This window comes from Geobacter benzoatilyticus (assembly GCF_017338855.1).
In the GTDB taxonomy this organism is placed as follows: domain Bacteria; phylum Desulfobacterota; class Desulfuromonadia; order Geobacterales; family Geobacteraceae; genus Geobacter; species Geobacter benzoatilyticus.
In genome coordinates this window covers 172319-403004 of record NZ_CP071382.1, presented here as the reverse complement: position 1 = coordinate 403004, position 230686 = coordinate 172319, and the positions used below count along the sequence as shown (strand labels likewise).

Here is a 230686-nt window from a genome sequence, read left to right as displayed (position 1 = left end):
AACGGCAGGAGGATCTCTATGCGAAGCCCTCCTCCGTTACGGTTTTCTCCCCTGATTTTGCCCCCGTGGGCTTCCACAATCCCCTTGCAGATGGAGAGACCCAGGCCGGTGCCGCCTACTCTCTCGGGGACCGGGATGCGGTAGAACTTGTCGAAGAGTCGGCCCAGTTCATCCGGGGGGACGCCGGGACCCCGGTCCGTCACCTCCAGGCAGAGCCACCCCTCTCTGACCGATGCCTGAATTTCAATAGGACTTTGTGCCGGCGCGTACTTGTTGGCATTGTCCAGAAGGTTCACGAGCACCTGGTTCATGAGCACCATGTCGAGGGAAACCAGCGGCAGTCCGGGGGAAAGCTCAACGGTAACCTCCCGGTCGCCGAGGCGCTTTTCCATGGCGGCCAGGGCGCACCCCACCAGTTCCTGTATGTCGCTCGGCTCCATATTCAGCCTGATGGCGCCGGCTTCGATGCGAGTCATGTCGAGCAGGTTGCCGACGAACCGGTTGAGGCGCTCCGCCTCGTCGAAGGCGGTTTCCAGGAGTTCCCTCCGTGCCTGGTCGCTTAGCCGTTCCCCTTCCCCCTTCAGGGCGGACAGGGCTCCGGTGATGGAAACCAAGGGGGTCCGCAGGTCGTGGGAGATGGAGTTGAGCAGCGCCCGTTCCAGGTTCTCCCTGGCCTGGAGGATGCGTGCCTGCTCCGCCTGCCGGGAGAGGCGCGCCTGTTCCTGGGACTGCTCCCGAACTTTGGCCACTAGGGAGCTGATGATGACCCCCACGACGAATAACCCGAAGAAGGTTATCAGATATTCCTTGTCGGCGACGCTGAAGGTAAAGCGTGGCGGGACAAAGAAAAAATCGAAGGCCAGTACCCCCAGGAACGCCGTGGCGATGGCCGGCCGCAGCCCCAGTTTCACTGCTGCTACGACAACTGCCAGCTGGTAGACCATGACCATGTTGGTCGGCACCAGATAGGGGCGGATAACCTCGCAGACCAGCGTGGCAATGACCACTAGCACGAGGCTGAAGATATAACCGGTTGCGGCACCGAAAAGGTTCACTGGTATGTCCCGGGAGCGGCTTGGTAGGTTGCGTCCAGAGTACCAGTTTTTTTGGCGTTCCGCCACTGTCGTGGAAAACATCATGCCATTGGGGGCGATTCTTGCCGGCGCACTTTCAAGAGAGTCCAGTATCCTGCATCTGCATCGTACACCGCGACCTCCCCTTTTCCGTATGGGGGCGGAGCGATGGCCGTTATACCAGGTTCTGTTGTCGTCGCGTTATCTTCCTGAAAACCCTCGCCCTGGTAGATACCTGTTTCCGTGCAGTAATAGTAGATACGCATGATGCAAGGCCTCTGTAATATCCCGCTGGTACCTGATATAGACTAAATGCAAGCATAGAAGATGTGGCGTAAAATGGGTGTCAAGATGGGGAGGAAGTTCATAAAGATTCCATAAAGACGGAGATTCGTTGACGGGGAGATGCGCCGAAGCACTTCGGCGTGTATACTGTTGAACCAAATAATTCGTGTGTTGAGGGGGGATGATCCATGGGTACTGCACTGGAAGCACTTTTGATAGCCAAGGGGGAGAAGGAGGTCTCTCTTCTGCCGAAAATGGCCAATCGCCACGGCCTTGTGGCCGGGGCCACCGGCACCGGAAAGACGGTGTCGCTGCGGGTTCTGGCCGAGCGGTTCAGTTCAATCGGCGTGCCGGTATTCATGGCCGACATGAAGGGAGACCTGTCGGGGCTGGCCCTGCCGGGGGACGAGAACCCCAAGGTGGCCGAACGGGTGGCGAAGATGGGGCTGGAGGGGTTCGCCTACGGCGGTTTCCCCGTGGTTTTCTGGGACGTCTTCGGTGAGCAGGGGCACCCGGTCCGGACCACGGTATCGGAGATGGGGCCGCTCCTCCTGTCGCGTCTCCTGAACCTGAACGATGTCCAGAGCGGGGTCCTCAACGTCATCTTCAAGGTGGCCGACGACAACGGCCTGCTGCTCCTGGACTTCAAGGACCTCCAGGCCATGGTCCGGCACGTGGGGGACAACGCCGCCGAGTTCCAGACCGCCTATGGCAACATCTCCGCCGCCAGCATTGGCGCCATCCAGCGGAATCTTCTTGCCCTGGGAGAGCAGGGGGCCGACCGGTTCTTCGGGGAGCCGGCCCTGAACCTCCAGGACTTCATCCAGACCGACTCCGACGGCCGGGGGGTAATCAACATCCTGGCCGCCGACAAGCTGATGCAGTCGCCCAAGCTCTACGCCACCTTCCTCCTCTGGATGCTCTCGGAGCTTTTCGAGCAGCTCCCCGAGGCCGGCGACCCGGAGAAGCCGAAGCTGGTTTTCTTCTTCGATGAAGCCCACCTCCTCTTCGACGACGCCCCCAAGGCCCTGGTGGACAAGATCGAGCAGGTGGTGCGGCTCATCCGCTCAAAGGGGGTGGGGATCTACTTCGTGACCCAGAACCCCGTGGACCTTCCCGACACGGTGCTGGGGCAGTTGGGGAACCGGGTCCAGCACGCCCTGCGGGCCTTCACCCCCAAGGACCAGAAGGGGGTAAAGGCCGCGGCCGAAACCTTCCGGGCCAATCCGGGGCTCGACGTGGCAACGGTCATCACGGAACTGGGGGTAGGGGAGGCGCTGGTGTCGGTCCTGGACGAGAAGGGGACCCCAACCGTGGTGGAGCGGGCCCTGGTCTGTCCCCCCCAGAGCCGCTTTGCCCCCCTTTCCGGCGCCGAGCGGACGGCGGTCATAGCCCGTTCGCCCCTGGCGGGATTCTACGAAAAGGTTGTGGACCGGGAGTCGGCCCACGAGGCGCTCCAGGCAAAGGCCCAAGCTGCCGCCGCGGCCGCTGCCGCCGAGGCTGCTGCGGCACCGGCGCCGGTGCAGGGGGGCAGGAGCGAAGTGGCCGGCCAGGTGGGGACGGTGCTCGGGGCCTTTGCAAAAAGCGCGGCCCACGCCATCGGCAGCCAGGTGGGGCGCCAGATCATCCGGGGGGTGCTGGGGTCAATCTTTGGGGGAAAGCGGCGATAGCGTCAGGCCGCAGCTTGATGGCACGCAAAAAGGGCGACCCCCCGTGGGGCCGCCCTTTTTGCTGTCTTGCAGGAGGGAATGCTACTTCGTGGTTCTCAGCCCCCGTTCGGGACGGCTGAAGGCGTGGCAGAAGGAGCAGTCGTACTGCTTGCTTGCCACGTGCTTGCTGTGCACCGATGTGAAGCCAGGGTTGGATTTGAAGCTGTGGCACTGGATGCAGACTACAGACTCTGCCCCTTTGAGGGTGTAGCCGAGCTGTTTCAGGTTCATGAGGGCCGTGGAGCCGTGGCAGTCGGTGCAGGCTAGGGCTTTGTCCTTGGTCTTAACTTCGTGGTTCAGCACCTGGTACTCGTCGGTGGTGACCATCTGGTAGGGAGCGCCGGCGGTGAGCCCAAGGTTCACGAGCCCCGAGTTGATGGCGTTGTAGAGGTTGCCGGTGGCGAAGTAGACGCTGGTGTCCACCGGGATCAGCTGATTGGTCAGGGTTGCCAGGGGCTGGCTGGCGGTCTTGTACTTGAACGGATAAAGCTTGGCCTTGGGATCGTTGATCCCGCCCAGGGGACGGCTGACCGGGTAGTTGCCGGTGGCCGGGTCGGGAGTAGCGATATCGAAGAGGTCGTAGGCCCAGGAGGTGCCGTTCCAGAAGGTGTAGACCGGTGTCAGGTCGTTCTGCATCTGCATGAGCGGATGGTAGGTGCCGGTAGTCCCCAGGTGGGGCTGCTGCCAGTCGCGGAATACTTCGGTGGCCTCGGTGGCGGCGGTGTCGAAGGCGTTGCGGGCATAGGTCCCGATATGGCAGGTCTGGCAGGCGACCCGGGCCATGTGTTTGTTGATGTCGGTGGTGGCGTGGCCGCCGGTGCCGGTTTTGGTGGCATGGCAGGCGGTGGTGGCGCAGCTCACCGGCATGGCGCCTTCGGTCGGACGAAGGTCGCTGCCGCGGCCGGGGATCTGGTGTTCGCTGGTTGCGTGGCACCCCTGGCAGGTGAGGTTGGCACCGGTAGTAGCCATGTGGACGTCATAGGCGCGGTCGGTGGTGCTGCCGTGGGCCAGGGCCAGGTCGCCCCGTTTAACGCCGTCGCCGCCGCCGGCCGTGGCGTGGCACTGGAGACAGCTGGCGCGGGTAGGCTTGTGGACGGTCTGCACCGCCTGGTCCATGGTGATGGTCATCTTGGCCGTATCGGGGACCATGACGCCGTTTACTTTCACCCGCTTGTACTTCTCCTGGTGACAGACGAGACAGTCGATGTTCTCCCGTTGGGCCTGGTCGGAGGTGGCGGTGGGCTGTGCGCCGCGTCCCACGTGACAGTTGCTGCAACTGTTCCAGTTGCCGGTGATGTTGATGCAGTAGGCATTCATGGCCCCGGCAATCTTTCCGCCGCCACCGTTGTGGTTGGTGATGGCCGGCGTGGCCCCCTTCCATTGGTAGTGGACCGAGGCGTGGACTTGCGTTGCCTGGGCGCTGTGGCAGGCAACACAGGTGCCGGCGCCATTCCATGTGATGTTCGCGTGGGGGGTGCCGGTGGTGGGGGGAGCGTCCTTGACGACACTGAACGAAACCGAACCCTCGCCACTGCCGCTTGTTGCTTCGAAGGCCGTCAGTGCCCGCCAGGTGCCGGTTGGCGCACTGGAGGCGAGAGTGTGCTTGTAGGAATAGGAGCCGTTGCCCGTGCTGGTCATGGTTCTTTTCGCGACCGTTACTCCCTGGGGATCGATGATTTTCACTTCGCGTTTCTTTGCCGTCGTCACCGGTTTGCCGTCGGCCGATGTTACAAGGGCGGTGACCAGCACCGCATTGCCCTGAAGGTATGATGTCTTGTCGGTCGTCATTTTAATGACCAGGTTTGCCGCGCAGGCCAATGCCGGGACCACCAGGATCGCCAGCATTGCCACACAAAAGTAAAGATACCGATAGGTAAAACGTTTTTTCTGCATACGGTTGGCCTCTTCTCATACGGCTCGGTCGCCGCCACGGTGCTTGAGGTTCGTTGTTGAAGTGAACGTTTCTTTTTGGGTATCTGACGACACGGTTTTAGGTGGATCGTTGTCAATCCCGCGGCTTCATTTCTTTGTCGTACGGTTGTCGGTTGGGTTTCACCTCCCTTCGGTTTCGCTATAACAAGACGCAAAAAAGCCGGGGCCTTGGTATCGTCCGTAGAAACGATAGTTCGGCGACCCGGCTGTCTCGGTGAGACCCAATGGGTTTTCCGTCCCATCCTCGCGGATGGTTTAGTATTGTCGTCTATCTCTGATATGAGGTTGTTACGCTGCTGTAATTGATACCGTATTTATCATATCGGAATATTAGAATGCAACTTTAATTTTTTTTGCATTATGGGACGAAAAGGCCGGAAACCTGCCGAAATCATTTCGTGCTTCGGTTTCCGGCCTTTTGTTATGGGTGGAACGAAAACATTGCTGCCAGAGTCGCCTCTTTGTTATGGCGTTGATCCTTACCGCGCAAAATATCCGTCGGTGAGAGTCTTCATAAAGAGGACGATGCTGTCCACCTGCGGACGCGGGAACATGTTCAGCGGTGCGCGGTTTGCATCCACTTCCGGCGGAGGGAACAGTGTGGTCATGCCGCTGCCTGCGCCGCCACCCATGCCGTTATCCATGGCAGCACGCCAGTGGTAGAAGAAAACGATGTCATCGATGGATTTGAAGAAACCGTTATGGCCGTAAGACTTCACGAAATCCGGTGCGGGACGCTGGTCCACGTTGCGCAGGGTCGGCACCTTATGCTTGCCCATCTCCGGTCCATAGACCGTTGCCTCATATCCGGCGCTCTTCAGATAGCCTCCCAAGCCGTAGTCAACCCAGTTCACGCCATCGGGGTTCCACTTGGGAGGCATGGTGTAGAAGGGGTTTTGGGGGTTTTTCGGGGTGCCGATATTGCTGTAGCTGAAGTTGGTGAAGAGCGGATAGCCGTTGGGGCCGGGCGTAAGGGTGTGGCAGGCGGCGCAGTCCGCACGATTCGGGTCGTTGAATGCTGCCAGTCCCTGGAGTTCGCCGTCATCCAGCCCCAGGCCGCGGAAAGCCGTCCAGCGATTGGGGTCTGTTCCTCCGCCGGGGCATCCCATGGCGCCACCTGCGCCGCCACCACCCATGCCGCCGGTACCGCATTTGATCTTTGAGACATCCTTGCCGGCGGCAACGGCATTATCCCAGAACATGTCGAATTTCGAAGTGAACGGATTGACCTCCGAGCTCCGTTCGTAGGCTGCCACGGAACGGCCGATTTTTTCGTACACACCCTTCACATCGCTGGCACAGTTGAGGGTGCCGGCTCCCCACACTTCCTCGAAGAGGGGGGCGTAGCTGGATCTCTTTACTTTGATGCAGAGGACCTGGGCGTTGGGAATGGCCTGCTCCAGGGGGTTCAGGTACGGGCCCTGGGCCTGTTCGGCCAGCGGGTCGCCGAGGACTGCACCCGTTGCCCGTCCATCCCAGAACATGCCGCCGGACCAGCTTCCCGTAGCTTCATCATAGCTTAGCGGCGGACTGTCGCCGGCATATGTTGCGGTAGGTGGCTTGCGATTTCCGTAATGATTGGGAATGGCGCCTTCGTAAATGGCCAGGCTTGCATTTTCGGTTGAGTCCGGCCCCGTGAAGCCCGCCTCGGGTGCATGGCAGCTGGCGCATGACTGGGTGCCGTTGGCCGACAGGCTCATGTCGAAGAAAAGTTTCTTGCCGAGGGTTTCCTTTTGATTCAGGTCTGCCGCCGATGGAGCCATTGTGACTCCCAGCAGGAATGCACCAGTCAGCGCCGTGGTCCTCATTAATTTCATGTTCATTCTCCTTTCAGTGAAGTTGCATATTCGTTGTGGATGGCTGTTGAAACATTGTATTGGTTTAATGCTTTTTTGCTTATAGGGGTATTGCCGTATTTATTGTGAGTGAATTGAGAAGGCGATAATCAGAGTTAGTCTTAAAATTTGTGCGTAAATAAATTGCGGTTGGTTTTATGCCGTAGCTCGGCTGATTGTGCAGGACAATTGTGGAGCATCGAGGATTGTTGGATTGAGGGCCGGAGATGGCGTGAATGCCGGCAGGGAGGACGCCCCGGTTAACCGATCTTGAAACGGTATGTTGCAGTCTTTGGATAATCGGTGGTGCCGTTGCAATCCCTGAGAATCAACGTGGACGGGCGGGTCTGCAGGCGGGACTGTTGATGAATAGGTGGAGAGGGGCGCTCTCGCTTCAGGCCGACGCAGGTGTCGATCCGGTACCTTAGGCGGAAGGCGAGGATGGCGAAGAGACTGTCCGGGTCCGGTGCGGCAGCGTCAATGGGCAAGGGGGAGGATGAGGTTGATGTTGTATAGACCTATTCCCTCTCCCTCCGCCGGGCACGGCGCTTAAGGGCGGCCTCGCACTGCCGGCGTCCATCGTCGGTGCCGGGAGTCCAATGGGGAACTTCGGCCGGATTCCCTTCTTTATCCAATGCCACCATGGTGAAATATCCCCGGGCCGCCTCGCGGCTCTCTCCCGTGAAGACATCCTCCGCTTCCACCGTCACCGCCATGTCGATGGAGGTCCGGCCGGTGCAGACCACCCGCGCCTCCACCTTCACGACTTCTCCGACCCGCACGGGCCGGATGAAGGCGATTTCCTCGGCTCCGGCAGTAACCACGTCGCAGCGGGTGTAGCGCCAGGCGGTGATGGCCGCCGCCTTGTCCATGAGGCTCATGAGTACCCCGCCGAAGATGCTTCCCGCCTGGTTGGTGTCCTGGGGGAGGAGGGTCTCGATAAGGGTCCAGTCTCGGTTCATTGTTTCTTCATCTCCTTTTCCATCTCCAGTACGCGCAGGGTAATCTTCAGGATCGAGTCGGGGTTCAGGGAGATGGAGTCGATTCCCTCCCTGACCAGGAAGGCCGCGAAATCCGGGTAGTCGCTGGGGGCCTGGCCGCAGATGCCGCTGTGGCGGCGGTTGCGCCGCGCCCCCTCAACCACGTCGGCGATGAGGCGCATGACGCCGGGGTCCCGCTCATCGAAGACGTGGGCCACCAGGGCCGAGTCCCGGTCGATGCCGAGCGTCAGCTGAGTCAGGTCGTTGGAGCCGATGGAGAAGCCGTCGAAGAGCTGCGAGAATTCATCGATCATGATTACGTTATTGGGGATCTCGCACATGACGTAGACTTCCAGGCCGTTTTCTCCGCGGACGAGGCCGTTTTGCGCCATCTCTCCCAGAACTTTTTCCGCCTCCACGATCCGGCGACAGAAGGGGATCATGGGGATGACGTTCACGAGTCCCATCTCGTCCCGAACCTGCTTCAAGGCGCGACACTCAAGGGCGAACCCCGCCCGGTAACGCTCGTCGTAGTAGCGCGACGCCCCCCGGAAGCCGATCATGGGGTTCTCTTCCCGGGGCTCGAAGGCGCGCCCTCCCAGGAGCGAGGCGTATTCGTTGCTCTTGAAGTCGCTCATCCGGACGATGACCGGCTTGGGATGGAAGGCGGCGGCGATGGTGCCGATCCCTTCGGCCAGCTTCTCCACGAAGTAGGCGGGCGGGTCGGGGTAGCCGGCGGTGAGGCGGCCGATCTCGCGACGGGACGCCTCGTCTTCCACCCGCTCCGGGTGTACCAGGGCCATGGGGTGGACCTTTATGTGATTGGTGATGATGAACTCCATCCGGGCGAGTCCCACGCCGTCGTTGGGAATCCGGCAGAGGGAGAATGCCTCCCCCGGGTTCCCCAGGTTCATCATGATCTTTGTCCGGGGCCGCTCCAGCCCTGTGAGGTCCACCCGTTCCACCCGGAAGGGGAGAGCGCCGTCGTAGATGCTCCCCACGTCTCCCTCGGCGCAGGATACGGTTATCTCTTTGCCGGTGGCGATCCGTCCGGTGCCGTTACCGGTTCCCACCACCGACGGGATACCCAGCTCGCGGCTGACGATGGCGGCATGGCAGGTGCGCCCTCCCTTGTTGGTGACGATGGCGGCGGCGGTCTTCATGACCGGCTCCCAGTCGGGTGTGGTGGTATCGGCCACCAGCACCTCGCCGGGGTTGAATCCGCCCAGCTTGTGGACATCGGTTATGACCCGTGCCGGCCCGGCGGCGATCTTTCCGCCGACGCTGGTGCCGGTGGCCAGGATTTCCCCCTTCCGCTCAAGAACGTAGGTTTCCAGGAAATCGAGCCGCTTCCGGGATTCCACCGTTTCGGGGCGGGCCTGGACCATGAAGAGCTCGCCCGAAACCCCGTCCCTGGCCCATTCAATGTCCATGGGAACGTCATGGCCCGCCCGTTTCGAGTAGTACTCTTCGATGAGGAGGGCCTGGCGGGCCAGCTCCAGGACCTCGTTGTCGGTGAGGCAGAAGCGGCTCCGCTCCTCCCCGGGCACCTCCACGTTCCGGGTCAGGTGCTTGGATGTGCCGGTTCCGTAAATCATCTTGATCTTCTTTTCACCGAGCTTGCGTCGGACGATGGGGCGGAACCCCCGGCGGAGCGTCGGCTTGAAAACCGTGAACTCGTCCGGATTCACGGCCCCCTGCACCACGTTTTCCCCCAGCCCCCAGGCCCCGGTGATCAGGACCGTGTCCCGGAAGCCGGTCTCGGTGTCGAGGGTGAAGATGACGCCGCTGGAGGCGAGGTCCGACCGGACCATCTTCATGATGCCGATGGAGAGCCCAACCTTGAAGTGGTCGAACCCCTGGTCGATGCGGTAGGAGATGGCCCGGTCGGTGAAAAGCGATGCGAAGCAGCGGCGGCAGGCGTCCAGAAGCTGGGCTTCGCCCCGGATGTTCAGGTAGGTCTCCTGCTGCCCGGCGAAGGAGGCAGTGGGGAGGTCCTCGGCGGTGGCGGAACTGCGGACCGCCACATCGCAGTTCTCGCCGTACTCGGCGCAGAGCCCCCGGTAGGCCTCCGCAATCTCCGCCGCCAGTTCCGCCGGGAGCGGCGCGCCGTAGACCAGCTCCCGGAGCCGGTGCCCCCGGAAGGCGAGGTCGTCCACGTCCTCCTTGTGGAGTTTCGCCAGGGTCCGCTTCATGTCGTCCAGCACCCCGGCGGAGCGGATCAGGTGCCAGTAGGCCTCCGCCGTAACGGCGAAGCCGTTGGGAATTTTCACCCCCAGGGGACGAAGCTCCCGGTACATTTCCCCCAGGGAGGCGTTCTTTCCACCAACGAGTGGGACGTCGCCGATGGAGATATCAGAGAACCAGCGGATGTAGGTCATGGGAGACCTCCTCCGGGAGTGGTCAGGTGTCCTGTAGGGGCGATCCTTGTGATCGCCCTGAACCTCGTCATCGCCTAGGTCAGGGCGAACACGAGGTTAGCCCCTACGAAGTCATGGAACGTTTACCGACACAGCTTTGCCGCAATCTCCGCCACGTATTTCCCCTGGTACCGGGCGCCGGCCAGGTCGTTCTCGCTGGGGAGCCGTTCTCCCTGGCCGCCGGCGATGGTGGAGGCGCCGTAGGGAGAGCCGCCGGTGAGCTCGTCCATGCGCATCTGGCCGGCGAAGGCGTATGGTAGTCCCACGATCACCATCCCCTGGTGAAGGAGGAACGTGTGGAAGGTGAGGATCGTGGATTCCTGCCCCCCGTGCTGGGTGGCGGAGCTGGAGAATACACCGCCGGCTTTCCCCACGAGACTTCCTTTCATCCAGAGCCCTCCGGTGGCGTCCAGGAACTGGCGCATCTGGCCGCACATGTTGCCGAAGCGGGTGGGGGTGCCGAAGATGATGGCGTCGGCTTCAGCCAGCTCGTTGACGGTGCAGACGGGGATGTGGGCGAAGGCCTTCTGGGGCTCGACGGCTCCCATCTTCTCCAGCACGTCGGCCGGCAAGGTCTCGGGAACCCGGCGGAGCGCCGCCTCGGCGCCGGGGACCTCGCGGACCCCTTCAGCCACGGCTTCGGCCATGCGGTAGATATGGCCGTACATGGAATAGAACGGAATAAGCACTTTCATGGGATATCCTCCTTGATGGTTACTTTCAGCAACATCAAGGGTACCGCATTCCGGGGGGGATGCAATCGGGGGAGGCAGTTCCGGCAGTTGCAGGCAGGGTGTTCAGCGGCGGTGGATGATGATCTGGCCGCCGGCGAGTTTTCTCTGGAGCCAGAGGGCCAGGTATTGCTTGATCATGGAGCGGGTGAGGGGGAAGAGGAAGAAGAGGCCGATGAAGTCAGTGAAGAAACCGGGGGTGAGGAGAAGTAGTCCGCCCATGAGAATCACGGCACCGTCAAGCATGCTTGCGGCCGGAATCCGGCCACAGGCCAGTTCCCGCTGGATGCGGCCCATGATGGCGAACCCCTGGGATCTTACAAGCCATGCCCCGGCGAAGCTGATGAGGAGAAGCAGGGCCACGGTCGGCAAGGCGCCGGCGAGCCTGCCGACTTTGATGAGAAGGTATATCTCGATAACCGGGATGATGCTGAATATGAGGAAAAGTTTGAACAGCATAGGGGATGAAGACGTCTTTTCCCGCCTGCTAGCGACCAGCGGCGCAGCGCCCGATGGAGCGGAGCCCGTGGTGACGCGAGCGGTCCCTTTCCCCGGTCAGCAATCCACAGGCGGTCAGGTAGCCCAGGGTCAGGGAGAGCATGTCCGCCACCCCTCCCATGGTGAGGTTGAGTCGCGAGTACTCGAAGTTCAGGTCTTCGAGGAAGGAAATGTGGTCCCCGTTCTCGGCGATGACCTGTTCAAGGCGCAGGCCGTCGCGGCGGATTCTGGCGAGGCCCATGGCCCCACCGCGGTGCAGGGTCGTGGTGTCCTCAACGGTCTGCATTAGGCGTGAAAGGGTGTGGAAACAGGCAATGGAGAAGCTGCCGGTCCGCCCGATGGCATCCAGGTAGGCCGGTACGCCGCAGGTGAAGAGCGACGGGAGCCCTCTCTGTGCCTCGCGCACTATGCCGCCGGTACCGTAACGGAGGCGTGCCGAACGGCCGTTGGTGGCGTCGGCTTCGCCCTGGGCGGTGAAATACTGTGCGGCGGCGGCAACCACCGCCTTTTCCATGGCTGATTCGTCATGGGAGCCGGCGTGCCAGCGTGCGTTGATGAGAAGGCCGCTCAGGAAGATGTATCCCTTATGGGAATTGGTTCCGAGGACCTTGAACATGACTTCTTCTGCTTTCCGGCCAATGAGTGCCCGGCAGATGAAATGCTCGTTGTCGGCCAGGGAGCGGATCATTTCTTCCAGGTAATCGGCCAGGATGTGAAGGGAGCGTTCCATCTTCGCCATGGTCAGGTCCGGATGGGAGCCGCAGTCGGCAAGATCCACGAGTCCGGGTTTTGGCGTGAGGTACAGGCCCATGGCCGCCCCTTTGATGAGGGCCTGGGCAAAGCGTTCAATCTCGGCAATGCGTGAGAAATTCATGGTTCCTCTTGATTTCAGCGCTGATTTCAGTACATCGGCCAGTTGTACGACGGACCCATACTAGCACGAATTGTGCGTGTTTGGATAAGGTGTATACACATATTTTTTCAGGGGAGCCGGATCAGCCCGAGATGGTGTTTCCCCCCGACGCCTTGGCAGCGTCGAGGGCCGCAATTGCTGCTTCGACCAGGTGGAGGCCGCGGGCTCCGGCAGCGGTGCCGGCAATGCCTCCGGATATGGTCAGAGGCGGGAGCATGCGGCCGTCATGAATGTCGATGACGGTATTGGCTACCCGCTGGCGGAGACGTTCGGCGATCATTCCGGCTGTGGCGCAGGTGGTGTCGGGAAGGAGGATGGCGAAGGAATCTCCTCCGTAGCGGGCCACCACTTCGGCGGGTCTCAGGTAGTTGCGCAGGGCTTCGGCAACGGCGCGGAGCGCCCGGTCGCCTCCGATGCGGCCATGTTTTTCGTTGAAAGCACGAAAGTTGTCGATGTCGGCCATTATGAGCGAGAGCGGCTTTCCGCTGGCTTCGGCGCGGTTTACCTGGCGTTCAAGTATACCCTCCAGCCAGCGGCGGGTATGGAAGCCGGTGAGGGGGTCCACAATGCTCTGGTCGTGGAGCGCATACTCGCGTGCCGTTCCGGAGAAACTCTCGGAGGACCGGTTGCTGCTGCGCCGCAGGAGGATGCCGAGGAGGTTGCAGGCGGCGGAGTGGGATGCCTGGGCCAGGGACCAGATCAGATCTTCCTCCATAATCAGTATGCGGCAGGGTTCCGCTGAAACCAGCAGGCAGGGTACGCCGGGTTCTCCCACGGCAAAGGTTTCCCCCACGATATCGCCCGGTTCCAGGAACAGGGGGTCTTCGGTCTCGCGCACATCGTAATGGAGGGCGAGGCGTCCTGCAAGGAGCACGGCGATATTGCGATCCAGGGGGCCTGCCCCTTCAAACTGCTCGCCCTGCGAAAGCTCCTTTACGGTGCAGTGGGAGAGGATTCCCTCCATGCATTCAAGGGGGACGAAGCGGAAGAGCGGTACGGATTCAAGTTCAGCGGCGCTGAATAGGGGGTTGCCGGTCATGTGGTCTATTTGGCCGTGTAACCGTTCGCAACCAGGTCCAGGTGGCCGTCGGTGGGGCAGAAGATGAGGCCATGGATCGGTACGTCCTTGGGAATGAGGGGATTCTGGCGGAGAACGGAGACGACCCTGTCCACGTTTTCCTCGGGGCAGGTGAAGGCTCCCATCCACTGGGCAAGGTCCGGCACCTGGGCCTCGATGACCGCCGGGTCCACGCCCCGCGCCACCATCCGCTCCTTCAGCACCTCGGCGTCGACGCTGGCCATGCCGCAGTCCTGGTGCCCGATTACGAAGATTTCTTCCACGCCGAGCATGAAAATTGCCGCCACAAGGCTCCTGATAACGCCGCCGCTCATGGGGTCCACAATGGTGTTGCCCGCATTCTTGATGACCTTGGCGTCACCACGCTTGATTCCCATGGCAGGTTCAAGGAAGTCCACAAGCCGGGTATCCATGCAGGTGAAGATGGCGAATTGCTTCTTCGGGTTCTTGGGAAGAGGGGAAAGTGCGCCCGGACGGACGAATTTCCTGTTGGCTTCGAGGATAGTGTCAAGAAGAGTCAAGCTTCACCTCGCGAGTAAATTTGCGTCACCATTCAATATACCGGCATCGGCATTGCTGTCAATCGGTTCATGGTTCCGGGCGCCGCGGCGATTACGGCGGCTATCCCGAAAAAATTCTTTTGAAGCACAGAGCAACCGTCATTTCTTCGCATCGATCCCGTAGCTCTTCATCTTGCGGTAGAGATTGCTCCTTTCCAGCTCGATGGCGTCGGCGGTCCGGGAGATGTTCCAGTCATTTTCCTCCAGTTTCTGGATGATGAATTCCCGTTCGAATTCTTCCCGCGCTTCGCGAAGCGAGTTGGGTTCCTGAAGGCTTCCATGCCCCTCGCGGCCATGGGGCGCTCCTGCGATGGAATCGGGAATTTGCTCCGGGGTGATGACTTTCCCCGGGGTCATAATGACGAGCCTTTCGATGATGTTGCGCAGTTCCCGCGCGTTCCCGGGCCAGTCGTATCCCTTGAGGATCTCCACCGTTTCGGGAAGCATCTTCTTGCGCTCCTGCCCTTCGCGCTGGGCAAATATGATAAGGAAGTGCTCCGCCAGGAGCGGGATGTCGTCCCGGCGCTGGCGCAGCGGCGGCACCGCGAAGGGTACCACGTTGAGACGGTAGAAGAGATCTTCGCGGAAGGTCCCGCTCCGGATTTCTTCGGGAAGATCTCTGTTGGTGGCAGCGACAATCCGCACATCCGCCTCCATGGTTTTAGTCCCGCCAACCCGCTCGAATTTCCCCTCCTGGAGGATGCGTATCACCTTTGCCTGGGTTTTGAGGGACATGTCGCCGATTTCGTCCAGGAAGATGGTGCCGCCGTCGGCCAGGTCGAATTTACCCTTTTTCTGGGCTACCGCGCCGGCAAAGGCTCCTTTCTCGTGGCCGAAGAGTTCGCTTTCGATGAGCTCCTCGGGAATGGAGGCGCAGTTGATTTCGACAAAAGGCTTCTCCCGCCGGGGACTCCAGTGGTGGATCGCCCTGGCCGCAAGTTCCTTGCCGGTGCCGTTTTCTCCGGTGATGAGGACCGACGCGTCAGTGGCGGCCACGCGTTTGATCTGCTCCCGGAGATGGACTATGGCCGGGGTTTTCCCCACTATCTCGTGCCCCTTGAAGGCTGCCGTGCGGAGCGAGTCGTTCTCGGCCTTGAGGCGCCTTACGTCGAGCCCGTTCTTGACGGTAACCAGGACTTTCTCCAGGGAGAGGGGCTTCTCGATGAAGTCGTAGGCCCCCAGCTTGGTGGATTTAACCGCCGTTTCAATGGTGCCGTGGCCGGACATCATGATCACGGTGAGCAGGGGGTGAAACTCCTTGAGGGCCTGCAACGTCTCGAGGCCGTCGAGTTTCGGCATCCAGATGTCGAGGAGAACCAGGTCGGGATTCTCCTTCTTGGCCATGTCGAGGGCTTCGAGCCCGTCCCGGGCGAAGATGGGGCGGTATCCCTCATCTTCCAGGATGCCCGCCAGGGCCGTGCGGATATTCTGTTCGTCGTCGACGACGAGGATGGTTTCGTTCATGGGATATATCCTTCTTAGTAGTATTCATTCACCTGAGTACCCCCTCTCCCTGACCCTCTCCCACACAGGGGAGAGGGAATTAAAGGCTCCCCTCCCTTTGATGGGAGGGGGTGGGGGAGGGTGCAAGGAAGAGAATCATGCCGTTACCGGCAGCTCGATGATGAATTTCGTCCCGCAGGGGGAGTTGTCCCGCACGCGGATGAAGCCGTTATGGTCGGCGATGATCGTACTGACGATGGAGAGCCCCAGGCCGGTCCCCGATGCTTTCGTGGAGTAGTAGGGCTCGAAGAGGCGCGGCTTGTCTTCCGGCGAAATGCCGTGTCCAGTGTCGGCAACGGTGATTACGGCCATCTTCAACTCGGAGTCGTAGCGGCTTTCGATGTCGATCTCCCCTTCGTCCCCCACGGCCGCCACGGCATTGTCGAGAAGGTTGATGAAAACCCTTTTGATCTGGTCCCGGTCAAGCTGAAGGACCGGCAGCTTTTCATCGGCATGGAAGCCGAACGCAATGTGCCGGTGTCCCTGGCTGAACAGGGTGAGCGCCTCGCGGATAATTCCGTTCAGGTCGTTGGGGGCGGGGTTTGAGGCCGGCATCCGGGCGAAGCTGGAGAATTCGTCCACGAGGGTTTTCAGTTCATCCACCGATTTTACGATCATGGCGGTGCATTCGTCGAAGACGGCGTCTTCGGCGCCGAAGCGGGGGAGGTAGCGCTTGCGCAGCCGCTGGGCCGAAAGCTGGATCGGGGTCAGTGGGTTTTTGATCTCGTGGGCGATGCGCCGGGCCACTTCGCGCCAGGCCGCCATGCGCTGGGCTTTTATGAGCTTGGTCATGTCGTCGAATACTACGACCGTTCCCAGGAATTCGCCGTTTTCGTCCCGCAGCATGGTCAGGTTGAAGAGCAGCGTTGCCCTGGTGTCGCGGAGCGGGAGCGTTACCTGGCGGCTGAAGGTGTCCTGCTTCGCCAGGACCATGTCGCGCAGAATACCCTTGATGGTGTCGATCTGGTCCTGCTGGAGAACGTCCCGGAAGTTCTTTCCCACCACGTCGCGGTGGGCGATCTGGAGGTGCTCCTCCGCCGACTTGTTGATGGTGGTGATGACGCCGTGGCGGTCCACCGAGATGACCCCGGCGGCCACGTTCCGCAGCACGATCTCCATGTACCGGCGCCGCTCGTCCAGTTCATGGTTGCTGCGGACAAGTTCCACGTTGGTCTGGCGCAGGGCCTGCTGGTGGTTGCGGAGATCTCCGGTCATCTTGTTGAAAGCGGCCACCAGTACCCCGAATTCGTCGCTCCCTGCCTGCTCCAGCTGCACGTCAAGGTTTCCTTCGGCCACCTGGCGGGTCGCCTCGGCCAGTTCCTTGATGGGGGTCGTGAGGGTGTTGGCCAGGTAGATGCCGAACCAGACCGCCAGGAAGACGATGACCATGGTGATGAGGAAGAGGGTGAGTATGTATCCCGCCCGGATCGGGCTTTTGAGAATCTTCAGCTGCCGGAACTCCTCATAGGAGCTGGTTATCTCGCGCATCTTCTCCACAAGGGAGTAGGGTACGAAGTAGTTAACCACCACCACCCCGACCACCTCGTCGGCCCGGTAGGTGGAGTAGATGGGCATGATGCCGCGGATCAGGTCGGCCTTCCCCACGGTGTTGACCCGGCTGAGTTCCTTGCCGTTGAGACCTGCCTTGATGTCTTCGGAAGAGGGGTTCGTGAACTCGCCGATGGGAACCCCTGGGTTCGATGCGCGGACTAGTTCTTCGTTCTGGGAGGAGTACACCTCCACGATGCCCAGGTTGTATTCCTGCTGCTTCTGGTGGACCAGTTCCCGGAGCTGGGGAAGGTTGTCCTCGTTCAGGAGCCGTCCGTCCCTGATGGTGTTGCTTATCTGGCGGCCGTAGTAGAGGGCGTTGGCGGCCGAATTCTTATAGTAGGTCTGGGCAACTTCCAGGGACTCGGCAAGGGAGTTCTCGATCCGGGTGTTGAACCAGTTGCGGATGCTCTGGTTCACGTAGGTGGCTGAAACCACGAAGAGAAGCATCGTCGGAATGAGGGAGAGCCCCATGAAGGCGATGACGAGCTTGGTGCGGAGGTTGGCCCCCAGGGCCTTGTTTCGTCGCTCCATGAGGAGTTTGGCCACGTTGCGGAAGACCATGTAGATGAGAAGGATGATAAGGAGGAGGATGACGTTGATGATGCCGAAGATGAGGATATTGCTTCCCATCGGCACGTCGGAGCTGATGTTGGAGAGGTGGATCTCCGCCCGCATCAGCACAATAATCATCAGCACCGACACGGCGATGATTATCGCCTCCCGCCGCCGCTTCTTCCGTTCCTGCTCCGGCGGGGAAATCATGTCTGGTATGTGGTGCTTGTTTATATCCATGGATGCGGCATCCTGAGTGTGGCGAAAATGCAACAGTGCCACTCTATACAACTGGGCCCATTAATGCAAGAGCTGAAAATGTTTGAAACAAAGATGCCGGGGCGGGGTGTTGGTGAGCGGGGGACCTGTAAAGGTTTAAACGAGCGCAGTTTTTTTGTTTGCATTAACTAATTAGTGTGCAATAATGTGTCGTTTTTGTCTCCGTGTTGTGGCTGCAGTGGTAGCCGTGCAATTCCGTCACCCTGCAAACCGGTACCAGCACCGGAGACAAACCATCTAGAACTGTGTAAAGACGGAGGAGAGAAGGTTTCATGAGGTATTCGATGTTATGCGCCTTACCTGTTATTGTTCTGGTGATGCTGCTGGGCCAGTTCCGCACGGCCGCGGCCTGGGCCGAAAGCATACGGGTGAATGGTTCGGGCAGTGCGCTGTATGTGATGAAACCCCTGATTAAGGCATATGCCCAAGCCCATCCCGGCGTTCGCGTTGAAATGGAGAAGCCCTTGGGGAGTTCCGGGGCCATAAAGGCCCTCCTTGCCGGCATGTTGGATATTGCCGTCAGCAGCAAGGTTCTGCAGCCGGACGAGATGTCGCAGGGCTGCATATCGATTGAGTACGGCAAAATGCCTTTGGCTGTGGTTGCGGGGAAAAATGTGCTCCGAAAGAATGTCACCACGAAAGAGCTGGAGGATATCTATTCCGGAAAGGTCCTGAAATGGGCTAACAGTGAGCCTGTGCGACTGATCCTGCGACCCGATGCCGACATCGACACCAAAATCCTCGAGGGGCTGTCGCCGGGGATGGGGAAGGCGGTGAGGGACGCTCACGTGCGTCGCGGGATGATCGTGGCGGTCACGGACCCGGAATCCGATGAAATGGTCGCAAAGATTCCAGGGGCCCTGGGCGCTGCGGCACTGTCGGCGATCCTGGTGGAGAAGGCATCCTTCAGGGTTCTTGCCCTCAATGGAATAATGCCGTCAGTCGGGAATTTGGCCAACGGAACGTATCCCCTGGCAAAGGATATCCGCTTCGTCACCACAAGAAACAGTTCTCCCGCTCTCCGGAGATTCATCAATTTCATCTATTCGCCCCAGGGAAGGGCCATTGCCGGAAAGGCAGGCGTGCTCGTCACGGCAAAGGGCGGAAATACACTGTGAAAACCCGTTACAAGAGCCTGTTCCGCATTACCACCCTGCTTGCGGGTGCCGCCACTATTGTTGTGTCGGTTCTGATACCGGCAGGCTATTTTCTGGTCTCATATAAATTGTTGGCGGGGAAACTTGAAATCCAGGCCGAGGTCAATTCACGGGTCATCAACAGGATGGTAACGGCAAATCCCACGATGTGGCGATTCGAGGAGAGCCGGCTCATGGAGATGATGGAGCGCCGATGTCAGCCGGGAATTCCCGAGGCGCGGCGGATTATGGACCCCCGGGGGAAGATTATCGCGGAGAGTGCGGACCATCTGCGGCCGCCGCTGGTTTCCCGGAGCCAGCTGGTCTACGATGCCGGCCACGTGGTGGCACGGATTGAGATTTTCCGCTCCCTTGCCCCGCTGGTTCAGGAAACCGCGCTTGTGGCTGTGGGTGCCATGCTGGTCGGAGGGCTCTGTTTCATGGTGCTCCGCACGCTCCCCCTGCGGGCCGTCCAGCAGTCGGACCACTCCCTGGCGGAAAGCGAGGCGAAATATCGTTCCCTCTACGAGTCCATGAGGGAAGGGATGGCGCTGCACAGGATCATCTGCGGCAAGGATGGGAATCCCGTGTCGTTCGAGGTGGTCGACATCAACCCCTCGTGCGAATCGATACTGGGGATGGGGAAGTCGACAATTGTCGGCAGGGACGGGAGAGAATTTTTCAATGGCGCTTTGATGGGCCACTTTGACGAGATAGTGCGTGGCGCCGATACCGGAAAATCCTTGATGTTCGAAGTGCCGATGCCGGGGGGAAGCCTCATCTTTGACGTATCGGTCTTTTACCCCGACATGGGATACTTTGCGACCCTGTTCGAAGATGTCACGGAGAGGAAAAAGTCGGAGGAGCAGATTCAGAGGCTTGCCTACTTCGACACCCTGACCGGGCTGCCGAACCGGGCCCTGTTCTCCGACCGGCTGAGCCAGGCCCTGGCCGGTGCCGTGCGCGACAACAGCAAGGTCGCGGTTCTCTTTATCGACCTCGACGGGTTCAAAGTCATCAACGACAATCTGGGGCACGCCCAGGGAGACGTGCTCCTGACGAAGATTGCGCGGCGGCTGAGAGAAAGCGTCCGGCGCAGCGACACCCTTGCCCGCCTCGGGGGGGACGAGTTCACGGTCCTCATATCCTACACCGGCGAAGAGCGCAATGCCGCACACCTGGCCGAGCATCTTCTCGAAACTATTTCACCCCCCTGCGAAATAGGGGGGCACATTGTCTATACGACTTCGAGCATCGGCATCGCCATCTTCCCCGATGACGGCAGGGATGCGGAAACGCTCCTGCGGTGCGCCGACATGGCCATGTACGCGGCCAAGGATGCCGGGCGCAACGGTTACCATTTCCACTCCCAGGAAATGAACTGCAAAGCCCATGAGCGGATGGAGCTGGAAACGAGCCTGAGGCGGGCCTTGGAGCGGGAAGAGTTCTTCCTGGAGTTCCAGCCCATCATCAGGGCCAGCGGCGACTGCCTGGTCGGCGCCGAAGTCCTGGTGCGGTGGCAGCATCCCGTCAAGGGGCGGGTCATGCCGGGGACTTTTATCCCCGCCGCTGAAAACTCGGGGCTAATACTTCCCCTCGGCGAGTGGGTGATGCGCAAAACGTGCGAGAAGATATCCGAATGGCGAAAGAACGGACTCCCACCAGTGAAACTGTCGGTCAATGTTTCGGGGCGGCAGTTCGAACAACGCAACTTTGCCGCGATGGTTCGCGACATCCTGGAGGAAACGGGCGCCGACGGTGCAAGCCTCCAACTGGAGCTGACCGAAACCAGCCTCATGAAAGATGCCGAAGCCACCGCCCGCGCACTGCACAGTCTCCGGGAACTGAACTTGAGAATTGTTGTCGATGACTTCGGGACGGGCTATTCTTCCCTGGGTTATCTAAAAAACTATCCCATCGATCACATCAAGATCGACGGCTCGTTTGTCCGGGACATATGCGACAACCCGGACGACCGGTCGATTGTGGAAGCAATCATCGCCATGGCGGACAAGCTCAACCTCAACGTGGTGGCAGAAGGGGTCGAAACCCGCGAACAACGGGACCTGCTGCGGAAGCTCGGCTACCAGGAGATGCAGGGAGCATTCTTCTACCGGTCATTGCCCGAAGAGGCGTTTGTGTCGCTGCTGCGCAATCCCCGGTTCAGCACGCCGCTACGGGGCTTTGATTTCCTCGCTTTTGGACCGGAGCTTTTTCAGGAGGGCGGGGTACCCTTCGTTCACGATAAGCCTGTTGAACTGCCCCCGGTAGTTTGAGACGAGGCTTACCCCCTCGATCACCACGTCGTAGGCCAGCCACTTGCCTCCCTTTTTCATGAGGCGATAGTCGAGGGAATACTCGTCACGCTTGACGGTGACCACCTTGGACTTCACCTCGGCGTACTCTCCGTCGATCCGCTCGTTGAGGTAGATGATCTTCTCCTGGTTGTACGATTCGATCTTGCCTGCGTAGGAGTTTTCCAGAAGCGTCTCGAAGAGGGAGACGAACTCCTTCTTCTCGGCGGCGCTGCGGTCGCGCCAGTGGCGGGCCATGGAGCGCTGGGCCATCTCGGCATAGTCGAAGATGGCACCGATGGCCTTTTTCAGCTCCTGGCGGCGTTTCTGCTCGTTCTGGGGCTTCTTCATCTCCTTGTCGGAGACGATCCGCACCACCTCGTCCACGGTTTTTTTCACCGTTTCGGTGGGGCTTGCCAGAGCAAAGGCCGGTCCCCCCAGGGCGAGGGCGATGAAGAGGATGGGAAAGGCAAACCATTTCATGACGGAAGTCCCTCCATACAATTAATTATTTTTCCAGGGGCATGGCTCCTACGGCGTAATCCAGGTTGGCCCGGGACATTTTCTGGTTGTAAATGGACTGGAAGTAGCCGGCCCGCATCCGGGCGTAGTTCTGGAGCCCGTCGAAGAGCTCCTTGGCCGGACCGACGCCGAAGTCGAAGTTGGCCATGGCGGATACGATCCACTTTTTGGCGTTGGAGTATGCGTCACGGGTGGCGTCGATGCTCTTTTCCGACTCCTTAAGCTCCAGCCACGCCTTTTTCACCTGAAGGGGGATGTTGTTTTCGGCGTAGACCCTGGTGGAGAGGAGCCGGTTGTACTGGGCCCGCTCCCCGGCCACCTTCGAGCCGGTGATGCCGAAATCGAGCTTCCACTTGACCCCCAGGGCGATCCCCGACCAGAAGTGGTTGAACTCATCGGTGATGAAGGGGTTGTCGATGCGGCTCCGCTCCGGCGAGTAGGCCCCGGACAAAAGCCCTGCCAGGAAGATGTCGGGGTAGTAGGCTGCCTTTGCCGCTTCCACCAGGGCTTCGCGGGCCTTGAGCCCCTCCTTCAGCTGCTTGAATTCGGGGCGCTTCGCCCGGGCTTCGTCCATGTAGACGGCGAGGTCCGCCACGGTCTCCTCGTCGGGGACGAGGCGCTCGGTGGCCACGTCTACCGGCGCCTCCGGCGGCAGGCCGACACGGGTGCGCAGGGCCGAGAGGGCCAGGGTTTCGCCCTTGTCGGCCTCGGCCAGGTACTTCCCCACCTCGCCGTTGAAGGCGTCCAGCTTGTAGATGTCCAGTTCCTCCACGTTGGGGGATGACTTCTCCAGAAGCTCCTGGGCCTTCTTGCGGGCCTTGTCCAGGTTCTCCCGCACTTCCAGAACCACTTCGCGCATTTCCCTGGCCAGGAGCACCCCGTAATAGTACTCCTTGGTCTGGAGGGCCACTTCGTTGCGCCGCTGGTCCTTTTTCGCCCGGTCCACCTCGATGCCGTGGGTGGCCGCCTTCATGCTCTCGCTGATCTTGCCGAAGGTATAGAGGGGCTGGACCAGGGTGGCATCGGCCCTGGCGAACCAGGTTAAGGAGTCGGTGTCGTTCACCTCGTCAGGCGAGTACACCTGATCCCCCCTTGCCTCGGGGACGGGCCCGAAGAGCCCCTGCATTTCGATCTGGGGAAACCGGTAACCCTTTGCCTCTTCCAGCCTGGAGAGCGCCAGTTCGATGTCGGCCTGGGACTCGCCCAGCTCCGGGGCCGTTGCTATGGCGCCCCGGATGCATTCGTCGAGGGTGAGGACCTTTGCCGACGTTGCCGGTTCGGCTGCCGGGGCCGCCGAGAGGGGAAGGGCTGCCAGGCACCATGCCAGTGCAATTGTGTGGAGCGTTCTCATGGAAGTTCCTCCTCCATTATTCGACTTTGCCGTGGATGTACTTGCTCAGCAGTTCCTCCAGGTCCACGGCCGCCTCGGTCTCCCTGATCCTGCCGCCGTTGGCCAGTATTTTTTCCGAGCCCCCCGGCTTCAGCTTGATGAACTTGTCGCCGATGATGCCGCTGGTGCGGACCGAGGCGATGACGTCGTCCTGGAGCTTAACCCCATTGGAGATCCGCAGGTAGACCCGGGCCCGGTCGCTGTATTTCGGGTCCAGCTCAATCCGGTCCACCCGGCCGATCTCCACCCCGGCAATCTCCACGGCGGCCCCCTTCTTGAGCCCCGAAACCGAATCGAATTCGGCATAGACCTCGTAGTGATTCCCTCCCACCAACTCCATCTTCCCCAGCTTCACCGACAGCCAGGCGAGGCAGAGAATGCCGATGGCTACGAAGATTCCTACGATCAGTTCGAGCGTGATCTTTTTCATGGCGTCACCCGTTTCAGATGAACTGGATTGGGCCTTCAAGGCTGCCGCTGATGAACTGCCGCACCACCGGATGCTCCGAGCGCCGGATTCCCTCCGGCGTATCGGTGGCGATGATCTTTCCCCGGTAAAGCATGGCCACTGAGTCGGAGATGTCGAAGATCTCCGGAATCTCGTGGGAGACTATCACCGCCGTGTAGCCGTAGCTCTCGTGGGTTTCCCGGATGAGCTGGTGGATGGCCCGGCAGATGACCGGGTCAAGCCCCGTGGTCGGCTCGTCGAAAAGTACGATCCGCGGGTTCAGGAGCAGCGCCCTGGCAAGCCCCACCCGTTTTTTCATCCCCCCCGACAGCTCGTCGGGATATTTTCGATCGATCCCCCGGAGCCCCACGTTCTCCAGGGCGTCGTGGACCCGGTCGCTGATCTCGGCCCGGGAGAGCCGTGTCTTCTCCTCCAGGGGGAACGCCACATTCTCGAAAACTGTCATGGAGTCGAAGAGGGCCGCGTTCTGGAACAGCATGCCGAACTTCTCCCAGACCCGGTTCATCTCGAAGCGGCGCATGGAGGTGATGTTGTCCCCCTCCACGTGGACCTCGCCCCGGTCGGGCCGCATGAGACCGATCATGTGCTTCAGGAGCACGCTTTTCCCCTCGCCGCTGGGGCCGATCACCGCCGTGATCTTTCCCTGCGGGATCTCCAGGGAGAGGCCGTCCAGCACCACCTGGGAATCAAATGATTTGTGCACGTCAACCAGTTTAATCATAAGTCACAACATTACCGACGTGAGGAAGTAGTCCCATACCAGCACCAGCACCGACGACATGACCACCGCCTCGGTGGTGGCCCGCGAGACCCCCTCGGCGCCATGGCCGGCGTGGTATCCCTTGTAGCAGCAGACCCAGGCGATGATGCCGCCGAAGGAGATGGACTTCACGATCCCCGACCAGACATCCTTCCACTCCACGCTCCGCTCCATCTCGTGGAAATAGGCGCCGGGGTTCACCCCCAGGAGCTTCACCCCCACCACATAGCCGCCGTAGATTCCCACCACGTCGAAGATGGCGCACAGGAGCGGTACGGCTATCAGCGCCCCGAGAATCTTGGGAGACACGAGATATTTGAAGGGCTCCAGCGCCATGGTCTTGAGGGCGTCGATTTGCTCGGTAATCTTCTTGATGCCGATTTCGGCGGTGATGGCGCTGCCGGCCCGCCCCACCACCATGAGGGCCGTGAGGACCGGTCCCAGTTCCCGGATGAGGGAGAGGGCAACCGCCGAGCCGAGCAGTCCCTCGGAGCCGAACTTGGCCAGCGTGTAGTATCCCTGGAGCCCCAGGACCATCCCCGTGAAGGCGGCGGTGAGGACGATTACGAAGAGGGACTTTGTCCCGATGAAGTGAATCTGCTTGAATATATGAATCGGCTTGCCGGGGCGAATGACGATGTTTACGAGGGCCAGGACGACAAAGATCAGCATCCGGCCCATTTCCCGGACGATGAAGATGGTGGCGGCGCCAAGTTTTTCGAAAAATTTGCGGAGCACGGCAATCTCCCGCCGAATCTGAATGATGAGGGAAAGTATAGGCCAAGAACGTCCGATGTAAAGATTAGGGGGGTACGAGATCGTGGTGCAGGAGGGGACTGGCTCACCATCGTCGGGAAGAAGCCGGGAGAGGGGTGCATGGCGGCCCAGTCGGTGACGCCGCCCTGTCATCCCGTGGCGATCCGCAAGAGCGGCAAGCGGCAGTTCCGACGTGACCTGCCCTCCCCTCAGTTTTTCAGGCGGTCAAGGAACAGGCGAAAGAGTTCTTCGATGAACCGAAGCTGGCCGGTAAGCGAATGGTCGTCTCCCACCAGAAAGAGCCGCGCCTGGGTTCGGCGGGCGAAGCGAACGGCGTTTGCCATCGGGATGACCTCGTCATCCCAGCCGTGGACGACGAAGGTTTGCCCTGCCCGGGGCATCGGGTCCGTTTCGGCATAGCCGGGGAGATAGACGGCCGGTGCCATGAGGAAGAGCCCCGCCGGTTTCACCTGCCGGGAGGCAACCGTTGCCGCATATCCGCCCATGCTGGAACCGACGAGGATAATGGGGCGCGCTTCCCCGGAGCATCGTGCCACGAGTCTGCGGACCCGCGCCTCCGGGTCGGTGAGATCGGTGTAGTCTATGCTCTCGACGTCAAACTCCCGATTCTGTGCTACGGTGGCCAGTGCCGATATTTTGATGCCCCAGGGGCCGCTTTCTTTGCCGTGGGAGAAGATGACAAGGCTGCGGCTCACGGGGTGGCCCCGTTGAAGGAGTTTGCCGGGTTGACAGGATGGATGATGCATGTTGCAAGTGTCATTACAAGTGCTCCGGGAATTTGGGGGATTGCTTCGTGTGTGAGCATAGGGAATTCTAAAGGGCTGCGGCGAAAATGCAATTAATCTTAAGTAACATTTTGGCAACTTCAATGATTCAATGTGGTTATGCGGTGCTGATGGTCGCCTGTTGCGTTTCCTGGCACATTGCGTACAATGCCTTCGAGCAACCGGGCCGGAATGGCCCTATGCCGGTTTTCCGGTGGAGGGAACGGGATTTTAATGGATGAACTGAAAGCTTTAGGGTGGAGTGACTGGTTTTTCGAAGGCTTTGCCGGTGGGACGGGTGACGCCGGGACCGTGGCGAGGGTGACGGCCGAATTGCGGGGAGAGTACCGGCTGCGGGGCGCCGGGGGGGAATTCACGGCGCAGCTTGCCCCACGTCTCCGCAAGGGGGCTGCGGACCGTCTCGACCGGCCGATGGTCGGCGATTGGGTCCTGGTCGAACCGGGGACCAGCAGTGCCGAGGTGACGATTCATGATATTCTGCCACGCCGGACGCTCCTTGCCCGCCGCGGCGCCGGAGGGGGGGGCGAGGTCCAGCCCATCGCCGCCAATGTCGATCTGGTCTTCATCGTCATGGGGCTCGACGGCAATTACAACGCCAGGCGTCTCGAACGTTTTCTCGTGGCGGCGCGGGAGAGCGGCGCCGAGCCCATGGTCATCCTCAGCAAGTCCGACCTCTGTGCCGACACGGCTGCGCGGGTGGTGGAAGCGGAGGCCCTTTCCCACGGCGTGCGCGTGGTCCCGGTGAACTCCCTGGACGGTGATGGCGTGGCGGTGGTGCGCGAAGCCCTTGCACCGGGGGTGACGGCCTGTTTCGTCGGTTCCTCCGGCGTAGGGAAGTCCACCCTGGTAAACCTGCTGGCGGGGGCTGATGTCATGGCTACCGGCGCCGTGCGTGAGCGGGATGCCAAGGGGCGCCACACCACCACCCACCGGCAGATGCTCTTTCTCCCCTGCGGGGCCATTGTCATAGACACCCCCGGCATGCGCGAATTCGGCCTTTGGCAGGCGGGTGAGGGGCTCGATGCTTCGTTTCCCGAGATTGCCCAATTGGCGCAGCAGTGCCGGTTCCATGATTGCAGCCATGCCCACGAGCCGGGATGTGCCGTGCGCGATGCCCTGGCGGCGGGGGAAGTGGATCCGGGGCGCTATGCGAGCTACCTGAAGCTGAGGAAAGAGGATGAGGAGGGAGCCGTGCGGGACGAAGTCGCTATACGGCAGGAGCGCAAAGGGAAAAAACGGCGGATTGCCATGGACTTGCGGGTGGTTCTGCGGACGAAAGGTAAAAAGTAAGGTTATGCCACCCGCCCCGCCCGCAGCACCAGGGGCCATGCCACCTGCCGGATGTGGGCCGGCTCCCCCCATGCATTAGCCAGTTTTCCCCCCACCAGTTCCAGGGGATCTTTCCCCTCGACCCGCCGGTATTCCTTCACCGCCGACCATGTTTCGAAATAGCCCATGAGGTGCCCCAAATCCCATTCCGCCGTCATGGCGAAGGGGGGAGCCTCGATCTCCGCAAAGGGGAAGGGGAGGGTGCGGTAGCCGGCGTCCACGTGGGCCCGCTCGGGGGGCCAGTAGGGGCCGATTACGTCGCGGTAGAACCGGCCGACGATCCGGTCAATCTCTTCTTCGATGGCAAGAAGCCCATAGGTGAAGGCGGCGAAGACGGCGCCCTCCCGGGCCACCCGGCGCACCTCGGGATAGAACCGGCCGAAATCGAACCAGTGGAGGGCCTGGGCGGCGATGATCAGATCGACGCCGGCATCGGGGAGGCCGGTCTCTTCCGCCGGGGCCACCCGGTATTCCACCCGTTCGTGGGGCATCGCGTTTTCGATCTGCCCGGCGCTGGGGTCGATGGCGTAGACCCGGCTGAAGTGCTCCGCCAGGGCAATCGACGCCTGGCCGGTGCCGCAGCCGCAGTCCAGGGCCGCTTCGCGACGGGACGGCAACCCGGCCAGCCAGGCAAAGAGCTCGTCGGGGTAGCCGGGGCGATAGGAGCGGTAAGCGTCGGAGCGTTCCGAGAAATAATCCTTGAATTGCTGGGTCATGGGGAGGTTACCTCGCCGCGAATCCGCCGGCAAAATCGATTACGCAACTTGTTTCAAATACCGGGTGGGGACCGCAGGCGATCCCCGCCACCTTGAAATCGGGGGCGAATACGTTCTTCCGGTGCCCCCGGTCCGGAACCCCGTCATCTATGATTAGCTGCATCGCCACGCGACGGGCATCGTCGGGGCCGTAGCTGATGTTCTCGCCGATGGTGCTCTGCCAGCGGCCGATGCGTTCGGCGCGGGCACGCATCTCCATTTTGCCCGAGCCGTGCCCCAGGGCTCCCGTTCGGGCCTGTTCCCGGGCCAGTTCGGCGGCGACGCGGGCGAGCCCTTCCGACCAGGCCAGGGGGGGGATGGGGCGCTGCCGTTCCAGAAACCGCACCGCTTCATCCACAGCAGCAATCCCCTCTTTCGTGACATACCTGATCCGGCTTCCCGGCGGTATGTGATACTTCCCCGAGAACTGGGACCGGTAGACGCGCAGATGTTGCGCATAGGCGCGAGGATTGGTCCTGGCAGCGTTCAGTTCGGCAAGTACGGCCGTGGGGAGATCGTCTCCGGCTGCCGCATGAAACGGCAGCGCGAATAAAATAGCGGCCATGGACAGCATTCGGCCTATGGTGGTTATGGGCATGGCGTTTCCTTCCCGCAAAATGGCAGTATCCGGAGAAAAGATTACCGGTTCCCGTGCAACAAATCAAATGAAGTAAAGGACACCGCTTGCGGGAATGCGCTGCGACTCATGTTGCGGTTATATGAATACAAAATAATGTTTTGAAAGAAGTCCTTCAGTCTGCCCGGTTAGTTCCGATATAATCCGGTAGGGAGGGAGTTATGGATACCTATATTATTGATGCGGAACTTGAACACTATTTCGGCGAGCGCCTCTCATCATCCAACAGGGAAGCCCTTCGCCGACTCTACATACGGGCAACTTCCCGCTTCAGCGGCGAGGAGCTGGAGGAATACAAGCGGCGCCTCAGAGCCCATGCCCGGGCTTATGCAAAGCTGGGGCGGATGCTTCAGTCACCTTTCCGCCATATGGAAACGGCGCTCTTCATGTCGAGCCTGACACTGTTCGTGGCCGGAGTAGTGATGTTCGTCAGCGGTTCGTTCCCGGCCATGGTTGCCTGTTCCACTGCGGCCGGCTTTGTGGGGATGATCGAGTGCTACCGCAAGCTTGCCGAGCACTGGTGGCGCTACGGGGTCATGGAGGCCGTCTACCGCGAGCTTGCCGAGAGTCTGACGGAAGGCTGAATGCAAAAGGCGCCCCGCGGGACGCCTTTTTTGTCGGGCAGAAACGTCAGCGGCGTTTCCTCAGCCGGGTCAGGCCTATTATAACCCCCGCGGCACCGAAGAGGGCGAAGGTGGATGGTTCCGGGGCCGGGTAGATTTGGGCCGTGCCCGTCCCCGCAAGGGTCCAGGGCGAAGCCTCCGGTTGGAATATGCCGAGCGGATTGATGGAAAGATCGCTGGTGATGGCCAGTTGAGTCGCGACTCCCTTCTCCGGGTCGTCGGCGTTGAGGATGGATGCCAGGCAGTGACCCGTGGCGTTCGTCATTACCTCCAGGCCGGCAAACGCCTGGCCGATGAGCGCCCCCTGCATGAGGTCGGCCAGGGTCACGGTGGGATCGGTGTGACAGTAGAAATAGCCTGAACTGCCGATCCCCGCCGAGAGGAAGGGGAGCCCGTCGGTTGCCGCTGCCATGCCGTTGGCGAGAGATCCCGCCGTTGTGTAGGCGGTGGCGCCGCTTCCCTGGTCCAGCCACAGGGCCAGCATCTCCCCCGGCGCCAGGATTTCCGCGAGATTTATCGAACTTGAACCGTCGGAGAACGCCACCAGATCCGGACTCCCGAATTCCACATGGGCCAGTGGCGACGTCGGGACGAGCGGATCGTAGGCAAATCCACCGTCAACCGGGTATGGCGGAACGCTCAGGACTTTGTGGGCGTAAACCCCCGTCAGTTGCGCTTCGGGGCCCGCAGTAAAGATCGTTTCCCCTCCGGCCGTGATCCGGTTCACGGATATAATGCCCACCAGATGGTCTCCCGGTGCCAGGTCAAACCCCGCCTTCCTGGTTCCGTCCGCCCCGAAGACACTCTCCACATAGCTGAATTCAAGCGTGTTCAAAGCATGGGACTGGAGGACGGTTGCCGATGCTTCCAGTGCCGTGCCTGCCACCAGCCCCGCAATAACCGCAAACAACACCCCGATTCTTTTCACCCGTCTGCCCTCCCTGGCAATGGATTTCCGCCCGCCGCGCTGCATGCGCGGAGCCAGAATCCATAAGTTTCAGTAATCCCGACCGGTTATGGCCGGCTGACGAGTTGTATCATGAAAAATTATTAAAGGGAAGGGGGTCACTTCATCAGCAGCAGGCTCAGGGCCATGACGATCATCCCCGACACGAGCCCGAGCAGGCTGTCGTGCCCTTTGCCGTAGGCCTTGCTGGTGGGGAGCAGTTCATCGAGGCTGATGTAGACCATGATTCCGGCTACCCCTCCGAACGTGAGCCCCATGACCTGGGGGGGGATCGCGCCGCCCGTCAGCAGGGTGAGCGCCAGGAACGCCGCTCCGGCCCCCACCGGCTCGGCCATGCCGCTGAGGAGCGAGTAGGCGAAAGCCTTGCGCCGGTCGCCGGTGGCGTAGTAGATGGGGACGGAAACGCTGATCCCCTCGGGGATGTTGTGGAGGGCAATGGCAAGGGCGATGGCGGCGCCGAGGCTTGGGTTCTCCAAGGCCGCCAGGAACGTGGCGAGCCCTTCGGGGAAATTGTGGATGGCTATGGCCAGCGCCGTGAACAGCCCCATTCTTGCCAGCCTGCTCCGGTCGACCCGGTGGTCATGGCTGCCGGCGCGGGCCTCTCCGGCCAGCGGGTCAGCCGTGTCGAATACCGGCCAGGCGGCTGCCGCATCGTGGAGGGGCGCCGTCTCCTCCTCCGAATGGGTCTCGTGGGGGTTCTTCGCCGCCGGCACCAGGGTGTCGATTAGGCCGATCAGGGCCATGCCGCCGAAAAACGAGCCGGTGTTTATCCAGTGCCCCAGCCTTTCCCCATAGGGTATGGTCAGGGCAGCAAGCCCCTTCGGCATAATCTCCACGAATGACACATAGAGCATCACCCCCGCCGAAAAGCCCGTCGCAACCGACAGGAAGCGGTAGTCGGTCCGCTTGGCGAAGAAGGCGATGGCGCTGCCGACCCCCGTCGCCAGGCCGGCCAAAAGGGTCAATCCCAGTGCATACCAGATGTTGGACATGAATTAACCTTGATTGATGGGCGTGAACCGGTCAGGTGAAAGTTTTATAGCATCCCGTCAAGATGTTGCAATCCCCATGGAGTTCCATTGCAGAGAATATTCTTCAGCATGTTGGGGAATACTGTTCAGTTTCATGGATATTTCCAGTGGTCTGTTTTTGGAAACCTCCTGTTTTCAGTATGTTGCGTTTTGGTACGCCCTGTGAAATGGAGAAGGGCAAGAACAACGGGATTGCCCCGCTAATCCCATGACAAGGAGAAAACGATGAAAAAGCTCATGGCAACCGCACTGACCCTTACCCTCTTTTCCGCCATGCCCGCGCTGGCCCTCCAGCATGGTGATACCCACAAGCAGATGGATGAAAAGTGCGTCAAGGAATGCGAAATGATGCTGAAGAACTGCGCCCGGGAGACCGACAGCCTCCAGCAGAAGATTGCGCGGCTCAACAAGGAAATCGCCAAGGGGACAGCCGTCTACTCAGTGGATGAGTTGAAATCCCTTGAAACCAAGCTCAAAGAAGCGAACCTCATCCTGAAAAACCTGATCGAGAAGCAGTAACCCTTTCCCATCAACGGCCCTGGCGCGGCGGTACGTTTACCGCTCCGCCAGGGCCAGTCTCACGCCCAGCGAAGCAAAAACCCCCGCAGTCAACCAATCGAAATACCGCGCCACCCGCGGACGCGCCAGAATGAAGCTGCCGATGCTCCCGGCGAAGTAGCCGATCAGGCAAAAGATCACCACTGCCTGCACCATGAAGATGAGCCCCAGAAGCAGCATCTGGAGCGGGATGCGGCCCGCTGAAGGAGTCACGAACTGGGGGAGGAACGCCAGGAAGAACATGGCCACCTTCGGGTTCAGCACATTCATCACGAAACCGCGCCGGAAAAGGGCTGCAGCGGGAAGCTCATCCACCGCGGCAAGCCTGATGGCCGAGCGCTCCTTAAGGGTCTTGAAGGCCAGGTAGAGGAGGTACGCCGCCCCGGCGGACTTCACAACCGTAAAAGCAATTGCCGACGAATAGAACACCGCCGAGATGCCGAAGGCCGCCGCAGTCGTGTGCACGCTCACGCCGCTGCACATGCCGAGGGCCGTCACGATGGCCGGCTTGCGCCCCCGGGCGATTCCCTGGGTTATGACGAAAATGTTGTCGGGGCCGGGGGCCAAGGTCAGGGCAATGGATGCGCCGAGGAAGGCGAGGAGGGTGGAGAGGGGCATGGGAGTCCTTTCCGCAGATGAAGTGAGGCCTCATGGCGGGCGGCAGCGGCTGCTGCCCCCTGTTGCCGGCCATTATGACGGACTGGTCCCGCCGGCGCAAGAACTCACTTCTCAGCGGTGCGGTCCTCAGCCCCCTCCGATGGAACAGGCCGGCCCGGCAGCATACGCGCCGCCGTCGTTGCTGCCGCTGATGGCGCATGCCGAAATCTTCCTTCGCACCTCGGACGACCCGCAGTGTCCGCAAGTCGTTTCAGCCTCTCCGGCCCCCATCTTCTGGAGGCGGGAAAAGTCCTCCCCGCAACTCATGCACTGGTATTCATAGATCGGCATCGCATCATCTCCTTGCTTGATTCAATTATATAAAATATGCCATATATTCGCCTTCGAGTACAAGCCGGTTTTTCCGGTTGGGGGCGGTGCAACTGCGGCTGACCGAGGGCGTACAAAAGGGTGCATGAATCTGTCCACCGGAAAAACGGCCCGATTATTGGCCGTCGCCATGCCTGCCAACTCTCCGTGAGATAAGCGGAAAGCAGTTCCATCGATCATTTTTTACTTAGGAATTTTAATTGCAGATTATTAAAATTTGCGTATAGTTTCGGCCATATCCATTCTTCTTCATCGCATCGAGCCAGCCATGAAAACCCGTCTCATCCTCAAGCCCGGCCAGCGCGGCACAAAACGCCTGACAGACAAATACGGTGACGATCTAGTCTGCGTTCGCTACCGATACGACGCGGAAACACGGCAACGCCTGAAAACAATAGAACTGGTGCTGGAGCGAACCCCATGGGAACCGCCGCCGGAAAAGTTTTCAGCAGACACGGTTCTGGCGCTGCGCATTGAAGGATATGAAACGGAACAGCGCAAGAAGGTGAAAGCCGCCGGGGGAAATGGAATCCGGAAAAGCGTCTCTGGTACGTCAGATATGGCGCAATTGCGGGAACAGAATTGGAAAAGCATATATATGTATATACATAAGGATAAGTGGACAGTGCGCACCCACGCCGTTAGACTGACAAAAGCATGAAAAATCTACGTATTCCGTGTTGACATAGAGAGGATGATAAATGGAATTATACATTCCGAAGATTGTACTCGTTATGCAATTAGTGACAATCTTGCCATGGGTGGCGGAAAGCCGGGCTGAAACATACCAGTGGGTTGATCGTGAAGGAACTATTCATTTTAGTGACAACCCTCAATCTCTTCCAAAGCGAAGTCGCGCTTCTGTGCGTCATGATGTTGAAATGTCGAAAAATCACAATATACCGGAACCGAAAGAAGTAACTAAGGGGCAATTTAATGATAATAAGCAAGTTGATTTTATTCCAAAACAATCATCCTCCGCAGTTGATGGCAATTTAAGGCTCTTGTGGGAATCACACCGTAATGCCTTGGCTAGACATGACATAAAAACAGCGCTAGATATGATCCACCCAAGTGAACGGACGAGATACCAGCAAATGTTTGCCGCCTTGTCAGGAAAGCTACCCGAAATTGTTAGCACCTACCGTGAGCTCAATCTTGTAAGGTTGACAGGCAGAGGTGCACAATATGAGCTTGTGACAAGAGAAAACAAAAATAGGTATTCTTACCAAGTCGACTTTGTTAAAGATGATAATAACCAATGGTTCATATACAGTTACTAGCGCATTTTTTAAACACTAAGGCATTGATGCTTCAATAGATTTATGTCCAATCACGGGGTACTGCGGTGAAACCCGCAGCCCCCGTTACCCCTGGAAGCCTGAAAAGGGGACAGGAAGCCTGAAAAGGGGACAGAAGCCTGAAAAGGGGACAGGCAACTTTTTGAGGTAGTGAGATGCCAAGAATTGCACGAGGACATGCTGGCGGAGAAATTTACCACCTTATCAACCGTGGTAACGGGCGCCAGCAGGTGTTCCACAAGGATCAAGACTATCAGGCGTTTGTGAAGTTGCTCGGCGAGGCAGGCGAACGAATTCCAGTAACACTATTGGCGTACTGCTTGATGCCGAATCACTTCCATCTATTGGTCAAGCCAAACTCAGGAGCCGAGCTTAGTAGGTGGATGCAATGGCTGATGACAAGCCATGTCCGCCGGTATCACCGACATTATGGAACCAGCGGTCATGTTTGGCAGGGGAGATACAAGAGCTTTATCGTTCAGGAAGATGGTCATCTTCTGACGGTAATTCGCTACATAGAAGGGAATCCGGTTAAGGCCAACATTGTTGCTAGCGCAACGGACTGGAAGTGGAGTTCACACGCTTTCCGATCCATCGAGTGTAGTTTGTTGGGCGGACTGCCGATAGAGTTGCCGAGCCCGTGGACAGAGTACGTGAATACGCCTTTGACCGAGTCGGAATTGGACAAACTTCAGAACAGCATAGATCGCCAAACGCCATACGGAGAAGAAGCGTGGCAAGTAATGGTATGTAGAGAGCGTGGACTAGAATCGACAATGCGCAAACAGGGGCGCCCCCGAAAAGGAATTGGGGAAAAGTAGCCTGTCCCCTTTTCCTTATGCGAAAAGGAATTGGGGAAAAGTAGCCTGTCCCCTTTTCCTTATGCTGTCCCCTTTTCCTTATGCCGGGGAAATGTTTCTGAAGCGATATGAAAACGACAAATACGAGACGAATGTGTATAGCTGGGGCTTGGCCTTAAAGAGAGATAAAGGCAGTGTGGTAGTGAAGGGGGTGATGAAGGGTTCTCCCGCAGATAAGAGCGGGATCAAGGTGGGTGATGAGGTTTTTGCAGTCAACTCTTTGGACGTGAAACAATTATCCATGATCGATCTCATGGCTCTCTCTTTGGATGACATAATTGACCGGGTCGAGCTTGTCTATTCAGGCCATAGCGGCAGGAAGATGGTTGTGCTCAAGAAGGAAATGCTGCTGCCTGTCGTGAAATGATGGAAAATGGAGACGAATTTTATTGAGTGTAATGGAATGTTCCAATTCTCGAGTGGACGCGGGCGCGGCGGAAACCGAGCGCCGCGCCGGTTACGCTTATGCATGTTAAATCATGGGAGAAATAAGATGACAATCAAAGAACTTTTACTTCGGTTTTTCCCTTGGCTATTTAGTTCTGCTTATCGGCTTCGGACTGGCTCAAAGCTGGGAATGCCTTGCAGGCCATTAGAGTTCATAATGACGAGACATGTCCGCAATATTTTGTTTCTTATTTTGATGACTATCTTCCTGACAGCCAGTTACGGTTGTGGAGGAAGTGGGAGATCCGGCAACGACAATAGTTCCGGTAGCCTGACCGGAAGTGGAAAATAGAGAGAATGGGGGCCGTGTAATGCGCAGAGTCGTTACATTGATTGTTGTCGCATTTCTATTTTGTTTTTCCGCAGTCAGTTACGCATGGTCAGGGCATCTGCCGTTAAGCAAGGACCTTACGGTTCGGCTTTCATCCCTCAGCTCCCAGGGGCAGTTGCAGACTGTGTCCGAGACAGTTGCCAGGACCGATGCTCTTGGCAAGATAGCCTTTGGTTTTCCGACAGTTCCGTCTTCGGCAACAACACCGTTTTTGCATATCCAGATCATGGACGGCGAGAATGTTTTGCGGCAGGCTATCGTGCCGAGCCCGCAACCTGGTGGTGCTGTCGATGTAGGCGTCAGCGAAGTGACCGATCTTCAGGCACGTGCACTGCTGAAGGCTGCGGCACTATCCGGCAGGCTGACGCCAGTGTATATGCTTATTGCCCAGGCACTTCTGCGAACTCCTGTGGTCAGCACGACAGATGCTGAGGCCATTGGCCCTGCCATTGTGGCTGGAGTCGATGCAATGTCCGCTATCCTTGCAACGGATGGTTTAACCACTGACCAGCACGCCGCATTTATGGTTTCACTGAGAGAAGGTTTGGTAGTTGCTGCTGGACGCTATAGAAAATCAGTTGATGATTCGACTCCATTCGATCAGAACGTCGAGGCGTATCTGAGGGGCGAGGCGTATGCCGTACTCTTGCAGTCGTTGATCGACGCTGGCATTGATGCGAAAATGAACCTGGAAACAGTCTCAACTGCTTTTGCGGCAGCTGGTGCAGCAATTGAGACCGCACTGGAAAGCAATCCAGATGTCACTACTGTTTCAAGGGCAGTCATGCGGCTAGGGTACGTCACCGGCATTTTGAGTCTGAGCAACTACAGGGTAATACGGGAACTGGTTGACAGCCTCAAGTATGCCGGTTTTTCGCCACCTAAGTTTTCCAGGTTTTATTCTTTATTTGATTTGGTGTTGCTGAACACTACCAACAGCCTTAAGTCAAGCTCATTGGAAAATGACCTCCAAGGAGTACAGATCCAGGAATTAAATGCGGTAGCAAGGCAAGATTTGATGATGGTTAAGATTGCGCTTGAAAGTTATACGCTTTACACAAGCTCCGAGTATTCCGGGCTCATGCTTGAGATCACCATGCGCATGGCGGCCATGGGTGGGGGCATGGCCGGAATGACTCCTGAGCAACTGTTAGAAATTTTAGGGCGAGGGACTTCGATATTTGAGTTGCTAGCTCCCGAGCAACAGGCCCTATCCATGCCCGTTAACGTGCCGACCTTGATGCCATACGAACTGGCGGCTTGGGCATATATTCACATGGAGCCCGGTTTTGCTTACACACCGGTTGCGGGTCTCATCGATCAGCTCGTGAGCAAACCGACGGTCATTCCTCAGTTCGACAAACTGGGAGAACCTTACAAATCCTTGGCGTTACTTATGTATGATCTCAATTTGATTAGTAACTTGAGGTGGCAGGATCAGCAGGATGCCGATACCGCCCTTGAGGCGAACTCTTTGAATCCGCAACGTTGGTATCCTCTTGCCACCGTTAGGCAGATATTGGAGAACAATTACCAGCGATGGGACCTGGTCCGACAGCACATGTCCGGTTTATCACCGGAAGCAAAGAATGCATTGATTTATCTGGGAAGCTATAATCGTTTCGTTGCTTTTTAGACCCGGGACGGGCGGAAAAACCGCAACGGCTTAAGGGGTCAGACCTACACATTTGAGGGACTGAAAAGGGGACATGCTACTTTTTGAGGTCTATCCACCACCACTCTTATTTCCGGGCGAAAAAGCTGGTCATCAGGTTACGGTAGTTCGGGATGTGATTAGAGAACAGAGCACCCAACCCCTCAATGTCATTCCGCCAGTCACGGTGCAGTTCGCAGGCAACCCCAAACCAGCTCATCAACTGCACGCCGGCAGCTGCCATTCGAGCCCAGGCCGCATGACGCGTAACTTCATTGAAAGTCCCCGACGCGTCAGTGACTACGAATACTTCGTAGCCGGCCTCTACGGCGGAAAGCGCAGGGAACGCAACACATACCTCTGTCACGACACCTGCAATAATCAGCTGCTTGCGTTCCGTCTTTTCCACGGCATTCCGGAAATCTTCGTTGTCCCACGCATTGATCTGGCCCGGGCGCCTGATGCAGGCGGCATCGGGGAATGTCTCCTTGAGTTCCGGCACCAGTGGCCCGTTCGGCCCTTCCTCAAAGCTCGTGGTGAGAACAGTAGGCAGGTTAAAATATTTCGCAGCGTCCGCCAGAGCCAGGACATTGTTCTTAAATTCTCCGGGAGAAAAATCCTGCACCAGCGAGATCAGACCTGCCTGATGGTCTACAAGAATACATGCTGCTTTGTCCCTGGAGAGTCGAATGTACTTCGACGATTCGCTCATGATTTACCTCCTGTCGAAATCCCCCCCCCGAATTGCCGACACCTTGCTATGTGAGTGTAGCGCAAGAGAAAATGATGTCAAAGAAACGGGGAGTATCGGAAGTTTGTTCCTAGGGGGGGGCGGCGTTAGGAGGCGTTCGGGGCCGGACCAAACTAAATAATTAATGCACCGCTGCGGACTGAACAGGAAAAACCGGAAAAACCCGAAAAACCGGGACAGATTTATTTATGGGGAAAACCGGTGGGGAAAACCGGGACAGATTTATTTATTGCTAATGAAAGAGAAAGATAAAGCGGTTTTTCGCAGTTGTCCCTGATTTCCGGATTTTCGAGATCTGCCCCTGACCATGTTTGACAGAAATGCGCCGATTCCCCAAAAGCTGATATAATCTCTTCCTGTGCGGCACATCACTCCATGGGGGGAGAGGATATCGGTGCAGAATATTCGCAAGTTCGTGATTCCGGAGATCGTCTACGGCAATGGTTCCCTCGGTCTGGCCGGCCAATACGCCAATCGCTTCGATCTGCAAACCGTGATGGTGGTCAGCGACCCCGGCGTGGAGGCGGCCGGGTGGACTGCTAAGGTTGTAGACAGCCTGGCGGTTTCCGGCATTGCTGCGGTTCTCTTTACCCGGATCACTTCCAATCCCAAAGATCATGAGGTGATGGCCGGCGTCGCCCTGTACCGGGAGGCGGGCTGCGACGGTATTGTGGCCGTCGGCGGCGGCAGCCCCATGGATTGCGCGAAGGGAATCGGCATCGTCAGCTCGAACGACGGCACCATTCTCGACTACGCGGGGGTGGATCAGGTGCCGTTTCCCATGCCTCCCCTCATCTGCATTCCGACCACGGCCGGCTCTGCGGCCGACGTATCCCAGTTCGCCATTATCACCGATACGGCCGGGCAGCGCAAAACCGCCATTGTGAGCAAATCGCTCGTGCCGGATGTTTCCCTCATCGACCCGTTGCTGACCATGACCATGGCTCCGGATCTCACGGCCTGCACGGGGATGGATGCCCTGGTCCACGCCATCGAATCCTACGTTTCCAATGCCAGTTCGAGCTTCACGGACCTCCATGCCCTTGAGGCCATCCGGGCCATCCGGCAGAACCTTGCGGCAGCGTTCAGGGAGCCGGCTTCGCTGCCGGCGCGGGAGGCCATGATGTATGCCAGCACCCAGGCCGGCATGTCCTTCTCCAACGCCAGCCTCGGCGCCGTTCACGCCATGGCCCACAGCCTGGGGGGATTGCTCGATTCTCCCCATGGCGAATGCAATGCCCTCTTGCTGGAACACGTTATCCGTTACAATTTCCCTGCTGCCGCCGGGCGCTATCGCGCCATCGCCCAAGCGTTCGGCGTTGCGACTGCCGGCATGGACGACGAGTCGGCATGTGCCGCCCTGGTAAAAGGCATTGCCGAATTCAGGAAGAGCCTCGGCATTGCTGCGACCCTTGGTGATCAGGGGGTAACGAGAGCCCATCTGCCGCATCTGTCGGCCAAGGCCATGGAGGATGCGTGCATGGTGACCAATCCACGCCGCCCCACCCGGCAGGACATCGAGAGGATTTATGCGGCGGCGCTCTGATAATCCTGAAAACTGGGAGGAACTCCGCAACCGGATTATCGGGATGGGAGAACAGTCGTCCCGTAAAAGCTACTATCCGGAGCTCAAGGCTCGGCTGCACGAACTGGAGGAAACCAAGAAGTCCCTTGCGGATGTCAATGCCTTTCTCCAGACAGTAATGGATGCGGCCACCGAAGCGGCGATAATCGCCACAACGCCCGATGGCACCATCACCCTCTTCAACAGGGGGGCTGAAAGGCTGTTCGGGTACCGCGCCGAAGAAGTAATCGGCAGGCTGACCCCCCTCAGTTTTCATCTCGATGCCGAACTGGCCCGCCATGGTGAGGAGTTGAATGCTGCCTACGGTGTCTCTCCCGACGGTTTCAGGGGGCTTGTGGAACGCGCCGACCGTGAGGGCTCTGAAAAGCTGGAGTGGACCTGCCTCCATAAAGACGGCCGCCATATTTCCATCGAAGTGGTTGTGACGCCGATCCTCGAAAAAGGTGAAACCACCGGCTATCTCGGCATAGCCACGGACATCAGCCAGCGCAAGCAGGCCGAAGAGCGGCTGCGGCTATCGGAGCAGAAGTATGCCAGCATCTTTCACCTGATGCCGGATATGGTCGGCATCACCCGGATGGAGGACGGTGTCTTCATCGAGGTGAATAAAGGTTTCGAGCAGTGGACCGGATGGAAAAAGGAGGAGCTGGTCGGCCGTTCTTCACTCGACATCGGCCTGTGGTCCCCCGAGGCCAGGGCTCGGGCAGTGGCAATTACCCGGGAGCAGGGGCGGCTGGTGAATTACGAGTTTGTCCTCGGCACCAAGTCGGGGGAAAAACGCTCTGCCGTCATGTATCTGACCCCGATCACCATTCAGGGGGAAGAGTGCCTCTACTTCATGGTCCGTGACATAACGGAGAGCAAGCTGGCAGAGGCGGAGATCCTGCAACTCAACGAAACGCTGGAACAACGGGTCCACGAGCGCACCGCCCAGTTGGAGGCGGCCAACAAAGCCCTTGCCGAGGAAGTGGCGCATCGGCAGCAGATGCAGGACAAAGTCGAGCGGCTCAACAGGGACCTGCAGGAACGATCCGAGTCGCTGGAGCTTGTGAACAGGGAGCTCGAATCTTTCAGCTACTCGGTCTCCCACGACCTGAGGGCTCCATTGCGGCACATGGCCGGTTTCAGCAGGATACTCCTGGAGGATTACGGGGAGAAGCTGGATGCCGATGCCGTCGGTTACCTGCTCAGGATTGAACAGGCCGGAGACAAGATGGGGTTGCTGATCGATTCCCTGCTGCAACTCTCTCGCATCAGCCGGACGGAACTGGCGCTGCAGCAGGTTGACCTGTCCTCCCTGGCCAGGGAGGTTGTGGCCGAATTGCGGGAGCAATCCCCGGACCGGTTGGTGGAGGTGGAAATCGACGATGGCCTCTCTGTCATGGCCGATCCGGTTCTGGCAAGGGTAGCGCTCCAGAACCTCCTGGGGAACGCCTGGAAGTACACCCGTGGGGTCACGCCGGCGGTCATCGGATTTTTTGCCGAGGTAAAGGACGGCAAGAGATATTTCTGCGTACGGGACAATGGGGCGGGCTTCGACATGAGTTATGCGGGAAAGCTTTTCGGTGCCTTCCAGCGGCTCCACTCCGATCAGGAATTTGAAGGAACGGGCATTGGCCTGGCTACGGTTCAGCGAATCATTCACCGCCACGGCGGCGAGATCCGGGCCGAAGCGGAATCGGGCAATGGGGCAACCTTCAAGTTTACCCTTGGCTGATCGATCCCGTGAACCGGTCCGTCTTCGTGTCGATTCCGGCAAAATCACATCGAATGCGTTATACTGGGTAGCATCCTTCGAACAAGGAGCCCGGTATGACTATAATCCCTGCTTGCTGTCGATCCGTTCCGCAGTACGTTGTTTCCCTTTTTTTCATCATGCCTTTCATGCTGACCGGCGCGGCTCTGGCTGCCGACACATGCACCGGCTGCCACGGGGACGGAGCGGAAATGCTCCGTCTCGGTTTCCCCCACCTGACCGTGACCGCGGAGGAGGTGTCCCGGCAAGCGGGTATGGCTGCCGGCTGTGCCGACTGCCACTTGGGTGATCCGGCAAAGCAGGACCGCGAGGCGGCACACCGGGGCATGGGGCGGCTGCAACTGGTGCGCAAGAAGGGGCTGCTGGCCGAATCCGCGCAGCGCGGGGCTCCCCTGGAACTGACCGGCAATCCCATGACCCGCATCCAGCATCAAGTCATCAGGGACGGTGAGGTGGTCATCGACCCGAATGTCACCCTGGTCCTCTACCAGGATAAGCGTAAAGATAATCTTTCCCAGGATTTCGCCATAATGGAGAAGACCTGCGGCGCCTGTCATGCCAGGGAGTTCTCCGAGTTCACCCATAGCAATATGGGCCGCAATGCCAAACAAAGCAGTTACAAAAGCTGGATCGACCCGCAGCGCGGCCCCCATAACTGCGGCGCATGGTTCGACGGCAATTACGAACGGATTGCGGCGAACACGTCCGTCCCCTTCTCGCGGGAGCAAAACGCGCTGAACCAGCGCAGTTGCAATACCTGCCACGTGGGGTGCCTCGATTGCCACTACGATCCGCAGCCGAAGGACCCGGCCAACCCGAAGATGGGGATGCATACCTTTAACCGGGTGCCGAAGCCGGAAAGCTGCTACGGGGGCGGCCGCGGCCAGATCTGCCATGCCGGCCCGGAGGAGCGGCGCCGGGGGGCGGGCTATTTCGGCGGCAGCTATGCCAACCCCGAAGGGATGGAGCCGGACATCCATCAGGTGAAGAAGGTCGGCTGCCTCGATTGTCACGAGAACAGCGGGTCCAGGAGCGGACTGGGCCATGGAATGGTCAAGCGGCAGGGGCGTTGCGACAAATGCCACGAGCGGCAGGTCGCCGGCCATAAACTATCGCTGCACAAGTCGCTTTCCTGCGAGGCATGCCACATCCGGAACATTTCCGGCTACCAGGGAACCTTCTGGGGGCCGGGGAAGCTGGCCGGTTCGGACACCCCGTATTTCAAGTACAAGGAATATTATGGAATCATGAAGGAGCCCATTCTGATACGCGATCAGAAAGGGCGCTGGATACCGGTGAAGCCGTTTCCGATGGCGGTCCTGAATCAGAAGAAGTCGGCGTTGAAACCGGGCCTGCACTGGCGCTGGCCCAAGAATTTGCCCGACTTCCAGCGCACCGACGATGCTTACGGGTATGTGGGGTTGTTCGGCGGGTTGCCCGGGAACAATCGGGCGCTGTTATGGATCCAGATGGACAAGGTTTCCCACAAATACGGGAAAAGCCGCCCCTGCGCCTCCTGTCACGAGTTGCCCGGCGGCGAGCAGCGCCAGCATGTGGAATGGGACTTCACCGACGCCGGAGCGTTGCCGTTCAGCGGCAGTCACACGGTGTTTGCGGGGAAAAAAGGTCTCTCCATCAGGGAGATGAAGTCGGAACAGATTGAAGTTCTAGATGGCTACCGGCTGTCAAGCCTTGCCCCCTGGGTCTATCTGAAGGACCGCTGGCGGATCGGGGGCGATTTCTCCCTGCCGGCGCTCAGGGACCGGAAGCTCTACAACCTGACCAGTGAGGATGCCGCCAGGGCGCGCCAGGAGAAGGTGGTGCATTGACGGGGCGGTGGGGTGAATGGGGCTGCTGCGGCATCCTTACAGCTTGAACTGTCTGACCAGTCGCTGAAGTTCATCCGACTGGCTTGAAAGCGTGCCGGCCGCCTGGGCTGTTTCCGCAGCGCCCTGTGCGGTCTGCTGGACAACCACGGTAACCTGCTGGATGTTGGAGGATATTTCGCCGGTAGTGGCGGTCTGCTGTTCGGCGGCGGTGGCTATCTGGTTGAGCTGCATGGTTACGTCGTTAATCTGTTGGAGTATCTGCTCCAGGGAATTGCCGGATTTGTCGGAATATTCAGTTCCCTTCTCCACTTCGGCCACACCTTCATCCATTGCTGCGACTGCCCCCAGGGTTTCATGCTGGATGGTCTTGATCATTTCGGCAATCTCGCGGGTGGCGCGGGTTGTGCGCTCTGCGAGGGCCCGCACTTCGTCCGCCACGACGGCGAAGCCGCGCCCCTGTTCTCCCGCCCTGGCGGCTTCGATGGCGGCATTCAGCGCCAGAAGGTTGGTCTGGTCGGCGATATCCTGAATTGTCCCGATGATCTGCCCGATCTGGTCGGACCGGGCGCCCAATCCCTCAACGGTTTTTGCCGCATCCTTCACCCTGGTCGTGATGCGCCCCATGCACTCGGTGGCCTGGCGGACAACTTCCGCGCCTGTCTGTGCGGCGTCGCTGGCTCTGGAAGAGTTCTCCGCGGCGGTCATGCAGTTGTTGGCTATTTCGGCCGAAGTGGCGGCCATCTCTTCACTGGCCACGGCAACCGTGTTGGTCTGGGTCGCAACATTGTCCGTGCCTGCGGCGATCTGGTCGGCGTTGGCCTGAAGTTGCCGCGACGCCATGGCAACCTCTTCCGATGTGTGGGAGATCTGGGAGACGATTTCACGGATGGTCGTCTGAAGTGTGCCGATGGAGCGGATTATGCTGCTTATCTCGTTGTTGCGCTTGGGCGCGATTGTTTGCGTCAGGTCGCCGCTGGTCAAGTGCGCCAGGTAACCTAGAATCCGGTCGAGGGCATCGTTGACCGTCTTGAAGAGCAGTGCGCTGAAGATAATTCCGAGCAGCACGAAAATGGCCGTGGACGTTACGGCCTGGGCGGTCGACAACGACCGCCCCGCTACTACTGCAAGGACAATGCAGGCGCTGTAGCACACGCAGAGGAGAATGATCCGAGTGCGAATTTTCAGGTGAAGGTATAAGTTGAGTAGGAAACTCATGTTTGTCTCCGCTGTTCACCGGTGATACTTGAGGTTTTTTATATCTATCGGCAAAGTTGCTGATTACTTTAGCGAAAAATATACTTTTTGGTAAAAATATAGAAAAAACAGCGCTTTAATAGCATCTTCCGGAATTTTGCCCCTTACTCGTCCGCTGCCGATTATAATAATGGTTTTCCCGAGGTGGATTCAATGGCGAAAATACGCATATGCGTCAATGATATGATGCAGACGAACTATGTCTATTACCTGACGGAACCGATGGGCAAGAACTTTCATCCCGACTTCAGACCAGATCTGACGCCGCGGGAGATGCTCGAACTGGGTGTGTTCGGCAGAAAATACATGACCGACTGCACCGGGGAGTTCCCCGAAGACTGGTTTGCCAATGCCAGGCTTTGCCACGAGCGCCATCGGCCCGAGTTGAATTTTTTCGGGGTCAATGCCTCGAAACCGCTTTCCTACTGGAGAGAAAAGGGATGGATTCACACCGATGACCCGCGGGGATGGTTCCAGTGGTACTGCCGCTACTACATGGGGCGGCGCTGCTCCGATGATGAGCGTCAGATCAAGCGGTGGAAGGCGATGGCGCGGCATGTGGCGCAGTTGCGGAAACACTGCCCGGAGGGGCTCCTTTCCTGCCGCAGGAAGCAGCGCCAGGCGCTTCTGCACTGGGCCTACGACAGCCGGAAAATTTGAGCTGCCCCGGCCGCCGGGAATATGAGCAGCAAGATGGCGGAGTGAATTTTCACGGCAAAGTAACCGGGCAGGTAAACCTTACGCCATCACTTTGCGTTATACTTGACAACGTTCGGGCATTTTTTATCCAAGGAGGAACACCATGAAAAGAATTCTTATTGCCCTTGCTGCCATCTCCATTTGGGGAATTCCGGCCATAAGCTCGGCGACCCCGCCCCGGCCCGGGGGATACCTTGCCGGTTTTCTGGGGGTGAACTTTCCCCGGGATGCCGATGTTTCCACCTATGATTATGCTTTTGATGAGAGCTATGATGACGATGTCGAGTTCGATCCCGGCATCGCGGTGGGGGGTGCCGTGGGGTATGATTACGGATTCCTCCGCCTGGAGGGGGAGATTTCCTATCGGCATGCGGAAATTTCCTCTGTCACCGATGCCCCGACCGGGGCGTCTTACCGCGGTGTGGATGGTGATTTCGGAACGCTGGCGTTCATGGCCAACGCCTTCTTTGATCTGCACAACAATTCCCCTATTACGCCCTACTGGGGGGGCGGCGTTGGCTTTGCCGTCCTGAGTGCCAGTGATGTCACAAGTGCCGATGGCCTGCTCTACGAAGAGGGTGAGGATACCGTATTCGCCTACCAGGCGGGCGCCGGGGTGGAGATTGCCCTCAACCCGTTTCTCTCCCTCGACCTGGGGTATCGCTACTTCGGTACGGCAAAAGGGACCATTGACGATGACTCGGACCTCTCGACAAAGTTCAAGATGGAGAGCCATAACGCTCTGATGGGGGTCAGGTTCAAGTTCTAGGCCTGTTTGCGGCAAGGAAGGGAGAAAGCCCGCTGCGAGCGGGCTTTATTTGTCTGGAGCGTGAAGGGGAGGCATATGGAGCAGCGCATTCAGGAAGAAATCAGACGTTTTGTGGCGGAGAGCCCCGCGAACCGTTTCCACGACGATGACGGCCCCTACTTCGATGAGCCCCTCGTGGGGTTCGCCGCGGCCGATGACCCGCTTTTTTGCCAATACAAGCGGATCATCGGCGATTTTCATCTGACGCCGGGCGAGCTCCTGGAAGGGGCGGCAACGGTCATCGTATGGGTGTTGCCGGTTGCGGAGGCCACGCGGATGAGCAATCGGCTGGAAAGCGACCTGCCTTCCCGCAAATGGGCGCTCACCCGCAGCCACGGCGAGACCCTGAACGGCCTGCTCCGGAGGCACCTGACGGCGTATCTCGAAGGGCTCGGCCGCCGGGCCGTGGCGCCCCAGTATTCCCCCCTCTGGCTGGAGTTGCCCGAAACCCCTGCCGGCATTGCCTCCACCTGGTCCGAGCGCCATGCGGCCTATGCCGCCGGGCTCGGCACCTTCAGCCTCTCCGACGGCCTGATTACGGAGCGGGGTGTCGCGCATCGGGTCGGGAGCGTCATCACCGACCTGATGTTTTCTCCCACCCCCCGTACGTTTGCAAGTCATCGCCACAACTGTCTCCGGTACCGGGAGGGGACCTGCGGCCTCTGCATCGGCCGCTGTCCCGTGGGGGCCATCACCTTTGCGGGGCACGACAAGGCGCTCTGCCGTGAATTTGTCTACGGGACGGCTCCCCGCCGGGTAGCGGAGCGCTATGGCGTCCCCCATACCGGTTGCGGCCTCTGCCAGACCCGTGTCCCGTGCGAAGCAACCGTGCCCCGCGGGAAAAAATCAATGGTATAAAAAATTTTAACTGGACGCGGCGTGTCGTGGTGATTAAAATGGAATGAACGTTCATTCCGTATTAAGAAGGTGTAACGATATGCTGAAGCCAGACAAGCGTGATGAAATCCTGAGAGCAGCCATCAAGCTGATTGCCGAGTACGGCTTTCACGGCGCTCCCATGGCAATGATTGCCGTCCGTGCAGGGGTGGGCGCCGGGACCATCTACCGTTATTTCGAAAACAAGGATGTGCTCATCAATGAGCTGTATCGGGAACTGGAAGATAAAATAAGAAAGTATATCCTGTCTGGATATTCGACGGAAAGGCCAATCCGTGAGCGTTTCGTGCACCTGAATACGAAGCTGTTCCGCTTCTTTATCGAGTTTCCCCTCCATTTCCGCTATTTGGAACAGTTTCACAATTCACCATACGGGGCGGCTTACCGCAGGGACAAGATACTCGGTGAATCCGACGAGAAGGACGTGTTTATGAGGCTCTTCGAGGATGGGTTGGCGCAACAGGTCATGAAAGATCTTCCTATACTCATACTGTTTTGCCTCTCCTTCGGCCCCCTTATCACTTCGATGAGGGATCACATCCTCGGTTTCATAAGCCTTGATGACATCATGATCGAGCGCATTACCGAAGCCTGCTGGGACGGAGTGAAGCGGTAGCATTGGCGGAAAAAATGTTCCGGGCTTCGTTTTTATCGCTGGAGTGAATGTTCCTTCTTTTTCTTGTGGCTGACAACCCCCGAAAATGGTGTGCCTGCCTGCGAAGGGATGAATCCGATGACGTTGTTTATTGTATTGATGATGGTGGTATGGGCAATTATCGCGATTATCGCGTTAGGCATGAAAGGCAAGTAACCGGTGAGTCGAACCGGCAATTTATTCACAGTACAGGGGTACTTATGCAATTCACCAACAGAGCACGACTGATTACTGTAACTGGATTACTGCTTGCCGGCATGGTGGTGGCCGGTTGCGGAAAGAAAAAAGACGCCGGCGCGCCTCCGCAGGGTCCTCCCGAAGTGGCGGTGGTTACGATCCAACCCCAGCGCGTGGCATTGACTACGGAGTTGCCGGGCCGGACGTCGTCCTATCTCATTGCCGAGGTGAGGCCCCAGGTTGGCGGGATTATCCAGAAGCGCCTCTTTACCGAGGGGACCGATGTGAAGGCGGGGCAGGTGCTGTACCAGATCGATCCCTCAACTTACCAGGCGGCATATGCCAGCGCCAAGGCGGCCCTGGTGAGGGCGGAAGCCAATCTCATCCCGGCACGGCTCAGGGAGGAGCGTTTCCGCGATCTTGTTAAAGTCAAGGCCGTGAGCCAGCAGGATTATGACGATGCCCATGCCGCCCTCAAACAGGCAGAGGCCGATGTGGCCAGCGCCAAGGCGGCGGTGGAGACGGCCCGCATAAATCTCGCCTACACCAGGGTGACGGCTCCCATTTCCGGCCGGATCGGCCGCTCGACCGTCACCGACGGCGCCTTGGCTACCGCAAACCAGGCCCAGGCCCTGGCGACGATTCAGCAGATCAGCTCCATGTATGTGGATGTGACCCAGTCCAGTTCCGAACTGCTGAACCTGAAGCGCAACCTGGCCAGCGGGCTGCTGAAAAACGGCGCTGCGGCCCAGGCAAAGGTCAACCTGCTGCTGGAAGACGGAACCCCGTATGTATTGCCGGGGACCCTGAAGTTCTCGGAGGTTACCGTTGACCAGAGTACCGGATCGATTACCCTGCGGGCGGTATTCCCTAACCCGCAACAGACTCTTCTTCCCGGCATGTTCGTGCGCGCCATCGTGAAGGAGGGGGTTAGCGAGCAGGCGATCCTGGTGCCCCAGCGGGGTGTAAGCCGGAATCCGAATGGGGAAGCCACCGCCCTGGTGGTGGGTGCGGGCGACAAGGTCGAACAGCGGGTTATCAAAGTTGTCCGGACGGTTGGGAATAACTGGCTGGTGAACGACGGGCTCAAGGCCGGCGACCGCGTCATCGTCGAAGGAATCCAGAGGGCCAAGCCGGGTACGCAGGTCAAGGCGGTGGCGTTCGAGGCGAAGTCTGAAGCGGCGCCTGCCGTGGCTGCCGGTGGAAATAAAAAATAATATGGAATCTGCCACTGAGACACAGAGGCTCGGAGAAGTACTTAAAAATTCTGTTTTTGGATTAATCAGGAAACTTGTTTAATACTTTTCTCTGTGCCTCTGTGGCAAATGATTTTTTACTCTTTAAATAGACTCCAAGGAGTTCTTTCATGTCCCGCTTTTTCATAAACAGACCCATTTTTGCCTGGGTAATCGCCATCATGGTCATGCTGGCCGGCCTTCTGGCGATCAAGACCCTGCCGGTCTCCCAGTATCCGCCGATAGCACCGCCCCAGATCACCATCAATGCCATGTATCCCGGGGCTTCTGCCCAGACCGTGCAGGATACGGTCACCCAGGTGATCGAGCAGAAGCTGAACGGCATCGACAACCTGATCTACATGTCATCCAGCAGCGATTCGGCCGGGGCCGTTGCCATCAACTTGAACTTCAAGGCCGGCACCGACCCGAACATCGCCCAGGTGCAGGTGCAGAACAAGCTGCAGCTGGCAACCCCTCTTCTGCCACAGATCGTCCAGAAACAGGGAATTCAGGTGGTCAAGTCCACCAGGAACTTCCTGATAATCGTCGGCGTCGTGTCGGAAGACGGTTCCATGGACCGTCCGGCACTGACCGACTATCTGGTGTCCAACATCCAGGACATCGTCAGCCGGTTGGAGGGGGTGGGCGAGTTAACGGTCTTCGGCTCCCAGAACGCCATGAGGATCTGGGTGAACCCCGCCAAGCTGAACAACTTCCATCTTACCACCAACGACGTCATCGCAGCGGTACAGGCGCAGAACGCCCAGGTCTCCGCCGGCCAGTTCGGCGGTAACCCGGCGCCGCCGGGACAGCAGCTGAACGCCACCATTACCGCTCGTACCCTCCTCCAGACAACGGATCAGTTTGATGCCATCATCCTGCGCACCAACCCCGACGGTTCGACAGTTAAATTAGGGGATGTGGCCGAATGCAAAATCGGCACCGAGAACTATGACATCGAGGGGCGCTACAAGGGAAAACCGATGGGAGGGATGGCCATCCGTCTGGCATCCGGCGCCAATGCCCTTGACACGGCCGATCGGGTCAAGGCCAAGATGGCGGAGCTGTCCAGATACTTCCCCGCCGGTATGAAGGTGGTCTATCCCTATGACACCACTCCCTTCGTCAAGATATCCATAGAAGAGGTGGTCCAGACTCTCATTGAGGCAGTTTTCCTCGTCTTCGTCATTATGTTCCTCTTCCTGCAGAACATCCGGGCGACCCTGATCCCCACCATCGCCGTGCCGGTTGTTCTCCTGGGGACTATGGGGACGCTCTCTGCGGCCGGGTTTTCCATCAACACCCTGACCATGTTCGCCCTGGTAATCGTCATCGGTCTACTGGTTGACGACGCCATTGTCGTTGTCGAGAACGTGGAACGGATCATGACCGAGGAGGGGCTCTCCCCCCGTGATGCCACCATAAAGTCAATGGGACAGATCACCAGCGCCCTCTGGGGTATCGCCACCGTCCTTTCGGCGGTCTTCCTCCCCATGGCCTTCTTTGGCGGCTCCACCGGCGTCATCTACCGCCAGTTCTCCATCACCATCATCTCCGCCATGATCCTTTCCGTGCTTACGGCCCAGATACTGACGCCGGCCCTCTGTTCCACCCTGCTCAAGCCGGTCGAAAAAGGGCACCATGCCGGGGAATCGGGCTGGTTTGCCAGGTTCTTCCGCTATTTCAACAGAGGATTCGAGTTCTGCCGCGGCAAATATGAGGGGATCGTCGGCCGCTCGTTCGGCAAGCCGGTGCGCTACCTGGTGGTCTATGGCGCCATCGTCGCCGCCATGGCCTTCTTCTTCCTGCATCTTCCGACAGCATTCCTCCCCGACGAGGACCAGGGGTTCATCGTCTGCCAGATCCAGCTCCCTGCCGGCGCCACCCAAGAGCGGACCATCAAGGTGATCGAACAACTGGAGCATCATTTCCTCGAAAACGAGAAGAAGGCGGTGGAGACGATCATCACCGTCGCCGGCTTCAGTTTTGCCGGCCGTGGCCAGAACATGGGACTGGCCTTTGTCCGGCTCAAGGACTGGAAGCTGCGGCAGACCCCGGATCTGAAGGCGGATGCCGTGGCGAAGCGGGCCATGGGGGCCTTCTCTCATATCAAAGACGGCATGGCGTTCGCCTTTTCCCCTCCGGCGGTGGTGGAGTTGGGGCAGGCCAACGGCTTCGACTTCCAACTTCAGGACCGTGGCGGACTGGGGCATGAAAAGTTGATGGAGGCGCGCAACCAGATGCTGGGAATGGCCATGAAAAATCCCAAGCTGATGGCGGTGCGCCCCAACGGACAGGATGACTCTCCGCAATTCAAGCTGGATATCGACGACGTGCGGGCCGGCGCCCTCGGGATATCCCAAGCGAGTATCAACGACGTTCTCTCCACCGCATGGGGAAGTCTGTACGTCAATGACTTCATCCAGAACGGCCGGGTGAAGAAGGTCTATCTCCAGTCTGAACCAAAGTCCAGGATGCTGCCGGAGGATATCAACACCTGGTACGTCAGCAACAGGAACGGCGAGATGGTGCCCTTCTCGGCGTTCGCCACCGCTCACTGGCAGTACGGCTCGCCCCGCCTGGAACGTTACAACGGCATCCCGTCCGCGGAGATCATGGGACAGGCGGCGCCGGGCGTAAGTACCGGCGAGGCTATGGCCGAGATGGAGAAGATGGCGGCCCAGCTGCCACCCGGGATCGGCTACGAATGGACCGGACTTTCCTATGAGGAAAAACAGGCCGGAAAGCAGGCACCGGCCCTCTACGCCATTTCACTCCTGGTGGTATTCCTCTCGGTGGCCGCCCTCTACGAGAGCTGGACCATTCCCTTCGTCAACCTGTTGATGCTCCCTCTCGGTCTGGTGGGGGCAGTGACGGCAGTGAAGCTGCGCATGCTTCCCAACGACGTCTATCTCCAGATAGGTCTCCTCACAACCGTGGGACTTTCCACCAAGAACGCCATCCTGATTATCCAGTTCATCAAGGATCAGATGCATCAGGGGCACGAACTGGTGGATGCCACTCTGGCAGCGGTGAAGATCCGGCTTCGTCCGGTCATTATGACCTCGCTGGCTTTCTTCTTCGGAACCCTGCCGCTGGCCCTCACCAAAGGGGCCGGAGCGGCCGCCCAGAACGCCATCGGCACTGCCGTCACCGGAGGTCTGTTGTCGGCCACCTTCATCGACCTGATCTTCATTCCGTTCTTCTTCGTGATGGTGTCGAAACTGTTCGCCAGGAAAAAGCAGACCGCGCAGTCGGACGCTGCACCGACTTCGGAGGTGAATTGAGATGAGAATCTCCAGTGTTTCAATTTTATTTATCGCTTTTGCAGCTTTGGCCGGCTGCACCATGGCCCCCAAATACACACGCCCCGCCGCGCCGGTTCCTGCCGCATGGCCGGAAGGCGAGGCGTACAAACAGACGGCGGCCACGGATAACAAGCCCCTTGCCGATATCCCGTGGCAAGATTTCTTCGTGGATGAAAATCTGCGGAAGCTGATCGCCCTTGCCCTGGAGAACAATCGGGATTTGCGGGTGGCTGCCCTCAACATCGAACGCTCCCGTGCCCAGTACCGGATCCGGCGCTCGGACCTCTTCCCGAAGGTTGATGCCACTGCCGACGGCAGCGTCCAGAGGATTTCCGATGATCTCTCCACCACCGGCCGGGGGGATACCGTTGACCAGTACAGCGTCGGCCTCGGGGTCAGCTCCTACGAGCTGGACCTCTTCGGCCGGGTGCGGAGCCTCAAGGACCAGGCCCTGGAGCAGTACCTGGCAACGGAGCAGGCCCGCCGCAGCGTGCAAATCAGCCTGGTTGCCGAGGTTGCCGCCAACTACCTGACCCTGGCCGCCGATCGCGAACGGCTCAAGCTTGCCCGGGAGACCCTGGAGAGCCAGCAGTCCTCCTATAATCTCACCAAGAACCGCTTCGATGCCGGGGTCTCCTCAGCCCTAGATCTGCACCAGGCCCGCACCAGCGTGGAATCGGCACGGGTGGACATCGCCCGCTACACCACCCTCGTGGCCCAGGATGAAAATGCCCTGAACCTGGTCGTGGGTGCGCCGGTGCCTGCCGGTCTCCGGCCTTCGGCCCTCACAGAGACGCTTACCGCCATGAAGGACTTCACCACGGGGCTTCCGTCCGACGTGCTTCTCCAGCGCCCCGACATCCTGCAGGCGGAGAATCTGCTCAAGGGGGCCAATGCCAACATCGGGGCCGCCAGGGCCAACTTCTTCCCCCGCATTACCCTGATTTCCAGTGTCGGCTTCGGCAGTAACGAGCTGTCGGGGCTCTTCACGGGGGATTCATTCACCTGGAGCTTCGCGCCGCGCATCACTCTGCCGATCTTTACCGCAGGAGAGAACCAGGCCAACCTGGACGTTGCACAGACCGATCGCGACATTGCCGTAGCCCAGTACGAAAAGACGATCCAGACCGCCTTCCGGGAGGTGGCCGATGCCCTGGCCCAGCGGGGGACCATCGACGACCAGCTGTCTGCCCAGCAGGCGTTCACCGATGCCACCGCCGAGACCCATAACCTTTCCCAGTTGCGCTATGAAAGGGGCGTTGACAACTACCTCCAGGTTCTCGATGCGCAGCGAGCCCTTTACGGCGCCCAGCAGAACCTGATCGGCGTCCGTCTTGTCCGCCTCCTCAACCAGGCGACCATCTACAAGGTGCTGGGGGGGGGAAGCAAATAAGCCGGGAACCGGCAGTTGCGGAATGCCCGCAGAGCAAAGCGGAGTGTCGTCCGTCACATTTTCAGGTATAAATAAATAGGGGGGAACCAGTCCATGGAACCAAGTGAACTCCGGTTTAAAGATTCGGCGGTAGCACGTGCGTACATCAGCAATCTGGCATATAAATTCGATGAGCCTGAGCATATGGTCGAGTTCCTCCATGCCTGCGACATTGCCCAGGCCGCATTAACCCACTGGCTGTTCCATGAATGCTTGTATTATCGTTTGCAGCGCACCCTTAAAATGAAAGAAACGCACCCTGAAATGAACCTTCAGGCCGAGATGGAGGATGTCTGGAATAAGTACAGCCAGGCCTCGGAAGAGTTTCAGCTTGCAAAGGAAAGACTCCAGAGGATTGTCGGCAAGCTGGATCTTTATCATTTTTGACTTTCTGCCGGCGGTGCTCATGGGGAATCGTCATGGAGAGAGGGGCTCTGCCGATGCAGAGTCTCTCTCCGCCGTTTAAATACCTGAGGGATTGCCGGGACAGCCCGGAGGAGTGTGCTAAACTTTTCTGGACTAATTCCCGAGGAGGAACTTGCCGATGATCTGTTTCCTGCGGTCGATGCGTACGGCGTTTCTGGCGGCAGTCACTCTACTCTCGGTTCCCGCCGTCCTTTCAGCCTTTCCCCATAAGTCCCTTTCCATCAGTTCCGGGGACATAACCGGTTCAAACTATGTTGCATCCAGCGCCGTAGCAAAGATATTCAACCGCCGGAGCACCGATTACGGCATGCGGCTTTTGAGTGTGCCGTCCCAGGGGTCCGTGGCCAATGTGGAGAGCGTGTTCGGGGGGCAAGCCGCCTTCGGGATAGCCCAGACGGAACTGTTGCAGCAGGCGGCTGCGGGGCGCGGCCCATGGGAGGGAAAAGCCCTGGGCAACCTGCGTGCCGTCCTGAATCTTCCCGTGGAGGCCGTGACGATTGTCGCGGCGGCAGACGCCGGAATCAGCAGGGTCAGCGATCTCGGGGGGAAGCGGGTCAACATCGGAGCCGCCGGTTCCATCGACAATGCTTATGCGACAAATCTTCTCTTATTATCCGGTTTGAACCCCGCGGACGTTTCCCTTTCGGAGCATCCCGCCGCCCTCGCCTCGGAACTGCTCCAAAAAAGTGAGATCGACGCCTACATCTACACGGTGTGCCATCCGAACCTCTCGGTGCTGGAGGCAAGCGCCGGTCCACGCAAAGTGCTGCTCGTTCCCATCGACAAGCCCCTTATAGAACTGGTTACGGCGGCAAACCCCCTGCTGCTGCCGGCAGTGGTTCCTACCGACTTCTATTCGGGGCTGGAGCGCCGGGGAGTAGTGCCGTCCATAGGTGTTCGCTCGGTTTTGTTCACCCGTGTCGACATGGCGGAGGAAACAGTTTTCCGCCTCGTACGGGAGATCATGACCAACTTTGATCTTTTCCGGCGCCAGCATCCGGCCCTGCAAAGCCTTACTCCCCGTGAGGCTGCCGAGGCAACGGTCATCCCCACCCATCCGGGAGCCGCCCGCTATTTCCGCCAAGCGGGCCTTGTGCCTTGACGGCCTGCTCCGGTTGTGCCGCGCCAAACCGTAATTCCCGGAGGAAACGATGATGCGGCTTCTCGCGCTGATTTTCCTGCTGGGCTGCTTCTGCCCGGCCCATAATGCCGGGGCGGAGCCACAGCCCTATTTCTATCCGTTCGTCAACCCCTATGAGGCAACCGTCATGGAGTTGCCCAAAGCTTTTGAAGCAAAACTGCCGGAAGAAATTCCTGCCAGGGAGTTTACCCTGCGGGTATTCCCGAAACGTGAGATACCCGGGGTTTTCTGGTACGAAAACGGGCTGGTTTGCAGCATTGCCCGTCAGAATCACAGGGCTCCGCTCATCTTCGTCATTGCCGGTACCGGCGCGAACCACGACACGCCACGCATGAAGAAGCTCCAGAAGGCCTTCTACCAGGGGGGATTCCACGTCATTTCCATAACCTCGCCGACCCATATGGATTTTGTGGTCAATGCATCTGCCGGGCTTCCCGGTGATTCCCTGGACGATGCCAACGATCTCTACCGGGTCATGAAGCTTGCCTACGAGAAGGTGCGGGACAAGATCGACGTGTCGGGCTTCGCTCTCACCGGCTACAGTCTCGGCGCCTTCAATGCGGCGTTCGTCGCCAAGCTCGACGAGGAGGAAAAGCGCTTCAATTTCAGCAAGGTGCTCCTCATTAATCCGCCGGTCAGCCTCTATGATTCCGTTTCAGCTCTGGATCAGTTGCTGGTGGATAACGTTCCCGGCGGCATGGGGAAGTTCGATCCGTGGTTCCGCAGCGTCTTTGCCGAATTCGCGTCCGTCACCAAAGGGATGGAACCGGGGGGGCTCAGCGGAGAGTTCCTGTACAACACCTACAAGCGGCTCCCTCCCAGCGAGGAGAAACTCGCCGCTCTCATCGGTCTTACCTTCCGCATGAGCGCCGCCAACATGATTTTTACGGCCGACGTCATGAACGGCGGCGGCTACATAATCCCGAAAAATGCGAAACTGACCGCCACGACATCCCTTACCCGCTACGCCATCGTCTCTTTCAATACCAGGTTCATCGACTATTTCAACGAATGGTTCTTACCCAGCATTCAGGCGAAGGAGCCGGGCCTGACCCGCCAAGCCCTCCTGGAGCGCATGAGCCTGCGCAGCATTGAGCCATACCTGAAAAGCGCGGGCAAGATAGGCCTGGTCCACAACGAGGACGACATCATCCTGGCGCCCGGCGATATCGGCTACCTGCAGGAGGTGTTCGGCGATCGGGCGCGGATATTTCCCACCGGCGGGCACATGGGAAACATGTTCCATCCCGATGTGGTCACTGCCATGATCGGTTTCCTGACCGGAAAGGAGGACGGCCATGGGAATAATCCATGAACGGCGCTCGTTAGCGATGATTACTCTGCCGGCCCTGCTTTTTCTGTGCGGATGCAGCACCCTTCCCGAAGTCGCTCCCGGCACCCCCCCTCCCAAGCGTACGTTTGAATCGACAGTGAAGGGGGACAAGCCCCAGATGCTCGACGTGAGCGATTCCATGGAGGGGTTCAACCGCGGGACCTATCGCTACAACTACTATTTTGACGAGTACTTCATGCGCCCGGTAGTCCGGACGTACGAATTCATCATGCCGGACTATGCCGAGGACCGGGTGTCCGGGGCCATCGACAACATCGGCGATGTCGGCAACTTCACCAATAACCTGTTGCAGCTCAAATTCAAGGCTGCCGGCATCACCCTCGGTCGCGTCCTGGTCAACTCAACGGCCGGAGTCGCCGGACTATGGGACCCCGCAAGCAAGTGGGGGCTCGAACGCCATCCCGAGGATTTCGGCCAGACCCTCGGCCATTACGGGGCGGGCAACGGCTCGTACATCGTACTTCCGATTCTGGGGCCGTCCAATGTCCGGGATACTGCCGGGCTCGTTGCCGGCACGGCAGCCTTCAACCTGGTCGGCCCCGCCGCCTGGGTCAACGACTCCGCCATAAACACGGCCTATACCGCAACGTCCTCCGTGGACAAGCGGCACAGGATACCCTTCCGCTATCGCCAGACCGGCTCTCCGTTCGAGTATGATCTGCTGCGGATGCTTTACACCATGCAACGGGAGAACGACGTGGCCAATTGAGGAAGAGAGGGGACGCCGTCGCCGATGCCTGACGGCAGAGTTCTCCGCAACTCTGCCGCTCATTACCGACCGGATGAAGCACGGCGGTAGGGTGGAATCGATTATGCCGGACCACACAGGATCGACCAGGGAACGGAATCCTCTCGCACGTTCGGCGGACGGGACGCTCCATCTGCGGCTGGAAGGCGACTGGCTGGCGGGGAGCCTGCCCCTGTCGCCTGGGGCGGTGGAGGATGAACTTGCTGCTGCCACCGCGGCCCGGTTCCTGTTCGAGACCGGTGAACTGGGACGCTGGGACAGCGGCCTCATTACCTTCCTGATCAGGGTGAAGGCGCTCTGCGACGGGCGGGGGGTGGCCTTCGACGGCGGGAATCTCCCCGAGGGGGCCCGGCGGCTTCTCTCCTTGGCCACGGCAGTTCCCGAGCGGCCCCCGGCCCATGGGGGTAGCCGTCCGCCGTTTCTGGAGCGAATCGCCGACCGCGCCATCGGCGCGTGGAAGGGCATGGTAGAGATGAGTGCGTTTCTCGGCGAGGTCACGGTCGCCTGCGGCCGTCTCCTGACCGGCCGGGCCCGTTTCCGTCGTTCGGAGCTTCTGGCGGTCATGCAGGAGTGCGGAGCCCAGGCCCTTCCCATTGTCTCCCTCATCAGCTTTCTGGTGGGGCTGATCCTGGCCTTCGTGGGGGCGGTGCAGCTCTCCATGTTCGGTGCTCAGATTTACGTGGCGAGCCTTGTGGGGATCGGGATTGTCCGGATCATGGGGGCCATCATGGCCGGCATCATCATGGCGGGGCGCACCGGCGCCGCCTTTGCCGCCCGGCTTGGGACCATGCAGGTGAACGAGGAGATCGATGCCCTGGCCACCCTCGGCATCTCGCCGGTGGAATTCCTCGTTCTCCCAAGGGTTGTGGCGCTGGTTCTCATGATGCCGCTGCTGTGTCTCTACGCCGACCTCATGGGAATCCTGGGAGGGCTCGCCGTCGGCGTCCTCATGCTCGATCTGAATGTGACGGAATACATCACCATGACGAAAAAGGCGGTGCGGCTCAAGGACTTCTGGGTCGGCCTCTTCCATAGCGGCGTATTCGGCGTGCTGGTGGCCCTGGCGGGGTGCCTGCGAGGAATCCAGTGCGGGCGGAGCGCCTCGTCCGTGGGGGATGCCGCCACCTCGGCGGTGGTCACCGGCATCGTCAGCATCGTCGTGGCCACGGCGGTCATCACGGTCATCTGCAACATCCTGGGGATATGAGCCATGACAGCCTCTGCCGAACCTTCACATCCGGCCATCGGGGTCGACAACCTGACCATGGCCTACGGTGACCGGGTTATCCAGCGGGATCTCACCTTTACCGTCAACCGGGGTGACATCTTCATTATCATGGGGGGGAGCGGCTGCGGCAAGAGCACGCTGCTGCGGCATCTGATCGGACTCCAGCAGCCGGCCCTGGGCCGGATTACCTATGACGGGACCGATTTCTGGGATCTGCCGCCCGACGAGCGGCAGCTGGTCATGCGCCGCTTCGGGATCCTCTACCAGAGCGGTGCCCTCTGGAGTTCCATGACCCTGGCGGAGAACGTGGCCCTGCCCTTGGAGGAGTACACAGCTTTCTCCCGGGCGGAGATTGCGGACCTGGTCTCCTTCAAGCTGGCCCTGGTGGGATTGGCCGGTTTCGAAGAGTACTACCCCAGCGAGATCAGCGGCGGTATGAAGAAGCGGGCCGGGCTGGCCCGGGCCATGGCCCTCGACCCCGATATCCTCTTTTTCGACGAGCCATCGGCCGGGCTCGACCCCATCAGCTCCCGACTGCTGGACGACCTGATCATGGAGCTTCGGGACAGCCTCAGCGCCACGGTTGTGGTCGTCACCCACGAGTTGCCGAGCATCTTCGCCATCGGCACCAATTCGGTCTTTCTCGACGCCGAGGCAAAGACCATGATTGCGGATGGCGACCCCAAACGGCTCCTGGCGGAGTCAGGCGACCCCCGGATCCGGAGTTTCCTGACCAGAGGCGCGGCGGAGCTCGCCGGGACAGGATTGAAGGGAGATTCGGCTCCATGAGTATCAAGGCCAGCAAGGCGCTCATCGGCGCGTTCGTCCTGGGGGGCATCTGCCTGGTGGTGGCAGGGGTTGCGGTCTTCGGCTCGGGCAAGCTTTTTTCCTCCACGAAGAAATTCGTCATGTACTTCGACGGCTCCGTCAAGGGACTCTCAGTGGGCGCCCCTGTGGTTTTCCGGGGGGTAAAGGTCGGCTCTGTGGTTGATATCGTCCTCCAGGGAAACCTGCATGACATGACGTTCAAGGTGCCGGTCGTGGCGGAAATCGAAGTGGACAGGTTCAACATGACGGACGGGACGGCCGATTCCACCAATTACTACAAGCCCCTCATCGACCGGGGGCTGAGGGCCCAGTTACAGGCCCAGAGTCTTCTTACGGGGCAGCTTATGGTGGATTTCGATTTTCACCCCGACAAGCTGGCCCGTTTCGTCTCCGATGACACCGGTTACCCCCAGATTCCCACCATCCCGTCCACCGCCGAGGACCTTACCCGAAGGATCGGGGAACTCCCTCTCCGGCAGCTCGTGGAAAGGGCGAACGCTGTGGTGGGAGGACTGGAGCGGCTGCTCAACTCCCCCCATATGCAGGAGACTCCCCGCTCCCTGAACCTGGCGGCCGCCGACATGAGGACGCTTCTCAAGAGTATCGACCGGGAGGTGGCGCTCCTGTCCGCCGATGCCCGGGGGGCCATCGGCGCGGCCACCTCCACCATCAGGCATGCCGACCGGGTGCTGGCCTTCGAGGAAGGGGCACCGGCCGAAACGATGAAAAACCTCAACGAGACGCTGGCCCAGGCACGGACGTCGCTGCGCACATTAGACGAGACCCTCGATGCGGTCCGTAGCGCCGCATCGGACGAGCGTTCCCTCTACCAGCTCCGGCACGCGCTCAAAGACATGGGGGAGGCATCCCGTTCCCTCGGTGCTCTGGTCGATTATCTGGACCGTCACCCCGAGGCCCTGCTCCGGGGGAAAACCACTGTCGAGGAGAAGTGAAGATGATGCTTCGTTCTGCGGCATGCTGCGCTCTTTTTGTCTATGCAGCCATCTATTGTGCCGCCTGCGGGAGTACGCCGCCGGCACGCTTCTATACCCTTTCCTCCCTTGCCAGCTCCGGCGGCAGGGGGCGTCCCTCCGTCGGCCAGCCGAGTAAGGTCCTCGGTATCGGCCCTGTCACCCTGGCCGGCTACCTGTACCACCCCGGCATCACCACCCGGAGCGGGCCGAATACTGTAAGCCGCGCGGAACTCGACCGTTGGGGCAGTCCACTCGGCGACGAGGTGACCCGGGTGTTCGTGGAGAACATGGGGGAACTGTTGCCCCACGGCAGGTACGTGGTCCTGCCGTGGCTGGAGGCTTCAGCCCTGGATTGCCGAGTCCAGCTCACCATCACCCGTTTCGACGGCCCAACCGAGGGGCCGGTGGTGTTGAATGCCTCCTGGGTACTCTTCGGCGGGGGACCGAACACCGTACGTGCATCTGGGGAAGCCTCGATCACCGAGCCGCTACGGGGATCGGGCTATGGGGCCACTGCCGATGCCATGAGCCGCGCCCTTGCCGGCCTGAGCCGGCGGATTGCCATGGAAATCGGAACCGTTGCCGATGCTGTGGGGAAGTGACCGAGGCGATCGGAGAAGCCCGGTACTACCTGAAATGTGAAAGGAGATGCCGTGAAACCAGCCAGAATAGCTCTCTATGTAATCGTCGCTCTGTTCGCCGTAATGATTGCCCTGTATGTGTTAACCAGAGAGCCGCACCCCGATTGGCCCATCAACCTGATTCACCTCCTGCTCAGGCATTGAGCCTCCCGGCTTCCTGGAGCAGAGAAAGGAGTTTCTCATGGCTGGCCAATGGGGAAAATGGCTGATCCGGATTTCCGGGGTGCTGGCGCTGACGGTTCTGGGTGTTGTCGCATGGCAGAAGTTCGGCGGGAGCGATAAGGACAAGGGGCTGGTCAGCGGCAACGGCCGCATCGAGGCCGTGGAGATCGACGTGGCCGCCAAGACTGCCGGCCGGGTCGGGGAGATACTGGTGAGCGAGGGGGATTTCGTTACCGCCGGTCAGGTGGTGGCGGTCATGGACACGGAAGTCCTCGAAGCCCAGCTCCGGGAGGCCGAGGCGTACTACCGCCAGATGCAGACCTCCATCGCCACGGAGCGCAGTCAACTGGCCCAGCGGGAAAGCGAGAAAGCGGTGGCGGTGGCGGCGGTCAGGCAGCGGGAGGCGGAGCTCGTCAATGCCCGCAAACGGTGGGAGCGTTCGTCTGAGCTTGCAGCAAAAGGAGCCATGTCCCAGCAGGAAACCGATGATGACTATACGGGATTCCAAAGCGCCGTAGCCGCCGTAAGTTCGGCCCGGGCCCAGGTTGCCGCCGCCGAGGCTGCCATTGCAACGGCCCGCACCCGGGTGATGGGGGCGGGATCCATGGTCGACGCCGCCCGAGCCACCATTGAGCGGATCCAGGCGGATATCAGGGATAGCGCCCTCAAGGCCCCCCGTGATGGCCGGGTCCAGTATAAGGTCGCCCAGTTGGGCGAGGTGGTAGGCGCCGGCGGACGGGTTCTCAGCCTTGTCGATTTGAGCGATGTTTACATGACGTTTTTCCTGCCTACTGCTGCGGCAGGGAAGGTTGCGCTCGGAACCGAGGTGCGGCTGGTACTGGATGCCGCTCCCGGCTATGTGATTCCCGCCAGGGTGTCGTTCATTTCCGACGTGGCCCAGTTTACCCCCAAGACCGTGGAGACGGCCAACGAACGGGAGAAACTGATGTTCCGCGTCCGGGCCCAGATCCCCGTGGAACTCCTCAAAAAGCACATCACCCGGGTTAAGACCGGGCTTCCCGGCATGGCCTACGTGCGGCTCGATGCCGCTACTCCATGGCCGGAACGCCTGGCAACAGGGCTCGTGCAATGAACGCGCGGGAGCCGGCAGCCGCCGCCCCCCGCCCCGTGGTTCGGTTGACGGGGGTTGGCCTCCGCTACGGCAAGACCCCGGCGCTTGAGGATATCTACCTAGATATCCCCGCCGGCTGCATGGTCGGGTTCATCGGTCCCGACGGGGTGGGAAAATCGAGTCTTTTTTCGCTCATTGCTGGCTCCCGGGCGATCCGGTTCGGTGTCGTGGAGGTGCTCGGGGGAAGCATGGCCGACCGCGGCCACCGGCGCACAGTCTGCCCCCGGGTGGCCTTCATGCCCCAGGGGCTCGGCAGGAATCTCTATCCTACCCTGTCGGTCTTCGAGAATGCCGATTTCTTCGCCCGCCTTTTCGGCCACGGCCGCCGGGAGCGGGAGCGCCGCATCTTTGAGCTGTTGCGGGCAACGGGCCTTGAGCCTTTTTCCGACCGGCCGGCGGGCAAGCTGTCCGGCGGCATGAAGCAGAAGCTGGGTCTGTGCTGCGCCCTGATTCACGACCCTGATCTTCTGGTCCTGGACGAGCCCACCACCGGCGTCGATCCCCTGTCGCGCCGCCAATTCTGGGAGCTCATCGACCGCATCCGCGCCAAACGGCCAAGGATGAGCGTGCTGGTGGCCACCGCCTACATGGAAGAGGCGGCCCGTTTCGACTGGCTGGTGGCTATGAACGCCGGCCGGGTCCTGGCCACTGGCTCTCCGCCCGAACTCCTGGCCCAGACCGGCACCGCCACCCTGGAGGAGGCGTTCATAGCCCTTCTTCCCCCCTCCCAGCGGGAAGGCTATCGGCCTGTAGTGATTCCCCCCCGGGAGGTGGGTGTTTCCGCCGAGGCAGCCATCGAGGCCCACGACCTCACCATGCGCTTCGGCGAGTTCACAGCCGTCGACCACGTGAGCTTCCGTATCGGGCGGGGGGAGATCTTCGGCTTTCTCGGCTCCAACGGCTGCGGCAAGACCACCACCATGAAGATGCTGACCGGTCTCCTGCCGGCCAGCGAAGGGGAGGCGTGGCTCTTCGGCCGCCCCGTGGACCCTCATGACATCGATACCCGCCGGCGGGTCGGCTACATGACCCAGTCTTTCTCCCTCTACGGCGAGCTGACGGTGTGGCAGAACCTGGTGCTCCACGCCCGTCTCTTCAGGCTGCCGGAAGAAGGTATCCCGGCCCGGGTGAAGGAGATGTCGGAGCGATTCGGGCTGACGGAGGTGATGGAGAGCCTCCCCGATGCCCTGCCCCTGGGGCGGCGCCAGCGTCTTTCCCTGGCGGTGGCCATGATCCACGGCCCGGAGATGCTGATCTTGGATGAGCCTACCTCGGGGGTCGATCCGGTGGCCCGCGACGGTTTCTGGCAGATCATGGTCGACTTGGCGCGGCGGGACGGGGTCACCATCTTCATCTCCACCCACTTTATGAACGAGGCCGAGCGTTGCGACCGGATCTCGCTGATGCACGCGGGGCGGGTGCTGGTGAGCGACGCGCCGGCGGCCCTGATCGAAAAGCGGGGGGTGGAGACGCTGGAGGAGGCGTTCATCGGCTACCTGGAGGAGGCGGCCGGAGAAGTACCTGAAGGCCTGCCGGAAACGGCCGGCGAGACGGCTGCTGCTGTCGCACCGGTGGGGGCGCCGGCGGTACCCGCCGTGGATGCAGACAGCGGTTTCTTCAGCCTGCGCCGCTTGTTCAGCTACACCCGGCGGGAGGCCCTGGAGTTGCTCCGGGACCCGATCCGCCTGACACTGGCGCTCTTGGGGAGCGCAATCCTCATGTTCGTCATGGGATACGGCATCAGCCTGGACGTGGAAGACCTCTCCTTCGCGGTCCTCGACCGGGACCAGACCACCCTTAGCCGCGACTATGCCCTGAACCTCGCCGGTTCCCGCTACTTCAGCGAGCGCCCCCCCATCACCGATTACGCCGATCTGGACCGGCGCATGCGGGCCGGCGAGATCAGCCTGGCCATAGAGATTCCCCCCGGCTTCGGCCGCGACCTGCTCCGGGGGACTCCGGTGGCCGTGGGGGCTTGGATCGACGGCGCCATGCCCACCCGCGCCGAGACTGTGCGCGGCTATGTGCAGGGGATGCACGCGCAGTGGCTGTCGGCCCTGGCGCGGCAGCATACGGTGGGCTCCTCTGCGGCCGGGGCGGCCACCATCGAAACCCGCTTCCGCTACAACCCCGATGTGAAAAGCCTGCCGGCCATGGTGCCGGCAGTCATTCCGCTGCTGCTCATGATGATTCCGGCCATGCTGACCGCCCTGTCCGTGGTGCGGGAAAAGGAACTGGGCTCCATCGTGAACCTCTATGTCACCCCGGTCACCCGGCTGGAGTTCCTTCTCGGCAAGCAGATCCCCTACGTGGCCCTGGCCATGCTCAACTTCCTCCTCCTGACCGTCCTGGCCGTCTTCGTGTTCCGGGTCCCTCTCAAAGGGAGTTTCCCCGCCCTTGCTGTGGCCGCGCTCCTCTACGTGGTCGCAGCCACCGCCCTGGGGCTGGTGATCTCCACCTTCATGCGGAGCCAGATCGCCGCACTTTTCGGTACGGCGCTCCTGACCCTCCTGCCGGCGGTCCAGTTCTCCGGCATGATCGATCCGGTCTCCTCTCTGGAGGGGGCTGGGGCCGTGATCGGCAAGGCATATCCCACCACCCATTTCCTGACCATCGCCCGGGGTACCTTTTCCAAGGGGCTCGATTTCTCCGATCTCCACGCTTCGTTCCTCTCCCTGGCACTGGCCGTCCCCATCCTGATCGGGCTGGGGGGAGCGCTGCTCAGGAAACAGGAGCACTGACCATGCGGCCCGCGAACATTCTCCATCTTGGCATCAAAGAGCTCCGCAGCTTGCTGCGGGACCCCATCATGCTCATCCTGATCGTCTATGCCTTCACCTTTGCCATCTACTCCGGCGCCACGGCTATGCCCGAAACCCTCCACAAGGCCCCTATTGCCATCGTGGACGAGGACCACTCCCAGCTCTCCCAGCGCATCGTCGATGCCTTCTATCCCCCCCAGTTCGTCCCACCGGTTCTCATCGACAGGGCCGAGATGGATGCCCGGATGGATGCCGGTATCGATACCTTCGCCATCGACATCCCCCCCGATTTTCAGCGCGACGTGCTGGCCGGCCGCTCTCCGGAGATCCAGCTCAACGTGGATGCCACCCGCATGAGCCAAGCTTTCACCGGCAATGGCCACATCCAGACCATTATCGCCAGCGAGATCGGGGGGTTCCTCCAGGGGTACCGCTCGAACCGTGCCCCTGCGGTGGATCTGAGTCTGCGGGCGCGGTTCAACCCGGAGCTGAACAAATCGTGGTTCGGGGGGGTCATGAAGGTCATCGACAACGTCACCATGCTTTCGATAATTCTCACCGGCGCGGCGCTTCTCCGCGAACGTGAGCACGGTACGGTCGAGCACCTCCTGGTCATGCCGGTGACCCCTTTCGAGATCATGACGGGCAAGGTGTGGGCCATGGCTCTAGTGGTGCTCACGGCAACGGCCTGCTCGCTCCTCTTCGTGGTCCAGGGGCTCCTCGGGGTACCCATTGAGGGCTCCATCCCCCTGTTCCTGGCCGGCACGGCCCTGCACCTGTTCGCAACCACTTCCTTGGGGATTTTTCTCGGCACCCTTGCCCGCTCCATGCCCCAGTTCGGGCTCCTGATGATGCTGATCCTCCTGCCGCTGCAGATCCTTTCAGGGGGGACCACACCCCGGGAGAGCATGCCCAGCTTTGTTCAGGCCGTGATGCTGGCAGCTCCCAACACCCATTTCGTCATGCTGGCCCAGTCAATCCTCTACCGGGGGGCGGGGTTTGCGGTGATTTGGCCCCAGTTTGTCTCTCTTCTCCTGATCGGAGCGGTACTGTTTGCCGTATCTCTGGCGCGCTTCCGCAAGACCATCGGGACGATGGCGTGACCCCTGGCCCTGGCCAACTTCTTCCCCCGCATTACCATGCGTTAAAGCGTCGGTTTCGGAGCGATGGGTTGACGGGACTCTTCTCAGGGAATTCCTTCACTTGGAACTTCGCGCCGCGGATAACGCTGCCGATCTTTGCCGCCGGAGCGAACCAGGCCACCCTCAAGGTGGCGGAGGTAGACCGCGACATCGCCGTGGCCCAGTATGAGAAGTCTATCCAGACCGCCTTTCTGGAGATGGCCGATGCCCTGGTCCAACGGGGCACCATCGACGATCAACTCTCGGCCCAGCAGTCCCTCACCGACGCCACCTCCGAGAGCAACCGCCTCTACCAGGCACGGTACGAAAAGGGAGTCGACAACTACCTCCAGATGCTTGATTCCCAGCGTGCCCTCTACGGCGCCCAGCAGAATCTTATAGGTGTCCGCTTTGTCCGCCTCCTCAACGTGGCGACTCTCTACAAGGTGGTGTTATCGGGTAGGAGAAATCTCTGCTTCAGTGGTATAGTTGTCAGGGCAGTGTTGCCGCCATCGGGTTGACAAGGGTGATAGCACGGCTTCCTCTTTATGACGATTTGTCTCATACGATTCCAACCATCACTCTCACAGGCCTGTGTCACATCGGCCGCATTGGGAAGCCGCGGCACATATCCTTTGCCGACAGGTGAATGAAGAAGGAGCGAAACCTATGTATCAAAGGGTGCTTCTGGTCGATGCCGCCACCGGCTTTTACAAAACGAAAAAATACGGTTTCGACCGCTACTTCGGACCGGTGGACCTGGGGATTCATCTGGCTGAAAAGTACCGGAGCCTCAATTTCGGGGTCGGCATCTTTGCCGGCTCCATCTTTCCGGGATCGAACCGGATGGTGGTGACCGGTTTTTCCCCCTGCTGGCAGGGGTATTACATCAGCTCCATGGGGGGCGCCGGGCTGGTTTTCAACAACCTGGGCGTGAACATGCTCAGCCTCACCGGCAGGGCTCCGGTTCCATCGGTCCTCTACCTGAACCGCAACCATGGGGAGGAGATCGAGGTGGAGGTGGTTCCCGTCGACGCGGAGGCTGTCTGGAGGGAAGGGCGCACGGGCGTTTACTCCCTCACGGACCGGGTCCACGGCATGTTCGCCTCCCGCTACGAAAAGGACCCCCGCATTCTCGCCACCGGCCCGGCGGCCCTCCGTACCGACATGGGGGGGATCATGTCGGTCCCCATCAACAATGGAAAGATCAGTTACGTGGACACCTGGGCCGGTCGCGGCGGCTTCGGCAGCGCCATGGTGCGGGAGCACGGCATCGTGGCGGTAATCTACGGCGGCACGGCGGCCGATGAAGACTTCCGGGACCACAAGGTGGCCGACGAATGGTTCAAGAACAAATACAACCTGAGGCTCATGCAGAAGGACCTGGAGGTGACCACCAAGTACCGCTACGACGAGAAATTCGATACCGGCGGCACCTTCGGGGTGAACTATGCCACCATGGGCGGGCGGATTATGGCGTTCAACTACCGCACCATCTACCAGACGGAAGATGAGCGCGCCGACCTGCACCGGAAGTTCATCGTCGGCCACTACCTCAAGCAGTTCAACGAAGAAACAATAACCAACCGGCAGCAGGCCACCTGCGGCGAGCCCTGCGCCGCCGTCTGCAAGAAGATGAACGGCGCCTACAAGAAGGATTACGAGCCCTACCAGACCATGGGCCCCCTCTGCGGCATATTCGACCAGCGCGCCGCGGAGAAGCTCAACCACCATTGCGACGCCATGGGGTTCGACGCCATCTCCGGCGGGGGGGTGCTTGCTTGGCTCATGGACCTTCTGGAGTCCGGGATGCTGACGCCGGAAGAACTGGGGGTGACCAGGGCGCCCCGGTGGGATACGGCCTCCTTCGACCTGGTCAACGACTCCATGCACAACGCTGACCTGGGATGCGAGTTGATCGATGCCATACTGGAGCGTCGGGGAATCCTCGACTTCGGGGAGGGGGTGCGCAAATGGAGCCGCATCCATTCCCGCGCCAAGGGGACGGCGCTCCATGACCGGCTTGTCTACATCGCCTTCAGCAGAAGGGGGTGGATGGTGCCGAACCAGTATTGGGTTTCCGGAGCCCTTGCCCCCATGGCCATTATGGGAAAGTACTACATGATTTACAGTTTCGATTTCGTCCCCCCGCGGACCCTGGGGAGGATGTGCGCAGAGCGCATGAAGAAGGAGCTTATTCTCGATAACCTGGGGATCTGCCGCTTCCACCGGGGTTGGGCGGAGGAACTCCTTCCCGAGGTCATGGGGTCCCTCTATGACAGCCGCGAGCGGTTCCTGCGCTCCATCGACGTCCTGGCGAGCCGTCTTAACAGCCGCAACAGCCCCATATTCTGGGAATCGGCGCGGGACATCGATTATCTGCACACCTTCCTGAAACGGAAAAAGGAGGTGGATAACGACGGGCGTCCCGAACTGGGGGCCTGGCTCGAAAAGTTCGAGACGGACCGGGTGGAGGCTGCCAGGGACTTCTGGTATGAGACCCTCAAGGGGATCGATGAAAGCCTGCGGGAATTTTTCTGACAGGCATGTACGTGATTTAACGCTTGGGAATATCCGAAGAAGGGAGATGCGACGTGAAAGCTTTGAGGCTGGCTTTTTATGTGGTCATAGCGTTGGTTGCCATTGTGTTGGCACTGTATGTTCTCGCCAGGGAACCCCATCCGGACTGGCCGATCAACCTGATCCACCTGCTTTTCAAGCACTAGCGCACTTGAAAGGACTTTAACGGCACAGCGCCAAATACCAAAGCCCGCATTTTCCGGCGGGCTTTTTTTTATTCCGGCGCTGTTACTGCTTGTATGGTTTATTCCTTGCATAGTATGTGATAAATTTAAGATTCTGCATTCTTGCGCGGCATGTCTTCTATATGGGGGGAGATTCATGGGGTGGTACTCGGATCTGAAGATTGGAAACAAACTCCTTCTCGGTTACGGGACGATTATTGCCTTCAGTTGCCTGATCGGCTATTTCGGAGTGACGGGGCTGACACAGCTCAAGTCGCACTTGGATGCCATGCACGACCACCTGATCCCCAGCATTGAGGCGGCGGCAATGATCGAGCGCCACCACCAGCAGCATCGACGAACCTTCCTGAACTATATTATGGATAACCAGAAGCGGCGTAAGGAATTGGCAATCAAGCTCAATCATGAAGCGGTGGAGATCAACGAGTCCATGGCGGCGTTTGCCAAATACTCGGTCCATGCCCCCGAGCACCGCTTCCTGACAAAAGTCACCACTGCTTCCAAGGAGTACATGGTCGAGACGCAGAGGCTCAAGGCTGCCATCGATGCCGGTGTCGGCTACGGGACCCTTGCCGATGACAATGAGCGCTTGCGGGCGCTCTTTACCAATGTCGAGACCTTAACCAAGGAACTTACGCTGCACATTATCGAAGAGGGGCACGACCATTTGGAAAATGGGAAAGACAGCTACGGCAATATCCGCCGGTGGCTTGTCACTCTGCTCCTCAGCGCGGTGGCCATAGCATTGTCCATGGCATTTTTTATTACGCGCAGCGTCACCAATCCCATCCGGCTGGTTCTAGGCGCCGTGCGGAGGATGGAGGAGGCGGGCGTGGAAAAGGCCCGGGTCGTGGAGGCCATAGCTGCCGGCGACCTGAGCCGGGATATCCGGATTTCGGAACAGTTTCGCATTGACCCTGAAACCACCGGCCGGGACGAGGGGGGGATGCTTATCCGGGCGGTTGCCGGCATGAGCGAGATTCAGACTTCCCTGGACGCCGCTTTTTCACGGATGACGGTGTCGCTCCGCCGGACCAGGGAGGATGAGCACAAAAGAGACTGGCTGAAGAGCGGCGCCAATGAGCTTAACGAAATTTTGCGGGGTGACCGGCGGCTTGATGAGATGGCGAACAAGAGCCTTTCCTTCCTCTGCGAATACCTGGGAGCCGGGGTGGGTGCGCTTTATCTCTATAATGATGATGGCAGCGAACTGGAGATTGCCGCCACCTATGCTATCTCGCGCCGGAAGGGGCTGAACGAGCGTTTTGCCCTTGGAGAAGGGCTGGCCGGCGAGGCCGCCAGGGACAAAAGAATCATCCGCCTCACCGATGTGCCCTTCGACTATCTTCCCATAAGCTCGGCCATCGGCGAGGCGAAGCCCCTCAATATAGCCGCCGTGCCGCTGCTTTATAACGACCATCTCGTTGGAGTCGTGGAGCTGGGTTCATTCAGGGAGTTTACGGACCTGGAGATGGAGTTCCTCCAGCGGGCACGGGAAGGGCTTGCCATCGGAATCAGCGTCAACAGGGCGAGGAAGCTTGTGGACGAGTTGCTCGAACAGACCCAGACCCAGGCCGAGGAACTTCGGGTCCAGCAGGAAGAGCTGCAACAGAGCAACGAAGAGCTTGAGGAGCGGGCCCAGATGCTGGAACAGCAGCGGGAGCAGATCCGCTCCAAGAACCGCGAGGTCGAGGAGTCGAGCCGGGCTTTGCAGCTCAAAGCGGAAGAGCTGGAGCGGATAAGTGCCTACAAGTCGGAATTCCTGGCCAATATGTCCCATGAATTGCGGACCCCCCTCAACAGCCTGATGATCCTTTCGTCCCTGCTGAAGGAGAACCGGGACGGCAATCTGTCGGAAAAGCAGGTTGAGTATGCATCCATCATAAACAGCTCCGGCAACGACCTGCTGGTCCTTATCAACGACATCCTCGACCTCGCCAAAATCGAGTCGGGCAAGCTGGAGTTCAATTACGAGAAATTCGCAATTCGCCCCCTTCTCAACCAGCTCCGCACGACTTTCACTCCCCTTGCGGAGCAGCGTGGGCTCGGCTTCGATCTCACCATCGAAGACGGCGTTCCGGAAGAGATGACCACCGATGGGTTGCGGACCCAGCAGATACTGAAAAACCTCATTTCCAATGCCTGCAAATTCACCCAGGAGGGGCGGGTGGCCGTGAGGGCCCATGTGCCGGCACCGGCCGCGAACCCGCTCCCCGTCCCGGCCGTTGCCTTCGCCGTCTCCGACACCGGGATCGGCATTCCCGCCGCAAAACACGAACACATCTTTCAGGCGTTCCAGCAGGCTGACGGAACGACGAGCCGGAAGTTCGGCGGGACCGGCCTGGGGCTTTCCATTTCAAGACAGCTCGCCCGCGGGCTCAATGGCGATGTCCGCCTCGAAAGCGCGGAAGGAAGCGGAAGCGTATTTACCCTGTATCTTCCCCTTGTGGCTTATTGCAACCTGGCGGCTGCGGCGGTGGTGATTCCCGAATTGCCCCTGGAAGTCGGACCGGGCGAAAGACCGTCTCCACCGGCAGAATTCGTGTCGCCTGCCCCGGTGCTGGCGGATGACCGCGATAGACTTCAGCCTGGGGAGAAAAGCATCCTGATCATCGAGGATGATCTCTCCTTTGCCGCAATCCTGATGGACATGGTGCGCGCCCGGGGCTTTTCGGTGCTGGTGGCGGGGGACGGGGAGAGCGGAATCGCCCTTGCCGACCATTATCTGCCGAGCGCCATCATCCTTGATGTCATGCTTCCCCATCTGGATGGCTGGGGGGTCATGAGGAGCCTGAAGGACAGATTGAGAACACGGCATATTCCGGTGCATTTCCTTACCTGCCTGGAAGACCGCCAGAAGGCGATGAGCATGGGCGCCATCGGATTCGTGACCAAGCCGGTGACGAGTGAACAGCTGGACGAGGTGTTCGGCACCATCGAGCAGTCTCTGGCCAAAAGCGTGAAAAAGCTCCTGATTGTCGAAGATGACAGGGCTGAGGCAAAGAGCATGGAGGCGCTGCTGGGGGGGCGGGATGTGGCCATTACGGTTGCCGAGACCGGCCATGAGGCCATCGGGCTCCTGTCTGCCGGGCAGTTCGACTGTATCGTGCTCGACCTGGGCCTTGCCGGCATGTCGGGATTCGAGGTGCTGGAGAAAATCCATTCCCTGGACGAAGGCGGCCGAATCCCTGTGATTATCCACTCCGGCCGCGACCTGTCCCGGGAAGAGGAACTGCGGCTGCGCCATTATGCCGAGAGCATTATCATCAAGGGGGTGAAGAGCCCGGAACGGCTTCTCAACGAGGTCTCGCTCTTCTTGCATTTCGTGGAGAGCGGCATAGCGCCCGAGAAGAAGCGGATGATCACCACTGCCCTCGACAACGAAGCGATGCTCGCCGGGAAGAACGTCCTCATTGTGGATGACGACATGCGCAATATATTCTCACTCTCCAGCGTTTTCTCGGAGAAGAAGATCGTCGTCTTCGAGGCGGAAAACGGCAGGGAAGCCCTTGACCGCCTCAACGAAAACCCCGATATGGATGCCGTGCTGATGGATGTGATGATGCCGGAGATGGACGGTTTCGAGGCGACCCGCATGATACGTAAGGATCCGCGGTTTGCCGGCCTCCCCATCATCGCCCTTACTGCAAAGGCCATGAAGGGGGATCGCGACGAGTGCCTCAAGGCCGGGGCCAGCGACTACATCCAGAAACCGGTGGACATGGAAAGACTGTTTTCGCTATTGCGGGTATGGCTCTACGGGCGCTGACCATGGAACCGGAAGAGCTCTTCGATATAGAGATACGTCTGCTCCTGACGGGGATCCGTCAGGTGTACGGATACGATTTTACCGATTATTCCGAGGCATCCATCAGGCGCAGGATTGCCCAGTGGTTCGTCTCCAGCGGCTATCCGAGCCTCTCCGCCGCCCAGGGGGCCGTGCTGCGCGACCGGGAGGTCTTCGGCTCGCTCCTGCGGGGGATTACGGTCAACGTGTCGGAGATGTTCAGGGACCCCGCATTTTTCAAGGCGCTGCGGGAGCATGTGGTGCCGCACCTGAAAACCTATCCCTTCGTCAAGGTATGGCATGCCGGCTGCGCTTCGGGCGAGGAGGCATACTCCCTTGCCATACTCCTCGAAGAAGAAGGGCTGAAGGGACGCTTCAGGATGTATGCCACCGACATCAACGATGAAGTTCTCCAGAATGCCAGGGATGGGATATTTCCCTTGAAGGAGATGCAGCGCTACACCCGGAACTACCAGCTGTCCGGCGGCATGGGGGCGTTTTCGGATTACTACTCGGCCCGCTATGACTATGCAATCATGATGAAGTCCCTGCGGGACCGAATCGTCTTTGCCTCCCACAACCTGGCGGTTGACTCTGATTTCGGGGAAATGCACCTGATTCTTTGCCGAAATGTACTCATATATTTCAAGCCGGCCCTCAAGGAGAGGGTCCTGGGCCTTTTTGACACCTGTCTCATGCCGGGAGCGTTTCTCTGCCTCGGTCTCAAGGAGGCTCTCAGCGGCAGGGGGATCGAAGCGCGCTACGCCGAGATGGTGCCGAGGATGAGAATCTACCGGAAAAGCTATGGACAGGAACAGCAGCGGTAAATTCCGTGCAGTGGTTGCCGGCGTCTCGTCCGGTGGCGTGGAAGCGCTGGAACTGGTAATCAGCGCCCTGCCTGCCGACTTCCCGCTGCCGGTCATGGTCGTCGCCCACATTTCGCTGGAATCCGGCAATGGCCTTGCGCTACTTCTGGACGAACAGTGCGCCATCAGGGTCAAGGAGGCCGACGAGATGGAGGCGGCGGTAGCGGGGACGGTGTACCTGGCTCCTCCCAACTATCATCTTCAGGTGGAGAAGGACGGGAGCCTCTCCCTGTCGGTGGACCCGCCGGTCATGTTTGCCCGGCCGTCGGTGGATGTGCTGTTCGAGTCCGCGGCCAGTGTCTTCGGCGCCGGACTCATCGGTGTCGTGATGACCGGGGTGGGAAGCGACGGAAGCAACGGGCTCAGGCGGATAAGGGACGCCGGGGGGGTGACGGTGGTTCAGGAACCGGCGGGCGCCATTGCCGACGGCATGCCGAGAAGCGCCATAGATGCGGCGTCTCCGGATTACATCGTGCCGCTGCAGCAGATAGCACCGCTTCTGGTCAGGTTGGCAATGTCGTGATACGGGCTGGCTGGAAAGAGTTGGCCCGTCGATGGCGTAAATGCAGGCAATCGAGCGAGTGTGTCTCGCAATGTATGGGGGAGAGATGGACACGCAGTTCATTTCGATGAAGCCGCAGATTCTGCTAGTGGACGACCGCCGGGAAAATCTTTCTGCCCTTGAAGGGCTGCTCGACGAGCTGGATCTTGTGTTCGTCCGGGCACTCTCCGGCAATGAGGCGCTCAGGCTCACGCTGAAAAACGATTTCGCTCTGGTGCTCATGGACGTCCAGATGCCCGACATGGACGGCTTTGAGACCGCCGAGCTGATGCGCTCCAATCCGAAGACGAGGCATCTGCCGATAATCTTCGTGACGGCGGGGATGAAAGATCTGCAGTACCAGTTCAAGGGGTACGACGCCGGCGCGGTTGATTACATGGCCAAGCCGATAGAGCCGGTTATCCTCAGGAGCAAGGTCCGGGTCTTTCGCGACCTGTACCTCCAGCGCATGGAGCTGGAACTGCACCGGCGGAATCTGCAGGATCTCGTGGATCAGCGAACCGCCCAGCTTCTCCGCTCGGCCCAGGAGCTGGAACAGCGCGTCGCGGAACGGACCGCGGAGCTCCAGCAGCTTAACCGCCAGCTGGAGTCGTTCGCCTACTCGGTTTCCCACGACCTCAGGGCGCCCTTGAGGCATATCGACGCCTTCAGCCATATCCTGATGGACGATTATTCCCGGGAGCTGGACGAAGAGGCCCGCGGCCTGCTTTACCGTATCGTTGCCGGCTGCGACAACATGGGTAAGCTCATAGACGCCATTCTTGCCCTTTCGAGAACGGTGCGCCAGCCCGTCAACAAGATACCGGTGAGCATGGAGCGGCTGGCCCGGGAGACTTTCGCCCAGTTGCGGGACCAGTACGAGGGGAAGGAGATCGAGTTTCTGGTTTCCGAACTCCCTGAATCCCAGGCTGATCCGGTCCTCTTGCGCCAGGTCTACGCGAACCTGATCGGCAATGCCTTGAAATACAGCAGCCGGCGGGAAATGCCTAAAATCGAAGTCGGGGCGTATTCCGAAGACGGGGAGACGGTTTACTTCGTCAGGGACAACGGGGTGGGCTTCGACATGAGGTATGCAGACAAGCTGTTTGCCGTGTTTCAGCGGCTGCATGACAGAAAGGAGTATGAGGGGACCGGGGTCGGCCTTGCCATTTCCCAGAATATCATCCAGCGCCATGGCGGAAAAATCTGGGCGGAAGCCGAACCGGACAAGGGGGCGACGTTCTATTTCACCCTCTGAACCATCCAGCATTCCCGGTCATCAACATAAAAGGCCCGCCGGAACGATCCGACGGGCCTTATTGCATAAAATCCCATAAGGGTTATGGGTTGTTATCAGTCTTCCCACTCGATGAGCGAGGGGTCGATCTGCTCCCAGTGCTCCGGAGAGCGCCAGAGGCTGGAGGTAATCAGCTCACGCATGTGGAGGAATTCCTTGGGGAGACGGTCGAAGAGCTTGACGAACAGCTCCTCGTGGGAGATGAGCTCGTTCTGCCATACATCCCGGTCCACGGAGGTCAGATCGTTGAACTTCTCGCGGGTCATATCCAGCCCGTCCCAGTCCATGTCCTCGTAGCGCGGCATCCACCCCAGCGGCGATTCCACTGCGGCGGCTTTCCCCTGGGTCCTTTCCACAATCCACTTCAGGACGCGCATGTTGTCGCCGTAGCCGGGCCACATGAACTTGCCGTCGGCGTCCTTGCGGAACCAGTTGACGCTGAAGATGCGGGGCGGCTTGGCGATGGAGCGGCCGAACTGGAGCCAGTGGCTGAAGTAGTCGGCCATGTGATAGCCGCAGAAGGGGAGCATGGCGAAGGGGTCGCGGCGCACGTTGCCGGTGGCGCCGACCGCGGCTGCGGTGGTTTCGGAGCCGAGGGTGGAGGCGAGGTAGACGCCGAAGTTCCAGTTGAAGGACTGGTAGACCAGCGGCACGGTGTCTTTGCGGCGGCCGCCGAAAATGAAGGCGCTCATGGGCACCCCTTTGGGGTTTTCCCAGTCGGGGTCGATGGAGGGGCACTGGGACGCCGGCGCGGTGAAGCGTGAGTTGGGATGGGCGGCAAGACGGCCGCACCCAGGGGTCCACTCGCCCCCCTGCCAGTCGGTGAGCTTTGCCGGCGGCTCGTCGGTCATCCCTTCCCACCAGACGTCTCCGTCTTCGGTCAGGGCCACGTTGGTGAAGATGGTATTGGCGGAGCAGGAGGCCATGGCGTTGGGGTTGGTCTTGACGTTGGTGCCGGGGGCGACGCCGAAGTAGCCGTACTCGGGGTTGATGGCGTAGACCTGGCCGTCGGGGCCGGGCTTGATCCAGGCGATGTCGTCGCCCAGGGTGGTAACCTTCCAACCCTTGTCCTGCAGCGGCTTGGGCGGAATCAGCATGGCGAAGTTCGTCTTGCCGCAGGCGCTCGGGAAAGCGCCGCCCACATAGGTCTTCTCGCCGGTGGGGGACTCGACGCCGAGGATCAGCATGTGCTCCGCCAGCCATCCCTCGTCTTTCCCCTGCTTGGAAGCGATGCGCAGGGCCAGGCACTTTTTGCCCAGCAGCGCGTTGCCGCCGTAGCCGGAGCCGAAGGACCAGATGGAGCGCTCTTCCGGGAAGTGAACGATATATTTCTCTTTGTTGCAGGGCCAGGTCACGTCCTTCTGGCCCGGCTCAAGGGGGGCGCCAACAGAGTGGAGGCACGGGATGAATTCGCCGCTGCCGAGGACATCGAGAACGGCCTTGCCCATGCGGGTCATGATCCGCATGTTGGCGGCAACGTAGGGGGAATCAGATATTTCAACGCCGATCTTGGCGATGGGGGAGCCGAGGGGACCCATGCTGAAGGGGATGACATACATGGTGCGTCCCTTCATGCATCCCTTGAACAGGCCGTGGAGTTTCTCCTTCATCTCTTTGGGGGCCATCCAGTTGTTGGTGGGGCCTGCATCCTGCTTGGAGATGCTGCAAATGAAGGTGCGGTCCTCAACCCGTGCCACGTCGCTGGGATCGGAGCAGGCAAGGTAACTGTTGGGGCGCTTTTCCTGATTAAGTTTCGTGAAGGTGCCGTTTTTCACCAGCAAATTGCACAGCTCGTCGTATTCCTCCTGGGAGCCGTCACACCAATGGATTCGCTCGGGCTCGCACAATGCCCGGACTTCCTCCACCCACTTCAACAGCTGTTCGTTTGCTGGTAATTCGTAGCTCATGCCGACTGCCTCCTTGTGCCATGTTAATGAGTTAGCCCCTCGCGATGTCGTCAAGGGATTCGGCAATGATATGCCCTAACGTTGTTTCATTCAATGCGAAAAATTCACTTTCAGCAAATTTTTTTAGTGTGGGTCAAGGTTGCCGCATCGTATGGCGGGCATTGAGCCTTTCTCTGACGAGCACCGACACGACTACGGCATTGACGAGAAAGATACCAAGCTTGATGGGGGTGACGGAGGCGAAAAGCTCATAGACTTCGAGGGGAAGATAAATGCTTCCGGATACTATCCCCAGCCACTCGGCCCAGGGGCGGCCGCGCCAGAGGCCCCATGCCTCCGCAAAGCGGACCGCTGCGTAGCTGAAAGCGCCCAGGGCCAACAGGTCCAGCTTTCCGCCGTCAGCCTTTGCGGCAGCTTCGAGGAAGATGCGGGGAATACTGCTGGCGGGGTTCAGGTGAAAGTGCCGGATGATTTCTTCGGCCAGGGCCTGCAAATCCTGGTGAATGAGTGCGAGAAGTCCGAACCCGACTGTAATTATAAGGGCGCCTTTGGTTGCTTCCAGCAGTGCTACCGCGTGCAGTGCCTGGTTCCGGTGCCGTTTGGGGGAGGTCATGGCACGGTTACCGCCGGAATACCAGCGCTGCTCCAGCCATAAGGAGAAGCGTCCCGGCGATCCGCTTGCTGTCCAGGGGGGCGCCATGGAAGCCGAAAAGCCCCAGGTGATCCATGATGAGGCCGGTGGTGAGCTGGGCCGCGATGATGGCTGCCATGGCCGCTGCCGTGCCGATGCGCGGCACGACCAGTATGGTGAGCGTGACGAAGGCGGCGCCCAGAAGGCCGCCGGTAAGCTCCCACCATGAGGCATCAGGGAGGGCCCGCAGGCTCCCTCGACCCCACAGGGCCACTGCCACCGCAAGAGCCAGTGCCCCCACGGTGAAGGAGATGAAAGAGCTTTCAATGATCCCCACTTTCTGGGCGAGGCGGGCATTGATGGAGGGCTGGAGCGCCAGCACGGCGCCGCCCCCCATCATGAGGAGAAACAGGGTGAGATTTGACATGGAAGCTCCTTGGCCGGGAGTCGGAAAATGCATGAATAGTTGAGATTGTACGTGTCTGCGTTACTGAGCGCAAGCTTCGAAGGAAAAAAGGGGAAAGCACCGTGTTCACGGCCGTTGACAGGTGCCGGTGAGGGGTGTAGATACTCTGCACCGGGGAGGTGTTTTGAGAACAGGGGCAAATGAGAAAATGACCGGGGAACGCTGGCTACTTGCCGTGACCAGGGAGGTGAGGGGCGAACTCGTCCGTGCGGTGCTGTGGGCCTTTGCCGCCGGGCTTCTCATCGTCCTCCAGGCGCGCCTTCTGGCGCAGGCCTGCCACCGGGTGGTTATTGAGGGGCATGCCACCCCGGACGCCATGCTTCCCCTGGCCGGCGCTGTTGCGGCCCTGGCCGTGGCGCGGGGGGGGCTGATTCTCCTCTCCGAACGGCAGGCGGCGGCAGCCGCGGCCCGGATCAAGGAGCGGGTGCGGAGTCGTCTCTACCGCAAGCTTCTGGCTCTTGGGCCTGCCGGGCGTGCCGGCGAGGAGACCGGCCCCCTCGTGGAGGCTGTTACCGCCGGGGTCGAGGGGCTGGAGCCCTACGTGGCCCGCTTCATTCCCCACTTGGCCCTGGCGGCGGCGCTCCCTTTGACGATGCTCCTTTTCGCCGTTCCGGCGGAGTGGCGGGCAGGTCTCGTCCTCCTCTTCTCGGCCCCCTTCATCCCGCTCTTCATGGTCCTCATCGGGCGCGGCTCCGAAAGCCTCAATCGCCGCCAGTGGGGGCGCCTCTCCCGCATGGCCGGGCACCTCCTCGACCTCGTCCAGGGGCTCCCCGATCTGAAGATCTTCGGCGCGGCCCGGCGCGAGGCCGAGGCCGTGGCCCGGGTCTCCGAGGAGTACCGGCAGGGGACCATGGCGGTGCTCCGGGTGGCGTTCCTCTCGGCCTTCACCCTGGAGTTCTTCGCCACCGTCGGCACGGCAGTGGTGGCGGTGATCGTCGGGTTCCGGCTTCTGGGGGGAGGGCTATCCCTTCTGGACGGGCTCTTCGTGCTGCTGCTGGCCCCTGAGTTCTACCTGCCGCTGCGGACCCTCGGCCTCTCCTACCATGCCCGCATGCAGGGGACGGCCGCTGCCGAGCGGATTGCGCCGCTGCTCTCCCTTCCCGAACCCGAGGGTTACTGCGGCACCCTCCCGGTTCCTGCGGGGCCTCCGGCGGTCCGGTTCGAAGGAGTTACCTTCCGTTACGGTGGAGAGCGGGGCGGGGTGAGCGGTCTCGATCTGGAACTGCCTGCCGGCAGCCTCACGGCCCTTGCTGGAGAGAGCGGCACCGGCAAGAGTACCCTGGTGCGGCTCCTGGTGGGGCTGGCCCGTCCCGAGGCGGGGCGGATTACGGTGAACGGCACCGACCTGGCCGGCCTGGACCCGGCCGCCTGGAGGGATTGCCTTGCCTGGGTCCCCCAGAGTCCCTTCTTCTTCACGGGGACGATCCGGGAAAACCTCTGCCTCGGCCGCCCCGCAGCCCATGGGGCGGAGATCCGCGCCGCCCTGGCGGCTGCGGCGGCCGATGCCTTTGTGGACCGCCTGCCCCGGGGGCTGGATACGGAACTGGGGGGGCAGGGGGCCGGGCTCTCCGGCGGGGAACTGCGGCGTCTGGCCCTGGCTCGGGCGTTTCTGCGCGACGCTTCGCTGGTGGTTCTGGACGAGCCCACCGCCGGCCTCGATCCGGAGAACGAGCGGCTGGTGGGGGAGGCCCTGGAGCGGCTGGCGGCGGGACGGACGGTGCTCGTCATCAGCCACCGGGAGGAAACCGTCCGCCGGGCATCGCGGGTCGCCGTCATGGCCGGAGGACGGCTGGAGCGGGTTATGGCGCCGGCGGAGTTCCTGGCCGCGGCGGCAGGGGAGGGGGGGGCATGAGGGAGCTCGTCCGGATGCTTGCCGTTTCCCGTCGCCAATGGCCCTGGATGGCTGCCGGGATTATTCTCGGCGTTTTCGTGATCGCCGCCAACACTGCGCTCATGGCCCTTTCCGGCTGGTTCATCGCTTCCATGGCCGTGGCCGGGGCGACTGCCGTACCCTTCAACTATTTCTTTCCGTCGGCTGCCATCCGGGCCCTGGCCATACTGCGGACCGTGGGGCGCTATGCCGAGCGGCTCGTGACCCATGAGGCGGCGTTCCGCATCCTGGCCGACTTGCGGGTCCGGCTTTTCCGGCGGCTGGAGCCCCTGGCCCCGGCCGGCCTCGAACGCTACGCCGGTGGGGACGTGGCGGGGCGGCTCCGGGCCGATGTGGATGCCCTTGAAAGCGTTTACCTGCGGATCGTGGCGCCGCTTGTCACCGGCACGGCCGCCATCGTCCTGGCGGTCCTCGTTGTCGCCCGCTGGAGCGTGCCGGCGGCCCTGGCGCTCTTTGTGTTTCTGATGGCCGCGGGGGTGGCGCTTCCACTGGTGGCCCGCCGGCTGGCGGACAAGCCGGGGCGGCGCTCGGCGGAGCTTTCCGGGGAGCTGCGCACGGCGGTGACCGAAGGACTCCAGGGTGCCGAGGAATTGATCCTTCTCGGTGCGGCGGAGCGCCAGGCGTCCAGTGTTGATGACCTCTCGTACCGCCTTGTGACGGCACAGGAGCGGCTCGGTTCGATCGGCGGCCTCACCCTGGCCGGGGGGGTCGCCTGCGGCGGCCTCGGCGTGGCGGCGGTCCTCTTTGCCGGGAGCACCTCTGTGGCGGCTGGTATCATTGCCGGTCCGGTGCTGGTGATGCTAGTCCTCTTTTCGGCGGCGGCCTTCGAGGCGGCAGGCGGTATGCCTGCGGCGCTGCAGCTGGTGCCCGCGGCCCGGGAGGCGGCGCGGCGGATACGGGAACTGGCCGACGCTCCGGTGCCGGTTCCAGACCCTCCTGTTCCGGAACGGCTTCCCGCAGGAACCGGCATCGTCTTCCGCAATGTTTCCTGTGCCTACGATCCGGCCCTGCCGGTCTTAAAAGGGTTCAGTCTCGAAATTCCGGCCGGGGAGAGGGTGGCTCTGGCCGGTCCCAGCGGCAGCGGTAAAAGCACCGTGGCGGAGATACTGCTTCGGTTCCGCGACTATGCCGGCAGCGTAACAGTCGGCGGCGTGGAGATCAGCCGCCTTGCGGCCGATGATCTGCGGGAGATGATCGCCGCTGTCCCCCAGCGGCCCCATCTCTTCAATGCGACCATTCGTGAAAATCTTTTGGCGGGAAACCCGAAAGCGGGAGATGCCGAACTGCGCCGCGCCCTTGAGGATGCCTGTTTGGCGGCGTGGGTCGATGCGCTTCCCCTGGGGCTGGACACGCCGGTGGGAGAGGGAGGCGGCGCCGTTTCCGGCGGCGAGGCCAGGCGTATCGCCCTGGCCCGGGCACTGGTGAAGGATGCGCCGATCCTCCTGCTGGACGAGCCCACCGAAGGGCTCGACGCCGCCACCGAACGGCAGGTTGTGGCGCGCCTGGCCGCGCGGACAGTGGGGAAGACCGTACTGGTCATAACCCACCGTCCCGCCTGCTTTGCCCTGGCCGGCCGGGTAGTGCGGATGGGGGCGCGTTAAGGGGGAAATATGGAGGGGAACCCGATGGTTACTTCTTGCCCCTCGCGGGCCTGCTGCCAGAACCGCTCTTGCCGCGTGAGGGGCCGGATGCGGCGGGGCTCCCTTTGCCGCGGCCGGTGCCGGGCCGGTTTCCCGGTCCCCCTTTGCCACCCCTGCCGCCGGGACGGGGGGCTGGTTTCTGGGGGCGCGCCAGGCTTACGGTGATAGGGCGATTCCTCAGGAGCGCCCCGTCCAGGGTCTCGATGGCTTCCTGAGCCTCTTCGACCGTGGCCATCCGCACGTAGCCGCACCCCTTGAATTCGCCGGTGTCGCGGTCGGTAATCAGGTGGACCGATGTGACGGTTCCCGCCACGGTGAAGAGCCGCCGGAGATCGTCTTCGGTTGCTTCGTAGGACATGTGCCCCACATAGAGTTCCTTGTTTGCGCTCATTATGTCTCCTTTGGGCCGATGGTACCAGATTGACGCGGCAAAGGGAAAGGGCCTTTTCCGAAAAACCTCGGTGGAAAAAGGGATTGCCGCTCCTTGGGCGGAAATGGTATAAACAGAACCGTACGTGAACCACAGGGTCACTCATCCCTGTGGTTTTTTATTTTACCAGCATAAATAAAAGGAGTCACACAAGAGCATGATCAGCGCATCCAACGTCACCCTCTCTTACGGCAAGAGGGTTCTCTTCAAGGACGTCAACATCAAATTCACCCCCGGCAACTGCTACGGCCTCATCGGCGCCAACGGCGCCGGGAAATCCACCTTCCTCAAGATCCTGGCCGGCGAGGTGGAAGCGGACAAGGGGGAGATCTCCGTGGGCTCCGGCGAGCGGATCGCGGTGCTGCGCCAGGACCAGTTCGCCTTCGATGAGGAAGTGGTCTTCAATACCGTCATGATGGGGCATGAGCGGCTCTACAAGGTCATGGCCGAGCGGGAGTCCATTTATTCAAAGGGTGATTTCACCGAGGAGGACGGCATCCGCTCGGCGGAGCTGGAGGCGGAGTTCGCCGAGATGAACGGCTACGAGGCCGAGAGCGAGGCGGCGGTGCTCCTGAACGGCCTCGGCATCCCCGAGGAACTGCGCCATAAAAAGATGAAGGAGCTGGAACCGGGGGAGAAGGTGCGGGTGCTACTGGCCCAGGCCCTCTTCGGCAACCCCGACGTGCTCCTCCTGGACGAGCCCACCAACAACCTGGACCTGAAATCCATCACCTGGCTGGAGGATTTCCTCTCCCGTTTCCAGAACACGGTCATCGTGGTCTCCCACGACCGCCACTTCCTGAACCAGGTCTGCACCCATGTGGCCGACATCGACTTCGGCATGATCAAGGTCTACGTGGGGAACTACGACTTCTGGTACCAGGCGAGCCAGCTGACCCTGCGCCAGAAGCAGGAGGAAAACCGCAAGGCCACCGAGAAGGCCAACGAGCTGAAGGAGTTCATCCAGCGTTTCAGCTCCAACGCCTCCAAGGCAAAGCAGGCCACTTCCCGCAAAAAGCTTTTGGATAAGCTGACCCTGGAGGAGATGCCGGTTTCATCCCGCAAGTACCCCTACGTGGTCTTCAAGCCGGAGCGGGCCTGCGGCGACATCATCCTGGAGATCCAGGGGCTCTCGAAGTCTGTGGACGGGGTGCAGGTTCTGAACAATCTCGACCTCATCGTCCGCAAGGGGGACAAGATTGCCTTCGTGGGAGGAAACAGCCAGGCAAAGACCACCCTCTTCCAGATCCTTGCGGGGGAGCTGGAGCCGGACGCGGGGACCTTCCGCTGGGGGGTGACCATCACCCACTCATACTTCCCCAAGGAGAACAGCGCCTTTTTCGAGGGGGACATGAACCTCATCGAGTGGCTCTGCCAGTACGCCCCTCCAGGCGAGGGGGAGAGCTTCGCCAGGGGTTTCCTGGGGCGGATGCTCTTCTCCGGCGACGAGGCCACCAAGAAGACCTCCGTCCTCTCCGGGGGGGAGCGGGTCCGCTGCATGCTCTCCCGGATGATGCTCACCGGCGCCAACGTCATCGTCCTGGACGAGCCCACCAACCACCTGGACCTGGAGTCCATCACCGCCCTCAACAACGGGCTAATCGCCTACCCTGAGGTGGTCCTCTTCGCCTCCCACGACCACGAGTTCGTCTCCACCGTGGCGAACCGGATCGTGGAGATAACCCCCGGCGGTATCATCGATCGGGTGATGAGTTTCGATGACTTCCTGGAGGATGCCGGTGTCGCCGGTGAGCGGGACGCGCTCTACCATGGCCATGTGGAGGCGAGCCTTTGATTTCTGCCGAGTTCTCAGCAATTGGGAACCCGGCAAAATAACCTGTCACGGGCATGGGGCGTGTGTTTCCGGCCCTGTGCCCGGCGGGCGTCCTCTTCGGGTGGCTGCCTGCGTAACGGCACGGTAATTTCGTTATTCATGATGGTTAACTAATTGAAATATTTCTCAAGTTTGCCATTCAAATGACGAAATGGTTGGTAGGGTGTCTCCCATGTTTACCAATGCGTTTAAAGAAAAAATTGGTTTGGGCATGAACATCAGGAAGAATGCTCTTGCTGTCGGAGCGGCCATCACCCTTGTTACCTGGATTCTCATGGCGGCCGGGGTGTTTCGCATTCCTGACGGGCTCATCTACAATTTTCTCGTTCGCCTTTCTCCGTCATCGTCGTCGCCTCCCGGTAACGTGCTGATTGTAAAAGCCGGTTTTGAGCGGATGGGGGAGGGCGACGAGGTCTGGCTTGCCCTGCTGCGGGAACTGCGGCGCCAGGGGGCAAAACAGGTGGTGTTCACCTTCCTGCCCGGCCGTGTCAGCAGGGAGTTCTACGAAGAAGCCGCTGCCGGCCGTATGGTCGTTTTCGGACGGGAATTCCTTGAGGACGAATCATCCTCGAAGCAGGTGCTGGCGCCGTTTCCCCCCACTGCCGCAAACCTGAAGCTCCCCTTCGGGGTGCTGGTCGATCCCCCCGACGAATCCGGAATGCACCGTTACCAGCATACGAATGTGGTGGTCAACGGCTCGCGTTTTCCGACTCTCGAAGCTGTTGCGGCCGGCAGGTTCAAGGGAATGCCGGTCGAAACCTCGACCTCGGTGCTGATTAATTTCCTCGGACGGGGTGGGGGGATTCCCGCCGTCTCCCTTGAACGGGCACTGGGAGGCGGGCTGATCCCCGAGCTTGTCAAGGGGAAGTCCGTCATCATCGGCTTCGCCGGCTTGGCCCATGAGCCTGGACTGCGCACCCCCCTTGCAGGCGGAAGAGACGTCGCGCTGCTCGACTATCGCGGTTACGCAATAGATACTTTCATTGCCAATAGCGGCATTGTCGAAGTCCCGCTCATAGTGCAATTCCTCTTCGTGGCGCTGATCGTGTTTGCGGGGCTCGTGCTGCAAACATTCTTCGAGATGCGTTTCCTCACCTGGCTTACCCTGGCCGCGGTTATCGCATCCCTTGGCTCCTGCTGGCTGCTGTTGCTGTTCGGGCATATCTGGCTCCCCGTTGTCGAACCACTTGTCGCCTTTTTCCTCACGTTCCTCCTTATCTTCCGGCAGCGGGTGCTCCTGGCCGAAGAGGCCGTCAACACCATGCTGCTCAACCTTTCCGCCAAGCTGAAGCAGCGGGTGATGCCCGAGAGTTTCTATAACTCGCAGGAATACTGGTCCCAGGTTATCACCATGGTCAACCAGACCCTCAACCTTACCCGGACCATTTTTCTGGAGAGAGTTCCCGGCGAGCACCGGGTCCGGGAGGTAAAGGCCCTGCACTGCTCCATCACCGATATCAGCGAGCGCCGCAGGGATTACGAACGGACTCCCTACAGTACCGCCATCGCCAGCGGCGGACCCATCCGGCTCGATCGCGCCAATTATCTGACCCGGAGCGAGACCGAGGAGGACCAGTACCTGGTTCCGCTTCTCTTCGGCGGACAGCCTCTCGGTTTCTGGGCCTTCGGCATTGCCCCCGAAACGGCGGCCAGTATCCCCTATTTTGAAGGCACCATCCGCGATTTCGGCAAGCAGATCAGCGAACTCCTCTACCGCCGGCAGGAGTGGCAGGCACAGCAGCGCAAGCAGAACAGTTATTCGGTGAATTATCTCGACCTGTCCCGGGACGTTCCCCATGAGGAACTGAAAAAGTCCATCGACCTTTTCGAGCGGAGGGTGAACACCCTGGAGACGGTCTTTGCCGAACTCGGGACGGCGACGATTCTCTACGACCTCTTCGGCAGGGTGCTCCTGGCGAACCGGAGGATGGTGGAGATCATGAAAGAAGCCGGTCTGGCTCCCTATGAGTTGACCGCTCTCGATCTGGCGGTTGCCCTGAGCGGGCTGAAGGCGGAGGAAGTCCGGCAGCACCTGCACAAGGTGCTGATCGAGCACGGCCAGGTGACCCTTGTGGCCTCCCGGATCCGGGCCAAAGCCGGAGAGCACCTCATCCGTATCCGTCCGCTGATCGAGCAGGAGCGCAGGCTCCTCCCCATGGAGGCTCGGCCGTTCAGCGTTTATGGCATCCTTTTCGAGCTGGTGGACCTGAGCGACATAACCCGCGGAGATCGTACCAGGGAGCAGTTTGTGGGCCAGTTGCCGGGCCGTCTGACTGCTATGATCGAACCGGTTGCCGCGGCTGCGGCGAGACTCCGGGACGAAACCCTTGCTCCCGAGGCCAGGAAATCACTGCTTGCCGAGCTTGACGGCAGGGCCTCCGAAGCGCTCGGGTTCGTGGCGGATATCGGTGGGTGCCTGGAGAAGCGGTCTCCGGCCACGGGCCGTGAATGCTACCCCATTGACGCGCTTCCTCTGCTGAGGGGGGCGGCGGCCAGGGCGGAACGCGACCTTGCGCAGCGGCGCATCGCCACCACCATCGTCGTCTCCGGCACCGTGCCGCTGGTATGGGCTGAATCCAGGGAGCTGGCCGAGTCGTTCTACGCATTCATCATCATGATTGGTAACGATACTGCTCAGAACAATGCCATCCGAATGGAGATCGGGGCGGAGGGCGATTATGTGGCATGCCGTCTTGCCGGCACCGGTTTCGGCATGCCCGACGCGGTGCTCCAGCGAGCCCTCTTTTCCGATGAGCCGACCGACTCTGCCGAGTATCGCCGTGCACGGGCCGCTGTCGGCCAGGTACGACAATGGCAGGGAAGCGTTGCCGCGTCAAGCGAGGTGGGGTGCGGCATCAGCGTTGAGGTGCGCCTGAAGAAATTCCACTGAGGGAAGGGTCCTTCCAGTAGAAAAGCATGAGCGGTTTTGTTCTCGAAATATTCCCGCCGGGGAGCCTCGACAGCTCCGTTGTCACCACGGTCTGGATCGGCATTCTGGTGCTCGCCTTCTTCAACCTGCGCCTCGGCTGGGTTGCGTCGGGGTTCATCGTCCCCGGCTATCTGGTCCCCCTCATCATCCTGAAGCCGTGGTCTGCCGGGGTCATCATCCTTGAGGGAATCGCAACCTACGGCCTCGTCTGGCTCTCCTCCGAGCAGTTCTCCCGGTTGAGAATCTGGAACAATTTCTTCGGCAGGGACCGCTTCTTCGCCATCCTCCTCGCCAGCGTCATCGTCCGGGTATTCTTCGACGGCTGGCTTCTGCCGCTGCTGGGCGAATACCTGAACAACACCTATCATCTCGCCTTCGATTACCGCAACAACCTCCACAGTTTCGGCCTGGTCATCATCGCCCTCATCGCCAACCAGTTCTGGAAACCGGGACTGGTCCGGGGGATGATCCCTTTCACCATTACCCTTTTCACCACGTGGTTCATCGTCCGTTTCGGGCTGATGGAGTTCACCAATTTCACCATCAGCTCCATCGGCTACATGTACGAGGACCTTGCCTCCAATATCCTGGCCAGCCCCAAGGCATACATCATCCTTCTCACCACCGCCTATATCGCCTCCCGGATGAATCTCCGCTACGGCTGGGAATTCAGCGGCATCCTCATTCCTTCCCTCTTGACGCTTCTCTGGTACAGCCCGGCGCGGATAGCCACCACCTTCATCGAGGCAGTGGTGGTGTCGGCGCTCGCCCTTCTTATCCTCCGGGCGCCCATGTTCGGCACCGTCACCATGGAGGGGACCAGGCGCCTCGTCTTCTACTTCACCATCAGTTACGCCTATAAATTCGCCCTTTCCTATGCCCTCATCCGGCTGGCCCCCGAGTACAAGGTGACCGACGCCTATGGTTTCGGCTACTTGCTTCCGACGCTGCTGGCCATGAAAATGCCCGAGGTCGAGTCCTATGGGAAGACGATACGGGTGACCCTTCAGACGTCCGTCACGGCCATCGCCCTGGCAAGCGTCATCGGCTTCGGGCTCACCATGGTCCCCGATTTGCTGCCGGGGCGCGCCGCATTGTCCGGCGAAGACGAAGCCGCCATCGCCCTGGCGCCGGACGTGAAGCTCATGGATCGCCTGAGGGCGGACAAGCTCATCATATACCAGAGCCGGTTGCCGGGGGTGCTTGCGGCCCCCCTTCCCCGCGATATGGATATTTTCTCCCGCGCCGTCCAGTTGCTTACCGAATCGATCGAGGCGGGGGACGGCACCCGGCAGAGCGAGGCAGCCAGGCTCCTGGCCCAGGTGGGTTACGGCATGACTCTTCTGGAGGGGCGCTACCTTTACCTGAGCGAGAAGAAAGAAAACCATGGGTGGGGAATTTACGTCATCGATACGAAGAGCAGCGGGCATTTCCTCGTGGAGGTGCCGGCGCCTCTGAACGAGCAGGGGACCCTTGAGGCGGGAGCGGCGATATTCGCATCGTCCGGGGCCAGGGCGCTGGCTATCGCCGGTTATGACGAATCTTCCGACAAGGGTGATGTCCCTGATCTTTCCAGAAGCGCCGCAACCATGTTTCACGCGTTCCACCGCGTGGTGGCCCGCCGGGACGTCCTCCAGGTACGGGCCTACACCACGGCAAGTGCGAGGGCCATTGCCGGGTTCCGGGCCGCAACCGGATCCATAACCCCCCAGTACCCGGAAAGCTCCCTCTGGGTCAAGACCGCCCTGCCGCCGGGGCTGAACCTTCCCTGGCTCCGGGAGTCCCTCGGCGCGTTGCGAATCCAGTGGGTGGGGGCACCCTTTCCAAACGTCCAGCGTGACGCCACGGCCTCCGGTTTTGCCGAACTCGTCCTGGACGGCGACGACCTGAAGCGGGTCATCTTCAAGCCGCTGCTGGCCGCCTACAAGGCAGAGCGACGGGACCAGCAGGAGCGCATCGCCGGGTATCTCCAGGATTGGATCCTGAGGAGCAAGGGGGAGATTGCCGGGCCGGGGTCCGATCTCTACATCGCTCCCAAGCTGGAAGAACTGCTCCTGTTCGACACCGAAGTCCTGACGCCGCTGATCGGCATCGCCCGCGGGGCAGGGGAGGTGCGGCTTGATATGGAAGGGCTGCGGCCCGTCCAGGCGGCCGCCTCCCTTTTCGGCTATTCCGTCACCGTCTACCACCATATCCCCACGGGGCAGGATTTCTTCATAATCGCCGAACGGAAAGGACAGGGCAAACGCCATTACTGGGGCACCTACGTGCTTCGAATCGGCCGGGCGCTTCCTTACGTGGTGCAGGTTCCCCGGCCCCTGTTTGAAGTCAACTCTTTCGAATACGGTGTCAGTCTCTTCGAGCGCCTCAATGCCCGGGCACTCCTCATCGGCGGCGCTCACCCCGCAGCCAACCGTGACGGGAGCGCCAACCTGGTGAGCGGCGCCAACAGGGAGAGCCTGTTCAATCTGGTGAGCCAGGGGATCCTGCGCGAATCCCCCGAGCGGATCATGGTGATCCAGAGCCGCGCCTTCGGCCTGGACCCCGGCCGCGCCGCTCCCGGCGCCGGCGCTCTCGTTGCCTTCAGCAACGGCGCCATAACCGACGCGGCCGTTCCCGAGCCGGGACGCCGCCTCATGGCGGTGCTGGGCCAGGACCGCCTGTCCCCCCGGTTCGTGGACGGCTCCCGGGATGTGGTGGGGTACGAGGTGGGGGCCACCTCCCAGTCCCTGTACCTGAACCAGGCTCTCGGCAAGGAGTTCGCCATCCTCTGGCTCTCTCCGTCCGCCAGGGCAACCTACCGGCAGCAGACGGAAAACCGCCGTCTTGACGCTCAGTTCCTCTCGCTGGGAATTACGACTAAAGAGGCGGATTTAACCGCTCTCCTCGGCTCGTCGCGCAGCGGCCGGCAGAACAGGCTTGCCCCTGAACTGCGAAGCCGACTCCTTGCCTATCTCGCCGGCCAGGATGTGGTGGTGTTGAGCTCCATGAAGGGAGCCTGGCCCGGTTACCGGTTTTCGCGTATCATTGACATAAACACCAAGCAGGCGTTCCTCCTGGTATCGACCCCCGACGGCCGACTCGCGGCGGTGGCGAACCTCAATCCCCGCCGTCCGCTGCAAACCCGCATGCTTACCGAGGGGGGCGCGCGACGCGAGGGGATTGCCTCGTTCATCGATGCCCGAACCGCATTGCTCGAATTCGGAGATCGCAGGTGAGATCCTTACTGTACGCCATAATCGCCCTGCTCCTGCTTGCCGGTGCCTGGACCGCCGCCGGCCGGCTCGGGCTCATTGCGAAGCGTTCCTCGGCAGACCCCGAACTGCTCGCCCTGGTCCCCGAGGCGGCGGTGAGCCTTGCCTACGAACTGGACCGGCGGCGGTGGACCTCATACACGATCCCCGAGGGGCGTAATCCCGTAAGAATCCTGAGCAACGCCGGACTCCCGCCGGAGTACCGCAAGCGCCGGTTCCCCCCGGAGCAGGAGTGGAACTACGGCATCGAGTACCAGGTTCTCGACGACAAGGGGGGGGTCCTGGAGAGCCGCGTCTACCATCACCGGACAAAGCTCAGACTGTTCACCGACAGGAAACGCTCGCGGGAATACAACGCCGCCTTTTATCTCACGCCGAAAATCCAGCCCGCCGATACCCGCATCATGCTGATCAACCTGGCCGGCATGGCGAAGCCCGCCTCGATCAGGTTTCGGCTCGCCTCGGCCGATCCGGGCGTTCGCGATGTGGCGATACGGGTCTACGTTCCCGAGTTGACCCCCGAATACCGGCTGCGCCCAACCTGGCAGCGGATGAGCGAACGGCAGAAAACCCGCCTGGCCCAGGGTAACGTCTATCCCAATGAACTGCTTGCCGAAGCGGAAAAGCAGAGCATCGTGTCGCGGATGTGGACTCCCATCGGGCCGTCGGGGGTCAGGGGGCAAAACTATGTTTCCCGTGAGATTTACGTCCTTACGGAGAACGAAGGGGAGGAAATTCTCCCCGAGGGCCCCCCTTCCGGCTTCATTGCCGACGCTTTACATCGGACCGTCGTGCCGGTGCCGGAGCGGGGTGGGCGGGTTATCCTCCGCTTCGAGCCGGTCTCCGGCGGCCCTACGAAGAATGGGACCATCACCGTGAAGTGGTACGGCCTCGGCCCGGCTAACCGTTCCACCAATTCCATCCCCTGGAACGGGAAGGGGACAACCTTCGACCGGGTCTTTGCCGGCGGTCTTCTGGACATTTCCGCCCCATCCCCCCTCACCATCCGCGCGTTTTTGACGAATGGCGGCAATGAGACGGAAATTACCCCGGTTCCCTTTAGCCTCCGAGCCTATGTAATAGACGCCGGGACGCCGCTCGCCTTTCCGGTCGCCCATGACCGGGGGACCCCAACACCGTTCCGCATCGACCTGCGCCGGGTGATCGCGCCGGGAGCCAAAACCCCCGGACCCCTGGCGGTAACATACCGGATCATCGACAGCGGCGGGAGGAGCATCCGCACGGGGAGCCTCGCCGTTCCCTTCGTGGCATCCCCCTACGATTTCGTTGCCGGCGAGCAGCCGGCGCCGGTGGTATCCGAGCCGGTCCCCTTCCACTTCCTGATGCCTCCCGGAGCTGCGGGCATCAGGCTTTCGGCCGGGGGGGAGGTGCTGGCCGCGGCATACAACCGTCCGGAGTCGCTGCTGCGGGAGATCAGCGTGCCGGAGGACTACTACCGCTCCTACGACAGCGAAGAGCGTCAGCCGGCCTGGTTCCCCCTCTACCATCCAGACCATGACCAGCTCCTGCTGGCAAACCGGACCGTGCTCCTCGGCACCCAGCTGCGCCCACCCACGGACATTCCTGACCTCCTGGCCGGGCGCTACACGTGGGAGGACTACCATCCGGAAGGAAAGTGGCTCGCCCGTAGGCTCGTCATTCCCTGGGACCGGCGGATCGCCTTCCACCGCGATTCCCTCCCCTCGCTCTTTGCCCCCATTCCAACCGGCACTCCGGCCACGGTCACCCTTCAGGCCGACGCCGGTCTCGCGCAGGTGGAACCTGCCGTTATCTACCGGCGGGCCGGCAATGGACCGTTCCGGGCGAAGATCGCCCTGGACGGCAAGACCGTCTTCAGCGGAACCCTCGACGGCTCCCTTGGCGAAATAAGGCTGATGCCGGTTGCCACGGGGAAACATCAGGTGTTGGTCACGTCCCCTGGAGGCGTTCGCTTCGCCATGAACCATATCGGTCCGAAGCAGGGGAGTTTCAGCGTAAGGCTGGCCAACCGCTTCCAGGGCAAGGAACTCAGCTTTGTCTACGAGAAGGGCACCCGCGAAGAGGAGACCCTCGGGCTCCGCTACTACGCTCCGGCATCGGCGGGGCGTCAGGCGGTCATCCGGGTGGCCTGCGAGACGAACCGCAGGGGATTCGGCCCCTGGAGCAGCTGGAGCTTCCCCGAACGGCGGTACACCATACGTCTCGATGATGGGGAAAAGGCCCAGGCTTTGGGGACGGGAGGCGGAACCCTCCTGGGGGCCGAGCCGATTTACCTCCCCTTCGGCGCCGATATGCCGCCGGGGCGCTACCGCATCCGCGTCATCACCGATAAACCGGCCGGGGGGTATCTCCTCCTGTCCCGCACGACTCCCGGCATTGCACCACGCCGGGTCATCCGCCACGAAGGGGAGGTACGGTCCATTGAAATTGCTGAATAGGGCAAGGGCCATCGTGATCGCGACGGCCGTGGCCGCAGCGCTCCCTGCCGTGGCCGAGAGCTCCGGCATTGGCAAGCTGCTCCGCCAGGCGAGCCGCGACGGCGTCTACCGCCACCCCGGCGAGCAGGAACTGCGCCGGGCCGAGGAGCTTTTCGCACGTACCCTGAAGGGGGAGCCGGCCGCCAAACTGAAGGAAGGGTGGGGGCAGCTTAACTTCGACCTGCTGGAAATCTCCGAAGGGAAGGAACGGTTCATGCTCCTTCGGGAGCGGGAGGGGCACCGGCGGGGCCGCGGCTTTTTCCTCGTGCGCCGGGGCGGGCTCCCCCTCATGCTCCAGATGCCCCACAGCTTCAAGGATGAGCAGACGCGGCAGATCGGGCTCGACATGGCCCTGGAGGGGGGGAGCATGGTGGCGGCATGGAACACCGTCCCCCGCTGGTATGACGAGGGGGGGAGCCGGGTTGACGCCGATCTGGCCCACATCGACAGCAGTTATTTTACCGCGCTTACCAGTGCGTTTTTGCGAGTTGTCCCCCGCGGGACCGTGGCGCAGTTCCACGGCTTCGAGGCGGAAAAACGCAAAAACAGGCGCGTAGCCGATGCCGACGTGATCGTCAGTTCGGGGACGAGAACCGCCACTGCCGGAGTCCGCAAGTCTGCTGCCTGCCTCGGGTCGAAGGCCGACGCGAAAGTCCTGGTTTACCCCACCGACGTGCGGGAGTTGGGGGGGACCACGAACACCATCGGCCGGCTCATGGCGGATGCGGGGAGCAGCCGCTTCATCCATCTGGAGTTGAGCGGCGATTTCAGGTCAGCGTTGATAAAAAAGGCATCATTGCGGGCAGTGATGAATCATTGCCTTGAGGAGGCGCTCCGGTGATCCTGCGCCGCGTCATCCCGATCATAGCTGCGGTCGTGCTCTTCCCGGCGGCCGCGCTCCCCCTCGACGAGGTCCAGTCAAGGCTTCTTGGGGGCTACGGCCTCCCCCTGCGCTGGTACAACGTCGAAGGGGCACCCGCCGTTTTGGAGGGGAGTGATCCTGTGCGCGATGACGATACTCCCCGGCACCTGCTGAAACTGGAGCCGGGCCAGCGGACAGCTGTATGGCTCCCGGCATGGGAAACTCTGCGCATCGATTCCCACGACGGCCCCCTTGCCGCCGACGGCCTGGAAGTTTCCTTTTCCGCCGGGGGTGGGCTCTTCCGCCACGACGCCGGAGTCCGCTCGGTTGACGGCAAATCGCTGGTGTTCTCCCCGTCATCCCCCGCGCCGCTTCTGGTTCGTATCGAAAGGCCGTCCCGGCACCGGAGTCCCCTTGCCGTAGCTCTTTACATCTCTTCCCGCGAGCCCCTGGGGGAGATAGCCCCCTACCGTCGGCTCATCCCCCTTCCCCTGGACCAGGTCCGGATCGGCAGGCCGGGACAGCCGGGGGATGAGCAGTTCTGGAGCATGCCGGAGTCCCGTGCCGTTTCGATACCTGTTGATGGGCCGGTCAGGGTTGCCCTGGAGAACCACATGGTCTATCCGGCGCAGGAATCCCGCCGCTCCTTCGCCTACCGGGTCCAGGCGGCCCTGGACAACCAGGCGCCCCAGTTTCTCGAATTCGAGACCGGCCCCGATAAGGAGCCGTCACGCCATGACGGCGGAGACCCGCGCCATATCCTGGGACGGCGGCAGACCGGCTACCTGGACATCCCGGCGGGAGAGCACACCCTTACCTTGAAGGCGGCCGTCCCTCTCCTTGCCCGCCTTCTCGTCCAGGAGCGCCCCGACTACCTTGTCCCCCAAAAGAATGCTCCCGTCCCTTCGGCCGACCGGGTGGTGGAGGGGGACTTCCCTCCGGCCATCAGTATTGCCCGGGACAACCGGCGGCGGGACGGGGGAGCCGTCGGCACCGCGCTCATGCGCGAGGCGGGCCGACAGCGCCCCGACTATCCCGCAGTCCGTGAGCGTGCCGAAGAGCTTGCCGGGATGCACACCTTCTACCGGGACCTCTTCCCCGATACGGCCACCCATTCGGCTTCGCCGTCGTTCCGCTGGTTCATTCCCTCCCGCCTTGCGGAGCCCGACTCCCATCCGTCCGGCGTAATTGCAGGTGAACAGCACACGGCGGAGATGGTGCGGATGCTTGCCGGCGGCACTTTCCTCAATGCGCCGGAGGGGAGCGGCGCGGCCTATAGCTACCGTCTTCCCCCCCGCTTCGCGCCGTCCCTGCTGCGGGTGGCTGTGCCGGCCGAGGCGCTGAAGGAAGGGGCAGAACTGGCCGTACAGTTCGATGACGCCTTGCCCCAGCGGCTTCTCCTGGCGCCTTCGCCGGTGCTTCCCGACGGCTCCGTCCCCGTTTCGCCGGCCGAAGCGGGGCTGCTCCTGCTGGCGGATAATCATCACTCTCCTGCCCCGGTGACCCTGGGAGGAGCCTTTGCCGCTTCCCGGCCGCCTGCCCCGCTGCTGGACGCGGCGGTGACGGAGCTTCCACTCCCTCCCCAGGTCCGGACGGTCCGGATATGGAAGGATGGCGCTTCAAAGACCCAGATCCCGGTTGCCGTCCAGTACCGCGCCTCCGGGCCGTACCGGCTTGCCGAGACTGAATTCCTGGCGGCGGAAAGCGCCATTGGGTACGACACCCAGTACCAGGCGCTGGTCAAGCTTCCGGCTTTGGAGTCCTCCCCGGAAAACGGCTCGGAATCCTTTGCCTCTCCGATGGATGGGCGGACCATGGCCGGCAGGGATCTGGAAAGCGAGCGTTTCCCCCTGTCCCGGCTTATCCGCTCCCTGGAGCGGTCGTACACCGCGTCGGTCGCTCCTCCGGCGAAGGGGGCCTCCGTGGCTCCGTCGGCTTCTGCGGATGTGGAATTCCCGGCCAGGGCCGCGCGGCTGGCGGCTGGGGAGGGGGACTGGCTCACGGCCCTCGAATCGTGGAGCATCCCGGCACGGAGCGGCACCGGCGCCATCCGCAGGGATGCGCTTTTCGGACAGATTGACGCCCTTACTGGGCTGAACGAGGATTACCTGGCCGAACACCGGCTCCGGGGGCTGTTCCTGTACGGCGACGATGAAGAGACCCGCTCCCGTGCCATGGCGGCCCTGGAGCAGCGGTATGCGGCCGCAAACGATATTGATGCGCTCCTTTCCCTCCAGGCAACGGCATTTTTCCGGAAACCGGAGCCTTCGCTGCTGCGCTCCCTTGGCGCGACCCTGCTGGAGGCCGGCGAACAGGAACTGGCGCTCCAGGCGTTGCTCGTGCTCCCCCCGGCGGAACGCCCCCGCGGGGCCATGCTTCAGGCGGCGCTCCGTCTCGGTTGGTGGCAAAGTTTCGAAAAGGTCCTGGCGGAAGCCCCCGCCGCAGAAGAGCGGTCCCTCTGGCAAGGGCTGCGCGCCATGGGCGAGGGGCGTTACGTCGAGGCCCTGGAAGCCCTGCGCGTCGGTGGTGCCTCGGGAAATGCCCGTGCCCGGCATCTGGAAGAGGGAGTAAGGATTCGTGCCGCACTCATGGATGCGGATTCGGTATCGCGCCTTCGCGCCGTAGCCGACTGGGAGCAGTGGCAGGCCGACCATCCCGGTCCACGGATATGGGAGCCCGAAACGGGAGCCGTTGCCGCCTGCGCCGGTGCGGTCACCCTGAGCAACGTTGCCAGGGATACCGGTTTCCCCGCCTTTCGGGCCACGGCGGCGCAGCCGGTTCTACTTCGCCTCGCCGGTCCGGTGAAAATCCGGGTCGAAGCCCGGCCGCTCCATTCCGCCGATTCCCGCACCCCACTGGAAGGGTGGTTGCAGGTCCGGGACGGAGAACGGCTTTACGTGCAACCCATAACCAGAAATATGCCTGCCCAGGGGCTTGCCATTGTGGGAGACGACGGGCACGCCGCCGGCCTCGGGGTCCAACGGGAGATCGACCTGGGGCCGGGAATCCATGAGCTCCAGGTGTCGGGAGGCTCGCTGGATCTCCTTGTCCGGGTCCATGCCTTCCGCCCCGCAATCCCCTGCCCGGCACTTCCACCGGTTACCCCGGATACCCTTGCCGCTGCCGTGGATGGTCTCTATGCGCCGATTCCCCCACGGGATACCGACACTATACCCCTGGCGGAGCGTGTCATCATGGTGCCCCGTGACGGTGGAGTTGCGCCGCGCATCCTGCCGTTCACCCGGAGCGAACTCCTTGCCGGCGGCGAACGGACTGCTGTTGCGCCAACCCCGTCCCGTGCCGAAGCCCTGGAGAAGCTTGCTTCCCTCAGGCCACCCCGGGCCGTCGGCAACGACGAACAGGCGGCTCTACTCGCGGGGAGGGGGGACGTCTCCGGCCTGTTTGCCCTGGCCGCGGATTCCGCCAACCCGGATATCGCGGGCCGTGCCGTTCAGCTCCTCTGGGTGGCGGAACAGAGCCCCGATCACTACCTGCCGGCCCTCTCCGTTGTCCGGGTACTGGCTGCCAACCATGGGGGGGTCCGTGGCCTCACGCCGCTAGTGGAGCGGCTGTCGAGGCGCGGAAGCTGGGTTCCGGTCACGGCAGTGGCATCGAGCGCGGGGCTTCGTTCCGTTGAGGTCACCGGGTGGCGCCCGGAGACCCCGGCGCTCCGCATCCGCCGGGCGCTCATTCCTCCCGCGGCTGCCAATGAGCAGATCCTGGCGGACATGGGGCAGATGGTGTTCACCATGGTCAACAAGTCCGCCACCGTCATTGAGCTGACCCTTGCCGCCCATGAACTGGCGTACCTCTCTCCCCAGCCCCTTGCGGTCTCGTACCGGCTGGACCGGGAAACTCCCCGGCGCCTGACGCTGCGGGCCGGCGATCCCCCCCGCACGGTCACCCTCACGGTTCCGTACGGGGAGCATGTGGTGCGGGTCGGGATCGAGGAGCGTTTCGCAGACCAGTTCCTGCGGGTGGGTTTGCGGGAGCGACCGGCCCGGTCGTGGCGCGGCGCGGGAGGCTATACGCCGGTGGTGAACAAGATTGAGCGCCCCTACCACGTTGCCACGCAAAGGGAGCCGGTCCGTCTCCGGGTGGAGGGGCCCGCCGTCCTCCGGATCGATGAACTGCGCGACGGAATCACCACCATCAACTACCGCATGGTGGCCGCCGGACTCCAGCAGGTGGAGGTCGGGCCGGAACCGGGGAGGAGCGAGGGTCTCTACCGCTTCTTCACCCATGCGTCCGTTGCCGAGAAGCCTCTTTTGCCGCCCCGCTACGCAGATATCAGGCAGGAGCCGGTACCGCCGCCGGCAGTCACCGTTGCCTCCCCGCCTGAGCCTGCTGCCGTGCGGCTCACCGATGCCTTTGTCCTGGGCCACCAGGAGGATGGCACCTGGTCGGGCACCGTGGCCCTGGCGCGCCGCAAACCGGTTCAGGAAGGGATTGAGGAAGACAGCTCCCCTGAACATTTCCTGGAGGGGGAGACCGTCTACCGCTATTTCAACGGCGAGCGTACCTACTACGAAGCCGGCGCCCTCGCCCGCTCCAGGGAATACGGCGGGCCAACCATCGGGGTGCGGGCCGCGGTCAAGGGGCTCCCCCGGACCCAGACCCCATTTTCCTGGAACCTGGGTGGCAGCCTCTACCTGCAGCGCCCGGACCATGAGCTCGGCGAGTCGACGGAGTGGGCGGCTACTCTCCAGGGGGGCATCTCCCAGATGCGGGAGCTGGATCCGAAAACCTGGCATCGCCCGGCCATTTCCATCTTCGGGAGGGCTCTCAGCCTCTCGGATACCGACAGGTACCTGCGGGAGGAAGTGGACCAGGATATCTTCACCCGTTACAAGGCCGATCACCGGCAAGGGGTTTCCCTGTCCGAGTCCCTCATTCACCGCCCCTGGCTCGACACCCTCTGGCACGGAAGCCTGTCGCTTACCACCAACGAGCTTGACGAGGTTCTTTCCCCCGACCATCTCTCCCTCTCCATGGGGTGGAAACAGCTGCTGGGGGATTTCCAGGCGAATGCCCTTTACCGGCATACCCTTTATTTCGAAGACGGCGACCGCTCCGGCACCATGGCCCGCAACAGCATCGGCGCGGAGTTCATCTATAACCGGTGGCTCGAAAATCTGGACAGGTTTGAATTGGGCGCCGCCATGAACTGGCATTTCGAGACCAGTGATTTTACCGGGGCACTCTCTCTCACCTGGCACTTTGACAACGGCAGGGGATTCCGTGATTTCTATCCCGGCGAGATCGAGTTCAGGGACCTGCGGCAGCGGATGATCCCAACATCGCGGAACAACGGATTGGCCTATGAACCCGAGTAGCATCATTGCATACATCACGGAGGGAATGTCCCCGCTCCATCTGCGCCTCCATTCCAAGCTGGTCGATGCGCTGGCTGCGGAATTTCCTGCCTGGGTGGCCGCAGCCGGGGTGTCTGAGCCCCTGACTGTCGAGCAGGCCATTCATTTTCTCATGGCCTCACTTTCCGGGCAGCAGGCGCGACTTTCGGTCCTGCGCACCCTCAGGGACGACTTCAATGGCCGCTACAACCGGTCATATGATGAAAATGAGCAGCGGGAACACATTCTGGTTTTCTGCAGAGAGCTCGGCGCCTCCCAGCGCGACGTGGAGGAGGATAGAAAGGCTCTGGACCGGTGGTTCGGCCACGATGGGCTCATGGACCGCTTCCGGAAGCGGTTTGCCGAGACTGAGCGGCAGATATGTTTCATTCTCGGCCGCCTCGGCGCCGTCGCCGCCAGGGGGATTACCGAGGCCGGCAGCGGTGAGGCCCGGTTTTTCTGGCAGCGGATTGCCATCGAAAAGGAGGTTGTCCCGCTCCTGGTTCACGATGGGGATAACCGGGTCTGCGAGGCTGCTTTCCATTGCCTTGCAACAGTCATCAGGTGCCTCCCCCCCGAGGGACGGAAGGAGAGCGTCAGCGGATCGACCCTTCAGTTCGTGTATCGCTGCGCCCTGGAATCCGGCCAGAATGTGTGGCTACAGTCCGTGGCCCTGGACCTGCTCTCCTGCCTCTCTCTCCCCTCCCTCGAAACCGCGCTCCGCAAGCGCCTTGGCGAGCCGTCTTCCCGGCCCGACGATATTTTTGTGCGCCGCCGGGCGGTGTCGATCCTTGGTGATGTGCTTCCCGATGTCCCGTCTCTGGCGGATCTTCTGCCTGTGGTCATGGCGGACCCGAGCGATTACGTGCGCCAGGCCGTCGCTTCGGCCGTCCGCCACGACTCTGCTCTACTGGAGCGCATTGCCCTGCGGGACCCTTCGCCCAAGGTGAGGGCGGCGGCGGTGCTGGCCGTCCTCCCCCTGAAGGGAGACAGCGCCTTTGCCCCCGGAGGCGCGGGACTTCTCAGCCTTGTCATGGAGGCGGATGATGATCCCTTTGTGCTGCGGGTCTGCCTCAAGGTGGCCGGTGATGGAATAGAGCTTCTGGCCGGACAGGGCGACGAGGTTGCGGTGAATGCCTGGCGCGAGGCATTGCTGCCCGGTATCGGCCGTCTCCACCGGCAGGCATTTCCCCTGCCGGTCAGGCGGTGGGCGGCCCAGGCAAAAGAACGGCTCTGGTGTGTTGCAGACCCCGGCCGGCGGGCGCTCCGTGCGGGCCTTGCCCGGGAAATCGCCTCCATGGGGGAGGGGCGGTGGCGCACTCTCCCCGCGGAGCTTACCGCTTCCCACGATGAAAGCACTGTGGCGCGGGTAGTGGCGCTGCTCTGCCAGGAAGGTTTCGGTTGCGAACTGTCCCGTCGTGGCGGCCGGTATCGCATAGTCAAGGGGCACCGGTTCCGTTTCAGTTGGTGGCGGCTCATCCACGAACTCAGAACCCCGACCCCCGACAAGCGCCAGGCGTTCAGCCATACGGTGGGACGCCATTTCTCCGGCGATATCCGCACCCCTTCGTCAATAATGGCGGAGGTCTCCCCCACCAAAGTCCCCGGAGAACCGCTGTTCATTGCGGAAGAGGGGGGATGGCGTCCCTATCTCCCCCTTCCCGACGAGTTCCTTTCGGCTTTGCAGGGCGTTTTGCCGCGAGGGACGGCGCAGACCGTCACCAGCGAAGGGGTTACGGAAATCACGCCCCCCCGCTCGCCGATGCAACGTCTGCGGGCGGCTCTGACGCTTACGCTCCGCTTTGCACGCTATGGGCGGCTGCGCAACTGGCACCCGGACGGGCTTACTCCCCCCACCGAATACCTGGACGCCATGGCCCGGCTCGGCTTTACCGTCCGGTTCTACCCGCATGCCGATGGCAATGAGCCTGCCGACCAGACGGTGAGCCGCTTCTTCCCCCTGGCAATTCCGTTCATCGACCCGGATCTGGTGGCCAGGGCAACGGATTATTTCCTCTCCGTCTATGAGAACTCCCTGGAGGACCTGGGGATTTTCGCACTGATTCTCCTGGCCCTTTTCCTCGGCGAGCGGCTGCTGCTGACCAGGACCGCCCGCCGGGCCCGCCGGAATATCCCGCTGGTGATCGGCGGTTGGGGTACCCGCGGCAAATCGGGGACGGAACGGCTCAAGGCGGCCCTCTTCACCGCCAACGGCTTCGGGGTGGTCAGCAAGACCACCGGCTGCGAAGCGATGATTCTCCACGCTTTCCCCTTCGATAACCTGCGGGAGATGTTCATCTTCCGCCCCTACGACAAGGCCACCATCTGGGAGCAGCACAACGTGATGGACCTGGCGGAGCGGCTGGACACCGAGGTTCTGCTCTGGGAGTGCATGGGGCTGACCCCCACTTACGTGAACATCCTCCAGCAGTGCTGGATGCGCGACGATATTGCCACCATCACCAATACCTTCCCGGACCACGAAGACATCCAGGGACCGGCCGGCATCAACATCCCCCGGGTGATGACGGAATTCATCCCGAAAAATTCCACGCTCATAACCAGCGAGGAGCAGATGCTCCCCATCCTGGATGAGGCCGCCCGCAGGGCCGGCACCGGCATCACCTCCGTCGGCTGGTTGGAGGTGGGGCTCCTGACCCGTGATGTGCTCCATCGTTTTCCCTACGAAGAGCACCCCTACAATGTGGCGCTTGTGCTTTCCCTGGCCGACCGGCTCGGTTTCGACCGGGACTTCGCCCTCAAGGAGATGGCGGAACGGGTGGTACCGGACATCGGCGTACTCAAGGCTTACCCGATGGCGAAGCTGCGCTCCCGCCGCCTTCAGTTCATCAACGGCATGTCCGCCAACGACCGCTACGGCTGTCTCGAGAACTGGCGGCGCATGGGGCTTGATCTCATGCACCCCGATGACGAGCCGGGGACCTGGGTGACCACCGTGGTCAACAACCGGGCCGACCGCGTGGCCCGGTCCAAGGTCTTCGCCCAGATACTGGTGGACGACATCAGCGCCGACCGTCATTTCCTGATCGGCACCAACCTCCATGGCCTCATGGGGTACCTGGACCGGGCACTGGATGAGCACCTTGCCGGCTTGAGCCTCTGGCCCGATACGGGAGGCGCTGCCGCCCCGGCGCCGCTTGACATCCTGAGCGATACGGCCCGGCGGCAGCGTATCCCCACTGGCCATGAGCACCTGGCGGCGCGGTTCGTTGCCATGCTTGGCGGTGAAATCGCCGAAAGCGGGCTCTCCGTGGAGTCGCTTGCAGGGACCGATTCTGCTGTGCTCCGGGAGCAGTTGGCCGGGGCCGGCTTCCAGCATGTGGAACATGCCGTTCATCATTTCGAGCGGGACCGGAGGGTATTCGACGAATACCGCCGTCTGGCCGAGCGCCTTGAGGGGGCCGGGGAGGGCGAGCGCCAGGCCCTGGATCGGGAGTTCCGGGAGCTGATAAGGAAATGGTTCAAGGAGAGAATCGTGGTGATCGAAGACCATCACGCTACCGGCGAACAGCTAATCAACCGCATCTGCGAAGAGACGCCGCCCCATTTCACCAACCGTATCATGGGGCTCCAGAACATCAAGGGAACGGGTCTCGACTTCGTCTACCGCTGGCAGGCCTGGGATCACTGCCACACCGCCTGCGAGGAACTCTCCAGCGAGAACCCGGCTCAGGTTTCGCGGGCCCTGGCCGACCTGGCTGCCTTCCAGGGGTTCGGCTTCCTCTGTGAGGAACATGTCCGCGAAACCATGGATGTCATGCGCCACCTGCCCGTTGCCCAGAGCGAGCAGTTCCAGGCTGAATTTTCGATTATCGTCTCCAATCTGGATGTCGCCATGGGGGAGATTGCTGCCGGCTTGAACGCAACGCGAAAGCGCAACCTGATGACCAGGATCATTGATGTCGTGGAAGCATTTCTCGATGCCGGCGACTCCATCAGGCGCCGCAAGACCGCCGACCGCATATATCGTGACCTGGTCAACGAGAGGATAAGCCGCCAGCGCGCCGCCATCGAACTGCAGGCCCTGATCCGGCGCCAGAAGGGAGGGTGGCTGGGCGATCAGCTCCTGCGGCTCAGGTAGTATCTGAAACGGACCGGCCGGTAGGATAAAACAAGAGGCCGTCTCCCGCTCATGGGGGACGGCCTCATTCGTTCCAGGGTCTCATTCATGTTCTCCTTCCGCGCATTGGCTCTGCCGCTTCGCGGAATTCCCTGTCAGTTGTTTTTTACCTCAGCCTTGCGGCCAAAGCTTTCGTGTACACCTTTTGCTGCTCCGACCATGGTGAGGATTGCCGGAACCATCTGGGCCACGATGATCAGGGCGCAGAAGCCGAGGAAAATCCACACGAACACGCCGCTGTTGTCTTCCCGTGCTCCCGATGCCGCCAGAGCGGATGTTACGCTTCCCATTACCATTGCCAGTGTGTTTAACAAAGTTCTCGCTCTCATGACTGACTCCTTTCCCGTTTCTTTTATCTTTCCGGTCTCTGACCGGGTTGTTCCCTGATGTTTAGCGGGCGTTCGCTCCTGCTTCCGCCTTTTTCGAGAAGAACCCCTTTACCATGGAGCCGAGCAGCATGACTGCCGGGATGGCCTGGAAAGCGATGATTGCAGCACCGAAGGCCAGGAACAGGGGGGCGAGGAATCCGCCTTCGTCGGCGGCTGCGCCGCTGGCGGCAAGGGCTGAAGAAGCGGAGGCTATCGTTACGATCAGTGCATTGGCTATGGCTTTCATGGCATCCTCCTTTTTTCCGGTGGTAACCGGTTGTGTTTGACTTTATAACTGCACCGGCTGTGCCATTTGTATGAAAAAAAATTATTAAATTTGTAACAGCTCGTAAATACGGCATTATTTGGTTGGCGCTTTTTAAGTTTCAGGGTTTTGGGTAGATGAATTACGGGGAAATTGTATAGAGCGGCCATACAGACGAGGGAAGGTTAGTTTTATCTCACAGATAGCGCGTTTTGCAACTTACCGATATTGTTGAAAATAATCGTGATTGTAGAGGTGCCTTAAAAAAAGATACGCCTTTATTGGGAAAGTATAAATTTATTATTGGGTGTGGTTGAGGCGCCTGAATCGCTGCCAGGGAACGTTTTGTAACATGGAAGCACCAGCTGGTCCTTCTTTGAAAAAAACGCAGCAGGTTCAAGGTGTTTGGTGAGTTGGTGTTAATTGTTTGCAGTAAATCCGGGGGCGTGTGATTTTCGGGAGGATCAGTCCTGGAGAGCGATAATCCGTTTTGTGGTATTGATGAAATATACAGCGGATAGATCCAACTTCCCGGATTGACCAAAGGCTCAGGCGACACTCAGTGGGATCGAGGCTCCCGCGTCATCGTCGGTTTTTCCCGGCTCCTCAAGACTGATCCGGCCGATTTTGCCTGCGCGAAGCTCCCGGAGAAACGATTCGGCGGCACGATGCAGGTCAACCACTCCCCCCGGGGCCATGCAGCCGAGGCAGCGTCCGACCGCCTCTATGAGCGCGGTCGAGTTGCCGGGGAGTTCCGTAAGCTTGTACCGCTCCAGCAGCAGCGCCGGGTAACGTTTCATCATGAAGTCGGCGGCGAAGAGCCCCACGACGGTGTAATCAAGGGCGTTGGCCCCTATGGCGCCGCTGGCCGCCAGGCGATAGGCCGCAACCTGGTCGCTCATGTCGGGCCAGAGAAGGCCCGGCGTATCGGATATGGTGACGCCGTTCCGCAGGTCGATCAACTGGGATGATGTGGTGATGGCGGGCTTATCGCCGACCTTGGCCACGCATTTGCCCGCCAGGGTGTTGATGAGGGTGGACTTGCCGACGTTGGGAATGCCCACCACCATGACGCGCACCGGCAGGCCCGGTCTGCCGCGGTTGGGCGCGAGGCGCTGGCAGAGCTTGATAAGCTGCTTCACTTCGCTGTGCTGCTTCGCCGACAGCGGGAGCGCGCGCACTCCGGATTCCGCTTCGAAATTGCGGACCCACGCCTTGGTCACGTCGGGGTCCGCGAGTTCCTTTTTGTTCAGCACTTTTATGCACGGCTTGTTGCGGCGCATCTCGGCCAGTTGGTGGTTTGAGCTGGAGGCGGGCAGGCGGGCGTCAAGAACCTCGATGACCACATCGATCTTCCGAATTGCCTCTGACATCTGTTCCTGGGCCTTGCCCATGTGACCGGGGTACCACTTGATCGTCATATTCGTTTTCTTTCCACTTCACGTAGTCATGGCGGTTTGCTTGCGCCTTGTCCTACAGTACCACACCTTCCCCGAACAAAGCTATCCTCCGTGCACGTGACGATGCATGTCGGAAATGCGGGACGCGTTAAGCCTGGTTTATGGGATGGCGAGCCTTTTTAATAGGCGAGGGGCGGGACGTATTGACATTGTCGCAACGCTCCCGCCCCAGGGACTACCCGACGAATTGTCTACCTGTGTCTATGCTGCCAATTTGAAGCGCCCCACGAGGGCTTGCAACTCCTCGGCCAGCTTGGAGAGGGTTTTGGCCGACATGGCGGTTTCTTCGGATCCTCTTGTCGATGCTTCGATTACGGTGGTCACCTGCTGGATGTTGTTCGTAATCTCCACGGTTGTAGCGTTTTGCTGCTCCGATGCCACCGCGATCATATTCACCTGGTTCGTCACCGTTTCGATCTGCTTGATGATTTCCTTCAGGGCGCTCGATGACTGGAGTGCCCCTTCTCTGCCGTCTGCGACCTCCAACACCCCCTCTTCGATGGCCTTGACGGCGTCTCCGGTTTCCTGCTGGATGGAGCGGATCATGCCGGTAATCTCATGGGTTGCCTTGGCGGTTCTTTCGGCAAGCGCCCGGACCTCATCGGCCACAACTGCGAAACCCCTGCCCTGTTCTCCTGCGCGTGCCGCTTCAATGGCCGCATTTAGCGCCAGGAGGTTGGTCTGGTCGGCAATATCCTCGATGGTGGAGACAATCTGTCCGATCTGCTCGCTGCGGGCCAGCAGATTTTCAACTTTCTCGGACGACCGGCGCACCTTTTCGGAGATGCGGTGCATGCCGTCCACGGTCTGCCGTATGACGCCCGCTCCCGTGGCTGCCTGTTCATTGGCCATGCGGGAATTGTTGGCTGCCATGGTGCAGTTGGAAGCGATGTCATGGGCGGTGGCAGCCATCTCTTCGCTGGCAGTGGCAACCGCCTGGGTCTGGGCACTTACCTCTTCGGCGCCGCAGGCCATCTGCTCTGCCTGTGCCACGAGTTCGGCCGCGGATGATGACAGGTGGTTCGATGCTTGAGAGAGTGCCTTCAATACCCCGTTCATGTCGTCGGTCATCTTGTTGATGGCGCCCGCCAGGATTCCGATCTCGTTGGTGCCGTGGTCCGGTAATTGTACCGTCAAGTCACCGGAAGCTATCCTTCCGATGGCGTCCACGGTGGTGGCAAGGGGGCGGCGGATACTCCGAGTGATGCCGTAGGCAACCAGGATGCCGATAAAGAGACCGGCTATCCCCAGTCCCAGGAGTAGCTTCTCGACGCTCCCGGTTGACTGCTCGATGTGTCCGGCCATGGCGTTTGCTTCGTCAACCTGGCTTTTCTTGAAGAGCCGGACCTTTTCGGCAAGGGTTGATGAGGCCGCGTCGAACTCCCGCATGGTCCGGTTTCCCCCTTCGGTCCCCTCCTTCATGTAGGCATCAGCCATTCGCTTGCCAAGGGTGTAAAAGGAGTCGAACGCCTGCGCCATATCGTTGATGGCCGCCAGCCCCTTCTCGTCGTGCTCACGCTGGAACATCTCCCGGAATTTTTCAACCCCCGTGCGGAAGCCGGCTGCCGTTTCTTCAGCTTCCCGGTAGGCATCCGGCTCGCGGGTTGCTCCCACGTCGGTAAGGAACTGCTGGACCTGAATCACCTCGAATGCCATCTCCTCGGCAAGGAGGGCATAAGGGAGACTTTCACCTTTCATCTGGCCGATGCTTACCTCTACGGTTCGCAGCGAACCGACCGTGACGGCAGTGAAAATGGTCAGCAGCAGGAGAACCGTCCCGAATCCCAACGCCAGCTTTGTGCCAATGGTCACATTCTTCAACATGTCATTCCCCCTCCGAGTCAGTTCTCCGCCTCACCATTAGAGGTTATCGTGGAGCATTAAATGTCTGCCGTGGCCAATACAGTCAACAACATGGGCTAGCTGCGAATCGCGAAATGTATTAGCGTCCGCTAAGCACTATCCGTGCCATTAGTTGTAAGCAATAAGTCGGGAGGGGTGGTGATGGTATGTGGAGCCTTGCGGGTTCTAGGTTTGCGGATTTCTCCGCACCGATATGAATCCCGCCTGGGAAAAATCCGACTTTGGATTCATATCGGTAACGGCAAAATAAAACTTCAGTATTATTTATGAATATTCTATGCGCAAATAAAGGTTGTATATTGTTTTTATTTATGCGCAAAAATTGCATAATTAGTGCGACGACACAAATTGACACATTGTGGGGAAATTCCGCTAAACCACAGGGAAACTATTCCGGCAAGCAGCGGTTTCTTACGGGACGGGCGCAAAGCCGGTGAAGACGTAATCATTCCCCTTCACCGGCGTGTGGCAGCCGAAACATTCCTGCACGAAGCCAGGGTCTTTGCCGTAGGGGGTGAGACTGTCACCCACGAAGCGGGCAAAGCCCCACCCCCCCGTAGCGCCGTACTTTTTGGCGTCTTTCACCATGAACTCCACCTGTACGAACCGGTCGGGGACGGTGGCCACCGGGAACTTCGGGTGCTTGGCCGCGGTCCATGCCACCTTTGCCAGCACAGTACCGTCGGGGAAGGGTAGCGTTCCGTTCCTCGATGCTTTTACGGCGATGTCATTCCCAAAAATAACCCGGATATGCCCCTTATCCTCCCGGTATGAGGGGGCGATTACCTGCCAGTTCCGGTATCCCTCCATGATGGGGATGCCGTTGGGGGCCACGGGGCGTTCTCCGCCTGCGGCGACAACCGGCAGCAACGCAACGATGATGGCTCCAATTATGGCTTTCATAAGTACCTCCGGATTCTGGTCAGGGCTTGAAGATATGCCGGCGAGCACCACGGCCGCAGGCCTGCTTCCGTGGGGACCGCCTTGAGGGGGGGGGCACCACGGCCTTGGCGATCAATGGCTTTGCCGTTGATTATTCTGGTGCGTAGTCCCTGAAGTCTTGGTAATCTGGCAACTATCCCATGCCGAATTTTTCAGTTTTCTCCCCCATGACATCCTCCCTCGTTGGCCGGTTCAGCATAGGGTGCAGTCATGTTGAGGCGTTGCCGGGGCGGAATGACGGGGGTTGATAAGCGACAGAACGCCGTAGATTTTTGGAAGGATCGGCGGAATGGGGGAGGTGGTGGTGCGCCGTCCCTGGCGCGCAGCGCTCATCCGTGAGACTGCTTGATGGTTGAATGAGTTTTTTGATTATTTATGACCAAAAAAAGTATAGCGGCCGTAATTTTGTGCGCAAGCGGCCAATGCAAATAATTCCGGTTTGTTAGGAGACGGTGACGGCCTGGTGACGATGTGATGTTTTGCTCCAGGGAGGCATGAGTGTGCGCTAGGCTTCGCCGGCCGGTTCCTGGGGAGCCGTTGTCTGCGTATCCGCCATGCGCCGTTTATGCTTTTTGAGGTTATCACCCAGAAGACCGACGATTTCCGTTGCGGCATTGAGGATGTGCTCGGTCCCGAGGCCGGCCCGCGTCATCTCCCGATAGAAGGTCTTTGCCGCGATACGTGCCAGCCGTGCCGGGTCCTGGTAGAATTCAGTCACCTTGCTTGCAACCAGGGTCTTTGTTTCCCTGGAGATGGCCATCTGGGCAAAGCGGGACCGGAGCACGTTCTGGAGCTGGACCACCTGGATCGATTTACCCACCAGCAGCGCCACGAAGGTGGCAAGGGCCAGGTCATTATCCGAGAAGCAACGGCCATCCCGTGGGTTTGTCAGGTTGATTACCCCGACAACCTTGGTGCCGATCATGACTGGTACTGAGATGAAGCACTTGCTGGCCCCTTCCGGTGCTCGGGCCAGGGGCAGGTAGGGGGAGCTGGTGATGTCCTCCACGAGGATGGCTTGGCCCGTGGCAGCAACCCGGCCGGCGATGCCGTCGTTCACCTTCAAGGCTTCCTGGAAGGCATTTTCGGGGAGGTATCCGGTCTTGGCGAATACCCGCAGGCGGAAGTCACCTGCCTTATCCCCTTCCCGGAAGAGCATGATGGAACAGTTCTCCACGTTTATGATATTCGCCGCCATTGCGGCAAAATCGTTGAGGCTCTCGTCGAGGTCCTCCTGCTGTTCAAGGAATGTGGACATCCCCACAAGTTTTACAAAAAAATTGGAATCGGTCTGCATGACGGCATCTCACTTTCTTGGGGATATGTCAGCTAACGGCGCTCCAGCAGTTCTTCCGGCGCGGGGCAGCCGTCGGTCAGGAGGTTACCGTTACATCAAGGCTCCCTTCCCAGTAACCGTGGAGGTTGCACCGCTCGAACGCCAGGAGCGTTATCTTCCCGGCGGGTGCCGCCTCTTTGGGAACCACTACGGTGAAGGTCACCTTTGGATTCAGGAAGCCGCGGGGATGCATGTCCACCCGTCCGGCAGGCTCATTGCCCACGTTCAGCTCGATGAACTGGATCCAGTGGGGCGGCCCCATGGGGTGAACCACCTCACCCACCGTCACCTCCACCGTGAACGGCTCGCCCGCCTTCACCGAGGGCGGCGCCTTGATGACCGGCACGTGCTTCTGTTCAAGGGGGCTTTTCTTTGCAGGATCCTTGGCCCGGTTGATGGCGGCGAAGAGGCTCTGGTCCGCCTTGACGGGGAAGTACTTTTCGGCGGCCGCCGCCGCTTCGCGAGTAATTCCCGCAACCATTGCCCCCAGGGCCGCTGTCTTCAGAAAGGTCCTCCTGTCCATGATTCCTCCCGTCGTCCGTTTCATGGTGCCGGCTTGAATGAGCATTTGAAAGTTTAAATCCTGGCATCTCAATGTCAATGGAGTCTACAATGACAAAACGGCCGGAGCCGGCTTAAAGTTTGTTGTGTCAACCCAGGCGATTTTCGGACGTTATTAAATATAAATTGAGCAGAGCAAGGAGGAGCGGCTGGACTCCAATGAAACTCTAAATCTGTTCCTGGCCGGAGTTGAGCGGAGAGCCTTCCGCATGGCGCGGCTCGCCACCTCGGACGATGATGAGGCCCTCGACTTGGTGCAGGATGCCATGCTTGCGTTCGTCAGCCGCTATGCCGGCAAGCCGGATGGGGAGTGGGCGCCTCTGTTCCACCGGACCCTCCAGAACCGCATCGTCGACTGGCACCGCCATTCGAGCGTAAGAAACCGGTTCCGCGTTTGGTTCGGGGGGAGAGAAGAGGATAACAATGGCAGTGATCCGCTGGAAAACGTTGCTGACCAGAGCTTGCCCGATCCTGCGGCGAGCTTGCAGCGCCGCCAGTTGGGGACTGCCATCGAGTCTGCGGTTAGCAGGCTTCCTTTGCGCCAGCGGCAGGCGTTTCTCCTGAGAGCGTGGGAAGGGCTCGATACGGCCCAGACGGCTTTTGCCATGGGATGTTCGGAGGGTAGCGTGAAGACCCATTATTCGCGAGCGGTCCATACGTTGCGCGATCTTCTTGAGGAGTTTGCATCATGAAACCTGAAAAAAGTGACGAGCGTATTGCGAAATTGGTTAAAAGTCACCTTGACGCAGGCGTGGATGCCATTGATGAGCTGACGGCAGCAAAACTCCGGGCTATTCGGCTGAACGCCGTCGAGGCGGCAGGAGAGAGCCGGGGATGGTTCCGCTTCCCGCGATGGGCTGCATTTGGCGGGTTAGCCACGGCCGTCGCAGCGGTCCTGGCCGTGAGTCTCTGGATGAGCGGGCAATCCGGGGAAAGTACTGTTGCCACGGCCGATGATATCGAAATTGTCGCGGCTCAGGAGCAGATGCAGTTCTATGAGGATATTGAGTTCTACCGCTGGCTGGCGGCCCAGGAAAACGACGGCTAGCGGGCAGGGAAGAGGAGTCGATGATGAGAAAGAAAGTTGCAGTGGTTATGGCTGCGGGGATCATAATGGCGGCCATCCTGGCTGAGGGGGATGCAGTTGCCGCGTCTTGGGAGCGGCTTACCCCCGAGGAGCGCCAGGTTTTGAAGCCTTTCGAGGAGCGGTGGCAATCCCTTTCTCCGGAGCGTCAGGAGAGGCTGCGCCGTGGGGCTGAGCGGTGGCGGGCCATGACGCCCGAAGAGCGGAACGCTGCCCGTGAGAAGTCGCGTCATTGGCGGGAAATGCCACGGGAACAGAGGGAGCGGATCAGGCACCGCGCCGAGGAGTTCGGCAAGCTTCCGCCGGCCGAGCAGGAGCGGATCCGCCAGAAGTACCGCTGGTTCAAGGAGCTTCCCCCGGAGGAGCGCCAGATGCTCCGTGAGAAATGGCGGGGGACGAGTCGTGAAGAGCGGCGCGAGCTCAGGGACCGTTACCGGGCCATGACCCCAGAGCAAAGGCGAAACTATCTGGAAAATAGATGAAGAACAAGTGGCCCCGGCGCAGAATTGCCGGGGTTTTTTGTCTTTTTCCCCACTGCGCGCTGGATTGTCCGTTGTGGGTAAAACATGCTGTCCCGTTTGACAAACCGTACCGGTAAGCTACATTGTGATGTGCTAACCCTGCTGAAAGACTGATGTTGCAGGATTAATCCTCTTTGGTCGGAAATGGAGGTGTCCAGGGGTGTTGAACCATGGAGGGGCAGGGAAGACTCTCTCAAAGGAGGACCAGGGATGGTTACCAGACACAGCATTATCGGAGCGGCGGCGCTCCTGCTCCTGACGGCTGGTGCCGTAGGGGCAGCGGGGCTGACCGATAAGGAGCAACTTGGCAAGGACATCTTTTTCGACACCGACCTCTCTCTGAACAAGAACCAGTCTTGCGCTGCCTGTCATGCCCCCGAGGCGGGGTGGACCGGCCCCAGTGACAGTTTCAACGCCCACGGTGCTGTGTACGAAGGTTCGATTGCCGGGCGGTTCGGCAACCGCAAGCCGCCCTCATCGGCCTATGCCACCACTGCACCCATATTCAAGTACGTTCGCCAGGGAGGCGGCATGTTCGTTGGTGGTAATTTCTGGGACGGCCGGGCCACCGGCGAAAAGCTCGGGAACCCCGCGGCCGATCAGGCCCAGGGGCCGTTCCTGAACCCGCTGGAGCAAGCCCTTCCCGACTCGGCCTGCGTGGTCTACCGGGTCTGTGAAGCGTCCTACGGTGGGGACATGGATGATCTCTGGCCGGGATCGTGTGACATCGAGTGGCCCGCTGACGTAGAGGCCGTCTGCACCATGGAGGGTGGCATGGTGGCCCTTGATTCGGCGAACAGAACCAGGTCTGATACGGCCTACGATTACATCGCCCTGGCCGTTGCGGCCTTCGAGGGTTCGGCCGAGTCCAATGCCTTCACCTCCAAGTACGATGCCTACCTGGCCGGCAAGTCGACCTTTACCCCCAAGGAGAGGATGGGGCTCGCCGTATTCAACGGCAAAGGGAAATGCGCCCGCTGCCATGTTAACACCGGCAAGAAGCCTCTCTTTACCGACTATACCTTCGACAACCTGGGGGTTCCCCGCAACCCCGAGAACCCCTTCTACACCCAGACGGCTTTCAACCCCCTCGGTGCCGCCTGGGTTGATCTGGGGCTTGGCGGATTCCTTGATTCCCGGATGGATTACAGCCAGTATGCCAAGACCAATTACGGCAAGCACAAGGTGCCGACCCTGCGCAACGTTGATATGCGCCCATCCCCTGATTTCGTGAAGGCCTACGGTCACAACGGCTACTTCAAGAGCCTCAAGGAAATCGTCCACTTCTACAACACCCGCGACGTGCTTCCCGCCTGCGCGTCCGGTTCGCCTGGGGAGAAAGTAACGTGCTGGCCACTTCCCGAGATTGCTCTCAATATGAACACCTCGGAACTTGGCAACCTGGGCCTCACCGATGCCGAGGAGGATGCCCTCGTTGCCTTCATGCAGACCCTCACCGACGGATACGGGAAATAGCCTTTTCTGATGCACGAAGCCCCGGACCACATGGTTCCGGGGCTTCGTTGCGGATTGTGGCGTCTCATTTTCAGTCGGGGAACCTGATGCGGTTTCCGGCAAGAAAATCGTCAGAAAGGTGCGGGTCCTGAATGCAACGTGTTACCGAACGGCACAACTCCCGGCTGCTGATGTCGAGACCGGCCCGCTCCAGCGCCATCGACAGCGCACGGAAGGTTTCCTCCATCAGAAATTTCTGGAAGATGTTGACGACGATCATTTCTTCTTCGCAGGAGCCGTGGGATGCGAGGGCGCGGCGGCACTGCTGCGAGTCGGTGGATGAGAGAGCGCGGCAGGTCAGGGGTCGCACCGGGTGGATGACGCACCACCCCCTTTCGTCGAGGAAGGCGCACGGGATACCGGCACTTATCCGTTCGCCATCATCCATCCAGCGTACCCTGGAGGCTGTATCGGCGATCCGCTGCTTCAAGTGAGAGAGTCCGTTGCCTGCGCCCGTGACGTAGCGGGCGATGGCAATGGCTTCGGGCAGAAGCACCGTTACATTGATGGTGCAGCAGGCGGCGCAGCCCGGTCCGCAGGCGATAAGCCCCCGATCTTTAAGGGACATCCTGGAAGACAGTACTTCCTCCGCCCGTCCCGTCACCCGGCCCATGAGGCTTCTGATCCCTTCCTCCCCTGTCGCGACGGCCAGACCCTGCGTCGCCAGATCGGCAATATCGCCGCAATACGCTGAAAAATCAAAGGGGGGTGTGTTGCCGGTTGCAGTCATGGCAGCTCCTCCTGTTCCGGAAAGTGTAGTGGAAATCACGACCCAGTCAATGGGGGGGCATTTTTGGCCGTTTGCTGATTATGCATGAAAAACCGGCTCCGCTGCCCAGCGATGGTGCACCATGCACCCTGGGGCAATGGTGCGGAATTGGCGCGATCCCCGCCCTCATCGCTGCAGGCGGCCTTTGCCGCGGCACAACGGTTTTGCAGCCTCCTTGGCACGTGTCATGTAACACCGCTTGCAGGTCCTGGGCAGGGCCGTGACAAAAGAGCGGGAGGATCCCATGTCAACAGTTGATTCGATTTCCATAGAGGATGCGGCAAAAGAGGTGGGGAGCACCCCCGTGCGTCTGCTTATGCTTATCAAGCAGGGGGTAATCCGGGGAGAACTGCAGGGCGGGCAATGGTATGTGGACAGGGAGGTGCTGGAGGGGTTTGCTAAGGCTGATGGGGACAACCGGTCAATCCTTGCCTGTGCCGCGTCGTGCAAAGCGTCGTCCTGCGGTTGCCGATAGTTGAAACCCGTTTTTTTCTTCCCTCTGCGGCGGTTTTTGTGATACCCATTGGCCTCAGCCATGATAAAGCGTCAGACAACCATAAACAGGATATTTAAACTGAGCGGCGTCGGTCTCCACACGGGCCGGACAGTTACCCTCGAATTCCTCCCCCGCAGGGAGTTCGGGATTGCCTTCGTCTTTGGCGGCCGCCTCATCCCGGCCCGCTACGACATGGTTGCCGACACCCGCCTCTCCACCCAGATTGCCGCGGATGGCGCGGCGGTGGCCACCATCGAGCACCTGATGGCCGCCTTCTACTACTCGGGCATCACCAACTGCCTCGTCTACATCGACGGACCCGAGGTGCCGATCATGGACGGTTCGGCCTGGGAGTTCTATCATGAGATGTGGCGCGCCGGGGTCTATGAGTTCCCCGAAGCGGGGGTCTACCTGAAGGTGCTCCGCCCGGTCGAGGTTACCCTCAACGATGCCTGGGTGCGGGTCAAACCACTGAACACCCTCGACATATCCATGACCATCGAGTTCCGGCCTCCCGTGGGGAGGCAGAAGAAGCGGGTCATGGACGTCGAGAATGCCGTCTCCATCATCAACTCCCGTACCTTCGTCCTCCATGAGGAGATCGAGGCAATCCGCAAGGCAGGGCTGGCCAAGGGTGGGTCGCTGGACAATGCCGTGGTCATCGGCGGAGAAACCATCGTCAACCCCCATGGGCTTCGCTACAAGCAGGAACTGGTGAACCACAAGATCCTGGACCTCATTGGCGACCTCTACACCTGCGGCTACCGGATGCTCGGCAAAGTGGAGGCATTCAAGACCGGCCATCACCTGAACAACCTGCTGCTTAAGGAGATTTTCTCCGACCCGGAGAACTACGCAATCTACTGATGAAGTGCATTCCTTCCGGTTGTGCCCATAAAAAAGCCCGCTTCGAGCGGGCTTTTCCGTATCAATCCTCTGTGGACGTCTACAGATGAAAATCCCCCGCCGCCTCCGGCTGGTAGAGTATTTTTTTAACCTTCAGCCGGCGAACACCACCCGGCACTTTCCATTTAATGGTATCGCCCACCCGATAGCCCAGCAGCGCCGTCCCCACCGGTGCCAGAATGGATATCCGGTTTTCCTCCAGCCTCGCGTCGCTGGGAAAGACGAGGGTATAGACCGGTTCTTCGCCGCTGTCCAGGTCCTTCAGGCGGATCTGCGAGTTCATGGTGATAACGTCGGCGGGGATATCCTGCGGTTCGACCACTTCCGCGCGCAACAGTTCGTCCTCCAGTTCCTTGAGGTGTTTGCTGTCACGGGAATCTTCCGAGTTGACCTTCTCCAGCAGTTCCTCCAGTCGGCTGAGATCGAATTCGGTGATGTGGATGGTTCTTTCTTCTGCTGACTTCTTCATTGGATTCTGCTCCCTTTTGCTGATGCTCCTGGAAGGGGGGGCCCTTTCAGATAAAGTTTCAAGTATACATAAAGGCCGGTCGATATCAACCGGTTGGTCTCAGGAAGCTGAAATAACAGGCTTAAAGGAGTTGTAACCGCCACTGGCTCCAACCGTTGCATATTCGGGCACAAAAAAGCCGCATCTTGGAATGCGGCTTTTTTTGTGCCCGAACTATACCTGTTCTAATGGCTTGGTGCTTCGAGGGCTGCCCCGCTGGGGGGCCAAGGCGTTGCGGAGTGGTTGTCATGCATGGCGCGTTTCTTGGTGTCTTCCTCCACAAGCCGTCGCGCTTCTGCCAGCGCCTTGTCTAGGCGGGTGAAAATCCGCTTGCGGCCGATCCGGGCGGAGAGCCCCGTGCGGTGTAGCTTGTCGAGGGGGCGTGCGTGGACCCCCGAGAGGATGAGTTTTGTCTTGTCGCGCCGCGCCTTCTGTACCAGTTCCTCCAGGGAGTGAATGGCGGTGGCGTCCAGGGAAAGGATATGCTCCAGATGCAGGATGAGCACCTTGGGAGGGGTTTCCACCAGCCCGATGGTGTCTTTGAACTGGGTGGCGGCGCCGAAGAAGAAGGGGCCGCGGATTTCGAACACCTCCACCCCTTCGGGGATGTCGCCGGCCCGCAGGAGCTGCCCCGGTATGTCATCGTACTCGTCGTTAAACTCGCGGGAGAGGTGACGGATTTCCGTGGCGGAGGCCATCCGGTTCATGAAGAGGAGCGCCGAGAGCACGACACCCACCTCGATGGCAACGGTCAGGTCGATGAAGACCGTCAGGGCGAAGGTGGTGACCATGACCAGGACGTCGGTGCGGGGGGCGCGCAGCAGTTTCACGAAATGCCGCCATTCGCTCATGTGGTACGAAACCACCAGAAGCACGGCTGCCAGTGTCGCCATGGGGATCAGCGTCGCCCACTTGCCGAAGCACATGAGGATCAGAAGCAGCGTGATCGCGTGGATAATGCCGGAGATGGGGCTCCGGCCGCCGTTCTTGATGTTGGTGGCGGTACGGGCGATGGCGCCGGTGGCCGGGATGCCGCCGAAGAGGGGGGAGGCGATGTTGGCAACCCCCTGGGCCACCAGTTCCATGTTGGAGCGGTGTCGCATGCCGGTCATGCCGTCTGCTACCACCGCCGACAGAAGAGATTCGATGGCGGCAAGAATTGCAATGGTGAAAGCCGGAGAGATGAGCTTCGGCAACTGATGCCAGTCGAACTCCGGTAGCGCCGGCATCGGCAGTTGGGACGGGACGCTGCCGAACTGGCTTCCGATTGTCGATACCGGCAGATCGAAGAGCTGTGCCAGGGCTGTTCCGGCGAGTATGGCCACGATGGAACCGGGGATACGCTTGGTCACCCTGGGCCAGAGAACGATGATGACGAGGGATACCCCCCCTACCAGGATTGCAGAGGGATTAAAACTTCCGATATTACCGGTGTAATCGCCCATTTTCTCCAGAAACTCGCTGGAAGGATGGGGAATCGTGAGTCCGAGGAAGTCTTTTATCTGGGTCGTGGCGATGATGAGAGCGATGCCGCTCGTGAAACCGACCGTCATGGGATAGGGGATAAACTTGATGACGCCGCCCATCCGCGCTAAACCCATGCAGACCAGAAGCGCGCCCGCCATGATGGTGGCCATGGCAAGGCCTCCGTAACCGTATTGGGCCACGATGGACGCGACCACCACGATGAACGCGCCGGTGGGGCCGCCGATCTGGACGCGGCTGCCGCTCAGGACCGAGATGATCAGACCGGCAATGACGGCGGTGAAGAGCCCCTGTTCAGGCTTCACCCCCGAGGCGATGGCAAAGGCGATTGCCAGGGGGAGGGCGACGATGCCGACAATGACGCCGGCCATGAGGTCGTTGACCAGATTTGAGCGGGTGTAGCCTCCTTTGAGGCATGAAACGAGCTCGGGAACCAAACGAGAATTCATCAGACACTACTCCTTGTCGTGATAATTTCGTCGTCCGGAAGTCGGAATCGTGCATCGGCGGCGTCAGGTACGGCGTCGTCATGACATCATGCGATCTCGGCCTCGGATCGGTAGATATCAGATGGTCAGGCATCTTTACTCGAGGGGATTCCGCAGGAGGGGTACCGCAAGGTAAAGTCTAGGCCAGGTGATAGGTACTTCGACGAACATATAGTTCAATCATGTCCGCAAGGCGGGGAGGGTGAGCAGATGGAGGTCCCCGTCAGGGAAACCCAACCTTACTAAAAAGAATCGCAGAATTCAAGTTAAACGTTGTTTTATTTGATTAAACTTTTGGGGCGGGAGGAGAGGCCAGAATTGAGAGTGCCTTGCCGACCATTTTCTGGTGGGAAAGCCATTCCTTTGCCGCATCGAACCGGGTCCAGGATGAAGTGCAGGCGAAGCCCTCCGCCGGTGCCAGGGCCTGGCAGGCCCGGGGGCGCTCTTCAAAGGGCAGGGTGCAGCCGTCTTCTCCCAGGAGAACGCATTCACCCGCGCCGGGGAGCACCTGGACATCCCCCGCTTCCCGTTCCTGCCGCGTTGCCGGCCGGGGATAGAGGATAATCCGGTCGGGGTCTCCCTTTTCCCCCTTTTCCGGCGAATAGGGGATGCCGTAATGGCGGTCGAGGACCCACAGGCCGGTCGCCAGCAGTCGGGCCAGTTCTTCGGCAGGGGAGGCTGCCGTGAGGAATCGTTCCGGCGCTTCTATTCCAGGCCTGGTCCGGCAGCACTCGCCGCCGCAGGCGCTGCAAAGGGAATAATCTTCGTTGTTTTCCACGGAACTTGCTGCGGTCATGTTTTAAGGGCTTCTCCCGGATTCTGACGGGTGGGTCAGCTTCAGCGCAGGGGATGACGTGATCCCGCTCTCCTGAATAATAGGGGGAGAGTCATTCGTTTTCTACTAAATTTTCAATTTTCTCCTGGTCCCCTCGTTAAAAAAAGCGGGAGGAGCTTTTGCCCCTCCCGCGCTGTTGCAACACAACAGTCCTGCGATTCCGTGCCTTGTTCAGTCAAGAAATCCTTCCATCTTCGATCAGTACTTGGGGATGAAGCGGAGTACGAACTGGTTCGGTGTCGGCCACTTGGAGTTCAGATTGTTTACGGTAATGTAGTAGTTCAGTCCCAGGTTTGCCAGGTCTTCGACGGGACCGGTCATGTAGAGCGGGTTGGATTCCCAGGCAGCCAGCACATCGGCCGGAACCGGCTTCTTGACGCCGTCGGAAGGATAGGGAATGCCGTTGGCGTCAAGGCCCGCCTTGCTGCGGTAGGTTACCCAGGTCCCTTCGCAGTAGCCGGAGCCCATGACCGGGTCGGTCACCACGAAGTTGCCGTCGCAGTTGGCCATCAGGGTGTTGTCGGTGTTGATGTTGTTGTCGTCGTCATAGTAGTAGCCGGAGGGGACGCCGGAAAGGTAGTTCCAGTCGCCGAACAGTGCATAGTAGTTGGAGGTTATCAGGCCGCTGTCGATGATGTCTTCGGTGGCGTTGAGGAAGTAGCTGAAACGGTTGATCGGGTCAAAATAGCCGGTTTCAGGATGGTTGGCGTCTGCCGGTCCGGCAAGGCCTTGGGCGAAGAGGGCTGACAGGGTTTCTGCGGACTGAAGGGCGGAGGTGGTGGTGGTGAAATATTTGCCCTTGCTGGTGGAGAAGCCGAGGCCGTCAAGGGCCTTGGACGGGGTGAACACGCCGTTTACCATGAAGCCCAGCTGGGCTTTGAACCCTTTCCACTTTCTGACGTCGTTGTCGGTCAGCTTCTGCATGGAGTTGTAGATAGTCGTGAGGGTATCGGTCGCGACCTTGAAGTACACATCGACCGGCTGGCCGTTGACTCCGCTGACCTTCCAGCGCTTGCTGGACTGGATCGGGTCGGAGCACATCTTGTCGGAGAAGTCATAGGGGTTGTAGCCGGTGGTCATGATGCACCGCTTCCCGGTGACATCATCCTTGTTGACAACCTTCATCCCCGGGGCAGTGACATCGGACTCTTCCCACCCCACATACCCGTTGGTGGCTGACTTTGCGGCGCTGGTGAAGAGCGTGCTCCTGTATTTCACGAACTCAGTGTAGGGAGGCGGCGCCACCGTGACGTTACTCATGTCCCAGCCGGTGATGGTTCCGGCGCTGGCGGCTGAAGCGGCAACCAACAGCGATGCTCCCAGCAGTGCAGACAGCTTTTTGGCGGATTTGCTTTTCGACATGCTCGTTCTCCTTTTTGTTGTCTGATTTATTAATGGTTCTTTATGGTATATTTAGCAACTGACATACCAATAGTGTTGCTGTGTTTAATGTATTGTTATTGCTGGTTTTTTTAGATAAAGCATGAACGGCGGGTTTCGAAAGGCCGCAACTGTGGTTGCCTTCTTCGAAGCGTTACTGCAAGTTGCCGGAGGGAAGAGTTTGTCGTTGCAGATGCAAGTAGATTGGCGGACACAATGCGTAGAGGCGGGCCGGGACGTGTTGTTGCTCCGGGAAATGCCGGGCGTGGCGTCGGCGCGGTCGGGCTGACAGGGGCTGCAGGGGATGTCCGCAGCTCTGGTTGCGCTATGCAACCAGGGTTGCGTGGATACGTCATGTGCTGTGCAGAAAAATTTGTGGGGGCGCGCGGCGGGCCATTTCGGCCCCGGCGGTTTCCCGAAGATATGAAAAATTTGCAGAGAAAGGGGGGTACCCTCAAGCTTCTGCTCGGGGTAGGGATGCCGGCAGGGCTCCTATGGTTTGATTTCGACAACCGTGCCATTGGGCACCAGCTTGTCGAGTTCCTCGATTTCCTCGTCTGTCACGGCGATGCACCCCTTTGTCCAGTCGCTCTCCGCATGGGCATCGCCGACCCGGGCAAAGCCATTCTTGATGCCGTGGATCATGATGTCTCCGCCGGGCGAAACGCCGAGCTCCCGCGCCCGCTTCCTGTCCCGCTCGTTCGGGTAGGATATGCGGAGGGCGCAGTGGTAGCGGCTGTCGCGGTTTCGTGAGTCGATGGTGTAGGTTCCTTCCGGTGTTTTGTTGTCCCCCTGCCGCTCTTTCGGACCGATCGGGTTTCCACCCAGGGCAATCCGGTAGCTTTTGAGCACTTTCCCCTTTGAGAGCAGCAACATCCGCCGCGCCTGTTTTTCGATCAGGATCTTGTCGATGGTGGGCTTTTGGATGGCGTAGGCAAAGACATTCTTTTCGAGTTCGCCGATCTTCCGTTGCAGGGCGGCAATCTCTGCCTCTTTCTCCTTAACCTCGCTCTGGAGCGTTTCGATCGTCGTCTGCTGGGTGGCTACCATCCTGTCTTTTATGGGGACATTGTTGAGGTAAAAGATCATCGTTTCACTGTGAGACCGGTAGTCGCTGTCGGGATAATCCGCGATGAGCTTCCGGAAACAGTCCATGGCCTTCCCGTAATCCTTCTGCTCGTTATCCGGATATGAATAGATAAGCCCCATTTCGAAGAGCGCCCGGTCTCCCGTAGTGGGATAGCTGCCGATAATCTGCTCGTACGAGTCCAGCGATTCCTGGTAGCTGCCCTGCTTGAACAGGAGATGCGCCTCTTCAAAAGTCTGCCTGGACTGAATGGTCTCGCTGAAATGCCCGCAGCCTGCCATCAGGAGCGGCACTGCCATGATTCCGATAAGGACGAGGCTGCGTCTGCCCATCCGATTCCGTTTGTCAGCCATTACCGGCCCTCTTGTTTCCTTATTATGCGGAGGCCGCCGGCATTGCCGGCGGCCCCTTGTTGCCGAACTACTTCTTCATGGATTTCTGAAAAACCAGGTCAGCCTGTTTCGCCTTTTCATCGGCGATCCGTTCCCGCTCCTCCGCCGCCTTTATGGCGCTGTCGGCGCGGACGGTGGCGTCGTCTGCCTTGACTTTGGCCGCATCGGCTGCGGCCTTGGCTGCTTGTGCGTCCTGCACTGCCTGCTGAACTTTCGCATCAAGGATTCTTTGATCCGCCTGCACCTTCTCCAGCTCTCCGGAAGTTGCACATCCAATCAACGCGGCAGGGAGAACAAGCATCATCGAGATCAGTACGAGAGTTTTTTTCATTTGCGTATCACCTCCTTTCCGTCAGATTGTCTTGCCGGGGCGGTTGCCCGTTTGCCCGGAACGGACGGGCTACTTCCTGACCGGATCAATCACAATGCCGTCCAGTTCCAGATCGATCTTCAGACGTTTGGCCGCGTCCCTGGCGGCATCGTCATCGGCAAAAGGTCCGGCCAGAACCCTGTAACTATCGTTATTTGCCAGCACCCTGGCCGGTATCGGCGGCCCCTGATGGGTGATGATGGCGGCAAGCCGCCGGGCTTCAATCTCGCTACGCATATCGGCGGCCAGCACATACCATGCATCAAGTCTCAGCTCCGGGATCTCCGGCCGGCCCTGCAATGTGTCCGGGTGTTCAACGACGATGGCCTTCGCCACCAACTCGCCGCTCCCCGGCCTGAGGGCGAATATCGGGACCGGAATGCCCATGGCTGCGGTCTGTACTTCTTTGACCTTGTTCCAGTCCATCGGCCGTCCGGCCTTCTTTTCGATGGTTCGCAACTCTTCGTAGATCTTCGCCAGTTCAGGGGCGCCAGAGTCTTCCCGGGGAGTATGGGCTTCCATGTACAGCACGCCGTCACGCTGGCCGACGAGATAAGGCTGGTTGACGATGGCCACCGGGGTATTTACCGGTGTGTCGTTGAAAAGCTCCTTGATGTTCTCCGGATAGAGCCGCATGCAGCCGTTGGTCGCATTCAGCCCAACGCTGGCCGGCTTGTTCGTGCCATGGATCAGGTAACCGGCTTTGCTCAGGTAGAGAGCGTATTCTCCCAACGGGTTCTCCGGCCCCGGCGGCACTTGCGGCGGAAGCGGGTCGCCCTTCTTTCGATGGTCCTCGGCAATGGACGCCGGCACATGCCAGGTTGGCCGGGCAGCCTTGCGATAGACCTTTGTCGGGCCGATGGGGGTGGGGCGCTCCCCGGTCCCGACGCCGACGGGGTAGGTCGATACCGCCAGCGCCGCGCCTTCTCCCTTGTACTGAAAGAGCCGCATCGTGGCGACGTTGACCACAATCCCTTTCCGCGGGGCATCCGGAAGGATGAAACTGAGCGGCAGGACAACCTGCTCGCCGGCCTTGGGCGCCCAGACATCAACCCGCGGATTGGCGGCGCTGATCGCATTGATCCCCAGGCCGAAGTGCCGGGCGATGTCCGGCAGTGTGTCCCCTTTTTCAAGTTTTACGACGGCCAGACGGCCGATGACGTCATTGCCCCCGGCGACTGCGAAGTCATGCTGTTCGATAGAGGTTGCCATGCGCCCTGTCGCAATGGACGGTTCCCGGATGCTAAGCGTCGAACATCCTTGAAGCGCAATAATGCCCAGACAGAGCAGTATCAGACGAAAATAACCGGCAGAGATGGAGAGGTTGGCGATTCTACCCATGGTTCAATACGGTACCTTTCTCAACGATTGTATTATTCCCCGGCGGGAAATAAAAAAAGCCGGGGCCGAATATCCCGTGATATTTCGGCAACCCGGCTGTCTCGGTGAGACCCTGTAGGCTTTCCGCCCCATTCTCGCGAATGGTTTAGTATTATCGTCTACCACCAACTGATTTTTTGCCGCTTCCGTTACGTACACGCACCGCATAATACGGTGTTCCGCAAAGACTCGCCCCTTGCCGATCCGGCCGCTGCCTCACGCTTCTGCCAATAAAAAAAGCCGGGGCCGATATCGATGTGATATTTCGGCAACCCGGCTGTCTCGGTGAGACCCTGTAGGCTTTCCGCCCCATCCTTGCGGATGGTTTAGTATTGTCGTCTATCCCTCAAAAATTTTGGCAATATTATATCACTGTGAAGATTTGTCAATAATATATTAGGTGCCAACCCCCCAGTTGCTCCCCGAAAGCACTCCGGTCAGTTCCCCAGGGCGAGAGTAGCTTCCTGCGCCATGATGGCATGGACCGCCCTGGTCGGATGGGTTCCATCCCAGAACAGGAACTGATCCGGATTCTCGCAGGCATAGGGTGGGGTGCCGGGCATTACGCAGGCTTTATCCACCACGCTCAGGCCGAATACCGCCGGGGTGGCAACCAACTCGTGCAGCTTCTGGAAGAAATCAACCCGCACGATCTCTATGCCGGCAAGTCCCGCCATGGAACCCGCGAGAAGATCGAGCCCCGAGTTGTAGGAGGACGTCAGGAACTGGGCGAACTGGGCGGCGCCGGGGGTGAATTTGTCGATGGTGAGAACTGCCGGAGTAAGCGAGATGTCGGGTGCGTTGCAGACAAGGAACTTCCGGGCACCCGCCGCATACAGGGCTCCAAGGTTGTTGCCGAGGGAGGAGAGGGCACCTTCGAGGATGGTCCCGCCGGCAGCGCCTGCCGCCAATGCGTCGCGGATGTCGTTGCTGCCGAATTCCACCACGTAAAGGGCATCGGCCGGGGCGACGCCGCCAAAATCGTTGAGGAACGCGGTAACCTGGGTTTGGAGGTTCACGTTGATTCCGTCCTCACGGGCCCTTGCCCCGCCCACCGCGTAATTGGTCGCCTCGGTCCCTGATCCCTGAAAGGCGGGGCGGGTATTACCGTTGAGTCCCAACGGCCGTGCAAGCTGCTCAATCCAGGTGGCCCCGTTGCTGAAGTGGTGGCCTCCCCGCGCATAGGGGCTGTCGGGAATGAGCAGTTGATCCAGCGAGTCGTAGGGGGGAGTGTTCGCTCCACCCTCCAGGGCAAACAGGTTGCCGGGATCGGACAGGCTGTCTCCGAACACCACGATCCGCCCGAATGTGGTTTGCGCCATGGCCCAGGTCGGCGCCTGGAGCACGAGAACCATCAAAAGCCCCATGATTGCCCATTTGTTCACACGTAACGATTTCATGTTTTACCCTCCCTGGTTGTTGGTTTAAAGTCGGCAGCCGAGATTGTTTTTCCACTCAACCAGATTGTTCAGGTAATCATCATCACAGGCAAATGGCGGCTGGCGGTTGTGACCCCGTGGATTACATGGCGAGGGAAATTCGGTATTGTCAGTCATTCCATGTGTGGCATGCGGCTTTGATGTCATACAATCCGTTAATTAGCAATAAATAAAAATACCCCTTCTTCCTCCACCCCGGTTCGGCCAGGGTAGAGGAAGAAGGGGCACCATTCGATTTCAGGAGTGGATTACAGCTTGGACGCCGGGAAGCCGGCCGCTTTCCAATCGGCCAGCAGCGCCTGATTGATGTCGCCGTATCCCAGTTTCATGAGTTTGCGATAGGCGTTGTAACTACGACCACCACTGTTGCAGTACACAATGATCTTCTTTTCCTTGTCGAGCACCTTGGAGCCGGCGGCAAAGGCGGCTGCCGGGATATTGATTGCCCCGGGAATATGCCCCTCGTCATATTCGTTTTTGTCCCTCACATCAACCAGTTGAAAAGTGCCGGCGCCACTTTCCAGCAATGTTTTCAAAGTCGCTGGATCAAGTCTCTTGGTTTCAATCTTCGCCTCATAGTTCGGCCCGGCATAGATAGGCAGCCCTTTTTCCTCCCACACCGGCATCCCTTCGGAATAGACCAGAACGTGCTGATAACCGAGCCCGGCAGCCAGCTTTGCCGCCTTTTTGCTCTTGCCGCACTTTACACCGTTACAGTAAAAGACAAGGGGTCTGGCCAGGTCACCCTGCAACAGAGCGGGATCTCTTTCCAGTTTTGATATCGGCAGACTGATTGCTCCCTTGATATGGACCTCCTCGTATTCCTCGGGGGTCCGGGCGTCAAAAATCAGGGGGTTGATCTTTCCGGCATCAAGCATGTTTTTCAGTTCTTCAGTGGTAATTACAGAATACTCCTGCGCCTGCGGTTGTGCAGCAAGTGCGCTACCCGCAAAACAACAGAGCAGCATGACCACAAAAACCAGATTTCTCAGTTTCATGTTACTTCCTCCAAAACAATTTTTGAGGAAGTACTAACAGACTTGAGTGCAACTATGCAAATTAGTATTATCAATAATATGAATAGATGTAATTGTAATAATCAATACTAAGGGTGTCCGTTGATGAAATTAGTTCAACGGCACAAGGCTGACCCACGGAGCGCCAGCGGAGATGGGTCTAGCCGGGTGTTGCGTCATCTGCCTTCCTTTGCCTGAAATGTCACCGCCGCTCCCAGACGGTGAGCTCGGCGAGGCTATGCTGGAACTTGCGCCGGCTCTCGCGGATCACGAAGGGGATGTCCCGCGGCTCGCCAATCTGGCGGAAATGGGGAGCCAGCATCTCCTTCAACCCGTCCAGGGTAGTGACGTTCTCTCCCGCATCCTTGTAGCCCCCGAGCCACTCCTCCTTCTTGGTGAACTCCTCCAGCCAAGTGTAGGGCGACGTAATCACCAGCAGCCCGCCGGAGTTTATCCGCTCGTGGATGGTGGAGAGGAAGCGACGCGGCGAGTAGAGCCGGTCGATGAGGTTGGCGGCCAGCACCAGGTCGTAGCCGGTGAACTTCTCCGGCAGGTTGCAGGCGTCGGCCTGGAAGAACTCCACCCGCTCGCGGATGCCGTCGAGCCCCAGGTCGGCCAGGCCGATCTCGTGGAACGAGAGGATCTCCCCCTCTTCGGGGAAAGCATAACGCAGGTACCCTTCCTCTTGCATCCGGGCCGCCAGGCGGAAAAACCGGGTGGAGAAGTCGAGGCCGGTGACCCGTTCGAATCCCCCGCGGGCCAGTTCAAAGGCAGCTCGCCCCACGGCGCATCCCAGGTCCAGGGCATGGCGCCTGGGGCGTCCCTCCATCAGCCGGAGGCATATCTCCGCACAGGTAGCGGGGAAGTTGGGAACGCCGAGATGCTCCGCGCCGTAATGGGCGTCGCAGTACTCGGCCGCCAGGGCATCGGTCTCGTACTGATCCTGATGGACCTCCACCGGGGCGGCGCTCTCCACGTAGCGGAACCCGGCATGCTGGAAGAAGTGGCGGCGGAAGGCGTAGCGGGAGTCGCGGGTGGCCTCGTTGCCGGTGGAGATCCAGGAGCCCCCCTTGATCAGGTTGTGCCGGGTGTCGAAGGTGGGCGTGGAGAAGTCGTCGTACCACGGGTGGATCTTGAAGCCGTGGAAGGGGTAGATGGGGGTCTCGGTCCACTGCCAGACGTTGCCGATCACATCGTAGAAATCGCCGGAGCGGAACCGGTCCACAGGGCAGGAGGAGGACCAGTACTCCAGATTGATGTTGCCCGGCGCCCTCTCCCACCAGGGCTGATCGGGGATGGCGGAGACGTCCCGCAGCCGGTTCCACTCGTCTTCGGTGGGGAGGCGGATCGGCAGCCCCGATTGAGCGGACTTCCAGGCGCAGAAAGCCTTGGCCTCCAGGTAGTTCACCTCCACCGGCCAGTTCCAGGGGAGATCTATGACCGACGCCATGGTTCGCAGCTTCCAGCCGCCGTCGCCTTTCAGCCAGAAGAGTGGATGCTCCGCTTCGCGGAAGTTCCGCCAGTTCCACCCCTCCTCGGTCCACCACCGCTGCTCGCGGTAGCCGCCGGCCTCCACAAACGCCAGGTACTCCCGATTGGAGGTCAGAAGGCATGCGGCCTTGAAGCCGGCCACCTCGGCCTCGTGGCGGCCGTACTCGTTGTCCCAGCCATAGAGGGGATGATCCCCTGGCTTGCCGAGGCTCACCTTCCCCCCCGGCACCGGCAGCAGTCCGTTGACCGGCGGCTCCCCAGCCTCGCGGCAAATATCCCAGAAGGGGAGCTGCACCACCTGGTCGATGGGAAGCTGGCGGATCAGCACCGATGAGGTTTCCAGATGGATCCGCTCATGCTCGATCCCCATCATGATCGCCCAGAAGGGGTCCTCCCAGGTGATGGGAAGCTTCAGCGGCAGGCCGCGGATCAGGCCGTCCACCAGTTCCCGTGCTTTGTCCCGGTACTCCTTCACCGCCTGGCGGGTCGGCCAGTCGTAGTGGGTGGCATCCAGGTCGTCCCACGACATTTCGTCAACCCCCACCGCGAACATCGATTCGAAGCGGGGGTTGATGCGGGTGTCGATCACCCGGGCGATGGTCAGCTTGTTGATGAAAAAGGTGGCGGTGTGGCCGAAGTAGAAGATGAGGGGATGCCGTAGCTGGTCCGCCCTCAGGTAGAAGGTATCGTCGTACTTGAGGGTTTCGTAAAGCTTCTCGTCAATGTCGAAGGTACGATGGAAGTACTCCAGGATCTCGGCACGTTTCTGTTCAGGATCGCCCTCGTTGAGGATGGTGGTGCGGGTATTGCGCAGTTCCATGGTCTGATCCTCCGTCTGTGGTCTGACGTTACCCGATAAAGGATGCCAGAGCCTGCACCAGGGTCAAGGCGCTCTCCGCCGTTTCACAGGGTGTAATCGGTGGAGGGGGAAGTGGGACTACGATGGAGGTGATGATCTGCCGGTTGGCGTCGGTCTTCCGGGGCGCCACCACAGGACGGATAGTGAAGAAATTCCGGCGACACCAGGAATTACGGGGGCGCCAATTTCATGTTGTGTCCCCCCCGGTTATTGACTACTGTCTATGACATGGATTGTTGCGGTTCGTTGCTGATGTGCCGTGTTCGGTCGGATTGCCCTAAAAGCTGGCTGCATACGGGGGGATTACGGGATTCGCAACTTTTCTCGGTTTCAATTCACCTGACGGGGGATAGCTAACCGGCGCGCAGCTTTTTTGCGCGACCGGCTGAGCGCTTGGTTGGACGTGATACGGTCTCGACGAGCCGGCCGCTGGCATATTTGTGAACGATACTGGCAATCAGCGTCTGGTAGGGCATACCTGCTTCAGCAGCCCTCGTTTGGATATCTTCGAGGTCCCGAGAAGACAGCCGGATGTTTATTCGTTTATCTTTGGTCAGGGTGGCTGCAGCACTCGATGCATAGCGGGCAATCTCGTCATCGAGATTAGGCACCGATTTCCACTCTCCGCTCTCATATGATTTGAGGATTTCGTCGTCGTATTCTTTTTCTTCAGCTTTTAATTTCCTACTCATTGCTCTTCCCCTTTGAAATATACGTCTTAGTTGCGCTTCGACTCTATTTGATTTTGAGAATTAACTAAAAAAGCCCTTGAAACGCAAGGGCTTTAACTTTTTTGGGTGAGAAGTTGTGGCAGATATTCGTTTACTAATTCCTCGACCAAGTTTGCTTGAAGAAGATCCCTTGATCGTTTCATCGTGTCCCGATCCGCCTGTTCTGCCATCCACCTTTTGAACTGGATGAATGTTAAAGGGGAAATAGTATTCATTCTGGCCATATGCCCAGAGGCAGAAACAATTATCGCTGAAAAAGGTGGCCCATCCAGAAGAATACCGGCATTTCGAGCGGGCACTACATAAAACTCATCGCCCTCATCGTCAGTTAGCCGCATAGGGTGCGGGTCGTCATTTTTAGGTTCTCTGCGGATAATATCAACTTCAAATCCTCTGCTGTTAACGGCAGTGTATTTTTGATCCTCGCGTAGCCTGAAACTCGGGTCAACCTTTTGTATTAACTTCAACATCGAAGTGGCTGCATACCTCATTTTTGTCACAAAGCTTATTCGTTTTCGCACATCTAGCAAAAAGTCAATGTCTTGGGTGGCCATGGCCTCAGTTTCACCAAAGAGTACGCCTGCTCTTGCTTCATAAGCATATAAGGCATGAGTTCCAATGACGGTGAAAAATCCAGAGAGGCCTTCTTTATATAACCGGTTCAAAATATCAACAAGAATACGCGGAGCTCGACCTACAAATAACGCCCGGTTCATCCGTTGCTGTCGTTCTAATGTTTCTGACAATTCGCTGAAACGCTGCTGCGCTGCAATTTTCCTTGCTACAAAATTGTCGTGAATCTGTTCTGTTTCCTCTGAACGGGGCCCTAAGCTTTTATTGTTGCCAACCGTAGACACCCGAATTAGGTAGTCTGTACCATTCTGATTTTTCCAACGCATGCTTCCACGAACACTCAACATGTCCTTGTATGCTTCTTCCCATGCAGTAAATACGGACTGAGCATCGATGTACTGCCGTCTCGCATCATCTCCAATATCGATCCAACTGTATTTTTTCCTCATTTTTTTCATATTTGATAATTTACTGGGAAAAATAAGTTATTTCAAGAAGATAATTCTTTTCTTGGTTATTGCGTAGAGGCACACTTTCACCCTTATTTTTCTTCACCCAACGGGCTGGGCCTTGACCCGTCCGGGGCGTTTCTCAGACCCGGTCGGCGTCCAAGGCCCTGGTTGGAGGTTACATTCCACACATTCGAGCAAATGTTGCTACTGACGAGACGACAGCAGTTTAAAGCTCGATCCGGTTCCGACCCCCGTTTTTTGCCCGATACAGGGCGGCGTCCGCCGCCTCAATCGCAGCGCTTGCATTCGTTCCCGGCAGCGGTCGCCAGGCTGCGGCCCCGATGCTCACCGTGACGGTTTTCGCCGTCGGCGCGTTGGCATTGGGCAATTGCAGAGCACGCACCTCGTCCAGCAGATTATGCAACTCCGGCAGCACCATTTCCAGCGTGCTGTTGCCGAAAACCAGCACGAATTCCTCACCGCCGTACCGGGCGCAGATATCACCCGGTCGTCGGGCATAGTGCTTCAATACCTCGGCAACCTTGATCAGGCATTGATCGCCGTACTGATGCCCGTAGGTGTCGTTCAGCAGTTTGAAATGGTCGATGTCTATCATGGCCACCGTTAAGGGCAGTCCCAACCGGGCCGCCCGTTTCCATTCCTCGCTCAGAAAGTTGTCGAAATGGCGGCGGTTGAAGAGGCCGGTGAGGCCGTCGGTCCGCGAGAGGTTATGGGCATGTTCTTCCGCCAGTTTGCGCAGGGTGATGTTTATATGGGAGATGGCGACGTACCTGGAGCCGTCATGTTCCACCCCGATCACGTTCATCAGGAACCACCTTTTCTGACTCGGGCTGTGACATGGATACTCCAGCTGGAAGCGTTCCTCTCCCCTTGTTACCGCATTAATCCCCATTGCTGCCTGCTTCCCGAATTCGTCGCCGGCCTGCGCCGCCCGCACACAGACCTCCAGGTAATTGACCCCCTCCCACCCTGTGTCCTGGGGGTAGTGGTTTTCCGAACCGAACCGGTTCCAAGCCTGGTTCGTGAAGACGATGCGCCCTTTGCTGTCCAGGACCACAATGTGATCCGGAAGTGAGTGAATGACCTTCTCCAGCAGTTCCGCAAAGTTAAATATTGTCACTGTTAAGCTCCCACGGCAATGGCCGCAACTTTTCCATCCAGGCCGGATACGAGTAGAATGCCTGTTTGCAGAGTTCGGGCGGTCGGTGTCTATGGTCTGAGCGGCTGGTTGGTGTCGATTTTGTTCTTGCTTGCCTCTGGTTTTTTATGTACTGTATTTCTGTACATATCAGGAGGTGTAATGACCATGCTACAAACAACTTATACTAATGCCAGGGCACATTTTGCCGGTCTTTGTGACGAGGTCGCTGAAAACAGGGAAATCGTAGTCATCCGTCGCCGTAAAGGCGGCAATGTTGCGATGATTGCTGCTGACGAATTGCAGAGTCTTGTAGAAAGTGCTCATCTCATGCGTTCTCCCAAAAATGCCGAGAGACTGCTTGCCGCTCTGGAGCGGGCATTAAAGGGAGGTGGCGAGGTATCAACGCTGCAATCGCTCCGCTCTGAGGTCGGCCTTGAAGGCTAAACTTCGCGAGTCAGTCTTCCAGCCAGAATTCCGTGAAGATTTGCGTTATTGGGTCGAAACTGATCGAAAGGTTGCGTTACGTGCTTTCGATTTGATTGAAGCGATAATGCGTGATCCTTTCACTGGCATTGGCAAGCCTGAGCCCCTCAAATACTTGGCAAGTGGCGCTTGGTCTAGGCGCCTCACTCAAGAACATCGCATTGTTTATCTTGTACGTGATGACCGCATCGACTTTCTCCAAGCACGATACCATTATTGATTTCCTTCGTCTCCCCCACCAACGGGGGAGAGGCTGACCGGGCAGTTTTTGACCCGGTCGTGCCGATTGTTGGCTGATTCTTTTCTCTTTTTCGTATATCAATCATTCAGCCGGTTAATCAAATTCACAATTACTTTGACTATGGTGTCCTTTTCATCGGGCTTACTCTCGGCAATCAGGAGCGTCAGGTGTCAACGGCAATCGAAAATTGACCCACCTTACCGGTTGATCGGAAATTGAAAAATGACCCACCTTCCTGGGTTAATCATCAATCTGAGGTGTCGGTAGTTGCTGTCCGAGAATGCCAGCGCGTCGCTTCTCTTTCAGTCGATAGCTGTCGCCCCTGATCTGGATAACGTGGGAGTGGTGCAGCAGCCGGTCGAGCATGGCTGATGTCAGTGCCGTATTGCCGCCGAAAGCCTGTTCCCATTCTCCGAAACTCAGGTTCGAGGTGAGAATGACGGACCCGGTCTCGTACCTTTTGGCGATTACCTGGAAGAACAGGTTCGCCTGCGTTTCGCTGAACGGGAGGTACCCAATCTCATCAATGATGAGCAGTCTCGGCCCCAGGACACTGCGCCGCATTACTTCCTTGTACCGCCCCTGCCGCTGGGCGCTTTCGAGTTGCAGCATCAGATCGGCGGCGGAGATGAAGCGCACCTTCACGCCGCACTGGGTTGCCCGATAGCCGAGCGCGATGGCGAGATGAGTCTTGCCGGTGCCGCTGGGCCCGAGCAGGATTACATTCTCCCGGCGCTCTAAAAACGCCATCGCCGACAGGTCCAGGATTCGCTGCTTCGGGGCTCCGGTGGCGAACTCAAAGTCATAATCCTCGAGGGTCTTGATCGCGGGAAAGCCGGCGAGCTTTGCCATTGTGTGGCGTGAGCGGCCTTGCCGGACCTCGTTCTCGGCCTTGAGGACCTGTTCGAGGTAGTCGATGTAGGAGGACTCCTGCTTTGCCGCGGCATCGGCAAGGTCGGCGTACACATCGGTCACCGCCAGAAACTTCAAGTCGTCGCAGAGAGTAACCATGCGCTGGTGCTGGATGTCGCTCATAGCCGCCCCTCCTGAAGGATCTGCTCATAAAAGGAGGCTGGGCGCTGAAGCGGGATCACCGGCCACGGCATTGGAGTGATGATTTCCGGCTTGCCCGGCTCGACCGCAACCCTTGGCGGCAACGACAGCATCGCCGGTCGCTCTATTTCGAGCCGATCGCAGGGCCGCTCGCCGGTTTCGCCATGGATGCGGCAGTTGGCTACGTCCTTAAGCCAGTTTCGGACCTCGATGTTCGCGGTCGCTACATCGAGGGTTAATCCTGCCTGCTTCAGGCGCGAGACCAGCGGGTAGTAGAAGCTGTACCGCAGGTAGCGGTTGAACCGTTCTACCTTCCCCTTGGTCTTGGCCCGGTACGGCTTGCACAGCCTGGGGATGAACCCGAAATGCTTGGCGGTGTCCCACAGGCCGGAGTGGAAGCGGTGGTTACCCTCACCGAAGGCGTTTCGCTCCAGCACGACGGTCTTCATGTTGTCATAGAGCACTTCGCGCGGGACGCCGCCGAAGAAGGAGAATGCCATCTCGTGGCACTCCCGAAGGACGTCGAACGCCTGGCTGGTGGTGAAGATGACGAACGAATCCCGGCTGAAACCTAGAGTTCCCACGAACGCGTACAGCGGGTGCTTCCCCTTGCGCAGTTCGCACCAATCAGCTTGCATCTGCTTGCCGGGCTCCGTTTCGAACCGGACAACGGGTTCCGGCGTGACGCGGGAATACAGTGTCGCCAAAAACGTTCTGACGGTGCGTTCGCAGCCCTCGTAGCCAAGGCTTTTGATCTCCCGAGCAAGCACCGGAGCGGGAATCCGATGCGGCAGCGCCGCCTTTACCCGCTCTTCGAGAAACGCTTTAAATGGGTCAAGCTTCCCCGGTCGCTTCACCCGTTCTTTGTAACGGGGATCGGCGGTCGACCTGAGAAACTTTCTGACCGTGTTTCGGCATAGCCCGGTGATCCGCGAGATCTCACGAATGCTCTTGCCCTGCTTCTTGAGAATTCTGACTTCCATACACTCTTCCTTTCCGATCATGCCGACCCTCCAGGTCGGCTAGGTTATCAGGAAGAGTGGGTCAATTTTCAATTTCCGAAGTGGGTCATTTTTACATTGCCGCTAACATCAGGGCTACAAGAGCGTTGTCTGCCAGACGTTTACTGCCGTCGGAGCGATAGAGAATACCGTTCATCCCTAGGAAGTAGATAAAGATAGCCGCGGCAATCCGTTTGTTACCATCGCTGAAAGCGTGGTTTTTAACGACGAAGTACAGGAGGTTTGCTCCTTTCTCTTCTATGCTGGGGTAGAGTTCTTTGCCGTCAAAGGTCTGATAAATTGTCGCTATGGCGCTTCTGAATCCTTCGTCCTTTTCAATGCCGAAAAGACCGTCGAACTCTTGCTTCATGGAGATGATTATTTCAAGCGCCTCGACGTATGTGATGACATGCAGCGTCTTTGGGGTAGTTTTTTCAATGGTCAGAGTGCCATGGTCATAGCGATCCAGTAGCGTCAGGGCATAGGCGTAGTCGGTGATAACCCGTAAAACGTCTTTCCCGGTCTCGCTGACCAACTCCTGATTGGCAAGAGTGCGAGCCAATAGTTCCACGGTCTGACGCATATCAGCCAGCTTTTCTGCCTGCTCACGAAAACGCTGCTCATTAAGCGTGTAGCCTTTGACGATGTGGTCTCGCAGAACTCGCGTGGCCCATTGGCGAAACTGGGTTCCTTGTCTGGATTTGACCCGATAGCCTACGGAAATAATGACATCGAGATTGTAAAAACGGATTTTTCTGCGAACCTTTCGAGTCCCTTCATTCTGAACTACCGAGGATTCCTCGGCAGTTCCCTCCGGCCGCAATTCTCCTTCTTTGTAAGCATTGCGGATATGCAACCCGATAGTATCGCTGTCTTTGTCAAACAACTCGGCCATCTGTTTCTGAGTCAGCCAGACGGTTTCATGATCAAGGCGAACATCGAGCGAGGTTGTGCCATCTGGACTCTGGTAGATAATGATGTCGTTTGTGTTATCGGTTGTCATGGAGATCCAGGTTTATTAGAGTTTTTTCCTCAGCCAACGTGTCGCGGCGTGACCTGCGCGGCGGGGTTTGCCGCGACAGTGTCTGCGCCGTGGTTATACGTCCTATCCGAACCATGAAAGCCAGGCTGCCACTGTCTCCATAGCTTTCTCGCCGATAATTGCTCCGAAGATGCCGCACCCAATAAGGATCAAAAGTAGGGTGCCCTTGCTCGTAGAATAATATTCAGAAGGCGAAGCACCCATGAAGTAGGCAAGCATTAGGAGGCATCCGAAAATAAAACCAAGAATAAACCCTCCAACCCGCCGACTGCTAATCATGGATGAGTTCTTTTCTTGTGAGTCGATTTTTTCTTTGTCGTCATTACTCATAATGAATCTTGCTTCTTTCTATGGTCCAGTTTACATACCTTACAATTCCGCGTGAATTTCACCCAATTCCTTTAAAACTGTATGGACTTTTCTTTGTAATTTGCTCCAGTGTTTTACATGATGATTCATTGTGGCAATCTGAATCCTCATCTCGCAGTACTTCATGGACCATTTCAGTTCTGAAACATCTCTGTTTTTAATGGCATTTTCAATTCGTTGAAGTTCTTTGAATCTTGTCATGATCTTGCCGAATAACGTGGTGGGGGCGCATCGGCGGAGCGTAGCGGAGACCGAGTGCCGCCGCCTTGTTGAACCTGATTCATTTTGCGAGCTTTATTCCAAAATATGTTGTTACAGCAGTGAAAATTGCCGTAAGTATGATCGTGGCAAAGGTTTTTGCTGCTTCTTCAGGAAGTTTATCAATAAATTTCTCATATGCTGTTTTCTGAAAACCTTTTGTGCAGAACAAGTCAAAACCAAGATTTTTTATGATTCCAGCTGGAGAAGACGGGTCGTCTCTTTTACCCATCCATTCTTTTGATAGAAGCTTTTCAAATTCATGCAGCAGATTTGTGTGACCATCCTTCACTAATTCGTTTTTGCAATGATCACATATGTAGCCAATCAAGACCTTGTATCTTGCTTCTCCTAAATCATTGGTAAAATCGCAAAGGCATCCTTTAGTTCCGAGATGAACTGATTTTTTCAATGGATTGCAGATCGATGCAATAGACTCCCTCATGATTAACGTAAGGATAAACTCCAGTACTGTTGGAGGTGCCATCTCTCTTTCCCAGTATCCAAGCCCAATCACGGATATATTGTTTTTACGCATGGAGTAATATTCGTCATGGAATTTCACGAAAGAAATAATTACATAATGGTCAGGAAAATCATCAATAAGGCCGAACTCATCGTTGTGCTTGTTTAAATATTCTCTGAAATCTATAACAAAGCCACCTACCAAACTCCTTACTTCTTCTCTATCGCGCACATTCTCGCTTGATAAAATTTGTAGCATCCTGTTTTTGCGGTCATATGGGAGCAGTTGATACTCAAAAATTGTCTGAAGCTTATTCAAAGTCAGTATAAAGTATTTCAATGCCTCAACATTGACGTTTTCAGATTCACATATGACAATGCCTATTTTTCTTCTTTCATATTTCGGTGATTCTTCCATAAGAGTTCCTTATCTCAATTTGTTCAACGTCACAAGGCGCACCGGCTGAGCGTAGCGAAGACCGCGTGCCGCCGCGGGTTAGCAATAAGTAATCTTTCCTTTGGCAACATCCTTTTTTTGGAAGGACACAAAAGCCCAGATCAAAGAGTCTATTATCTTATGGTCTGTGAACATTTGAGGTTTTAACTCATCTCTGAAAGCCCTAATTGCGTCTCTCAGCAATCCGTTATTAATTATTCGGTTGTACTCTTTGGTGAGAAATTCGTGGAAGGTCGCAAGGTCGTGGATTCTATCTTTTAATGATTTATTTCTATTTGGCTCTGCATAAAAATAAAAGTCAGCAATCATTGAGTCATAAATAGGCATGCTGGTATCTGTCATATGAATTAGCTTTGATGCAAAAGAGAATTGTAAACTTTGTCTGTGCTTATGGGTTTTAACTTCGTGCAGTCTTTTACATACATCTGTAATGTTAGTTTTTTTAGACGAAACGTCTTTCAAAATATTGAAATAGTGGCCACAAAATAGCTCCGATAGCCTTGCCGCATTTAAACGCAAAAAAACCTTGAATCTCCGCTGATACTCTTTGTCATCAAGGTTTTTTAGGTGTTTCTGTAAATAGTCGTATTCCGTTACGTGTGAGCGTGGGATTTGCTCCAAAATTATTCCAATGTGGCCATTTATTACGTGGTACATGCTCTATCCCTTCTCTTTGGTAACGGGGCTGAGGCTGACCGGCCTTCGGCCGGTCTTGCCGATGGTTAGTGCTCGCCCTACGCAGTCGGATGAATCCTATCCCTAATCTCTGTCAAAACATCAAGCCCTTGATTATTTGTGAAGGTTGTCTTAATTGCGAATTCGTGGCAATTGGTAAGCAAGTTTTGACTGGTTATCTCAGCCGGAACACCGAGATGCACCAAGACGCCAATTGTTCTGATATCAGTCGGATTTTTCCATTTTGGTTCGAAGTGGTCTATGAATGCTTTCGTTATGAATGACAGTTTTTGTGAAAGAGTCTCCGGTGTCGTTGCGTTCAGTAGGAACATGTCAGGATTGAATACTTTACTGATAGCGACGGCGATTATTCCCCTAGCTCGCTCAGGGCATCGTGCAGAAGGAAATCGTCGCTCAAGTTGGTTTATTGCGCCCTTGATGTTGCTGTTAACTTGGTGGTTCTGTTGTGGTCTCTTACATTCAATAAAAACTTCATGTTCTAATATTTCAACTATGACATCAGCTTCCGATGTCAGATCTATGGTGAATCCTGCTGCAGCAAATCGAGCTGCCATATGTAGTTCAAAAGCGATATTTCTCCCACGGTTAGAGGAAGAAGCATTTTCGTTTTTTGATGACGGTGGACCTTTAATGAACTCTTGCAACTTCTTTGAAACAGAGAGGTCTGAGAACGATGAAAGTCCTTTATAAATGTAGGAAAGTTCGCTTGCTTCGTGACAGGAATTCATCAGCGTCGGGAAATCACGCAGTTTTATAAGTTCCTCGATCCTTCCATGTTCCCAATAGTCAGCCATTTCGTTCAGGTGTCGCCTGTACTCTCCAACTCGCGTCCGTGGATAATCAAGTCCATGGTCGCTAAGCCACTCACAGGCATCATTAATTCCATTCGCTAAATCGCGGTAACCAATCGTATCGAATATGTGGGTTGTCATTTCCTCTCCGCATTAACGTCATAAGGCGCACCGGCGGAGCGAAGCGAGGCCGCGTGCCGCCGCGGGTTGGCTCCTCAACCTGTCTGTCGGACCCAATCTCGGATATTAATTCCTATACGCTCGATGTCTTCTTTTGCTAATACACCACCGTGCATCACTATATTTCTTGATTTTTCTAGCGTACCTAATATGGATTTCGCCCACTCTAAGTTTGAGAGGATATCCTCAAATACCTCCCAGTTAGTTACAATAATGGATGATAGGTCGCCGAAATCACAGTAACTAAGTTCAGATGCACCTCTGGCTCCATGCCATCTAAATTTTGCATCCTCTTCCATTCGAGTTTTCACTCTGCTCTTAATCTTTTCAGGAACCTTTTCCCACCATGCCTCGCTGAACTTTTCGGCCATTCCTTTTTTGACAAGGTCTCTGACCATATTCTCAAAGCAATGAATTGCAGTGTACACAACTGCCATCATATGGGAATGACTTAATAGATCTTCGTCAAGAAAGTCATAACAAAGGCTCTTTTGCAATACTTTTGCATCGACAGCGCTGAAATGATTACGCCGTTGTCGGCCTGCCTTATCCAACGCTTCTTCAGTTAAAAGTCCTCTATAAACAAACGAATACAGATTATCCATGACGAGTACCTAAATGATCTCTTAGGCTTTTAAAAATTGCATCGTAAACTGCTTGATCCCTGCTCTCTGGTAGCACAATATTTATGTGGTATTGAAGCGAATCCAGTGCAACAGCGCTTGTTACACTCGGTATAGGACGTTCATTATGGGAAGGGTCAGGGGGGGCGGGGCGGGAAGGCTGTGAGTTAGCTTCTTGAGTCTTGGCCTTTTGTGGCCCTGAGAAGTCAGCGTAATCACAAAGGAACTTAAAGGTCTTTGCTACCCTATCAATGATCGTATCTGATTTTTGACCTGCGTATAACGTTCTAAGCTTATTAGTTACATCTTCGACAGAAAGAGTGTGAGCTGACTTATTTACAGCATACAAATCCTCAAACATTTCCTTGATTGCCTCAGCAATCACTTTTCTGCTTTGACTTCTGTCCAAGAATTCAAAATAGCGTTGTTGTGGTTTTCCATCCTGATTTATAAATCCGAGTTCCTTGACCACGCTTATAAATAGTCGATCATTTGAACTCGTAAAGCCTAAATTTTCCAGAAACTTTTGGCTAAATCGCTCTGGTGGTTGGGCGTCAAGCATCGCATCAAAATATGCTGGGATTGCGGTGTACTTCTGGAGATAACTGTTAGGAAGTGCCATTTTTTCTCCTCCTTTTATTTGTAGCCAACGGGGCCGCCACTGAGCCGCGAGCATAGCGAGACGTGCTCTTGTGGCGTGTTGGGCGTGTCGTTTGCTCTTATTGCTCCGAGTTGTAAGTCAACTGTAAAGATTCATTTGTTATAGTAAATAAAGAAGCCAAGTAAAAATGATACATAAAGAAGTAATGAGCCCCATTTGTATAACAGACATTTACCGTAAGAGAGCTTGATATCATCGACAATCAAGTCTTCGTTATTTTCAAACCTCTCTCCACGAATTGCCATAATCCATGCACGAGCTAAATTCAATAATTGCTGCACATCGTACAAATCAGGGTCAATAATGTCAATATGTGTCAATTCGAGTTTGCCATTTGCTAGATGGACATTAGCTGGCATTACAGTGTGTTGGTGTCTTAGTATTTCGGGAATATCAAAACCCACTCCCTTGAACCGGGTTGTGAAAACACAATCATAAGTTCGATCACCAGTTTTCGTTTTGCCATATGGGATGAGAAAGCTGAGATCACTGAGGGATAAGACATATGCGGAAAAAGTAAGGTTACGTGTAACCTTTAGTGCATATAGTGATTGAATCTGTGCAATAAATTGCCTTTTGTTATGCACTCCCTTAGATATACCAATTTGTGACCATCGCAATTCAAAGCGGATATTTTCAATATCTCCTTGGATCCGTTGGGCCTTTTCATCAAATTGCCAGCCATTTCCTTCGGCAAATAAGCGCAACTCTTCATTAACCTCTTGTGGAGGCTTAATGGTGCGTGAATTTATTCTGTCCTCCTGCATTGACGAAGGCATGCCCGATTCCTTTATATGGTTACTCGCCACAAGCTCATCATATTTGCCTGCCCAACGGCTGAGAGTACAGCGGCATGGCCGCTGTTACGCTTGGTTGTACATTTTCAGCAACCCCACCATTGGTCGTAGCCCCATCCCTTCACGCTGGTAAGATGCTTGTAGCAACGAATAATTCCTTCTTTCATATCATGTAGCATTGATGAAACTGCCTTATCGTCAAGTTGGAGATCAAGCTGTCCGCGATGAATAATTCTGTGCCTTGAGTCAACAATGTTCTCCAACGATTCGTAAAGAGAAATTTTGCGCCTACGGTATGGTTTTCGTAAAGCAGCTGCGAAGTCGATATTCTTGTCTACTTCCTTAAAATGTTTACAGATCGCGGCGATTCTTTGGAATGGAAGGTTTTCGGCGATTGCGTCCTCAATGGACATTAGTCCTTGCGTGATATTTGAAAGGTGGTGATTGGCTAGCTTGGAGACCGTAAAACCGGGACAGATTTATTTATCTCTAATCTTCCTCGGTCGTCCCGGCACCCGATTTTCCAGCCGAATTCCTATCTTTTCCGCTATTACGGATGCAAATTTTTCGTCTCCTATCGGATGTGCCGATTGAACTGCCCGCCTGATTCTCTCCCATTCACCCTCAGGCACGGAAGACAGGACCCACTCAGCATATTTCCTACGTCTCGTGGGTTCATCTTTTCCAAGATCAAGGTAAAAGGGGTCTGGATCTGGAGGGAAAAGAACGGGATTACCTATCTTGGCGGAATAACTCGACCACCGGTACATGTTCGGTGCTCCCACTATTAATGCTCGTACAGGGTTCATTTCCACATATCTGCAGCACGCCATCAGGTAGCTGTCTTTACAGACAATGCTCGAGCGATACCGCCCCTCCCACAATGTCCCCGTTCGTCGCTCAAGACGATTAACGTATCGCGTCTGCCGTGCAGCGGCACCCTTCATCAGGAGCGCAAGAGCTTCCGTGTCATTGCCAGGATCGACAATGAGATGAACATGGTTTGTCATCAGGCAATACGCGTACAGTTTGCAACCCAACTTCGTTTTGAGTTCGAAGAGGTTTTCGAGGTAGTAAAGGTAGTCGTCATCAACAGCAAAGACAGGGCTACGGTTATGACCACGGTGGATGATGTGGTGGGGATAATTGGGAATGACGAGTCGGCCGATACGTGGCATGAAAAGGTTATGGCACTAACATCTTTAATGAGCAATTAATAAATCTGTCCCGGATTTAAAAGGGGGGAGCGGCACCGGGCGGTCGAATGTGCTTCGCCATCGCGCTTCATCCCGATGCCTGCTATACTTCCCCCCATGGCCCACGATTCCATCTCTATCAAAAACGCCCGCCAGAACAACCTGAAGAACCTCGACCTCGACCTTCCACTAGGGGAGCTGACCGTAGTTACCGGTGTCTCCGGCTCGGGGAAGTCGTCCCTGGCCTTCGATACGGTCTACGCCGAGGGGCAGCGCCGCTATGTGGAGACTTTTTCTCCCTACGCGCGACAGTTCCTGGAGCGGATGGACCGCCCGGCGGTGGACCGGATCGACGGGATCCCGCCGGCCATCGCCATCGACCAGACCAACCCGGTCCGCACCTCCCGCTCCACCGTGGGGACCATGACGGAGCTGAATGACCATCTGAAGCTCCTCTTCTCCCGGGGGGCGCGGCTTTTCTGCCGCTGCTGCGGCCGGCCGGTGCGGCGCGATACGCCGGAGAGCATCGTGGATGAGCTGCTGGCGCGGGACGGGGGCGCAACGATGCCGGTCCTCGTCACCTTCCCGGTGCCGGTGCCGGCCAACTTCTCCGCCGATGAGGTGAAGGGGTTCCTGGCCGGCCAGGGGTATACCCGCATCCACCGGGAGGAGGATGGGATCCTGGAGGTGATACAGGATCGGACCCGCTTGGCGCGTGAAAGCCGCTCCCGCCTTGTGGAGGGGATGGAGGCTGCGCTGCGCGTCGGCCATGGGCGGGTGCTCGTTTACCCCCTGGGGGGCGACGGCGTGCCAGGGGAGCCGTGGCGGTTTTCCTCGGACCTTCACTGCGCTGACTGCGATATCTCCTACCACGACCCGGCGCCCCACCTCTTCTCCTTCAACTCGCCGGTGGGAGCCTGCGCCACCTGCCGGGGGTTCGGGCGGGTGATCGGTATCGACCACGGACTGGTGATCCCGGACGAATCCAAGACCCTGGCCGGCGGCGCGGTGAGGCCGTGGCAGACTGAGAGCTACCGGGAGTGCCAGGACGACATGATGACCTTCGCGGCCAGGCGCGGTATCCCCACCGACGTGCCGTGGCGGGACCTGACGCCGGAGCAGCGGGAGTGGGTGATCGAGGGGGAGGGTTCCTGGGAGGACGGGCTCTGGTACGGGGTGCGGCGCTTCTTTGACTGGCTCGAGACCAAGAGCTACAAGATGCACATCCGGGTGCTCCTCTCCAAGTACCGGGCCTACACCCTCTGCCCCGCTTGCGGGGGGGCGCGGCTAAGCCCCGATGCGCTCCTGTGGCGGCTCGGGTCGAAGGATGAGGCCGACCGGGTACTTCCCCCGGAGGAGCGGTTCCGCCCCGCGGGGGTGGAGTTGGACGATGATCTGCTCCGCATGCTTCCGGGCCTCACCATCCACGATGTGATGCTTCTCCCCATTGACCGCTGCGCCGAGTTTTTCGGCACCCTGGCGTTGCCGGCCCCTCTGGACGAGGCGGCGGAGCTGCTCTTGCGGGAGATTCGCGCCCGCCTCGGCTACCTGGGGGCGGTGGGGCTCGGCTACCTGACGCTCGACCGCCAGTCCCGGACCCTCTCCGGCGGCGAGGTGCAGCGGATCAACCTGACCACGGCCCTGGGCACTTCTCTGGTGAACACCCTCTTCGTGCTGGACGAGCCCTCCATCGGCCTCCACCCCCGGGACATGGGGCGGGTGATCGGCGTGCTGCGGCAGTTGCGGGACGCGGGGAACACGCTTTTGGTGGTGGAGCACGACCCCCAGGTTATGCTTGCTGCCGACCGGATTCTCGACCTCGGCCCCGGGCCCGGCGAGCGGGGAGGGGAGGTGGTCTTCTTCGGGACCCCGGCGGAGCTGGTGCGGGAACGGACGTCGCTGACGGCACAGTATCTGGCGGGGACTAAACGGGTCGATGATGGCATTTCAAGTCCCCCTTTGAGAAAGGGGGATTCAGGGGGATTTGAGGGGAGAAAGAAATCCCCCCCGGCCCCCCTTTCGCAAAGGGGGGAGACCAGAGCACCCTCCCCTGATAAGGGGAGGGATGGGGAGGGGGTGTCTCTTCACATCCTCGGCGCCGCCGCTCACAACCTGAAGGGGGTGGATGTCCGCATTCCCCTGAACCGCCTCGTCTGCATCACCGGCGTTTCCGGCTCCGGCAAATCCACCCTGATCCAGGATGTCCTCCACCGGGGGCTTCTGAAGCTCATGGGGAAGCCGACGGAGCCGCCGGGGGCCCACGCCGCCATCCGTGGCGCGGAGCTGATCGGCGACGTGGTGCTGGTGGACCAGTCCCCCATCGGCAAGACGACCCGCTCCAACCCGGCCAGCTACGTGGGGGCCTTCGATGCCATCCGCAAGCTCTTCGCCGCCGCCCCCCTGGCAAAGGAGCGGGGGTACACCGCCGGCACTTTCAGTTTCAACGCCGGCACCGGCCGCTGCTCCGCCTGCGGCGGCAACGGCTTCGAGCATGTGGAGATGCAGTTCCTCTCCGACGTCTACCTGCGCTGCCCCGACTGCGACGGCCGCCGCTACCGCCCCGAGGTGCTGGAGGTGCATCTCATGCCGGCCGGGGAGGGGCGCCCCGTCTCCATCGCCGACGTCCTGGAGATGACCGTCACCGAGGCGGTGGCCTTCTTCGCCGGCCACCGTGAGGTGCTTCGGGGCCTGGAACCCCTGGAGGCCGTGGGGCTCGGCTATCTGCGCCTGGGCCAGCCGGTGCCGACCCTCTCCGGCGGCGAGGCCCAGCGCCTGAAGCTGGCCGGCCACCTGGCCGGGGTGGGTGGGCGGAAACGCTCAGGGGCGGGAAACCTGTTCCTCTTCGACGAGCCCACCACGGGCCTCCACTTCGAGGATATCGCCCGGTTGCTGGCCGCCTTCCGGCGGCTCCTGGAGGCGGGGGACTCCCTGGTGGTGATCGAGCACAACCTGGATGTAATCGCCGCTGCCGACTGGCTCCTGGACCTGGGGCCCGAGGGGGGCGATGCCGGCGGCCGGGTGGTCTGCACCGGCACCCCGGCTGAGGTGATGGCCTGCCCGGAGAGCCACACCGGCCGGGCTCTGCGTGAGTACGGGGAGGAACTGGACGCTCTGGTGAAGGAGTCGGCTCAAGGGGTGGCGGAGGCGCTTCCCTCCGTGGTGCTGGACCGGGCCATCCGCATCGTCCATGCCAGGGAGCACAACCTGCAGAACGTCACCATCGCCGTCCCCCGGGACCGCTTCACGGTCATCACCGGCATCTCGGGGAGCGGCAAGTCCACGGTTGCCTTTGACATCCTCTTCGCCGAGGGGCAGCGGCGCTACCTGGAATCCCTCAACGCCTACGCCCGGCAGTTCGTGCAGCCCGCGGCCCGTCCCGACGTGGACGCGGTCCTCGGCATCCCCCCCACGGTGGCCATCGAGCAGCGGACGAGCCGCGGCGGGCGCAAGAGCACCGTGGCGACCCTCACGGAGATCTACCACTTTCTCCGGCTCCTCTTCGTGAAGCTGGGGGTGCAGCACTGCCCCGACTGCGGCATCCCCATCACCCCCCAGACCCCGGACGCCATTGTGGCCCGGCTCCTGCGGGACTTCAAGGGGAAGCGGGTGGCGCTCCTGGCGCCGCTGGTCACGGCCCGGAAGGGGTACTACACCGACCTGGCCAAATGGGCTGCGGGGAAGGGGTTCGCGCAGCTCCGGGTGGACGGCGTCATGACCCCCGTGGAACCGTGGCCACGGCTGGACCGTTTCCGGGAGCACGACATCGACCTGCCGGTGGGGGATATCACCGTGTCGGCAAAGGGGGAGGGGGCGCTGCGGGAGCTGCTGGACCGGGCCCTGGCCTTCGGCAAGGGGGTGGTGCGGGTTGTAAGTCCCCCTTTGAAAAAGGGGGATTTAGGGGGATTTGCGGAGGGAGTGAAAAGGGGGGAGCTTCTTTTTTCCATTTTGCGCGCCTGCACCTCCTGCGGCCAAAGCTTCCCCGAGCCCGACCCCCGGCTCTTCTCCTACAACTCCCGCCATGGCTGGTGTCCCCGCTGCTTCGGCACCGGGCTGGAGATCCCCGGCTTCGACGCGGAGCAGACCGGGGAGGAGATCTGGTGGAACGAGTGGTTCGAGGGGGAGGAGCGGACCTGCTCCGCCTGCCACGGCGCCCGCCTCAACCCCGAGGCCCTGGCGGTCCGCTTCCGGGACCGGAACATTGCGGAACTGACGGCCCTCACCGTGACCCAGGCGGCTGCCTTTGCGCGCGATCTGGAGCTGGAGGGGCGGGAGGCGGCCATCGCTCGGGACATCGTTGCCGAGATCGGGGCGCGGCTCGCCTTTCTCGGCGAGGTGGGGCTCGGCTACCTCTGCCTGGACCGGGCGGCCCCGACCCTCTCCGGCGGCGAGGCCCAACGGATCAGGCTGGCGGCCCAGCTGGGCTCCAACTTGCGGGGGGTCTGCTACATCCTGGACGAGCCCACCATCGGCCTCCATCCCCGGGACAACCGGATGCTCCTGGACACCCTCCGGAAGCTGGAGGGGAAGGGGAACACTATCGTGGTGGTGGAGCACGACGAGGAGACCATCCGCCGGGCCGAGCACGTCATCGACCTGGGCCCCGGCGCCGGCGTCAACGGCGGCCTCGTGGTGGCCGAGGGGACCCTGGAGCAGGTGATGGCGGCCCCGGATTCCCTCACGGGGCGCTACCTGGCGGAGCCCCTGCGGCATCCCCTGGTGGAGCGGCGTCCGGCCCCGGCGCCCGAAGAGCCGGCCATTGAGGTGCTGGGTGCCACGCTCCACAACCTACGGGAGATCGACGTCATTTTCCCGCTCCGGCGGTTCGTCTGCGTTACCGGCGTTTCGGGGAGCGGCAAGAGCACCCTGGTGCGCAACGTCCTCCACGCCGGGCTCCATGGCCTCCTGGCCCACGGCAAGGGGGCCCATCCCGTGATGGGGTGCAGCGAGATCCGGGGATGGGAGCAGCTCACCCGCGTCCTGGAGGTGGACCAGACCCCCATCGGCAAGACCCCCCGCTCTTGCCCCGCCACCTACGTGGGGTTTTGGGACGCCATTCGCAAGCTTTACGCCGGAACCACCGAGGCGCGGCTGCGGGGATACGGCCCGAGCCGGTTCTCCTTCAACGTGAAGGGGGGGCGGTGCGACGAGTGCGAGGGGCAGGGGGTGAAGACCATCGAGATGAGCTTCCTCCCCGATGTTAAGGTGGCGTGCGAGGTCTGCGGGGGGCTGCGCTTCAACGCCGAAACCCTCATGGTCCGCCACCGGGAGAAATCCATCGGCGACCTCCTGGCCATGAGCGTGGACGAGGCGGTGGAGTTCTTCGCCGCCCACCGGGCCATTCTCCACCCGCTCCAACTCCTGCAGGACGTGGGGCTCGGCTACCTCACCCTCGGCCAGCAGAGCCCCTCCCTCTCCGGCGGTGAAGCCCAGCGGATCAAGCTCGTCACCGAGCTGGCCAAAGCGAAGCCGGTTAAGGATGCGCTCCGGGTCCCGCGCACGGCGCCCCACTCCCTCTACATTCTGGATGAGCCCACCATCGGCCTCCACATGGCCGACGTGGAGAAGCTGGTCCGGGTTCTCCACCGGCTCGTGGAGGCGGGGAACTCGGTTATCGTCATCGAGCACAACCTGGACGTGATCGCCGAGGCCGACTGGCTCATGGACCTGGGGCCCGAGGGGGGCGACGGCGGGGGGATGGTCGTGGCCCGGGGGACGCCGGAGGAGGTGGCCCGCATGGGGGACCTCTCCCACACGGGAAGGATTCTCGGGGAGTTCCTGCGGGAGCGGGGTGGAGGGGGGTGATGGTGTATTCGCTCCTTGCCGACGGGGTGGTCGTTGTCCATGGCCTGTTCGTCCTCTTCGTGGTGCTGGGGGGGCTTGCGGTGTTCCGATGGCGGCGGCTGGCCCGGCTCCACGTCCCTGCGGCCGTCTGGGGGGCATGGATTGAACTGTCCGGAGGGGTCTGCCCGCTTACCCACCTGGAGCTATGGTTGCGCAGGCTGGCCGGCGAAGGCGGGTACCACGGGGGATTCATCGAGCATTACCTCGTTCCGCTCGTTTATCCGGAGGGGCTCACGCGGGGAGGTCAGATAGCCCTCGGGCTGCTGGTGGCGGCCCTGAACCTGGCGGTGTATGGTATGATTCTTCGCTACCCCAGGCGCGAAAAGAACGGTAAAATTAGCTGATGGAGAGATATCCCGTGTCCAACCGTGACTATACCAGGCTCCCGTGGGGGGATGGCAGGATGTTGGCGATGCGGTTCCTGCTGGCCGCGTTGCTATCCCTTTTGTGCGCCGTCCCGGCTCTGGCGGCCCCGGATGCCCGGACTATCGTAGTTGGGGGCGACCGGGACTACCCTCCCTACGAATTCATCGATTCGGACGGCAAGCCGGCCGGCTATAACGTGGAGCTGACCCGGGCCATCGCCGGGATCATGGGGATGAAGGTGGAGTTCCGGCTGGGGGCCTGGTCGGAGATGCTCTCGGCATTGAAGAGCGGCCGGGTGGACGTGCTCCAGGGGATTTCCTGGTCGGAGAAGCGGGCCAGGCAGATCGACTTCACCCCGCCCCATACCATTGTCTACCACGCCATCTTCGCCCGGCGCGATTCGCCTCCGGCCGGTTCCCTGGAGGATCTGCGCGGGAAGAAGGTGGCGCTCCACCGGGACGGGATCATGCACGAGTACCTGGCCGCTCGGGGGTACGGGAAGGACCTGGCTCTGACCCCGACCCCGGCCGACGCCCTGCGCCTCCTCTCCTCCGGGGGGTGCGACTACGCGGTGGTGGCCATGGTCCCCGGGATGTACATAATTCGGGAAAACCGGCTCACGAATGTGGTTCCGGTGGCCCGGAGCATCGCTGCCCAGCGTTACGGCTATGCGGTGCGCCAGGGGGATGCGGAGTTGTTGGCCCGGTTCAGCGAGGGGCTTGCCATCCTCAAGAAAACGGGGCAGTACGATGCGATTCATGCCAAGTGGCTCGGAGTGCTGGAGCCCAGGCCGATACGGTGGCAGGAAACGGTCAAGTACGTTGCGGTGGTGGTGGTGCCGCTGCTCCTCATACTCGGCGGCACGGTACTCTGGTCCCATTCGCTCCGCCGGCAGGTAGCCCAGCGGACCGAGTCCCTCTCCCGGGCCCTGGAGGAGGTGCAGCTGAACCAGCAGCAACTGGTCCAGGCCGACAAGATGGCGGCTCTCGGCATCCTGGTCTCCGGGGTGGCCCACGAGATCAACAATCCCACGGGGCTCATCCTCCTGGATGTCCCGATTCTGCGGAAGGTTTACAACGATGCGGCCCCTATCCTTGAAGATCGGTTCCGGGAGGAGGGGGATTTTACCCTCGGCGGGCTCCGCTACTCCAGGGTGCGGGAAGAGGTGCCGCGGCTTCTGGATGAGATGCAGGACGGGGCCAAGCGGATCAAGCGGATTGTGGAGGATCTGAAGGATTTCGCCCGCCGGGATGACGTGGGGGGGAAGGAGTCGGTCGATATCAACGGCGTGGCCCAGGCGGCGGTGCGGCTGGTGGATACCTCGCTGCGCAAGGCCACGACCCGCTTCTCGGCCCGCTATGCCCCGGATCTGCCCCAGGTGCCGGCAAACACCCAGCGGATCGAGCAGGTTGTGGTGAACCTCATACTCAACGCCTGTCAGGCCCTGCCGAACCCGGAGCGGGGGATCGAGCTGGAAACCTCCCTGGATGAGGAGGGGAAAAGGGTGATCCTCCGGGTGCGGGACGAGGGGAGCGGCATCGCGCCGGAGAACCTTTCCCGCCTGACCGATCCCTTCTTCACCACCAAGCGGGAGAACGGAGGTACCGGCCTGGGGCTCTCGGTTTCAGCGGGGATCGTCAAGGAGCATGGGGGGACCCTCTCCTTCGAGTCGACGCCTGGGGAAGGGACCACGGTTACGCTTTCTTTGCCGGTTGGTTCCTGAAATCCGCCTCAGTGGCGGTCGGGGGGCGGAGGGCCCGCTCCGAAAAGAGCCCAAGCGTCGCCGGTCGGTTTTCATGCCGGGGACTCTGCTGTTTTCGGCGCTTTCCCTCTGAATAACGCCCGGTGCTTTTTTGCGGGGGCTCTTTTCTCCGCGAGCCCTCCGCCCCCCTCGGGGTACCGTCGGTGGTGGGGGCGGGAGAACAAAACCTATTTAGTCCGGAGTATTGTGCTATGACCGAGAACCTCTATCCTGCCTTCGGCATCCTCCTGGTGGACGACGAGCCTGCCTGGCTCCGTTCACTCTCCCTGACCCTGGAGTCTTCCGCCGGCATCACCAACACCAGTCTCTGCCAGGACAGCCGCCAGGTGCTGGGGCTTCTTGACGGCGGCGGCATCGGGCTGGTGCTCCTGGACCTGACCATGCCCCATCTGTCGGGGGAGGAGGTTCTCAAGGAAATTTCGGAGCGTCACCCGGCCGTGGCGGTCATTGTCATCAGCGGGCTGAATCAGGTGGAGACGGCGGTTCGCTGCATGAAGTCCGGTGCCTTCGACTATTTCGTAAAGACCGACGAGGAGGACCGGATCGTCGGGGGGGTGCTCCGGGCGGTGCGGATGATGGAACTGCAGCGGGAGAACCTGGAGATGTCGAGCCGCCTCGTGTCCGGCGAGCTCCGTCACCCCGAGGCCTTTACCGGCATAGTTACCGGCGACCGTTCCATGCTGGCACTTTTTTCCTATGTGGAGGCGGTGGCGAAGAGCCCCCAGCCGTTGCTCATCACCGGCGAGAGCGGGGTCGGCAAGGAGCTGGTCGCCCGCGCCGCCCACCGGTTGAGCGGCTGCCGGGGAAAGCTGGTGACGGTGAATGTGGCGGGGCTCGACGACACGGTGTTTGCCGATACCCTCTTCGGCCACGTACGGGGGGCCTTTACCGGAGCGGAGCAGGCGCGGCGCGGGATGGTGGAGGAGGCGGCCGACGGCACCCTCTTCCTGGACGAGATCGGCGACCTCAGCATCCCGTCCCAGGTGAAGCTCCTGCGGCTCCTTCAGGAAGGGGAGTATTTCCCCCTCGGCAGCGACCTGCCCAAACGGCTCCGGGCCCGTGTGATCGTTGCCACCCACCAGGATCTGCCCGCCAGGGAGGGGACGGGGGCATTCCGCCGCGATCTCTACTACCGGCTCCGCACCCACCAGGTGCACGTTCCGCCCCTTCGGGAGCGGCGGGGGGATATCCCCCTGCTGCTGGATCATTTTCTGGAGGAGGCGGCCCGCGATCTCGGCAAGAAGAAGCCGACCCCGCCCCAGGGGCTGGCCCAGTTCCTCTCCACCTACGGTTTTCCCGGCAACGTCCGCGAGCTGAAGGCCATGGTCTACGACGCCGTAAGCGTCCACCGCGACCGGATGCTTTCCATGGATTCGTTCGTGAAGGCCGTGGAGCGTGCCGCACCCCAGGCCGGCGGAGCGCCGTCACCCGCGCCCCGGCAGAATCCATTTTCCGGTTTTGCGGAACTTCCCACCTTCGGCGATGCGGCGGGCTTTCTGGTTATGGAGGCACTGGAACGGGCCGGCGGCAACCAGACCCTCGCCGCAAGGCTTTTGGGGATCTCCCAGCCGGCGCTTTCCAAGCGGTTGAAGATGCTGAAGGGGTAAGGGCTCGGCAAGCCATGGACCGGCGGGGAGTGAACCGTTATAACCAATGGTTATAATGATAACTCTTGGGTATAATTCTGTGTAAGTATTCGTTATTATTGAGTTTTGTTGCCAATGTCGTGCACCTCCATAACCTCCGGTTATGGAGGTTTGCTTTTTGAGGAGGTCTAAAATAAAGAAAAAACATAATGGTTTTAGTATGTTGTAGATTTTATGTCCCTTGGCATCCTCCATGCTCAGTAAGGATACGAAAACGTTATGAGCGGTCGTGCTCAATCGATCCTTTCCCCAAAAGTATGGAGGTGTACCATGGCGATGTTCTGGATTCAGTTCATCCTCGTTCTCGGCGCAGTACTCATCGGCATCCGCAGGGGAGGCGTGGCCCTGGGCCTTATCGGCGGCCTCGGCGTCTCCCTTCTGGTGCTCGGCTTCCGCACTTCCCCCTCGGAGCCCCCCATCGCGGTCATGCTCATCATCCTGGCGGTGGTTACCGCTTCGGCAACCCTCCAGGTGGCCGGCGGCCTCGACTACCTGGTGCAGCTCACGGAGAAGCTGCTGCGGGCCCACCCCAAGTACGTGACCATCCTGGCTCCACTTTCCACCTTCTTCCTGACGGTCTGTGTCGGCACCGGCCATGCGGTCTACGCCCTGTTGCCGGTCATTGCCGACGTGGCCATCAAAACCGGCATCCGTCCCGAGCGCCCCATGGCCATTTCCAGCGTCGCCTCCCAGATGGGGATCACCGCCAGCCCGGTGGCCGCGGCCGTTACCTTTTTCCTCGGCTTCGCAGCTAAGGCCGGCTACCCCGTAACCCTCATCGACATCATCTCCGTAACCATGCCGGCCGGCGTCATCGGGCTCCTGGTGGCCGCCGCCTGGAGTTTCAACCGCGGCAAGGATCTGGACAATGACCCAGAGTATCAAGCCCGCCTCCAGGACCCCGAATTCCGCAAGGCCCTTGAGGTAAACGTGACCACCCTGGACAAGGAAATCAGCAAGACCGCCAAGCTTTCCGTGGCCCTCTTCTTCGCCGGTGTCGGCACCATCATCCTGTTTGCCGTGTGCCCTGACCTGCTCCCCCTGAACGGCGAGAAGAAGCCGGTTCCCATGACCACTGTCGTCCAGTTCGTCATGCTTGCCTACGGCGCCTTCATCATGTTCGCCGCCGACGTGAAGGCCAAGGACATCGCCCATTCCAGCGTCTTTACCGCCGGCATGATCGCCGTGGTTTCCATCTTCGGCATCGCCTGGATGAGTGATACCTTCATCTCCGCCAACAAGAAGTTCCTGGTGGAAAATATCGGCGTCATGGTCAAAATGGCTCCCTGGACCTTCGCCATCGCCACTTTCTGCATCTCGGCTTTCGTGAAGAGCCAGGCCGCCACACTGGCCATAACCCTTCCCCTGGGGCTGGCCCTGGGGCTCCCGGTCCCGCTGCTGCTAGGGCTCGTGCCGGCCAGTTACGCCTACTTCTTCTTCGCCTTTTATCCCAGCGACCTGGCCGCCATCAACTTCGACCGCACCGGCACCACCCGCATCGGCAAGTACCTCTTGAACCACAGTTTCATGCTTCCCGGCCTGATCGGGGTGAGTGTTTCCACGGTGGTCGCCTATGGGATCTCCCAGATGATTTTCTAAATGAACCGAAGATATGTCGCGGTGTTAGGGGGGGATAATTCTCCCCCTTTTTTCTTTTTCAGGGATGGGATGCGCCATGGCCATTGCCGCTCAAATGGAAAGAGACGGTAGGTGCCGGTTTCCGCCGGTGGCAGCAGTGTTGTAAGCGGTTCCGGGCAGGGGGTGGTATACTGTTGACTAAGGGCAGGCAACTCCGGGAGAGGGAGGTGGCGTCATGACAATGAATAAAACCTGGTATCCCCTAGATGAGGCTGCGGCAAAGTTCGGCGTTCCCGCGGCGCGCATCCTTTCGTGGGTTGAAGATGGCCTTGTCCGGGCCGAGGAGGAAAAGGGAAAGGTCGTCCGGGTGAACGGGGACGACCTGGAATTGAAGTTGGAGGAGATGACCGGCCTCTGATGGAGGGTGGGTTCAGGCATTAATTCCCAGCGTGCGGAGTTTCTCGAAGAGGTTTTCCCGGCTGATCGGCTTCATCAGGTAGGCTTCGCACTGGTTGGTGAAGGCGGCCATGACGTTGTCGCGATCCTTGAGGGCCGTGGTCATTATTACCTTGGAAGGAGGGAATATCTCGCGCTCCTCTTCCATGGCGCGGATGGTCCTGAGAACTTCGTGCCCGGTCATCTCCGGCATCATTATGTCGAGGCAGATGAGGTCGTAGGTTTCGCTCCGGTCGATTGCCGCGGTGACGAGGTTCAGGGCTTCGGGACCGTCGGATGCCAGGTCGCACTCGCCCAATGGGGAGAGGTAGGCATGCATGAGCCGCCGGCTTGCCGGGTCGTCTTCAACGATAAGCGCTTTCATGGAAACTCCTGTCCGGGGTTCTTTCCTTCTCCCAGGTGCCGCTCAAGAAGGGGCAGAAAATCCTCCCTTGTTATTGGTTTGACTAGGATATCGTCAAAGCCGGCGTCGAGCAGCGACTGCTGCTCCCCGGCCATGGCGTGTGCCGTGTATGCGATTATGGGGAGCCGGCTTCCGCTGTCTTCTATCCCCCGGACGGCGCGGCAGATATCGGTTCCGTCCAGGTCGGGCATGCCGACGTCGAGTAGCACCAGATCAATGGCTTCACGGTTGGCGAGGAGGTAGGCGAGGCCGTCGCGGCCATTCTCCTTTTCGATTAGCAGGTAGTGCCCGCCGTTGAGCATGGCCCCCACGAGCCTGCGGTTCATGAAGTTGTCATCCACCAGAAGAATTGTTCGTTTGCCGACCATGATACTTTCCGTGCTTGCCGCCGGTTTCATATACCTTTTTATATATCGGTTGCTGCATCCTCTTGCTTGAGAAGTTTTTCACAGGAAGTCGGCAGGATGACCCGGAACACGCTTCCCTGCCCCTCTCCGGGGCTTTCCGCCCAGATCGTCCCACCATGGAGTTCCACCAGTTTTCTCGTCAGCGAAAGCCCGAGCCCCGTCCCCTCGAACCGTCGGGTGGCCGATCCGTCCGCCTGGATGAACGGGGCGAATATCCGCTCCAGGTCCTCTTCTTTCAAGCCGATGCCGGTGTCGCTTACGGCAATCATGAGGCATTCCGCCAGAGGTGCGGCCGGAAGGGGGATTGCCTGCGGCTGCTGAAGCTCCCCTGCCGTGGCTACCGAAAGGGTGATGTTGCCCCCTTCGGGGGTGAACTTCACTGCGTTGGTCAGGAGGTTGTAGATGATTTGCTTGAGCTTCCGCTCGTCGGCGCGGATGGTGAGAGGGACGCCGGGGGCCACGAGCTCGGTCAGGCGGATCCTGTACCGCAGGGCCCTTTCCCGCACCAGTGTCAATGTCCCCGCCACCAGCGGGCGGATCTCCAACTCGTCTGTCTCCAGTTCCATCCGATCGGCTTCAATTTTCGACAGGTCGAGAATGTCGTTGATGAGGGAGAGGAGATGGCGGCTTGACTGGAGCACGTAGCCGAGGAATTCCGCCTGGGGTTCGTTGATCTCGCCGTAGGTGCGGCCCAGGAGAACGTCGGTAAAACCGATGACCGCATTGAGCGGGGTGCGCAGCTCGTGGCTCATGGTGGCCAGAAATTCGCTCTTGGCCTGATTTGCCGCCTCTGCCGACTTCTGCGCCTCCTGCAATTCCAGAGTCCGCTCCCGGACACGCTCCTCCAGGTGCAGCATGTTGTCCCGGAGCATGGTCTGGAGAGTTGTGCTTTCAAGGGAGTAGGCACAGGTGTAGAGGACGATGGAGAGGGCATTGAGAGATGGGGCGTCCATGGTGGCGGAACTGCCGGCGAGCAGCCCCGCAAACATCCCCCGGACTTCGGAGCGGGTGGCGATGACGTGCAGAAGGAGGGTCTGCTCGTCGCGGGCAACCGCCATGACCGGCTGGCTCCGGTTGAGGGCCCAGGCGAAGGTGCCGTCCATGATCTTGGCATCGATTTCGGACTGCAATTCTTCCCGGCATTCGGGCGGTTCGCAGGCGGAAAGCTCGAAACTGCCGTCTTCCCGGCTCTCCAGGCATCCCATTCCCCTGAACGGGAAAAGCCGGCGAAGCTGGGCCAGGGTGGCCCGGAAGATGGCCAGTGTTCCGTTTGCCCGGCTGAGGTCTGCCTGGAAGTCGCCGCTGGATGCCAGCATGTCGAGGATGGAAACGTAGCGCAGGTTCGATTCCTCGAGGTAGCGGCCCCTTTCTTTCAGATTTTCCACTGAACGGGTTTCGTGCCTGTCTCCGGTCATGGCCACTCCGTGAGTATGGCAAAGGCTTCCTCAAGCTGGGGTTCGGCCTGCCTTAGTATTGTGCCGAGCATGCTTGGCGGGAGCCCGATCCGATCCCATGCCGATGGGACGAGGGGGGGGACGAACTTATCGCCGCTGAACCCTAAATCCATTGCATGGCAGATGATTCCGGCCACATGAATCGTCGCCGCCTCCAGTGGGAATTGGCCGGCCCTGTCGGGGTTATGGTGGCAGTTTACCGGTTCGGCAATGTTGGCGGGTATTTTCCATTTGCGCAGGAGCGCTCCTCCGACGGTGGCGTGGTCGAAGCCGAGCCGGTCCTGTTCGGTGAAGACGTGGAGGATCTGCCGCTCGCTGCTCTCCATGAGCATTTCCCTGACTGTGTCGGGTATCGATGTGCACATGACCAGCTGCCCCACATCATGGAGCATCCCGGCCACGAAGAAGCGCTCCACATTCAGTTCCCGGCGCCAGGTGGCGATGGTGCGGGCAATGATGCCGCAGGCGATGGAGTGCTTCCAGAAGGAGGCCATGGTAATGAGCTCCTCGGGGATTCCGCTGAAGATTCCCATGACCGATGCGGCAAGGGCAAGATCCCGCAGTTGCTGGGTGCCGATGATGGTGACCGCCTTGTTGATGGAGTCGACCTGGGAGTGGTAGCCGAACATGGGGCTGTTGGCGAGCCTGAGGATGCGTGCCGTTAGCCCCTGGTCCTCGGTGATGATCCGCGCAATGTCCGCCACTGAACTGCGGGGGTGGTTGATGGTCTCGGTGAGCTTTTCGTAGAAAAAGGGGAGCGAGTAGATGGTGTTCGTATTGTCCAGAAGGTGCTCAAGGGTAATGGCATGGCGGTTAGGGTACGGCATTGAGGACCTTTCGCAGCGCACTCAAACGGAGGATTTCACGCATTGCGGGGTGATCCAGGTTCGCGTGCCGGAATAGAGGGTAAAGGGCCTCTTCCGCCGCAGCCAGTGCCGCGGGATCCACTTCAGAGGGAAGCGCCGGTGAATTTTCGCCATCGACCCCCTCGATGTCTGCCTCCGCTATTCCCCAGGTGCGGAAGATCATCAGGTGTTTTTCGGTCAGTGCCTCGCCGGGGCCGAGCAGTATCCGCCCGGTCCTGTCATGTACTTCGGCCGCCAGGACCATGCCGACGGTCAGGTTGGCTAATGGGACCATTCCCATGGGATCACCTTGCCGGTAAGTGGGTTGTGCCGCGTGCTCTCAGGCGCGATCAGCAGTCACTTTACCGTATCGGCGGCGTGATGCGATACTTGAGGAAAGAATCCGGGCGTGGGGTCGTCTGCCGCTAATTCATGCAGTTTCAGCTTTCAGGGAAGTGGAAAGACGAAGGTTTCTTCCCCGTACCCGTTGGCCCTGTAGTAGGAGGTCATGAAGTCACGGTGGCGCCGGGCAACCACGTAACTGAGACCCGTGGCGGCGACCGCCTGATTCAGCAGTTGCTCTTCGCCGAGGGCGGGGTTTTTCTTCCGGGCCGCCTCCAGGGCCTGGGTGACGGCCAGCCCGACGCCGAAGGTTTCCTTGTCGGGGCGGTAGAGGCGGGGCCGATCCACCGGTTTTCCCTGCTCATCCTTCGTGCCGATTACGGCGTTGGCCTTCTCCATCTGTTCCAGGGAGGGGACGCCGTAGCGGAGCTTCACCTCCCCACGGTTCCACTCTATCTCGGCCATGGAGCAAACCGGGCATTCCACTCCCGGTTTCAGCGTCAGGGCGATCCGTTCGGCTGCGGGGACCGTTTCCTTCAGTTTCTTCAACATTGCCAGGGCCGTTTCTTTCAAATCCGGCCAATCGCCGTCAAATCCGGTAATCCCGATCCCCTCGACTGTTTTCCCCTTGTCGCCGAAACTGACGTTTCGAACTTCAAAGCTGACGCCCTTCTTTACCATCCCGGTGACAAATGGAGCCTCCTTGGCGGCGGTGGATGGAGCCGGGGCGGGGTTGCCCTGCTTCGGTTCCGGTTCGAGCCAGAGGCCGATCTTCCAGGCCAGGAAGAGGGCGATGGATAGGGAAATGATGCCGGTGACCAGTTTGTAGGTTCTGCCGTTCATGGGGCTCGCCTGTCCAGCTGCTGTGTTCCGGGGGCTCTACTCACTATGCCTTGCATCCGACCCTCCTCGCTGCGTTTTCCAACAGCCCGATAATTTAAAGCGTACCGGCAATGGTACGAAAATGCAAACGGGCTGGAGAGAGTGCGGCATAACTCCTTGACAGGTTTTGTGCAAAGCTGTTACGGTCATTCATCATCACCAGCTGTTCCCGGATATCACGACAATCGTAAGCCCCGGAATTAACCGGGGCTTTTTTGCTTCGAGGAACGCAGAAAGAAGGATTCAATGGAATTCACCCAGTTCAACCTCCACCCTCAGGTGGCGGCCGGCGTCACGGCGGCGGGGTACTCGACACCTACCCCCATCCAGGCCCAGGCCATTCCCACGGTTATGGAGGGGCGGGATGTTATGGGACTCGCCCAGACCGGCACCGGCAAGACCGCAGCCTTTGCGCTGCCGATACTGCACCGGCTCGCCCAGGGGGACCGGGGCCGCGTCCGCGCCCTGGTCATCGCCCCGACCCGGGAGTTGGCCGAGCAGATCAACGACAGCTTCGTAACCCTGGGGCGCCAGACCCGCCTGCGGAGCGTCACCGTCTACGGCGGCGTCAACGTCAACCCCCAGATCCAGAAGCTCAAGGCCGGCGCCGAGATCGTCGTGGCCTGCCCGGGAAGGCTCCTGGACCACATGGCCCAGGGGACCATCGACCTTTCGCATCTGGAGGTGCTCGTCCTGGACGAGGCGGACCAGATGTTTGACATGGGTTTTCTCCCCGACATCCGGCGGGTGCTGAAGCAGCTCCCACCCAAGCGCCAGACTCTCCTCTTTTCGGCCACCATGCCGATCGATATCCGGGTCCTGGCCCAGGAGATCCTGCGGGACCCGGTTACGGTGCAGGTGGGGACCGTGGCTCCGGCGGTCACCGTCACCCACGCCCTCTATCCGGTGGAGCAGCATCTGAAAACGCCGCTCCTGCTGGAGCTTTTGCGCCACACCGACACCGAGTCGGTCCTCATCTTCACCCGCACCAAGCACCGGGCCAAGCGCCTGGGGGAGCAACTGGAAAAGGCCGGGTATAAGGCCGCGTCCATCCAGGGGAATCTCTCCCAGAACCGGCGCCAGGCGGCCCTGGACGGCTTCAGGGACGGCACCTTCCAGATACTCGTGGCCACCGACATCGCGGCCCGGGGAATCGACGTCTCCCAGGTGTCCCACGTCATCAACTATGACATCCCCGACACCCCCGAGGCCTACATCCACCGCATCGGCCGCACCGGCCGGGCCGCCCGCAGCGGCGACGCCTTCACCATGGTGACGAGCGAAGACACGGCCATGGTCCGCACCATCGAGCGGAAGCTCAACGCATCCCTGGAGCGCCGCACCGTTGCAGGATTCGACTACAGCGTTCCGGCACCGAAAAAGGATACCGAGTTCGCCCGTCCCCCCCGGCAGCCGATGCCCTCACGCCGGCCCGCCGCGGCGAAAAAGGGTGGAGCCGGGCAGGGTGCGGCCTCCCAGCCGGGAAGCGCCAAGCCCGCCGAGGGAAGGCGCCCCCAGGGCCAAGGAGCCAAGGCACACCCGGCCCGTACCGCCGGAACCGGCGGCCAGCGCGTCGGTCAGCCGCGCCGGCCCCGCTGAGCAGTGCGCTCGTAATTAAAAGAAATAAAGAGGGGGAAGCTGTTCCGGCGGCTTCCCCCTCTTTTGTGGTTCATTTTTGTTTCGTGCCTCACGGGTCTCACCGGTTGAGCAGATACCTCCCCACCCAGTGCTTTGAGAACTGGTAGGCGGTACGGCCGCAGCGTTTCTTCTTTTCGTGGGACCACTGGATGGCATCCAGCCGCAGTTCCTCGGTCCAGGGAATCTCCACCTTCCGGGTCCGGGCCTCCCGTTCCACGCAGAGGCGCACCGCTTCCAGGTAGCGGTCCTGGGTGAAGACGTGAAACGGCACCCAGAGGCCGAAGCGATCAGAGAGAGAAATTTTCTCTTCGGTGGCTTCGCTTTCCTGCAGCTCGCCGTTTACATATTTTCCTCCCCGAAGGTCGGTTTCGTATTCGGGGAGAAGGTGACGACGATTGGATGTGACATAGATCAGGACATTCTCGGGGGCCGAGTAGACCGAGCCGTCCAGGGCGCTCTTGAGCATCTTGTAGGTCAGCTCTCCCACCTCGAAGGTGAGGTCGTCGCAGAGGAGGATGAAGCGGTACGGTTCGTTCTCCACGGAGGAGAAAATGTCCGACAGATAGATCAGGTCTTCCTTCTCCACCTGGATGACCCGCAGTCCCTCGGAGGCATACTCATTGAGAAGCGCCTTCACGATCGACGATTTTCCCGTTCCCCGGGAACCCCAGAGAAGAGCGTTGTTGGCCGGCAGCCCTTTGAGAAACTGCCTGGTGTTGCTGATCATGATCTCCTTCTGCTTCTCCACCCCCAGCAGTTCGTCGAGGGTGGTGGTGTCGGTCACGGTGACCGGCTGGAGGAAACCGGAAAAGGAGTGGCGGCGCCAGTTGGCGGCGTTGCAGGTGGCCCAGTCGATGGGTTTTACGGCCCGGGGAAGAAGCATTTCCACGGAACTGAGTACGCGCTCCAGCTGTGCGACGATTTCTGGTTTCAGGTTAAGCATGGGTCTCTCTTTCGTTACAGATGGATTCATTGTTTCCGACTCTTCGGCCGCGGCCGCGTGAAAAACAGTTAACACCCCGAAAAAACACGATAAAACAGTGGTTGTCTGGTATACGTTATCCCTGTGCTTCATGTCAAGTCCAAAACCCTGACCCGCCATCGCCGTCTGACGGCGATGGCGATATGAAAAAGCCCCCGGCTGCATGAGCAACCGGGGGCTTGGTTCTTTTTCAGGTTGGTGAACTACAGACCCAACTGCTTGAAGAAGTCATTCCCCTTGTCATCAACGAGGATGAAGGCCGGGAAGTCTTCTACCTCGATCTTCCATACCGCTTCCATGCCGAGTTCGGGGAAGTCGATGCACTCGACCTTCTTGATGTTCTCCTCGGCGAGGACTGCGGCCGGGCCGCCGATGGACCCCAGGTAGAAGCCGCCGTGCTTCTTGCAGGCGTCGGTCACCTGCTGGCTACGGTTCCCCTTGGCGATCATGATCATGGAGCCGCCGTTGGCCTGGAGGAGATCAACGTACGAGTCCATCCGGCCGGCAGTGGTGGGGCCGAAGGAGCCGGAAGGCTTGCCTGTCGGGGTCTTGGCCGGGCCGGCATAGTAGATCGGATGATTCTTGAGATAGTCGGGGAGCGGTTTGCCGCTGTCGAGAATCTCCTTGAATTTGGCGTGGGCGATGTCGCGCCCCACAACGATGGTGCCGGTGAGGAGCAGAGGAGTTGAAACCGGGTGCTTGCTCAGTTCGGCGAGAACCTCTTTCATGGGGCGGTTCAGATCGATTTTGACGCCGTGGCCGTGCTTGCCGCGGTATTGCTCGGGGATGAGCCTCCCAGGATTGCGGTCCAGTTCTTCGACGAAAAGACCGTGCTTGGTGATTTTTGCTTTGATGTTGCGGTCGGCGGAGCAGGAAACCGCCATCCCCACGGGGCAGGAAGCGCCGTGACGCGGTAGGCGGATGACCCGGATGTCATGGGCGAAGTACTTGCCGCCGAACTGGGCTCCGATACCGAGCTTGTATGCTTCCTGGAGGAGCTTTTCTTCCAGTTCAAGGTCGCGGAAGGCGCGGCCGTGCTCGTTACCGGTGGTGGGGAGTGCATCCAGGTACTTGGCTGAAGCGAGCTTGACGGCCTTCATGCAGGCGTCGGCGCTGGTTCCTCCCACGACCACGGCGATGTGGTACGGCGGGCAGGCGGCGGTCCCCAGGTACTTCATTTTGGCAACCAGGAACTGGACGAGCTTATCGGGAGTGAGAAGGGCCTTGGTCTCCTGGTAGAGCATGGTCTTGTTGGCGGAGCCGCCACCCTTGGCCATGAAGAGGAATTTGTAGTAGTCGCCGTCCACGGCCTGGATGTCGATCTGGGCGGGGAGGTTGGTGCCGGTGTTGATTTCCTTGTACATGTCCAGGGCGACGGTCTGGGAGTAGCGGAGGTTCTCCTCGGTGTAGGTCTTGTATACCCCTTTGGAGAGGAATTCTTCGTCACTGCCGCCGGTCCAGACCTGCTGGCCCTTCTTGGCGACGATGGTGGCGGTGCCGGTATCCTGGCAGAGGGGGAGTTCGAAGTTGGCGGAGATTTCGGCGTTGCGCAGGAAGGCCATGGCCACGCCCTTGTCGTTCTGGGAAGATTCCGGATCGCGGAGTATCTTTGCCACCGATTCGTTATGCTCGGGGCGAAGCAGGAAGGATACATCCCTCATGGCCGTGTTGGCCAGAACGGTGAGCCCTTCGGGATCTACCTTGAGGACTTCCTTGCCTTCGAAAGTTGCGACGCTGACGTACTTTTCCGAGTCGGGAACCTTGTAGTACTTGGTTTCATCGGTTCCGAGGGGGAAGGGTTCCTGGTAGACAAACGGCTTGGTGGACATACATGCTCTCCTTTCGTGTTGGGTATGAGGAGTTTTTTGTATACAGTATGCAATGGGCAATCTTATGTAATATTTTTCATTTTGTCGAGAGGGAAGTTCAATAAATACAAGGGTGGTTGCCGCCGGGTTGCGAATGGCTGTCCTTCTGGTATATACAATAAAGATATCGTGACATTACATAACACCTGATACATTCTGAAACTAAATGGGGAGGAATGGCAAATGAAAATGCAGGAGATCAAGGAGATTGCAAAGCAGCGTGGGGTTAAGGCTGGCAACTTGAAGAAGGCGGAGCTGATCAAGGCCATTCAGCGAATGGAAGGAAACGCCGACTGTTACGCTGAAGGGAAGGCCGCGGTCTGCGGTCAGGACCAATGCCTGTGGCGGGACGACTGCGACTGAAGCCACTCCATGGCGGGAGCGGGAAGGGGGCGGAGTTGGCCTGATGGCCGCTCCGCCTTTTGTTTTGGAACCATGGTTCATAAGGCAAAATCGTTGACCCGGTGGAGCGCGCGGGGTATAGTGATTCCTCTCCGAATCTCATCCAGCATTCATTCCCAAGGCAGGCCATGTCAGCAGTTGATCTGAGAAAAGTTCCTCCCCAGAGCCTTGAGGCCGAGATGTCTATTCTCGGCGGGATTCTCCTCGAAAACGAGGCGATTAACCGTGCCCTGGAGATTATCGAGGCAGACGATCTCTACCGGGAGACCCACCGGAAGATCTTCCGGGCCATGGTGGACCTCTCCACCCGCAACGAGCCCTGCGATCTCATCACCCTCACCGATACCCTCAAGCGTTCCGGCGAGCTGGACGAGGTGGGGGGGGCGGCATACCTGGCTACCCTGGTGGACTACGTTCCCACGGCCGCCAACATCGCCTACTACTGCCGGATGGTGAAGGAAAAATCCATCACGCGCCGCCTTATCACTGCGGCCACCGACATCGTCACCAAGGGGTACGACGTGGAGACCGGCGTGGAGGAGCTCCTCGACGCGGCCCAGAAGACCATCTTCGAGATTGCCGACAACAAGCTTCGCCCTGCGTTCACGCCGGTCGGCACTATCCTGAAAGATACCTTCAAGCACATAGAGACTCTCTACGAGAAGAAGGAACACGTCACCGGCATTCCCACCGGTTTTTATGATCTGGACGAGATGACCGCCGGCTTCCAGCGGGGGGATCTCATTATCATAGCCGGCCGTCCTTCAATGGGAAAGACCGCCTTTGCCCTCAACATCGCCCAGCACGCAGCGGCCCACGCCAGCACGCCTGCGCCTGCGGCCATCTTCTCCCTGGAGATGAGCAAGGAACAACTGGTGATGCGCCTTCTCTGCTCCGAGTCGCGGGTAGATGCAAGCCGTCTCAGAACCGGCCACCTGGTGGACACTGACTGGCACAAGTTGACCAGCGGGGCCGACAAGCTCGCCAAGGCTAAGCTGTTCATCGACGACACCCCGGCCATTCCCGTTCTGGAGATGCGGGCAAAAGCCCGGCGCCTGAAGGCCGAGCACGGCCTGGGCCTCATAGTGGTCGACTACCTGCAACTCATGCGGGGTTCCAATACGGAATCGCGCCAGCAGGAAATATCGGAGATATCCCGCTCTCTCAAGGCCCTGGCCAAGGAGCTGGATGTTCCGGTGGTGGCCCTGTCGCAGCTGAACCGCTCCCTGGAGAGCCGCACTGACAAGCGCCCAATCATGAGCGACCTGCGGGAATCGGGAGCCATCGAGCAGGATGCCGACGTGATCATGTTCGTCTACCGGGATGCCGTCTACTGCGACGACTGCAAGAAGCGTGACGGCTCCTGCACCAAGGAGCACGACAAGGATGCCGAGATCATTATCGGCAAGCAGCGTAACGGCCCCATCGGGACGGTAAGGCTCCTGTTCAACGGTCAGTTCACAAAATTCGAGAATCTGGAGAAACGTCATGACTACTAGTATTCATCCGACTGCCCAGATAAGCCCCTCTGCCATAATCGCCGACGGCGTGGAAATCGGCGCCAACGTCATTGTGGGGGACCACTCCTCCATCGGCGCCGGCACGAAAGTGATGGCCAACGCCGTTATCGGCCCATGGACCTCCATCGGCGAGAACAACGTCATCCATTACGGCGCCATCGTGGGGCACGAGCCCCAGGACTTCGGCTACAAGGGGGAGGAGAGCTGGACCTTCGTCGGCAACGGCAACATCATTCGCGAGTACGCCACCATCCACCGTGGCAACCGGCCGGGTACAAAAACGGTAGTCGGCGACAACAACCTGTTGATGGTCAGCTCCCACGTGGGGCACAACTGTGTGCTGGGGAACAACATCATCCTGGTCAACGGGGTGCTCCTGGCCGGGCACGTGACGGTGGCTGACCGCGCCATCCTCTCCGGCAACTGCGCGGTGCACCAGTTCTGCAGCATCGGGAAGTTCGCCATGATGCGGGGAATGTCGCGCGCTACCCGAGATATCCCCCCCTTCTGTATAATGGATGATACCAACACTGTCAGGGCACTGAACATCGTGGGGCTGCGCCGCAACGGCTTCGATCAGGCCCGCATCCGTGCCATCAAGAACGCTTTCAAGCTCCTCTTTCTATCGGGGCTCAATATGCAGAACGCCTTGGCCGAGGCGGAGCGCACTCTCAATATCACCGATGATGTCCGCTACCTCCTGGACTTCATCAAGAGCGCCAAGCGCGGCGTCTGCTTCGGCCGCGGCGTGATCGTGGATGTTGAAGAAAAAGAATAAACCACCAATCGAGGAATTAATCATGACCCAATACACACCACTTGCACAGCTTCCCGAGACCGCCGGCTACGGGAAAGGTGACATCTTTGTCCTTTTCGGCGAGCTCTTCGGCCGTGGCTACGCCAACGGCATCGTGGACGAGGCTAAAAAGGCCGGCATGACCATTGTCGGCGCCACTGTCGGACGTCGAGACAACAACGGGCCGCTCCGCTCCCTAACCCCCGAGGAGCTTGCCGCGGCCGAGGCCAACCTGGGGGGAAAGATCATCAACGTGCCGCTTGAGGCCGGGTTCGACCTGGAGCCGGCCACCGATGGCCTGACCCCCGCCGACCGCCTCAAGGGGGTGAAACCCGATACGGTGGTGGAGACCAAGCTGGACATGGCCGCCATCGAGGAGTCGCGCCGGAAGGGGCGCGCCCGCTTCCGGGATAACCTGGCCCTCTTTGCGAAGGAACTGGAAGGACTCATCCCTGCCGGGGCCAATGTCCTCATCGCCCACACCATGGCGGGTGGCATACCCAGGGTTCGCACTCTCATGCCGATCCTGAACCGGGTATTCAAGGGGCAGGGTGACCGCTACCTGGCGTCGGGGCCCTTCTGGAATTCCGACGTGGGGCAGCTCTGCTCCCTCTCCTTCGATGAGGTGACCGCCGACACCTTCGACGCCCTCATGGCAGCCACTGCCGGGCTCCGGAGCCGTGTGGAAGGCTCTGGTTCCCGCATTTCCTATTCGGCCTACGGCTACCATGGCTGCGCGGTGCTGATCGGCGGCGAATATCGCTGGCAGTCCTACACCCCTTACCTTCAGGGATGGGCCAAGATCCGTCTGGAAGAGGCCGCCGCGAAGGCCTGGCAAGGGGGGGTGAAAGCCACGGTTTACAACTCACCCGAGATCCAGACCAACTCCAGTGCCCTTTTCCTCGGGGTGGAGATTTCCCTCTACCCGTTGCTGGCGGCTTTGCGCAAAGAAGGGGGCGGTCCCGCGGCCACGGCAATCGAGGATGCCTGTCAAGGACTCCTGAAAGAAGGAGAAACTCTCGATTCCCTCCTGGGAAAGGCCGAAGCCTATCTTTCGTCGCCGGTTCTGAAGCCCTTCGGGACCTATGAAGAGTGGCCCCACCACAACACCGCCGAGCAGGCGGGCTTCATGCTCACCGTCTCCGACGAGCTCATGGCCATGAGCGCTGACACCAAGAACGTTGTTTGCGCCGAGCTTTCTAAATCTGTGTTCCAGGCGGTGGGCCGCCTCATGTTCGATCACTCCTGGAACCCCCAGGCACCGGTGCTCTGGCTGAACCACGACATCATCGCCCGCCGGCTCATAGCCTGATCGACCGGCCAACTCCATCGAGGCACAAAAAAAGAGCCGTCCCCAAGGGGCGGCTCTTTTTTTGCCGACGACAGTGCACCGTTCGCCTATCGCACGAGTTTCGACAGTTTCTTGAACTCCTCTGTCCCCGCCACCCGCAGAAGCTGGAACAGGGCTGCTTCGGTCGAGGTTATGACCGCGCCGGACGCGGCAGCGGTGTTGAGCCCTATCTCCCAGTTTTCCTTCCTGCGGCTCATGACTGCGTCCTTTACCAAGTGGACGCTGTACCCCCGCTCCCGAAGCTCAAGGATCGTCTGGAGCACGCAGACGTGGGTTTCCATGCCGGTGACGATCACCTGCTTCCGGCCAAGCTCGGCCAGACGGTTCTGAAAGTCCGGGTCGCCACAGCAGCTGAAGGTCATTTTCTCGAAGGCAGCCCCTTCGAACTTCTCCCGCAACTCCGGAACGGTGCAGCCGAGCCCCTTAACGTACTGCTCGGTGGCCACCACCGGGATGCCCATCTCCCGGGCCGCCTCCAGGAGGATGGAGGTGTTCTTTGTGAGCTGCTCCAGTACTTCCGGGTCCATGGCCGCGCAGAGCTTCTCCTGCACGTCGACTACTACGAGCACTGCCTGGTTGCGATTGAGAAAAAACGTTTCCATTATGCCCATCTGGTGAACCCTCCTTTCAGTCCCTTCTGATTTCGATGCCCAGTTCCTGAATCTTCTTCCGGAGCGTGTTCCGGTTGATGCCGAGGATGTCGGCTCCCTTCACCTGGTTCCCTCTGGTTTTTTCCAGTACAAAGCGGATGAGGGGGCGTTCGATCTGTTTGAGGACCAGGTTGTAGATATCACCGGTTTCCATTTTGTCCAGGTTGGTGAGGCTCGCCCGTAGCTTCATGTCCACTAGGGCCTCCAGTGACAATTCATCGGTGGCGGAGCTCCCGCCGGCCCGCTGGATGCGCAGCCCCGGGAAGTCCGCGGGGATGAGGAGCGGGTCGGATGAGAGGATAACGGCTCTCTTGATGGTGTTTTCCAGTTCCCGGACGTTGCCGGGCCAGGAGTAGGCGGTGAGCAGCGCCATGGTCTCGGGGGAGCAGGTTTTCCCCGGAACATCCAGCTCGGCGCAGGTCTTGTGGAGGAAGTATTCCACAAGAGCCGGGACGTCTTCTTTGCGCTCCCGCAGCGGCACCAGCTGGATCGGCACCACGTTCAGGCGGTAGTAGAGATCTTCGCGGAACTGCTTGGTACGGGCCAGTTCCTCAAGGTTCTGGTTGGTGGCGGCCAGGATCCGCACATCCACGGAGATGTTCTGGCTTCCGCCGGTGCGGGTAACCTCCTTTTCCTGGAGGACCCGTAATATTTTGGCCTGGAGGTCCAGGGGCATGTCGCCGATTTCGTCAAGGAAAATGGTGCCGCCGTTGGCCTGCTCGAACTTGCCTAGCTTGCGCTCCACGGCGCCGGTGAAGGCCCCTTTCTCAAAGCCGAAGAGTTCGCTTTCCAGTAACTCCTTGGGGATTGCCGCGCAGTTGAGGGCGATGAACGGCTTGCCGAACCGCTTGGAGTTGAAGTGGATGGCCCGGGCGATGAGTTCCTTGCCGGTTCCAGACTCTCCCTGGATCAGTACCGTCACGTCGCTGGGGGCCACCTTGCCGATGGTCTTGTAGACATCCCGCATTGCCGGTGAGTTGCCGACGACGTTTTTCTCCAGCAGGTAGCGGTCCTTCAGTTCTTCCTTGAGGATCGACATTTGGGAGGTGATTTCCCGTGCCCGGTTCACCTTTTCGATGATGGCGTCGATCACATCCAGGTCAAATGGCTTTGTGATGTAGTCGTAGGCGCCCCGTTTCATGGCTTCTACGGCGTTTTTCATGCTCGCTTCGGCGGTCATGATTACCATAAGCAGGTCGCTTTTCAGCTCTTTCACCCGGTCCAGGAGGTCGAGCCCCGAGATGCCGGGCATCTTGATGTCCAGGATCGCCAGGTCGTAGTCGCCGGACTGGATGAGGCGCAGCGCCTCTTCTCCGTCGCGGGCGAGGTCAACGGAAAATCCCTTTTTCCGCAGGGCCTTGGATAGGACCCAGCGCATGCTTTCTTCATCGTCGGCAACCAGAATGCGGTGCAATAACATAATAAAACCTCTGAAATCCGGGATCGGGGACCGGGGACCGGCAAAAAACCAAAATTTAGCTTCGGTTTTCCCGGCCCCCGGTCCCTGATCCCTGGTTACTGAATTAACGGCAGCATCACCGTGAAAGTGGTTCCTTTGCCCGGGTTTGACTCTACCTTGAGCATCCCACGGTGTTCTGAGACAATTTTCTGGCAGATGGCGAGGCCAAGCCCCGTACCTTTCGCCTTGGTTGTAAAGAAGGGGGTAAACAACTGCTCCAGCTGTTCCCGGGGGATACCCGGACCGTCATCGCAGACGTCGATAGCTACCATGCGGGAGCGCCGTTCACCCTTCTGTGTCATGCTGTAGTCTGAGATGACCCGGCTCACAACTTTGACGAGTCCCCGTTCTTCCACCGCCTCCACGGCATTTTTGATCAGGTTCAGGAAAAGCTGGGTGAGGAGCCCTTCGTCAGCCAGGATTGGAGGGATGCTTGGGTCGAACTGCTGCTGGAAGGCAATGTTCTTTCCCTCGGTAGCCCGCATCCGGAGGATTATGATATCCCCCAGTATCTTGTGAAGGTTTACCTTGGATAGCTGGAGCTTGCGGGGCGATGCCAGCGCCAGGAGCTCCTCCACTATCCGGTTGACCCGGTCCACCTCCCTCACTACGATCCGGACGTTGTCCCGAAGTTCACTCTCGGGGGGGAGTTCCAGTTCAAGGAGCTGGGCGGCTCCCTTGATTCCCCCCAGGGGGTTCTTGATCTCGTGGGCCAGGCCTGCGGCCAGTGTGCCCAGGGTGGAGAGCCGGTCGGCGTGGCGCACAGCCCCTTCGAGCTCGCGGATGTTCGTCAGGTCCCTCAGCATGAGGATTGTTCCGATGGGCACGCCATTCTGGAGCAGGAGCGGGAAGGTGGTGGCCGCAACGGGTGTCAGCTGCTTCGCCTTCTTGATGACGATGTTCTCGTGGTCGGAGATAGTCATGCCGGTGGCGGAGGTCTTTTCGACCATCTCCAGCAAAATTTCCTGGCTGCCGAAGAGGGCCGGGAAGGGGTGTCCAACGGCCTGGCGCCGCGAGACAGCGGTGATTTCTTCGGCTGCCGGATTCATGAGGGTGACCAGCCCCGCAAGGTCGATGACGATGACTCCGTCGCCGACGCTGTCGATGATGGTGGCAAGAAACGCCTCGTTGGTGCTTTCAGGGCTCATGGCGCCTCCGGAGAGAAAAAACGGTGCAATGCTTCGAGAAGGGCGCCCTTGCCCTCGATAATGTTGACGGCTTTGCGGAACTGGGCTGCGCCGGCAAGCCCGTGGGAATACCAGCCGAAATGTTTTCGCATCTCCCGCAGGGCCACCCGTTCGCCGGACAGCTCCGTAAAGAGCTCCAGGTGACGAAGTGCCGCGCGAAGCCGTTCCTCTGGAGCGGGAGCGGCCGGTTCACCTCCCTCTAAGAGCGCCAGGGCCTGGCGGAATATCCACGGATTTCCAAGGGCGCCCCGGGCCACCATGACGCCGTCGCAGCCGGTCTCAGCCAGCATGGCGGTCACGTCGGCTGCCGTGAAAAGGTCGCCGCTGCCGATGACTGGAATTTTCACGCTCCGCTTCATCTCGGCAATCTTCTGCCAGTCGGAGTGCCCCTCGAACATCTGGGAACGGCTCCGGGGGTGGAGGGTTATGGCGTCGCATCCCTCATCCTCCGCAATCCGGGCGATCTCCAGAAAGTTTGCCTCCTCGCAGACCCAGCCGCTGCGGATCTTAACGGTGAGGGGGATTTTGGTGGCCCGACGCGTTTCCCGAATAATGGCCCGAATTTTGGCCGGTTCCCGCAGGAGGGCGCTGCCGGCCCCGGTTCCGACCACCTTTTTGACCGGGCATCCCATGTTTATATCGATGAGATCGCCGTGTCCCTCTACCATCCGGGCTCCTTCGGCAATGAGTCGAGGGTCGTCGCCGAATAGCTGAATGCCGAGGGGGCGGTCTTCCGGCCTGCTTCGCAGAAGTTCGAACGTTTTGCGACCCTCTCGCACGAGGCCGTTTACGCTCACCATCTCGGTGAAGCAGAGGCTTGCTCCCTCATCCCTCGCCAGCAGCCTGAAGGGGAGGTTTGTAATTCCTGCCATGGGGGCCAGGATAAGGTTGTTTTCCAGTGTCAGAGAGCCGATGGCCAAGGGTTTGAGCATTTATGGTATCTATTCGTGAAGGCGATAACGTGCTTAAAATTTAAGCATGGTAGCATGGGGGACGAAAAAGGCAAGTAAATTCTCTGCGGAATACGGAGCGTCAGGTTGCGGGAATTGACATTCGCTGCGGCGGGAATTACCCTTTAAAATCCGGTGGTAAGCGATGAAGGGGGGAACGCATGGAAATCGTTGGCGGCTTCATGGTGATGATGTGGATACTCGGTCTGTTTCTGACGGTGGTCTGGCTCATAATGCCGTTCGCAGTTTTTGCGCTGAAGGGAAAAGTTGAGCAGAACCGAGCGCTTCTGGAATCCATTGACCGGCGCCTTTCCTCCCTTGAAGAACATCTCCAGGGGGGCGGAATGCCGTGATTATTCTCCCGCTGCCTTGCTGAACACCTCGGGAAAAACGGCGCTGAGCTCTTTTCCCATGTTTCGCTTCACGTAATCGGCAAAGCAGTCCACCACCTTCGGGTCGAACTGGCTGCCTGCTCCCCGGCGCAGTTCGCCGATTGCCTCGCCTATGTCAAATCCCTTTCGATAGGGGCGCTCCGAGACCATGGCGTCGAAGGCGTCGGCAACCGCAACTATCCGAGCCGCAAGAGGGATATCTTCTCCCTTCAGCCCCTTTGGATACCCGGTGCCGTCGTACCGCTCGTGGTGATGGAGTATGGCGGGCAGGACGTCGCGCAGTTGCGCGATGGGAGAGAGAATGGCGATCCCCTTTTCCGGATGGGCCCTCAGCGGCGGAAACTCGTCTTCGGATAGGGCCGCCGGCTTTTCCAGTACTGCCTCGATTACTCCGATCTTCCCGATGTCGTGAAGGAGTCCGCCGAGCCTTATCCGCTCGACCGTCGTTTCGGGAAGCCCCATTTCCTTTGCGATGTGGGCCGCGATGTGCATGACCCTCTCCGAGTGCCCCTTGGTCCAGGGGCTCTTGGCGTCGATGGCGTTGGCAAGGCTCGAAATGGTGTTGATGAAGAGGCTCCGCATATCTTCGTAAAGCTGGGCGTTTTCCAGGGCTACCGCCATCTGTGACGCGATTTTCTCTATGGTGAAGGTTGATCCCCGGTCGAATGCTCCCGTCTCTGTATCGCCCAGCATGAGCACCCCTTTAACCTCGTCCCGGACCATGAGCGGTATGGCCATGAGTGAGCGGATGCCCATGGAGAAGAGAGCCGCATCCATGTCTGAAAGGCAGTTGGTCTTGCCGGAGTAATCGGTGCCCGTGCTCCGCCCGGTGCGGTATGCGCGCCAGGCGGCAAAGCGCCCCCGGGGAAGCCTGGCGCCTGCTTGCAGGATGTCGGGGACGGAAAGCCCTCCGGCGTAGGATGCCGTTACGGTCAGGCCGCTTCCCTCAACTTGAAGAATCGCAACGAATTCGCACCGGGTTATCCGCTCCACGTGCTCCATTGCTGTTTCCAGAATCTTTTCCCGGGAGAGTGACGAGGAGATCGCCTTGTTTATTTCGTCGAGCGTCAGAATCACGTCGATGCGACCCGCGAGATCCAGGGCCATGTCGAGGGATTCGTCGAAGATCTGGATGTGGGAGACGACGAGAGCGGCATGGGAAACCATGTCGCGTATTACCGCCACTTCGTCCTGGGAGAATGGGGGGAGTTCCCTTGTCCGGGCTATGAATACCGCGCCGATCACCTGATTTCGGGCTATCATGGGCACTGCCAGCAGCGTCAGGTTGCGGAGAAGCTTTCTTAATTTTGCCGGGAGTAGATCCGATGCCGAAGGATCGGTGAGGAGCAGATGCTGCTTTTTGTTGAGCATTCCCTTGAGCAGCGGAATTTTGTCGGGGGCGAGGGGCATCTCCCTGAATACCGGGACAAAACGCGATGGGAGGCCATAACTGCGCGCCGGGGCGAAATCGCGCCGCTCCCGGTCAAAAAAATAGACGGCAATCCAGCGGCTTTTGACAAGCCTCTTGAGGAGCCGGGACAGGTCCTTGACTACCTCGTCAACGTCGGCAAGGCCACTCAGCCGTTCGCTTCCTTCAATGACGGCGTTGAACGTGTCTATCATGGTGCGCACCTCTCGTTGTAGTTTGCCATCAAACACCCCATATGTCTTGCCAAAAATAGGTTTTTTTATTATTCTGCCTCATTCCTGCGGCGCAGTTGTACCGACGTGGGGCTTAATGCCGGCTCCGCCGTCGGGCGGCTGCATCTGTATCAGAATTAAAACCGGCGGTAACAGGATGAGAACGAAGGATGGCGCCATGGGAGCGCCGTCTCTGTTTTGGGAGGAATCTGCATGGGGCTTCTGGATGGCAAGAAGGCGGTAATTTTCGGTATCGCCAACGAGAAAAGTATCGCGTGGGCCATTGCCCAGGCTTTTAAACGCGAAGGGGCCGAGCTGGCCGTAACCTACGCCAATGAAATGGTGGCAAAGCGGGTGATCCCCCTTGCGGAGAGTGTGGGGGCATCGCTGGTGCTCCCCTGTGACGTGCGGGATGACGCCGGTATCAAACAGGTTTTTGCCGAGATAGGCGAAGCCTGGGGTGGGATCGATATCCTCGTTCACTCCATTGCCTTTGCCGGCAAGGAGGAACTTAAGGGATCGTTCCTTAATACATCCCGTGAAGGTTTTGCCCTCGCTCTCGATATCAGCGCCTATTCCCTCATAGCCCTGATGAAGGAAGCCCATCCTCTCATGGAGGGAAGGGGGGGGAGCGTTATGGCCCTCACTTACTATGGCGGCCAGAAGGTTTTCCCGAACTATAACGTTATGGGAGTGGCGAAGGCGGCCCTTGAGATGAGCGTCAGGTATCTGGCAGAGGCGGTGGGCGCCGACGGCATCAGGGTCAATGCCATCTCGGCAGGTCCCTTGAAAACCCTGGCTTCGTCGGGGGTCGGCGGATTCAACCAGATTGCCGGCCATGTGGCCGAGAAGGCGCCGCTTCGGCGAAACATCACCCAGGACGAAGTGGCCGGGGCGGCTGTTTACCTGGCGAGCTCGCTTTCAAGTGGCGTTTCCGGCGAAATTCATTTTGTGGACAGCGGCTATAATATTATCGGTCTGTAAAGGCGGAGAACTGATATCAAACAACTGCATGGTAACCTCATTGGCCTGAAGCCGAACCAGATTTCTTCGCTGGAAAGGCTTTACCGGCGCCGCGTCCCTGCCGGCGAGCTCATCACTGCCGAGCTGGCGGGGCGGATGGTTGAGATTTCGCGGGAGATCCGGCGGCAGGTGGGAGTCCTCGTTGATCGCCATGGGGCCGTGGAGTATGTGATTGTTGGTGACGAGAAGGGGATTTTTATCCCCGAGCTTTCCGATTACCCCCTGGGGCGCCGTCTGCTGCGGGGGCTGCGTTACATACACACCCACCTCAAGGGCGAGTCCTTTTCCGAGGACGACCTGACCGACCTGGCGCTTTTGCGCTTCGACCTGATGGCGATTCTCCAGCTTCACCAGGATGATCGCCGGACTGCCATCCAGACAGCCTTTCTCACTGCCGGCTCCGGCCAGCCCTACCGGGTGGAGGCGTCCGAACCCCTCGCCACCTTCCGCATGGATTTCGGCTCCATTGTTTCGCATCTGGAGCGGGAGCTGGAAAAATCGGTGGCCACCGAGGCCCGCGAGGTTTCAGCGACCGGGGAGCGGGCGATTCTCATCTCCGTCACGCAACAGTCCCACGAAGAGGCCGACGACTCCCTTGACGAACTCAGGGAACTGGCCCGCACCGCCGGGGTCTCCGTCCTCGATGCGGTTGTCCAGCGCCGCCGCCAGTTCAACCCCCGCTACCTCATGGGGGAGGGGAAGATGCGGGAGGTGGTGATCCGCGCGCTCCAGCTCGGGGCGACGATCCTCATCTTCGACCAGGAGCTCTCCCCGGCCCAGGTCCGTTCCATTTCGGAGATGACGGAACTGAAGGTCATCGACCGCAGCCAGCTCATCCTCGACATCTTCGCCCGCAGGGCCACGAGCCTTGATGGAAAGGTGCAGGTGGAACTTGCCCAGCTCAAATACATTCTCCCGCGCCTTACGGGCAGGGGGGTGCAGATGTCCCGCCTAATGGGTGGGATTGGGGGACGGGGGCCCGGCGAGACGAAGCTTGAGACTGACCGGCGGCGGATTCGCGACCGGATCGCAAAGCTCGAGCGGGAGCTGGACGAACTTTCCCGCGGACGGCAGCAGCGCCGTCAGAAGCGGGTGCGGGCCGGGCTTCCCATCGTTTCCATCGTCGGCTACACCAACGCCGGAAAATCAACGCTTCTCAATGCGCTCACCCGTAGCCGGGTTTTCACCGAAAACCTGCTCTTCGCCACCCTCGATACTTCTACCCGCCGCCTTCGCTTCCCGAGGGAACGGGAGGTGATCATCACCGATACGGTCGGCTTCATCCGCTCCCTGCCCCAGTCCCTCATGGGTGCCTTCAAGGCGACCCTGGAGGAGCTTCAGGATGCGGATCTCCTGCTCCATCTGGTGGATTGTGCTTCCCCCCGCGTGGAAGAACAGATTCAGCAGGTGGAGAGGATTCTGGAGGAGTTGAATCTGGCCGGAAAGCCGCGAATTATGGTGTTCAACAAGGTAGATCTCCTGCCCGCTCTCAAGAAAAAAAATCCCCTTGCCTTCATGAAGATCCGCCAGCTCTCCCGGCGTTTTAACGCCATCACCGTCAGCGCCTCGGATCACGCAAGCCTTGAACCCCTCCTCCAGGAAATGGAGCGCCGTTTCTGGTCTTCTGCCCCCCAACCTTGACACCTCGACCCTAATCGCCTATACTGCCGACTTCATCCGGCACCGACTTCCCACATCCGGCCGCTTCGGCCATGCGCGGAAGGTATTCCATGAAAAAAGCAGTAATCCTTCTCATCATAAGCATCCTTCCGGTTTTCCCCGCCCTGGCATCGGAATCCCGTAACTCACCCCTGATGGAGTTGGCTGCGCTGGGCAGCGCTTCGCTTCCCGATCTCTCCGGGGTCCTCCCCCTGGGTGCCGACTCGAGGTCGAAGGGCGCCCGCAAATCTGGCCGCTCCGATCAATCCCTGGGGGACTTGATCGTTATCGAGGACCAATTGGCCGCCGATACCGATTTCGAGTTGACGCTTCCCGAGGGGCCGCTTCCCGATTCCGACATTCCTCTCACCCTTAACGATCAGGTTGAGTACTTTATCCGCTATTACCAGACCTCCGGCCGCAAGTCCTTTGCAAAGTGGCTTTCCCGTTCAGAGCGCTATATCCCCATGATGAAAGAGGTCCTGAAGAAAAATGGCCTCCCCGAGGATCTGGTCTATCTCGCAATGATCGAGAGCGGCTTTACCCCCCACGCTGTTTCGGTGGCGAGCGCCGTGGGGCCGTGGCAGTTTATCTCCGGTACCGGCAAGCGCTATGATCTCCGCATCGATCAATGGATCGACGAACGGCGCGACCCGCTGAAGTCGACCGTGGCGGCAGCCTTGTATCTGAAGCAGCTTTACGCCATGTTCAACAACGACTGGTATCTTGCTGCCGCGGGATACAATGCGGGGGAGAACAAGATACTGCGGGCCATCGACCGGTACAACACCCGTGACTTCTGGGAAATATCCAAGGGGTCGTACCTTAAGCGGGAAACCAAGGAATATGTGCCGAAGCTCCTGGCAGCCGCCATAATTGCCAAGGAGCCGGCCCGCTACGGTTTTGCCGATGTGGCCTACCTTCCCCCCATCGAGTTCGATACGGTTGCCATTCCTGCGCGAACAGACCTGGAGGTGGCGGCGAAGCTGATCAATGTCGATTACAAGGTGCTCAAGGAACTGAACCCCGAGTTGCGCCGCTGGTGCACTCCGCCGGACTATCCCGAATACGAGTTGAAGATCCCAAGGGGGAGCAGAAGGGCGTTCGAGCAGGCCTACGCCCAGCTTCCCGAAGATCAGCGCTATGCCGAGCGTATCGTGTACACCCGTTACCGGGCCAAGCGAAAGGATACCCTCGCGGCCATTGCCCGCCGTTACGGCACTACCCCAGAGGCCCTGGCCGAGGTGAACAAGCTGAAGGTGACCGCCAAGGTGCGGGGCCGGACCCTCCTCGTGCCGGTGGCAGCCGAAAAGGCGCCAGAGGTTCAGCTGGCGAAGGTTGGGGCTCCACGCCCGCAGGGGACCAAGGGATTCAACAAGTATTACACCGTGAAAAAGGGCGACACCATTGCGTCGCTTTCAAAAAAATTCAATGTCTCGTCACGCATTCTCACGGCCTGGAACAATTTGAAGGGGAAGATAGCGCTTCGCCCCGGCAAACGGCTTATCGTCGCCAAATATGTGGAAAAGAAGGGTTCCATGGTTCCGGTGTCCGATGACGATAACGGATAACGACTTACCCCCTGCTCAGCACGAAAGGATCTAATATTCTATGTACAATTTTCTGATCTCCGGCGGCATAGCCCTTGTCGCAATCGTCATAATCTTCATCGCCGCAGGCTCATCGGCCTGGTGGTGGGCCATCCTTGTGGGGCTCATCCTGTTCGGCGCTTCATTTCTCCTCATATCCCGGATTATCATGAAGAAGATTCTGGCAATCATGGAGACCGCCAACCGCGACATCCAGGCCCAGCGGGTGGACAAGGCGATACGCGAGCTCAAGGAGGCCTTCAAGTTCGGCAAGTGGCAAATGTACGTCACCGGGCAGATCAATTCCCAGATCGGCATGATCTATTACCTCAAGCGGGATTTTTCCACGGCGTTTCCCTATCTGGAAAAGTCTTTCGCCAAAAACTGGGTTACCATGGGGATGCTGGCCGTCAGCTACATGAAGCGGAACAAGCGCGATAAAATGAAGGAAACCTTCGAGAAGGCGGTTCAGTGGACCCCGAAGGAGTCTCTCCTCTGGGCGCTCTACGCCTATTGCTGGACCGAGTGCGACGATATCGGCCAGGCAAAAGCTGTGCTGGAGCGGGGGCTCAAGAAGCTTCCCGGCGACGAAAAACTGAAGACCAACCTTGAGTCGCTTCAGGAGTCCAAGAAGATGAAGATGAAAGTCTACGGAGACATGTGGCTCCAGTTCCACCTGGAGCGCCAGGGGGTTGTCATGAAGCAGCAGATGGCGGCCATGGGTGGGATGAAACGGCGGGTGGTCAGGAGATAGCCGCCGTTGCCGGCATGCAAATAGTGTGAAGTGCGGGAAAGGGACGGGGTTGCGTCCCTTTTTCCATTTTGATTGGTGGTAAGTGCATGGTTGATCTCCTGAAAACCCTTGCCGTCCTCATCGCCGTGGTCGTGATGGTACGCCGCAGATGGCACCTGGGGGCGGTCATGGCCTTGGGGGCGGCAATCCTGGCGTTCTCCTGCCTGACTCCGCCGCTCCGGTTCCTGTCGGGGGCCTGGACCGCCCTTACCACGGACAGTGCCCTGGACATGACGGCAACCCTGGTTTTCACCATGATCATGGAGAACATTCTCCGCACGACCGGCACCCTCCGCCGGATGGTGGCGAGCCTTTCGGAGATTCTTCCAGACAGCAGGCTCATCATGGCTGCCATGCCGGCCATGATCGGGATGCTCCCTTCTCCGGGAGGGGCTGTCTTTTCGGCTCCCATGGTGCGGGAGGCTTCGGCCCATCTGACGCTTTCCCCCGACCAGAAGGCCTTCATCAACTACTGGTTCCGTCACATATGGGAGTACGTCTCGCCACTTTATCCCGGCATCATCCTGGTGGCGGGACTCTCCCGCATTCCATTCCAGAAGATTGCCCTGGCGAACATCACCTTTTCCGTAGCCGTGATCGTCCTGGGTGTTTTCTTCTGCTTCCGGGGAGTCGATTCAGCCCCCGTGCCACAGGGAGAGACGGTCGGCAAGCGGCGGGCCCTCCGAACCTTTGTCATTTCGGTGGCGCCGATTCTGGTGACGCTCGTTTTAGTGGTGGTACTGGGGGGCAATCCGGTGGCGGCCATGGGTGGGATGACGGTACTGCTTTTCATTGCTCACCGGTATGGACCGGGCAGAATAGTGGCGACACTCCGGGAGAGCGTCTCATTGAAATCCCTGTCTCTTATCTTCGGGGTCATGATCTTTCAGGAGACCCTGAGAGTTACCGGGGCACTTGATGGCATCTCGCATTTTTTCGTGGCGAGCGGACTGCCGTTGCTATTCATAATTACGGTCATCCCGTTTCTTGCCGGCGTAATGACAGGGCTAACCGTGGCTTTCGTGGGGATTACCTTCCCTATACTGATGCCGCTTCTGGGAGGCGACATCCCCTCGCTGGGGCTTCTATCCCTGGCTTTCGGCAGTGGTTTCTCCGGGGTGATGCTCTCGCCGGTTCATCTCTGTCTCGTTCTTACGCGGGAATACTTTGAGGCCGACATGGGGAGAGTCTATCGCCGCCTCTGGATTCCTCAATCCTTGGTGCTTGCGGCTGCCGTAGTGCCGGTGTATATTTTTTCCTGACCTTGTGTATTGCGCTGCGTTGCGCATTGCTGTTGTTTTCCGGACCCGAGGAGGTTTCTATGGCAAAACGGATTGTGCTTTTCATGTTTATGACGTTCACCAGCCTCGTTCTTTCGGGATGTCTCGTGGCTGAGAGCAAATATTTGAAAAAGGCGGAGGAGGCCGATGCCCTCGGGCGGGAAGCCGCCACACTTCAGGAAATGCATCGTGAACTTTCAGCCGAGAACGGCACCTTGAAGGCACAGCTTTCCAGGGTAAAGGAAGAAGCCGCCGTCCTGGCGAAGGAGAAGGAGAAACTTTCTGCCGATAACCGGGAGTTGGACCAGGTCCTCCGGTCCAAGACTGATTCCCTTTCACAGACTGTTGCCGACCTGCGGCAAAAGGTGTCGGATCTTGAGGACGAAAACGCCCGGCTGAAGGAAGAGATTGCAGCTGCCCAGAAGGCCAGGGAGGAAAATGTCCGCCAGGTGAGCAAGACCTATGAGGACCTTCTCGACAGCATGAAAGGGGAGATTGCCCAGGGGCAGGTAACCATTTCGGAACTCAAGGGGAAGCTGACGGTCAATATGGTTGACGCCATTCTCTTCGATTCCGGGGAGGCGGAGGTGAAGCAAGGGGGGATGGATGTGCTGGCCAAGATGGTCGATATCCTGAAAGGGGTCCAGGACAAGATGATCAGGATCGAGGGGCATACCGACAACGTCCGGATCATCGGCAACCTAGCCCGGCGCTTCCCCACGAACTGGGAGCTTTCCGCGGCCCGCGCCATCAATGTGGCACGCTATCTCCAGAGCCGGGGCATCGATCCGGCTGTACTTGCGGCGGTGGCCAACAGTGAGTACCGGCCGGTTGCCACCAATGACACCGGCGAGGGGAGGGCAAAGAACCGCCGGATCGAGATTGTCCTCGTCCCCAGAGACGCGCCTTGACCAATACGGAGAGGAACACAAACCTTTAGTCATGAAAAAGAAGACACAAAAGAACGAACCGAAACCGAAGGAGTTTGCGGCGCTTCCCTTTGCAGCTCTCAAGGGATTGAAGACCGATGACGGTTTATCCGGGGAGGCGGTTCCGATCAAGGCACCCCCCGCTGCTCCGGTAAAAACTGCTGCGGAGACTGACGATATTTCACTTTTTTTCCGTGAGATGTCGGACGTGCGGCGGATCAGCACCGGCACGGAACCGTCAAGGAAAAAAGATGCCCGGAATGCGTCGCAACCCCCTGAACAGTCAGAGGCTGCGGAGATCCGCCGGCAACAGGAGGCCGAGGAGCGCCGGGCATTCGCCGATGCCATATCAAATCTGCGCCTTGATGTCACGTTCATCGACAATCTCCCGGAAGGCGAGGGAGAGCATCACCGTCCGGCCAGCCGGCTCCGTCAGTTGAAGAATGGCCAGATTCGCATTGGGCTGGAACTTGACCTCCATGGTCTCACTCGTGAGGAGGCGCTGGAGAGCCTGGGGCATTTCATCTCAAGTGCCCAGCGCCTTGCGCAGAAGGCGGTTCTTGTTATCACGGGCAAGGGAAACAATTCGCCGGGAGAGCCGGTTCTTCACGGAGCTGTCCTCTCATGGCTCCGTGAGCAGGGAAAAGGAGTGGTGGCTGAGTTTGCCCCTGCACCCCAGGAATTGGGGGGGAGCGGCGCCGTTGTGGTCTTTCTCAAAACGCCCGGCAAAAAGGGCGAGTAAGGTGAAGCATGTTTGGTTTTTTCCGAAAGAAGCCGGGTGAGCCGATCGAGTTCGAAAGTCCTGAGGCGGCCTTTGACTACGCCTGCCGCAACCTGGAGAACCGGATACTTCTGGAGGCGGTCATCCCGGCCTTGGTCGAGGAGCGCCGTGGTACCAGCGCGGAGGGGGAACAGCTTTTTTTCATCCGCCTGGCAAATGGCGAGGGGGGAAAGGTGCTGGAGGCCTGTACTCTCAAGGAATCGCTCCGTTATCCCGAAGTTGGCGACCTGGTGGGTTACCGGGTGGTAAAGCTGGAGCCTGAACTGCCCGAGCCCTTCGATCTCCTCGGTTTTATCGCGTATCGGCTTGCCCCGGTTTATGTCCCCGGCAGGGGGTGGCGAATCGCTGAAAGCTTCGTGCCCGACAACATCAAGCCGACATTGCGGATGTGACTTCCAATGATCAGAATCCTCATAGCAAACCCTCTCCTTCTCCTCTTTACCGTTGCGGCCATAGGATATCCCCTGGGGCGCTTAAAGTTTCGCGGGTCCAGCTTGGGCGTGGCGGCGGTACTCTTCGTCGGTCTTGGTGTCGGCGCACTCCATCCAGAGCTGAAACTTCCCGAGATTGTCTATGTCCTGGGGCTTGCCCTCTTTGTCTACACCATCGGGCTCGCCAGCGGACCGGCCTTCGTGGCGTCGCTCAGGCAGGAGGGGGTGCGGAACAATCTTCTTATCCTGTGCGTTCTTGCGTTCGCAACAATGCTTACCGTGGCGGCCCAGCGGTTCCTTGCCCTGCCGGCGACGATCACCGTGGGGCTTTTCGCCGGCAGCCTCACCAATACCCCTGCCCTTGCCGGCGCCCTCGAAACCATCAAACACCTGGCGCCGCAGAATCTCATGGAACAACTCCTGGCCGAGCCGGTGGTCGGGTATTCCATTGCGTACCCCATGGGGGTCATGGGTGTAGTGCTCGCCATAAGCCTTGTCCAGAAACTCTGGCGAATCGACTATGCCGAAGAGGCAAAGCAGTTCAAGATTGCCGGGGTTGCCACCGAGGCCCTGAGATCGAAAACCATCCGGGTAACCTGGCCCCAGGCGGGGCGGCAGACCGTGGTGGAACTCTCACGCCAGCAGAAGTGGGACGTGGTTTTCGGCCGGATAAAGAGAAATGGGGAGTATCTGTTGACGGGGCCCCAGGTCCGCTTGCAGCCGGGTGATTTGCTGCTGGCGGTCGGAACCGGTGCGGAGTTGCAGCGGGTGGCGGAAGTTCTCGGCGAGGTGAGCGAGGAGGAAATCACCGCTGACCGGAGCGAGTTCGATTACCGGCGTATCTTCGTTTCAAATCCCCGGGTGGCCGGCCGACGGCTGGGGAGCCTGGACCTTTTCGAGCGGTTCGGGGCCACGGTAACCCGTGTCCGGAGAGGAGATGACGACTTTCTCCCCCATGACGACATGGTTCTGGAACTGGGGGACCGGGTCAGGGTGGTGACCAGCCGGGAACGGATGGGAGAGGTAACGGCTCTGTTTGGCGATTCATACCGGGCCGTTTCGGAAGTGGATATTCTCACCTTCAGCCTGGGGCTCGCCCTTGGGCTGCTGCTTGGTATCGTACCGATTCCCCTGCCGGGGGGGGTGACGCTCAAGCTCGGTTTTGCAGGGGGGCCGCTTATCGTGGCCCTTGTGCTGGGGACCATCGGACGCTCGGGAGGGATGATCTGGAGCCTTCCTTACAGCGCCAATATGACGCTGCGCCAGATTGGGCTCGTGCTCTTTCTGGCAGGCATCGGCACCAGGGCCGGCTACGGCTTCGTCTCGACCCTGGCCGATGGGGGAGGTTTTACCATCTTTGCCGCCGGGGCGGTGGTGACGTTCACCGCGGCGCTGGCAACGCTATTTATTGGCCACCGGCTCCTGAAAATCCCCATGGGGATACTGATCGGCATGGTGGCAGGGCTCCAGACTCAGCCAGCCGTTCTGGGGTATGCCCTTGAGCAGACCGGCAACGACCTGCCCAATATCGGTTACGCATCAGTGTATCCAGTGGCCACCATCGGGAAGATCGTCGCTGTTCAGGTGCTGCTGACGCTGCTCATGTGATTCCAGTCAGCAGACCGGGTATTTCCCCGCTGCCAGTTCCATGCAGAATCCGTTGATTCCCGCCAGTCTCCGTTCGATGATCTCCTCGGCCCGCGTTGCGACGTCTCCGGTCAGTTTCCCTTTTTTCATGAGAAGCTGGGCCGCAGCCATGAGCGGTCGGTCGATGGGGGCTCCAATCCTGCTCAGGAGAATAACGTGGGCCTCCTTCACCCCCTCCACTTCCTCGCAGATTTCCCTGGCCAGCCTATGGGACAGGACATTGTAGATTTTTCCCACATGGCTCACCGGATTCTTGCCGGCGGCAGCCTCGGTTCCCAGGGGACGTCCCAGGGCGATGATGCCGTTGACCCGGTTTCCACGCCCCACCTGGCCCGAGTCGGCATCTTCAGCCGAGGTGCCAAGAAGGCTCAGGTAGACGCCCCCAAGCCCCCGGCCCGGTTCGTCAAGTGTGTTGAGGCTGGCCAGCTTCCGGCCGAAACCGGGGATTCCGGTCAGGAATTCGCCTATCTCCCGTTCGATTATCTTCTTTCTGGCAAAATATTCCCCTTCGGATTCAATGAATCGCGCCAGAAGCGGCATCGCCACAATCAACTCCAGATCGTTACCCCAGCGCATCCCCATGACCTTGATGTCCTCGCCGGTTTCCGGAAAACGCTCCTTGAATTCGCGGGCATTCAGGTGCTGCTCCAGGGAGAGGACGGCAAGCTCCGTGGGGGAAAGAGGCCAATAGCCGATTGCCGCCGAAGTATCGTTGGCCGCCATGACCTCGCCCGGCCGCGCGAATATGCCGGTGAGTTCCTCCGAGCCCTGTGCGAGTACCACCCGGAAATCCACGTGCAGTTCCGGGTCCACGAAGCGGAGGTTTCTTCGTATCCACTCACGTGCCGCATCTATGGCGATCTTCTCCACCGCAATCCGCCGGTCTCCCACGGAGAAGGTGGCCCGGTCGCCGATGATGAGTTCCATGGGCCGGGTTACGCGCCCTCCGCCAAAGCGCATTTCAACGCTTCCGGCGGCAAGGAGGCTCTTGTCGATGTTGTGGTGCAGGATGCGGCCGAATTGCCGGAGATACTCCTGAGACAGGGCTACGGAGACAGCGTCCATGGCCGCGTCGCAGATGTAGTCGGGATGCCCTTTTCCTTTCCGCTCCACGATTTCCACCTGCTGGTCCAGTATTGAGTTCCCCCTGAATGCCTCGATGGTTATCATGGATAACACTGTATCATGTCTGCGAGCGATTGCATGGGGACCGGGCATGGGAATAAAAAAACCGCCCATCATAAGCAGTGACTAATTGCTGACGATGGACGGCCTGGAAAACGTGGCGTGCCCGGTTATGCCAAGACTCTTGCCTGCCGCTCCCCTTTACGCGCGCCCTGTGGCGAACTCAATAGTGCGTTTGCGGTGGCACAGGTTTGAAACAAGATGGCCGTGGCACAAAGGCTGAAAAAGATCCAGATGAATACTCCGGTCAACCCCTCCAGCGGTGATAGCGCGGGAGAGGTGAATTCCAGAATTAGAGCATATGTGCTGACCATGGATTTTGTCATATTCTCCTCACGACCCCCGACCTATTCAATACCGTCGCATGAAGTGCCAGGGCTGGGCTTGGTGCAGGAACAGATACTCCTTGCCATAGAGACAAACAACAACACCCCCGGTACCAGCTGGCTAAGAAACGCAATGGCTCCGAGGGCGGTGAAAAGCACCAGCAGGAATTCTTCAAAGTAGAAACCCTGCATCAGAAGCGTTGAAGAGGCGTCTCCGAGATTATGAACACTATAGTCAGGCGACATGGTTGGTCTCATTTGTTGTTGTTTTGTGACTGTAATTGAACGATTCCTATATTTGCACCTGTTGTACCAACGGTGAAGTGTTTGAAATAATAATGATAACAGGTTGATTTGGCGTTGTTATTCCGGTTTTTAAAGCCTTTTGGACATGAAGGGGAGAGAGGGTGGTGTATGTTTTATTCATACATACCCGCGCCATTATTGAGAGGTTAAGGCGTGGAAGAGAGGTTTTAATCCTTTTAGGTGAGGGGACTTTATCTGCTTTTGTCGGTGGTGTATGTTTACGTTATACACTTAGTGGTTGAAAAGCGGGGCTTCGTGGGAAGCCCCGCTTGGTGTGGCAGATGTGCAAAGTTAAAAGCTAAGGTGTTTCGGAAGGCTCTTCCTTCTTCTTGCGCGGTGCCCTTTTGCGCTTGGGCACTTCTGCTTCCGGTGCAGGCGCCGTCGGTGGTGTTTCCGGAGAGTCGGCTGCCGTTGCATCTGCCGCCTTCTTGCGGGGCGAACGCTTGCGGGCCGGTTTTGCCGGAGGCGGTTCAACCGATGCCGGTTCTGCCGGCATCTCCACGGCGGCCGGGGATTCGGCGGCATCGGTGACCGCGGCATTCTTTTTAGTACGCGGAGCACGGGGTTTCTTCGGCTTCGGTTCTGCCTTTTCTGGGGGCGGTTCGACGGCCGGGGGCGCCTGTACCGGCTCCGCTGCTTCAACGGGAGCTTCCTGCGGAGTTGCGGTTTCAACGGCAACTGCCCCGTCTTCGTCCCGTTTCACGCTGCGGCGTTTGCGCCGCCGCCGTTTCTTTTTCCCTTCATCGGCCGCCGGCTCTTCCTCTCCCGCGGTTTTTACAACGCTTTCCTCGCCCGTGTCCGCTGCAGCTTCCGTCGCGGAAGGCGTTTCGCCGGTGCCTTCATCGGTCAATTGGCTTTCGTCGGATTCTTCGACGCGGGGTTTCTTGCTCCTGCGCCGCCTGCGCCGCCGCTTCTTCTTCGCCTCATCGCCCTGGGGAGTATCGGCACGTTCCTCGTTCTCCGGAAGCTGCTCTTCGACTTCCGGCTCGACGATGGCCTCCTCGTCGGGCTGCTCTTCATCGTGCTGCCCTTCGCCAGCAAGAGATGCAGCCTGCGCGTCATCTACCGTTGACTTCTTTCTGCTGCGGCGGCGTTTGCGCTTTTTCCCTTCCGTTCCTTCCTGGGGCGCGCTTTCCTCTGCCTCGATTAATTTGCTTGTTTCCGTGACGGTTTCGGGTTTCTTTTCCAGCGGTTCCGCTGGTTCAGCGTTATGTTCAACATGAGCCGGCTTGTCCCGCTTGACGGTTTCAAGCTCCAGTTCGTTCATGAGGAAGGAGGTCCGCCCCTTGACCGTGACCACGATGTCGTAGTCGTCCTCAATCCGGGCAAGCTCCCGCTTCTTGCGGTTCAGTAGGTAGTAGGCCACTTCCAGGGGGAGCCCACCGTGAACCTCGGCCACGGTCCCTTTGGCCGCTGCGGCGTGGACCTTGCGGAGGAATGACAGGGCCATGCTCTCAACGTTCTTTACCTTGCCCCGGCCGCTGCAATGGGGGCATTCGAGGGTGCTTCCCTGTTCCAGGGTCTGTTTGATCCGCTGGCGGGACATCTCCAGCATGCCGAACTGGGAGATGCGCCCCACCTCGACCCGGGCCTTATCCTCCTTGAGGGCGGTCTTGAGGACCTTCTCCACGGCGCTGTTGTGCTTGCGGTCCCGCATGTCGATGAAGTCGAGAACGATGAGCCCCCCCAGGTCCCGCAGCCGCAGTTGCCTCGCGGCCTCTTCGGCGGCTTCCAGGTTGGTCTTGTAGGCGGTGTCCTCAACCCCCTTTTCGCCGGTGGTCTTGCCGGAGTTGACGTCGATGGAAACCAGGGCCTCGGTGGGCTCGATGATGAGATATCCCCCCGATTTGAGGGGGACTTTCTTTTCGTAGATGAGATCGATCTGCTCCTCGATCTGGTAGCGGGAGAAGATGGGGCGCTTCTCCGTGTGGAGCTTCACCAGCTTCTCGTATTTGGGCATGGTCTGCTTGAAAAAGTCCCGGGCTTCCTTGTAGACTTCCTTGCTGTCCACGAGCACTTCGTCGATTTCGGCGGTGAAGTAGTCGCGGATGGTCCGGATGACGACGTTCATTTCCTGGTAGATGAGGGCCGGAGCCTTAGCTGCGGCTGCCTTTTCCATGATCGAATTGTGGAGGTTGAGAAGGTTCTGGAGGTCCTTGTTCAGTTCGGTCTTGGTCTTGCCAAGGGCCTCGGTCCGGACGATGTAGCCGATCCCCTCGGGTATTTCCATCTGGGAAATTTTTTCCTTCAGTTTCTTGCGGTCTGCCTCGCTCTCCACCTTGCGTGAGATGCCGGCAGAATCGCTTCCCGGCATGAGCACCATGTAACGCCCCGGAAATGACATGTAGGTGGTGAGGGCCGCACCCTTCATGTCACGCTCGCCCTTTTCCACCTGTACGATGAGTTCCTGCCCCCGGCGGAGGATTTCTTGAATGCGTGGGCGGCGGTTGCGGTTTTCGTGGGGGACGTCGTCGCGCCACTGCCAGAAGGAGGGATGGATCTCCCCCATCTGGAGAAAGCCGAGCCGCTTGGCCCCTATATCCACGAAGGCCGCCTGGAGCCCCGGTTCCACCCTGACCACGACCCCTTTGTAGACGTTGCCGCGGGTTTGTTCGCTTCCCGCGATCTCGATGTCCAGATTGTCCAGCTTGCCGTCTTCGACGATGGCAACACGGGACTCTTCCGGATGCATCGCGTTGATGAGCATCTTTTTTGCCATTGATTCCGGTTCCTTTAGGTGGGCAGCAGGGGGCTCCCTGCGCCGCTGAAATTTCGGTATCCACCGGCATGAAGCCGTGGCCCGCCGTATTATGTTCGAAGCCTCAGCATTAAGAAGAAAGGCTTTGTAGTTGCGTAAAATCGCTAAAGTATAGCAGAGTTTTTTGCCTTTAATAAGAAAAAACTGGCTTTAACAGCCATTTAGACAGGAGAGAAGATTGACAAGGCCGTTTAGCCCCTCCTACAATGACGTCATCTCACAGTAACGGAACGGATTTTCCATGCTCCATCTCAAGAATCTCTCCAAGGACTTTGCGGGCAGGCCCCTCTTTACCGGCATCAACTGGCACCTGAAGAAGGGTGAGCGGGTGGGCCTCGTGGGGGAGAACGGCGCCGGCAAATCGACCCTCATGAAAATAGTTGCCGGACTCGTGGAGCATTCCGCCGGCGAGCTGATCTTCGCCAAAGGCGCCACAGTGGGCTACCTCCCCCAGGACGGCATCGTCACCCGGGGCCAGGGGCTCCTGGCCGAGGTGATGACGGCCCTGGACGACCTCCAGGAGATGGAGCGGGAGCTGGCAGTGCTCACCCGTCGCCTGGAGGAAGTCTCCCATGACGACCCTGAGCACGATCCCCTTCTGGAGCGCTACGGCCATCTTCAGGAGGAGTTCCGGCTGCGGGGGGGCTACGCCATGGAGGCGGAGGCGTGCCGGGTCCTGGACGGCCTCGGTTTTCTCACCACAGACCGGGGGCGCGACTGCGGCGAGTTCTCCGGAGGGTGGCAGATGCGGATCGCCCTGGCCAAGCTTCTGCTGAAAAAGCCCAACGTGCTTCTGCTGGACGAGCCCACCAACCACCTGGACATAGAGGCCCGCAACTGGCTGGAAGGGTACCTGTGCGAGTATCCCCACTCGGTGATTCTTGTCTCCCACGACCGCTTCTTCATGGATCAGGTCTGCCACCGGATTACGGAGGTCTGGAACAGCGTCCTCACCGACTACCACTGCTCCTACAGCCGCTACCTCGTCCAGCGGGAGGAGCGGGTGGCGGCCCTGCGGGAGGCTAAGCGGCGCCAGGATGAAGAAGTCCAGAAGATCGAGGACTTCATCAGCCGTTTCCGCTACAAGGCCGACAAGGCGTCCCTGGTCCAGTCCCGCATCAAGCAACTGGAGAAGGTCGAGCGGATCGTCCTCCCTCCGGAACGCAAAAAAATCCGTTTCCGCTTCCCAGATCCCCCCGCCAGCGGCCGGATTGCCATGGAGCTTTCCGGCGTGGTGAAGGCCTACGGCGCCAATGTGGTGCTGAACGGCGTCAATCTCACCGTGGAGAAGGGGGAGCGGATCGCCCTGGTTGGGCACAACGGCGCCGGAAAATCGACCCTCATGGGGATCATGGCCGGCAAGCCATTTGACGGGGGAGAGCGGGTCGTGGGGCACAATGTGGCTCTCGACTACTTCGCCCAGGACCAGGCACAGGTCCTCGACAGCGACAAGACCGCCTACGACGAGCTTTTCGCCGACGCCCCCTTTGCCATGGTGCCGCAGCTGCGGGACATCCTCGGCGCCTTCCTCTTCTCCGGCGATGACATCCACAAGAAGGTGGCGGTCCTCTCCGGCGGCGAGCGGAACCGCCTGGCCCTGGCCAAGATGCTCCTTCGCCCCTCGAACCTGCTCCTCATGGATGAACCCACCAACCACCTGGACCTCTTCAGCAAGGATGTCCTCCTTGACGCCCTCAAGACCTTTGCCGGCACCGTGGTCTTCGTCTCCCACGACCGCTACTTCATCGACGGCCTCGCCACCCGCGTGGTGGAGGTGGAAGGGGGGCAGCTCACCAGCTACCACGGCGACTACGAGTACTACCTGTCGAAGAAAGCGTTGGCAGATGTTCAGCCTTTCCCGGTCCCCGATCCCCGGTCCCCGGCCCCGGCTTCCCGGATCCCTGAATCGAAGGAAGAGAGGGCGCGGCAGCGGGAGGAGGAGAAGTCCCGTCAACGGGACGAGAAACGGCGCCAGAAGAGGCTGGAGGAGCTGGAGGCGGCCATCGCTGCCGAAGAGGCGCGCCTGTCTGAGCTGGAGCAGCAGATGGCCGACCCGGCATTCTTCGACGACCTGGAGCGGGCCCGCCTGGGGGGGGAGGAGCATGCTGCCCTGACGGCACGGATAGCTGGATTGTATGAAGAGTGGGAAACCACAGGTGCCGGGTGATTGGGGGGGCGGCTCCCGGCGCATATCCCCGCAATAAACTTCAATTCCCGCGCCGTTCCTTGACAGGAGCGGCCTCAGCGGCTAGTCTGGTTACTATACCTGTGCGCCACCCCAAGCCCCCTTCGACCCAAGGACCCGAACACCATGTCCGAATCCGTGTCGATAACAATACCTTCCGTTCTGCCGGTCTATCCCGTTCGGGAGATCGTGGCTTTCCCCTACATGATCTTCCCCCTGTTCCTCAAGGATGAGGAGTTTGCCGGCTTTGAGGAGATGCTCGGCCCCGAGCAGTTCGTGGTCCTCATCCGTCCCCGCCAGGAGACTGCTCCCGGTACAATTTCGCAGCTTTTCGAGATCGGTACGCTTTGCAAGGTCAATCAGATTCAGCGCCTCTCCGAAGGGGGCGCGAAGTTGGTTTTCGAGGGGGTTACCCGGGTCCGGGTGACGGATGTGGTGGAGTTTAACCAGCACCTTCAAGGCCATTGCGAGCCGATCCACGAGTTCGTGGAGCGGTCCATGGTCTCCGAGGCCCTGGTCCAGAGTCTCAATGCCCTCCTGAAGATTGCCCTTTCCTACGGCCGGCCCCTTCCCGAGGATGTCATGAAGATGATCGACCTCATCGACAATCCGGCGCGGTTGGCGGATCTGGTTGCCCTCTACGTTAATCTCCCCCTGGACGAGCAGCAGGGTATCCTGGAAGTTATCGACCCCCTGGAGCGGCTCAAGAAGGTCTACATGCACCTGACGAGCGAGGTGCAGCGGCTCCAGGTGAAGGGGGAGGTCCAGGCCGAGGTGACCAAGCGGGTCGGCAAGAGCCAGAAGGAGTACCTGCTGCGGGAGCAGATGAAGCAGATCCAGGAGGAACTGGGGGAGGAGGATACCCGGGCCGCCGAGATGACCGACCTTAGGAAGAAGATCGACGCGGCCGGCATGCCCTCGGAGGTGCGGAAGATCGCCGACAAGGAGCTGAAGCGGGTGGAGCGGATCAATCCCGCCTCCCCGGAGTACACGGTCTCCCGCACCTACCTCGACTACCTGGCCGGGATGCCCTGGAAAAACGCCACCAGGGACAACAACGACATCAACCAGGCCGAAGCGGTGCTGGATGAGGATCACTACGATCTGAAGAAGGTGAAGGAGCGGATTCTCGAATACCTGGCGGTCCGGACCCTCCGGGAGAAGATGAAGGGGCCGATCCTCTGTTTCGTGGGGCCGCCGGGGGTGGGGAAGACGAGTCTCGGCAAATCCATCGCCCGGGCACTGGGGCGCAAATTCATCCGGATGTCACTGGGTGGGATGCGGGACGAGGCGGAGATCCGGGGCCACCGCCGCACCTACATCGGCGCCCTGCCGGGCCGGATCATCCAGGAGCTCTACCGCTGCGGCACCAACAATCCGGTTTTCATGCTGGACGAGGTGGACAAGGTCGGCCTCGACTTCCGGGGAGACCCGGCCAGCGCCCTGCTGGAGGTGCTGGACCCGGAGCAGAACAACACCTTCACCGACCACTACCTGGATGTCCCCTTCGACCTCTCCAACGTCATGTTCATCACCACGGCGAACCAGCTGGACCCGGTCCCCGCTGCCCTCAAGGACCGGATGGAGGTGATCCGGCTCTCGGGCTACACCGACGAAGAGAAGGAGAAGATCGCCGTCCGCTACCTGGTCCCCCGGGAGATCGAGGAGAACGGCCTGGCAGGCACACCTCCCGCCTTTGCCGATGACGCACTTTTCAAGATTATCCGCGATTACACCAGGGAGGCGGGGGTGCGGAACCTCCAGCGGAACATCGCCTCGGTCTGCCGCAAGGTGGCCAAGGAGATTACCCAGGGTAAGCCCCTGCGGGAGACCATCTCTCCGGCGGTGGTGGAGGAGCTTCTGGGCCCCCGGACCTTCTTCAACGAGGTGGCTTCGGAGAAAGACCGGGTGGGGGTCGTCACAGGGCTTGCCTGGACCGAGACCGGCGGCGACATCATCTTCGTGGAGGCGACCCGGATGAAGGGGAAGGGGGAGCTGATCCTGACCGGCTCCCTGGGGGACGTCATGAAGGAGTCGGCCCGGGCGGCCCTTTCCTTCGTGCGGGCCAACGGCGCCGAGTGGGGGGTGGAGGAAACCGCCTTTGCCGACACCGATATCCACATCCACGTGCCGGCTGGCGCCATCCCCAAGGACGGGCCGTCGGCTGGCATTACCATGGTGATTGCCATCGTGTCGCTCCTGTCGGGGCGGCCGGCCCGGCGCGACGTGGCCATGACCGGCGAAATCAGCCTCACGGGGCGGGTCCTGGCCATCGGCGGGCTCAAGGAGAAGGTGCTGGCGGCCCGCCGCGCCGGGGTGAAGACCGTGGTGGCCCCGGCCCGCAACCGGGAGAACCTGGAGGACATCCCCGACGACGTGAAAGGGGAGATCGCCTTTGTCTTCGCGGATGACGTGCGCGAGGCGATCGAGACGGTGCTGCAACCGATATGAACCCTGAACGCACCGTAAAGTGGTTCCTCCAGGAACTCCAGGCCTATTTCGCCCTGGCTGCCCGGGCCGTCGTGCGGATTTTTCGCAGGCCATTCTACTATCGGGAGTTCGTCACCCAACTGGACAAGATGGGGGTCGGCTCCCTTTTCATCGTCTGCCTCACGGGGCTCTTTACCGGCATGGTCATGGCGCTTCAGGCCCTCATCCAGCTGAAACCATTTGCCGCCACCAGCTACGTGGGGGGGATGGTGGCCGTCACCATGGTTAAGGAGCTGGGGCCGGTCCTCTCGTCCCTCATGGTGGCGGGTCGGGTCGGCTCGGCCATCACCGCCGAGTTGGGCACCATGGTCGTCACCGAGCAGGTGGACGCCATGCGGGTGGAGGGGACCGACGTCATCACCCGGCTCGCCACCTCGCGGCTCAAGGCAATGCTCGTGGCCATGCCGCTGTTGGCTGTAATCACCGACGCCCTGGCGCTCCTGGGGGGATTCGTCATCGCCTCCGGCTACGACATCAATATCCTGATGTACTGGAAATCCCTCTCCCAGTTCCTGGTATTCCAGGATATCATCGAAGGGGTGGCGAAGCCGTTCGTCTTCGGCTTCCTCATCGCCACCATCGGCTGTTACGTGGGTCTCAACACCAAAGGGGGCGCCGAGGGGGTGGGGGCCGCGGCCAAGCGGGCGGTGGTCGTCACCTCCATCATGGTGCTGGTATGCGATTTTTTCATGACGAAAATTTTCATTGTCTTCAGGTGATGATGTGACTGACGCGCGGGGCATACGGATGGACCAGGTCTCCTATGCGGTGGGGGGGCGGCGGATTCTGGACGGTTTCGACCTCCACCTGGAGCCGGGGGTGAACCGGACCATCCTCGGCATGAGCGGGGCCGGCAAGACCACAATCCTGAAGCTGATGCTGGGACTGTTGCGGCCCGACGGGGGAACCATCTCCATCAATGGTACCCCCATCGGGGGACTCAGGGAGCGGGAACTGATAGAGGTTCGGAGGAAGATCGCCATCGTCTTCCAGGGTGGCGCCCTCTTCGACTCCATGACCGTGGGGGAGAACGTGGGGTACCGCCTCCTGGAGGAAGGGCGGCTGTCCGAGAAGGAGATCGAGGGGATCGTGCTGGAGAAGCTCTCCTTCGTGGGGCTGGAGCAGACCATCGACCTCTACCCGGCGGAGCTTTCCGGCGGCATGAAGAAGCGGGTCGCCATCGCCAGGGCCCTTGCGGCGGACCCGGAGTACATCTTTTTCGACGAACCCACCACCGGCCTCGACCCCATCGGGGTCTACAACATCCGGAACCTGATGCTCCGGCTCCAGGGGGAGGGGAAGACCACCCTCATGGTGACCCACGACCTGGAAACCGCCTTTGCCGTATCCCGGAGGTTTTCCTTCCTCCACCACGCGCGGCTTGCCTTTGAGGGGACGGAGGAGGAGATGAAGCGGTGCGAGCTGCCGGAAATCCGCGAGTTCCTGGCACCCACGGACCGCTCCCTGTTCACCTACGACACCAACAACAACCAGACGGAAAGCAGAGCCCTATGAAACGAAGCGACAACGTATCGTGGTCCCAGCTCAAGGGGGGGATCTTCATTCTGGTGGCCCTGGCCCTCTTGGCCGGCGGCGTGCTCATCATGGGGGACAAGACCAAGTTCTTCGTCCCCAAGGGGAGGCTCTCGGTCATCATGACCGACGTGGCGGGGCTCAAGGTGGGTGCCCCGGTCTGGCTCGCCGGGGTCGATGTGGGGATCGTGACCCGCATCGAGTTCGAGCGCCCCGAGGCCACCAACGAGGTGGAGATTGTCCTGGAGGTGGAGCGGGATGCCCTGAAAAAGATCGGCGCCGACTCGGTCGTGACCGTCAAGACCCGGGGGCTCCTGGGTGAGAAGTACGTGGACATCACCCCCACCCGCTCAATCGTGGCAAAGCCCGTGGAGCGGCTTCAGGGGACCTCCATGCCGAAGCTGGACGACGTGGTGCAGAAGGCGGCCAGGGCCTTCGACCGGGTGGATGCCATCGTGGCCAAGACCGAGCGGGGCGAGGGAACCCTGGGGCGTTTCGCCAACGACCCGAAGCTTTACGACAGCCTGGTGCGCCTCACCGCCGAGCTGGACGCCGTTGCCGCCTCCGTCAACCGGGGGGAAGGGACCCTCGGCATGCTCAACAAGAGCCGGGAGCCCTACGAGAAGCTCATGAGCATCCTAAACCGGGCCGACAACACCCTCACCGACATCCAGTCTTCGGAGGGGACCATGAGCAAGCTCCTCCACGACCGGGAGCTCTACGACAAGCTCGTGGCCGTGGCCAGCAAGGCGAGCACCGCCGCCGACGAAGTGCGGGAGCTGAACCGCAAGCTCCTTTCCAAGGAGGGGACCCTCGGCAACCTCATGGCCGACCGTGAGGTCTACGACAAGGGGCTCACCCTCATCAACCGGGCCGACGCCTCCCTCAAATCACTGGAAGAAGTCACCTCCCGGCTGGAGCGGGGCGAGGGGACCGCCGGCAAGCTCCTGTCGGACCGGGATCTCTACGACCGCCTCAACCGGACCGTGGAGGACCTGAACCTCCTGGTGAAGGACATCAAGGAGAATCCCAAAAAGTATGTGAAGTTTTCGTTGTTTTGAGGTTGATGAATATCAAATGCTATGCTGCCCGCGAAAGCGGGTGCACTTGTCGAACCTTCGGAGCCAGCTCTTTTTCCACCGTCTTCAGGTCATAGCTGGTTTGCAGGTTCATCCAGTAGATCGGGGTCTGGCCGAAGGCCTTTCCGAATAGGAGTGCCAGTTCTGCGGTGACAGGACGTGTGCCCTTGATTACATGCGAAACTCGCATCGGCGACACGCCGATTGCTTGCGCAAAAGCGTTCTGCGAGATGCCAAGCTCATCGAGAATTTCTTTCAAGAACACTCCGGGATGTATAGGAGGAAGGCCATTTTTTGTCGCCATGAGATTTCTCCTTAATGATAGTCAGTTATTTCAACCTCAGTTGCTTCGCCGTTGGCGAATGAAAAACATATCCGCCACTGGTCATTAATCCTGATGCTCCACTGACCTGACCTGTTGCCGGATAAAGATTCAAGCCTGTTTGACGGCGGCATCAACAAATCTGTAACATCGCGTGCGCTGTCCAACTGGGTTAGTCGCATAATCGCGCGAGTAATGATTTCCGGAGGGAATTTCCTGGATTTCCCCGTCGCAAAGAGTTTTTCCGAGTCCTTGTTCGCGAACGATGTAATCATGGTGAGAGTGTAAACAATTTGTTTATATGAGTCAATCTGGGAAAAGCATGAAATATGGGTTAAACTGAGGGCGGCGGACCGACGTAATTGCAAAAGTAAAATGTGTAGGTCTGACCCCTTGGGCATACGTCATAATTCCGTATGCCCAAAGGGGGCCTTACATAGTATCCAAGCGCAACACCGGTGAACCCGCTGTGCTCTCAGCCGTTAGCCAGTAGAATAGGAGATAATTTGTGAAGTTGATGATAAATATGTCACCGATTATAATAATATTTTTGTATTTCATGTATTCGATATACGCTTCTCCAAAGCTAAAAAATTTCGTTAGCCTCATTTTTCTGCAAGGTTTTTCTATGTTATTTGATTTTGCCGAATGGCTAAAACTGGTTACAAGAGTATGTGTTGTTCTGTCCCATTTTTTGGGCAGAATGTGTGTAGTAGCAATATTTGTAATTTCAGTGATAGCATTAACGAATGAAATAAGCATTGTTTTTGGGTATGAAATATTTTCAAAATCAGATCAGATAGCAAAAATAATATCGTTAATTGAAGAGAAGAAGCTGCCGTGGATTGCAGCTACAGCAATTATAGCTGCAACCGTTGCGTTAGGACATTTTAGAACTCTCGATCTAGCTATTGAGAAATATCAAGAAGAGCAAAAAGAGAAACTAGAAATAAAGATCAAGAAACTAAAAAGCATTTTAAAATGAGGGAATGTTTGTTGATACTAAAGTCAATAAAAATATGTAAAAATCAATTTAGCTGTATTTGACAAAATAATCTAATGTTAAGGAGTACCCACAATGAAACAATTCATTCAACTGACAATTATAGCCTTCACTGTATCAATATCGTTATTTGCTAGTTTTGCTTCGGCTGCTTCGCTCGATCAAATTGCTAACGAAGCTTTAAAGAGGAGAAATCCGTGGAATAGCGTAACGGGGCACAACGAAGTGCGCGTACATTACAAGGTTACACAGCTTCAAACGCCGGGAACCTATTCCGTGGACATTGTCACAATCAACAAAAACATAGATATTCTATACAGCACGAATAACAAACCACTGGAAGGTTGGTTTGGCAATAAGTGGAATGAAATAGTAGATTGCAAGAGAAAGCAAATGAGGCAAACAAATTCATTTAGCCTTACTGTAGACGGTTTGAACAATTCGAATTTCAACCCCGAATGGTACGACGCATCCGAGACCGCACCCGATTACCCTAGCGGTATTGTGTATAGGGCTTTGTGTGGGGTGCAACGATAGGAAACTGCGCAGATAATAGGGGCCAGTAGTGGGGTCGGTCTCAACTCTTGACAAATTGGTCTCTATTAAGCATCGCAAGCTATCAAAAGCGTGAAGCTGAAAGGGGTCAGACCTACACAATTGACAAAGTAAGGTTGGGCTTGTGTTAGCACGCCATTGAGGCATTACCGATAAGGGTCAGAATAGTGGGGTCAGGTCTCAACTCGTGACACATTGGATTCTATTAAGCATCGCAAGCTATCAAAAAAGGCGGTTATGGCACGACTTTTTGAAAAAGGTGGTTGGCCGGATGGATGTACTGCCAAGAGTGTCAGAAGTTGAGGCCTGCCCCTAAAGGCTCTTCCTATCGCCGTTTTAGAAGTCGACCTGTTTAGCAATCACGATCTACTACAAAAAATGAGAAGCTAGTGAGCGGCCTCTGCATGAAGTTTGAGTCCCAGTGCTGAAACGACTTTTAAAATAGTATCAAAACCAGGCACCCGCTCACCTGAAAGTGCCTTGTAAAGACTTTCACGAGAAAGACCGGCATCGCGCGCCACTTGAGACATCCCTTTGGCTCGGGCTATGTCGCCGAGGGCTTTGGCAATGAAAGCTGCATCACCATTAGCCTCTTCGAGCGATGCTTCAAGATAGGCCGCCATTTCTTCCGGAGTACGGAGATGTTCCGCGACATCATAACGACTGGTAGCAGTCTTGGCCATTTTCAACTCCTATAGGTTCTGAGCAAGCCGGACAGCTGCCTTGATATCCCGAGACTGGCTGCTCTTGTCGCCACCGGCCAACAGGATGATCAATTCGCTGCCGCGTTGAATAAAATAAACTCGATAACCGGGACCGTAGTTGATCCGCATTTCCGAGACACCTTCACCCACAGGCTTGACGTCACCTGCGTTTCCAGAAGCAAGACGCTCAATCCTTACAAGGACACGAGCCTTCGCCTGGATATCACGTAAGTTGTCGAGCCAGTTGGCAAAATGCTCGGTTTTGCGGATTTCAACCATAAATAAACTGTATCCCGCCGGCTACGTTATGTCAAATGGAAAGTCGAGAAGAACGCAGCCCAACCACTTACAGCTTCCTGCGCCCTGCTCCGGGCGGTGTGTGCGGTGGCAGTGAACAAGGGTTGATGTCCGGCAGCAAACCCGATATCTTTACCTTATTTACGAAGAACCGGATTGAAAAGGACCAGGAGACCGTGACCCACAAGACTGATGCCATCTATGCGGCACCTCTGCAGAAAATGATCGATTTTCAATTCGATGAACGGGTTGTTGCAGTCTTTCCCGACATGATACAGCGCTCGGTCCCCGGCTACGGCATGATTATCTCCAATATCGGCATCGTTGCCGCGAAATACGCCCAGGCCGGGAGTCACTGCTATGATCTCGGCTGTTCCCTCGGGGCGGTCAGCCTTGCCATGCGCCAGCGGATCACTCAGCCGGACTGTGACATTATTGCGGTGGATAACTCCCCGGCGATGATCGAGCGCGGCCGTGAGCTGCTGGCCCTCGATACGCTGCCGACGGTGCCGGTGACCATGAGCTGTGCCGATCTTCAGGATGTCACCATTGAAAACGCCTCGGTCGTCGTCCTCAACTTCACCCTGCAGTTCATCCCCCCGGCAGAGCGACTGGCGCTGATTGAGCGGATCCATGCCGGGCTCAGGCCTGGCGGCGTGCTCATCCTCTCCGAGAAGATCGCTTTCGGCGAGCCGGGACGACAGCAGTTCCATGAAGAGTTGCATCACGATTTCAAACGTGCCAACGGCTACAGCGATCTGGAGATCAGCCAGAAACGGTCGGCGCTGGAAAAGGTGCTGATCCCCGAGACCCTTGCCTGCCACCATGAGCGCCTGCAGGCGGCGGGCTTTTCTTTTGCCGATCTCTGGTTCCAGTGTTTCAACTTCGTCTCTCTGGTCGCGATTAAATGAATTGGTACGACTCTCTCTTTCCGCACCTTGCCGCCATGGGGCAGGAGCGCTGGGCCGGGCAGTTGCGGGTGACCCTGTCCGAGAGTATGCTCCTCGAACGGTACGGCGATATGCCGGGGTGGCTGAGCGCTCTGGAGGCGCTGCCGGAGCTGCGTCCGTCCCGGATTGCACTGCAGGATAATGTCACCATCGGTTCCGGCGCTGATCTCGGCGCAGTCACCCGCGAAGAGCTGATCGCCGGGTTGCAGGCCTTTCACCCCTGGCGCAAGGGCCCCTTCAGTTTCTTCGGCATAGAGATCGATACCGAGTGGCGCTCCGACTGGAAGTGGGAGCGCCTGCTGCCGCACATTCAGCCGCTCGCCGGGCGAAGAGTCCTGGATGTGGGGTGCGGCAACGGCTATCATGGCTGGCGCATGCGCGGTGCCGGCGCCGACTTCGTCCTCGGCATCGAGCCCTTTCTGGTTTCGGTGATGCAGTTCCAGGTGATGCAGCGCTACCTGCGGGATCCCCGGCATCATGTCATCCCCATCGGTATTGAGGATGTCCCGCCGAATCCGGCCTGCTTCGACAGTGTCTTCTCCATGGGGGTCCTCTACCACCGTCGTTCTCCCCTGGATCATCTTCTGGAGCTGAAGGGCTGCCTGCGTCCGGGGGGGGAGCTGATTCTGGAGACGCTGATTGTCGAAGGGGGGCAGGAGACGATCTTCATGCCGCCGGGACGCTACGCCAAGATGCGCAATGTCTGGTTCCTCCCGTCGATTGCGGCGCTTACCCTCTGGCTGCAGCGCTGCGGCTTCACGGAGATTGCCTGTGTCGATGCCACCCGCACCACCTGCAAGGAGCAGCGTGCGACTGAGTGGATGCGCTTTGAGTCGCTGGCGGATTTTCTTGATCCGGATGACGGCGGGAAGACAATGGAAGGGCACCCGGCACCGCTGCGGGCAATCTTTACCGCAACAAAGCCCTAGGGTTTCACCTTCGCCGAAAACAAACACTGGAAACCATCGCCCGGCGGTACGGCTGTGTTGACTTTGCAAAGGTATCCGGCAACGGCGTGCAGGTGCGCCGTGCCGCCCAATGGAGTATCCGGGTTCAATAGAGTGAACGAAACGAGGTGCTGATGAAAACGGTTAGATTCGTTGTCTGCTTCATGGTGATGCTCTTCTCCCTCCCTGCCTTCGGGGCGGGGCTGGAGGAGCGGGTCCGGGAGCATACCCTGAAAAACGGCATGAAGCTCCTCATGGTGGAGCGCCACACTTCCCCCACGGTGGCCACCTGGATCCGCTTCCGGGTGGGGAGCGTGGACGAGCGGAGCGATGAGCGGGGGATTGCCCACCTCCTGGAGCACATGCTCTTCAAGGGGACCAAGACCCTCGGGACCAAGGACTACGCCGCCGAGAAGCCTTTCCTGGACAAGATCGAGGAAACGGCCCAGCTGCTGGTGGCGGAGAAGGCCAAGGGTGACAAGGCCGATGGGGCGAAGGTGGCCGAGCTGCAGAAGAAGCTCAATGAGCTGGAGGCCGAGGCGGCGAAATTCGTCATCAAGGAGGAGTTCGCCGAGATCTACGCCCGGAACGGCGGCGCCGGCTACAACGCCTTCACCAGCAAGGACGGCACCACCTACCTCATCAATATGCCGGCCAACAAGTTGGAGCTATGGGCCGCCATCGAGAGTGACCGGATGCAGAACGCCGTGCTCCGCGAGTTCTACACGGAGCGGGATGTGGTGATGGAAGAGCGGCGCCGCTCCTACGACACGGAGCCGGGGTCTAAGCTCTGGGAGAACTTCGTGGCTTCCGCCTACCACGCTCACCCCTTCGGCCAGCCCATCATCGGCTGGATGTCCGATATCGAGAACCTGACCCGGACCAAGGCGGAGGAGTTCCTTACCCGGTACTACAAGCCCAACAACGCCATCGTGGCGATAGTTGGGGACATCGACCCCGAGAAGACCATCGCCCTGGTGGAGAAGTACTTCGGCGCCATCCCGCCGGGGACCCTCGTGGGGCCGGTGGCGGTGGTGGAGCCCCTTCAGCAGGGGGAGCGGCGCCTGGAGATCGTGGCCGACTCGGAGCCGGAGCTTCTCATCGGCTTCCACAAGCCGACCCTTCCCGCCGCCGATGACTACGTCTTCGACGTCATCGACATGATTCTGGCCGACGGCCGCACTTCCCGCCTCTACAAAACGCTCGTCGTGGAAAAACAGCTGGTCACCGAGGTTTCCAGCTTTTCGGCGCCGGGGAGCCGCTACCCGAACCTCTTCGTCATCGCCGCCACCACCCGGGCCCCCCACACCGTGGCCGAGGTGGAGGCCGCCGTCTACGAGGAGCTTGAGCGCCTGAAGAAGGAGCCGGTCACCGAGCGGGAGCTTCAACAAATCCTCAACAAGCTGGAGTACGAGGAGAGCCGCCAGATGATCTCCAACGGCGGGCTCGCCCGCAACCTGACCGAGTACGAGGCGGTGGCCGGCACCTGGCGCTACCTGATCGAGCACCGGAAGAAGGTGGCGAAGGTGACCCCCGACGACGTGATGCGCGTGGCCCGGACCTACTTCACCAGGGAGAACCGGACCGTGGGGTTCATCACGAAGAAGAGCGGGCAGTGACAACCCCTCCCCCGCCTCCCCTTGACAGGGGAGGAGCCCACTCTTTCCCTGGCAAGGGGGGGGCGGAGGGGGGACAGAATTAACCTGATAGAGGATAGACAATGACCATCGTGAAACGATTGCTACTCATTCTTGCGGTTGCGCTCCTTCCCGCCGTGGCCCTCGGGGCCGAGGCCAGGAAGGCCGACCCCCGCACCATGACCTTTGCCCCCCTGGACTTCCAGGTACCGAAGACGGAGCGGGTGGTGCTGAAAAACGGCATGGTCGTCCACATGCTCCCGGACCGGGAGCTTCCATTGGTGAGCCTCACCGCCTACGTGAATGTGGGGAGCATCTATGAGCCGGCCCACAAGGCCGGCCTTGCCGGCATCACCGGGGCGGTCATGCGGAGCGGCGGTACGAAGGAGCTTTCTCCCCAGGCTCTCGATGCGGAACTGGAGTTCATGGCCTCGGCGGTGGAGTCGGGCATAGGCGCCGACGCGGGGAGCATCTCTCTCACCTGTCTCAAGCGGAACCTCCCCCGGACCCTGGAGCTCTTTGCCCAGGTCATGACGGCCCCTGCTTTCAGCGAAGACCGGGTGACCCTGGCCAGGAACCGGGCCATCGAGGCCCTGCGCCGCCAGAACGACGACTCCAAGTCCATCGCCGACCGGGAGTTCCAGAAGGCCATCTACCCCAACCATCCCCTGGGGCGTTTTCCCACTGTCGAGACGGTCACGGCCATCACCCGTGATGACCTGGTGGCGTTCCATAAGCAGTACTTTCATCCCAACAACGTAATCCTCGCTGTTTCCGGCGACTTTGACAAAAAGGAGCTCGTCGCCCTCCTGGAGAAGACCTTTGCCGGGTGGAAAAAGGAAGCTATCGCCTTTCCCGCCATCCCCGAGCCGGCCAGGGAGGTGAACCCCGGCGTATTCCTGGCCCGGAAGGAGGTGCCCCAGTCGGCCATCCGCATGGGGCATCCGGGGATCGACAAGAACAATCCCGACCTCCATGCCATCCGGGTCATGGACTACATCCTCGGCGGCGGGTTCACCTCCCGGCTCATGACCGAGGTTCGCTCCAACCAGGGGCTTGCCTACAACGTCTACGCTTCCTTCGACATCGGCCGGCGCTTCATCGGCACCTTCGAGGCCGAGACAGAGACCAAAAGCGAATCCACCGCCAAGGCTATTGCCCTCATGAAAGACATTATCGCCGGCATGACGAAGGAGCCGGTCAGTGACGCCGAGCTGGCACTGGCCAAGGATGCCATCGTCAACTCGTTCATCTTCGGCTTTGCCCGGGCCGACGTCGTTGCCGCCCAGCGGGCGCGGATCGAATTCTTCGGTTATCCCGATGGGTACCTGGAGAACTACCGGGCCGGGATTGCCAGGGTCACGAAGGAGGACGTCCTCCGGGTGGCGCGGAAATACCTCAAGCCGGACAAGATGGTGATCGTGGTGGCCGGCGACGACAAGACTTTCGACAAACCCCTTTCCACCTTCGGAACGGTGGAGGAGATCGAGCTGGATAACGGAGCAACGAAAGGAGAGAAATGATGGCAACCTGGAAATGCAGCACTTGCGGCTTCACCAAAGAGGGGCGGTGCAAGCCCCAGAAATGTCCCCAGTGCCAGGAGAAGGGGAACTTCGAGAAGCAGGATTAAGAGTGAAAGGGGCGGCCGCAAAGGTCGCCCTTTTTTGTTGCCAATTGCAGGGGATGCCGGCGGAGTGGGACAAGCCCGTGATGATGGCGCCGAATTGTTGCAGGAGTGTTATATTAGATTGTTTTTACGTTCTTTTTAGTATAATTTGATTTTTATAATGTTGTGTAAGGCTGCTTCTCCATGAGGGAGAAGCGCAAGATTGCCCGGGACAAGGTGCTGTGGGGGGGCGGAGGCAACCCCTGCGGGCTTCCATGAAGGTTGTCAGGATAAAGGTTTCCATGACCAGAGCGTTATCCATCAAGCAGAAATTCATTGTCATGATAGTAATCCTGGTGCTCCCCACCGTTGCGATTTCCTTTTGGCATTATTTCGATATCGTAAAGAAGCAAACCGTTGAGGTTGCCCATCATAATCAGGATCTGGCCTCCAGCGTCGCCGCAAAGCTGGATAACCTCATCGCCGAGACCTTCAGCCTTATACGCACCGTTTCCGCGCATCCGGCTGTGCTCGCGGGAAACTCGGCGGAGATAGACCCACTGTTTGCGAAACTACTCCCTTCGTTCCCGTTGCGGCTCAATATCCTTGCCGCCGACCGCAATGGCAACAATATCGGCAGCGCTGTTCCGGACCCGCAGGCGAGATCGCTCAATTACCTGGACCGTGAATGGTTCTGCCGTGCGCGCAGCGGCATGGAGGTCATAGGAAACATTCATAGCTCCAAGATGTTCAAACGGGCGGCGGTCATGATGGCTGCCCCGGTATGCAACGGAAATGGAAAAATCGTGGGTGTTGTCGGTGTCCCCTTCGATCTACGGAAACTCAACGCCGTCATGGCAACATCCTGGCACAAGCGCCCTCAGACATCCCTCGTCGTTGTGGACAGCAACGGTATGGTCCTGGTGGATACCGAGGAGCCGGGGATGGTGGGGAGCAAATTTTCAAAAAACTTGGTTCCTTGCAATATTGCTGCGGTTGACTCACCCCATTATCACTGGGTCGACAGTAAGGGGATAGAGCGCCTGGTCAGTGTCGCGCCGGTTGACGGCCGGGGGTGGACCGTCATAGCAACAATTCCCCTGTCGAAGGCCAGGGAGCTGGCCCTGAGCATAAGCAGGGTTTCCCTGCTGGTTTCGTTCAGCGCCGGACTCATGGCAATGATGCTGGCCTGGTGGTTTGGACGGACGATGATTAGGGAAATGAAAGAGCTGCTTACCGGCATGGGAGAGATAGAGCGGGGGAACCTCGAATATTCCATGAAGCTCTCCGGTACCGCCGAACTGGAGCATGTCGCCGAATCCTTCAACGAAATGGCGGAACGTCTGCGGCGCAGCGAGGCGGAGTTGCGGGCTTTGAATGCCGAGCTAGAGCAGCGCGTTACCAAACGGACGATTCAGCTTGAGCATGCCAACAAGGAGTTGGAATCTTTCAGCTATTCAGTTTCCCATGATCTGAATGCCCCTCTGCGACGGCTTGCAGGGTTCAGCCGGGTGCTCCTGGAGGACTACGGTGAGAGACTCGATGATGAAGGGCAGCGGATCGCCGAACGTATCGAGCATGCTTCCCAGCAGATGGCGGAGATGGTGAACGGTATGCTCAATCTCTCGCGACTGAGCCGTGGGGATTTCCGACGGCAAACCGTCGATTTGAGTGCGATGTCCCGTGAAATTCTGAACGGTCTTGCCGGTTGCTGCCCCGAGCGCCGGGTTCATTCCGACATTGCCGACAATATTCGGATTGATGCTGATCCGTCTCTGCTTAGGGTACTTATGGAGAATCTCCTGGGGAATGCCTGGAAGTACACGCGGACGCGGGAACAGGCCGAGATTGCCGTGGGGGTCCTTAACCAGGGGGGGCAGAAAATCTTCTTTGTCCGTGACAATGGTGTCGGGTTTGATCTGTCCCGTGCCGACAGGCTTTTTACCCCCTTCCAGCGCATGCATCGGGAGGAAGAGTTCGAGGGTGACGGCATCGGCCTTGCCACGGTTCAGCGGATTGTCCATCGCCACGGTGGGCGCGTCTGGGCGGAAGCTGCCGTGGATGAGGGGGCGACTTTTTTTTTCACTCTTGAAGGATGATTGTGGCCGCTTCTGAAACGCCGCGTCCGCCATTATTTCTTTATCCTCCGTGGAGTTCGTGGCTCTTGTGCAGATAATAGGAGTAATCCCCCTCGTAGACTCGCATCTCGCCGTGGTCCACCTCGAAGACCCGGTTCACCAGGGAGCGGAGGAAGTGGCGGTCGTGGCTCACGAGGACCACGGTGCCGGTGAAGTTCCGGAGGGCATCCAGGAGGATCTCCCGGGAGCGGATGTCCAGGTGGTTGGTGGGCTCGTCCAGGACGAGGAAGTTGACGGGGCGGGCCAGGAGTGTTGCCAGCACCACCCGGCTCTTCTCGCCGCCGGAGAGGTTTTCGATCCGCTTGTCCACGGCGTCGCCCGGGAAGAGGAATGCCGCCAGCAGGTTGCGGATGACGCCGATGTTCGCCAGGGGCATGGCCTCCTGCACGGTCTCGAAGACGGTCTTCTTCGGGTCCAGTACCTCCATGGCGTGCTGACTGAAGTAACCCAACGCCACGTTGGCCCCGATGGCCACGGTACCGGCGGTGGGTTCCGTCTGCCCCGCCAGCACCTTGAGGAAGGTGGACTTTCCCGCCCCGTTGACCCCCACCACGGCGATCTTGTTGAGCCGCCGGATGATTCCCGATACGCCGCTGAAAACCGGCTTCTCCCCCCCGTCCGGGGTCTGCCAGACCTTCGCCAGATCGTTCATCACCACCACATCCTCGCCGCTTCGGGGGGGCTCGTTGAAATCGAAGCGGACCACCCGCTCCTCGGGGGGGATCTCGATCCGGTCGATCTTCTCCAGCTTCTTCACCCGCGACTGCACCTGGGCCGCGTGGGAAGCCCTGGCTGCAAAGCGGGCGATGAATTCCTCCTCTTTCGCAAGCATCTCCTGCTGGCGCCTGTGGCTGGCCAGAAGCTGCTCCCGGCGGATCTCCCGCTCCCGCTCGTAGAAGTCGTAGTTGCCGCCGTAGGTGGTGACGGTCTTGTTGGCCACCTCGATGATTCGCGTGACGATCCGGTTCATGAAGTCCCGGTCGTGGCTCGTCATGAGGAGCGCCCCGTCGAAGTCGTTGGCAAGCCACTCCTCCAGCCAGATGATCGATTCCACGTCCAGGTGGTTAGTGGGCTCGTCCAGGAGGAGCACGTCGGGCTTGAGGGTGAGGATTTTCGCCAGGGCGATCCGCATCTTCCAGCCGCCGCTGAATGACTCAACCGGGTGATGGAAACGGTCGGGGCCGATGCCGAGACCGGTGAGGACCGTCTGGGCGCGGGTATCCAGGTCGTAGCCGCCACGGTGCTCGAACTCCTCCTGGGCAGCGCCGTAGCGCTCCAGGAGCGCCGCCATTTCGTCGTCGGACTGGGGCTCGCACATGGCCGCCTCCATCTCCTTCAGCTCGGCGGCGAGGCGCACCGTCTCCGCGGAGCCGGCCATGACCTCTTCCAGGGCGGAGCGGCCAGACATATCCCCTACGTCCTGGGAGAAGTAACCGATGGTGGTCTTCTTGGCGCAGGTGATCTCGCCGGCGTCCACCTCCTCCTCGCCGGTGATGATCCGGAAGATGGTGGTCTTGCCGGCGCCGTTGGGGCCCACGAGGCCGGTGCGGCTGCCGGGGAGGATCTGGAAGCTGGCGTCCCGGAACAGGACCTGGGCGCCATGCTGTTTGGTGATGTTGGAGAGGTGAATCATGGAGTTGGGCTCCCGTGAGCGGATTGAAAAACAAAAGCTGTTAGCACGGGAGCTCGGGGGGAGCAACTAAAAAGTTGCTAACGGTCAGTCCTCGCAGTGAAGGAAGGAAAGTTCCTTGCGGACCTGGTCGGGATTGGCCGTGTTGAGCTCGACAATATTGCGCAAATGTATCATGGAGTCGATGTCAATTTTCAGAAGTTTGACGCCAAGTAACTGGTCACGGAGGTGGGCTGCCTCCGCTTCGAACTGGATTACGATGTCCGAGTTTGAGAGGGAAATTGATACGGCGCACACGTCTCCCCGCTGTATGGAAGTGAGTCCGGTAAGCCTGAGCAATGCCCCTTTCAGGCTGATATCAACGACTTCGGCGTCGTGTCGTTCACCTCTGAACTCAACGGTGGAGCCAGTAGCAAATGGGACCCGCTGGAAATGCCTCTGCTCTGTCACATCCATCTTGTCTCCTTGTGATAAATAGTGATGTAAATTTATATGCACACATTATGCCCTGATGATATGCGCTCTAAAAAAAGGCGATACCCCGTGGGGAACCGCCTTTTTAGTGATATCTATGAGATGAAATTCACTTCAGATCGGAGGTGCAGAATCCACACTTGGTCGCTTTCACGGGGACTGCCGACAGGCAGTAGGGGCAATCCTTGGTGTTGGGCGGCGCGGGAGCCGGCTCTTTTTTGAGGCGGTTTATCTGCTTGATTACCAGGAATATGACGAAGGCGATGATGATGAAGTCGATCATCGTGTTGATGAATACGCCGTAGCTGATGACCGGGGCGCCGGCGTCCTTTGCTGCCTTGAGGCTGTCGTAGGGTGTGTCGGAGAGGTTGATGAAAAGGTCGGTGAAGTTCACCTTGCCCATCACCATCCCCAGGGGGGGCATGACGATGTCGCTGACAAAGGAGGTGACGATCTTGCCGAAAGCTCCGCCGATGATGACACCAACCGCCAGGTCAACAACATTCCCCTTTACTGCGAACTCCTTGAATTCCTGCATCATTCCCATGGCATAACCTCCTTGTTGATATGGTGCCGCTTAAAAATATTAATGAATATATTAACAGCCGTTGCTGCTCAAGTAAAGCCGGTACATGAGTATTGTTGCACGATATTATTTACCCCAGGCCGAATTGCTGAAGCACGGCAACCGGTGCCTGGTCAAAGCGGGAGAATTCCATGGTGAAACTGCCACGACCCTTGGTGGCGCTTCGCAACTCGGTCATGTAGCCGAACATTTCGGACAGGGGCACCAATGCCCGGATTACTTCGGTGCTGCCCTGGGAGACAATCCCCTCAACGCGTCCCCTTTTCTGCTGGACCGAACCGAGTACTTTGCCGGCGTACTCGCCGGGAGTGATGATCTCCAGATTCATGAGTGGTTCCAGAAGGGTGGGGGCGGCGTCACGGGCCGTGTGCATGAGCCCGCGGCCGGCAGCGGCCCGCACCCCTGTTTCGGTGGTAATGCCCGGCTCCGTAGGCACTGCTGTTACTCTCACTTCCAGGTCGGTGAGGGGGTAGCCGGTGACGCAGCCGGTAGAGGACCCACGTGTCAGGCTGTCGGTGATGGCACTATGGAGCTCCCGAGTGATGCCGAGCACCTCGGCGGGAGGCACGACTATCCTTACACCATCGCCACGGTGAAGGGGGGTAAGCCGCAGGTGCACTTCTCCCCCCTGGACCTTTCCCTCGAATTCGGTCCGGAAAACCTCCTGCCGCTCCGCCGGCCGTGTGATGGTTTCGCGGTAGACTACCTGAGGCCGGCCGGTTTTAACCTGCACGCCGAATTCTCGTTCGAGGCGGTCGGTGACCACTTCCAGGTGTAGTTCCCCCATGCCGGTAAGGATGGTCTGGCCGGTCTCTTCATCCTCGTGGACCCGGAACGTGGGGTCCTCCCACTGGAGCTTCTCCAGGGCCGGAAGCAGCTTGTCGCGGTCATCGACCCCCTTTGGCTCCACGGCCAGGGCCACCACCGGCTCCGGTACGGTGAGCCCTTCGAGGATTACCTTGTGGGTCGGGTTGCAGAGGGTGTCGCCGGTGAGGACCTCCTTGAGCCCGGCAACGGCCACAATGTCGCCGGCCAGGGCCTCGTCGATCTGCTCCCGCTTGTGGGCATGCATCCGGAAGAGGCGCGCCGCCTTTTCGAAACAGCCGCGGGTGCTGTTCCAGAGGGCGCCTCCCGCCTTCACTGTTCCGGAATAGATGCGCAGGTAGGAGAGCTTCCTCCCCTCGTCGGACTGTACTTTGTAGGCCAGGGCGCAGAGCGGCCCTGCCGGGTCGCAGAGGAGCGTGTCAACGATATCGCTTTCGGGGCGTTGTCCGATTACAGGAGGGACGTCGCGTGGTGAGGGGAGGTAGGCGGCAACGGCGTCGAGAAGGGGTTGGATTCCCTTGTTGCGCAGGGCCGTTCCCATAAAAACCGGAAAGATGCGGCAGGCTATGGTCCCTTTTCGCAGGGCGCCGCGGATGCGTTCCGGCGTGATGGGGGCCCCTTCGAGAAAGTCGGCGAGGATGGCGTCGTCGAAATCGGCTGCTGCCTCAATCATGGTTTCGCGTGCCGCGCGTGCCTCTTCGGCAATTTCAGCCGGAATGGGATGACGCTCTACGATGCGTCCCTGGTCGGCTTCGCTGAAGGTGAGAAATTCTTCTGCAATGAGGTCAACTACTCCGGCGAAGGATGCCTCGGCTCCTGACGGAATCTGCAGGAGCACCGGCCGGGCGCCGAGCTTCTCCTCTATCTGCCGTATGGTCTCCCGGTAGTCGGCGCCGACACGGTCCATCTTGTTGATGAAGCAGATTCGGGGTACCCGGTAACGATCAGCCTGGCGCCAGACTGATTCGCTCTGGGGCTGCACCCCCTCCACGGCGCTGAAAACGGCCACGGCTCCGTCCAGCACCCGGAGGCTCCGCTCCACTTCGATGGTGAAGTCGATGTGACCGGGGGTGTCGATGAGGTTGATCCGGCATCCTCCCCAGCGGCAGACCGTGGCGGTGGAGGTGATGGTGATTCCCCGTTCCTGCTCCTGGGGCATCCAGTCCATGACTGCTTCGCCGTCGTGGACTTCGCCGATCCGGTGGGATTCTCCGGTGTAGAAGAGGATTCGTTCCGATACCGTGGTCTTGCCGGCGTCGATATGGGAAATTATGCCGATGTTGCGGATGGAGTCGAGGGGCGGGTGCTGCATGGGGCCTCCGGAGGCGCACGTGTTCGAATTAGTATAGCTGAGGAGAGCGGACAGGCAAGGATTATTGCAGAGGCCGGAGCGGATGGCATGCCTGGAATGCCGGATAAAGAGTTTATGGAGGCAGGTCATGAAAATAGTGCGAATGGTTATGGCGGTGCTGCTGTTGGCCGTGCCGGTCGCCGGATGGGGCGCTGAACTGGGGATCGTAAGGCTTTCCCTTGTGGATGGCGATGTGCAGGTCCAGGCGCAGGATGCTGATGAATGGGTGCCGGCCGTTGCCAATATGCCCCTGGCCGAGGGGGACCGCATCTGGGTCCCGGAGGGGGGGCGGACCGAGCTCCAGATACGGGGAGGGTGCTATCTGCGGCTTGATGCCGGCTCCTCGCTCGACATTGTGGCGGCTCGTAATGAGTCGTTGCAGTTCTATCTGGCCGAGGGGCGCGCCTACATCAATAACCGCAAAGGCGGGACCAAGCGGATACAGATGGATGCCCCCGATGCCTCGACCGTGATAGCGGACAACTCCATCGTCATGGTCGATGCGGATTACGACGGCAACATCGGCGTGCCGGTCATTCGAGGGCATGTCCTTGTGGACACGGAGCGGGGCACTGTCCGCGTACCGGCGGGGCGTTCACTGCGCATTGACTATGAAGGCGGAACGGAGCTTGCCCCCCTCGATCCCCCCGATGAGTGGTTGGCGTGGAACAGAAACCAGGACCGCCGGCTGGAAACCGCGGCCGAGAGCCTCCGTTATGTACCGGTCGAGCTTGAAGACTATGCTTACGACCTGGATGATTACGGCCGCTGGCACTATCTGCCGGAGTACGGATATGTCTGGGCGCCGCGGCTGTCCCTTTCCGCTGGGTGGTCACCCTATCGTCAGGGCCGGTGGGTATGGGTGAGGGGTGACTATGTGTGGATATCCTACGAACCGTGGGGATGGGCGCCCTATCATTACGGCAGATGGACACACACTCCCCGGTTCGGCTGGTGCTGGGTTCCCCCTGCCAGGGGCGCGGCCTGGTGGGGCCCCGGTTACGTGGGGTGGGTACATACGCCGGAATCGGTGGCCTGGGTACCGCTGGCGCCGGGTGATATCTACTATGGATACGGGAACTTCGGGCCCAATAGCGTAAATATTGTAAACGCGACCGTTTCCAGATCCGCTGTGCGGCATTACCGCAACATACGGGTGCGCAACGCCGTGACGGTAATCCATAGCGACACCTTCATCAAGGGGAAGCAGCAGCGCGTGGCGGTACGAGGCAATCTTTTCACGGCACGCGTCGGGAGCGTCGGGCCTCCCCGCTTCAGGCCCGAGCGCGAGACTAGACGCCCGGTATTCAAATCGGTACCGGCCGTCAAAAGGCCTCCTGAGCGGCTGAGCCGTCCGAAGCGGCATGATGCCCCGGAACAACGGCGGCATGCCCCCGATGGGAAAGGGGCGGTTATTTTACCAGGGCGTCCTGCCGGAGAGTTGCCGGTTGTCCGCCGCGAAGCTCCGAAACAGCCGGCAGTGAAACCGGCAGCCCCCGCAATGAAAAACCGGGATATCCGGGGAGGAAAACCGCTTGCCCCGGCGGTGCGTTACCGGGAAAGTCAGGGGGTGGCGGTTAAAGGGGATCGCGGCGATGAACAGGTGAAACGGAGAAGCAGGCCCCGTGATGGGCGCACGATGACCCCGCCGCTGTCACCTTCACCGGCAACGGCATTGCCGGCGGCGCACGACAACCCGCAACCGGCTGTCACGGCTCCGCCAAATCCGCAGCCAAAACGGAGCCGTCCGCCTCGCCAGCGGCCGGCGGCCGTAATCCAGCAAACGGGCAGTGCTGAGGGGCGTCCTCCGGGCCAGGGAGGTGAGAAACGGGAGAAGGGTGAGCATGGCATTACGGCCGCCCCAGCCTCTCCCTCCGTAAAGCAGCCTGCAAACACACCTCAGGGTGAAGAACGAAAAGAACATAAAGGGCGGGAAGAGTGGAAAAAAGAAGGGGCGCGATAATCTTGCGCGTGGGATGCGGAGCTGTTTATGGCGGGAGCGGAAATCCGCATTTCTGATAATCTGTGTTACCGCGATGTTTCTCGTGTGAAATTTTCTCGTATTGTGCTTTAATATAACCAGGACAACAGGTTAGCCTTCAGCACAAGGGAGGTGTAAACCATGAGAAAACACGAGATGCTTTGCAATATCGAGGATGCACAGACGATCCACTGCCTGACGGCCAATGCTACCGTTGCGTGCAGCAAGTGCGGAGTGAAGGCCCATAATCCTGCCGACGTCTGCGACCCGGTACAGCTTCCGGGCACGGGTATGGTGGGTGATTAGCGAGGCGTTTTATAGCGAAAGGAAAAAGCCCGGGGAAACCGGGCTCTTTTTTTATGCGGTGTGGAGGTCCTGCCCCCTGAATCAGGCGGCCTTTGCAGGAGATTCTGCTTCGTACTGTTCCACCAGTTGCAGGTAGTGCGCCTCGAAACCGTCAGGCGTGCGCGACTCTGCCGCCCGGTATCCCGCAATGATCCCATCGCGCGGTCCATCGGGGATGACCCGCTCCGCCAGGGGGTAGAGGATGGTATCCTCCTTGTCGATGTGCTCCCGGAGCATGGTCAGGTAGGCTAAGGCGTTCTCCGCCAGGTCGCCCGTGCGGGAGGCATCGCCCGCCTCCGCGGCCAGAGCTGCAGCTTCCATGGCCTTCACGTACGCCCGGCCCCGGTCGTGCTCCATGAGCATGGCCGCCACGGGGCTGTTCTCCCGGGGCATTCCGTTGGCAATCAGGGCCTCGAAGAGGATGTCCTCTTCCTTGGCGTGGTGGAAGCGGTCGGCGTAGTTGCGGATGAAATCCACCGCGTCCCGGTAGAATTGGTAGTTGGTGTAGCTCCCCGCAGCGGTGCGGGGAGCGTTCCGCTCCAGGAGGGCCAGCATCCGGAGGATCAGCCGGTGCTCGTCCACCAGGGCCTGGGTGATGTCCCGTTTCATGACTAGTTCCTCCTCTCGCCGTCAATGCCGATGATGATAGTTTCCAGGGGGATATCCTTCCCCGATTTTGCCAGGGCCTGCTGCACCATGATGTCTAGGCCGCGGCAGCAGGGGACTTCCATGATGGCAACGGCGATGCTCTTCACGTCGTTGTCCCGGAAGATGGTGGCCAGCTTCTCCACGTAGGTGCCGGTCTCGTCCAGCTTGGGGCAGGCGATGGCCAGGGCCTTGTTCTTCAGGAGATCCTGGTGGAAGGAGCCGAGGGCGAAGGCCACGCAGTCCGCCGAGATGAGGATGTCGGCGTTCTTGAAGTAGGGGGCCGACGGCGGCACCAGGTGGAGCTGGACCGGCCACTGGCGAAGCTCCGACTGGGGCTTTGCGGTGGTTTCGGTGGTAACTGTTTCTTCTCTTTCGATGATGCGAGCCATGCTGCCGGGGCAGCCGCAACCGAGATTTGCCATGATTTTGTTCTCCTTTTTTGTGAGTGTGCGTATGGACCGTTGTTTGATTCGTCTTTTCTTTATGACTAAGCAGCTTTCCGGGTCAGGAAGCCGTTAATCTCCTGCTCGATCCGGGCCTCGTCCTCTTTGGAAAGGCCATGGATGGAGACCACGTCCTTCAGGAGGCAGATACCCACCTTGCAGGTGACGCAGCCGATATCGTAGCGCTGGAGGATCTCGCCGATTTCCGGGTATTTTGCTATGACGTCCTGGATCGCCGTGGTGCCGAGATTGTTTTTCAGTTCCATGGTTCGCCTCCTTCGTTGGTGATGGTTGTACCTTACCCCCATTCCCGCAAAAAAATTATGATGTGGGTCAAAAAACGGTGGTTCTTCGGCTGAATGGAAAAAAGTGTGAAAATGCCCGGAGAGCTTGCGGTGACGGGGGATTATGAAATGCCGCCGCTTCCAGGGGGAAACGGCGGCATAGTATCTTCTGGAGATGATTTTACGGGGAGGGATGAATCAGCGTTGCAAGGAGCGGCCGGGCCGCTGGTTATCAGAAACGCCTGCGCCGCCAGATGGCCAGTCCTGCCAGTCCGGCGCCCAGGAGGACCATGGTGCCCGGTTCTGGGACGACGGCAGCCGAAACGACGGTAGCCGTGGCGTCATTGATGGTGTCGGGGTAAAGCTCGTTGAAGCCTGAATCCGACATGAAAATAGGGTTGATGATGATGTCGCTGACACCCTCTGTTATGCCCGTGAAGGTAATGTCCGCAAGATTGAACGTCCCCGATTGACCGTTGGTATTCGATATGGCATCTAGCCACAGGACTCCGTCTTCAATGTAGTCTAAAAAAAGGGAGTATTCGGCATCGTCCGGCGGATTGCCGAGACTGGGGTAGAAATTGGCGCTTTGGAAAGCAAGGACGGCCTGGTCGAAATAAATGTCCAGGGAATAGTAAACAAGGGAGGTATCGAGGTCCGAAACCGACAGGGTGTAGGTCGCATTTTCGCCCACCGCAAACTCCTGGGATTGGGGCGTCAGGGACAGGGAAAAGGCGTGGGCCATGGACCCGAACATAAGAAACGAGGCAATAAGTAGCGACAGCAGTGTTGATTTCATTAAATTCCCCTTAAGATGTGTACTGGACTTTAAACCTAACAATAGGCGTGCCAAATTGTAATATTTCGATATTATTGTGTTTTGTTTGTAAGGACAGTTTTAGGGCTGAATGTTTGTGTAAGGGATATCGACAAGAAGTGTAAACAAGATCGACGCAAGAATGGCGCGGGATTTGTGGCAAAATGTTCGCGGTGTCAGGCGCTCTCGATGAAGAGTAGGGCAGGGTCCTCCAGATAGGCGACCACCTTGAGGAGGAACTGGGCCGCGTCGGCCCCGTCGGTGACCCGGTGGTCGAAGGTGAGGGAAAGGGGGAGGATGCGGCGGATTGCAATCTGCCCCTTGTGGATCCAGGGGCGCTGGCTGATGCGGCCGAAGCCGAGGATGGCCACGTCGGGCCAGTTGATGATGGGGGTGGCGAAGACCCCGCCGAAGTGGCCGTAGTTGGTGAGGGTGAAGGTGCTCCCCTTGAGTTCCTCGGGGGCGATGGTCCGGGTGCGGGCCTTTTTCCCCAGTTCCTGGATCTCCGCCGCCAACTGGATAATGCTCTTCCGGTCCACGTCCCGGATGACCGGCACCATGAGGCCGTCGGGGGTTTCCACGGCGATGCCGAAGTGGTAGTGGCGCTTGAGGACGATGGTCTCGGCAGCGTCGTCGATGGCCGCGTTCAGGTAGGGGTGCTCCCGCAGGGCATGCTGGACCGCCTTGATGAAAAAGGGGAGAAAGGTGAGATGGGCGCCCCTGGCCTCGACGGCCCCCAGCTCGCGCCGGCGCAGCTCCCAGAGTTCGGAGATGTCCGCCTCCTCCATTCCGGTGACGAAGGCGGTGTTCCGCTGGGAGGCCATGACGTTGCGGGCCACGGCGCGCCGCACCCCACGCAGGGGGACCGGTTCCACGGGGCCGAAGCTCTCTTGCGTCTGCGGCGGCGCGGCGGAAAGCTTCTCCAGATCGTCGGGGGTGATGCTCCCACGGGGACCGCTTCCCTGCACCTTCGACAGGTCGAGCCCACGTTCCCTGGCCAGTTTCCGCACCAGGGGGGTGGCGATAATCTCCCGCTCCTCCTCCGCTTCTGGCAGTTCCCCTACGATTCCCACGGACTTGGGCCGCTCCGGCGGCGCCTCCCCTTCCTCCATAATGGCAATGAGCGTTTCCCCCACCCGGACCGTTTCACCCTCATGCCGCGCCAGCCGGCCGACCCGTCCGCCACGGGGGGAGGGAACTTCCACCACCGCCTTGTCGGTTTCCACCTCGGCCACGGGCTGGTGTTCGCGGACGGCGTCACCTTCCTTCACGAGCCACTTTCTCAGTTCGGCTTCGGTGATTCCTTCTCCGAGATCGGGGAGTTTGAATTCGAAGGGCATTGGGGCTCCTCAGTAGCGCAATACCTCGTCCAGCGCCGTCCGGATCCGCTCCGGCGTCGGGAGGTAGGAGTCGATGAGCTTCGCCAGGGGGACCGGCACGTCGGGGCCCGCCACCCGCATGACCGGTCCCCGGAGATGCAGGATTGCCTCCTCCGCCACGGTGGCGGCGATTTCAGCGCCGAAGCCGCCGGTGAGGGGGGCTTCGTGGACGATGACGAGGCGGCCGGTTTTTTTTACCGAGGCCAGGAGTGTCTCCCGGTCGAAGGGGGAGAGGGTCATGGGGTCGATAACCTCGGCGTCATATCCCTCAACGGCTTTCATGGTCCGCTGGAGCATGCTCCCCCAGGCAACCACCGTGACGGCGCTTCCCGGAAGGGCTATGCGGGCTTTTCCCAGGGGAAGCGTGTACTCACCTTCGGGCACATCCTCTTTTACCATACGGTAGAGGCGGGTCGGTTCCAGGAAGAGGACCGGATCGGGGTCGCGGATGGCGGCAGTGAGAAGCCCCTTGGCGTTGGCCGGCCCCGATGGGACCACCACCTTTATCCCCGGCATGTGGCAGAAGAAGGCCTCGGAGCTCTCCTCGTGGAGTTCCGGCGCCTTGATGCCGGCACCGTAGGGGGTGCGGACAACCAGCGGCGCCGTGAAGCGCCCCCGGGACCTGGTGCGGATGCGGGCGGCATGGGCAAAGAGCTGGTCCATGGCAGAGTAGATGAATCCCATGAACTGGATCTCCGCCACGGGGCGGAGGCCATAGGCCGCCATCCCCACCGCAGCGCCCACGATGGCCGACTCCGACAGGGGGGTGTCGATGACCCGCTCCGGGCCGAACGCCTCGAAGAGCCCCTCCGTTGCCCGGAAGACACCCCCGTCCCGTCCCACATCCTCCCCGAGGATCACCACCCGGCCGTCCCGGTCCATCTCCTCCCGCAGGGCGAGGTTTATGGCTTGCACCATGTTCAGTTGGGGCATCGCGAAACCCTCGTGTATTCTCAACGTGTTGTCCGTTCTGGAGATTCAGGGGGTTACCTGTTTTGAAAACAGGAATTTTCGTAGGGGCGAAGCAGGTGAAGCGGTTGCTTCACCCCTACCACGTTTCTTCCTGCTGCCGCTGCCTTGCCGACAACTCCCCGCAGACGGTATCAAACATCTCCCCCGGCTCCGGTGGCGGTATCGATTCGAAGCGCCGCACCGCCTCGTCGATTTCCCCTTCAGCCTTGCCCTTCATCTCGGCGGCGTAGTCCTCGTTCCAGAGCCCCCGTTTCGCCAGGAACCGCTCGTAGCGCAGGATCGGGTCCCGCTCCCGCCATTTCTCCAGGTCTTCGGGGGAGCGGTAGCGGCTGGCGTCGTCGGAGGTGGTATGGTCCGACATCCGGTAGGTGAGGCATTCGATGAAGGTGGGACCGCCGCCGTTTCGGGCTTTCTCCAGGGCTTCACGGGTGGCCCGGTAAACGGCCAGGACGTCGTTGCCGTCCACCTGGATGCCGTCGAAGCCGTAGGCGACCGCCTTTTGTGCCAAGGTTTGGGAGGCTGTCTGTGAGGAGAGGGGGACCGAGATGGCCCACTGGTTGTTCTGGCAGAGTAAGACCGCGGGGAGTTCCAGGACCCCCGCCAGGTTGAGCCCTTCGTGGAAATCCCCCTTGGAGGTGCCGCCGTCGCCGAAATAGGCCGCTACGGCGATCCGGTCTCCCCTGACCTTGGCGGCCAGGGCAGCGCCTGCCGCGTGGGGTATGTGGGTGCCGACCGAGACGCAGATGGGAAAGATGTTCTTCCCGTCGGGAGTTCGAAGCCCCCGTTCGTCCCCGCCCCAATACTGGAAGAGCTGGTGTATCGGGTAGCCGAGGGTGAGGTGGACCCCCATCTCCCGGAATGAGGGGAAGACCCAGTCCCGCTCGTGGATGGCGAAGGCGCTCCCCACCTGGGCCGCCTCCTGCCCCAGGACCGACGGGTAGGTGCCGATCCGCCCCTCCCGCTGGAGGGCCAGGGCGCGGCCGTCGTAGGTGCGCGTGAGGAGCAGCAGGTAGTAGATGCGGCGCAACTCATCCCCCGAGAGGTCGGGGAGTAAGCTCTCGTCGGCGGTCCCGTCCGGGGCGATGAGCTCCAGGCGCCTGACGGAAAATGTGGCGAGAATCGATTCGGGCATGGGTAAAGGGTAGCGGTAAGCGGCCCGGAGTCAAGGGGAGGTGAGTATCCCGGTTTTAGGCTTACCGCATTAACCGCAGCAGATAGATGAAGGTGCCGCCGACTGAAAGTCCAGAGAGATAGCCGGTAACCTGGTTGATGGCCGTTGCCGCCGCCACCCGTCCGGGGTACGTTCCGATGTCGGTGGCCTCGCCGCTGAATTCGATGATATCAAGCCATTCCTTGTCCCAATGATAAATCTGTAGATACAGTAGCGAGCCCTTCCAGAGGAAGATGAACAGGAAAGCGACGCCAAAGGCGACGAAACCCCTGGAAATGTTGGAGCCCTCAATAACGAGGTAAATCTTGTAGATCAGGAAGATAACGAACAGCGACAGGAATACCCATATTGCCGTTTCGATTACCTTGAATTCCCTGAGCACGTGGTAATTGGGTTTGGGGTTGACGATCAGCAGCAGGGCTGCCAGGAGGCATATCAGGACGGTTGTGAAGTAGACCGTGCTCTTGCTGCCGGTAATCTCGAACGTGCGGCAGAAGATGTAGTATTCCAGGAAGCCGTGGGCAATCAGTAAAATGGCCAGGGCACTGGTGATGGAATGGAAAGCTGTTACCTTGTTCCAGAGGATCCATGGGTTTATCGCATAAATCTGGCTCAGAAAAATGAGGAACGAGCCGGTGGAAATACTGGTCCAGATCCTCGTGTTTCCTGAACTGAAAGAAAGGCTTACCACCCCGGCAAAAAACCAGCAGATAACGAGAATAATCCCCTCAACCCCTATCGATGCGATGTCGAAGTTGGCAAGGGCAAACATGATAGTATGGATAAATCCGGTTTCCACAAGACCCTCCGCTTAATTCACCAATCCGTTTTGTAGTTCGTTCCGGAATGCGTTCAGCATCTCCTGAACCCTCGAGCTTCCGGTCAGCAACCGGGCATTTTTCTCCAGCATGTCGAGAAAGCGGGCTACGTTTGCAGGGTCCTGCAAGGCTGCCCTGCCGCCAAGGTCGCCGAGCAATTTCTCCAGCATCCTGGGGCCCGCTTTGCCGAGAAAATTGACAGACATCTCTTTCAGTCGATTTTCCAGTTGCGCGAGGTCGGGCGATGCCGGCGGCCGCATGTTCTCAAGCGGTTCCCCTTTGGGAATATGGAACATTCCCTGTCCTCCTTGTGTGATGATGTTTGTTCAGAGAAAATTCATCCGTAGATATTATCTATTCGGATAATCAGATTGAAAGTTGAGAAATTTTTTAACGAAATTTTCAAATCCAGCGGATTGATGTAACCGTGACCCGGCAGCGGCACACAAAATCCCTGGAAGTCCGGCAGGCTGCCGGGGCATACGTGCGCCCTCCCCCTAAGTGGTTGCCGAATTGGTTGGGTTTAGTGAGTTATGGATAATTTGTTGGTATGATAAATGTATAAAATATTGATGTAGCGATGTTTTTTGGAGGTTGTTGATAGAGGTAATAAAAAAATTGTCTGATTTGCAGGGTTTAACGCCAAGTGCTCTGATGGTGAAATTTGTCATCGCTCAGTCAAATGACCGGGTGATTGGTGTGTTCTATTTGCCATGTGCAGGGTCTTGCCATTGAAAAGGGGGACTACGCATGATGACGATGACATGGTGGGGACGCAGCCGTTTACTCCTTGTTGCCGGCTTTATCGTTGCCTCCGTTTCTCCTGAAGCATGCGCTGCTTCGATGGCCTGTTACCAGTGCCATGGCAGTTCCGGCGATTATCGTCCCATCGATTCTGCTTTCCGCTCCATCACAACCGGCGGTTTTGCCGGCAATCACCGTACTCACATGGCCACGCCGGCATCGCCGGCCGCCTGCGTTTCCTGTCATCCCGGCAGTTCGTCCTACACATCTTCCCACCGTGACGGATGGATCAAAGTGGCGGGACGCATTAACGATTCTTCCCTTGTGACCCCCTATCGAAATTCCACGTCAGCCTTCAGGCAGAGCCCTTCCCCGGTGCCTGGCAGCTGCAATGCGGTGAACTGCCATTTTGAATCTCCCACTCCGGTATGGGGGAGCAGCCCATCGGGGACGACCTGCTCGACCTGCCACGGCGCACCTCCTTCGGGGGATGCCGGCAACGGCTACGCCGGGGGGGACGCCGGCAGCCATGGTAAGCACGGTGAGTATTACAGCGGCGCCGGCAACTGTGTTAAATGTCACGTCGACCATACTGTCGAGCCGAGTCCCTTCGCCCATGCCACCAGTGGCGGAAAACGGGGGCTTGTGGTGACGGAGAGCTATTCGGCGGCCTTTTCGGCCATAACGGCCTACCTGCCGAGCCGCGCTGCGGCGCACCGGGAGAACTACGGCACCTGCAGCAATACCTACTGCCATGGCTCAACCTTGAGCCGGGAAGGCGACAGGAATGGCGGCACCAACACAGTTCCAACCTGGGGCGATGCATCAACGGCCCAGTGCGGATCGTGCCACGGTGCGACCTCCGCTAATCCTCCCCTGCGTGGCAGCCACAAGACCCACGTTTCGGCGGGGCAGGCCTATTTCACCCCCGTCAGCGGCGGCAAGCCAGTTCCTCCCAGCCCCGCGTTTTACTACATTTATGGACGGCAGACTGGTTGTACCGTCTGCCATTCGGGCTATACGGGCGTCCATGTGAACGGCAGGGCCGACTGGCGCTTTGATGCCGCCACGCACCCCCTGCTCCGGGAGGCCCTGTACCGGGGGATGTCCAGCGGGTCGCAGGCCCCGGTTCCCAGCACCACTTCGGGGCAATGCACCAACCTGTACTGCCACAGTATCGGCCAGAGCGCCACGGGTGGCCCCCTCAGCGGCCAGCCGGGAGAGTATGCGTCCCCCACCTGGGGTAACGTGGATGATGGCCGCTGCGGCACCTGCCACGCTGCGGACAATATGCATGCGTATGTGTACGGCGGCATGCCCCAGGCGTCCCCCGAGATTTCTTCCGGCAGCCACACCAAGCACCTCCAGTCGCTGGGCGGCATCCCCGGTGGGGCTGATCGGTGCGCCCGCTGCCACAACTACGGGGGATCGGATACCCTCAACGGATGTGCGTCCACCTGCCACAACAACGGCGCCCTTCACGTGAACTATCGGATCAATGTGGCGTTTCCACCCATGTATGGCGGCACCGTCTATACCGGCACCACGCAGCCGGGAGACGGCTACGGGGGCTGCTCCGGGATTTCATGCCATGGCGGCACCTCTGCCCAATGGGGCGTTGGAGCCTGTCTCGACTGCCATTCTGTGGCCCAGGGAAAGCGGGTTGCCGTTACTTCCCAGTTCAGCGGCGGCTCCCATCACGTGCAGGGTGGAGCCACCAATTCCCACTGTTACCAGTGCCACTGGGAGGCAAATGGAAACGGCACCATCAATGCCGCTTACCATGGCGGAGCGGCGAACCCCGGCGCCCCGGTCGATCTGGTGGTTTACGGGCTCGGCTCCCGGCCGGCATCGTACCAGCTGGCCGGGACGGCAACCGCCGTCCAGTACACGGCAAACGGCTCGCGGGGTGAGATCCAGAAGGTGAGCACCCATTGCCTCGGGTGCCACCGGGACGAAAACAACGCCACCGTCCCCTTCGGCGACGGCAAGACTCCGCGGCAGTACGCCTGGGACGGGACCAGCGTTGCCGCTCGCTATTCCCAGGCTGCCACCACGGCATGGGGGAAATACACCTCTGCCTCCCTTCCCAATGTTGCCAAAAAGAAAATCGCCAAGGCACTCTCACCCCATGGCAATGCGGGCGCCAACGAGCGGGGCTGGAACACCACCACCGGCGTGGACGGCACAATCGCCAATACCAGCGGCGCGGTTGGGGTCCAGTGCTACGACTGCCATAACTCCCACGGCTCCGCCGTTGCCGGGATCACCAGCCGCTATTCGAGTGCCACCGGCCGTAACCGCGGGGGGATACTCAAACAGACGGTCAGGGGGTTCGGCGGCTATTCGACCACCTATGCTCCGACTGCCGGCGGTTCCGCAGGCGAGAAAAACTACCGCAATCCCGGCGCCAGCCTCTGTCTCGACTGCCATCTCAGTTCAACGCCGAAACAGGCCCTTGCTTTCCGGGGCTACACGACCCCCTGGGGCTACACCTCCACCTACGGCGCGAGCCAGGCGATTCTCGGCTACTGGGATTCTCCCTTCATGACATCGGGAATTGACGGCTCGAAGCAGCGGTATGTCTACAAGCAGCAGAGCCTGGTGAAGGGGGGGCACTTCGGCGCGTCCGCTCCCCTTGCCTCCTCGCCGGCATCGGGCATCGACGGCCTCTGCACCCCTTGCCACGACCCCCACGGCGTGAGTCCGACCCTGGGGGGCGACATGCAATACGCTGTGCCATTGCTCAAGGGGACCTGGGTGACCTCCCCCTACCGGGAAGATGCGGCGCCCCAGTGGAATTCCCCCCAGATTGCCAGGAGCTGGTACAGCACATCTCCCTATCGCATCGATCAGAACAGTTTCGGCGCACGGCCAAGCGATGCGGTTGCCGCCGGTATCAGAGAGCCGGACTCCCGGTTTGCCGGACTATGCCTCACCTGTCACGCCAAGGGGAGCCTTACGGACGGCGTGACCCACACCTGGAAGAGCAAGGACCGGATCCACGAATCGGTCAAGGGTTGGAAAACCGCCAACGGAACCATCAAGCATACCTATACCTGCTCCAAGTGTCACAGTCCCCACACCAATGCCGTACTCCCCCGTCTCATGGTGACCAATTGCCTCGATAACAGGCACAAGGGGCGCCTTGGGCTGAACTATGCTCCGGTTTTACAGGGATCAAGCTCCGGCGATTGGGGAGAGGGGAGCGGCCACTTCCCCGGAAGCTACAGCAGCTATGGTGACAGCAGCCCGGGGAATTATCCATCCTCCTGCCATGAAGGGAACACCGGCAACGTGAACGACCAGGGGTGGAACGTCGTGACCCCGTGGTCCTACGAGCCCCCCATTACCATAACCAGCGGCCCGACAGTCTCAAACTATACGGCCAGCTATCTGTCGGGAGTGGGGGGCACCATCAGTTGGAACACAAGCCTCGCGGCCAGCACCTTCGTGGATTACGGACTCACGGCCGGTTATGGCGCGACGGCGGGAACGGCCGACCTGGTGAAAAACCATGTCCAGGTGGTGAATAATCTTGAAAATCACACCACGTACCACTACCGCGTCCGCTCCGTTTCCTACTCGGGCCGCTCCATCGCTTCGGCTGACCAGTCCTTTTCCATATCCCTTCCGCCGACCGTTCCAACTCTCGATCCCCGGGCCGATGCGCTCTGCACCGGTTCCTGCGCCGTCACCTTGCAGTGGAATGCCTCCCAGGATATCCCCGACAACGGCCCCGTAGAATATTATGCAGAAGCGGACACGACGAGCGCCTTTAACAGCATCAACAGGAAGAATTCCGGCTGGATCAGCGGGACGAACTGGACCCCCTCCCTTTCAACGGCCAATACCTGGTACTGGCGGGTCAAAGCCCGGGATGGCGGGCACCCGGAGGCGGTGTCGGCATGGTCAACCGCAAGCTCCTTCCGGCTGACCACCGCCTTGCCCCCGCCGGCCTCCACCATTATCAATCCCGGCAGCCGGGGGTATGCGAGCGACTGCGTCAACCCGGTGCCGGTCGTGCTTGAATGGACAGCGGTGGCAGCGCCGGATGCCGATCCCGTGGATTATAACGTTGAACTGAACGGTGCCTTGCAGGGATGGCAGGCCGGCACCAGCCTGACAATCCAGGCGCCCCCCGAAGGGTATTTCACCTGGCGCGTGCTGGCACGGGATATCATCCACCCCGACGCCATCTCCTGGTCGGCAACGGACGCGTTCGGCGACGGAGGCGGTTGCTGGAGCGGCAGTTGCCCGCTGGTCTTCGCCTCGGACGGCACATCTTTCCGGTATGTGACCGACCTGCAGGGACCGGTCCTCGGCCTCGGCTCAGCCACTCTGCGCAAGGACGTGGGGATCTTCCAGCCGATCTATACCGTCCTCTACGGCCTGGCGGCCGACGGCAACAACGAGTATCGGGTTAAAGTGCGGGAATCGCTGCCGGAGATATCCTATCTCGACGAGATCAGGCTTCTGGCCGTTGACTATCCCAAGGGGTACCGGATCGAAACGTCGGGGGGGGAGAACACGTACCACTACGGCTACGTCAACCCCTTCCGCATCTACACGGTGCGGAACCCGGTCCTCCCCCTGTCGGCCACGGACAGGCAGGGCAACGACATCCTGGCCCGGCTCACCGCGGTGGACGATAACCCGGCACCCCTTTCGGTAGACGGCTCCCTCGATTACTATACCCTGGACTTCGGCCCCATTGCCCGCCCCGAGTACGCCAAGCTGCTGATCGACGGCTGGTCCGTCTACGGGGTGAAAAAATTCGTCACCGATCAGGTCGTTCAGCCCTTTGTGGAAGTGGTCGACCACGACGGGAACTGGGTCAAGGTCAAATCCTTCGGTACCCCTGCCGGCGATCTGAAGACCATGGTGGTGGATTTGTCGAACCTCTTCATCAGCCAGGATCACCGCATAAGGATTCACGTCGGTGTCCGCACGGCGAGCCGTTGGCTGGCGGACCGGGTGCGCCTCGACGATTCTGCCCCCGTGGCGGTATCGGTGCGCGAACTGCAACATTCGGCGGGGACTCTGCGTGAAGAGGGTCGGGCGGTCCGGGCGATGAGCACGATGCAGCATCGGCTGATTGCCGAGGACATCAATCTTCCCCTGATCCCGGATGCCCTCGGCTACGGGCGGTTCACCCGCCTCGGGGATGTGGGCGAGCCTCTGGCGGCCCGCGACGACAAGTATGTGATCATGCGGCACGGCGATACCCTGGACATGGTATTCCCGTCGCCGGGAGAGCCTGCGGAAGGTATGAAGCGCGGGTTTGTGCTGAAGGGGGAGCTTTACTACAAGGTATTCGACAACAATAATGAAGTTGAGCCGATACCGTACCGCGGGATGCAAAGTTATCCCTACGCGCCGCCGGATACCTATCCCGTCGACGGGGAGCACCAGCTCTACCTGCAACAGTACAACACGCGGGAATACCTGCCGTAGCTGAGTGCGCCGGCTGACATAAAATGAAACCGGGGGGGCGGATGTATCGCCCCCCTTCCTGTATTTGGCCTTTACCTGGACGTATCTCGCCGAGGAGATGCAGATCCCGGCTTTTCCCGTTGACGAGGGAGAGATGCGGCGCTTACACCTTGAACTGCCCCACCAGCCCTTGCAGTTCCGTTGCCAGGCCGGTCAGCCTGCTTGCCGCCGACGCTGATTCCTGGGCGCCGCGGGCCGTTGCTTCCACAACCGTGGTAATCTGCTGGATATTGTTGGTGATCTCGGCGGTGGTGGCAGTCTGTTGTTCCGCCGCCGTGGCAATCTGGCTCACCTGGCCGGTCACCCCGTTGATTCTGTCGAGAATCTCCTGCAGGGCGTCGCCCGACTTGGCTGCTTCAGAGGTGCCGGTGGCCACCTCTTTAACCCCTTCTTCCATGGAAGAGACAGCCCGTCCGGTTTCCTGCTGGATCCCCTTGATCATTTCGCCGATCTCCCGGGTCGCCTTTGTGGTCCGTTCGGCCAGGGCACGCACCTCGTCGGCTACCACGGCAAATCCCCGTCCCTGTTCCCCGGCTCGGGCCGCCTCGATGGCGGCGTTAAGGGCCAGCAGGTTGGTCTGGTCGGCAATATCCTGGATAGTGCCGATAATTTCGCCGATCAGGTCACTTCGTGCACCCAAGCCTTCAACTGTCTGGGCAGCTTCACGCACCCGTTCCGAAATCCGGTTCATGACGGTTATGGTTTCCTCAACCACCCGGCTGCCGCCGGAGGCCGAACTGCTGGCCTCCCGTGATCCTTCTGCCGCCATCATGCAGTTGTTGGCAATTTCGTTTGATGTTGCCGCCATCTCCTCGCTGGCCGTGGCCACCGTTCCTGCCTGGGCCGCCACTTCTTCAGCGCCCGTGGCCATCTGTTCTGACGTGGAATAGACCTGGCCGGCCGCCGCTGCCACTTGGGACGTGTTTTCAGCAACCATGGCAATGATCTGCTGAAGTTTCTCGACAAAGAGGTTGAAGGAGCACCCCAGACGACCCAGTTCATCGTTGGAGAGAACCTCGATCCGCTTGGTCAGGTCCCCCTCTCCCTGGGCTATGTCGTCCATCATGGAGTTCATTGCTCTAAGAGGTTTGGTGATGCTGCGGGTGATGACGATGGTTATGGCCACGGCGAATACAAGGGCAATGGTCAGACAGATGATTATTGTTGTGACGGCGGTTCTTCCGATGTCGTCGACTTCCTTGGCCCTTTTGTCACTTATCTCGAAGGACGTCCGTGTCGCCTCTGTGGATACCTTCTCAATGGCGTGGGCTGCGTCCTTGACCGGTTTCATCTGCTCGTTTGCCTGCTGAGTGCTGGTGATGGCGCCGGACTTGATTTGCCCCAGCAGTTGCCCAAATCCTTCCACGTATTGTTTGTAGTTTTCCTGAATTACGGCGAACTGGCTTTTACCCTTTTCGTTGAGCTTTAAATCGCTTGCCTTGGAAATCCACATGTCGAGACGTTCTTTCTTCTCGCTCCATTTCTTTTCATATTCTGCGATTTTTTCAGGGTTATTTACATTGATGAAGATGTCCTTTTCGTACATTCTCATGTACAGGACGTTGGCCCTTACCCGTGAAAAATATTCTCCGGCCTTGACTTCCTGGTGAAGAATCTCATTACTGGCTTTGTTGATTTTCTTGACTCCAAGGAATCCCGCGCCACCGGTGACCACAAGCAACAGCACCACAAGCCCGAATCCGAAGCCTAGTCGTGCGCCGATCTTCAAGTTTCCAAACATACATCCTCCCAACCGCCTTTGGTGTGAACGGCCGAACTTGTTCGACCCATCCGGAACGCGTACCGTTCCTCTCTCTATATTATTCTTGTCGGCATTGATCTCGGGTTGCTTTAGAATAATTTGGAACGATTTAATGATATTGATATAGGGATTATAGGGGCTTAGGGGGCGCCTACGGTGGACGGATGATGATTTATTGGGTATCATGTGAGCAACAGTTAGAGGCTGGTGGCGTAACAAAATATCGTCAGGGGAGCCCTGATTGTTAACAAGTGAGTAGTCGGGGGGATGAGGGCCTTCAGGAAGAGCTGAGTCGCCGTGCGTATTGACATGATTCCACGGTGGGTGCTATTAGAGCTAGTTCGTGAATGGATTGTGGTTCTGCGGAGCCGGAATGGGAGAGGCGAGCGTGAAACGGGTGTTCATCGTTGGATGTGGCGATATCGGGAGACGGGTAGCACGGCTTGCCATGGTCGAGGGTGCTGAGGTCGCGGCACTCGTCCGTTCGGAGGAAAGCGCCGCCAGACTGAAAGGTCTAGGCATTAGCACCGCGGAGGGGAACCTGGACGATGCCGCATCCCTTTCCGGTCTGCCCACGCGGGATGCCGTTGTCTTCTACTTTGCCCCTCCGCCCGGGGGAGGGATAACCGAACCTCGGGTTCGTGCTTTCTGTGCCGCCATCAGGCCGGGCGACGAGCCGATAAAGGTAATCTATCTCAGTACCAGCGGCGTTTACGGCGACTGCGGCGATGCGGAGGTCACCGAGGAGACCCCCGCCAATCCTCAGACTGCGAGGGCGAAGAGGCGCTACGATGCCGAAACTGCGGTGCGTGCCTGGGGGGAGGACCGGGGCGTTCCGACCGTCGTGTTGCGGGTCACGGGCATCTACGGGCCGGGGCGGCTTCCGCTCCAGCAGTTGTCAAGCGGCCAGCCGGTACTTCAGGAGAGCGATGCATCCTTTACCAACCGTATTCATTCGGAGGATCTGGCCCGGATTTGCATGGCCGCAGCCGAGCGGGGTGAGAACGGCGATATCTTCAATGTGAGCGACGGCAATCCCGGCACCATGACGGAGTACTTCACCGCCTGCGCCGATGCCCTGGGCTATCCCCGTCCCCGCCAGGTGACCATGGAGGAGGCAAAAAAGGTCATGACTCCTCTCATGCTTTCATATGTCACCGAGTCGCGGCGTATGGGCAATGCAAAGATGCTCCGGAAACTGGGGATTAAATTGCTCTATCCGACCTTGCCGGAAGGTTTGAAAGCAAGCGTTGACCGTTAACGGGGGTTGGAGTGGGGGAGGGGCGGACACCTACTGGAGATAAGACCGCTTTGCCATCACCTGGCATATGAGGAGTAACTGCCGGCATTGGGGCGAGTCATTATGCTTCTGGATGACCTTCCGGACCGACAGCAGGTCGCGGATTACGGCTTCGCCGTTTCTGACAAGCTGTCGTGCCCGTTTATCCTGCCGCACGTAGGGTGCAAGGAGTTCCAGCGCGTTGGAGATTTTCCGCCCGGCAATGACCTGGTCTTTGAAACTTTTGAATTTACCCGTTTCCAGTTGATCGCGGGCAGCATCAATCTCATTTTCAAAATAGCCGAGTATGCGGTTGTATATGGTGTCAATCGCCATGATTCCCTGCCGGAAAAATCGGGATGCCTTGCCTGGATGAAATGAATTGTATTATACGCTAGTTAGATATTCTCTTCGGCAGCCTGCTGTTTTTCTTTAGGGTAAAAATCGCTTATTATATTGACTCTGCGACACTTTCCTGAGGTTGCACGATGAAAGATTTTTAGATTTCAGGTTGACATTCCGGCAGGTTGAAGGCTATTAATATGCGCTAATTCGCCCGTCTGGATCGGTAATTTTGTTGGATGAGGGGTTCGGAATCTCTCAGAAAGGGACTAAAATCCGATGAAACAGGGACTGTATAGATTCGGTAAGTTACTGCTTGGAGCTGCTTTATTGGGGGTGATCTCGGCTGGTGCTGGCGTCGCGACAGCTGCGGATCAGGCGGCAGTCAAGGCTGAGATGGGAAAAAGGTCGAGTACGCCGGTGGCGACAGTCCAGATTCAGAAGCAGCCGGAGATGTTCGCATCTGATCCGCCTCCACTCACGGCAACCCAGTGTGGACAGTGCCACCCCTCCGTTTTTCAGGACATCAAAAAGGAAGGCGGGCGCCATACCTTCACCTGTCAGGGGTGTCACAAGAGTTTCCATAGCTACAGCCCCCGGAAGAACAACTGGGACGAGATCATGCCCAAGTGTTCCGATTGCCACACTCCGGCAACTGTTGCCCATGCGCAGATATTCGACCAGTGCGCCGAATGCCATACAAATCCCCATGCAATCAAGAACATGCCCATGAGCCAGAAGCTCCTGGCATCCTGCGCTACCTGCCACGTCGGGCCGCCGGCGGAACTGAAGCAGTTCCCCAGCAAGCATACAAACGTCTCCTGCGGCGACTGTCACACGCGCCACGGCTTCATACCGTCCTGCAACATGTGCCACAAGCCCCACTACGAGGGACAGGAGTTCAAGACCTGCGCCAGCGAGTGCCATCCCGTTCACAAGCCGAAGGAGATCACCTACAAGAAGGACGTTGGCGCCCGTACCTGCGGAGCCTGCCATGCCGAGATATACGCCACCTGGACCAAGACCCCCAGCCGGCACGCCAAGGTCAATTGCGCCGAATGCCACACCAGGCACGGCCTTATCCCCCAGTGTACCGACTGCCACGGGTTGCCCCACAGCAAGCCGCTCCACGAGCGGTTCCCGAAGTGTCTGACCTGCCACCAGGATGCGCACAACCCACCAGTGCGGCAGCGCTGACGGCAAACCTCGCGGGGGCCTTCTTCGGAGAAGGGGGACCCCGCAGCTGCTTTATCCAGATGTCATGGTTTTCTTTCAGGGAGGATGCGTGAAGCTTCAGCTAGGCTTTACCTTAGGGGTTTCGATACTGGCCGCGGCGCAGCTTACGGCACCGGCGGCGGTTGTTGCTGCCGATCTCGGCATCACCTCCGACACCATTGTTCGCCTCTACGAGCGGGACGACAGCGGTGGGCGGCAACGCTCCCTTCTGCCTGTTTACGAGTTTCTCCGGCTTGATTACACCGCTCCGAAAGCTCCGGGCCTGTCGCTTCATGCGTACGGGTGGGGACGGGCGAACCTGAGGGATGACTTCGGCAATGCAGATGATACGGTCGACGGAGAACTCATCTACGCATACCTTGACTACCTGGATCCGAAGAACCGTGACTACCAGGTCCGCGCCGGGCGTCAGTACATCTTCGAGGGATTGATGCGGGAGGCGATCGACGGCCTCTACGTGAAGACCGATATGATGCCGACGGTGACTGCTTCGGCCTACGCCGGTTTACCAGTCAACCTGGAGGATGAAAAGGGGAGGGGGGGCGACTGGATCTACGGCGCCCGTGTCGCACAGGGGATTCCCGGCCGCTACGACGTGGCACTGGCCTACAAACAGACGCTGAATCACGGCTCCACCGATGAACAGCTTGTCGGGGCCGATGCCACATTGCTCCTTCCCGCCGACATGACCCTTTTGGGGCATACAACCTACAATCTCGTCACTGGCGGATGGGGAGAGCATTCCTACGAGCTGAGGCTTCCATTCAAGGCCTTTGAGCTTCGCCCATTCTATCAGCGCTACCGGTACGAGGATTTCCTCAACCGGCGGTCCGGCGGCTCCGCACCCTTCCGTTACATGTCCCAGCTTGGGGAAAAGGTGGATATCGCGGGTACCGAGGCCTTCTGGTACCCGGCGGAAAACGTCGAATGCGGAGCCCGCTACAAGCATTACGAGTATGACAGCCGCTACGGTTCCGCCAATATGTACACGGTGCTGGCTGCCATCAGGCGCAAGATATTTTCCGAGGTGGGGGGGGAATTCGGCCGGGTTGACGGGGACATGGCCCAGAACCGGTACTATCTGGGCAGGGCCTACGCCTATTGGGATGTGGCCCCGGTCTTCGTTACGGCTGATGTGGTTTATGTGAACTATGACGAGGGAGATGTCTGGAGCATGTACGGCGAAGACAGTGCTTTCTTCGCTTCGTTCGGCGTTGGAAGGAAGTTCCTCGATAAATCACTCAACGTGAAGCTTTCTCTGGACTACAGCCAGGATCCCTATTTCGACAAGGATTACCGCGGCACTCTCGCCGCTTCCTACGCCTTTGGCAAGTGACGGCTGAGGACGGAGCAACCTAATATGAAAAAAAGCGTAATTTTGATATTTCTCGCGGCTGGGCTGCTGGTCGCTTTCCTCGCGGCGTGCGTCTCGACCCCCGCCTACCGCCTGCCGGCCAAGCATCCGCAAATTTACGAACTGGGCGAACGCCGGGAGTTCTGCACCAAGTGCCACGGCTATAAAAAAACGCCGGTGGACTTCGAGCGCTACAACCATACGCCGCTCTTCACCGAATCCCATCGCCTTGTGGCCTACC

Annotated in this window: 200 protein-coding genes and 3 riboswitches (2 of these 203 cut by a window edge); of the genes, 99 read left to right on the top strand and 101 right to left on the bottom strand. The window is 59.6% G+C overall.

The window, feature by feature from the left end; translation table 11 throughout:
• Positions 1-1055, bottom strand: partial view of a sensor histidine kinase gene (locus tag JZM60_RS01785; RefSeq protein WP_241426333.1) — the 5' portion only. 28 nt of this gene lie to the left of the window's left edge; only the first 1055 of its 1083 coding nucleotides appear in the window; it begins with the start codon at positions 1053-1055; the stop codon falls past the left edge of the window.
• A 491-nt stretch (positions 1056-1546) separates the two neighbouring features.
• On the opposite strand from JZM60_RS01785, the gene JZM60_RS01780 reads away from it, so the two are divergent.
• Complete coding sequence (locus JZM60_RS01780; protein WP_207163838.1) at positions 1547-3028, top strand: helicase HerA-like domain-containing protein; 1482 nt, start codon at positions 1547-1549, stop codon at positions 3026-3028.
• A gap of 81 nt (positions 3029-3109) precedes the next feature.
• Here JZM60_RS01780 and JZM60_RS01775 read toward each other — a convergent pair whose 3' ends face one another.
• From JZM60_RS01775 to JZM60_RS01720, 12 genes are all read right to left on the bottom strand, one after another.
• The gene (locus JZM60_RS01775) at positions 3110-4960 is read right to left on the bottom strand and encodes an MG2 domain-containing protein (protein WP_207163837.1); all 1851 of its coding nucleotides are present in this window, start codon (positions 4958-4960) and stop codon (positions 3110-3112) included.
• Between the two features lie 232 nt (positions 4961-5192).
• Positions 5193-5269, bottom strand: a riboswitch (cyclic di-GMP riboswitch).
• A 209-nt stretch (positions 5270-5478) separates the two neighbouring features.
• Entirely contained in the window at positions 5479-6816 is a 1338-nt protein-coding gene (locus JZM60_RS01770) for a cytochrome-c peroxidase (protein ID WP_241426332.1), read from the bottom strand.
• Positions 6817-7094: 278 nt separating this feature from the next.
• Positions 7095-7322 carry a hypothetical protein gene (locus JZM60_RS01765; RefSeq protein ID WP_207163835.1) on the bottom strand — a complete coding sequence of 76 codons (228 nt, stop codon included), beginning with the start codon at positions 7320-7322 and terminating at the stop codon, positions 7095-7097.
• Positions 7323-7352: 30 nt separating this feature from the next.
• A complete protein-coding gene (locus JZM60_RS01760) occupies positions 7353-7796 on the bottom strand; it encodes an acyl-CoA thioesterase (RefSeq protein ID WP_207163834.1) in 444 nt (147 codons plus the stop codon).
• Entirely contained in the window at positions 7793-10195 is a 2403-nt protein-coding gene (ppsA, locus tag JZM60_RS01755) for a phosphoenolpyruvate synthase (RefSeq protein WP_207163833.1), read from the bottom strand. The genes JZM60_RS01760 and ppsA overlap by 4 nt, the downstream gene beginning before the upstream one ends.
• Before the next feature lie 122 nt (positions 10196-10317).
• Positions 10318-10929 (bottom strand): NAD(P)H:quinone oxidoreductase, encoded by a 612-nt coding sequence (gene wrbA / locus JZM60_RS01750; RefSeq protein WP_207163832.1) that lies wholly within the window; start codon positions 10927-10929, stop codon positions 10318-10320.
• Between the two features lie 102 nt (positions 10930-11031).
• Positions 11032-11424, bottom strand: coding sequence for an FxsA family protein (locus tag JZM60_RS01745; protein ID WP_207163831.1), 393 nt, complete (start codon positions 11422-11424; stop codon positions 11032-11034).
• A gap of 28 nt (positions 11425-11452) precedes the next feature.
• Positions 11453-12337, bottom strand: coding sequence for a triphosphoribosyl-dephospho-CoA synthase (locus tag JZM60_RS01740; protein ID WP_207163830.1), 885 nt, complete (start codon positions 12335-12337; stop codon positions 11453-11455).
• A gap of 121 nt (positions 12338-12458) precedes the next feature.
• On the bottom strand, positions 12459-13415 hold the full coding sequence (locus JZM60_RS01735) for a GGDEF domain-containing protein (RefSeq protein WP_207163829.1): 957 nt from the start codon (positions 13413-13415) through the stop codon (positions 12459-12461).
• 5 nt (positions 13416-13420) lie between these two features.
• Entirely contained in the window at positions 13421-13975 is a 555-nt protein-coding gene (locus JZM60_RS01730) for a beta-class carbonic anhydrase (RefSeq protein ID WP_207163828.1), read from the bottom strand.
• Positions 13976-14113: 138 nt separating this feature from the next.
• On the bottom strand, positions 14114-15478 hold the full coding sequence (locus tag JZM60_RS01725; RefSeq protein WP_207163827.1) for a sigma-54-dependent transcriptional regulator: 1365 nt from the start codon (positions 15476-15478) through the stop codon (positions 14114-14116).
• Positions 15479-15613: 135 nt separating this feature from the next.
• A complete protein-coding gene (locus tag JZM60_RS01720; RefSeq protein WP_241426331.1) occupies positions 15614-17860 on the bottom strand; it encodes a sensor histidine kinase in 2247 nt (748 codons plus the stop codon).
• Between the two features lie 311 nt (positions 17861-18171).
• On the opposite strand from JZM60_RS01720, the gene JZM60_RS01715 reads away from it, so the two are divergent.
• On the top strand, positions 18172-19017 hold the full coding sequence (locus JZM60_RS01715; protein ID WP_207163826.1) for a substrate-binding domain-containing protein: 846 nt from the start codon (positions 18172-18174) through the stop codon (positions 19015-19017).
• Positions 19014-21311, top strand: a complete 2298-nt coding sequence (locus JZM60_RS01710; protein WP_207163825.1) for a putative bifunctional diguanylate cyclase/phosphodiesterase — start codon at positions 19014-19016, stop codon at positions 21309-21311. The genes JZM60_RS01715 and JZM60_RS01710 overlap by 4 nt, the downstream gene beginning before the upstream one ends.
• Here the strand turns inward: JZM60_RS01710 and JZM60_RS01705 are convergent.
• From JZM60_RS01705 to JZM60_RS01680, 6 genes are read right to left on the bottom strand one after another with little or no spacing between them, the layout of a single operon-like run.
• On the bottom strand, positions 21210-21812 hold the full coding sequence (locus JZM60_RS01705; protein ID WP_207163824.1) for an MlaC/ttg2D family ABC transporter substrate-binding protein: 603 nt from the start codon (positions 21810-21812) through the stop codon (positions 21210-21212). The two genes, JZM60_RS01710 and JZM60_RS01705, sit on opposite strands and share 102 nt — an antisense overlap.
• Positions 21813-21837: 25 nt before the next feature.
• Complete coding sequence (locus JZM60_RS01700) at positions 21838-23202, bottom strand: TolC family protein (protein WP_207163823.1); 1365 nt, start codon at positions 23200-23202, stop codon at positions 21838-21840.
• 16 nt (positions 23203-23218) lie between these two features.
• The gene (mlaD, locus tag JZM60_RS01695) at positions 23219-23671 is read right to left on the bottom strand and encodes an outer membrane lipid asymmetry maintenance protein MlaD (RefSeq protein ID WP_207163822.1); all 453 of its coding nucleotides are present in this window, start codon (positions 23669-23671) and stop codon (positions 23219-23221) included.
• Positions 23672-23684: 13 nt separating this feature from the next.
• On the bottom strand, positions 23685-24431 hold the full coding sequence (locus JZM60_RS01690; RefSeq protein WP_207163821.1) for an ABC transporter ATP-binding protein: 747 nt from the start codon (positions 24429-24431) through the stop codon (positions 23685-23687).
• A 3-nt stretch (positions 24432-24434) separates the two neighbouring features.
• Positions 24435-25379 carry an MlaE family ABC transporter permease gene (locus JZM60_RS01685; RefSeq protein ID WP_277603777.1) on the bottom strand — a complete coding sequence of 315 codons (945 nt, stop codon included), beginning with the start codon at positions 25377-25379 and terminating at the stop codon, positions 24435-24437.
• A gap of 56 nt (positions 25380-25435) precedes the next feature.
• A complete protein-coding gene (locus tag JZM60_RS01680) occupies positions 25436-25942 on the bottom strand; it encodes a YqiA/YcfP family alpha/beta fold hydrolase (RefSeq protein ID WP_207163820.1) in 507 nt (168 codons plus the stop codon).
• Between the two features lie 303 nt (positions 25943-26245).
• Here JZM60_RS01680 and rsgA point away from each other — a divergent pair, with 303 nt between their 5' ends.
• A complete protein-coding gene (gene rsgA, locus JZM60_RS01675) occupies positions 26246-27322 on the top strand; it encodes a ribosome small subunit-dependent GTPase A (protein WP_207163819.1) in 1077 nt (358 codons plus the stop codon).
• A gap of 2 nt (positions 27323-27324) precedes the next feature.
• On the opposite strand, the gene JZM60_RS01670 is transcribed toward rsgA, so the two are convergent.
• Together JZM60_RS01670 and JZM60_RS01665 are read right to left on the bottom strand one after the other, a co-directional pair.
• A complete protein-coding gene (locus tag JZM60_RS01670; RefSeq protein WP_207163818.1) occupies positions 27325-28077 on the bottom strand; it encodes a class I SAM-dependent methyltransferase in 753 nt (250 codons plus the stop codon).
• A 7-nt stretch (positions 28078-28084) separates the two neighbouring features.
• On the bottom strand, positions 28085-28714 hold the full coding sequence (locus JZM60_RS01665) for a CAP domain-containing protein (RefSeq protein ID WP_241426330.1): 630 nt from the start codon (positions 28712-28714) through the stop codon (positions 28085-28087).
• Positions 28715-28914: 200 nt separating this feature from the next.
• Here JZM60_RS01665 and JZM60_RS01660 point away from each other — a divergent pair, with 200 nt between their 5' ends.
• Entirely contained in the window at positions 28915-29337 is a 423-nt protein-coding gene (locus JZM60_RS01660) for a GSU0071 family protein (RefSeq protein WP_207163817.1), read from the top strand.
• 46 nt (positions 29338-29383) lie between these two features.
• Here the strand turns inward: JZM60_RS01660 and JZM60_RS01655 are convergent, their stop codons facing one another.
• Both JZM60_RS01655 and zupT read right to left on the bottom strand, forming a co-directional pair.
• The gene (locus JZM60_RS01655) at positions 29384-30304 is read right to left on the bottom strand and encodes a PEP-CTERM sorting domain-containing protein (RefSeq protein ID WP_241426329.1); all 921 of its coding nucleotides are present in this window, start codon (positions 30302-30304) and stop codon (positions 29384-29386) included.
• Positions 30305-30441: 137 nt separating this feature from the next.
• Positions 30442-31335: a zinc transporter ZupT gene (zupT, locus tag JZM60_RS01650; protein ID WP_207163815.1), complete on the bottom strand. Its 894-nt coding sequence runs from the start codon at positions 31333-31335 to the stop codon at positions 30442-30444.
• A 264-nt stretch (positions 31336-31599) separates the two neighbouring features.
• Between zupT and JZM60_RS01645 the strand changes: the two genes are divergently transcribed.
• Positions 31600-31893, top strand: a complete 294-nt coding sequence (locus tag JZM60_RS01645) for a hypothetical protein (RefSeq protein WP_207163814.1) — start codon at positions 31600-31602, stop codon at positions 31891-31893.
• Between the two features lie 36 nt (positions 31894-31929).
• Here JZM60_RS01645 and JZM60_RS01640 read toward each other — a convergent pair whose 3' ends face one another.
• The gene (locus tag JZM60_RS01640; protein WP_207163813.1) at positions 31930-32550 is read right to left on the bottom strand and encodes a LysE family translocator; all 621 of its coding nucleotides are present in this window, start codon (positions 32548-32550) and stop codon (positions 31930-31932) included.
• A gap of 126 nt (positions 32551-32676) precedes the next feature.
• The gene (locus tag JZM60_RS01635; protein WP_207163812.1) at positions 32677-32880 is read right to left on the bottom strand and encodes an FmdB family zinc ribbon protein; all 204 of its coding nucleotides are present in this window, start codon (positions 32878-32880) and stop codon (positions 32677-32679) included.
• 307 nt (positions 32881-33187) lie between these two features.
• Between JZM60_RS01635 and JZM60_RS01630 the strand changes: the two genes are divergently transcribed.
• The 5 genes from JZM60_RS01630 (at position 33188) to JZM60_RS01610 (ending at position 37494) form a co-directional block, all read left to right on the top strand.
• The gene (locus JZM60_RS01630; RefSeq protein ID WP_241426328.1) at positions 33188-33580 is read left to right on the top strand and encodes a hypothetical protein; all 393 of its coding nucleotides are present in this window, start codon (positions 33188-33190) and stop codon (positions 33578-33580) included.
• A gap of 40 nt (positions 33581-33620) precedes the next feature.
• Complete coding sequence (locus tag JZM60_RS01625) at positions 33621-34202, top strand: DUF4124 domain-containing protein (protein WP_207163811.1); 582 nt, start codon at positions 33621-33623, stop codon at positions 34200-34202.
• Positions 34203-34375: 173 nt separating this feature from the next.
• On the top strand, positions 34376-35041 hold the full coding sequence (locus tag JZM60_RS01620; RefSeq protein ID WP_207163810.1) for an REP-associated tyrosine transposase: 666 nt from the start codon (positions 34376-34378) through the stop codon (positions 35039-35041).
• Between the two features lie 91 nt (positions 35042-35132).
• A complete protein-coding gene (locus JZM60_RS01615) occupies positions 35133-35447 on the top strand; it encodes a PDZ domain-containing protein (protein ID WP_207163809.1) in 315 nt (104 codons plus the stop codon).
• Between the two features lie 391 nt (positions 35448-35838).
• Positions 35839-37494 (top strand): hypothetical protein, encoded by a 1656-nt coding sequence (locus JZM60_RS01610; RefSeq protein ID WP_207163808.1) that lies wholly within the window; start codon positions 35839-35841, stop codon positions 37492-37494.
• A gap of 106 nt (positions 37495-37600) precedes the next feature.
• On the opposite strand, the gene ycaC is transcribed toward JZM60_RS01610, so the two are convergent.
• Positions 37601-38224 carry an isochorismate family cysteine hydrolase YcaC gene (gene ycaC / locus JZM60_RS01605; protein WP_207163807.1) on the bottom strand — a complete coding sequence of 208 codons (624 nt, stop codon included), beginning with the start codon at positions 38222-38224 and terminating at the stop codon, positions 37601-37603.
• Positions 38225-38657: 433 nt separating this feature from the next.
• Between ycaC and ercA the strand changes: the two genes are divergently transcribed.
• The 3 genes from ercA to JZM60_RS01590 all read left to right on the top strand — a co-directional run bounded on the left by ercA (position 38658) and on the right by JZM60_RS01590 (position 43433).
• Positions 38658-39809, top strand: coding sequence for an alcohol dehydrogenase-like regulatory protein ErcA (gene ercA / locus JZM60_RS01600; RefSeq protein ID WP_241426327.1), 1152 nt, complete (start codon positions 38658-38660; stop codon positions 39807-39809).
• Positions 39793-41565 carry a sensor histidine kinase gene (locus JZM60_RS01595; RefSeq protein ID WP_207163806.1) on the top strand — a complete coding sequence of 591 codons (1773 nt, stop codon included), beginning with the start codon at positions 39793-39795 and terminating at the stop codon, positions 41563-41565. Before ercA ends, JZM60_RS01595 begins: the two co-directional genes overlap by 17 nt.
• 158 nt (positions 41566-41723) lie before the next feature.
• Positions 41724-43433 (top strand): cytochrome c3 family protein, encoded by a 1710-nt coding sequence (locus JZM60_RS01590; protein ID WP_241426326.1) that lies wholly within the window; start codon positions 41724-41726, stop codon positions 43431-43433.
• A 36-nt stretch (positions 43434-43469) separates the two neighbouring features.
• Here the strand turns inward: JZM60_RS01590 and JZM60_RS01585 are convergent, their stop codons facing one another.
• Positions 43470-44648: a methyl-accepting chemotaxis protein gene (locus tag JZM60_RS01585; RefSeq protein ID WP_207163804.1), complete on the bottom strand. Its 1179-nt coding sequence runs from the start codon at positions 44646-44648 to the stop codon at positions 43470-43472.
• Positions 44649-44840: 192 nt separating this feature from the next.
• Here JZM60_RS01585 and JZM60_RS01580 point away from each other — a divergent pair, with 192 nt between their 5' ends.
• From JZM60_RS01580 to JZM60_RS01565, 4 genes are all read left to right on the top strand, one after another.
• Positions 44841-45347, top strand: coding sequence for a hypothetical protein (locus JZM60_RS01580; protein ID WP_207163803.1), 507 nt, complete (start codon positions 44841-44843; stop codon positions 45345-45347).
• Between the two features lie 142 nt (positions 45348-45489).
• Positions 45490-46155, top strand: coding sequence for an outer membrane protein (locus JZM60_RS01575; protein WP_207163802.1), 666 nt, complete (start codon positions 45490-45492; stop codon positions 46153-46155).
• A 75-nt stretch (positions 46156-46230) separates the two neighbouring features.
• The gene (locus JZM60_RS01570) at positions 46231-47052 is read left to right on the top strand and encodes an epoxyqueuosine reductase (RefSeq protein WP_207163801.1); all 822 of its coding nucleotides are present in this window, start codon (positions 46231-46233) and stop codon (positions 47050-47052) included.
• Positions 47053-47131: 79 nt separating this feature from the next.
• Entirely contained in the window at positions 47132-47707 is a 576-nt protein-coding gene (locus JZM60_RS01565) for a TetR/AcrR family transcriptional regulator (RefSeq protein WP_207163800.1), read from the top strand.
• Between the two features lie 32 nt (positions 47708-47739).
• On the opposite strand, the gene JZM60_RS01560 is transcribed toward JZM60_RS01565, so the two are convergent.
• Positions 47740-47889 carry a hypothetical protein gene (locus tag JZM60_RS01560; protein ID WP_207163799.1) on the bottom strand — a complete coding sequence of 50 codons (150 nt, stop codon included), beginning with the start codon at positions 47887-47889 and terminating at the stop codon, positions 47740-47742.
• A gap of 57 nt (positions 47890-47946) precedes the next feature.
• Between JZM60_RS01560 and JZM60_RS01555 the strand changes: the two genes are divergently transcribed.
• From JZM60_RS01555 to JZM60_RS01460, 22 genes are all read left to right on the top strand, one after another.
• Positions 47947-49140, top strand: coding sequence for an efflux RND transporter periplasmic adaptor subunit (locus JZM60_RS01555; protein WP_207163798.1), 1194 nt, complete (start codon positions 47947-47949; stop codon positions 49138-49140).
• Between the two features lie 149 nt (positions 49141-49289).
• Positions 49290-52448 (top strand): efflux RND transporter permease subunit, encoded by a 3159-nt coding sequence (locus JZM60_RS01550; RefSeq protein ID WP_207163797.1) that lies wholly within the window; start codon positions 49290-49292, stop codon positions 52446-52448.
• 1 nt (position 52449) lies between these two features.
• Positions 52450-53862 carry an AdeC/AdeK/OprM family multidrug efflux complex outer membrane factor gene (gene adeC, locus JZM60_RS01545; protein WP_207163796.1) on the top strand — a complete coding sequence of 471 codons (1413 nt, stop codon included), beginning with the start codon at positions 52450-52452 and terminating at the stop codon, positions 53860-53862.
• A gap of 93 nt (positions 53863-53955) precedes the next feature.
• On the top strand, positions 53956-54288 hold the full coding sequence (locus tag JZM60_RS01540) for a hypothetical protein (RefSeq protein WP_207163795.1): 333 nt from the start codon (positions 53956-53958) through the stop codon (positions 54286-54288).
• Positions 54289-54445: 157 nt separating this feature from the next.
• Positions 54446-55429, top strand: a complete 984-nt coding sequence (locus JZM60_RS01535) for a TAXI family TRAP transporter solute-binding subunit (RefSeq protein WP_207163794.1) — start codon at positions 54446-54448, stop codon at positions 55427-55429.
• 49 nt (positions 55430-55478) lie between these two features.
• A complete protein-coding gene (locus JZM60_RS01530) occupies positions 55479-56783 on the top strand; it encodes an alpha/beta hydrolase (RefSeq protein ID WP_207163793.1) in 1305 nt (434 codons plus the stop codon).
• Positions 56767-57531, top strand: a complete 765-nt coding sequence (locus tag JZM60_RS01525) for an MlaA family lipoprotein (RefSeq protein ID WP_207163792.1) — start codon at positions 56767-56769, stop codon at positions 57529-57531. Before JZM60_RS01530 ends, JZM60_RS01525 begins: the two co-directional genes overlap by 17 nt.
• 103 nt (positions 57532-57634) lie before the next feature.
• Positions 57635-58777, top strand: coding sequence for an MlaE family ABC transporter permease (locus JZM60_RS01520; RefSeq protein ID WP_207163791.1), 1143 nt, complete (start codon positions 57635-57637; stop codon positions 58775-58777).
• Between the two features lie 3 nt (positions 58778-58780).
• A complete protein-coding gene (locus JZM60_RS01515; RefSeq protein ID WP_207163790.1) occupies positions 58781-59587 on the top strand; it encodes an ABC transporter ATP-binding protein in 807 nt (268 codons plus the stop codon).
• On the top strand, positions 59584-60579 hold the full coding sequence (locus tag JZM60_RS01510; RefSeq protein WP_207163789.1) for an MlaD family protein: 996 nt from the start codon (positions 59584-59586) through the stop codon (positions 60577-60579). Before JZM60_RS01515 ends, JZM60_RS01510 begins: the two co-directional genes overlap by 4 nt.
• A 2-nt stretch (positions 60580-60581) precedes the next feature.
• Positions 60582-61202: a PqiC family protein gene (locus tag JZM60_RS01505; RefSeq protein WP_207163788.1), complete on the top strand. Its 621-nt coding sequence runs from the start codon at positions 60582-60584 to the stop codon at positions 61200-61202.
• A 51-nt stretch (positions 61203-61253) separates the two neighbouring features.
• Positions 61254-61385 carry a hypothetical protein gene (locus tag JZM60_RS16820; RefSeq protein ID WP_277603776.1) on the top strand — a complete coding sequence of 44 codons (132 nt, stop codon included), beginning with the start codon at positions 61254-61256 and terminating at the stop codon, positions 61383-61385.
• A gap of 37 nt (positions 61386-61422) precedes the next feature.
• Positions 61423-62496, top strand: a complete 1074-nt coding sequence (locus tag JZM60_RS01500) for an HlyD family secretion protein (RefSeq protein WP_207163787.1) — start codon at positions 61423-61425, stop codon at positions 62494-62496.
• On the top strand, positions 62460-65276 hold the full coding sequence (gene rbbA, locus JZM60_RS01495) for a ribosome-associated ATPase/putative transporter RbbA (RefSeq protein ID WP_277603775.1): 2817 nt from the start codon (positions 62460-62462) through the stop codon (positions 65274-65276). The genes JZM60_RS01500 and rbbA overlap by 37 nt, the downstream gene beginning before the upstream one ends.
• A 2-nt stretch (positions 65277-65278) precedes the next feature.
• Entirely contained in the window at positions 65279-66400 is a 1122-nt protein-coding gene (locus JZM60_RS01490) for an ABC transporter permease (RefSeq protein WP_207163786.1), read from the top strand.
• A 68-nt stretch (positions 66401-66468) separates the two neighbouring features.
• The gene (locus JZM60_RS01485) at positions 66469-66939 is read left to right on the top strand and encodes a TolC family protein (protein ID WP_338148864.1); all 471 of its coding nucleotides are present in this window, start codon (positions 66469-66471) and stop codon (positions 66937-66939) included.
• Positions 66940-67087: 148 nt separating this feature from the next.
• On the top strand, positions 67088-68959 hold the full coding sequence (locus JZM60_RS01480) for an aldehyde ferredoxin oxidoreductase C-terminal domain-containing protein (protein WP_207163785.1): 1872 nt from the start codon (positions 67088-67090) through the stop codon (positions 68957-68959).
• 53 nt (positions 68960-69012) lie between these two features.
• Positions 69013-69144, top strand: a complete 132-nt coding sequence (locus tag JZM60_RS16815) for a hypothetical protein (protein WP_277603774.1) — start codon at positions 69013-69015, stop codon at positions 69142-69144.
• 175 nt (positions 69145-69319) lie between these two features.
• Positions 69320-72952 carry a response regulator gene (locus tag JZM60_RS01475; protein ID WP_207163784.1) on the top strand — a complete coding sequence of 1211 codons (3633 nt, stop codon included), beginning with the start codon at positions 69320-69322 and terminating at the stop codon, positions 72950-72952.
• 2 nt (positions 72953-72954) lie between these two features.
• Positions 72955-73797, top strand: a complete 843-nt coding sequence (locus tag JZM60_RS01470) for a CheR family methyltransferase (RefSeq protein WP_207163783.1) — start codon at positions 72955-72957, stop codon at positions 73795-73797.
• Positions 73775-74359 carry a chemotaxis protein CheB gene (locus JZM60_RS01465; RefSeq protein WP_207163782.1) on the top strand — a complete coding sequence of 195 codons (585 nt, stop codon included), beginning with the start codon at positions 73775-73777 and terminating at the stop codon, positions 74357-74359. Before JZM60_RS01470 ends, JZM60_RS01465 begins: the two co-directional genes overlap by 23 nt.
• A gap of 85 nt (positions 74360-74444) precedes the next feature.
• Positions 74445-75635, top strand: coding sequence for a sensor histidine kinase (locus tag JZM60_RS01460; protein ID WP_207163781.1), 1191 nt, complete (start codon positions 74445-74447; stop codon positions 75633-75635).
• Between the two features lie 95 nt (positions 75636-75730).
• On the opposite strand, the gene JZM60_RS01455 is transcribed toward JZM60_RS01460, so the two are convergent.
• The 3 genes from JZM60_RS01455 to JZM60_RS01445 form a co-directional block, all read right to left on the bottom strand.
• Positions 75731-77581 (bottom strand): phosphoenolpyruvate carboxykinase (GTP), encoded by a 1851-nt coding sequence (locus JZM60_RS01455; protein WP_207163780.1) that lies wholly within the window; start codon positions 77579-77581, stop codon positions 75731-75733.
• 133 nt (positions 77582-77714) lie between these two features.
• Positions 77715-78194: a DUF2127 domain-containing protein gene (locus JZM60_RS01450; protein WP_207163779.1), complete on the bottom strand. Its 480-nt coding sequence runs from the start codon at positions 78192-78194 to the stop codon at positions 77715-77717.
• A gap of 7 nt (positions 78195-78201) precedes the next feature.
• Positions 78202-78639, bottom strand: a complete 438-nt coding sequence (locus tag JZM60_RS01445) for a DMT family transporter (protein WP_207163778.1) — start codon at positions 78637-78639, stop codon at positions 78202-78204.
• A gap of 187 nt (positions 78640-78826) precedes the next feature.
• Between JZM60_RS01445 and cydD the strand changes: the two genes are divergently transcribed.
• Together cydD and cydC are read left to right on the top strand one after the other, a co-directional pair.
• A complete protein-coding gene (gene cydD / locus JZM60_RS01440; RefSeq protein WP_207163777.1) occupies positions 78827-80530 on the top strand; it encodes a thiol reductant ABC exporter subunit CydD in 1704 nt (567 codons plus the stop codon).
• Positions 80527-82170, top strand: a complete 1644-nt coding sequence (gene cydC / locus JZM60_RS01435; RefSeq protein ID WP_207163776.1) for a thiol reductant ABC exporter subunit CydC — start codon at positions 80527-80529, stop codon at positions 82168-82170. The genes cydD and cydC overlap by 4 nt, the downstream gene beginning before the upstream one ends.
• Before the next feature lie 28 nt (positions 82171-82198).
• Here the strand turns inward: cydC and JZM60_RS01430 are convergent, their stop codons facing one another.
• Positions 82199-82600 (bottom strand): RNA recognition motif domain-containing protein, encoded by a 402-nt coding sequence (locus JZM60_RS01430; protein ID WP_207163775.1) that lies wholly within the window; start codon positions 82598-82600, stop codon positions 82199-82201.
• 196 nt (positions 82601-82796) lie between these two features.
• Between JZM60_RS01430 and JZM60_RS01425 the strand changes: the two genes are divergently transcribed.
• The 7 genes from JZM60_RS01425 (at position 82797) to JZM60_RS01395 (ending at position 103451) form a co-directional block, all read left to right on the top strand.
• Positions 82797-84434, top strand: a complete 1638-nt coding sequence (locus tag JZM60_RS01425) for an ABC-F family ATP-binding cassette domain-containing protein (RefSeq protein WP_207163774.1) — start codon at positions 82797-82799, stop codon at positions 84432-84434.
• Positions 84435-84684: 250 nt separating this feature from the next.
• Positions 84685-87363 carry a CHASE2 domain-containing protein gene (locus JZM60_RS01420; RefSeq protein ID WP_207163773.1) on the top strand — a complete coding sequence of 893 codons (2679 nt, stop codon included), beginning with the start codon at positions 84685-84687 and terminating at the stop codon, positions 87361-87363.
• 26 nt (positions 87364-87389) lie between these two features.
• Entirely contained in the window at positions 87390-90620 is a 3231-nt protein-coding gene (locus tag JZM60_RS01415; protein ID WP_207163772.1) for a poly-gamma-glutamate biosynthesis protein PgsC/CapC, read from the top strand.
• A complete protein-coding gene (locus JZM60_RS01410) occupies positions 90617-93094 on the top strand; it encodes a hypothetical protein (RefSeq protein ID WP_207163771.1) in 2478 nt (825 codons plus the stop codon). The genes JZM60_RS01415 and JZM60_RS01410 overlap by 4 nt, the downstream gene beginning before the upstream one ends.
• Complete coding sequence (locus tag JZM60_RS01405) at positions 93078-93974, top strand: hypothetical protein (protein ID WP_207163770.1); 897 nt, start codon at positions 93078-93080, stop codon at positions 93972-93974. Before JZM60_RS01410 ends, JZM60_RS01405 begins: the two co-directional genes overlap by 17 nt.
• A complete protein-coding gene (locus JZM60_RS01400; protein ID WP_207163769.1) occupies positions 93971-99331 on the top strand; it encodes a hypothetical protein in 5361 nt (1786 codons plus the stop codon). The genes JZM60_RS01405 and JZM60_RS01400 overlap by 4 nt, the downstream gene beginning before the upstream one ends.
• Positions 99332-99356: 25 nt before the next feature.
• Positions 99357-103451 carry a hypothetical protein gene (locus JZM60_RS01395; RefSeq protein WP_207163768.1) on the top strand — a complete coding sequence of 1365 codons (4095 nt, stop codon included), beginning with the start codon at positions 99357-99359 and terminating at the stop codon, positions 103449-103451.
• Between the two features lie 134 nt (positions 103452-103585).
• On the opposite strand, the gene JZM60_RS01390 is transcribed toward JZM60_RS01395, so the two are convergent.
• From JZM60_RS01390 to JZM60_RS01355, 8 genes are all read right to left on the bottom strand, one after another.
• Positions 103586-103819 (bottom strand): hypothetical protein, encoded by a 234-nt coding sequence (locus tag JZM60_RS01390; protein ID WP_207163767.1) that lies wholly within the window; start codon positions 103817-103819, stop codon positions 103586-103588.
• 61 nt (positions 103820-103880) lie between these two features.
• Positions 103881-104105, bottom strand: coding sequence for a hypothetical protein (locus JZM60_RS01385; protein WP_207163766.1), 225 nt, complete (start codon positions 104103-104105; stop codon positions 103881-103883).
• Between the two features lie 566 nt (positions 104106-104671).
• The gene (gene ylqF / locus JZM60_RS01380; RefSeq protein WP_207163765.1) at positions 104672-105544 is read right to left on the bottom strand and encodes a ribosome biogenesis GTPase YlqF; all 873 of its coding nucleotides are present in this window, start codon (positions 105542-105544) and stop codon (positions 104672-104674) included.
• Between the two features lie 240 nt (positions 105545-105784).
• On the bottom strand, positions 105785-107407 hold the full coding sequence (locus JZM60_RS01375; protein WP_207163764.1) for a methyl-accepting chemotaxis protein: 1623 nt from the start codon (positions 107405-107407) through the stop codon (positions 105785-105787).
• Between the two features lie 450 nt (positions 107408-107857).
• A complete protein-coding gene (locus tag JZM60_RS01370) occupies positions 107858-108349 on the bottom strand; it encodes a cytochrome P460 family protein (protein WP_207163763.1) in 492 nt (163 codons plus the stop codon).
• 231 nt (positions 108350-108580) lie between these two features.
• On the bottom strand, positions 108581-108721 hold the full coding sequence (locus JZM60_RS01365) for a hypothetical protein (RefSeq protein ID WP_207163762.1): 141 nt from the start codon (positions 108719-108721) through the stop codon (positions 108581-108583).
• A 172-nt stretch (positions 108722-108893) separates the two neighbouring features.
• Positions 108894-109646: a GAF domain-containing protein gene (locus JZM60_RS01360; RefSeq protein WP_241426325.1), complete on the bottom strand. Its 753-nt coding sequence runs from the start codon at positions 109644-109646 to the stop codon at positions 108894-108896.
• A gap of 115 nt (positions 109647-109761) precedes the next feature.
• Positions 109762-110247: a class II SORL domain-containing protein gene (locus JZM60_RS01355; protein ID WP_207163760.1), complete on the bottom strand. Its 486-nt coding sequence runs from the start codon at positions 110245-110247 to the stop codon at positions 109762-109764.
• A gap of 163 nt (positions 110248-110410) precedes the next feature.
• Between JZM60_RS01355 and JZM60_RS01350 the strand changes: the two genes are divergently transcribed.
• The 4 genes from JZM60_RS01350 (at position 110411) to JZM60_RS01335 (ending at position 113366) form a co-directional block, all read left to right on the top strand.
• Positions 110411-110977 carry an RNA polymerase sigma factor gene (locus tag JZM60_RS01350; protein WP_207165397.1) on the top strand — a complete coding sequence of 189 codons (567 nt, stop codon included), beginning with the start codon at positions 110411-110413 and terminating at the stop codon, positions 110975-110977.
• A complete protein-coding gene (locus JZM60_RS01345; protein ID WP_207163759.1) occupies positions 110974-111333 on the top strand; it encodes a hypothetical protein in 360 nt (119 codons plus the stop codon). The genes JZM60_RS01350 and JZM60_RS01345 overlap by 4 nt, the downstream gene beginning before the upstream one ends.
• Positions 111334-111353: 20 nt before the next feature.
• Positions 111354-111851 carry a DUF3106 domain-containing protein gene (locus JZM60_RS01340; RefSeq protein ID WP_241426324.1) on the top strand — a complete coding sequence of 166 codons (498 nt, stop codon included), beginning with the start codon at positions 111354-111356 and terminating at the stop codon, positions 111849-111851.
• 249 nt (positions 111852-112100) lie between these two features.
• Positions 112101-113366, top strand: coding sequence for a cytochrome-c peroxidase (locus JZM60_RS01335; protein WP_207163758.1), 1266 nt, complete (start codon positions 112101-112103; stop codon positions 113364-113366).
• Positions 113367-113436: 70 nt separating this feature from the next.
• Here the strand turns inward: JZM60_RS01335 and JZM60_RS01330 are convergent, their stop codons facing one another.
• Positions 113437-114135, bottom strand: coding sequence for a YkgJ family cysteine cluster protein (locus tag JZM60_RS01330; protein WP_207163757.1), 699 nt, complete (start codon positions 114133-114135; stop codon positions 113437-113439).
• A 283-nt stretch (positions 114136-114418) separates the two neighbouring features.
• Here JZM60_RS01330 and JZM60_RS01325 point away from each other — a divergent pair, with 283 nt between their 5' ends.
• Positions 114419-114649 carry a hypothetical protein gene (locus tag JZM60_RS01325; protein ID WP_207163756.1) on the top strand — a complete coding sequence of 77 codons (231 nt, stop codon included), beginning with the start codon at positions 114419-114421 and terminating at the stop codon, positions 114647-114649.
• A 60-nt stretch (positions 114650-114709) separates the two neighbouring features.
• Entirely contained in the window at positions 114710-115537 is an 828-nt protein-coding gene (gene lpxC / locus JZM60_RS01320; RefSeq protein WP_207163755.1) for a UDP-3-O-acyl-N-acetylglucosamine deacetylase, read from the top strand.
• Between the two features lie 79 nt (positions 115538-115616).
• On the opposite strand, the gene rnk is transcribed toward lpxC, so the two are convergent.
• The 14 genes from rnk to JZM60_RS01250 form a co-directional block, all read right to left on the bottom strand.
• Complete coding sequence (gene rnk / locus JZM60_RS01315; RefSeq protein ID WP_207163754.1) at positions 115617-116045, bottom strand: nucleoside diphosphate kinase regulator; 429 nt, start codon at positions 116043-116045, stop codon at positions 115617-115619.
• Between the two features lie 224 nt (positions 116046-116269).
• Positions 116270-118018 (bottom strand): SulP family inorganic anion transporter, encoded by a 1749-nt coding sequence (locus JZM60_RS01310; RefSeq protein ID WP_207163753.1) that lies wholly within the window; start codon positions 118016-118018, stop codon positions 116270-116272.
• Between the two features lie 325 nt (positions 118019-118343).
• Positions 118344-118853 carry a hypothetical protein gene (locus JZM60_RS01305; protein WP_207163752.1) on the bottom strand — a complete coding sequence of 170 codons (510 nt, stop codon included), beginning with the start codon at positions 118851-118853 and terminating at the stop codon, positions 118344-118346.
• A gap of 237 nt (positions 118854-119090) precedes the next feature.
• Entirely contained in the window at positions 119091-120254 is a 1164-nt protein-coding gene (locus JZM60_RS01300) for a choice-of-anchor F family protein (RefSeq protein WP_207163751.1), read from the bottom strand.
• 510 nt (positions 120255-120764) lie between these two features.
• Entirely contained in the window at positions 120765-121712 is a 948-nt protein-coding gene (locus JZM60_RS01295) for a L,D-transpeptidase family protein (RefSeq protein ID WP_207163750.1), read from the bottom strand.
• 67 nt (positions 121713-121779) lie between these two features.
• Positions 121780-122082 carry an Lpp/OprI family alanine-zipper lipoprotein gene (locus JZM60_RS01290; protein ID WP_207163749.1) on the bottom strand — a complete coding sequence of 101 codons (303 nt, stop codon included), beginning with the start codon at positions 122080-122082 and terminating at the stop codon, positions 121780-121782.
• A gap of 69 nt (positions 122083-122151) precedes the next feature.
• Positions 122152-123462 carry a L,D-transpeptidase family protein gene (locus JZM60_RS01285; RefSeq protein WP_207163748.1) on the bottom strand — a complete coding sequence of 437 codons (1311 nt, stop codon included), beginning with the start codon at positions 123460-123462 and terminating at the stop codon, positions 122152-122154.
• Between the two features lie 83 nt (positions 123463-123545).
• Positions 123546-123622: riboswitch (cyclic di-GMP riboswitch) on the bottom strand.
• Positions 123623-123765: 143 nt separating this feature from the next.
• A riboswitch (cyclic di-GMP riboswitch) is annotated at positions 123766-123842 on the bottom strand.
• 96 nt (positions 123843-123938) lie between these two features.
• Entirely contained in the window at positions 123939-124901 is a 963-nt protein-coding gene (locus JZM60_RS01280; protein ID WP_207163747.1) for an SGNH/GDSL hydrolase family protein, read from the bottom strand.
• 287 nt (positions 124902-125188) lie between these two features.
• Positions 125189-125938, bottom strand: a complete 750-nt coding sequence (locus JZM60_RS01275) for a rhodanese-like domain-containing protein (RefSeq protein WP_207163746.1) — start codon at positions 125936-125938, stop codon at positions 125189-125191.
• A 220-nt stretch (positions 125939-126158) separates the two neighbouring features.
• Complete coding sequence (gene ovoA / locus JZM60_RS01270; RefSeq protein ID WP_207163745.1) at positions 126159-128267, bottom strand: 5-histidylcysteine sulfoxide synthase; 2109 nt, start codon at positions 128265-128267, stop codon at positions 126159-126161.
• Between the two features lie 28 nt (positions 128268-128295).
• On the bottom strand, positions 128296-128436 hold the full coding sequence (locus JZM60_RS01265; RefSeq protein WP_207163744.1) for a hypothetical protein: 141 nt from the start codon (positions 128434-128436) through the stop codon (positions 128296-128298).
• Positions 128437-128659: 223 nt separating this feature from the next.
• On the bottom strand, positions 128660-128998 hold the full coding sequence (locus JZM60_RS01260; protein ID WP_207163743.1) for a hypothetical protein: 339 nt from the start codon (positions 128996-128998) through the stop codon (positions 128660-128662).
• Positions 128999-129090: 92 nt separating this feature from the next.
• A complete protein-coding gene (locus JZM60_RS01255; RefSeq protein ID WP_207163742.1) occupies positions 129091-130068 on the bottom strand; it encodes a GSU2403 family nucleotidyltransferase fold protein in 978 nt (325 codons plus the stop codon).
• Between the two features lie 220 nt (positions 130069-130288).
• On the bottom strand, positions 130289-131203 hold the full coding sequence (locus JZM60_RS01250; RefSeq protein ID WP_207163741.1) for a sensor domain-containing diguanylate cyclase: 915 nt from the start codon (positions 131201-131203) through the stop codon (positions 130289-130291).
• A 180-nt stretch (positions 131204-131383) separates the two neighbouring features.
• On the opposite strand from JZM60_RS01250, the gene JZM60_RS01245 reads away from it, so the two are divergent.
• On the top strand, positions 131384-131668 hold the full coding sequence (locus tag JZM60_RS01245; protein ID WP_207163740.1) for a type II toxin-antitoxin system Phd/YefM family antitoxin: 285 nt from the start codon (positions 131384-131386) through the stop codon (positions 131666-131668).
• On the top strand, positions 131658-131927 hold the full coding sequence (locus tag JZM60_RS01240) for a Txe/YoeB family addiction module toxin (RefSeq protein WP_207163739.1): 270 nt from the start codon (positions 131658-131660) through the stop codon (positions 131925-131927). The genes JZM60_RS01245 and JZM60_RS01240 overlap by 11 nt, the downstream gene beginning before the upstream one ends.
• A gap of 261 nt (positions 131928-132188) precedes the next feature.
• Here JZM60_RS01240 and istB read toward each other — a convergent pair whose 3' ends face one another.
• The 12 genes from istB to JZM60_RS01180 all read right to left on the bottom strand — a co-directional run bounded on the left by istB (position 132189) and on the right by JZM60_RS01180 (position 141519).
• Positions 132189-132983 carry an IS21-like element ISGme4 family helper ATPase IstB gene (istB, locus tag JZM60_RS01235; protein WP_207163103.1) on the bottom strand — a complete coding sequence of 265 codons (795 nt, stop codon included), beginning with the start codon at positions 132981-132983 and terminating at the stop codon, positions 132189-132191.
• Positions 132980-134005 (bottom strand): IS21 family transposase, encoded by a 1026-nt coding sequence (gene istA / locus JZM60_RS01230; RefSeq protein WP_207163102.1) that lies wholly within the window; start codon positions 134003-134005, stop codon positions 132980-132982. The genes istB and istA overlap by 4 nt, the downstream gene beginning before the upstream one ends.
• 70 nt (positions 134006-134075) lie before the next feature.
• Positions 134076-135005 carry a virulence RhuM family protein/type II toxin-antitoxin system death-on-curing family toxin gene (locus JZM60_RS01225; RefSeq protein WP_207163738.1) on the bottom strand — a complete coding sequence of 310 codons (930 nt, stop codon included), beginning with the start codon at positions 135003-135005 and terminating at the stop codon, positions 134076-134078.
• Between the two features lie 102 nt (positions 135006-135107).
• A complete protein-coding gene (locus tag JZM60_RS01220) occupies positions 135108-135374 on the bottom strand; it encodes a hypothetical protein (protein ID WP_207163737.1) in 267 nt (88 codons plus the stop codon).
• Positions 135375-135693: 319 nt separating this feature from the next.
• On the bottom strand, positions 135694-136554 hold the full coding sequence (locus tag JZM60_RS01215) for a hypothetical protein (RefSeq protein ID WP_207163736.1): 861 nt from the start codon (positions 136552-136554) through the stop codon (positions 135694-135696).
• 78 nt (positions 136555-136632) lie between these two features.
• Entirely contained in the window at positions 136633-137250 is a 618-nt protein-coding gene (locus JZM60_RS01210) for a hypothetical protein (RefSeq protein ID WP_207163735.1), read from the bottom strand.
• Between the two features lie 77 nt (positions 137251-137327).
• The gene (locus tag JZM60_RS01205) at positions 137328-138221 is read right to left on the bottom strand and encodes a hypothetical protein (RefSeq protein WP_207163734.1); all 894 of its coding nucleotides are present in this window, start codon (positions 138219-138221) and stop codon (positions 137328-137330) included.
• A 74-nt stretch (positions 138222-138295) separates the two neighbouring features.
• On the bottom strand, positions 138296-138865 hold the full coding sequence (locus tag JZM60_RS01200; protein ID WP_207163733.1) for a Swt1 family HEPN domain-containing protein: 570 nt from the start codon (positions 138863-138865) through the stop codon (positions 138296-138298).
• Positions 138858-139505 carry a DUF5343 domain-containing protein gene (locus JZM60_RS01195; RefSeq protein WP_207163732.1) on the bottom strand — a complete coding sequence of 216 codons (648 nt, stop codon included), beginning with the start codon at positions 139503-139505 and terminating at the stop codon, positions 138858-138860. The genes JZM60_RS01200 and JZM60_RS01195 overlap by 8 nt, the downstream gene beginning before the upstream one ends.
• A 131-nt stretch (positions 139506-139636) precedes the next feature.
• Entirely contained in the window at positions 139637-140323 is a 687-nt protein-coding gene (locus JZM60_RS01190; RefSeq protein WP_207163731.1) for a hypothetical protein, read from the bottom strand.
• Between the two features lie 104 nt (positions 140324-140427).
• Complete coding sequence (locus JZM60_RS01185; RefSeq protein WP_207163730.1) at positions 140428-140754, bottom strand: hypothetical protein; 327 nt, start codon at positions 140752-140754, stop codon at positions 140428-140430.
• Positions 140755-140820: 66 nt separating this feature from the next.
• Positions 140821-141519: a transposase gene (locus JZM60_RS01180; protein ID WP_207163729.1), complete on the bottom strand. Its 699-nt coding sequence runs from the start codon at positions 141517-141519 to the stop codon at positions 140821-140823.
• 135 nt (positions 141520-141654) lie between these two features.
• On the opposite strand from JZM60_RS01180, the gene uvrA reads away from it, so the two are divergent.
• The 6 genes from uvrA to JZM60_RS01150 all read left to right on the top strand — a co-directional run bounded on the left by uvrA (position 141655) and on the right by JZM60_RS01150 (position 153148).
• A complete protein-coding gene (gene uvrA / locus JZM60_RS16880) occupies positions 141655-147339 on the top strand; it encodes an excinuclease ABC subunit UvrA (protein ID WP_207165393.1) in 5685 nt (1894 codons plus the stop codon).
• Positions 147339-147722 (top strand): DUF2784 domain-containing protein, encoded by a 384-nt coding sequence (locus tag JZM60_RS01170; protein ID WP_207163728.1) that lies wholly within the window; start codon positions 147339-147341, stop codon positions 147720-147722. The genes uvrA and JZM60_RS01170 overlap by 1 nt, the downstream gene beginning before the upstream one ends.
• Before the next feature lie 59 nt (positions 147723-147781).
• On the top strand, positions 147782-149467 hold the full coding sequence (locus JZM60_RS01165) for a transporter substrate-binding domain-containing protein (protein WP_207165391.1): 1686 nt from the start codon (positions 147782-147784) through the stop codon (positions 149465-149467).
• 230 nt (positions 149468-149697) lie between these two features.
• Entirely contained in the window at positions 149698-151113 is a 1416-nt protein-coding gene (locus JZM60_RS01160; protein ID WP_207163727.1) for a sigma-54-dependent transcriptional regulator, read from the top strand.
• Positions 151114-151422: 309 nt separating this feature from the next.
• Positions 151423-152751 carry an anaerobic C4-dicarboxylate transporter gene (locus JZM60_RS01155; protein WP_207163726.1) on the top strand — a complete coding sequence of 443 codons (1329 nt, stop codon included), beginning with the start codon at positions 151423-151425 and terminating at the stop codon, positions 152749-152751.
• Between the two features lie 214 nt (positions 152752-152965).
• Positions 152966-153148, top strand: coding sequence for a MerR family transcriptional regulator (locus JZM60_RS01150; protein WP_207163725.1), 183 nt, complete (start codon positions 152966-152968; stop codon positions 153146-153148).
• 12 nt (positions 153149-153160) lie between these two features.
• On the opposite strand, the gene JZM60_RS01145 is transcribed toward JZM60_RS01150, so the two are convergent.
• The 6 genes from JZM60_RS01145 to JZM60_RS01120 form a co-directional block, all read right to left on the bottom strand.
• Positions 153161-153550, bottom strand: a complete 390-nt coding sequence (locus tag JZM60_RS01145; protein WP_207163724.1) for a response regulator — start codon at positions 153548-153550, stop codon at positions 153161-153163.
• Positions 153547-153957 (bottom strand): response regulator, encoded by a 411-nt coding sequence (locus JZM60_RS01140; RefSeq protein ID WP_207163723.1) that lies wholly within the window; start codon positions 153955-153957, stop codon positions 153547-153549. The genes JZM60_RS01145 and JZM60_RS01140 overlap by 4 nt, the downstream gene beginning before the upstream one ends.
• Before the next feature lie 38 nt (positions 153958-153995).
• Positions 153996-155411 (bottom strand): sensor histidine kinase, encoded by a 1416-nt coding sequence (locus JZM60_RS01135; protein WP_207163722.1) that lies wholly within the window; start codon positions 155409-155411, stop codon positions 153996-153998.
• Positions 155408-156277, bottom strand: a complete 870-nt coding sequence (locus JZM60_RS01130; protein ID WP_207163721.1) for an HDOD domain-containing protein — start codon at positions 156275-156277, stop codon at positions 155408-155410. Before JZM60_RS01130 ends, JZM60_RS01135 begins: the two co-directional genes overlap by 4 nt.
• Positions 156264-156596 carry a hypothetical protein gene (locus JZM60_RS01125; RefSeq protein ID WP_207163720.1) on the bottom strand — a complete coding sequence of 111 codons (333 nt, stop codon included), beginning with the start codon at positions 156594-156596 and terminating at the stop codon, positions 156264-156266. Before JZM60_RS01125 ends, JZM60_RS01130 begins: the two co-directional genes overlap by 14 nt.
• A 146-nt stretch (positions 156597-156742) precedes the next feature.
• Positions 156743-157480: a hypothetical protein gene (locus JZM60_RS01120; protein WP_207163719.1), complete on the bottom strand. Its 738-nt coding sequence runs from the start codon at positions 157478-157480 to the stop codon at positions 156743-156745.
• A 285-nt stretch (positions 157481-157765) separates the two neighbouring features.
• Here JZM60_RS01120 and JZM60_RS01115 point away from each other — a divergent pair, with 285 nt between their 5' ends.
• Entirely contained in the window at positions 157766-159118 is a 1353-nt protein-coding gene (locus JZM60_RS01115; RefSeq protein WP_207163718.1) for a DEAD/DEAH box helicase, read from the top strand.
• A gap of 97 nt (positions 159119-159215) precedes the next feature.
• On the opposite strand, the gene JZM60_RS01110 is transcribed toward JZM60_RS01115, so the two are convergent.
• Both JZM60_RS01110 and JZM60_RS01105 read right to left on the bottom strand, forming a co-directional pair.
• The gene (locus tag JZM60_RS01110; protein WP_207163717.1) at positions 159216-160100 is read right to left on the bottom strand and encodes an ATP-binding protein; all 885 of its coding nucleotides are present in this window, start codon (positions 160098-160100) and stop codon (positions 159216-159218) included.
• A gap of 242 nt (positions 160101-160342) precedes the next feature.
• Positions 160343-161968: a fumarate hydratase gene (locus JZM60_RS01105; protein ID WP_207163716.1), complete on the bottom strand. Its 1626-nt coding sequence runs from the start codon at positions 161966-161968 to the stop codon at positions 160343-160345.
• Between the two features lie 222 nt (positions 161969-162190).
• Here JZM60_RS01105 and JZM60_RS01100 point away from each other — a divergent pair, with 222 nt between their 5' ends.
• From JZM60_RS01100 to JZM60_RS01085, 4 genes are all read left to right on the top strand, one after another.
• On the top strand, positions 162191-162370 hold the full coding sequence (locus JZM60_RS01100) for an SAP domain-containing protein (protein WP_207163715.1): 180 nt from the start codon (positions 162191-162193) through the stop codon (positions 162368-162370).
• 167 nt (positions 162371-162537) lie between these two features.
• Positions 162538-163908, top strand: coding sequence for a replicative DNA helicase (gene dnaB / locus JZM60_RS01095; RefSeq protein ID WP_207163714.1), 1371 nt, complete (start codon positions 162538-162540; stop codon positions 163906-163908).
• A complete protein-coding gene (gene lpxA, locus JZM60_RS01090) occupies positions 163898-164707 on the top strand; it encodes an acyl-ACP--UDP-N-acetylglucosamine O-acyltransferase (protein ID WP_207163713.1) in 810 nt (269 codons plus the stop codon). Before dnaB ends, lpxA begins: the two co-directional genes overlap by 11 nt.
• Positions 164708-164729: 22 nt before the next feature.
• Positions 164730-166037: an enoyl ACP reductase FabMG family protein gene (locus JZM60_RS01085; protein WP_207163712.1), complete on the top strand. Its 1308-nt coding sequence runs from the start codon at positions 164730-164732 to the stop codon at positions 166035-166037.
• 86 nt (positions 166038-166123) lie between these two features.
• Here the strand turns inward: JZM60_RS01085 and JZM60_RS01080 are convergent, their stop codons facing one another.
• From JZM60_RS01080 to dusB, 4 genes are all read right to left on the bottom strand, one after another.
• Positions 166124-166687 carry a hydrolase gene (locus JZM60_RS01080; RefSeq protein WP_207163711.1) on the bottom strand — a complete coding sequence of 188 codons (564 nt, stop codon included), beginning with the start codon at positions 166685-166687 and terminating at the stop codon, positions 166124-166126.
• 16 nt (positions 166688-166703) lie between these two features.
• Positions 166704-168146 (bottom strand): sigma-54-dependent transcriptional regulator, encoded by a 1443-nt coding sequence (locus JZM60_RS01075; RefSeq protein WP_207163710.1) that lies wholly within the window; start codon positions 168144-168146, stop codon positions 166704-166706.
• A gap of 95 nt (positions 168147-168241) precedes the next feature.
• A complete protein-coding gene (locus JZM60_RS01070; RefSeq protein ID WP_207163709.1) occupies positions 168242-169333 on the bottom strand; it encodes a two-component system sensor histidine kinase NtrB in 1092 nt (363 codons plus the stop codon).
• A complete protein-coding gene (dusB, locus tag JZM60_RS01065; protein ID WP_207163708.1) occupies positions 169330-170304 on the bottom strand; it encodes a tRNA dihydrouridine synthase DusB in 975 nt (324 codons plus the stop codon). The genes JZM60_RS01070 and dusB overlap by 4 nt, the downstream gene beginning before the upstream one ends.
• A 179-nt stretch (positions 170305-170483) precedes the next feature.
• On the opposite strand from dusB, the gene JZM60_RS01060 reads away from it, so the two are divergent.
• Entirely contained in the window at positions 170484-170675 is a 192-nt protein-coding gene (locus JZM60_RS01060) for a hypothetical protein (protein WP_207163707.1), read from the top strand.
• Here JZM60_RS01060 and JZM60_RS01055 read toward each other — a convergent pair whose 3' ends face one another.
• Positions 170676-172337 carry an HD domain-containing phosphohydrolase gene (locus JZM60_RS01055; protein WP_207163706.1) on the bottom strand — a complete coding sequence of 554 codons (1662 nt, stop codon included), beginning with the start codon at positions 172335-172337 and terminating at the stop codon, positions 170676-170678. It abuts the gene before it with no gap.
• Positions 172338-172568: 231 nt separating this feature from the next.
• Between JZM60_RS01055 and JZM60_RS01050 the strand changes: the two genes are divergently transcribed.
• The 9 genes from JZM60_RS01050 (at position 172569) to JZM60_RS01010 (ending at position 182448) form a co-directional block, all read left to right on the top strand.
• Positions 172569-173339: an enoyl-ACP reductase FabI gene (locus tag JZM60_RS01050; RefSeq protein WP_207163705.1), complete on the top strand. Its 771-nt coding sequence runs from the start codon at positions 172569-172571 to the stop codon at positions 173337-173339.
• A gap of 135 nt (positions 173340-173474) precedes the next feature.
• A complete protein-coding gene (gene hflX / locus JZM60_RS01045; RefSeq protein ID WP_241426323.1) occupies positions 173475-175019 on the top strand; it encodes a GTPase HflX in 1545 nt (514 codons plus the stop codon).
• An 89-nt stretch (positions 175020-175108) separates the two neighbouring features.
• The gene (locus tag JZM60_RS01040; RefSeq protein ID WP_207163704.1) at positions 175109-176608 is read left to right on the top strand and encodes a lytic transglycosylase domain-containing protein; all 1500 of its coding nucleotides are present in this window, start codon (positions 175109-175111) and stop codon (positions 176606-176608) included.
• Between the two features lie 40 nt (positions 176609-176648).
• Complete coding sequence (locus tag JZM60_RS01035; RefSeq protein ID WP_207163703.1) at positions 176649-177380, top strand: hypothetical protein; 732 nt, start codon at positions 176649-176651, stop codon at positions 177378-177380.
• An 86-nt stretch (positions 177381-177466) separates the two neighbouring features.
• On the top strand, positions 177467-178681 hold the full coding sequence (locus JZM60_RS01030; RefSeq protein WP_207163702.1) for a DUF401 family protein: 1215 nt from the start codon (positions 177467-177469) through the stop codon (positions 178679-178681).
• Positions 178682-178740: 59 nt separating this feature from the next.
• Positions 178741-179610, top strand: coding sequence for an OmpA/MotB family protein (locus tag JZM60_RS01025; protein WP_207163701.1), 870 nt, complete (start codon positions 178741-178743; stop codon positions 179608-179610).
• A gap of 31 nt (positions 179611-179641) precedes the next feature.
• Entirely contained in the window at positions 179642-180370 is a 729-nt protein-coding gene (locus JZM60_RS01020; protein ID WP_207163700.1) for a Smr/MutS family protein, read from the top strand.
• Positions 180371-180378: 8 nt separating this feature from the next.
• A complete protein-coding gene (locus tag JZM60_RS01015) occupies positions 180379-180801 on the top strand; it encodes a hypothetical protein (RefSeq protein WP_207163699.1) in 423 nt (140 codons plus the stop codon).
• A gap of 6 nt (positions 180802-180807) precedes the next feature.
• A complete protein-coding gene (locus JZM60_RS01010; protein ID WP_207163698.1) occupies positions 180808-182448 on the top strand; it encodes an aspartate:alanine exchanger family transporter in 1641 nt (546 codons plus the stop codon).
• Between the two features lie 6 nt (positions 182449-182454).
• Here JZM60_RS01010 and JZM60_RS01005 read toward each other — a convergent pair whose 3' ends face one another.
• Entirely contained in the window at positions 182455-183657 is a 1203-nt protein-coding gene (locus tag JZM60_RS01005; protein ID WP_207163697.1) for a methionine adenosyltransferase, read from the bottom strand.
• Between the two features lie 222 nt (positions 183658-183879).
• On the opposite strand from JZM60_RS01005, the gene JZM60_RS01000 reads away from it, so the two are divergent.
• The gene (locus tag JZM60_RS01000) at positions 183880-184179 is read left to right on the top strand and encodes a hypothetical protein (RefSeq protein ID WP_207163696.1); all 300 of its coding nucleotides are present in this window, start codon (positions 183880-183882) and stop codon (positions 184177-184179) included.
• 423 nt (positions 184180-184602) lie between these two features.
• Here the strand turns inward: JZM60_RS01000 and JZM60_RS00995 are convergent, their stop codons facing one another.
• The gene (locus JZM60_RS00995) at positions 184603-187023 is read right to left on the bottom strand and encodes an Rne/Rng family ribonuclease (RefSeq protein ID WP_207163695.1); all 2421 of its coding nucleotides are present in this window, start codon (positions 187021-187023) and stop codon (positions 184603-184605) included.
• A 280-nt stretch (positions 187024-187303) separates the two neighbouring features.
• Between JZM60_RS00995 and JZM60_RS00990 the strand changes: the two genes are divergently transcribed.
• The 5 genes from JZM60_RS00990 to JZM60_RS00970 all read left to right on the top strand — a co-directional run bounded on the left by JZM60_RS00990 (position 187304) and on the right by JZM60_RS00970 (position 194331).
• Positions 187304-189229 (top strand): ABC-F family ATP-binding cassette domain-containing protein, encoded by a 1926-nt coding sequence (locus JZM60_RS00990; protein ID WP_207163694.1) that lies wholly within the window; start codon positions 187304-187306, stop codon positions 189227-189229.
• 144 nt (positions 189230-189373) lie between these two features.
• Entirely contained in the window at positions 189374-191698 is a 2325-nt protein-coding gene (lon, locus tag JZM60_RS00985) for an endopeptidase La (RefSeq protein WP_207163693.1), read from the top strand.
• On the top strand, positions 191695-192456 hold the full coding sequence (locus JZM60_RS00980) for an MlaE family ABC transporter permease (protein ID WP_207163692.1): 762 nt from the start codon (positions 191695-191697) through the stop codon (positions 192454-192456). The genes lon and JZM60_RS00980 overlap by 4 nt, the downstream gene beginning before the upstream one ends.
• Positions 192457-192484: 28 nt before the next feature.
• Positions 192485-193252 (top strand): ATP-binding cassette domain-containing protein, encoded by a 768-nt coding sequence (locus tag JZM60_RS00975; protein WP_207165387.1) that lies wholly within the window; start codon positions 192485-192487, stop codon positions 193250-193252.
• Entirely contained in the window at positions 193249-194331 is a 1083-nt protein-coding gene (locus JZM60_RS00970) for an MlaD family protein (protein WP_207163691.1), read from the top strand. Before JZM60_RS00975 ends, JZM60_RS00970 begins: the two co-directional genes overlap by 4 nt.
• Positions 194332-194350: 19 nt before the next feature.
• Here the strand turns inward: JZM60_RS00970 and JZM60_RS00965 are convergent, their stop codons facing one another.
• Positions 194351-194653: a HigA family addiction module antitoxin gene (locus JZM60_RS00965; protein ID WP_207163690.1), complete on the bottom strand. Its 303-nt coding sequence runs from the start codon at positions 194651-194653 to the stop codon at positions 194351-194353.
• An 11-nt stretch (positions 194654-194664) separates the two neighbouring features.
• Positions 194665-194946 (bottom strand): type II toxin-antitoxin system RelE/ParE family toxin, encoded by a 282-nt coding sequence (locus JZM60_RS00960; RefSeq protein WP_207163689.1) that lies wholly within the window; start codon positions 194944-194946, stop codon positions 194665-194667.
• A gap of 233 nt (positions 194947-195179) precedes the next feature.
• Between JZM60_RS00960 and JZM60_RS00955 the strand changes: the two genes are divergently transcribed.
• Both JZM60_RS00955 and JZM60_RS00950 read left to right on the top strand, forming a co-directional pair.
• Complete coding sequence (locus JZM60_RS00955; RefSeq protein WP_207163688.1) at positions 195180-195656, top strand: hypothetical protein; 477 nt, start codon at positions 195180-195182, stop codon at positions 195654-195656.
• A gap of 93 nt (positions 195657-195749) precedes the next feature.
• On the top strand, positions 195750-196211 hold the full coding sequence (locus JZM60_RS00950) for a hypothetical protein (protein ID WP_207163687.1): 462 nt from the start codon (positions 195750-195752) through the stop codon (positions 196209-196211).
• A gap of 404 nt (positions 196212-196615) precedes the next feature.
• Here JZM60_RS00950 and JZM60_RS00945 read toward each other — a convergent pair whose 3' ends face one another.
• Entirely contained in the window at positions 196616-196912 is a 297-nt protein-coding gene (locus JZM60_RS00945) for an addiction module antidote protein (RefSeq protein WP_207163686.1), read from the bottom strand.
• A gap of 9 nt (positions 196913-196921) precedes the next feature.
• Positions 196922-197212 (bottom strand): type II toxin-antitoxin system RelE/ParE family toxin, encoded by a 291-nt coding sequence (locus JZM60_RS00940; RefSeq protein WP_207163685.1) that lies wholly within the window; start codon positions 197210-197212, stop codon positions 196922-196924.
• Positions 197213-197406: 194 nt separating this feature from the next.
• Here JZM60_RS00940 and cmoA point away from each other — a divergent pair, with 194 nt between their 5' ends.
• The 6 genes from cmoA to JZM60_RS00910 all read left to right on the top strand — a co-directional run bounded on the left by cmoA (position 197407) and on the right by JZM60_RS00910 (position 204469).
• Positions 197407-198141, top strand: coding sequence for a carboxy-S-adenosyl-L-methionine synthase CmoA (gene cmoA, locus JZM60_RS00935; RefSeq protein WP_207163684.1), 735 nt, complete (start codon positions 197407-197409; stop codon positions 198139-198141).
• Complete coding sequence (gene cmoB, locus JZM60_RS00930; protein ID WP_207163683.1) at positions 198138-199109, top strand: tRNA 5-methoxyuridine(34)/uridine 5-oxyacetic acid(34) synthase CmoB; 972 nt, start codon at positions 198138-198140, stop codon at positions 199107-199109. Before cmoA ends, cmoB begins: the two co-directional genes overlap by 4 nt.
• Positions 199110-199261: 152 nt before the next feature.
• Positions 199262-200746 (top strand): M16 family metallopeptidase, encoded by a 1485-nt coding sequence (locus JZM60_RS00925; RefSeq protein WP_207163682.1) that lies wholly within the window; start codon positions 199262-199264, stop codon positions 200744-200746.
• A 101-nt stretch (positions 200747-200847) separates the two neighbouring features.
• Complete coding sequence (locus JZM60_RS00920) at positions 200848-202287, top strand: M16 family metallopeptidase (protein ID WP_207163681.1); 1440 nt, start codon at positions 200848-200850, stop codon at positions 202285-202287.
• A complete protein-coding gene (locus JZM60_RS00915) occupies positions 202287-202394 on the top strand; it encodes an RCKP-type rubredoxin-like domain-containing protein (RefSeq protein ID WP_207163680.1) in 108 nt (35 codons plus the stop codon). The genes JZM60_RS00920 and JZM60_RS00915 overlap by 1 nt, the downstream gene beginning before the upstream one ends.
• A gap of 278 nt (positions 202395-202672) precedes the next feature.
• Entirely contained in the window at positions 202673-204469 is a 1797-nt protein-coding gene (locus tag JZM60_RS00910; protein ID WP_207163679.1) for a sensor histidine kinase, read from the top strand.
• Between the two features lie 40 nt (positions 204470-204509).
• Here the strand turns inward: JZM60_RS00910 and JZM60_RS00905 are convergent, their stop codons facing one another.
• From JZM60_RS00905 to fusA, 4 genes are all read right to left on the bottom strand, one after another.
• The gene (locus JZM60_RS00905) at positions 204510-206141 is read right to left on the bottom strand and encodes an ABC-F family ATP-binding cassette domain-containing protein (RefSeq protein WP_207163678.1); all 1632 of its coding nucleotides are present in this window, start codon (positions 206139-206141) and stop codon (positions 204510-204512) included.
• Positions 206142-206225: 84 nt separating this feature from the next.
• The gene (locus JZM60_RS00900; RefSeq protein WP_207163677.1) at positions 206226-206594 is read right to left on the bottom strand and encodes a PilZ domain-containing protein; all 369 of its coding nucleotides are present in this window, start codon (positions 206592-206594) and stop codon (positions 206226-206228) included.
• Between the two features lie 127 nt (positions 206595-206721).
• Positions 206722-207159 (bottom strand): large conductance mechanosensitive channel protein MscL, encoded by a 438-nt coding sequence (gene mscL / locus JZM60_RS00895; protein WP_207163676.1) that lies wholly within the window; start codon positions 207157-207159, stop codon positions 206722-206724.
• A 109-nt stretch (positions 207160-207268) separates the two neighbouring features.
• The gene (gene fusA, locus JZM60_RS00890) at positions 207269-209335 is read right to left on the bottom strand and encodes an elongation factor G (RefSeq protein ID WP_207163675.1); all 2067 of its coding nucleotides are present in this window, start codon (positions 209333-209335) and stop codon (positions 207269-207271) included.
• A 127-nt stretch (positions 209336-209462) separates the two neighbouring features.
• On the opposite strand from fusA, the gene JZM60_RS00885 reads away from it, so the two are divergent.
• Together JZM60_RS00885 and JZM60_RS00880 are read left to right on the top strand one after the other, a co-directional pair.
• Positions 209463-211337 carry a FecR family protein gene (locus JZM60_RS00885; RefSeq protein WP_207163674.1) on the top strand — a complete coding sequence of 625 codons (1875 nt, stop codon included), beginning with the start codon at positions 209463-209465 and terminating at the stop codon, positions 211335-211337.
• A gap of 159 nt (positions 211338-211496) precedes the next feature.
• Complete coding sequence (locus JZM60_RS00880; RefSeq protein ID WP_207163673.1) at positions 211497-211661, top strand: hypothetical protein; 165 nt, start codon at positions 211497-211499, stop codon at positions 211659-211661.
• An 81-nt stretch (positions 211662-211742) separates the two neighbouring features.
• Here the strand turns inward: JZM60_RS00880 and JZM60_RS00875 are convergent, their stop codons facing one another.
• The 9 genes from JZM60_RS00875 to JZM60_RS00835 form a co-directional block, all read right to left on the bottom strand.
• Positions 211743-212309 carry a hemerythrin domain-containing protein gene (locus tag JZM60_RS00875; RefSeq protein ID WP_207163672.1) on the bottom strand — a complete coding sequence of 189 codons (567 nt, stop codon included), beginning with the start codon at positions 212307-212309 and terminating at the stop codon, positions 211743-211745.
• Between the two features lie 2 nt (positions 212310-212311).
• Positions 212312-212770 (bottom strand): iron-sulfur cluster-binding oxidoreductase, encoded by a 459-nt coding sequence (locus tag JZM60_RS00870; RefSeq protein WP_207163671.1) that lies wholly within the window; start codon positions 212768-212770, stop codon positions 212312-212314.
• 65 nt (positions 212771-212835) lie between these two features.
• Positions 212836-213057 (bottom strand): hypothetical protein, encoded by a 222-nt coding sequence (locus JZM60_RS00865; protein WP_207163670.1) that lies wholly within the window; start codon positions 213055-213057, stop codon positions 212836-212838.
• A gap of 250 nt (positions 213058-213307) precedes the next feature.
• The gene (locus JZM60_RS00860) at positions 213308-213874 is read right to left on the bottom strand and encodes a cohesin domain-containing protein (RefSeq protein ID WP_207163669.1); all 567 of its coding nucleotides are present in this window, start codon (positions 213872-213874) and stop codon (positions 213308-213310) included.
• A 194-nt stretch (positions 213875-214068) separates the two neighbouring features.
• Positions 214069-215232 carry a dihydrolipoamide acetyltransferase family protein gene (locus tag JZM60_RS00855; protein WP_207163668.1) on the bottom strand — a complete coding sequence of 388 codons (1164 nt, stop codon included), beginning with the start codon at positions 215230-215232 and terminating at the stop codon, positions 214069-214071.
• Positions 215233-215241: 9 nt separating this feature from the next.
• Positions 215242-216204 (bottom strand): alpha-ketoacid dehydrogenase subunit beta, encoded by a 963-nt coding sequence (locus tag JZM60_RS00850; RefSeq protein ID WP_207163667.1) that lies wholly within the window; start codon positions 216202-216204, stop codon positions 215242-215244.
• A 115-nt stretch (positions 216205-216319) separates the two neighbouring features.
• Positions 216320-217375 carry a pyruvate dehydrogenase (acetyl-transferring) E1 component subunit alpha gene (gene pdhA, locus JZM60_RS00845; protein ID WP_207163666.1) on the bottom strand — a complete coding sequence of 352 codons (1056 nt, stop codon included), beginning with the start codon at positions 217373-217375 and terminating at the stop codon, positions 216320-216322.
• A gap of 61 nt (positions 217376-217436) precedes the next feature.
• Entirely contained in the window at positions 217437-218213 is a 777-nt protein-coding gene (locus JZM60_RS00840; RefSeq protein WP_241426321.1) for a hypothetical protein, read from the bottom strand.
• A gap of 12 nt (positions 218214-218225) precedes the next feature.
• The gene (locus JZM60_RS00835) at positions 218226-218528 is read right to left on the bottom strand and encodes a hypothetical protein (RefSeq protein ID WP_207163665.1); all 303 of its coding nucleotides are present in this window, start codon (positions 218526-218528) and stop codon (positions 218226-218228) included.
• Positions 218529-218982: 454 nt separating this feature from the next.
• On the opposite strand from JZM60_RS00835, the gene JZM60_RS00830 reads away from it, so the two are divergent.
• Positions 218983-224433, top strand: a complete 5451-nt coding sequence (locus JZM60_RS00830) for a CxxxxCH/CxxCH domain c-type cytochrome (RefSeq protein WP_207163664.1) — start codon at positions 218983-218985, stop codon at positions 224431-224433.
• A gap of 142 nt (positions 224434-224575) precedes the next feature.
• Here the strand turns inward: JZM60_RS00830 and JZM60_RS00825 are convergent, their stop codons facing one another.
• A complete protein-coding gene (locus JZM60_RS00825; RefSeq protein ID WP_207163663.1) occupies positions 224576-226213 on the bottom strand; it encodes a methyl-accepting chemotaxis protein in 1638 nt (545 codons plus the stop codon).
• Positions 226214-226622: 409 nt separating this feature from the next.
• Here JZM60_RS00825 and JZM60_RS00820 point away from each other — a divergent pair, with 409 nt between their 5' ends.
• Entirely contained in the window at positions 226623-227495 is an 873-nt protein-coding gene (locus tag JZM60_RS00820; RefSeq protein ID WP_207165383.1) for an SDR family oxidoreductase, read from the top strand.
• A 30-nt stretch (positions 227496-227525) separates the two neighbouring features.
• Here the strand turns inward: JZM60_RS00820 and JZM60_RS00815 are convergent, their stop codons facing one another.
• Entirely contained in the window at positions 227526-227849 is a 324-nt protein-coding gene (locus JZM60_RS00815; RefSeq protein WP_207163662.1) for a hypothetical protein, read from the bottom strand.
• A 342-nt stretch (positions 227850-228191) separates the two neighbouring features.
• On the opposite strand from JZM60_RS00815, the gene JZM60_RS00810 reads away from it, so the two are divergent.
• The 3 genes from JZM60_RS00810 to JZM60_RS00800 all read left to right on the top strand — a co-directional run.
• Positions 228192-229052 carry a cytochrome C gene (locus JZM60_RS00810; protein WP_241426414.1) on the top strand — a complete coding sequence of 287 codons (861 nt, stop codon included), beginning with the start codon at positions 228192-228194 and terminating at the stop codon, positions 229050-229052.
• Between the two features lie 88 nt (positions 229053-229140).
• Complete coding sequence (locus tag JZM60_RS00805) at positions 229141-230427, top strand: hypothetical protein (RefSeq protein ID WP_207163660.1); 1287 nt, start codon at positions 229141-229143, stop codon at positions 230425-230427.
• A gap of 24 nt (positions 230428-230451) precedes the next feature.
• On the top strand, positions 230452-230686 hold the beginning of the coding sequence (locus JZM60_RS00800) for a cytochrome C (protein ID WP_207163659.1). The gene runs 236 nt beyond the window's last position; only the first 235 of its 471 coding nucleotides appear in the window; it begins with the start codon at positions 230452-230454; its stop codon lies off the right edge, out of view.

Excerpts from the sequence above, each read along its gene's own strand:
- JZM60_RS01305 (WP_207163752.1), bottom strand. The coding sequence starts at position 118,853 with ATGACCGCAGCAAGTTCCGTGGAAAACAACGAAGATTATTCCCTTTGC.
- JZM60_RS01735 (WP_207163829.1), bottom strand. The coding sequence starts at position 13,415 with ATGACCGGCAACCCCCTATTCAGCGCCGCTGAACTTGAATCCGTACCG.
- JZM60_RS01375 (WP_207163764.1), bottom strand. The coding sequence starts at position 107,407 with ATGTTGAAGAATGTGACCATTGGCACAAAGCTGGCGTTGGGATTCGGG.
- JZM60_RS01390 (WP_207163767.1), bottom strand. The coding sequence starts at position 103,819 with ATGAGAGCGAGAACTTTGTTAAACACACTGGCAATGGTAATGGGAAGC.
- JZM60_RS01010 (WP_207163698.1), top strand. The coding sequence starts at position 180,808 with ATGATCAGAATCCTCATAGCAAACCCTCTCCTTCTCCTCTTTACCGTT.
- JZM60_RS01335 (WP_207163758.1), top strand. The coding sequence starts at position 112,101 with ATGGTTACCAGACACAGCATTATCGGAGCGGCGGCGCTCCTGCTCCTG.
- JZM60_RS01725 (WP_207163827.1), bottom strand. The coding sequence starts at position 15,478 with ATGAACGAAACCATCCTCGTCGTCGACGACGAACAGAATATCCGCACG.
- mlaD (WP_207163822.1), bottom strand. The coding sequence starts at position 23,671 with ATGAAAAAGATCACGCTCGAACTGATCGTAGGAATCTTCGTAGCCATC.
- rnk (WP_207163754.1), bottom strand. The coding sequence starts at position 116,045 with ATGAAGAAGTCAGCAGAAGAAAGAACCATCCACATCACCGAATTCGAT.
- JZM60_RS01285 (WP_207163748.1), bottom strand. The coding sequence starts at position 123,462 with ATGGGTAGAATCGCCAACCTCTCCATCTCTGCCGGTTATTTTCGTCTG.
- JZM60_RS01145 (WP_207163724.1), bottom strand. The coding sequence starts at position 153,550 with ATGAAAGCGCTTATCGTTGAAGACGACCCGGCAAGCCGGCGGCTCATG.
- JZM60_RS01510 (WP_207163789.1), top strand. The coding sequence starts at position 59,584 with ATGAGTATCAAGGCCAGCAAGGCGCTCATCGGCGCGTTCGTCCTGGGG.
- JZM60_RS01475 (WP_207163784.1), top strand. The coding sequence starts at position 69,320 with ATGGGGTGGTACTCGGATCTGAAGATTGGAAACAAACTCCTTCTCGGT.
- JZM60_RS01275 (WP_207163746.1), bottom strand. The coding sequence starts at position 125,938 with ATGAAACTGAGAAATCTGGTTTTTGTGGTCATGCTGCTCTGTTGTTTT.
- JZM60_RS00965 (WP_207163690.1), bottom strand. The coding sequence starts at position 194,653 with ATGGCGACAAAAAATGGCCTTCCTCCTATACATCCCGGAGTGTTCTTG.
- JZM60_RS00975 (WP_207165387.1), top strand. The coding sequence starts at position 192,485 with ATGGACCAGGTCTCCTATGCGGTGGGGGGGCGGCGGATTCTGGACGGT.
- JZM60_RS01645 (WP_207163814.1), top strand. The coding sequence starts at position 31,600 with ATGAAAAAGCTCATGGCAACCGCACTGACCCTTACCCTCTTTTCCGCC.
- JZM60_RS00925 (WP_207163682.1), top strand. The coding sequence starts at position 199,262 with ATGAAAACGGTTAGATTCGTTGTCTGCTTCATGGTGATGCTCTTCTCC.
- JZM60_RS00920 (WP_207163681.1), top strand. The coding sequence starts at position 200,848 with ATGACCATCGTGAAACGATTGCTACTCATTCTTGCGGTTGCGCTCCTT.
- JZM60_RS01290 (WP_207163749.1), bottom strand. The coding sequence starts at position 122,082 with ATGAAAAAAACTCTCGTACTGATCTCGATGATGCTTGTTCTCCCTGCC.
- JZM60_RS01505 (WP_207163788.1), top strand. The coding sequence starts at position 60,582 with ATGATGCTTCGTTCTGCGGCATGCTGCGCTCTTTTTGTCTATGCAGCC.
- JZM60_RS00945 (WP_207163686.1), bottom strand. The coding sequence starts at position 196,912 with ATGGCCAAGACTGCTACCAGTCGTTATGATGTCGCGGAACATCTCCGT.
- JZM60_RS01080 (WP_207163711.1), bottom strand. The coding sequence starts at position 166,687 with ATGGGCATAATGGAAACGTTTTTTCTCAATCGCAACCAGGCAGTGCTC.
- JZM60_RS01540 (WP_207163795.1), top strand. The coding sequence starts at position 53,956 with ATGGAACCAAGTGAACTCCGGTTTAAAGATTCGGCGGTAGCACGTGCG.
- JZM60_RS00910 (WP_207163679.1), top strand. The coding sequence starts at position 202,673 with ATGACCAGAGCGTTATCCATCAAGCAGAAATTCATTGTCATGATAGTA.
- JZM60_RS01480 (WP_207163785.1), top strand. The coding sequence starts at position 67,088 with ATGTATCAAAGGGTGCTTCTGGTCGATGCCGCCACCGGCTTTTACAAA.
- JZM60_RS01365 (WP_207163762.1), bottom strand. The coding sequence starts at position 108,721 with ATGAGCGCTGCGCGCCAGGGACGGCGCACCACCACCTCCCCCATTCCG.
- JZM60_RS01590 (WP_241426326.1), top strand. The coding sequence starts at position 41,724 with ATGCCTTTCATGCTGACCGGCGCGGCTCTGGCTGCCGACACATGCACC.
- JZM60_RS01205 (WP_207163734.1), bottom strand. The coding sequence starts at position 138,221 with ATGACAACCCACATATTCGATACGATTGGTTACCGCGATTTAGCGAAT.
- JZM60_RS01345 (WP_207163759.1), top strand. The coding sequence starts at position 110,974 with ATGAAACCTGAAAAAAGTGACGAGCGTATTGCGAAATTGGTTAAAAGT.
- JZM60_RS01660 (WP_207163817.1), top strand. The coding sequence starts at position 28,915 with ATGGATACCTATATTATTGATGCGGAACTTGAACACTATTTCGGCGAG.
- JZM60_RS00995 (WP_207163695.1), bottom strand. The coding sequence starts at position 187,023 with ATGGCAAAAAAGATGCTCATCAACGCGATGCATCCGGAAGAGTCCCGT.
- fusA (WP_207163675.1), bottom strand. The coding sequence starts at position 209,335 with ATGCAGCACCCGCCCCTCGACTCCATCCGCAACATCGGCATAATTTCC.
- JZM60_RS01245 (WP_207163740.1), top strand. The coding sequence starts at position 131,384 with ATGACCATGCTACAAACAACTTATACTAATGCCAGGGCACATTTTGCC.
- JZM60_RS01580 (WP_207163803.1), top strand. The coding sequence starts at position 44,841 with ATGGCGAAAATACGCATATGCGTCAATGATATGATGCAGACGAACTAT.
- JZM60_RS01260 (WP_207163743.1), bottom strand. The coding sequence starts at position 128,998 with ATGAGTAGGAAATTAAAAGCTGAAGAAAAAGAATACGACGACGAAATC.
- rsgA (WP_207163819.1), top strand. The coding sequence starts at position 26,246 with ATGGATGAACTGAAAGCTTTAGGGTGGAGTGACTGGTTTTTCGAAGGC.
- ovoA (WP_207163745.1), bottom strand. The coding sequence starts at position 128,267 with ATGGAACTGCGCAATACCCGCACCACCATCCTCAACGAGGGCGATCCT.
- JZM60_RS01455 (WP_207163780.1), bottom strand. The coding sequence starts at position 77,581 with ATGAGCTACGAATTACCAGCAAACGAACAGCTGTTGAAGTGGGTGGAG.
- JZM60_RS01460 (WP_207163781.1), top strand. The coding sequence starts at position 74,445 with ATGGACACGCAGTTCATTTCGATGAAGCCGCAGATTCTGCTAGTGGAC.
- adeC (WP_207163796.1), top strand. The coding sequence starts at position 52,450 with ATGAGAATCTCCAGTGTTTCAATTTTATTTATCGCTTTTGCAGCTTTG.
- dusB (WP_207163708.1), bottom strand. The coding sequence starts at position 170,304 with ATGCTCAAACCCTTGGCCATCGGCTCTCTGACACTGGAAAACAACCTT.
- JZM60_RS01300 (WP_207163751.1), bottom strand. The coding sequence starts at position 120,254 with ATGTCGAAAAGCAAATCCGCCAAAAAGCTGTCTGCACTGCTGGGAGCA.
- JZM60_RS01180 (WP_207163729.1), bottom strand. The coding sequence starts at position 141,519 with ATGCCACGTATCGGCCGACTCGTCATTCCCAATTATCCCCACCACATC.
- JZM60_RS01280 (WP_207163747.1), bottom strand. The coding sequence starts at position 124,901 with ATGAAATCGTTACGTGTGAACAAATGGGCAATCATGGGGCTTTTGATG.
- JZM60_RS01130 (WP_207163721.1), bottom strand. The coding sequence starts at position 156,277 with ATGCCGTACCCTAACCGCCATGCCATTACCCTTGAGCACCTTCTGGAC.
- JZM60_RS01035 (WP_207163703.1), top strand. The coding sequence starts at position 176,649 with ATGTACAATTTTCTGATCTCCGGCGGCATAGCCCTTGTCGCAATCGTC.
- JZM60_RS01255 (WP_207163742.1), bottom strand. The coding sequence starts at position 130,068 with ATGAAAAAAATGAGGAAAAAATACAGTTGGATCGATATTGGAGATGAT.
- istB (WP_207163103.1), bottom strand. The coding sequence starts at position 132,983 with ATGAGCGACATCCAGCACCAGCGCATGGTTACTCTCTGCGACGACTTG.
- cmoB (WP_207163683.1), top strand. The coding sequence starts at position 198,138 with ATGAATTGGTACGACTCTCTCTTTCCGCACCTTGCCGCCATGGGGCAG.
- JZM60_RS01450 (WP_207163779.1), bottom strand. The coding sequence starts at position 78,194 with ATGACCTCCCCCAAACGGCACCGGAACCAGGCACTGCACGCGGTAGCA.
- JZM60_RS01340 (WP_241426324.1), top strand. The coding sequence starts at position 111,354 with ATGATGAGAAAGAAAGTTGCAGTGGTTATGGCTGCGGGGATCATAATG.
- JZM60_RS01720 (WP_241426331.1), bottom strand. The coding sequence starts at position 17,860 with ATGGATATAAACAAGCACCACATACCAGACATGATTTCCCCGCCGGAG.
- JZM60_RS00860 (WP_207163669.1), bottom strand. The coding sequence starts at position 213,874 with ATGAAATCAACACTGCTGTCGCTACTTATTGCCTCGTTTCTTATGTTC.
- JZM60_RS01640 (WP_207163813.1), bottom strand. The coding sequence starts at position 32,550 with ATGCCCCTCTCCACCCTCCTCGCCTTCCTCGGCGCATCCATTGCCCTG.
- JZM60_RS01215 (WP_207163736.1), bottom strand. The coding sequence starts at position 136,554 with ATGGAAGAATCACCGAAATATGAAAGAAGAAAAATAGGCATTGTCATA.
- JZM60_RS01020 (WP_207163700.1), top strand. The coding sequence starts at position 179,642 with ATGAAAAAGAAGACACAAAAGAACGAACCGAAACCGAAGGAGTTTGCG.
- pdhA (WP_207163666.1), bottom strand. The coding sequence starts at position 217,375 with ATGCCCGAATCGATTCTCGCCACATTTTCCGTCAGGCGCCTGGAGCTC.
- JZM60_RS01575 (WP_207163802.1), top strand. The coding sequence starts at position 45,490 with ATGAAAAGAATTCTTATTGCCCTTGCTGCCATCTCCATTTGGGGAATT.
- JZM60_RS01310 (WP_207163753.1), bottom strand. The coding sequence starts at position 118,018 with ATGAATTCTCGTTTGGTTCCCGAGCTCGTTTCATGCCTCAAAGGAGGC.
- JZM60_RS01570 (WP_207163801.1), top strand. The coding sequence starts at position 46,231 with ATGGAGCAGCGCATTCAGGAAGAAATCAGACGTTTTGTGGCGGAGAGC.
- JZM60_RS00905 (WP_207163678.1), bottom strand. The coding sequence starts at position 206,141 with ATGATTCACCTCTCCAACATCACCAAACAGCATGGCGCCCAGGTCCTG.
- JZM60_RS01015 (WP_207163699.1), top strand. The coding sequence starts at position 180,379 with ATGTTTGGTTTTTTCCGAAAGAAGCCGGGTGAGCCGATCGAGTTCGAA.
- JZM60_RS00940 (WP_207163685.1), bottom strand. The coding sequence starts at position 197,212 with ATGGTTGAAATCCGCAAAACCGAGCATTTTGCCAACTGGCTCGACAAC.
- JZM60_RS01165 (WP_207165391.1), top strand. The coding sequence starts at position 147,782 with ATGTTGGCGATGCGGTTCCTGCTGGCCGCGTTGCTATCCCTTTTGTGC.
- istA (WP_207163102.1), bottom strand. The coding sequence starts at position 134,005 with ATGATCGGAAAGGAAGAGTGTATGGAAGTCAGAATTCTCAAGAAGCAG.
- JZM60_RS01625 (WP_207163811.1), top strand. The coding sequence starts at position 33,621 with ATGGAATTATACATTCCGAAGATTGTACTCGTTATGCAATTAGTGACA.
- JZM60_RS01355 (WP_207163760.1), bottom strand. The coding sequence starts at position 110,247 with ATGGACAGGAGGACCTTTCTGAAGACAGCGGCCCTGGGGGCAATGGTT.
- JZM60_RS01100 (WP_207163715.1), top strand. The coding sequence starts at position 162,191 with ATGAAAATGCAGGAGATCAAGGAGATTGCAAAGCAGCGTGGGGTTAAG.
- JZM60_RS01430 (WP_207163775.1), bottom strand. The coding sequence starts at position 82,600 with ATGAGCGCAAACAAGGAACTCTATGTGGGGCACATGTCCTACGAAGCA.
- JZM60_RS01705 (WP_207163824.1), bottom strand. The coding sequence starts at position 21,812 with ATGAAATGGTTTGCCTTTCCCATCCTCTTCATCGCCCTCGCCCTGGGG.
- JZM60_RS00850 (WP_207163667.1), bottom strand. The coding sequence starts at position 216,204 with ATGCCCCAACTGAACATGGTGCAAGCCATAAACCTCGCCCTGCGGGAG.
- JZM60_RS01185 (WP_207163730.1), bottom strand. The coding sequence starts at position 140,754 with ATGTCCATTGAGGACGCAATCGCCGAAAACCTTCCATTCCAAAGAATC.
- JZM60_RS01500 (WP_207163787.1), top strand. The coding sequence starts at position 61,423 with ATGGCTGGCCAATGGGGAAAATGGCTGATCCGGATTTCCGGGGTGCTG.
- JZM60_RS01525 (WP_207163792.1), top strand. The coding sequence starts at position 56,767 with ATGGGAATAATCCATGAACGGCGCTCGTTAGCGATGATTACTCTGCCG.
- JZM60_RS01195 (WP_207163732.1), bottom strand. The coding sequence starts at position 139,505 with ATGGCACTTCCTAACAGTTATCTCCAGAAGTACACCGCAATCCCAGCA.
- JZM60_RS01465 (WP_207163782.1), top strand. The coding sequence starts at position 73,775 with ATGGACAGGAACAGCAGCGGTAAATTCCGTGCAGTGGTTGCCGGCGTC.
- JZM60_RS01490 (WP_207163786.1), top strand. The coding sequence starts at position 65,279 with ATGCGGCCCGCGAACATTCTCCATCTTGGCATCAAAGAGCTCCGCAGC.
- JZM60_RS01325 (WP_207163756.1), top strand. The coding sequence starts at position 114,419 with ATGTCAACAGTTGATTCGATTTCCATAGAGGATGCGGCAAAAGAGGTG.
- rbbA (WP_277603775.1), top strand. The coding sequence starts at position 62,460 with ATGGCCGGAACGCCTGGCAACAGGGCTCGTGCAATGAACGCGCGGGAG.
- JZM60_RS01610 (WP_207163808.1), top strand. The coding sequence starts at position 35,839 with ATGCGCAGAGTCGTTACATTGATTGTTGTCGCATTTCTATTTTGTTTT.
- JZM60_RS01155 (WP_207163726.1), top strand. The coding sequence starts at position 151,423 with ATGGCGATGTTCTGGATTCAGTTCATCCTCGTTCTCGGCGCAGTACTC.
- JZM60_RS01200 (WP_207163733.1), bottom strand. The coding sequence starts at position 138,865 with ATGGATAATCTGTATTCGTTTGTTTATAGAGGACTTTTAACTGAAGAA.
- JZM60_RS01665 (WP_241426330.1), bottom strand. The coding sequence starts at position 28,714 with ATGCCCATAACCACCATAGGCCGAATGCTGTCCATGGCCGCTATTTTA.
- JZM60_RS01110 (WP_207163717.1), bottom strand. The coding sequence starts at position 160,100 with ATGCTTAACCTGAAACCAGAAATCGTCGCACAGCTGGAGCGCGTACTC.
- ylqF (WP_207163765.1), bottom strand. The coding sequence starts at position 105,544 with ATGACGATCAAGTGGTACCCCGGTCACATGGGCAAGGCCCAGGAACAG.
- JZM60_RS00875 (WP_207163672.1), bottom strand. The coding sequence starts at position 212,309 with ATGAAACGGGACATCACCCAGGCCCTGGTGGACGAGCACCGGCTGATC.
- JZM60_RS01780 (WP_207163838.1), top strand. The coding sequence starts at position 1,547 with ATGGGTACTGCACTGGAAGCACTTTTGATAGCCAAGGGGGAGAAGGAG.
- JZM60_RS01125 (WP_207163720.1), bottom strand. The coding sequence starts at position 156,596 with ATGGGAATGGTCCCATTAGCCAACCTGACCGTCGGCATGGTCCTGGCG.
- JZM60_RS01030 (WP_207163702.1), top strand. The coding sequence starts at position 177,467 with ATGGTTGATCTCCTGAAAACCCTTGCCGTCCTCATCGCCGTGGTCGTG.
- JZM60_RS01445 (WP_207163778.1), bottom strand. The coding sequence starts at position 78,639 with ATGTCAAATCTCACCCTGTTTCTCCTCATGATGGGGGGCGGCGCCGTG.
- JZM60_RS01330 (WP_207163757.1), bottom strand. The coding sequence starts at position 114,135 with ATGACTGCAACCGGCAACACACCCCCCTTTGATTTTTCAGCGTATTGC.
- JZM60_RS01530 (WP_207163793.1), top strand. The coding sequence starts at position 55,479 with ATGATGCGGCTTCTCGCGCTGATTTTCCTGCTGGGCTGCTTCTGCCCG.
- JZM60_RS01550 (WP_207163797.1), top strand. The coding sequence starts at position 49,290 with ATGTCCCGCTTTTTCATAAACAGACCCATTTTTGCCTGGGTAATCGCC.
- JZM60_RS01060 (WP_207163707.1), top strand. The coding sequence starts at position 170,484 with ATGGAAATCGTTGGCGGCTTCATGGTGATGATGTGGATACTCGGTCTG.
- JZM60_RS01295 (WP_207163750.1), bottom strand. The coding sequence starts at position 121,712 with ATGGCTGACAAACGGAATCGGATGGGCAGACGCAGCCTCGTCCTTATC.
- JZM60_RS01105 (WP_207163716.1), bottom strand. The coding sequence starts at position 161,968 with ATGTCCACCAAGCCGTTTGTCTACCAGGAACCCTTCCCCCTCGGAACC.
- JZM60_RS00870 (WP_207163671.1), bottom strand. The coding sequence starts at position 212,770 with ATGGCAAATCTCGGTTGCGGCTGCCCCGGCAGCATGGCTCGCATCATC.
- JZM60_RS01120 (WP_207163719.1), bottom strand. The coding sequence starts at position 157,480 with ATGAACGGCAGAACCTACAAACTGGTCACCGGCATCATTTCCCTATCC.
- JZM60_RS01415 (WP_207163772.1), top strand. The coding sequence starts at position 87,390 with ATGAGCGGTTTTGTTCTCGAAATATTCCCGCCGGGGAGCCTCGACAGC.
- JZM60_RS01565 (WP_207163800.1), top strand. The coding sequence starts at position 47,132 with ATGCTGAAGCCAGACAAGCGTGATGAAATCCTGAGAGCAGCCATCAAG.
- JZM60_RS01520 (WP_207163791.1), top strand. The coding sequence starts at position 57,635 with ATGCCGGACCACACAGGATCGACCAGGGAACGGAATCCTCTCGCACGT.
- mscL (WP_207163676.1), bottom strand. The coding sequence starts at position 207,159 with ATGGGAATGATGCAGGAATTCAAGGAGTTCGCAGTAAAGGGGAATGTT.
- cydC (WP_207163776.1), top strand. The coding sequence starts at position 80,527 with ATGAGGGAGCTCGTCCGGATGCTTGCCGTTTCCCGTCGCCAATGGCCC.
- JZM60_RS00915 (WP_207163680.1), top strand. The coding sequence starts at position 202,287 with ATGGCAACCTGGAAATGCAGCACTTGCGGCTTCACCAAAGAGGGGCGG.
- JZM60_RS01470 (WP_207163783.1), top strand. The coding sequence starts at position 72,955 with ATGGAACCGGAAGAGCTCTTCGATATAGAGATACGTCTGCTCCTGACG.
- JZM60_RS01170 (WP_207163728.1), top strand. The coding sequence starts at position 147,339 with ATGGTGTATTCGCTCCTTGCCGACGGGGTGGTCGTTGTCCATGGCCTG.
- JZM60_RS01225 (WP_207163738.1), bottom strand. The coding sequence starts at position 135,005 with ATGACAACCGATAACACAAACGACATCATTATCTACCAGAGTCCAGAT.
- JZM60_RS01515 (WP_207163790.1), top strand. The coding sequence starts at position 58,781 with ATGACAGCCTCTGCCGAACCTTCACATCCGGCCATCGGGGTCGACAAC.
- JZM60_RS00900 (WP_207163677.1), bottom strand. The coding sequence starts at position 206,594 with ATGGATGTGACAGAGCAGAGGCATTTCCAGCGGGTCCCATTTGCTACT.
- JZM60_RS00950 (WP_207163687.1), top strand. The coding sequence starts at position 195,750 with ATGAAACAATTCATTCAACTGACAATTATAGCCTTCACTGTATCAATA.
- JZM60_RS01620 (WP_207163810.1), top strand. The coding sequence starts at position 34,376 with ATGCCAAGAATTGCACGAGGACATGCTGGCGGAGAAATTTACCACCTT.
- JZM60_RS01395 (WP_207163768.1), top strand. The coding sequence starts at position 99,357 with ATGTCCCCGCTCCATCTGCGCCTCCATTCCAAGCTGGTCGATGCGCTG.
- JZM60_RS01085 (WP_207163712.1), top strand. The coding sequence starts at position 164,730 with ATGACCCAATACACACCACTTGCACAGCTTCCCGAGACCGCCGGCTAC.
- JZM60_RS00960 (WP_207163689.1), bottom strand. The coding sequence starts at position 194,946 with ATGATTACATCGTTCGCGAACAAGGACTCGGAAAAACTCTTTGCGACG.
- JZM60_RS01135 (WP_207163722.1), bottom strand. The coding sequence starts at position 155,411 with ATGACCGGAGACAGGCACGAAACCCGTTCAGTGGAAAATCTGAAAGAA.
- JZM60_RS01560 (WP_207163799.1), bottom strand. The coding sequence starts at position 47,889 with ATGCCTAACGCGATAATCGCGATAATTGCCCATACCACCATCATCAAT.
- JZM60_RS01370 (WP_207163763.1), bottom strand. The coding sequence starts at position 108,349 with ATGAAAGCCATAATTGGAGCCATCATCGTTGCGTTGCTGCCGGTTGTC.
- JZM60_RS01115 (WP_207163718.1), top strand. The coding sequence starts at position 157,766 with ATGGAATTCACCCAGTTCAACCTCCACCCTCAGGTGGCGGCCGGCGTC.
- JZM60_RS00835 (WP_207163665.1), bottom strand. The coding sequence starts at position 218,528 with ATGTTCCATATTCCCAAAGGGGAACCGCTTGAGAACATGCGGCCGCCG.
- JZM60_RS01220 (WP_207163737.1), bottom strand. The coding sequence starts at position 135,374 with ATGAGTAATGACGACAAAGAAAAAATCGACTCACAAGAAAAGAACTCA.
- ppsA (WP_207163833.1), bottom strand. The coding sequence starts at position 10,195 with ATGACCTACATCCGCTGGTTCTCTGATATCTCCATCGGCGACGTCCCA.
- JZM60_RS01740 (WP_207163830.1), bottom strand. The coding sequence starts at position 12,337 with ATGAATTTCTCACGCATTGCCGAGATTGAACGCTTTGCCCAGGCCCTC.
- JZM60_RS01690 (WP_207163821.1), bottom strand. The coding sequence starts at position 24,431 with ATGATTAAACTGGTTGACGTGCACAAATCATTTGATTCCCAGGTGGTG.
- JZM60_RS01385 (WP_207163766.1), bottom strand. The coding sequence starts at position 104,105 with ATGAAAGCCATAGCCAATGCACTGATCGTAACGATAGCCTCCGCTTCT.
- JZM60_RS01040 (WP_207163704.1), top strand. The coding sequence starts at position 175,109 with ATGAAAAAAGCAGTAATCCTTCTCATCATAAGCATCCTTCCGGTTTTC.
- uvrA (WP_207165393.1), top strand. The coding sequence starts at position 141,655 with ATGGCCCACGATTCCATCTCTATCAAAAACGCCCGCCAGAACAACCTG.
- JZM60_RS00880 (WP_207163673.1), top strand. The coding sequence starts at position 211,497 with ATGAGAAAACACGAGATGCTTTGCAATATCGAGGATGCACAGACGATC.
- JZM60_RS01585 (WP_207163804.1), bottom strand. The coding sequence starts at position 44,648 with ATGAGTTTCCTACTCAACTTATACCTTCACCTGAAAATTCGCACTCGG.
- JZM60_RS01190 (WP_207163731.1), bottom strand. The coding sequence starts at position 140,323 with ATGCCTTCGTCAATGCAGGAGGACAGAATAAATTCACGCACCATTAAG.
- JZM60_RS01210 (WP_207163735.1), bottom strand. The coding sequence starts at position 137,250 with ATGTACCACGTAATAAATGGCCACATTGGAATAATTTTGGAGCAAATC.
- JZM60_RS01555 (WP_207163798.1), top strand. The coding sequence starts at position 47,947 with ATGCAATTCACCAACAGAGCACGACTGATTACTGTAACTGGATTACTG.
- JZM60_RS00865 (WP_207163670.1), bottom strand. The coding sequence starts at position 213,057 with ATGGAACTGAAAAACAATCTCGGCACCACGGCGATCCAGGACGTCATA.
- JZM60_RS00990 (WP_207163694.1), top strand. The coding sequence starts at position 187,304 with ATGCTCCATCTCAAGAATCTCTCCAAGGACTTTGCGGGCAGGCCCCTC.
- JZM60_RS01140 (WP_207163723.1), bottom strand. The coding sequence starts at position 153,957 with ATGGTCGGCAAACGAACAATTCTTCTGGTGGATGACAACTTCATGAAC.
- lpxC (WP_207163755.1), top strand. The coding sequence starts at position 114,710 with ATGATAAAGCGTCAGACAACCATAAACAGGATATTTAAACTGAGCGGC.
- JZM60_RS00825 (WP_207163663.1), bottom strand. The coding sequence starts at position 226,213 with ATGTTTGGAAACTTGAAGATCGGCGCACGACTAGGCTTCGGATTCGGG.
- hflX (WP_241426323.1), top strand. The coding sequence starts at position 173,475 with ATGGTTGAGATTTCGCGGGAGATCCGGCGGCAGGTGGGAGTCCTCGTT.
- JZM60_RS01770 (WP_241426332.1), bottom strand. The coding sequence starts at position 6,816 with ATGAAATTAATGAGGACCACGGCGCTGACTGGTGCATTCCTGCTGGGA.
- JZM60_RS00980 (WP_207163692.1), top strand. The coding sequence starts at position 191,695 with ATGAACCCTGAACGCACCGTAAAGTGGTTCCTCCAGGAACTCCAGGCC.
- JZM60_RS00970 (WP_207163691.1), top strand. The coding sequence starts at position 193,249 with ATGAAACGAAGCGACAACGTATCGTGGTCCCAGCTCAAGGGGGGGATC.
- JZM60_RS01615 (WP_207163809.1), top strand. The coding sequence starts at position 35,133 with ATGTTTCTGAAGCGATATGAAAACGACAAATACGAGACGAATGTGTAT.
- dnaB (WP_207163714.1), top strand. The coding sequence starts at position 162,538 with ATGTCAGCAGTTGATCTGAGAAAAGTTCCTCCCCAGAGCCTTGAGGCC.
- JZM60_RS01050 (WP_207163705.1), top strand. The coding sequence starts at position 172,569 with ATGGGGCTTCTGGATGGCAAGAAGGCGGTAATTTTCGGTATCGCCAAC.
- JZM60_RS01360 (WP_241426325.1), bottom strand. The coding sequence starts at position 109,646 with ATGTCCACATTCCTTGAACAGCAGGAGGACCTCGACGAGAGCCTCAAC.
- JZM60_RS01005 (WP_207163697.1), bottom strand. The coding sequence starts at position 183,657 with ATGATAACCATCGAGGCATTCAGGGGGAACTCAATACTGGACCAGCAG.
- JZM60_RS01775 (WP_207163837.1), bottom strand. The coding sequence starts at position 4,960 with ATGCAGAAAAAACGTTTTACCTATCGGTATCTTTACTTTTGTGTGGCA.
- JZM60_RS01160 (WP_207163727.1), top strand. The coding sequence starts at position 149,698 with ATGACCGAGAACCTCTATCCTGCCTTCGGCATCCTCCTGGTGGACGAC.
- JZM60_RS00855 (WP_207163668.1), bottom strand. The coding sequence starts at position 215,232 with ATGCCCTTCGAATTCAAACTCCCCGATCTCGGAGAAGGAATCACCGAA.
- JZM60_RS01025 (WP_207163701.1), top strand. The coding sequence starts at position 178,741 with ATGGCAAAACGGATTGTGCTTTTCATGTTTATGACGTTCACCAGCCTC.
- JZM60_RS01630 (WP_241426328.1), top strand. The coding sequence starts at position 33,188 with ATGAAAACCCGTCTCATCCTCAAGCCCGGCCAGCGCGGCACAAAACGC.
- JZM60_RS00830 (WP_207163664.1), top strand. The coding sequence starts at position 218,983 with ATGATGACGATGACATGGTGGGGACGCAGCCGTTTACTCCTTGTTGCC.
- ycaC (WP_207163807.1), bottom strand. The coding sequence starts at position 38,224 with ATGAGCGAATCGTCGAAGTACATTCGACTCTCCAGGGACAAAGCAGCA.
- lpxA (WP_207163713.1), top strand. The coding sequence starts at position 163,898 with ATGACTACTAGTATTCATCCGACTGCCCAGATAAGCCCCTCTGCCATA.
- JZM60_RS01760 (WP_207163834.1), bottom strand. The coding sequence starts at position 7,796 with ATGAACCGAGACTGGACCCTTATCGAGACCCTCCTCCCCCAGGACACC.
- JZM60_RS01745 (WP_207163831.1), bottom strand. The coding sequence starts at position 11,424 with ATGCTGTTCAAACTTTTCCTCATATTCAGCATCATCCCGGTTATCGAG.
- JZM60_RS01425 (WP_207163774.1), top strand. The coding sequence starts at position 82,797 with ATGATCAGCGCATCCAACGTCACCCTCTCTTACGGCAAGAGGGTTCTC.
- JZM60_RS01670 (WP_207163818.1), bottom strand. The coding sequence starts at position 28,077 with ATGACCCAGCAATTCAAGGATTATTTCTCGGAACGCTCCGACGCTTAC.
- JZM60_RS01595 (WP_207163806.1), top strand. The coding sequence starts at position 39,793 with ATGCGGCGGCGCTCTGATAATCCTGAAAACTGGGAGGAACTCCGCAAC.
- JZM60_RS01420 (WP_207163773.1), top strand. The coding sequence starts at position 84,685 with ATGAACATCAGGAAGAATGCTCTTGCTGTCGGAGCGGCCATCACCCTT.
- wrbA (WP_207163832.1), bottom strand. The coding sequence starts at position 10,929 with ATGAAAGTGCTTATTCCGTTCTATTCCATGTACGGCCATATCTACCGC.
- cydD (WP_207163777.1), top strand. The coding sequence starts at position 78,827 with ATGACCGGGGAACGCTGGCTACTTGCCGTGACCAGGGAGGTGAGGGGC.
- JZM60_RS01715 (WP_207163826.1), top strand. The coding sequence starts at position 18,172 with ATGAGGTATTCGATGTTATGCGCCTTACCTGTTATTGTTCTGGTGATG.
- JZM60_RS01535 (WP_207163794.1), top strand. The coding sequence starts at position 54,446 with ATGATCTGTTTCCTGCGGTCGATGCGTACGGCGTTTCTGGCGGCAGTC.
- JZM60_RS01150 (WP_207163725.1), top strand. The coding sequence starts at position 152,966 with ATGACAATGAATAAAACCTGGTATCCCCTAGATGAGGCTGCGGCAAAG.
- JZM60_RS01075 (WP_207163710.1), bottom strand. The coding sequence starts at position 168,146 with ATGTTATTGCACCGCATTCTGGTTGCCGACGATGAAGAAAGCATGCGC.
- lon (WP_207163693.1), top strand. The coding sequence starts at position 189,374 with ATGTCCGAATCCGTGTCGATAACAATACCTTCCGTTCTGCCGGTCTAT.
- JZM60_RS01055 (WP_207163706.1), bottom strand. The coding sequence starts at position 172,337 with ATGATAGACACGTTCAACGCCGTCATTGAAGGAAGCGAACGGCTGAGT.
- JZM60_RS00815 (WP_207163662.1), bottom strand. The coding sequence starts at position 227,849 with ATGGCGATTGACACCATATACAACCGCATACTCGGCTATTTTGAAAAT.
- JZM60_RS01635 (WP_207163812.1), bottom strand. The coding sequence starts at position 32,880 with ATGCCGATCTATGAATACCAGTGCATGAGTTGCGGGGAGGACTTTTCC.
- zupT (WP_207163815.1), bottom strand. The coding sequence starts at position 31,335 with ATGTCCAACATCTGGTATGCACTGGGATTGACCCTTTTGGCCGGCCTG.
- JZM60_RS01070 (WP_207163709.1), bottom strand. The coding sequence starts at position 169,333 with ATGAGCCCTGAAAGCACCAACGAGGCGTTTCTTGCCACCATCATCGAC.
- JZM60_RS01700 (WP_207163823.1), bottom strand. The coding sequence starts at position 23,202 with ATGAGAACGCTCCACACAATTGCACTGGCATGGTGCCTGGCAGCCCTT.
- JZM60_RS00885 (WP_207163674.1), top strand. The coding sequence starts at position 209,463 with ATGAAAATAGTGCGAATGGTTATGGCGGTGCTGCTGTTGGCCGTGCCG.
- JZM60_RS01685 (WP_277603777.1), bottom strand. The coding sequence starts at position 25,379 with ATGACAGGGCGGCGTCACCGACTGGGCCGCCATGCACCCCTCTCCCGG.